Origin of the sequence: Streptomyces sp. NBC_01296 (genome assembly GCF_035984415.1) — a bacterium.
In the GTDB taxonomy this organism is placed as follows: Bacteria; Actinomycetota; Actinomycetes; order Streptomycetales; family Streptomycetaceae; genus Streptomyces.
Genome location: NZ_CP130720.1, coordinates 4722635 through 4950645, shown reverse-complemented (window position 1 = coordinate 4950645; position 228011 = coordinate 4722635). Strand labels below are relative to the sequence as shown.

Annotated in this window: 208 protein-coding genes, 2 tRNA genes, 6 rRNA genes, 1 pseudogene and 1 riboswitch (2 of these 218 running past the window's edge); of the genes and pseudogenes, 102 read left to right on the top strand and 115 right to left on the bottom strand. The window is 71.7% G+C overall.

Translation table 11 applies throughout. The features are described 5' to 3' along the window. The 3 genes in view from OG299_RS22525 to OG299_RS22515 are tightly spaced (each overlapping or abutting the next) and all read right to left on the bottom strand, a layout consistent with a single transcriptional unit that may run on beyond the window. Nucleotides 1–1209: the 5' portion of an acyl-CoA carboxylase subunit beta gene (locus tag OG299_RS22525; RefSeq protein WP_327362415.1), read on the bottom strand. 390 nt of this gene lie to the left of the window's left edge; only the first 1209 of its 1599 coding nucleotides appear in the window; the start codon lies at nt 1207–1209; its stop codon lies off the left edge, out of view. After that, entirely contained in the window at nt 1206–3011 is a 1806-nt protein-coding gene (locus OG299_RS22520; RefSeq protein ID WP_327362414.1) for an acyclic terpene utilization AtuA family protein, read from the bottom strand. Before OG299_RS22520 ends, OG299_RS22525 begins: the two co-directional genes overlap by 4 nt. Next, nucleotides 3008–3808 carry a TIGR03084 family metal-binding protein gene (locus tag OG299_RS22515; RefSeq protein ID WP_327362413.1) on the bottom strand — a complete coding sequence of 267 codons (801 nt, stop codon included), beginning with the start codon at nt 3806–3808 and terminating at the stop codon, nt 3008–3010. The genes OG299_RS22520 and OG299_RS22515 overlap by 4 nt, the downstream gene beginning before the upstream one ends. A gap of 306 nt (nt 3809–4114) precedes the next feature. On the opposite strand from OG299_RS22515, the gene OG299_RS22510 reads away from it, so the two are divergent. Continuing rightward, the gene (locus OG299_RS22510; protein WP_327362412.1) at nt 4115–5728 is read left to right on the top strand and encodes a CocE/NonD family hydrolase; all 1614 of its coding nucleotides are present in this window, start codon (nt 4115–4117) and stop codon (nt 5726–5728) included. A gap of 125 nt (nt 5729–5853) precedes the next feature. On the opposite strand, the gene OG299_RS22505 is transcribed toward OG299_RS22510, so the two are convergent. Further along, the gene (locus OG299_RS22505; RefSeq protein WP_327362411.1) at nt 5854–6321 is read right to left on the bottom strand and encodes a hypothetical protein; all 468 of its coding nucleotides are present in this window, start codon (nt 6319–6321) and stop codon (nt 5854–5856) included. A 40-nt stretch (nt 6322–6361) separates the two neighbouring features. Between OG299_RS22505 and OG299_RS22500 the strand changes: the two genes are divergently transcribed. Then, nucleotides 6362–7348, top strand: a complete 987-nt coding sequence (locus OG299_RS22500) for a helix-turn-helix transcriptional regulator (protein WP_327362410.1) — start codon at nt 6362–6364, stop codon at nt 7346–7348. Nucleotides 7349–7441: 93 nt separating this feature from the next. Here the strand turns inward: OG299_RS22500 and OG299_RS22495 are convergent, their stop codons facing one another. The 4 genes from OG299_RS22495 to OG299_RS22480 form a co-directional block, all read right to left on the bottom strand. Further along, nucleotides 7442–8275, bottom strand: a complete 834-nt coding sequence (locus tag OG299_RS22495) for a GntR family transcriptional regulator (RefSeq protein ID WP_327362409.1) — start codon at nt 8273–8275, stop codon at nt 7442–7444. Between the two features lie 119 nt (nt 8276–8394). Then, nucleotides 8395–8766: an iron chaperone gene (locus tag OG299_RS22490; protein ID WP_266628210.1), complete on the bottom strand. Its 372-nt coding sequence runs from the start codon at nt 8764–8766 to the stop codon at nt 8395–8397. Further along, entirely contained in the window at nt 8766–9734 is a 969-nt protein-coding gene (locus OG299_RS22485) for an EamA family transporter (protein WP_327362408.1), read from the bottom strand. Before OG299_RS22485 ends, OG299_RS22490 begins: the two co-directional genes overlap by 1 nt. Nucleotides 9735–9781: 47 nt before the next feature. Then, nucleotides 9782–12700 (bottom strand): FAD-binding and (Fe-S)-binding domain-containing protein, encoded by a 2919-nt coding sequence (locus OG299_RS22480; RefSeq protein WP_442817525.1) that lies wholly within the window; start codon nt 12698–12700, stop codon nt 9782–9784. Nucleotides 12701–12784: 84 nt separating this feature from the next. On the opposite strand from OG299_RS22480, the gene serC reads away from it, so the two are divergent. The 4 genes from serC (at nt 12785) to OG299_RS22460 (ending at nt 19606) form a co-directional block, all read left to right on the top strand. After that, on the top strand, nt 12785–13903 hold the full coding sequence (serC, locus tag OG299_RS22475; protein ID WP_266628206.1) for a phosphoserine transaminase: 1119 nt from the start codon (nt 12785–12787) through the stop codon (nt 13901–13903). A gap of 244 nt (nt 13904–14147) precedes the next feature. After that, nucleotides 14148–17309 carry a sacsin N-terminal ATP-binding-like domain-containing protein gene (locus tag OG299_RS22470; protein ID WP_327362407.1) on the top strand — a complete coding sequence of 1054 codons (3162 nt, stop codon included), beginning with the start codon at nt 14148–14150 and terminating at the stop codon, nt 17307–17309. 112 nt (nt 17310–17421) lie between these two features. After that, nucleotides 17422–17826 carry an effector-associated constant component EACC1 gene (locus OG299_RS22465; RefSeq protein WP_327362406.1) on the top strand — a complete coding sequence of 135 codons (405 nt, stop codon included), beginning with the start codon at nt 17422–17424 and terminating at the stop codon, nt 17824–17826. Then, on the top strand, nt 17819–19606 hold the full coding sequence (locus OG299_RS22460) for a caspase family protein (protein ID WP_327362405.1): 1788 nt from the start codon (nt 17819–17821) through the stop codon (nt 19604–19606). The genes OG299_RS22465 and OG299_RS22460 overlap by 8 nt, the downstream gene beginning before the upstream one ends. A gap of 9 nt (nt 19607–19615) precedes the next feature. Here OG299_RS22460 and OG299_RS22455 read toward each other — a convergent pair whose 3' ends face one another. From OG299_RS22455 to OG299_RS22445, 3 genes are all read right to left on the bottom strand, one after another. Then, entirely contained in the window at nt 19616–21043 is a 1428-nt protein-coding gene (locus OG299_RS22455) for an MFS transporter (RefSeq protein ID WP_327362404.1), read from the bottom strand. A gap of 12 nt (nt 21044–21055) precedes the next feature. Further along, on the bottom strand, nt 21056–23524 hold the full coding sequence (locus tag OG299_RS22450) for a cation-translocating P-type ATPase (RefSeq protein ID WP_266628196.1): 2469 nt from the start codon (nt 23522–23524) through the stop codon (nt 21056–21058). Between the two features lie 107 nt (nt 23525–23631). After that, nucleotides 23632–23934 (bottom strand): DUF2530 domain-containing protein, encoded by a 303-nt coding sequence (locus OG299_RS22445; RefSeq protein WP_266628194.1) that lies wholly within the window; start codon nt 23932–23934, stop codon nt 23632–23634. Between the two features lie 149 nt (nt 23935–24083). Between OG299_RS22445 and OG299_RS22440 the strand changes: the two genes are divergently transcribed. After that, the gene (locus tag OG299_RS22440) at nt 24084–25541 is read left to right on the top strand and encodes an NCS2 family permease (protein WP_266628192.1); all 1458 of its coding nucleotides are present in this window, start codon (nt 24084–24086) and stop codon (nt 25539–25541) included. Here the strand turns inward: OG299_RS22440 and OG299_RS22435 are convergent. Continuing rightward, on the bottom strand, nt 25534–25716 hold the full coding sequence (locus OG299_RS22435; protein WP_031146958.1) for a hypothetical protein: 183 nt from the start codon (nt 25714–25716) through the stop codon (nt 25534–25536). The genes OG299_RS22440 and OG299_RS22435 overlap by 8 nt on opposite strands. 118 nt (nt 25717–25834) lie before the next feature. Here OG299_RS22435 and OG299_RS22430 point away from each other — a divergent pair, with 118 nt between their 5' ends. After that, nucleotides 25835–26272 (top strand): MarR family winged helix-turn-helix transcriptional regulator, encoded by a 438-nt coding sequence (locus tag OG299_RS22430; RefSeq protein WP_119095894.1) that lies wholly within the window; start codon nt 25835–25837, stop codon nt 26270–26272. Nucleotides 26273–26298: 26 nt separating this feature from the next. After that, complete coding sequence (locus OG299_RS22425; protein ID WP_327362403.1) at nt 26299–27654, top strand: MFS transporter; 1356 nt, start codon at nt 26299–26301, stop codon at nt 27652–27654. Nucleotides 27655–27703: 49 nt separating this feature from the next. Here the strand turns inward: OG299_RS22425 and OG299_RS22420 are convergent, their stop codons facing one another. Beyond that, nucleotides 27704–28711, bottom strand: a complete 1008-nt coding sequence (locus OG299_RS22420) for a PQQ-dependent sugar dehydrogenase family protein (protein WP_327362402.1) — start codon at nt 28709–28711, stop codon at nt 27704–27706. 77 nt (nt 28712–28788) lie between these two features. Here OG299_RS22420 and OG299_RS22415 point away from each other — a divergent pair, with 77 nt between their 5' ends. Both OG299_RS22415 and OG299_RS22410 read left to right on the top strand, forming a co-directional pair. Then, nucleotides 28789–29472, top strand: a complete 684-nt coding sequence (locus OG299_RS22415; protein WP_266633448.1) for a GDSL-type esterase/lipase family protein — start codon at nt 28789–28791, stop codon at nt 29470–29472. A 94-nt stretch (nt 29473–29566) separates the two neighbouring features. Continuing rightward, nucleotides 29567–30154: a Uma2 family endonuclease gene (locus OG299_RS22410; RefSeq protein ID WP_327362401.1), complete on the top strand. Its 588-nt coding sequence runs from the start codon at nt 29567–29569 to the stop codon at nt 30152–30154. A 70-nt stretch (nt 30155–30224) separates the two neighbouring features. Here OG299_RS22410 and OG299_RS22405 read toward each other — a convergent pair whose 3' ends face one another. The 5 genes from OG299_RS22405 to OG299_RS22385 all read right to left on the bottom strand — a co-directional run bounded on the left by OG299_RS22405 (nt 30225) and on the right by OG299_RS22385 (nt 34860). Next, entirely contained in the window at nt 30225–31214 is a 990-nt protein-coding gene (locus OG299_RS22405; protein WP_266628183.1) for an aldo/keto reductase, read from the bottom strand. Between the two features lie 188 nt (nt 31215–31402). Further along, on the bottom strand, nt 31403–31990 hold the full coding sequence (thpR, locus tag OG299_RS22400; RefSeq protein ID WP_327362400.1) for an RNA 2',3'-cyclic phosphodiesterase: 588 nt from the start codon (nt 31988–31990) through the stop codon (nt 31403–31405). A 55-nt stretch (nt 31991–32045) separates the two neighbouring features. Further along, nucleotides 32046–33533, bottom strand: a complete 1488-nt coding sequence (locus tag OG299_RS22395) for an SPFH domain-containing protein (RefSeq protein ID WP_266628179.1) — start codon at nt 33531–33533, stop codon at nt 32046–32048. 133 nt (nt 33534–33666) lie between these two features. Beyond that, complete coding sequence (locus OG299_RS22390; RefSeq protein WP_030156898.1) at nt 33667–33885, bottom strand: NfeD C-terminal domain-containing protein; 219 nt, start codon at nt 33883–33885, stop codon at nt 33667–33669. Nucleotides 33886–33951: 66 nt separating this feature from the next. Further along, nucleotides 33952–34860 carry a DUF3027 domain-containing protein gene (locus OG299_RS22385; protein WP_266628176.1) on the bottom strand — a complete coding sequence of 303 codons (909 nt, stop codon included), beginning with the start codon at nt 34858–34860 and terminating at the stop codon, nt 33952–33954. Nucleotides 34861–35251: 391 nt separating this feature from the next. On the opposite strand from OG299_RS22385, the gene OG299_RS22380 reads away from it, so the two are divergent. From OG299_RS22380 to OG299_RS22365, 4 genes are all read left to right on the top strand, one after another. Beyond that, nucleotides 35252–36625 carry an MFS transporter gene (locus OG299_RS22380; RefSeq protein WP_266628174.1) on the top strand — a complete coding sequence of 458 codons (1374 nt, stop codon included), beginning with the start codon at nt 35252–35254 and terminating at the stop codon, nt 36623–36625. 135 nt (nt 36626–36760) lie between these two features. Further along, complete coding sequence (locus OG299_RS22375) at nt 36761–37246, top strand: DUF2771 domain-containing protein (protein ID WP_266628172.1); 486 nt, start codon at nt 36761–36763, stop codon at nt 37244–37246. A 13-nt stretch (nt 37247–37259) separates the two neighbouring features. Then, nucleotides 37260–37985 carry a futalosine hydrolase gene (locus OG299_RS22370; protein WP_327362399.1) on the top strand — a complete coding sequence of 242 codons (726 nt, stop codon included), beginning with the start codon at nt 37260–37262 and terminating at the stop codon, nt 37983–37985. Next, the gene (locus tag OG299_RS22365) at nt 37975–38832 is read left to right on the top strand and encodes a 1,4-dihydroxy-6-naphtoate synthase (protein WP_266628168.1); all 858 of its coding nucleotides are present in this window, start codon (nt 37975–37977) and stop codon (nt 38830–38832) included. Before OG299_RS22370 ends, OG299_RS22365 begins: the two co-directional genes overlap by 11 nt. A 71-nt stretch (nt 38833–38903) precedes the next feature. Here OG299_RS22365 and OG299_RS22360 read toward each other — a convergent pair whose 3' ends face one another. Continuing rightward, nucleotides 38904–39287, bottom strand: a complete 384-nt coding sequence (locus OG299_RS22360) for a cold-shock protein (RefSeq protein WP_030012939.1) — start codon at nt 39285–39287, stop codon at nt 38904–38906. A 212-nt stretch (nt 39288–39499) separates the two neighbouring features. Between OG299_RS22360 and OG299_RS22355 the strand changes: the two genes are divergently transcribed. Next, complete coding sequence (locus OG299_RS22355; RefSeq protein ID WP_266628166.1) at nt 39500–39751, top strand: hypothetical protein; 252 nt, start codon at nt 39500–39502, stop codon at nt 39749–39751. A gap of 41 nt (nt 39752–39792) precedes the next feature. Here the strand turns inward: OG299_RS22355 and OG299_RS22350 are convergent, their stop codons facing one another. Next, on the bottom strand, nt 39793–40446 hold the full coding sequence (locus OG299_RS22350) for an HAD family hydrolase (protein ID WP_327362398.1): 654 nt from the start codon (nt 40444–40446) through the stop codon (nt 39793–39795). 181 nt (nt 40447–40627) lie between these two features. Further along, nucleotides 40628–41629, bottom strand: coding sequence for a hypothetical protein (locus OG299_RS22345; RefSeq protein WP_327362397.1), 1002 nt, complete (start codon nt 41627–41629; stop codon nt 40628–40630). A gap of 107 nt (nt 41630–41736) precedes the next feature. Between OG299_RS22345 and OG299_RS22340 the strand changes: the two genes are divergently transcribed. The 3 genes from OG299_RS22340 (at nt 41737) to OG299_RS22330 (ending at nt 46466) form a co-directional block, all read left to right on the top strand. Continuing rightward, nucleotides 41737–44190, top strand: a complete 2454-nt coding sequence (locus OG299_RS22340; RefSeq protein ID WP_406512310.1) for a helicase-associated domain-containing protein — start codon at nt 41737–41739, stop codon at nt 44188–44190. 42 nt (nt 44191–44232) lie between these two features. Next, nucleotides 44233–44841, top strand: a complete 609-nt coding sequence (locus OG299_RS22335) for a DUF4291 domain-containing protein (RefSeq protein WP_266628158.1) — start codon at nt 44233–44235, stop codon at nt 44839–44841. A 341-nt stretch (nt 44842–45182) separates the two neighbouring features. Further along, nucleotides 45183–46466, top strand: coding sequence for an LPXTG cell wall anchor domain-containing protein (locus OG299_RS22330; RefSeq protein ID WP_327362395.1), 1284 nt, complete (start codon nt 45183–45185; stop codon nt 46464–46466). Nucleotides 46467–46522: 56 nt separating this feature from the next. Here the strand turns inward: OG299_RS22330 and OG299_RS22325 are convergent, their stop codons facing one another. Next, nucleotides 46523–46984, bottom strand: a complete 462-nt coding sequence (locus OG299_RS22325) for an N-acetyltransferase (RefSeq protein ID WP_327362394.1) — start codon at nt 46982–46984, stop codon at nt 46523–46525. 36 nt (nt 46985–47020) lie between these two features. Between OG299_RS22325 and OG299_RS22320 the strand changes: the two genes are divergently transcribed. Together OG299_RS22320 and OG299_RS22315 are read left to right on the top strand one after the other, a co-directional pair. Next, nucleotides 47021–49588, top strand: a complete 2568-nt coding sequence (locus OG299_RS22320) for a tetratricopeptide repeat protein (RefSeq protein WP_327362393.1) — start codon at nt 47021–47023, stop codon at nt 49586–49588. 65 nt (nt 49589–49653) lie between these two features. Then, nucleotides 49654–51303 carry a DNA repair helicase XPB gene (locus tag OG299_RS22315; protein WP_327362392.1) on the top strand — a complete coding sequence of 550 codons (1650 nt, stop codon included), beginning with the start codon at nt 49654–49656 and terminating at the stop codon, nt 51301–51303. A 52-nt stretch (nt 51304–51355) separates the two neighbouring features. On the opposite strand, the gene OG299_RS22310 is transcribed toward OG299_RS22315, so the two are convergent. Further along, entirely contained in the window at nt 51356–52234 is an 879-nt protein-coding gene (locus OG299_RS22310) for a glycosyltransferase family 87 protein (RefSeq protein WP_327362391.1), read from the bottom strand. Nucleotides 52235–52313: 79 nt separating this feature from the next. After that, entirely contained in the window at nt 52314–52499 is a 186-nt protein-coding gene (locus OG299_RS22305) for a hypothetical protein (protein ID WP_266628146.1), read from the bottom strand. Nucleotides 52500–52923: 424 nt separating this feature from the next. Between OG299_RS22305 and OG299_RS22300 the strand changes: the two genes are divergently transcribed. After that, entirely contained in the window at nt 52924–54897 is a 1974-nt protein-coding gene (locus OG299_RS22300) for a HelD family protein (RefSeq protein WP_405706402.1), read from the top strand. Nucleotides 54898–55037: 140 nt separating this feature from the next. Here the strand turns inward: OG299_RS22300 and OG299_RS22295 are convergent, their stop codons facing one another. Continuing rightward, a complete protein-coding gene (locus OG299_RS22295; RefSeq protein ID WP_266628142.1) occupies nt 55038–55742 on the bottom strand; it encodes a copper homeostasis protein CutC in 705 nt (234 codons plus the stop codon). 126 nt (nt 55743–55868) lie between these two features. Between OG299_RS22295 and OG299_RS22290 the strand changes: the two genes are divergently transcribed. Together OG299_RS22290 and OG299_RS22285 are read left to right on the top strand one after the other, a co-directional pair. Next, the gene (locus OG299_RS22290; RefSeq protein WP_327364575.1) at nt 55869–56561 is read left to right on the top strand and encodes an HD domain-containing protein; all 693 of its coding nucleotides are present in this window, start codon (nt 55869–55871) and stop codon (nt 56559–56561) included. 68 nt (nt 56562–56629) lie between these two features. After that, complete coding sequence (locus OG299_RS22285; RefSeq protein ID WP_327364574.1) at nt 56630–57844, top strand: Cmx/CmrA family chloramphenicol efflux MFS transporter; 1215 nt, start codon at nt 56630–56632, stop codon at nt 57842–57844. On the opposite strand, the gene OG299_RS22280 is transcribed toward OG299_RS22285, so the two are convergent. The 3 genes from OG299_RS22280 to OG299_RS22270 all read right to left on the bottom strand — a co-directional run bounded on the left by OG299_RS22280 (nt 57834) and on the right by OG299_RS22270 (nt 58821). Beyond that, nucleotides 57834–57977 (bottom strand): hypothetical protein, encoded by a 144-nt coding sequence (locus tag OG299_RS22280; RefSeq protein WP_327362389.1) that lies wholly within the window; start codon nt 57975–57977, stop codon nt 57834–57836. The genes OG299_RS22285 and OG299_RS22280 overlap by 11 nt on opposite strands. A gap of 192 nt (nt 57978–58169) precedes the next feature. Then, a complete protein-coding gene (locus OG299_RS22275; protein WP_266666049.1) occupies nt 58170–58436 on the bottom strand; it encodes a DUF4031 domain-containing protein in 267 nt (88 codons plus the stop codon). A gap of 7 nt (nt 58437–58443) precedes the next feature. Beyond that, nucleotides 58444–58821 (bottom strand): DUF8819 family protein, encoded by a 378-nt coding sequence (locus tag OG299_RS22270; protein ID WP_266628136.1) that lies wholly within the window; start codon nt 58819–58821, stop codon nt 58444–58446. A 101-nt stretch (nt 58822–58922) separates the two neighbouring features. On the opposite strand from OG299_RS22270, the gene OG299_RS22265 reads away from it, so the two are divergent. The 6 genes from OG299_RS22265 to OG299_RS22240 all read left to right on the top strand — a co-directional run bounded on the left by OG299_RS22265 (nt 58923) and on the right by OG299_RS22240 (nt 64115). Next, nucleotides 58923–59861, top strand: a complete 939-nt coding sequence (locus OG299_RS22265) for a MurR/RpiR family transcriptional regulator (protein ID WP_266628134.1) — start codon at nt 58923–58925, stop codon at nt 59859–59861. Beyond that, complete coding sequence (murQ, locus tag OG299_RS22260; RefSeq protein WP_327362388.1) at nt 59858–60796, top strand: N-acetylmuramic acid 6-phosphate etherase; 939 nt, start codon at nt 59858–59860, stop codon at nt 60794–60796. The genes OG299_RS22265 and murQ overlap by 4 nt, the downstream gene beginning before the upstream one ends. Nucleotides 60797–60895: 99 nt before the next feature. Next, a complete protein-coding gene (locus OG299_RS22255; RefSeq protein WP_327362387.1) occupies nt 60896–62383 on the top strand; it encodes a PTS transporter subunit EIIC in 1488 nt (495 codons plus the stop codon). 28 nt (nt 62384–62411) lie between these two features. Continuing rightward, nucleotides 62412–62786 (top strand): M60 family metallopeptidase, encoded by a 375-nt coding sequence (locus tag OG299_RS22250; RefSeq protein ID WP_266628128.1) that lies wholly within the window; start codon nt 62412–62414, stop codon nt 62784–62786. Then, nucleotides 62783–63358 carry a GNAT family N-acetyltransferase gene (locus tag OG299_RS22245; protein ID WP_327362386.1) on the top strand — a complete coding sequence of 192 codons (576 nt, stop codon included), beginning with the start codon at nt 62783–62785 and terminating at the stop codon, nt 63356–63358. Before OG299_RS22250 ends, OG299_RS22245 begins: the two co-directional genes overlap by 4 nt. Nucleotides 63359–63536: 178 nt before the next feature. Continuing rightward, nucleotides 63537–64115 carry a Uma2 family endonuclease gene (locus OG299_RS22240; protein WP_327362385.1) on the top strand — a complete coding sequence of 193 codons (579 nt, stop codon included), beginning with the start codon at nt 63537–63539 and terminating at the stop codon, nt 64113–64115. Between the two features lie 32 nt (nt 64116–64147). Here OG299_RS22240 and OG299_RS22235 read toward each other — a convergent pair whose 3' ends face one another. After that, complete coding sequence (locus OG299_RS22235; RefSeq protein ID WP_327362384.1) at nt 64148–64747, bottom strand: phosphoribosylanthranilate isomerase; 600 nt, start codon at nt 64745–64747, stop codon at nt 64148–64150. A gap of 135 nt (nt 64748–64882) precedes the next feature. Between OG299_RS22235 and OG299_RS22230 the strand changes: the two genes are divergently transcribed. Next, complete coding sequence (locus OG299_RS22230) at nt 64883–65455, top strand: Uma2 family endonuclease (RefSeq protein ID WP_327362383.1); 573 nt, start codon at nt 64883–64885, stop codon at nt 65453–65455. An 86-nt stretch (nt 65456–65541) separates the two neighbouring features. Here OG299_RS22230 and groL read toward each other — a convergent pair whose 3' ends face one another. From groL to thrC, 4 genes are all read right to left on the bottom strand, one after another. Further along, complete coding sequence (gene groL, locus OG299_RS22225; protein WP_266628122.1) at nt 65542–67164, bottom strand: chaperonin GroEL; 1623 nt, start codon at nt 67162–67164, stop codon at nt 65542–65544. 354 nt (nt 67165–67518) lie between these two features. Next, complete coding sequence (locus OG299_RS22220; RefSeq protein ID WP_005315736.1) at nt 67519–67722, bottom strand: cold-shock protein; 204 nt, start codon at nt 67720–67722, stop codon at nt 67519–67521. 383 nt (nt 67723–68105) lie between these two features. Next, on the bottom strand, nt 68106–68384 hold the full coding sequence (locus OG299_RS22215; protein ID WP_266628119.1) for a MoaD/ThiS family protein: 279 nt from the start codon (nt 68382–68384) through the stop codon (nt 68106–68108). A gap of 33 nt (nt 68385–68417) precedes the next feature. After that, on the bottom strand, nt 68418–69692 hold the full coding sequence (gene thrC / locus OG299_RS22210; protein ID WP_266628118.1) for a threonine synthase: 1275 nt from the start codon (nt 69690–69692) through the stop codon (nt 68418–68420). Between the two features lie 17 nt (nt 69693–69709). Beyond that, nucleotides 69710–69859, bottom strand: a riboswitch (SAM riboswitch). Between the two features lie 197 nt (nt 69860–70056). On the opposite strand from thrC, the gene OG299_RS22205 reads away from it, so the two are divergent. Then, entirely contained in the window at nt 70057–71034 is a 978-nt protein-coding gene (locus tag OG299_RS22205; protein WP_327364573.1) for a glucosyl-3-phosphoglycerate synthase, read from the top strand. 45 nt (nt 71035–71079) lie between these two features. Then, on the top strand, nt 71080–72540 hold the full coding sequence (locus tag OG299_RS22200) for an alpha,alpha-trehalose-phosphate synthase (UDP-forming) (RefSeq protein ID WP_327362382.1): 1461 nt from the start codon (nt 71080–71082) through the stop codon (nt 72538–72540). A 72-nt stretch (nt 72541–72612) separates the two neighbouring features. Here OG299_RS22200 and otsB read toward each other — a convergent pair whose 3' ends face one another. From otsB to OG299_RS22185, 3 genes are all read right to left on the bottom strand, one after another. Beyond that, on the bottom strand, nt 72613–73476 hold the full coding sequence (gene otsB, locus OG299_RS22195; protein ID WP_266628114.1) for a trehalose-phosphatase: 864 nt from the start codon (nt 73474–73476) through the stop codon (nt 72613–72615). A gap of 68 nt (nt 73477–73544) precedes the next feature. Beyond that, a complete protein-coding gene (locus tag OG299_RS22190; RefSeq protein WP_327362381.1) occupies nt 73545–73889 on the bottom strand; it encodes a DUF3263 domain-containing protein in 345 nt (114 codons plus the stop codon). Nucleotides 73890–73973: 84 nt separating this feature from the next. Continuing rightward, entirely contained in the window at nt 73974–75275 is a 1302-nt protein-coding gene (locus OG299_RS22185; RefSeq protein ID WP_266628110.1) for an ABC transporter substrate-binding protein, read from the bottom strand. A gap of 211 nt (nt 75276–75486) precedes the next feature. Here OG299_RS22185 and OG299_RS22180 point away from each other — a divergent pair, with 211 nt between their 5' ends. The 4 genes from OG299_RS22180 (at nt 75487) to OG299_RS22165 (ending at nt 79099) form a co-directional block, all read left to right on the top strand. After that, entirely contained in the window at nt 75487–76419 is a 933-nt protein-coding gene (locus OG299_RS22180; RefSeq protein ID WP_266633438.1) for an ROK family protein, read from the top strand. Continuing rightward, a complete protein-coding gene (gene nagA / locus OG299_RS22175; RefSeq protein ID WP_327362380.1) occupies nt 76419–77570 on the top strand; it encodes an N-acetylglucosamine-6-phosphate deacetylase in 1152 nt (383 codons plus the stop codon). Before OG299_RS22180 ends, nagA begins: the two co-directional genes overlap by 1 nt. A gap of 95 nt (nt 77571–77665) precedes the next feature. Further along, nucleotides 77666–78586: a 1-phosphofructokinase family hexose kinase gene (locus tag OG299_RS22170; RefSeq protein ID WP_327362379.1), complete on the top strand. Its 921-nt coding sequence runs from the start codon at nt 77666–77668 to the stop codon at nt 78584–78586. Nucleotides 78587–78640: 54 nt separating this feature from the next. Further along, complete coding sequence (locus tag OG299_RS22165) at nt 78641–79099, top strand: hypothetical protein (protein ID WP_327362378.1); 459 nt, start codon at nt 78641–78643, stop codon at nt 79097–79099. Between the two features lie 103 nt (nt 79100–79202). Here the strand turns inward: OG299_RS22165 and OG299_RS22160 are convergent, their stop codons facing one another. Further along, nucleotides 79203–80228 (bottom strand): CBM35 domain-containing protein, encoded by a 1026-nt coding sequence (locus tag OG299_RS22160; protein ID WP_266628100.1) that lies wholly within the window; start codon nt 80226–80228, stop codon nt 79203–79205. Between the two features lie 68 nt (nt 80229–80296). After that, the gene (gene cdgB, locus OG299_RS22155; protein WP_327362377.1) at nt 80297–82027 is read right to left on the bottom strand and encodes a diguanylate cyclase CdgB; all 1731 of its coding nucleotides are present in this window, start codon (nt 82025–82027) and stop codon (nt 80297–80299) included. Nucleotides 82028–82354: 327 nt separating this feature from the next. On the opposite strand from cdgB, the gene OG299_RS22150 reads away from it, so the two are divergent. Next, nucleotides 82355–82900, top strand: coding sequence for a flavin reductase family protein (locus tag OG299_RS22150; protein WP_327364572.1), 546 nt, complete (start codon nt 82355–82357; stop codon nt 82898–82900). Between the two features lie 12 nt (nt 82901–82912). On the opposite strand, the gene arfB is transcribed toward OG299_RS22150, so the two are convergent. Continuing rightward, the gene (arfB, locus tag OG299_RS22145) at nt 82913–83338 is read right to left on the bottom strand and encodes an alternative ribosome rescue aminoacyl-tRNA hydrolase ArfB (RefSeq protein ID WP_053786579.1); all 426 of its coding nucleotides are present in this window, start codon (nt 83336–83338) and stop codon (nt 82913–82915) included. Nucleotides 83339–83518: 180 nt separating this feature from the next. Here arfB and OG299_RS22140 point away from each other — a divergent pair, with 180 nt between their 5' ends. Next, nucleotides 83519–84094: a TerD family protein gene (locus OG299_RS22140; protein WP_327362376.1), complete on the top strand. Its 576-nt coding sequence runs from the start codon at nt 83519–83521 to the stop codon at nt 84092–84094. A gap of 231 nt (nt 84095–84325) precedes the next feature. On the opposite strand, the gene OG299_RS22135 is transcribed toward OG299_RS22140, so the two are convergent. Continuing rightward, entirely contained in the window at nt 84326–85741 is a 1416-nt protein-coding gene (locus OG299_RS22135; RefSeq protein WP_266628094.1) for a M1 family metallopeptidase, read from the bottom strand. A gap of 110 nt (nt 85742–85851) precedes the next feature. Beyond that, nucleotides 85852–86406, bottom strand: coding sequence for a GlcG/HbpS family heme-binding protein (locus tag OG299_RS22130; protein WP_266628092.1), 555 nt, complete (start codon nt 86404–86406; stop codon nt 85852–85854). A gap of 270 nt (nt 86407–86676) precedes the next feature. On the opposite strand from OG299_RS22130, the gene OG299_RS22125 reads away from it, so the two are divergent. The 4 genes from OG299_RS22125 (at nt 86677) to OG299_RS22110 (ending at nt 90427) form a co-directional block, all read left to right on the top strand. Beyond that, on the top strand, nt 86677–87900 hold the full coding sequence (locus OG299_RS22125) for a sensor histidine kinase (RefSeq protein ID WP_405702174.1): 1224 nt from the start codon (nt 86677–86679) through the stop codon (nt 87898–87900). Next, a complete protein-coding gene (locus OG299_RS22120; protein ID WP_323179052.1) occupies nt 87897–88538 on the top strand; it encodes a response regulator in 642 nt (213 codons plus the stop codon). Before OG299_RS22125 ends, OG299_RS22120 begins: the two co-directional genes overlap by 4 nt. A gap of 218 nt (nt 88539–88756) precedes the next feature. After that, nucleotides 88757–89842: a M4 family metallopeptidase gene (locus tag OG299_RS22115; protein WP_405702171.1), complete on the top strand. Its 1086-nt coding sequence runs from the start codon at nt 88757–88759 to the stop codon at nt 89840–89842. An 81-nt stretch (nt 89843–89923) separates the two neighbouring features. After that, a complete protein-coding gene (locus tag OG299_RS22110) occupies nt 89924–90427 on the top strand; it encodes a hypothetical protein (protein ID WP_266628090.1) in 504 nt (167 codons plus the stop codon). Nucleotides 90428–90455: 28 nt separating this feature from the next. Here the strand turns inward: OG299_RS22110 and OG299_RS22105 are convergent, their stop codons facing one another. Beyond that, entirely contained in the window at nt 90456–91130 is a 675-nt protein-coding gene (locus OG299_RS22105; RefSeq protein ID WP_327362375.1) for a pentapeptide repeat-containing protein, read from the bottom strand. A gap of 101 nt (nt 91131–91231) precedes the next feature. Here OG299_RS22105 and OG299_RS22100 point away from each other — a divergent pair, with 101 nt between their 5' ends. After that, a complete protein-coding gene (locus tag OG299_RS22100; RefSeq protein WP_266633430.1) occupies nt 91232–92224 on the top strand; it encodes a zinc-binding dehydrogenase in 993 nt (330 codons plus the stop codon). A 68-nt stretch (nt 92225–92292) separates the two neighbouring features. After that, a complete protein-coding gene (locus OG299_RS22095; RefSeq protein ID WP_266628086.1) occupies nt 92293–92796 on the top strand; it encodes an FBP domain-containing protein in 504 nt (167 codons plus the stop codon). 28 nt (nt 92797–92824) lie between these two features. Here the strand turns inward: OG299_RS22095 and OG299_RS22090 are convergent, their stop codons facing one another. Further along, nucleotides 92825–93304: a GNAT family N-acetyltransferase gene (locus tag OG299_RS22090; protein ID WP_327362373.1), complete on the bottom strand. Its 480-nt coding sequence runs from the start codon at nt 93302–93304 to the stop codon at nt 92825–92827. A gap of 9 nt (nt 93305–93313) precedes the next feature. Continuing rightward, nucleotides 93314–93562, bottom strand: coding sequence for a hypothetical protein (locus OG299_RS22085; protein WP_327362372.1), 249 nt, complete (start codon nt 93560–93562; stop codon nt 93314–93316). A gap of 170 nt (nt 93563–93732) precedes the next feature. Here OG299_RS22085 and OG299_RS22080 point away from each other — a divergent pair, with 170 nt between their 5' ends. Next, the gene (locus tag OG299_RS22080; protein WP_266628080.1) at nt 93733–95112 is read left to right on the top strand and encodes an NAD(P)/FAD-dependent oxidoreductase; all 1380 of its coding nucleotides are present in this window, start codon (nt 93733–93735) and stop codon (nt 95110–95112) included. A 283-nt stretch (nt 95113–95395) separates the two neighbouring features. Here OG299_RS22080 and OG299_RS22075 read toward each other — a convergent pair. Beyond that, nucleotides 95396–95470: transfer RNA gene (locus OG299_RS22075), tRNA-Thr, on the bottom strand. A gap of 243 nt (nt 95471–95713) precedes the next feature. Between OG299_RS22075 and OG299_RS22070 the strand changes: the two genes are divergently transcribed. The 3 genes from OG299_RS22070 (at nt 95714) to OG299_RS22060 (ending at nt 98227) form a co-directional block, all read left to right on the top strand. After that, nucleotides 95714–96802, top strand: coding sequence for an ABC transporter ATP-binding protein (locus OG299_RS22070; RefSeq protein WP_266628078.1), 1089 nt, complete (start codon nt 95714–95716; stop codon nt 96800–96802). 184 nt (nt 96803–96986) lie between these two features. Further along, the gene (locus OG299_RS22065; protein WP_266628076.1) at nt 96987–97400 is read left to right on the top strand and encodes a hypothetical protein; all 414 of its coding nucleotides are present in this window, start codon (nt 96987–96989) and stop codon (nt 97398–97400) included. Nucleotides 97401–97447: 47 nt separating this feature from the next. After that, complete coding sequence (locus OG299_RS22060; protein ID WP_266628074.1) at nt 97448–98227, top strand: nucleotidyltransferase family protein; 780 nt, start codon at nt 97448–97450, stop codon at nt 98225–98227. A 76-nt stretch (nt 98228–98303) separates the two neighbouring features. Here OG299_RS22060 and OG299_RS22055 read toward each other — a convergent pair whose 3' ends face one another. The 6 genes from OG299_RS22055 to OG299_RS22030 all read right to left on the bottom strand — a co-directional run bounded on the left by OG299_RS22055 (nt 98304) and on the right by OG299_RS22030 (nt 104648). Further along, nucleotides 98304–99878, bottom strand: coding sequence for a DoxX family protein (locus OG299_RS22055; protein WP_327362371.1), 1575 nt, complete (start codon nt 99876–99878; stop codon nt 98304–98306). A 157-nt stretch (nt 99879–100035) separates the two neighbouring features. After that, nucleotides 100036–101007, bottom strand: a complete 972-nt coding sequence (gene rlmB / locus OG299_RS22050) for a 23S rRNA (guanosine(2251)-2'-O)-methyltransferase RlmB (RefSeq protein WP_266628071.1) — start codon at nt 101005–101007, stop codon at nt 100036–100038. 112 nt (nt 101008–101119) lie between these two features. Further along, complete coding sequence (gene cysS, locus OG299_RS22045; RefSeq protein ID WP_266628069.1) at nt 101120–102520, bottom strand: cysteine--tRNA ligase; 1401 nt, start codon at nt 102518–102520, stop codon at nt 101120–101122. Between the two features lie 112 nt (nt 102521–102632). Next, nucleotides 102633–103169, bottom strand: a complete 537-nt coding sequence (gene ispF, locus OG299_RS22040) for a 2-C-methyl-D-erythritol 2,4-cyclodiphosphate synthase (protein ID WP_266628067.1) — start codon at nt 103167–103169, stop codon at nt 102633–102635. Continuing rightward, nucleotides 103159–103905: a 2-C-methyl-D-erythritol 4-phosphate cytidylyltransferase gene (gene ispD / locus OG299_RS22035; RefSeq protein ID WP_266628065.1), complete on the bottom strand. Its 747-nt coding sequence runs from the start codon at nt 103903–103905 to the stop codon at nt 103159–103161. Before ispD ends, ispF begins: the two co-directional genes overlap by 11 nt. Nucleotides 103906–104165: 260 nt before the next feature. After that, nucleotides 104166–104648, bottom strand: a complete 483-nt coding sequence (locus tag OG299_RS22030; RefSeq protein ID WP_003953493.1) for a CarD family transcriptional regulator — start codon at nt 104646–104648, stop codon at nt 104166–104168. 660 nt (nt 104649–105308) lie between these two features. On the opposite strand from OG299_RS22030, the gene OG299_RS22025 reads away from it, so the two are divergent. Then, nucleotides 105309–105992, top strand: a complete 684-nt coding sequence (locus OG299_RS22025; RefSeq protein WP_266628063.1) for a copper chaperone PCu(A)C domain-containing protein — start codon at nt 105309–105311, stop codon at nt 105990–105992. Between the two features lie 129 nt (nt 105993–106121). Here OG299_RS22025 and OG299_RS22020 read toward each other — a convergent pair whose 3' ends face one another. Next, a complete protein-coding gene (locus OG299_RS22020) occupies nt 106122–106802 on the bottom strand; it encodes a two-component system response regulator PhoP (protein WP_007265514.1) in 681 nt (226 codons plus the stop codon). 36 nt (nt 106803–106838) lie between these two features. Then, a complete protein-coding gene (locus OG299_RS22015; RefSeq protein WP_327362370.1) occupies nt 106839–108065 on the bottom strand; it encodes a two-component system sensor histidine kinase PhoR in 1227 nt (408 codons plus the stop codon). Nucleotides 108066–108277: 212 nt separating this feature from the next. Here OG299_RS22015 and phoU point away from each other — a divergent pair, with 212 nt between their 5' ends. Both phoU and OG299_RS22005 read left to right on the top strand, forming a co-directional pair. Beyond that, nucleotides 108278–108955 carry a phosphate signaling complex protein PhoU gene (gene phoU, locus OG299_RS22010; RefSeq protein WP_266628059.1) on the top strand — a complete coding sequence of 226 codons (678 nt, stop codon included), beginning with the start codon at nt 108278–108280 and terminating at the stop codon, nt 108953–108955. A gap of 118 nt (nt 108956–109073) precedes the next feature. Next, a complete protein-coding gene (locus tag OG299_RS22005) occupies nt 109074–109223 on the top strand; it encodes a hypothetical protein (protein WP_266628058.1) in 150 nt (49 codons plus the stop codon). A 90-nt stretch (nt 109224–109313) separates the two neighbouring features. Here the strand turns inward: OG299_RS22005 and OG299_RS22000 are convergent, their stop codons facing one another. Next, on the bottom strand, nt 109314–110072 hold the full coding sequence (locus OG299_RS22000) for a phosphoglyceromutase (protein ID WP_266628056.1): 759 nt from the start codon (nt 110070–110072) through the stop codon (nt 109314–109316). A gap of 152 nt (nt 110073–110224) precedes the next feature. On the opposite strand from OG299_RS22000, the gene OG299_RS21995 reads away from it, so the two are divergent. After that, the gene (locus tag OG299_RS21995; RefSeq protein ID WP_327362369.1) at nt 110225–111514 is read left to right on the top strand and encodes an MDR family MFS transporter; all 1290 of its coding nucleotides are present in this window, start codon (nt 110225–110227) and stop codon (nt 111512–111514) included. Between the two features lie 6 nt (nt 111515–111520). On the opposite strand, the gene OG299_RS21990 is transcribed toward OG299_RS21995, so the two are convergent. Both OG299_RS21990 and mshA read right to left on the bottom strand, forming a co-directional pair. After that, a complete protein-coding gene (locus OG299_RS21990; RefSeq protein ID WP_266628054.1) occupies nt 111521–112024 on the bottom strand; it encodes a type III secretion system chaperone family protein in 504 nt (167 codons plus the stop codon). Beyond that, nucleotides 112017–113399 carry a D-inositol-3-phosphate glycosyltransferase gene (gene mshA / locus OG299_RS21985; protein ID WP_389864813.1) on the bottom strand — a complete coding sequence of 461 codons (1383 nt, stop codon included), beginning with the start codon at nt 113397–113399 and terminating at the stop codon, nt 112017–112019. The genes OG299_RS21990 and mshA overlap by 8 nt, the downstream gene beginning before the upstream one ends. A gap of 209 nt (nt 113400–113608) precedes the next feature. Here mshA and OG299_RS21980 point away from each other — a divergent pair, with 209 nt between their 5' ends. The 3 genes from OG299_RS21980 (at nt 113609) to OG299_RS21970 (ending at nt 117267) form a co-directional block, all read left to right on the top strand. Further along, nucleotides 113609–114418 carry a class I SAM-dependent methyltransferase gene (locus tag OG299_RS21980; protein WP_327362368.1) on the top strand — a complete coding sequence of 270 codons (810 nt, stop codon included), beginning with the start codon at nt 113609–113611 and terminating at the stop codon, nt 114416–114418. A 225-nt stretch (nt 114419–114643) separates the two neighbouring features. Next, on the top strand, nt 114644–115705 hold the full coding sequence (locus tag OG299_RS21975) for a C40 family peptidase (protein ID WP_327362367.1): 1062 nt from the start codon (nt 114644–114646) through the stop codon (nt 115703–115705). Nucleotides 115706–115980: 275 nt separating this feature from the next. After that, nucleotides 115981–117267 (top strand): PP2C family protein-serine/threonine phosphatase, encoded by a 1287-nt coding sequence (locus OG299_RS21970; protein ID WP_266628050.1) that lies wholly within the window; start codon nt 115981–115983, stop codon nt 117265–117267. A 31-nt stretch (nt 117268–117298) separates the two neighbouring features. On the opposite strand, the gene OG299_RS21965 is transcribed toward OG299_RS21970, so the two are convergent. The 5 genes from OG299_RS21965 to OG299_RS21945 all read right to left on the bottom strand — a co-directional run bounded on the left by OG299_RS21965 (nt 117299) and on the right by OG299_RS21945 (nt 119707). Then, nucleotides 117299–117646, bottom strand: a complete 348-nt coding sequence (locus OG299_RS21965; protein WP_266628048.1) for a DUF2516 family protein — start codon at nt 117644–117646, stop codon at nt 117299–117301. 144 nt (nt 117647–117790) lie between these two features. Further along, the gene (locus OG299_RS21960; protein ID WP_266628046.1) at nt 117791–118366 is read right to left on the bottom strand and encodes a hypothetical protein; all 576 of its coding nucleotides are present in this window, start codon (nt 118364–118366) and stop codon (nt 117791–117793) included. Between the two features lie 26 nt (nt 118367–118392). Then, nucleotides 118393–118791 carry a helix-turn-helix domain-containing protein gene (locus OG299_RS21955; protein WP_266628044.1) on the bottom strand — a complete coding sequence of 133 codons (399 nt, stop codon included), beginning with the start codon at nt 118789–118791 and terminating at the stop codon, nt 118393–118395. A 51-nt stretch (nt 118792–118842) separates the two neighbouring features. Further along, nucleotides 118843–119262 (bottom strand): VOC family protein, encoded by a 420-nt coding sequence (locus OG299_RS21950; RefSeq protein WP_327362366.1) that lies wholly within the window; start codon nt 119260–119262, stop codon nt 118843–118845. 10 nt (nt 119263–119272) lie between these two features. Further along, nucleotides 119273–119707, bottom strand: a complete 435-nt coding sequence (locus tag OG299_RS21945) for a helix-turn-helix domain-containing protein (protein WP_266628042.1) — start codon at nt 119705–119707, stop codon at nt 119273–119275. 102 nt (nt 119708–119809) lie between these two features. Here OG299_RS21945 and OG299_RS21940 point away from each other — a divergent pair, with 102 nt between their 5' ends. Beyond that, complete coding sequence (locus OG299_RS21940) at nt 119810–120349, top strand: hypothetical protein (RefSeq protein ID WP_327362365.1); 540 nt, start codon at nt 119810–119812, stop codon at nt 120347–120349. Between the two features lie 17 nt (nt 120350–120366). Here OG299_RS21940 and OG299_RS21935 read toward each other — a convergent pair whose 3' ends face one another. From OG299_RS21935 to OG299_RS21925, 3 genes are all read right to left on the bottom strand, one after another. Continuing rightward, nucleotides 120367–121143 (bottom strand): putative protein N(5)-glutamine methyltransferase, encoded by a 777-nt coding sequence (locus OG299_RS21935; protein WP_327364571.1) that lies wholly within the window; start codon nt 121141–121143, stop codon nt 120367–120369. Between the two features lie 60 nt (nt 121144–121203). Then, nucleotides 121204–122448: a GNAT family N-acetyltransferase gene (locus OG299_RS21930; RefSeq protein WP_266628038.1), complete on the bottom strand. Its 1245-nt coding sequence runs from the start codon at nt 122446–122448 to the stop codon at nt 121204–121206. Between the two features lie 62 nt (nt 122449–122510). Then, the gene (locus tag OG299_RS21925; protein ID WP_266628036.1) at nt 122511–123119 is read right to left on the bottom strand and encodes an RsiG family protein; all 609 of its coding nucleotides are present in this window, start codon (nt 123117–123119) and stop codon (nt 122511–122513) included. A 162-nt stretch (nt 123120–123281) separates the two neighbouring features. On the opposite strand from OG299_RS21925, the gene dtd reads away from it, so the two are divergent. After that, the gene (gene dtd / locus OG299_RS21920; protein ID WP_266628034.1) at nt 123282–123707 is read left to right on the top strand and encodes a D-aminoacyl-tRNA deacylase; all 426 of its coding nucleotides are present in this window, start codon (nt 123282–123284) and stop codon (nt 123705–123707) included. Nucleotides 123708–123738: 31 nt separating this feature from the next. Here dtd and ygfZ read toward each other — a convergent pair whose 3' ends face one another. From ygfZ to OG299_RS21860, 13 genes are all read right to left on the bottom strand, one after another. Continuing rightward, complete coding sequence (gene ygfZ, locus OG299_RS21915) at nt 123739–124707, bottom strand: CAF17-like 4Fe-4S cluster assembly/insertion protein YgfZ (RefSeq protein WP_266628033.1); 969 nt, start codon at nt 124705–124707, stop codon at nt 123739–123741. Nucleotides 124708–124740: 33 nt separating this feature from the next. Continuing rightward, entirely contained in the window at nt 124741–125196 is a 456-nt protein-coding gene (locus OG299_RS21910; RefSeq protein ID WP_266628031.1) for a Fur family transcriptional regulator, read from the bottom strand. 78 nt (nt 125197–125274) lie between these two features. Next, the gene (locus tag OG299_RS21905; protein ID WP_327362364.1) at nt 125275–125847 is read right to left on the bottom strand and encodes a heme-binding beta-barrel domain-containing protein; all 573 of its coding nucleotides are present in this window, start codon (nt 125845–125847) and stop codon (nt 125275–125277) included. Between the two features lie 274 nt (nt 125848–126121). After that, the gene (locus OG299_RS21900; RefSeq protein ID WP_327362363.1) at nt 126122–127006 is read right to left on the bottom strand and encodes a hypothetical protein; all 885 of its coding nucleotides are present in this window, start codon (nt 127004–127006) and stop codon (nt 126122–126124) included. Next, complete coding sequence (locus OG299_RS21895; RefSeq protein WP_327362362.1) at nt 127003–127887, bottom strand: hypothetical protein; 885 nt, start codon at nt 127885–127887, stop codon at nt 127003–127005. Before OG299_RS21895 ends, OG299_RS21900 begins: the two co-directional genes overlap by 4 nt. Beyond that, nucleotides 127884–128663, bottom strand: coding sequence for a hypothetical protein (locus OG299_RS21890; RefSeq protein ID WP_327362361.1), 780 nt, complete (start codon nt 128661–128663; stop codon nt 127884–127886). The genes OG299_RS21895 and OG299_RS21890 overlap by 4 nt, the downstream gene beginning before the upstream one ends. Before the next feature lie 113 nt (nt 128664–128776). Next, entirely contained in the window at nt 128777–129040 is a 264-nt protein-coding gene (locus OG299_RS21885) for a DUF3099 domain-containing protein (RefSeq protein WP_030300849.1), read from the bottom strand. Between the two features lie 119 nt (nt 129041–129159). Next, a complete protein-coding gene (locus OG299_RS21880; RefSeq protein ID WP_327362360.1) occupies nt 129160–129450 on the bottom strand; it encodes a DUF1416 domain-containing protein in 291 nt (96 codons plus the stop codon). 58 nt (nt 129451–129508) lie between these two features. Next, nucleotides 129509–130354, bottom strand: coding sequence for a sulfurtransferase (locus OG299_RS21875; RefSeq protein WP_327362359.1), 846 nt, complete (start codon nt 130352–130354; stop codon nt 129509–129511). Between the two features lie 210 nt (nt 130355–130564). Continuing rightward, nucleotides 130565–130648, bottom strand: a complete 84-nt coding sequence (locus OG299_RS42785) for a putative leader peptide (protein ID WP_350206375.1) — start codon at nt 130646–130648, stop codon at nt 130565–130567. 162 nt (nt 130649–130810) lie between these two features. After that, nucleotides 130811–131521, bottom strand: coding sequence for an LmeA family phospholipid-binding protein (locus OG299_RS21870; protein WP_266628017.1), 711 nt, complete (start codon nt 131519–131521; stop codon nt 130811–130813). A gap of 118 nt (nt 131522–131639) precedes the next feature. Then, nucleotides 131640–132785: a hypothetical protein gene (locus tag OG299_RS21865; RefSeq protein WP_442817596.1), complete on the bottom strand. Its 1146-nt coding sequence runs from the start codon at nt 132783–132785 to the stop codon at nt 131640–131642. Between the two features lie 673 nt (nt 132786–133458). Beyond that, nucleotides 133459–133713: a MoaD/ThiS family protein gene (locus OG299_RS21860; protein WP_030300859.1), complete on the bottom strand. Its 255-nt coding sequence runs from the start codon at nt 133711–133713 to the stop codon at nt 133459–133461. Nucleotides 133714–134164: 451 nt separating this feature from the next. On the opposite strand from OG299_RS21860, the gene OG299_RS21855 reads away from it, so the two are divergent. The 5 genes from OG299_RS21855 to OG299_RS21835 all read left to right on the top strand — a co-directional run bounded on the left by OG299_RS21855 (nt 134165) and on the right by OG299_RS21835 (nt 139549). Next, a complete protein-coding gene (locus OG299_RS21855) occupies nt 134165–134980 on the top strand; it encodes a response regulator transcription factor (protein WP_266628014.1) in 816 nt (271 codons plus the stop codon). Between the two features lie 24 nt (nt 134981–135004). Continuing rightward, nucleotides 135005–136027, top strand: a complete 1023-nt coding sequence (locus OG299_RS21850; RefSeq protein ID WP_030300863.1) for a LacI family DNA-binding transcriptional regulator — start codon at nt 135005–135007, stop codon at nt 136025–136027. Between the two features lie 163 nt (nt 136028–136190). Beyond that, nucleotides 136191–137309 carry a S1C family serine protease gene (locus tag OG299_RS21845; protein ID WP_327362358.1) on the top strand — a complete coding sequence of 373 codons (1119 nt, stop codon included), beginning with the start codon at nt 136191–136193 and terminating at the stop codon, nt 137307–137309. 51 nt (nt 137310–137360) lie between these two features. Continuing rightward, on the top strand, nt 137361–138113 hold the full coding sequence (locus OG299_RS21840; RefSeq protein WP_266628009.1) for a response regulator transcription factor: 753 nt from the start codon (nt 137361–137363) through the stop codon (nt 138111–138113). Then, entirely contained in the window at nt 138110–139549 is a 1440-nt protein-coding gene (locus OG299_RS21835) for a sensor histidine kinase (protein ID WP_327362357.1), read from the top strand. The genes OG299_RS21840 and OG299_RS21835 overlap by 4 nt, the downstream gene beginning before the upstream one ends. Nucleotides 139550–139583: 34 nt before the next feature. Here OG299_RS21835 and OG299_RS21830 read toward each other — a convergent pair whose 3' ends face one another. Next, nucleotides 139584–140477 (bottom strand): phosphatidylinositol-specific phospholipase C, encoded by an 894-nt coding sequence (locus OG299_RS21830; RefSeq protein ID WP_266628005.1) that lies wholly within the window; start codon nt 140475–140477, stop codon nt 139584–139586. Nucleotides 140478–140579: 102 nt separating this feature from the next. Continuing rightward, nucleotides 140580–141149 (bottom strand): TetR/AcrR family transcriptional regulator, encoded by a 570-nt coding sequence (locus OG299_RS21825; protein ID WP_266628003.1) that lies wholly within the window; start codon nt 141147–141149, stop codon nt 140580–140582. Nucleotides 141150–141275: 126 nt separating this feature from the next. Between OG299_RS21825 and OG299_RS21820 the strand changes: the two genes are divergently transcribed. Further along, entirely contained in the window at nt 141276–142061 is a 786-nt protein-coding gene (locus tag OG299_RS21820; RefSeq protein WP_266628001.1) for an alpha/beta fold hydrolase, read from the top strand. 114 nt (nt 142062–142175) lie between these two features. Here the strand turns inward: OG299_RS21820 and OG299_RS21815 are convergent, their stop codons facing one another. Beyond that, nucleotides 142176–143990, bottom strand: coding sequence for a bifunctional metallophosphatase/5'-nucleotidase (locus OG299_RS21815; protein ID WP_266627999.1), 1815 nt, complete (start codon nt 143988–143990; stop codon nt 142176–142178). A 175-nt stretch (nt 143991–144165) separates the two neighbouring features. Between OG299_RS21815 and mshD the strand changes: the two genes are divergently transcribed. The 7 genes from mshD to pstB all read left to right on the top strand — a co-directional run bounded on the left by mshD (nt 144166) and on the right by pstB (nt 152978). After that, nucleotides 144166–145098, top strand: coding sequence for a mycothiol synthase (mshD, locus tag OG299_RS21810; protein ID WP_266627997.1), 933 nt, complete (start codon nt 144166–144168; stop codon nt 145096–145098). Between the two features lie 235 nt (nt 145099–145333). Beyond that, entirely contained in the window at nt 145334–147607 is a 2274-nt protein-coding gene (locus OG299_RS21805; protein WP_327362356.1) for an RNA degradosome polyphosphate kinase, read from the top strand. Then, nucleotides 147588–148544, top strand: coding sequence for a CHAD domain-containing protein (locus OG299_RS21800; protein WP_327362355.1), 957 nt, complete (start codon nt 147588–147590; stop codon nt 148542–148544). The genes OG299_RS21805 and OG299_RS21800 overlap by 20 nt, the downstream gene beginning before the upstream one ends. Before the next feature lie 288 nt (nt 148545–148832). Then, nucleotides 148833–149972: a phosphate ABC transporter substrate-binding protein PstS gene (pstS, locus tag OG299_RS21795; protein ID WP_266627991.1), complete on the top strand. Its 1140-nt coding sequence runs from the start codon at nt 148833–148835 to the stop codon at nt 149970–149972. A gap of 127 nt (nt 149973–150099) precedes the next feature. Continuing rightward, on the top strand, nt 150100–151089 hold the full coding sequence (gene pstC / locus OG299_RS21790; RefSeq protein ID WP_266627989.1) for a phosphate ABC transporter permease subunit PstC: 990 nt from the start codon (nt 150100–150102) through the stop codon (nt 151087–151089). Next, a complete protein-coding gene (gene pstA, locus OG299_RS21785) occupies nt 151089–152171 on the top strand; it encodes a phosphate ABC transporter permease PstA (protein ID WP_327362354.1) in 1083 nt (360 codons plus the stop codon). Before pstC ends, pstA begins: the two co-directional genes overlap by 1 nt. 30 nt (nt 152172–152201) lie before the next feature. Beyond that, nucleotides 152202–152978: a phosphate ABC transporter ATP-binding protein PstB gene (gene pstB / locus OG299_RS21780; RefSeq protein ID WP_266627985.1), complete on the top strand. Its 777-nt coding sequence runs from the start codon at nt 152202–152204 to the stop codon at nt 152976–152978. 129 nt (nt 152979–153107) lie between these two features. Here the strand turns inward: pstB and OG299_RS21775 are convergent, their stop codons facing one another. Continuing rightward, nucleotides 153108–154109 carry an inorganic phosphate transporter gene (locus OG299_RS21775; RefSeq protein ID WP_266627983.1) on the bottom strand — a complete coding sequence of 334 codons (1002 nt, stop codon included), beginning with the start codon at nt 154107–154109 and terminating at the stop codon, nt 153108–153110. A 5-nt stretch (nt 154110–154114) separates the two neighbouring features. Continuing rightward, nucleotides 154115–154735 (bottom strand): DUF47 domain-containing protein, encoded by a 621-nt coding sequence (locus OG299_RS21770; RefSeq protein ID WP_030157116.1) that lies wholly within the window; start codon nt 154733–154735, stop codon nt 154115–154117. Between the two features lie 204 nt (nt 154736–154939). Between OG299_RS21770 and OG299_RS21765 the strand changes: the two genes are divergently transcribed. Next, nucleotides 154940–155281 carry a metal-sensitive transcriptional regulator gene (locus tag OG299_RS21765; RefSeq protein WP_266627979.1) on the top strand — a complete coding sequence of 114 codons (342 nt, stop codon included), beginning with the start codon at nt 154940–154942 and terminating at the stop codon, nt 155279–155281. Nucleotides 155282–155308: 27 nt separating this feature from the next. On the opposite strand, the gene OG299_RS21760 is transcribed toward OG299_RS21765, so the two are convergent. Then, the gene (locus OG299_RS21760) at nt 155309–155461 is read right to left on the bottom strand and encodes a hypothetical protein (protein ID WP_165937309.1); all 153 of its coding nucleotides are present in this window, start codon (nt 155459–155461) and stop codon (nt 155309–155311) included. Nucleotides 155462–155623: 162 nt separating this feature from the next. Beyond that, nucleotides 155624–156457 (bottom strand): SCO4651 family lipoprotein, encoded by an 834-nt coding sequence (locus tag OG299_RS21755; RefSeq protein WP_266627976.1) that lies wholly within the window; start codon nt 156455–156457, stop codon nt 155624–155626. Between the two features lie 132 nt (nt 156458–156589). Here OG299_RS21755 and OG299_RS21750 point away from each other — a divergent pair, with 132 nt between their 5' ends. Beyond that, complete coding sequence (locus OG299_RS21750) at nt 156590–156799, top strand: hypothetical protein (RefSeq protein ID WP_266633822.1); 210 nt, start codon at nt 156590–156592, stop codon at nt 156797–156799. 91 nt (nt 156800–156890) lie between these two features. Continuing rightward, a complete protein-coding gene (locus tag OG299_RS21745; RefSeq protein ID WP_266627974.1) occupies nt 156891–157124 on the top strand; it encodes a hypothetical protein in 234 nt (77 codons plus the stop codon). 141 nt (nt 157125–157265) lie between these two features. On the opposite strand, the gene OG299_RS21740 is transcribed toward OG299_RS21745, so the two are convergent. From OG299_RS21740 to OG299_RS21720, 5 genes are all read right to left on the bottom strand, one after another. Next, on the bottom strand, nt 157266–157982 hold the full coding sequence (locus OG299_RS21740; RefSeq protein ID WP_266627972.1) for a phosphatase PAP2 family protein: 717 nt from the start codon (nt 157980–157982) through the stop codon (nt 157266–157268). A 213-nt stretch (nt 157983–158195) separates the two neighbouring features. Then, the gene (locus OG299_RS21735; RefSeq protein WP_327364569.1) at nt 158196–159206 is read right to left on the bottom strand and encodes a C40 family peptidase; all 1011 of its coding nucleotides are present in this window, start codon (nt 159204–159206) and stop codon (nt 158196–158198) included. A 76-nt stretch (nt 159207–159282) separates the two neighbouring features. Next, nucleotides 159283–160941, bottom strand: a complete 1659-nt coding sequence (locus tag OG299_RS21730) for a serine/threonine-protein kinase (protein ID WP_327362353.1) — start codon at nt 160939–160941, stop codon at nt 159283–159285. Between the two features lie 73 nt (nt 160942–161014). Next, a complete protein-coding gene (locus OG299_RS21725) occupies nt 161015–161809 on the bottom strand; it encodes a thioesterase family protein (protein WP_327362352.1) in 795 nt (264 codons plus the stop codon). 58 nt (nt 161810–161867) lie between these two features. Next, nucleotides 161868–162476, bottom strand: coding sequence for a LysE family translocator (locus tag OG299_RS21720; protein WP_266627964.1), 609 nt, complete (start codon nt 162474–162476; stop codon nt 161868–161870). A gap of 63 nt (nt 162477–162539) precedes the next feature. Here OG299_RS21720 and OG299_RS21715 point away from each other — a divergent pair, with 63 nt between their 5' ends. Together OG299_RS21715 and OG299_RS21710 are read left to right on the top strand one after the other, a co-directional pair. After that, nucleotides 162540–163046 (top strand): GNAT family N-acetyltransferase, encoded by a 507-nt coding sequence (locus OG299_RS21715; RefSeq protein WP_266627963.1) that lies wholly within the window; start codon nt 162540–162542, stop codon nt 163044–163046. A gap of 10 nt (nt 163047–163056) precedes the next feature. Then, nucleotides 163057–163902 (top strand): pentapeptide repeat-containing protein, encoded by an 846-nt coding sequence (locus OG299_RS21710; protein WP_327362351.1) that lies wholly within the window; start codon nt 163057–163059, stop codon nt 163900–163902. A gap of 14 nt (nt 163903–163916) precedes the next feature. Here the strand turns inward: OG299_RS21710 and OG299_RS21705 are convergent, their stop codons facing one another. After that, nucleotides 163917–164228: a YunG family protein gene (locus tag OG299_RS21705; RefSeq protein WP_266627959.1), complete on the bottom strand. Its 312-nt coding sequence runs from the start codon at nt 164226–164228 to the stop codon at nt 163917–163919. A 35-nt stretch (nt 164229–164263) separates the two neighbouring features. Then, complete coding sequence (locus OG299_RS21700) at nt 164264–164758, bottom strand: hypothetical protein (RefSeq protein WP_266627957.1); 495 nt, start codon at nt 164756–164758, stop codon at nt 164264–164266. A 599-nt stretch (nt 164759–165357) separates the two neighbouring features. Between OG299_RS21700 and OG299_RS21695 the strand changes: the two genes are divergently transcribed. The 6 genes from OG299_RS21695 to OG299_RS21670 all read left to right on the top strand — a co-directional run bounded on the left by OG299_RS21695 (nt 165358) and on the right by OG299_RS21670 (nt 172423). Continuing rightward, nucleotides 165358–165666: a DUF8827 family protein gene (locus tag OG299_RS21695; RefSeq protein WP_008742356.1), complete on the top strand. Its 309-nt coding sequence runs from the start codon at nt 165358–165360 to the stop codon at nt 165664–165666. Between the two features lie 79 nt (nt 165667–165745). After that, a complete protein-coding gene (locus tag OG299_RS21690) occupies nt 165746–166585 on the top strand; it encodes a hypothetical protein (RefSeq protein WP_327362350.1) in 840 nt (279 codons plus the stop codon). Beyond that, entirely contained in the window at nt 166575–167900 is a 1326-nt protein-coding gene (locus OG299_RS21685; RefSeq protein WP_327362349.1) for a hypothetical protein, read from the top strand. The genes OG299_RS21690 and OG299_RS21685 overlap by 11 nt, the downstream gene beginning before the upstream one ends. Next, nucleotides 167897–169459, top strand: coding sequence for an SCO6880 family protein (locus OG299_RS21680; protein WP_327362348.1), 1563 nt, complete (start codon nt 167897–167899; stop codon nt 169457–169459). The genes OG299_RS21685 and OG299_RS21680 overlap by 4 nt, the downstream gene beginning before the upstream one ends. A 19-nt stretch (nt 169460–169478) precedes the next feature. Continuing rightward, complete coding sequence (locus OG299_RS21675) at nt 169479–170897, top strand: ATP-binding protein (protein WP_266627950.1); 1419 nt, start codon at nt 169479–169481, stop codon at nt 170895–170897. A 2-nt stretch (nt 170898–170899) separates the two neighbouring features. Further along, nucleotides 170900–172423 carry a P-loop NTPase family protein gene (locus tag OG299_RS21670; RefSeq protein WP_327362347.1) on the top strand — a complete coding sequence of 508 codons (1524 nt, stop codon included), beginning with the start codon at nt 170900–170902 and terminating at the stop codon, nt 172421–172423. Here OG299_RS21670 and OG299_RS21665 read toward each other — a convergent pair whose 3' ends face one another. Continuing rightward, on the bottom strand, nt 172424–173002 hold the full coding sequence (locus tag OG299_RS21665; RefSeq protein WP_327362346.1) for a GNAT family N-acetyltransferase: 579 nt from the start codon (nt 173000–173002) through the stop codon (nt 172424–172426). A 40-nt stretch (nt 173003–173042) separates the two neighbouring features. Here OG299_RS21665 and OG299_RS21660 point away from each other — a divergent pair, with 40 nt between their 5' ends. Further along, nucleotides 173043–173864, top strand: coding sequence for a DUF3626 domain-containing protein (locus OG299_RS21660; RefSeq protein ID WP_327362345.1), 822 nt, complete (start codon nt 173043–173045; stop codon nt 173862–173864). Between the two features lie 52 nt (nt 173865–173916). Here OG299_RS21660 and rrf (OG299_RS21655) read toward each other — a convergent pair. From rrf (OG299_RS21655) to OG299_RS21645, 3 genes are all read right to left on the bottom strand, one after another. Beyond that, nucleotides 173917–174034: ribosomal RNA gene (gene rrf, locus OG299_RS21655) — 5S ribosomal RNA — on the bottom strand. Between the two features lie 77 nt (nt 174035–174111). Continuing rightward, a 23S ribosomal RNA gene (locus OG299_RS21650) occupies nt 174112–177234 on the bottom strand. Between the two features lie 282 nt (nt 177235–177516). Next, nucleotides 177517–179041: ribosomal RNA gene (locus OG299_RS21645) — 16S ribosomal RNA — on the bottom strand. Together the 16S, 23S and 5S rRNA genes form the textbook arrangement of a ribosomal RNA operon. Before the next feature lie 969 nt (nt 179042–180010). Here OG299_RS21645 and OG299_RS42780 point away from each other — a divergent pair. Then, nucleotides 180011–181483, top strand: a pseudogene (locus OG299_RS42780) (DUF4158 domain-containing protein); the annotation flags it as partial. Between the two features lie 289 nt (nt 181484–181772). Here OG299_RS42780 and OG299_RS21625 read toward each other — a convergent pair. Further along, nucleotides 181773–182534, bottom strand: coding sequence for a maleylpyruvate isomerase N-terminal domain-containing protein (locus OG299_RS21625; protein ID WP_442817595.1), 762 nt, complete (start codon nt 182532–182534; stop codon nt 181773–181775). Between the two features lie 49 nt (nt 182535–182583). Between OG299_RS21625 and OG299_RS21620 the strand changes: the two genes are divergently transcribed. From OG299_RS21620 to OG299_RS21610, 3 genes are all read left to right on the top strand, one after another. Beyond that, nucleotides 182584–183018 (top strand): recombinase family protein, encoded by a 435-nt coding sequence (locus tag OG299_RS21620; RefSeq protein WP_327362340.1) that lies wholly within the window; start codon nt 182584–182586, stop codon nt 183016–183018. A gap of 138 nt (nt 183019–183156) precedes the next feature. Next, nucleotides 183157–183381 carry a hypothetical protein gene (locus OG299_RS21615; RefSeq protein WP_327362339.1) on the top strand — a complete coding sequence of 75 codons (225 nt, stop codon included), beginning with the start codon at nt 183157–183159 and terminating at the stop codon, nt 183379–183381. Between the two features lie 42 nt (nt 183382–183423). Beyond that, entirely contained in the window at nt 183424–183756 is a 333-nt protein-coding gene (locus OG299_RS21610) for a ribosomal protein L7/L12 (protein WP_323179051.1), read from the top strand. Between the two features lie 133 nt (nt 183757–183889). On the opposite strand, the gene OG299_RS21605 is transcribed toward OG299_RS21610, so the two are convergent. The 6 genes from OG299_RS21605 to OG299_RS21580 form a co-directional block, all read right to left on the bottom strand. Beyond that, entirely contained in the window at nt 183890–184159 is a 270-nt protein-coding gene (locus OG299_RS21605) for a hypothetical protein (protein ID WP_266627938.1), read from the bottom strand. A 17-nt stretch (nt 184160–184176) separates the two neighbouring features. After that, nucleotides 184177–184533 carry a DUF6247 family protein gene (locus OG299_RS21600; RefSeq protein ID WP_327362338.1) on the bottom strand — a complete coding sequence of 119 codons (357 nt, stop codon included), beginning with the start codon at nt 184531–184533 and terminating at the stop codon, nt 184177–184179. 108 nt (nt 184534–184641) lie between these two features. Beyond that, nucleotides 184642–184759: ribosomal RNA gene (gene rrf, locus OG299_RS21595) — 5S ribosomal RNA — on the bottom strand. Nucleotides 184760–184836: 77 nt separating this feature from the next. Then, nucleotides 184837–187959: ribosomal RNA gene (locus OG299_RS21590) — 23S ribosomal RNA — on the bottom strand. A gap of 282 nt (nt 187960–188241) precedes the next feature. After that, nucleotides 188242–189766 (bottom strand): 16S ribosomal RNA (locus OG299_RS21585). 565 nt (nt 189767–190331) lie between these two features. Continuing rightward, complete coding sequence (locus OG299_RS21580; protein ID WP_030292304.1) at nt 190332–190868, bottom strand: MarR family winged helix-turn-helix transcriptional regulator; 537 nt, start codon at nt 190866–190868, stop codon at nt 190332–190334. A gap of 124 nt (nt 190869–190992) precedes the next feature. Here OG299_RS21580 and OG299_RS21575 point away from each other — a divergent pair, with 124 nt between their 5' ends. Further along, complete coding sequence (locus OG299_RS21575; RefSeq protein ID WP_327362337.1) at nt 190993–192276, top strand: MFS transporter; 1284 nt, start codon at nt 190993–190995, stop codon at nt 192274–192276. A 69-nt stretch (nt 192277–192345) separates the two neighbouring features. Here the strand turns inward: OG299_RS21575 and OG299_RS21570 are convergent, their stop codons facing one another. Continuing rightward, nucleotides 192346–194100, bottom strand: coding sequence for an ATP-binding SpoIIE family protein phosphatase (locus tag OG299_RS21570; protein WP_266633424.1), 1755 nt, complete (start codon nt 194098–194100; stop codon nt 192346–192348). Between the two features lie 157 nt (nt 194101–194257). Further along, on the bottom strand, nt 194258–195676 hold the full coding sequence (locus OG299_RS21565) for an NAD(P)/FAD-dependent oxidoreductase (protein ID WP_327362336.1): 1419 nt from the start codon (nt 195674–195676) through the stop codon (nt 194258–194260). Between the two features lie 342 nt (nt 195677–196018). On the opposite strand from OG299_RS21565, the gene OG299_RS21560 reads away from it, so the two are divergent. Both OG299_RS21560 and OG299_RS21555 read left to right on the top strand, forming a co-directional pair. Further along, nucleotides 196019–196795: a TetR/AcrR family transcriptional regulator gene (locus OG299_RS21560; protein ID WP_266627928.1), complete on the top strand. Its 777-nt coding sequence runs from the start codon at nt 196019–196021 to the stop codon at nt 196793–196795. A 248-nt stretch (nt 196796–197043) separates the two neighbouring features. After that, the gene (locus OG299_RS21555; protein ID WP_327362335.1) at nt 197044–199065 is read left to right on the top strand and encodes a sigma-70 family RNA polymerase sigma factor; all 2022 of its coding nucleotides are present in this window, start codon (nt 197044–197046) and stop codon (nt 199063–199065) included. Here OG299_RS21555 and OG299_RS21550 read toward each other — a convergent pair. Both OG299_RS21550 and OG299_RS21545 read right to left on the bottom strand, forming a co-directional pair. Continuing rightward, on the bottom strand, nt 199052–202300 hold the full coding sequence (locus OG299_RS21550) for an AfsR/SARP family transcriptional regulator (protein ID WP_327362334.1): 3249 nt from the start codon (nt 202298–202300) through the stop codon (nt 199052–199054). The two genes, OG299_RS21555 and OG299_RS21550, sit on opposite strands and share 14 nt — an antisense overlap. Nucleotides 202301–202607: 307 nt before the next feature. Continuing rightward, nucleotides 202608–204797, bottom strand: a complete 2190-nt coding sequence (locus OG299_RS21545) for an asparagine synthase-related protein (protein WP_327364568.1) — start codon at nt 204795–204797, stop codon at nt 202608–202610. Nucleotides 204798–205448: 651 nt separating this feature from the next. On the opposite strand from OG299_RS21545, the gene OG299_RS21540 reads away from it, so the two are divergent. The 4 genes from OG299_RS21540 to OG299_RS21525 all read left to right on the top strand — a co-directional run bounded on the left by OG299_RS21540 (nt 205449) and on the right by OG299_RS21525 (nt 210772). Then, nucleotides 205449–207083 (top strand): NsdA family TPR-like regulatory protein, encoded by a 1635-nt coding sequence (locus OG299_RS21540; protein ID WP_327362333.1) that lies wholly within the window; start codon nt 205449–205451, stop codon nt 207081–207083. Nucleotides 207084–207280: 197 nt separating this feature from the next. Next, nucleotides 207281–208501 carry an L-2-hydroxyglutarate dehydrogenase gene (gene lhgO / locus OG299_RS21535; protein ID WP_266627921.1) on the top strand — a complete coding sequence of 407 codons (1221 nt, stop codon included), beginning with the start codon at nt 207281–207283 and terminating at the stop codon, nt 208499–208501. 105 nt (nt 208502–208606) lie between these two features. Continuing rightward, nucleotides 208607–209428: a tRNA (guanosine(46)-N7)-methyltransferase TrmB gene (gene trmB / locus OG299_RS21530; protein ID WP_389875089.1), complete on the top strand. Its 822-nt coding sequence runs from the start codon at nt 208607–208609 to the stop codon at nt 209426–209428. 51 nt (nt 209429–209479) lie between these two features. After that, complete coding sequence (locus tag OG299_RS21525; protein ID WP_266627919.1) at nt 209480–210772, top strand: PrsW family intramembrane metalloprotease; 1293 nt, start codon at nt 209480–209482, stop codon at nt 210770–210772. Here OG299_RS21525 and OG299_RS21520 read toward each other — a convergent pair. The 9 genes from OG299_RS21520 to OG299_RS21480 all read right to left on the bottom strand — a co-directional run bounded on the left by OG299_RS21520 (nt 210681) and on the right by OG299_RS21480 (nt 217945). After that, a complete protein-coding gene (locus OG299_RS21520; protein ID WP_389875092.1) occupies nt 210681–211691 on the bottom strand; it encodes a M23 family metallopeptidase in 1011 nt (336 codons plus the stop codon). The genes OG299_RS21525 and OG299_RS21520 overlap by 92 nt on opposite strands. A 293-nt stretch (nt 211692–211984) precedes the next feature. Next, nucleotides 211985–213151 carry a PP2C family protein-serine/threonine phosphatase gene (locus OG299_RS21515; RefSeq protein ID WP_405702079.1) on the bottom strand — a complete coding sequence of 389 codons (1167 nt, stop codon included), beginning with the start codon at nt 213149–213151 and terminating at the stop codon, nt 211985–211987. Between the two features lie 172 nt (nt 213152–213323). Then, a tRNA-Met gene (locus OG299_RS21510) sits at nt 213324–213397 on the bottom strand. 120 nt (nt 213398–213517) lie between these two features. Then, nucleotides 213518–213844 (bottom strand): AzlD domain-containing protein, encoded by a 327-nt coding sequence (locus tag OG299_RS21505; RefSeq protein ID WP_266627917.1) that lies wholly within the window; start codon nt 213842–213844, stop codon nt 213518–213520. After that, nucleotides 213841–214722: an AzlC family ABC transporter permease gene (locus tag OG299_RS21500; protein WP_327362332.1), complete on the bottom strand. Its 882-nt coding sequence runs from the start codon at nt 214720–214722 to the stop codon at nt 213841–213843. The genes OG299_RS21505 and OG299_RS21500 overlap by 4 nt, the downstream gene beginning before the upstream one ends. Further along, nucleotides 214710–215207, bottom strand: coding sequence for a GNAT family N-acetyltransferase (locus OG299_RS21495; protein WP_266627913.1), 498 nt, complete (start codon nt 215205–215207; stop codon nt 214710–214712). The genes OG299_RS21500 and OG299_RS21495 overlap by 13 nt, the downstream gene beginning before the upstream one ends. Continuing rightward, the gene (locus OG299_RS21490) at nt 215207–215983 is read right to left on the bottom strand and encodes a 2OG-Fe dioxygenase family protein (protein ID WP_327362331.1); all 777 of its coding nucleotides are present in this window, start codon (nt 215981–215983) and stop codon (nt 215207–215209) included. The genes OG299_RS21495 and OG299_RS21490 overlap by 1 nt, the downstream gene beginning before the upstream one ends. Nucleotides 215984–216027: 44 nt before the next feature. After that, nucleotides 216028–216636: a DinB family protein gene (locus tag OG299_RS21485; protein WP_266627910.1), complete on the bottom strand. Its 609-nt coding sequence runs from the start codon at nt 216634–216636 to the stop codon at nt 216028–216030. A gap of 61 nt (nt 216637–216697) precedes the next feature. Continuing rightward, on the bottom strand, nt 216698–217945 hold the full coding sequence (locus OG299_RS21480; RefSeq protein WP_327362330.1) for an MDR family MFS transporter: 1248 nt from the start codon (nt 217943–217945) through the stop codon (nt 216698–216700). Between the two features lie 250 nt (nt 217946–218195). On the opposite strand from OG299_RS21480, the gene OG299_RS21475 reads away from it, so the two are divergent. The 8 genes from OG299_RS21475 to OG299_RS21440 all read left to right on the top strand — a co-directional run. Beyond that, a complete protein-coding gene (locus OG299_RS21475; protein ID WP_327362329.1) occupies nt 218196–219470 on the top strand; it encodes an ATP-grasp domain-containing protein in 1275 nt (424 codons plus the stop codon). Continuing rightward, nucleotides 219467–220744 carry an ATP-grasp domain-containing protein gene (locus OG299_RS21470; protein ID WP_327362328.1) on the top strand — a complete coding sequence of 426 codons (1278 nt, stop codon included), beginning with the start codon at nt 219467–219469 and terminating at the stop codon, nt 220742–220744. Before OG299_RS21475 ends, OG299_RS21470 begins: the two co-directional genes overlap by 4 nt. A gap of 133 nt (nt 220745–220877) precedes the next feature. Next, nucleotides 220878–222401, top strand: a complete 1524-nt coding sequence (locus tag OG299_RS21465; RefSeq protein WP_327362327.1) for an ABC transporter substrate-binding protein — start codon at nt 220878–220880, stop codon at nt 222399–222401. After that, the gene (locus tag OG299_RS21460; RefSeq protein ID WP_327362326.1) at nt 222398–223732 is read left to right on the top strand and encodes a lysine N(6)-hydroxylase/L-ornithine N(5)-oxygenase family protein; all 1335 of its coding nucleotides are present in this window, start codon (nt 222398–222400) and stop codon (nt 223730–223732) included. The genes OG299_RS21465 and OG299_RS21460 overlap by 4 nt, the downstream gene beginning before the upstream one ends. A 21-nt stretch (nt 223733–223753) precedes the next feature. After that, a complete protein-coding gene (locus OG299_RS21455) occupies nt 223754–225166 on the top strand; it encodes a diaminobutyrate--2-oxoglutarate transaminase family protein (RefSeq protein ID WP_266627900.1) in 1413 nt (470 codons plus the stop codon). After that, the gene (locus tag OG299_RS21450) at nt 225163–226479 is read left to right on the top strand and encodes a SidA/IucD/PvdA family monooxygenase (protein WP_266627898.1); all 1317 of its coding nucleotides are present in this window, start codon (nt 225163–225165) and stop codon (nt 226477–226479) included. The genes OG299_RS21455 and OG299_RS21450 overlap by 4 nt, the downstream gene beginning before the upstream one ends. Before the next feature lie 15 nt (nt 226480–226494). Further along, a complete protein-coding gene (locus OG299_RS21445) occupies nt 226495–226923 on the top strand; it encodes a cupin domain-containing protein (RefSeq protein ID WP_327362325.1) in 429 nt (142 codons plus the stop codon). Then, nucleotides 226920–228011, top strand: partial view of an NAD(P)/FAD-dependent oxidoreductase gene (locus tag OG299_RS21440; protein ID WP_327362324.1) — the 5' portion only. It continues 117 nt past the right edge of the window; only the first 1092 of its 1209 coding nucleotides appear in the window; the start codon lies at nt 226920–226922; its stop codon lies off the right edge, out of view. The genes OG299_RS21445 and OG299_RS21440 overlap by 4 nt, the downstream gene beginning before the upstream one ends.

Genomic DNA, 228011 nt, shown 5'->3' with positions numbered 1-228011 from the left:
GTGGGGGACGCGGGAGTTGGAGACCGCGTTGATCATCATCGAGCCGTGCTTGACGATGCCGCCCTGCTCGTACTCCTTGCCGACCATGTAGCCGGTGGTGTTGTGGAGGAAGAGGAGCGGGATGTCGCGCTGGTTGGCGAGCTGGATGAACTGGGCGGCCTTCTGCGACTCGGCGCTGAACAGCACGCCCTGGGCATTGGCGAGGATGCCGACCGGGTAGCCGTGGAGGGTGGCCCAGCCGGTGACGAGGCTGGTGCCGTAGAGGGGCTTGAACTCGTCGAAGTCGGAGGCGTCGACGATGCGGGCGATGACCTCGCGGGGGTCGAAGGGGGTCTTGAGGTCGGCCGGGACGATGCCGAGGAGTTCCTCGGGGTCGTACTTCGGCTCCTCGGCGGGCTGGGGATCGGGGCGGGGCTTGAGGTGGTTCAGGCGGGCCACCACCCGGCGGGCCTGGCGGATCGCGTCGTGCTCGTCGAGGGCGTAGTAGTCGGCGAGGCCGGAGGTGCGGGCGTGCATGTCGGCTCCGCCGAGGGACTCGTCGTCGCTCTCCTCGCCGGTGGCCATCTTGACCAGCGGCGGACCGCCGAGGAACACCTTGGAGCGGTCCTTGATCATGATGGTGTGGTCGGACATCCCCGGGATGTACGCGCCTCCGGCGGTGGAGTTGCCGAAGACGACGGCGACGGTGGGGATGCCGGCGGCCGAGAGCCGGGTCAGGTCGCGGAAGATCGCGCCGCCCGGGATGAAGATCTCCTTCTGGGAGGGGAGATCGGCGCCGCCGGACTCGACGAGGCTGATGCAGGGGAGCCTGTTCTGGCGGGCGATCTCGTTGGCCCGCAGGGCCTTCTTGAGCGTCCAGGGGTTGGAGGCGCCGCCGCGGACGGTGGGGTCGTTGGCGGTGACCAGGCACTCGACGCCCTCGACCGTGCCGATGCCGGTGACGATGGAGGCACCGACGGGGTAGTCGCTGCCCCAGCCGGCGAGCGGGGACAGCTCCAGGAAGGGCGTGTCCGGGTCGAGGAGCAGCTCGATGCGCTCGCGGGCGAGGAGCTTGCCGCGGTCCTTGTGGCGGGCCGTGTACTTCTCGCCGCCGCCGAGGAGGGCCTTGTCGTGCTCGGCGTCGACCTCGACGAGGCGTTCCTGTGCGGTGGCGCGGGCGGCGGCGAACTCGGGGGCGTGCGGGTCGACGGTACTGGTGAGTCGGGTCATGGGCCGGTCCCCTCCGAGGCGGGCAGCAGGTGGGTGGGGATGTCGAGGTGGCGGGCGCGCAGCCATTCGCCGAGGGCCTTGGCCTGGGGGTCGAAGCGGTGGGCGGAGGCGACGCCGGCGCCGAGGATTCCGGCGAGGGTGAAGTTGAGCGCGCGGAGGTTGGGGAGGGCGTGGCGGGTGACGGGGAGACCTGCGGTCTCGGGGAGCAGGGTCTGAAGGGTCTCGACGGTGAGGGTGCGGTCGAGCCACTCCCAGGCCTCGTCGGATTCCACCCACACCCCGATGTTGGCGTCGCCGCCCTTGTCGCCGCTGCGCGCGCCGATCACTCTGCCGAGGGGGGCGCGCGTCGTGGGCCCTGCGGGGCTTTCCCCCACCCCGCCCCTTCCCGAAACCGTGGGCTCCGCCCCCGGACCCCCGTCCCGGAGCTCCGCCCCGGACCCGGCGGGGGTTCCGCCCCCCGCCCCCCGGTCCTCAAACGCCGAACGGGCTGAAGTACCCGGCCCCGACGGCGTGTCCGGGATGCGGGGGACCGGGTGGCGGGTGCCGTCCGGGAGGACTGCCACGTGGGGGACCGATGTCGCGGGGATCGCCGACGACGTGAAGACGCCGTACGGCTGGGCCGGGCCCGGCGGGGTGGTGACGTGGAAGCCCGGGTAGCTGGCCAGGGCCAGTTCGATCGCCTCCGAGGTGAGGGGGCGGCCCACCCGGTCCGGCGACGGGTCGCGCACCACCAGGCGGAGCAGTGCGCTCGCCGTCTCCTCCGTCTCCGCGTCCTCGTGGTCCGTGCGGGCCAGGGTCCAGTCCGCCGTGGCCACCTGGGACAGGGCGTCGGCCAACTGCGCCCGGACGAGCGCCGCCTTCGCCTCGATGTCGAGCCCGGTCAGGACGAAGACCACCTCGTTGCGCCAGCCGCCGATGCGGGTCACCCCCACCTTGAGGGTGGGGGGCGGGGCCTCGCCCGCGACTCCCGTGATCTCCACCCGGTCGGGGCCCGCCTGCGCCAGCCGGACCGTGTCCAGGCGGGCCGTGACGTCGGGGCCCAGGTAGCGGGGGCCCTGGGTCTCGTACAGGAGTTGGGCCGTGACGGTGCCGGTCGAGACGACCCCGCCCGTGCCCGGGTGCTTCGTGATCACCGAAGAGCCGTCCTCGGCGATCTCCGCCAGCGGGAACCCGGGGCGGCGGACGTCGTGGGCCGTGAAGAAGGCGTAGTTGCCGCCGGTGGCCTGGGTTCCGCACTCCAGGACGTGGCCCGCCACCACCGCCCCCGCCAGCCGGTCGTAGTCGTCCGGCGCCCAGTCGAACCACCAGGCCGCCGGCCCGCTGACCAGGGCCGCATCGGTGACCCGGCCCGTGACGACCACGTCCGCGCCCGCCCGCAGGCAGGCCGTGATGCCGGCGCCGCCGAGGTAGGCGTTCGCGGTCAGCGCGCCCTCCGCGAACGGCATCAGGTCGTCGCCCTCGACATGGGCGACCGACACCGGGACCCCGACCTTGGCGGCGAGCGTGCGGATCGCGTCGGCCAGTCCCGCCGGGTTCAGGCCGCCCGCGTTGGCGACGATCCGTACGCCCCGCTCGTGCGCGAGGCCGAGGCCCTCCTCCAGCTGGCGCAGGAAGGTCTTGGCGTAGCCGAGGTCCGGGCTCTTCAGCCGGTCGCGGCCGAGGATCAGCATGGTCAGCTCGGCGAGGTAGTCGCCGGTCAGCACGTCCAGCCTGCCGCCGGTCAGCATCTCCTCGAACGCGCCGAAGCGGTCCCCGTAGAACCCGGAGGCGTTGCCGATGCGCAGCGGCCTGCGGCCGGTCATCGCGTGGCCCCCGGGGCGCGGCCGGGGCCCGCCGGACCGGCGAAGGCCTGGGCGATGTCCAGCCAGCGGTCGGCGTCGGGGCCGGTCGCGGTCAGGGCCAGGTCCGCACGGTGGGCCCGCTGGGTCACCAGGAGGCAGAAGTCGAGCGCCGGGCCGGTGATCCGGTCCGCCGCGTCCTGCGGGCCGTACGCCCAGGGCTCCCCGCCGTCCGGGGGTACGAGTTCCACCCTGAACTCCCCGGAGGGCGCGGGCAGTCCCCGTACGGCGAACGCGTAGTCGCGGGCCCGTACGCCGATCCGGGCCACGTGCCGCAGCCGCGCGGTCGGGGTGCGGGGTACTGCGAGGGCGTCCGCGACGTCCTGGCCGTGCGCCCAGGTCTCCATCAGGCGGGCGCTCGCCATGGAGGCGGCCTTCATCGGCGGCCCATACCAGGGGAACTTGGCGTCGGGCGAGGCCGCGGCGAGCGCCTCGTCGAGGGCGGCGCGCCCGGCCCGCCAGCGCTCCAGCAGCTCGGCGGGCGGCAGCGCGGCGCCCTCCGCCGCGCCCTCGTCCACGAAGGAACCGGGGGACTTCACCGCCTCCTCGACCAAGGCGGCGAAGCCTTCGGCGTCGGTGAGGGAGACCAGCGCGGCCCGGTCGGTCCAGTGCAGGTGGGCGATCTGGTGGGCGACGGTCCAGCCAGGCGCGGGGGTGGGCCCGGCCCAGCAGGCGTCGGGCAGGTCCCGTACCAGGGTTTCGAGTTCGAGGCCTTCCTCGCGCAGATCGGCGAAGACGGCGACAGCTGACGGATCGAGCACGGCGGGCTCCCCTTTCGGCGTGAGGGGAAGACTGGCAGCCGCCAGCAAAACAATCAAGCATGCTTGCATGATTTGGTCATCGGCCGCCGTCTTCGCGCCATCGCCTCCAACGGGCGCCGATGAAGAGGTATTTGCAGCCCGGCACCGGCCCCGGGCAGGTCCGGGGCCGAGGGCGCCGCGGGCCCGGAGGGGGCGATTCAGGCCGTACGTCGGAAAGCACCGAAAGATCACCGGATGTCGCATCGATACTGAACGCTTCGTCCCCCGCTCCGCGAAGAATTCACTCGACGAAGAGGATGAACCGACGTGATCCCAGCCGCTTTCTCCCTCTATCCCGAACTCGACGCGACCACCCTCACCGCCTTCGTCACCGCCCTGGAGACCGGCGATGTCACCGGCCTCGCCCCGGCCCGCGCCGCCGAGGTCGCCGACACCCGGTCCGTCGCCGTCTTCAGCCGCGCCAAGGTCGCCGGCGCGGACGGGGACCTGCTCGACGCCGCGCTGTGGCGGCACAACGGGGTCCAGCCGCGGCCGGTGATCGTGATGCCCTCGCCGTGGACGAACCACGGCTGGCTCCCGTACGCCGTCCAGGCCAGCGTCTTCGCGGCGCGCGGCTACAACGTCCTCGCCTACAGCACCCGCGGCTTCGCCGGCTCCGAAGGCCAGGTCGACGTGGCCGGCCCGCTCGACGTCGCCGACGGCAGCCGGGCCCTGGACCACCTCATCGAGCGCACCGCCGGCCCGGTCACGAGGATCGGCTTCCTCGGGGACTCGTACGGCTCGGGCATCAGCCAGCTCGTCGCCGCGCACGACACCCGCGTCGACGCGGTGGTCGCGCTCAGCACCTGGGGTGACCTCGGCGAGGCCTTCTACGAGAACCGGACCCGGCACGTGGCGTCGGTGGAGGCGCTGCTCAAGGCCGCCTCCAAGGCCCGGCTGAGCCCGCAGACGCAGAGCGTGTTCGAGAACGTCCTCGCCAACCGCGACATCCGGGGCACCCTGCGCTGGGCCGAGCCGCGCTCGCCGTTCAGCCACATCAAGGAGCTCAACCGCCGCCAGGTCCCGGTGTACTTCTCGCACGCCTGGCACGAGACGCTCTTCCCCGGCAACCAGACCCTGAAGATGTTCAACGAGCTCACCGGCCCCAAGCGCCTCGACCTCTCCATCGGCGACCACTCCGGGCCCGAGATGACGGGCATGATCGGCCTGCCCAACCGGATCTGGACGAACGCCCACCGCTGGTTCGACCAGCACCTCAAGGGGATCGACAACGGCATCGCCGACGAGGGCCAGATACTCAGCGAGGTCATGTGGGGACAGGCTCTGGAACCCCGCCCCACCTGGCATTCCGTCACCGAGGAGGTACGCCGGCTGTACCTGGTGAGCGGCGGGGAGCTCACCGAGCGGCCCGAGGCCGGCTGGAGCGCGGGCGTCCTGTGCGGGGTGGACACCCCGGCGACCGTCGCCGACGAGATCGTGCGGTCGGGGTACGACGAGATCGCGGGCCGCCCGAAGGCCTACCGGACCGGCGACATCGACCGCACCGTGGCCGCGGTCTGGTCGTCGGACCCGGAGGCGGAGACGACCCGGCTGCGCGGCACGCCCCGCCTGCGCGTCACGTACCGGGCCGCGAACTCCAAGTCGTCGTTCGTCGCGTACCTGCTCGACGTCGCGCCCGACGGGACGGCGCACATCGTCACGCACGCCCCGTACTCCGACCTCGACTCGCCGCCCGACAGCCTGGTCAGCGCCGACATCGAGCTCCAGGCGACGGGGTACGACGTCCCGCGCGGGCACCGGCTGATGCTGGTGATCGACGCCCGCGACCCGTTCTACGGGGACGCCAACCTGCCCCGCGCGACGCTGGCCTTCACCTCCCCGGAGGCCACGCCGTCGTACCTGGACCTGCCGCTGGGATGACGGCCGGGTGAGGCCTTCCTCCCGGGTGGGGCCTCACTGCGGGTGCGCCCGCCCCGCCGAACACCCCCGTAGCCGGCGGGGCGGGCGCATTCCCGGACTCGACGAATTCGACGAACTCCACGGACTCAGGCGGGCTGCGCCGCGGTGCGCCGCGTCAGGTCCATCGTCCAGTTGAGGAGCCAGGTCCCGCCCTCGTCGACGGAGAAGTACTGCTCCCAGCGGGCGGAGTCGGCCCGGATGTCCTTCCACACGAACCGCGCCCGCACGGCCTTGCCGGCGTAGGTGTCCTCGCCCTCGAAGATGCCGGTGCCGTCCGTGAACCGGCCGGCGACCGGCGGGAAGAGGGTCCCGGTGCGGCAGCTCGCCCAGTACAGCGACCACTGCCCGCGCTCCGGGTCGTACAGGCGCAGGGTCAGGCCGGCGAAGCCCTTCGTCGGGAACTCGATCTCGTCGAAGCTCGCGGCGCCGTCGAAGTGGCGGGAGGCCGTGGACAGGGCCGGGAACTCCTCCCAGCCGCTGTCCGGGTCGAGGAAGTCGGTGCGCCGGCGGTTGGCGACGTCCCAGGTGCCGAGGAGAAAGTCGAAGTCGTTCATGCAGCGCACCGTAGGAGCAATCCACTGACATCCTGTGTCAGTGAAGTCCAGCCGATTGCTGTCGATCCTGCTGCTGCTCCAGACCCGGGGGCGGATGACCGCCGCCGACCTCGCGCAGGAGCTGGAGGTGTCCGTCCGTACGGTCTACCGCGACGCGGAGGCGCTGGCCGCGGCGGGCGTCCCGCTGTACGGGGACGCCGGGCACAGCGGCGGCTACCAGCTGCTCGCCGGCTACCGGACCCGGCTGACCGGGCTGAGCACGGGCGAGGCGGAGGCGCTGTTCCTGAGCGGAATGCCGGGCCCGGCGGCGGAGCTCGGGCTCGGGCAGGCCCTGTCGGCGGCCCAGCTGAAGCTGCGGGCGGCGCTGCCCGCGGAGCTGCGGGAGCAGGCGGACCGGATGCGGCTGCGGTTCCACCTGGATGCGCCGGGTTGGTACGCGGAGCACGAGGAGACCCCGTACCTGGCGCAGGTCGCGGACGCGGTGTGGCGGGGGCGGGTGATCGAGGTCCGCTACCGGCGGTGGAAGGAGCCGCAGGAGGTGGAGCGGCGGCTCGAGCCGTACGGGCTGGTGCTGAAGGCGGGCCGCTGGTACCTGGTGGCCGCCCGGGCGGGGGCGGCGGGGCCGGCAGGCCAGGCCGGGCCGCGGACGTACCGGGTGGACCAGATCCTGTCGGTCCGCGAGACGGCCCAGGAGTGCCTGCTCCCGGAGGGCTTCGAGCTGGCGGCGCACTGGCGCAGGACGCAGGAGGAGTTCCATGCGCGGCTGCATCCGCAGGAGGCGGTGGTACGGCTCTCCCCGCGGGGCGCCGCACAGCTGACGGGGGCCCAGGCGCGGGCCCTGGCCGCCGGGGGCGCCCCGGACCCGGAGCTGGCGGGGTGGACCCGGGCGGTCCTGCCGATCGAGTCGGAAGAGCAGGCGCAGGCGCAGTTCCTGGCCCTGGGCCCCGACGCGGAGGTCCTCTCCCCACCACCCCTGCGGGCCCGGATCCGCGCCACCCTTGCGGCGATGACGTCCCGCTACGGCTGAGGCTTCAGCGGGGCGTCGGTGAACGGGCCGAACCCCTGACCGTCTTGCCGTTTCACTCCGTAGTCCCCTTGGGACAGCCCGGATCGTGGACCGTCACCCCGCCTTCCGGTCCACCGGCCTGTCGGATGGCTGGGCGGAGTTGTCACGCGCCGTTCCCCAGGCCGGGGCCAACGGCGTTCTCACGCTCGTTCCCGACGGCCATGGGTCAGCTCGCCTGGTCGAGGGCGCGACGGAAGGCTTTGACGACCCGGGCCAGTGCGCGGACATGTTCAGCGCGGTCCGGTAGATCTCGACCAGGGGTGTTGCCGGCAGAAGCGCAAGCAGTTCGGCCTCTTCCGAACTGGGCATGCGGGCCCGGAGTTCCTCGGTGAAGTCGACGGGGGCCATGCCCAGATCCGCCAACCGGGCGTAGACGCCGCCGGGGCCGGGGTCGGGCCGGGTGATCGGGGTGTTGCGGACGGGGTCGGCCGCGAAGTACGAGGTTGCCTGCTGTACAGGGGATCCGTCCACGGCGTACCGGCGAGCACGGACGAGGACTGACTCACCCTGTTCGAGGCGGAGAGCGCGCGTCACCCAACGCGGCGCGGTCACCGTCTCGTAGATCTCGATGTCGGTGACCTCCATCGGTCGATCGCTCACATCCGCAGACCAGATGGAGGTCCCGGACGACCACTGGGACCGGGACAATCGTCGGGTGACCACGCGACGGATCGGCTTGAAGTCACGGACGTAGGTGCCGGAGCCGGCGCGCGCGTAGGCCGCCCCTTCCGTGACCAGAAGCTTCAATGCGTTCGCGGCGGTCATCTTCGCCACGCCGTACTGCTCGACGAGTGCCGGTTCTCCGGGCAGTCGAGCACCAGGGCCGAACTCACCGGAGTCGATGCGCGCCCGCAAGTCGTCGGCGATCTGTCGCGCCGTCTCGGGCATGACCGGCCTCCGTTTCTCCCCAGGGTGGCCAACGGTCGGCAGCTTCGCTAAGCGGGGAGCCGTGCGTCTGCGCATCCCACCGATGCGGCAGGCAGGCTCGTGGCCGGTCGGCCCGTTGGTCAGGTGCAGGCCGGGCCCGGTTGTGCTGCCGCCGTGGCGCGGAGGAGGTCGCGGAGCAGGGTGAAGTCCACCGCCGGGGGGCGGCGGAAGCGGAGGCAGGCCTTGCCCATGTCGTGTCCGGCCAGGCGGTCCGCGAAGGCGTCCCGGATGTCCGTCCGCAGCAGGTAGAAGGAGATGTACTGCTTCTGGTTCGCCCAGGCGATCTCCCCCGCCTCCGCCCCGGCCCGTACGTACGCCGGCATGCCGTACGCCATGACCTCCTCGAAGCCCGTCAGCTCCGCCAGGCACAGCTCGCGCAGCCGCGTCAGCGCCTCGCGGCGGGCCTCCGGCGCCTCGGCCAGGTACGCGTCGACCTCGTCCGTCGCCGCCATCAGGCGACCGCCTTGCGGCTCTGGGAGCGGACGGCGCCCATGCTCGCCGCGATGACCAGCGCGATGGCCAGGGCGTCCGCCGCCGACATCGCCTGGTTCAGGAGCAGGAACCCGGCCGTGGCCGCGATCGCCGGTTCCAGGCTCATCAGGACCGCGAACGTCGGTGCGGGGAGGCGGCGCAGCGCCAGGAGCTCCAGGGTGTACGGCAGGACGGAGGACAGGACGGCGACACCGAGGCCGAGGGCCAGGGTGCTCGGGACCAGGAGGTCGGAGCCCGCTTCGACCACCCCCAGCGGGAGGGACAGCACCGCCGCGACCGCCATGGCGAGGGCCAGCCCGTCCGCCTGCGGGAAGCGGCGGCCCGTGCGCGCGCTGAACACGATGTACACGGCCCACATCACGCCCGCTCCGAGCGCGAAGGCCGCGCCCAGGAGGTCGAGGCCGCCGAAGCCGCTGCCGCCGCCGTGGCCGGCCAGCAGGGCGACACCGGCCAGGGCCAGGCCGGCCCACAGCAGGTTCACCAGCCGGCGCGAGACGACGACCGAGAGGACGAGGGGGCCGAGCACCTCGAGGGTGACGGCCGGGCCGAGCGGGATCCGGTCGATGGACTGGTAGAAGAGCCCGTTCATGCCGGCCATCGCCACGCCGAAGGCGACGACCGTGCCCCAGTCCGCACGCGAGTACCCGCGCACCTTCGGGCGGCACAGCACCAGCAGCACCAGCGCAGCCGCCGCCAGCCGCAGCGTGACCACGCCCGCGGCGCCCGCCCGCGGCATGACCATGACCGCGAGCGCGGCACCGAACTGCACCGAGATCCCCGCCGCGACCACGAGTGCGACCGGGCCGAAACGCGACGGGCCGGCGGCCGGCGGGAGGGCCTGGGTCGAGGAGGCCTGCGTCGCGAGGGCCGGAGTCGAAGGACCGACGGCCGCCGGGGTGGGGGCGGATTGGGGGGCGGGTGCGGGCATTCATCCAGACTAAGGGGTACGTAAGGGCCATCGGGGCATGCCTTGCCTTACAGGCCCTCCGCCAGCAGTTCCGCCAGGTGGCGGGCCCGGCTCCCGCCGGCGTCGGAGAGCTGGGCGATCTGGGTACGGCACGAGAACCCGTCCGCCAGGATCGCCGCGCCGGACGGGGCTGCGCGCAGGGCCGGGAGCAGCTGTTCCTCCGCGCAGGCGACGGACACCTCGTGGTGGCCCGGCTCGAAGCCGAAGTTCCCGGCGAGGCCGCAGCAGCCGCCGCTGAGCTCGCCGGTCAGCCCGGCCCGCTCGCGCAGCCGGCGGTCGGCGGCGTCGCCGAGGACGGCGTGCTGGTGGCAGTGGGTCTGGCCGACGGCCGGGCGGTCGAGGCGGGGCGGCTGCCAGTGGGGGGCGCACTCCTCGAGGGTCTCCGCGAAGGTCCGGACGGCGCGGGCGAGGCGCTCCGCGCGGGGGTCGTCGGGGAGGAGGTCGGGGAGGTCGGTGCGCAGGGCCGCGGCGCAGCTGGGTTCGAGGACGAGGAGGGGGCCGCGGGCGTCTGCGTCGCCCACGGCGTCGAGGGTGCGGCGGAGGACTTTGCGGGCGCGGTCGAGGCGGCCGGTGGAAATGTAGGTCAGACCGCAGCAGACGCCCGCCGGGAGGACGGACACGCGAAGGCCGGCGGCCTGCAGTACGCGGACTGCCGCCCGGCCCGTCCGTGGGGACAGGTACTCGGTGAAGGTGTCCGGCCAGAGCGTGACGCCGACCGCGGGGAGCGCCGGGGCAGGGCCCTGCGGGCGGCCTTCTTCCCCACCCCGCCCCGTCCCGGCCCCGGGGCTCCGCCCCGGACCCCGCGCCTCGACCGCCGGCGGGGCCGGATCGTTCGGCGCCCCGCCCGGGCAGCGGCCGGGGGCGAGCCCGGACGAGCGGTCGACGGGCTCCGCGGTGCGGCCCGTGCGCCGCCACCAGCGGGTGAAGGGCTCGCGGGCCAGCAGGGGCAGCGGGCGTTCGCTCGTCAGGCCCGGGATGCGGACGTGGCGGGCCGCCGCGTTCGCGGGGGCTGCCGCGCGGAGTGCGGCGATCAGGCGGAGCCAGCCCGGCAGGCCGCCCAGGGTGTAGTGGGACAGTGGGCGGATGCGGCCCGCCCAGTGGCGGTGCAGGAACTCCGCCTTGTACGCCGCCATGTCCACGCCCACCGGGCAGTCGCTGCGGCAGCCCTTACAGGCCAGGCACAGGTCGAGGGCCTCGGCGACCTCCGGCGAGCGCCAGCCTTCCGTCACGATCTCGCCCGCCAGCATCTCGTGCAGCAGCCTCGCCCGGCCGCGTGTGGAGTGCTGCTCCTCCCCCGTCACCCGGTACGAGGGGCACATCACCCCCGGCCCGGGCGCATCCGTCGAGCGGCATTTCGCCACGCCCACGCAGCGTGCCACCCCGTCCGACAGGCCCCCGTCCGACAGGCCCCCACCCGAGCGGCCCCCGCCCGGCAGCACCGCGAAGCGGAGGTTCTCGTCCAGCCGGGCCGGGCGGACCAGCATCCGGGGGTTCATCCCGCCCGCCGGGTCCCACACGTCCTTGTACGCGCCGAAGAGCCGGACGACCTCGTCCCCGTACATCCTCGGCAGGAGCTCGGCCCGCGCCTGGCCGTCCCCGTGCTCCCCGGAGAGGGAGCCGCCGTGGGAGACCACCAGGTCCGCCAGATCCGAAGAGAACTCCCGGAAGCGGGCGACCCCCGCCCGCGACACCAGGTCGAAGTCGATCCGTACGTGGACGCAGCCCTCGCCGAAGTGCCCGTACGGGGTCCCGCGCAGCCCGTGCGCCGCCAGCAGGGCGCGGAATTCCCGCAGGTACGCGCCCAGCCGGGCCGGCGGCACCGCGCAGTCCTCCCACCCCGGCCAGGCCATCCTCCCCTCCGGCGTCCGCGTCGCCGTGCCCGCCGCGTCCTCGCGGATCCGCCACAGCGCCCGCTGCTCCGCCGGGTCCGTGATCACGACCGAGTCCACCGCGTCGGCGGCCCGTACGAGGGAACGCGCCGCCCCCTCGTCCCGCATCTCGACGAACAGCCACGCCCCGCCCCCGGGGAGCCCGGAAGCCGAGCCCACCAGATCCTGCGCCATGCCCTCCACCGTGAGCGGCCCGAACCCCAGCAGCCCCGCCGCCGCATCCGCCGCCGCGCTCTCGTCCGCGTACCCGAGGACCGCGAGCGCCGGCGCGCGAGGCGCCTCCACCAGGCGCACGACCGCCTCGGTCACCACCCCGAGCGTGCCCTCGCTCCCGCAGAAGGCCCGGGCCACCTGCACACCCCGCTCGGGCAGCAGCGCGTCCAGCCCGCCGTATCCGGAGATCCGCCGCGAGAAGCCCCCGGACCCGGCCATGCCCGTACGCAGCAGCGCCAGGTTCTGCGACACCAGTTCGCGCAGGCCCGCCGGGGCTCCCGGCCAGCCCGTGCCGAGCCGGTACGAGGAGCCCCCGTACGCCGTGACCGCCAGCTCCGCCACGTTGTCCGCGGTGGTCCCCCAGGCCACCGAGTGGGCCCCGCACGCGTTGTTGCCGATCATGCCGCCGAGGGTGCAGCGGGAGTGGGTGGAGGGGTCGGGGCCGAAGGTCAGCCCGTACGGGCGCGCCGCGTCCCGCAGCCGGTCGAGCACGAGGCCCGGCTGGACCACGGCCGTGCGGGCCTCCGGGTCCAGCGACACGAGGGCGTTCATGTGCCGGGTCAGGTCCAGCACCACGCCGACGCCCGTGGCCTGCCCGGCGATCGACGTGCCGCCGCCGCGCGGGACGACCGGTAGGCCGGCCTCCGCGCAGATCCGCAGCGCGGCCGCCACGTCCTGCGCGTCGCGCGGGGCGACCACGCCGACCGGGACACGCCGGTAGTTCGAGGCGTCCATCGTCGCGAGGGCGCGCGCCGCGGCCCCGAAGTCCACCTCCCCGCGCAGGTTCTCCCGCAATGTCCGTTCGAGTTCCCCGGGTGACGTCACAGCCCCACCCTCCCACCGGCCGGACTCGTCTCATCGGGTGGACGCGCCTCCAAGGCGTGGACCAGGACCGGATACGCTCCGCTCGTGGCCGAGATCCAGATTCCCGCTGACATCAAGCCCGCCGACGGACGCTTCGGCGCGGGCCCCTCCAAGGTGCGGACCGAGGCGCTGGACGCCCTGGCCGCCACCGGTACCTCCCTGCTCGGAACCTCCCACCGCCAGGCCCCGGTCAAGAACCTGGTCGGCTCTGTGCGCGAGGGCATCCGGGACCTCTTCTCCCTCCCCGAGGGGTACGAGGTGATCCTGGGCAACGGCGGCTCCACCGCCTTCTGGGACATCGCGACCGCCGGTCTGATCGAGCAGAAGTCCCAGCACCTCACCTTCGGCGAGTTCTCCTCGAAGTTCGCCACGGCCGCGAAGCTCGCGCCGTGGCTGGACGCGCCGTCCGTGATCTCCTCGGAGCCGGGTACGCACCCGGAGCCGGTGGCCGAGGCGGGCGTGGACGTGTACGCGTACACGCACAACGAGACCTCGACGGGTGTGGCGGCGCCGATCAAGCGCGTCGCGGGCGCCGACGCCGGGTCCCTCGTTCTGGTGGACGCGACCTCGGGCGCCGGCGGTCTGCCGGTGGACATCACCGAGACCGACGTCTACTACTTCGCCCCGCAGAAGGCCTTCGCCTCCGAAGGCGGCCTGTGGCTGGCGGCGTTCTCCCCGGCGGCGCTGGAGCGCGCGGCGCGCATCCACGCCTCCGGCCGGCACATCCCGGAGTTCTTCTCGCTGCCGACAGCGATCGACAACTCGCTGAAGAACCAGACGTACAACACCCCGGCCCTGTCCACCCTGTTCCTGATGGACGAGCAGCTGCGGTGGATGAACTCCCAGGGCGGCCTGGAGTTCACCACCGGCCGTACCGCGGCCAGCGCGCGCAACCTGTACGGCTGGGCCGAGGCCTCGAAGTACGCGAGCCCGTTCGTGCAGAATGCCGACCAGCGTTCGGCCGTCATGGGAACGATCGACTTCTCGGACGACATCGACGCGGCGGCGATCTCGAAGGTACTGCGCGCCAACGGCATCGTGGACACCGAGCCGTACCGCAAGCTCGGCCGCAACCAGCTCCGCATCGCCATGTACCCGGCGGTCGACCCCGCGGACGTGCAGGCGCTGACCGCGTGCATCGACTACGTGATCGAGAAGCTCTGACCGCATCCCGCCTCCCCCAGCCGTACGGAGCCCCCGGCGACCTCGTGTCGCCGGGGGCTCCGGCGTTGCGGACCCCGACGCCGGGAGCGGCGGCCGCGCCGGCCGCATGGGCACCCCCTGCGCCCGTGGTCCGGCACGGGCCCGGCCGCCCCGGCGGCCGGGGGCCGCACGCGATACCTTCATGGCCTCGGCATTCGGCATTGGGTGAATGCAGTGCAGTGCAGGACAGCTTGGAGGCAGCGGCGTGAGCGTGCGAGTGACGGCGGCCCAGGGCGGCGTGGACCCCTTCGGCACGGCCCGGCTGCGGCGCGGGGTGCTCGACGCCTGGGGCGCGGGCCCAGCCCGATTCCGGGAGGACGCCAACGCCGAGGAGGACCTGGCACTCGGCGGCTACCGCGACCGGCTCGTCGTCGAGCTGGCGCAGAACGCGGCCGACGCCGCTGCCCGGGCCCGGGTGCCCGGCCGGCTCCGGCTCACCCTGCACCCCGGCGAGGGCGGGCACGCGGTGCTGGCCGTCGCCAACACCGGTGCCCCGCTGGACGCGACGGGCGTGGAGTCGCTGAGCACCCTGCGGGCCTCCGCGAAGCGGGAGCCCGCGGCATCGACCGCCGCGACCGGCGCGACCGGCTCCGCCGACACCGTGGGCCGCTTCGGCGTCGGCTTCGCGGCCGTCCTCGCGGTGTCCGACGAGCCCGCCGTGCTCGGCCGCCACGGCGGTGTCCGCTGGTCCCTGGCCGAGGCCCGCGAGCTGGCCCGCGACGCCGCCAACGGCAGCCCCGGCCTCGGCGACGAACTGCGCCGCCGCGACGGGCACGTCCCGCTGCTGCGGCTGCCGCTGCCCGCCGAGGGCACCGCCCCCGACGGGTACGACACCGTGGTCGTCCTCCCGCTGCGCGACGCCGCCGCCGAGGACCTGGTGCAGCGGCTGCTGGCCGGCATCGACGACGCGCTGCTGCTCACCCTGCCCGGGCTGGCCGAGATCCTCGTGGAGACCCCGCAGGAGGGCACCCGCACGCTCCGCCGCCGCGACGAGGGCGCGTACACCGTCATCGAGGACTCGGCAGGAGCCGCCGGGGGCGAGACCCGCCGCTGGCGCACCGTCCGCCGCAGCGGCCCCATCGAGCGGGCGCTGCTCGCCGACCGGCCGGTCGAGGAGCGGCTGCGGCCGGTCTGGACGGTGTCCTGGGCCGTGCCCGTCGACACCGACGGCGCTCCCGTCCGCCCGGCCACCGCAAGCGTGGTGCACGCGCCGACCCCGACCGACGAGCCGCTGGGCATCCCCGCCCTGCTCATCGCGACGCTGCCGCTGGACACCGCCCGCCGGCACCCCGCGCCGGGGCCGCTGACCGACTTCCTGGTGGAGCGCGCGGCCGACGCGTACGCCGAACTGCTGGGCGCCTGGGACCCGGTGAGCACCGCGCTCGTGGACCTCGTGCCCGGACCGCTCGGCAAGGGCCCGCTGGACGGGGCGCTGCGCGCGGCCGTGCTGCAGCGGCTGCCGCGTACGGCCTTCCTGGCGCCTGCGGCCCCCGCCGAGCACGCCGAGGAGCGGTCCGCCCTGCGCCCGTTCGAGGCCGAGGTGGTCGAGGGCGCGGGAACCGACACCGTACGGGTCCTCGCCGAGGTCCTGCCGACCCTGCTCCCCGCCGGGCTGGAGCGCCGGCCCGAGCTGCGCACCCTGGGCGTGGGCCGGCTGCCGCTGGGTGACGCCATCGAGCGGATCGCGGGCATCGAACGCACCCCGGACTGGTGGCACCGGCTGTACGACACCCTGGCCGGGGTGGATCCGGACCGGCTCTCGGGCCTGCCGGTGCCGCTGGCCGACGGGCGGACCACGATCGGCCCGCGCCACGTGCTGCTGCCCGACGCGGACACCCCGAAGGACCTGGCCCGGATGGGGCTGAAGGTGGCCCACCCGGACGCCGCGCACCCGCTGCTGGAGCGCCTCGGCGCGCTCCCGGCCACGCCCCGCGCGATCCTGACGACCCCGCAGGTACGGGCTGCGGTGGCCGCCTCCCTGGACGCCGGGGAGATCTGGGACGAGGACGCCCTCGATGCGGACGAGCTGGCCGAGGTGGTCCTGGGCCTGGTCCGGGAGGCCGACCTGGCGCCGGGCGACGAGCCGTGGCTGGGCGCGCTGGCCCTCCCGGACGAGGACGGCGAGCTCACGCCCGCCGGCGAGCTGCTGCTGCCGGGCTCCCCGCTGGCCTCGGTGATCCGCGAGGACGAAGTCCCGTACGTGGACGCCGAACTGGCCGACCGGTGGGGTGCGCAGCCGCTGACCGCCTGCGGGGTGCTGGCCGAGTTCCAGCTGGTCCGCGCCACCGATGTGGTCCTCGACCCGGACGAACTGGAGCCCCGTGAGGGGGACTTCGCCGAGCCCGACGACGCGGGTCTGCTGGACGCGGTGGACGTGTGGTGCGAGGACGTCCTCGACCAGCTGCCGGACACGCCGCTGCCGCCCGTGGCCACGGAACTCGTCGCGGTCCGGGACCTCGACCTGGTCGACGACGACTGCTGGCCCCAGGCCCTGGCCATGCTCGCGCAGCCCCCGCTGCGCGATGCGCTGACCCAGCCCGTACGGGTCCTGCTGCCGGACGGGACCACGCAGTCGGTGCGCCCGTACACCGCCTGGTGGCTGCGCGACCACCCGGTGCTCGACGGCCGCCGCCCGGCGGGTCTGCGCGCGGCGGGCGGCGACCCGCTGCTGGCGGGCCTGTACACCTCGGCGGACGCGACGGGCTTTGAAGACGAGCAGGTCCTGCGGGCGCTGGGCGTACGCACGACCGTGCCGGCGCTGCTGGACGAACCCGGCGGGGCCGCCGAGCTCCTGGGCCGGCTCGCCGACCCGGACCGCGAGGTGTCGGACCGCCAACTGCACGCCCTGTACGGGGCCCTGGCCGATCTGGACCCCGAGCAGGTCACGCTCCCGGACGAGCTGCGGGCGGTGGTGGACGGCGAGGTCGTCGTGGTCGATGCCGCGGACGCGCTGATCACGGACGCCCCGGACCTGCTGCCCCTCACGGCGGGCCTCCCCCTCCTGCCGGTTGCCCCGGCCCGCGCGGCCGACCTGGCGGAGCTCCTGCAGGTCCGCCGCCTCTCGGAGACGGTCCCGGCGGAGGTGACGACCCCGGGCGAGGAGCACGAGGTGCCGCAGTCGGTCCGGATTCTCCTGGGCCCCTCGACCCCGGAGACGTACCTGGAGCACGAGGAACTGATCGCGGGCGGCGTGGAACTCGACTGGCGCCGCACCCCGGACGGCACCCTGCACGCCTCCACCCTCGAGGGCGTGGCGGCGGGCCTGGCCTGGTCGGCGGGCCAGTGGCCGCGCCGCTTCGAGGTGGCGGCCCTCCTGGAGGACCCCTCCCGCACGGCAGAACTGGCCCGCGACCGCTGGTTCGACTGAGCCGGCCGGACCGGCTGCGCCCCCTCCCCTGGGCCCCCTCGTCAAAACGGTGCAAAATGGAAGGGAGGGGGCGGGCCGGAGCACGTACGGCGACCCTGCGGAGCGATGACCCATGGCGGAACGGTTGCGTATCGAGGTCCAGCGGTCCGACGAAGACATCGAATCGCTACTGCGGGAAGTGGACACCCTCCGCCGGGACCTGCTGGAACTGGACGTCGTGAGCGTCGAGCGCGCCGAGGCGGGCCCCGCCCCACCCGGCACCCGGGCGGGGGCCCTGGAACTGGCGAGCGAACTGCTGGTCACGCTGCCCGCGGCCATGACCCTCCTGAAGGAGGTCGTATCCGTCGTCGGCAACTGGCGAAAGCGCGCCACGACCAGCGCGGACGTCACCATCGAGATGGGTGACAAGCGCCTGGTCCTGACCGACGCGGATCCCGCGGAATTGCGCAGACTGACCGATGCGTGGCTGCTCGCCGCCGCGGCCGGCCGCGCTGCGCAGGAGGTGGACGGTGGCTGAGTCGCGCAGGAAGGCGCTCGTCGTCGTCACCAGCAGGTACGGCGACAGCAAGCTCACCGCGCTGCGGGCGCCGCCGCAGGACGCGGTGGCCCTGGCCGAGGTACTCGGCGACCCCGCCGTCGGCGGTTTCGAGGTCGAGACGCTCTCCGACCCGGGCTGCCAGGAACTGCGCGAGGAGGTCGAGGAGTTCTTCGCCGACCGCACGTCGGAGCACACCCTGCTGCTGCACTTCTCGTGCCACGGGGTGAAGGACGCAGCCGGCACGCTCTTCCTCGCGGCCCTGGACACCAGGTGCGACCGCCTCGCCTCGACGGCCGTGCCTGCCGAGTACGTGAGCAGCCTCATGCTGGCGAGCCGCGCACGCCGCGCCATCGTCATCCTCGACTGCTGCTACGCCGGTGCGTTCGAGCGCGGGCTCCTCACGCGGGCCGACCAGGACGCACACGTGGGCGAGAGCTTCCAGAACCTCGAGCAGATCAGCGACACGAGCCAGCGGGGGCGCGCGGTGCTGGCCGCTTGCAGCGCGGTCCAGGTCGCGCGCGACGGATCCGTCGCCGGGGGCGCGGAACCGGTGCAGCCGTCGTACTACACGCGCTCCGTGGTGAAGGGGCTGCGCAGCGGCGATGCCGACCTGGACGGCAACGGCGAGATCGGCGTGTCCGAGCTGCACCAGTACGTGTGCGATGAGCTCCGCGAGCTGACGCCCCACCAGACGCCTCGCCTGTGGGTGTTCGGTGCCCATGGACGCGACCTTCCCGTCGCCCGGGCCCCTGCGCGGCGGACCGAACCCGCGTCGCTCCCGCAAGAGCTGGCCGGCCTCGTCCGTTCGCCCAGCCCCGCAGACCGGCTGTGGGCCATCGAGGACCTCGAATCCATCCTGCAGGGCGACGAGATCGGGCTGGCCCTCGCGGCCGTGACGACACTGGACGAGCTGCTGGGGGACGACAGCCGCCGCGTGGCGCACCGAGCCGAAAGGGCCAAGCGCTCGGCACTGCCCCGGATCGGCCCGGGCGTGCTGGACCTCGGAACGGTGACCCTGGACTCGATCGGACCATCGGCCGTCATCACCGTGGAGGGTCCGCCCGTGGCGCACTCCAAGCTGGAAGCCACGACGGACACGTCGTGGCTGAAGGCAGAGCCCGTGGTGGACGGGGGCGAGGTCAAGGTGGAGGCGACCCGGCTTCCCGGACCGGGGAATCACCGGGGCAGCGTACGGGTCCGCACCGCGACAGGAGAAGCAGAGGTCCAGGTCGTCGTCCAGGCCGAGACCCGGGTGGGCAGGGACACGCCTCGGGCGCCCAGGACTTCCCCGGTGTGGGACCGGCAGCCCCCTCGCCCCAAAACCGTCAGAAGCGTGCCGTACTGGCCCTTCGCCTGGGCGGCGGCGCTCTTGGCGGCGGCCCTCACCACAGTCCTGTTGGCTTCGGTAGAACCCGGCTTCTACCTCTGGCGTGCATTCCAGGGAGCTTCGGGCCTGCTGGTCTGGCCGGTGCTGCTGCTGAGCCTGGTCGCGAACGTGGTGCTCGCCGTACGGGCACGGTGCGGATCCGCCGCCGTTCGCCGTCCATCGGTGTTCTGGAGCTACGCGGGCCTGACGGCTCTGAACATATTGGGAACGGGCGTGACCTACGCCGCATACAACCTCAGCTACAGCAAGTCCGCCACGGCCGCGCTCCTCCTCACCTTCGCCTGCGTCGCCGAGCTCGTCGGATGCCTCTACCTCTGGAAGGCCAGACCTGCCGTCACGCAGGCGACTTCCGGTCCACCCGGCGGAACGTGAACCCGGCTGTCAGCAGCGGCGGGTCTGGTACGGGACGGGGGCCGGCGCCGGTTCGGGCGGGGTCGGGCAGCGGGTCAGGGCCGTGAGGAAGGTCAGGGCGATGCCGCCCGCCACCACGAAGAGGGCGGTGCTGATCCCCTCGGCCGTGGCGGCGCGGAGCCGTTCGCCCGAGAGGCCGTCGAGGCCGGCGGTCGCGATCAGGACGAGGACGGCGAGGCCGACCGCCGCGCCCACGCCGGAGCCGGTGGAGGCGATGCCCGAGGCGGTGCCCTGGTCCCGGTCGGGGACGCCGGTGGCGGCGGTGATGAACATGGTGGTGAAGACGACGCCGTCGCCGATGCTGAGCGCCACCAGGCCGGGGATCAGGTCGGTGTACGAGCCGTCCGGGGCGACGGCGAAGCCGAGGGCGACGGCACCGAGTGCGCCGACGGCGAGCGCGCCGGTCAGGGTGGCTCTGAGGCCGAACCTCGTCACCAGCCGGCCCGCCGTCGTCGAGCCGGCGACCACCACCGCCGTGGGGATGAGGAAGCCGGCGCCGGTCTGCAGGGCGTCGTAGCCGAGGACTTCCTGGAAGTGGAGGGACAGGAAGTAGAGCACCGAGCCGAACGTCGCCATGAACATGAACGCGATGACGACGCCGGTGACGAGGTGGGGGTTGGCGAGCAGCCGGGGCGGCACGAGCGGGTCGTGGCTGCGCCGCTCGATGACGGCGAACGCGGCGATCAGCAGCAGGCCCGCCGCCGCGCTGCCGAGGAAGCCCGCCGAGAGCCAGCCGAGGGCGGGGCCCTGAACCAGGGCGAACACGATCAGGGTGACGCCCACGGTGACGCTGAGCGCACCGGGCAGGTCGAACGATCGGCCCCTCTCGCGCGGGCCGTCCGGCGGGATCACCACGAAGGTGAGCAGCAGCGCGGGTCCCGCCAGGGCTACGTTGACCAGGAACACCGCCTCCCAGCCGAAGGCCTGCGTCAGGAAGCCGCCGAGCAGCACCCCGATCACGAGTCCCGCCGCACCGGCGCCGCCCCAGAAGCCCAGGGCGCGATTGCGCAGCCGTCCTTCGGCGAAGGTGGTGTTGACGAGGGCCAGGGTGGTGGGGAAGACGAGGGCGCCGCCGAGACCCTGGACCGCGCGGGCGGCGAGCAGCATCCCGGGCCCGGTCGCGAGACCGCCCGCGAGCGCCGCGGCGGTGTACAGGCCGAGGCCGGTGGCCAGGACGCGGCGCCGTCCGAGCAGGTCGGCGGCGCGGCCGCCGAACAGGAGGAAGCCGGCCGAGGTCACCGCGTAGGCGCTGATGACGGACTGCAGCGTCTGAGCGGAGTAGCCCAGGTCGCGGGCGATGTCGGGGAGCGCCACCACCACGATGTACTGGTCGAGGGACACGACCAGCATGGCGAAGGACAGCAGTGCCAGGGTCGCCGTCCCACGATCCCGGCCCATGTCGGCCTCGGCCTAGGCCGGGAACTTCCGGTCCACCCAGCGGAACGTGAACTCGATCAGGGCGGACGCCGCCGCCGCGATGGCGACGGCCGTCCACGGCATCTGGGTGCCCACCAGCTTCAGCTGGAAGAACTCCTGGAGCCACGGGACGACCAGGACGATCAGGAACGCCGCGCCCATCGCGCCGACCAGGGCCAGGCGCCACCACGTGTACGGGCGGGCGATGATCGCCAGGACCCACATCGACGTCAGGAACAGCGTCAGCGTCGCCGCGCTCGTCTCGGCGTTCAGGGCGTCCGGGCCGGTGTAGTGGTGGCGGGCGACCAGGTACGTCACGAAGGTGGCCACCGCCGCGATCACGCCGCCCGGGATCGCGTACCGCATCACCCGTCTCACGAAGTGCGGCTTCGCGCGCTCCTTGTTCGGGGCCAGGGCCAGGAAGAACGCCGGGATGCCGATGGTGAGGGTGGACAGCAGCGTCAGGTGACGCGGCAGGAAGGGGTATTCGACCTGCGAGCAGACCACCAGGATCGCCAGCAGCACCGAGTAGACGGTCTTCGTGAGGAAGAGGGTGGCGACGCGGGTGATGTTGCCGATGACCCGGCGGCCCTCGGCGACCACCGAGGGGAGGGTGGAGAAGCTGTTGTCGAGGAGGACGATCTGCGCGACCGCGCGGGTGGCCTCGGAGCCCGATCCCATGCTCACGCCGATGTCCGCGTCCTTGAGGGCCAGGACGTCGTTGACGCCGTCGCCCGTCATCGCGACCGTGTGGCCCTTGGACTGCAGTGCGCCGACCATGTCGCGCTTCTGCTGCGGGGTGACCCGTCCGAAGACGGCGTTCTCGTCGAGGACCCTGGCCATGTCGGCCTGGTCGGTCGGCATCCTGCGCGCGTCGACCGTGTTCTCGGCGCCCGGCAGGCCGAGTTTGCCGGCGACCGCGCCGACGGACACCGCGTTGTCGCCGGAGATGACCTTCGCGTGGACCTTCTGGTCCTCGAAGTAGCGCAGGGTGTCGGCGGCGTCGGGGCGCAGCCGCTGCTCCAGGACGATCAGGGCGGTCGGCCGGGCCCCGGCCCCGACGGCCGCGTCGTCGAGCTCGCGCGCGGCCTTGGCGAGCAGCAGGACGCGCAGTCCCTGCTCGTTGAGCTCGTTGATCTCGTCGAGGGCCGGGTCTCCGGCCGGGAGGAGCACGTCGGGGGCGCCGAGCAGCCAGGTGTTGTTCTCGCCGTCGCCCTCGCTGAAGCTGGCGCCGCTGTACTTGCGGGCGGAGGAGAAGGGCAGCGATTCGGTGCAGCGCCACTCGGCGCTGACCGGGTAGGCGTCGATGATCGCCTGGAGGCTGGCGTTGGGCCGCGGGTCGGATTCGCCGAGCGCGCCGAGCACCTTCTTGACGTACGAGTCCTCCGCGCCGCCGAGCGGGCGGAGCTCGGTGACGTCCATGCCGCCCTCGGTGAGGGTGCCGGTCTTGTCGAGGCAGACCACGTCGACGCGGGCGAGGCCCTCGATGGCCGGCAGTTCCTGCACGAGGCACTGCTTGCGGCCGAGCCGGATGACGCCGATCGCGAAGGCGACGGAGGTCAGCAGGACCAGGCCTTCGGGGATCATCGGGACGATGCCGCCGACGGTGCGGGCGATGGCGTCCTTGAGGTTGTTGTCCTTGACGACGAGCTGGCTGATGATCAGGCCGATCGAGGTCGGGATCATCATCCAGGTGACGTACTTGAGGATGGTGGAGATGCCGGAGCGCAGCTCGGAGTGGACGAGCGTGAAGCGGGTGGCCTCTTCGGCCAACTGGGCGGCGTAGGCGGCGCGGCCGACCTTGGTGGCGGTGAACGCGCCGCCGCCGGCGACGACGAAGGATCCGGACATGACCGGGTCGCCGGGCTTCTTCAGGACGGGGTCGGCCTCACCGGTGAGCAGGGACTCGTCGATCTCCAGGCCGTCGGCCTCGCCGACGGCGCCGTCGACGACGACCTTGTCCCCCGGCCCGAGCTCGATGACGTCGTCGAGGACGATCTCGGAGGTGGAGATCTCGGCGGTCCGGCCGTCGCGGCGGACGCTGGGTTTGGCCTCGCCGATGACGGCGAGGCTGTCCAGGGTCTTCTTGGCCCGCATCTCCTGGATGATGCCGATGCCGGTGTTCGCGATGATCACGTAGCCGAAGAGGCTGTCCTGGGGCGGCGCGACGATGATCATGATCACCCAGAGCACGCCGATGATGGCGTTGAACCGGGTGAAGACGTTGGCGCGGACGATGTCGGCGGTGGAGCGGCTGCTGCGTACGGGCACGTCGTTGACGGCTCCGCGCGCGACGCGTTCGGCGACTTCGGCCGTGGTCAGGCCGGCGGGCTTGAAGCGCGGCGCGGGCGGCCGCATCGGGTGTACGGGGTCGAGCTCGGCTCCGGCGTCGATGGCCGCGCCGCCGGGCCCGCCGCCTACCGGCTCGGAACCGTTGGGTTCGATGTCTGCCCGCTGCGTCATGCAATCGACGGTAAAGGGGGTTTCCTCCGTTCACCCGCCGAGCGGCGCGAAGATCCGACTTCGGGATGACCCGAATCGTCCCCCGGTCGGGCACGCACCGGCTGCCGTCAGCCGGTGCGCGGCGCCGGGCCGGCGCCGCTCTCCTCGTTCCGCGCGGCCTGCGCGTCTGCGGCGTGCCGCTTGAGCGCCGCGTCGCGCCCCCGTACGTACCAGACGCCGATCAGGCCGAGCACGCCGCCGGCCGCGCAGCACCAGACCCACCAGAGCAGGTCCCGGTCGGCGAACCAGCCGTAGAAGGGGAGCTGGACGAGGAACAGGGCGAACCAGATGATCGTGCCGCCGGTGACGGTCGCGACGATCGGGCCCTCAAGGGGCTCGGGCGCCTCGTGCTTCGCAGTCCATTTCGCCATGCCCTCAAGTCTAGGTGCGCGGAAACGAGGTCTACGCGCGGAGATGGACGGGCTTTCGTTCATGTGTTCATACTGAAACGGTGTGGGCATGGCCCATTTTCTTCGTATGAATCCCCCAATGCCCCCGCAATGAGGACCCAGAGGACCGCATGAGCACGTCGGCCCCCGCCCCCGCGCCCACCCTCCCGGACCCCGCCCCCCAGGGCACGTCCGGCCTGGACCGCTACTTCAAGATCTCCGAGCGCGGCTCGACGATCGCTCGCGAGGTCCGCGGCGGTTTCGCCACCTTCTTCGCGATGGCCTACATCATCGTGCTGAACCCGATCATCCTGGGCAGCGCGAAGGACATGTACGGCCACCAGCTCGACAGCGGCCAGCTCGTGACCGCCACCGCCCTGACGGCGGCCTTCACCACGCTCCTCATGGGTGTCATCGGCAACGTCCCGATCGCGCTCGCCGCCGGCCTCGGCGTGAACACCGTCGTCGCCCTCCAGCTCGCCCCGCGCATGAGCTGGCCCGACGCCATGGGCATGGTGGTGCTGGCCGGCTTCGTCGTGATGCTGCTGGTCGCGACCGGCCTGCGCGAGCGGGTCATGAACGCCGTCCCGCTCAGCCTGCGCAAGGGCATCGCGATCGGCATCGGCCTGTTCATCATGCTGATCGGCCTGGTCGACTCGGGCTTCGTCACCCGTATCCCGGACGCCGCGCACACCACCGTGCCGCTCCAGCTCGGCACGGCCGGCCACCTGCACGGCTGGCCGGTGCTGATCTTCATCGTCGGCGTCCTGCTGACCCTCGCCCTGCTGATCCGCAAGACGCCCGGCGCGATCCTGATCTCCATCGTGGCCATGACCGTGATCGCCGTCGCCGTCCAGCTGATCGCCGAGCTGCCCGACTCGGGCTGGGGCCTGACCGTTCCCGAGTGGCCGGGCAACCCGGTGGCCGCGCCCGACTTCGGGCTCGTCGGCCAGGTCAGCCTGTTCGGCGGCTTCGGCAAGGTCGGCCTGCTGACCGGCATCCTCTTCGTCTTCACCGTGCTGCTGTCCTGCTTCTTCGACGCGATGGGGACGATCCTCGGCGTCGGCGACGAGGCCAAGCTGATCGACAAGAAGACCGGGGAGTTCCCCGGCATCAACCGGGTCCTGCTGGTCGACGGCCTGGCCGTCGCGTCCGGCGGCGCCACCTCGTCCTCGGCCACCACCTGCTTCGTGGAGTCCACGGCCGGCGTCGGCGAGGGCGCCCGCACCGGTCTGGCGAACGTCGTGACCGGCGGCCTCTTCGCCGTGGCGCTGTTCCTGACCCCGCTGGCCACCATGGTCCCGTCCCAGGCGGCCACCCCCGCCCTCGTGGCGGTCGGCTTCCTGATCCTGGCGGGCTCGGTCAAGGACATCGACTGGAGCGACTTCACCATCGCCGTCCCGGCCTTCCTGGCCATGGTGATGATGCCGTTCACGTACTCGATCACCAACGGCATCGGCTTCGGCTTCATCAGCTTCTGCGTCCTGCGGCTGGCGACCGGCCGGGGCCGCGAGGTCCCGGCGGCCATGTACGTCGTGTCGGCGGTGTTCGTCTTCTACTACGCGATGCCGGCCCTCGGTCTCACGTAAGCCCGTAGAACTTCTCCGTCTCGTCGACGGCGGCCTTGAAGCGCTCGTCGAAGTCATCGCGAATGAGCGTCCGGACGACATAGTCCTGGACGCTCATTCCGCGTTTTGCGGCATGAGTCCGGAGGCGTTCGAGCAGCTCCCCGTCTATGCGCATGCTCAGCACGTGTGTCCCCATGCCGAAAGAGTCGTGGCACAGGCCGTGGACGCGTGTTGCTTTCCGCCGCCGACTCACCCGTACGAGTGATTCGCTTCAGTGGCGTTCCTTAGAGAGAGTAATGAGGTAGTCTAAAGAGATGCTCGACCTTACCCATGGTGACGACGCTGCCGCCGTGAACGACCTCCGCTCCGCCGTCATGCGGCTGGGCCGGCGCCTCAAGCACCAGCGCGTCGACGAATCGCTGAGCCCGACCGAGATGTCGGTCCTCGGCACCCTCGCCCGGTGCGGCCGGGCCACCCCCGGTGAGCTGGCCCGGCGCGAACACGTCCAGCCGCCGTCGATGACACGCATCGTCGCGCTGCTGGAGGCCAAGGGACTGGTCAGGCTGCAGCCGCACCCGGACGACCGCCGCCAGAAGGTGGTCACCCAGACCGAGGAGGCCGAAGCGATGCTCGAGGAGAGCCGTCGCAAGCGGAACGCCTTCCTGGCCGGGCTCGCGGCCGAGCTCACCGAAGACGAATGGGCCAAGCTGCGCGAGGCCGCGCCTGTCCTGGAGAAGCTCGCACACCTGTAGGAGACGACGCCAGGAGGCGAACGCTTTTGAGTACGGGAAACGGAGCAGACTCCGCACCCGGCCATACATCCACCACTAGCACCGCGCGCACGACGCGCGCCGCGGGCGAGAACAACTCGATGTTCAGCTCGCTGAAGATCCGGAACTACCGGCTCTTCGCCACGGGACAGGCGGTGTCCAACACGGGCACCTGGATGCAGCGCATCGCCCAGGACTGGCTGGTCCTGTCCCTGACCGGCTCGGCTTCCGCCGTCGGGATCACCATCGCGCTGCAGTTCCTGCCGATGATGGTGTTCGGCCTCTACGGAGGCGTACTCGCGGACCGGCTGCCCAAGCGGCCGCTGCTGATCGCCACGCAGTCCCTGATGGGCCTGACCGGTGTCGCCCTCGCCGCACTCACCCTGGCCGGACACGTCCAGGTCTGGCACGTGTACCTCGCGGCCTTCCTACTCGGCCTCGTCACCGTCGTGGACAACCCCGCACGGCAGACGTTCGTCTCCGAGATGGTCGGCCCGGAGCAGCTCGCCAACGCCGTGAGCCTGAACTCGGCCAACTTCCAGTCCGCGCGGCTGGTCGGCCCGGCGATCGCCGGTGTGCTGATCACCGCCGTCGGCTCCGGCTGGGCCTTCCTGCTGAACGGACTGTCCTTCGCCGCGCCCGTCGCCGGCCTGCTGCTGATGCGGACGCGCGAACTGCACCCGATCCGGCCGCAGCCGCGCGCCAAGGGACAGCTGCGGGAGGGTCTGCGCTACGTCGCCGGGCGCCCGGAGCTGATCTGGCCGATCGTGCTGGTGGGCTTCATCGGCACCTTCGGGTTCAACTTCCCGATCTGGCTGTCGGCGTTCGTCAGCGAGGTGTTCCACGGGGACGCGGGCACGTACGGCCTGTTCAACACGCTGATCGCGGCGGGCTCCCTGGCGGGTGCGCTGCTGGCGGCGCGGCGGGGCAACTCCCGGCTGCGGCTTCTGGTCGCGGCGGCCCTGCTGTTCTCCGTACTGGAGGTCGTGACGGCCTTCGCTCCCGGGTTCCGGCTGTTCGCAGCGCTGCTCGTGCCGATCGGGATGTTCGGGCTGACGGTCAACGTCACCGCCAACGCGAGCGTCCAGATGGCCACCGACCCCGAGATGCGCGGTCGGGTGATGGCCCTGTTCATGATGGTGTTCACCGGCGGCACCCCGATCGGTGCACCGGTCGTCGGCTGGGTGACGGACACGTACGGGGCCCGCATCGGCATGGCCGCGGGCGGCCTCGTCTCGCTGACCGCCGCCGCGACGATCGCGGTGATCCTCTCCCGGGTCGGCAACCTCCGCCTGAGCGTGACCCGCCGCGGGGTCACGTTCGTCCCCTCCCTCCGCCCCCGCGAACTGGTCACGGCGGCGTAGGAGGTCAGGCGCGCGGCTCAGGCGTTGCGCGGCTCAGGAGTTGCGCGGCTCAGGACTTGCGCGGCTTCCGGCGGAAGAGGCGCTTCGCGCCGAGGACCAGGGCCGTGCCCACGGCAAGGACGGCCGCGCCCTTCGTGAAGCTGCCCCCGCCCTGCTCGCCCGCAGGGCCGGGGGCCCCTGCGGCCGGAGTCGCGCCCGGCTTCGCGGGGGCTGCGGAGCCATCGGACGCCGCCGGTTTCACCGGGACCGCCACCACCCGGCTCGACTCCCCCTCCGAGCCGAACATCAGCGTCGACCCGTCCGCCGAGTACGTCACCGACTCCGCCTGCCCCTGCCACGGCGCGTCCACCCGCTCGCCCTCGCCCTGCGGCCGCCCGTCCTTCCACGGGTACGTCCGCGCGAAGAAGTAGCCGCGCAGCGTGAGGCGGCCGCCGTCCGGCGAGAACGCCCCGTCCGTGACCCACGGCAGGTCCGCCACCCGCCGGAACACGTTCGTCCCCGACGCGGACAGGCTCTCCGGCCCCTCGTACAGCCCGCCCTTGTCCTCGCTCTTGCTCGCGATGTACACCCGGCCCGTCACCGGATGCACCATCAGCGCCTCCGCGTTGCGCGCCCCGTCCGCGTACCGCACGGTGAACTGCTCGGCCTTGACCGTGACATCGGCCAGCTGCTTCGGCTCCGGGAAGCGGTAGATCCAGACGTGGTCCCAGCTCCCGTTCAGGTTGTCGCCGATGTCGCCGACGTACAGCTGCCCGTCCGGGCCCAGCGAGATCGCCTCGACGTCGCGCGGGGTCCCGACCCCGGACAGCGTCACCCGGGCCACGGTCCTGCCGGTCGCCGAGTCCACCGCGTACACGTACGGGCCGTCGTCGCTGTCGTTGTGCGTCCAGTACACCCCCGGGTGGATCCGGCTCGCCGCCAGCCCGCTCGACTCCTTGATCCGCGGATCGGCGATCGTGAACCCCGACGCCACGGAAGCGGAGGTCCCGGCGGCCGCGGCGGCCGAACCCGGCAGCACGACAAGGGCAATGGCGGCGGTCAACGGCAGAAGGCGCATACCCCCAAGCGTGCCAGCCCGCCCCGCGTGTCCGGCATCACAGGGGCTCCCGGCGCATGATCCGCGATGATGACCGGATGCGTTTCATGTTCGTCGGCGACTCCATGACCATCGGACGCGCCGGCGACTACACCTGGCGCTACCGGATGTGGCAGCACCTCGACGCCACCCTCGGCGGGCCCTACGAGATCGTCGGCCCGCGCTGCGAGCTGTTCGACACCTCCGCGAACGAGCCGACCAGCCACGCGTACGCCGACCCCGGCTTCCCGGAGCACGCCCGCCGCCACCTCGCCGGCTGGGGCGAGGGCTGGCAGCACATGGCCCCGCTCATCGGCTCCGCCGTACGCTCCGACGAGGCCGACATACTCCTCGTCTCCCTCGGCCTGATCGACCTCGGCTTCTACACCGGCGCGGAGGAGACCGCGGCCAACGCCCGCCGCTTCTTCGCGGAGGCCCGCGCCGTCCGGCCCGGCATCCGGATGATCCTGCTCCCGGTCATCCCGAACGTCCGGGCCGAGTCCGACGCGCCCTTCGCGGCCGAGGTCGCCCGGTTCAACGAGCTCCTCGCGAAGGCCGTTGCCGACCTGTCGACCGAGGCCTCGCCGATCCTGCTGGCCGCGCGCCCGGCCTCGTACGGGATCCACCACGACACCTACGACGGCACCCACCCCAACGCCTCCGGCGAGCACCGCCTGGCCGGGGAGTTCGCGGCGGTCCTGCACCAGGCCTGGGGCATCGGCGGCCCGTACCGGATGCCCTGACGGCCAACGGGTATCCATCGTGACCCGGCCTGCGTGCGTATCGTTGTACTACGCGGCTGCCCGCGCCCGCGCGGCAGCGGGGAGGAGCGCCACGATGACCGTCGTAGAGACCGACAGGATCGAGATGGCCGACATCAGCAGCGAGCAGGCCTTGGACGAGATGTTCGAGGCGCTTGAGCCCGTCCCCGAGGGATTGAAGGTCGAGATCGTCGAGGGGACCGTCTACATGTCGCCGCAGCGGGACACGCACTGGGAGATCATCCGCAGGATCGTCCGAGCACTGGAAGACGAGTTCGGCATGGGAGTGAAAGCCCTCTCGGACGTACGCATCGACTTCCCGGGGCGGCTGAACGGGTTCGCGCCGGACGTCGCGTTGCTCAGTGCCGACGCCACGAAGGACGACGCGGCTCACTGGCGCCACCAAGACGTGGAATTCGTCGCCGAGGTGATCTCCAAGGGCACCGCGGCGAACGACTACGGCCCCAAGAAGGCCGCGTACGCCGCGGCCGAGGTGCCCGCGTACCTCATCGTCGACCCCTACACCCGCCGCTGCCTGCTCCACACCGGGCCCAAGGACGGCGATTACGCCACGGAGACGAAGATCGCCTTCGGGGGCGAGATCGACCTCACGGACACCGTGGTGGGCCTCACCCTCGACACCTCCGAGTTCCCCCGCGACTGATCCGCGCCCCGGCGACCGGTCCACGCCCCGCGCCGGGCCGCGGACCGGTCACTCCGTCAGCGTGGCCTGATCACCAGGCGAACGCCTCCGGCGAGGCGCCCGGGCCGGGGAAGATCTCGTCCAGAGCGGTGAGCACCTCGTCCGACAGCTCCAGCTCCAGCGCGCGCAGCGCGCTCTCCAGCTGCTCCGCCGTACGGGGACCCACGATCGGGCCCGTCACCCCGGGCCGGGTCAGCAGCCACGCCAGCGCCGTCTCGCCGGGCTCGAGGCCGTGCTTGTCGAGCAGGTCCTCGTACGCCTGCACCTGCGCCCGTACGGAGCTGTTGGCCAGGGCGTCCGCGGAGCGCCCGGAGGCGCGGCGGCCGCCCTCGACCTCCTTCTTGATGACACCGCCGAGCAGCCCGCCGTGCAGCGGGGACCACGGGATCACCCCGAGCCCGTACTCCTGCGCGGCCGGGATGACCTCCATCTCGGCGCGCCGCTCGGCGAGGTTGTACAGGCACTGCTCGCTGACCAGTCCGACCGAGCCGCGCCGCGCGGCCGTCTCGTTGGCCTGGGCGATCTTGTACCCGGGGAAGTTCGACGATCCGGCGTACAGCACCTTGCCCTGCTGGATCAGCACGTCGACGGCCTGCCAGATCTCCTCGAAGGGGGTCCGGCGGTCGACGTGGTGGAACTGGTAGAGGTCGATGTAGTCCGTCTGCAGCCGCTTGAGGCTGGCCTCGACCGCCCGGCGGATGTTCAGCGCCGAGAGCCGGTCGTAGTTGGGCCACGGGTCGCCTTCGCCGGCCATGCTCGCGTACACCTTGGTGGCCAGCACGGTCTTCTCCCGCCGGCCGCCGCCCTGGGCGAGCCAGGTGCCGATGATCTCCTCGGTGCGGCCCTTGTTCTCACCCCACCCGTAGACGTTGGCCGTGTCCACGAAGTTCAGACCCGAGGCGAGCGCGGCGTCCAGGATCGAGTGGCTGGTGGGTTCGTCTGTCTGCGGACCGAAGTTCATCGTGCCGAGTACGAGTCGGCTGACCTTGAGTCCGGTGCGTCCCAGCTGTGTGTACTTCATGACCCCCAAGCCAACTGCCTGGAGTCCACTCCAGGCAAGGGCCCGCGCGGGCGGACTACTGGCCCACGGCGGCTGCCACTGCCACGACGACGAACATCAGCACGAGTACTCCGGCCATTACGCGGTTTCGGGTCTTGGGATCCACCCGTCGAGCGTAACGCGGTCCTCCGCCGTTCCCGTACCGAGGGTCAAGCACCCAGGGGCCAGGCCTCGAGGACCTCGTAGCGGGGCTGCTCGCCGGGGACCCCGCCGGTCGGGAGGTTGCTGCGGACCAGGCTGAGCTCGCCGACCTGCCAGGGCGTGCCCTCGAAGCCGGCGAGGGCCTCCAGGTGCGGGTGCAGGTCGGTGCCGCCGTGGCTGCGGGCCAGGGTGAGGTGGGGGGTGTACCGGCGGTGCTGGTCCATCGGGATACCGGCCCGGCGGGCGGCGGCGTCCGCGCGCTCGGCGAGCATCCGCATCCGGTCGAGCCCGCCGGCGGCGCCGACCCACAGGGCGCGCTCGCCGAAGTGCCCGGAGCCGTGGATGCGCAGGGGGAAGGGGTCGGTGCGGTGCGCGGCGCGCGCCAGGCGGGCGTACAGGTCCGGCAGGACGGGTTCGCCTACCTCGCCCATGAAGGCGAGGGTGAAGTGCCAGCCCGCTTCCCCGGTCCACCGGAGCCGGTCGTGCCCGACGGCCCGGTCCTGCCCGACGGCCGGGCCGCTCCGGACGGCCTCGACGGCCCGGCGCAGCTCGTCGACGGCCTCCTGCGGCGGCATCACCGCGGCGAACAGCCTCATGACAGCCCCATGAGCGCGAGCCTAACCCGTGCGGGTCAGGCTCGCGCCGGACGGGTTACGCCTCCGCGATCGGGATCTGGTGGGACGAGGAGGCCGTGTTGCCGTTCACCGGGGTGGCGGCGGGGGCGGTCCCCGGGGCGGCCGGCTGGGACATCGACGCGAGCACCTGGCGGGCCAGGCCCAGCCCGGTGCCGCCCATGGTCAGCGCCTTCGCGAACATCTCCGACATGCCCTCGGCCCCGTTGAGCAGCACCATGTGCTCCACGTTCCCGAAGGCCCCGGCGCCCGCCTCCACGATCGCCGGCCAGTTCTCGGCGAGCTGCTGGGCGACGACCGCCTCCTGGTTCTCGGCGAGGGCGGCGGCCCGCGCCTTGATGGCCTCGGCCTCGGCGAGGCCCTTCGCCTTCGCCGACGCCGCCACCGCGAGGCCCTTCGCCTGGGTGGCCGCGGCCTCGGCCTCGCCGGTCGCCCGGGTGGCCTTCGCGGCCGCGAGCCCCCGGGCCTCGGTGGCCGCCGCGTCCGCGGTCGCCGCCGTCGTCACGCGCGTGGCCTCGGCCGCGGCCGCCAGCTCCGTCTCCTTGGCCTTGGCCTGCGCCGCCGAGATGCGGGCGTCGCGCTCGGCCTCGGCGCGGGTGCGGGTCTCGTACGCCGCCGCGTCCGCGGGCTTGCGCACGTCGGCCTGGAGCTGCTGCTCGCGCCGGTGCGCCTCGAGCTCGGCGACCCGGGTCTCCTGGACGACGACCTCCTGGCGGGCGGCCGCGTCGGACAGCGGGCCGGCCTGCTTGGCGGTCGCCGCCGCCTTGTCCCGCTCGGCCTGGTAGCCGGCCTGGAGGATCTCGCTGTCGCGGGTGGCCTCCGACATCCGGGCGAAGGCGGCCTGTTCGGCCTCGGTGGCCCGCAGGTTCGCCTCGGCCTGCGCGATGCGCGCGTCCCGCTGGACGGCGGCCGCGTGCGGCATCGCCAGGTTCTTGATGTAGCCGGTCGGGTCCTCGATCTCGTGGATCTGGAGCGAGTCGACGATGAGGCCGAGCTTCTCCATCTCCGTACCGCAGGCCGCCCGGGTCTGCCCGGTCAGCTTCTCGCGGTCGCGGATCATGTCCTCGACCGTCAAGCCGCCCACGATGGACCGCAGATGGCCCGCGAAGACGATGTGCACGCGCTCGGGCATCATCTTCTGCTGGTCCAGGAAGCGGCGTGCCGCGTTCGCGATGGACACGAAGTCGTCGCCGATCTTGAAGATCACGACGCCCTTCACCCGCAGCGGGATGCCCTGGTGGGTCACGCAGTCCACGTTCAGCTGGGTCTCGTTGAGGTCCAGCGAGAGCTTGCGCACCGCCTGCACACCGGGGACCACGAGGGTTCCGCGCCCGGTGACGATCCGGAACCCCATGCCCTCGCCGATGCCCTCGGTGCGGTGCGTGGAGCCGGAGATGACGAGTGCCTCGTTCGGTTCGGCCACCCGCCACATGAGCTTGAACAGGCCGATCAAGGCCAGGATTGCGGCGAGAACGATTCCCGCCACGACGCCGATAGCCATCGGCAACGCCCCCTTTGTCGCAGTGCCGTTCGACACTGACGAGGGCGAGTGTGCTCCTGTGCCGGGCCGTTAAGAAGACGCAGACGGATTCTTGTCGCCATCTTGATACGAACCACATCCGCGCAGGTGGCGCCGGGGCTCAGTTGTCGTACGCCGCCATCACGTACACCGTGCGCGGGGGCAGGTACTCGACGACGGTCACGACCGTGCCGACCGGCAGCCGGCCCGTGCCGTGCGCCGGGTGCGCGAGGAAGTGCTCCGCGCCGCCCCGGATGCGGACGATGACCTCGCCCACCAGGCCCGGGCCCACCGTCCCGGTCACCCGGCCGTCCAGCCCCACCATGCCGTCTTCCCCCATGCGCCGAGGGTACGCCGCCGGGGCGGGGCCGTCGCCCCGCCGTGCGGCCCGCATGCAGCGCCCGGCCTAGGAGTGGCCGAGGTCCGCGGCAGGGAGGTCCGCCGAGGGCACCGAGCCCGTGTCGGGGGCCGGGCGCAGCGAGAACTCGTCCGAGGCCATCGAGTCGAGCACCGGCGGCGCCGGGCGCAGCGGCTTCGGCATGACCGCGGCCTCGGAGTGGCCGCCGCAGCCGTACGAGAGGGAGACGAGGTGTCCGTCGGCCGGGCCGAACTCGTTGGCGCAGACACCGAAGGCCTGGCCGAGCGAGCCGCCGATCGCGACGAGGAACCCGCAGGAGACGCAGGAGGCGGGTGCCGCCTGGGCCATCGGTGTCTTGGCCCCGAAGGACTCGTCCCAGCGGTCGGCGGCGCTGTGCAGCCCGTAGCGGGACAGGACGCGGGCGCGCCGCATGCCGAGTTCCTCGGCGACGGAGGCGATGGAACCCCGTACGGGTACCACGGTGCGGTCGGTGACGTCGGCGTCCTCGGCCTCGACCAGTTCCGCCATCTCGGTGGAGACGACCGAGTTCGGCGGCGGTACGTCCTCGCCCGACCAGCCCGGCTCCAGCCGCAGGTCCTCGGCGTCGGTGGGCAGCAGGTCGCCGGGGCCCATGTCGCCCGGGCGCAGCCGCTCGCTCCACGGCACCCACTCGGGCGCGAGCAGCGCGTCCTCGCCGGGAAGCAGCACCGTTTCGTCGAGGGTGACGTTCTTGGCGCGGGAGGCGCGCGTCACGGTGACGGCCCAGCGCCAGCCCCGGTAGCCGGGGTCCTTGCACTCGAAGAAGTGCGTGACGACCCGGTCGCCCTCCGCGACGGCGGAGACGTGCTCGCCCACCACTGAGGGAGCGGCGGCTTCCTCGGCCGCCGCGCGGGCGAGGTCTACCGCCTCGGCGCACAGGCGGTCGGGGGTACGGCTTCGCGTCGTCGCAGCACTCACAGGTCTCGTTCTCTCCTACGCCGTCTCACGAGTGCGCCGTCCGTACTGTCGTCCACAACGACCCGTCGGTCCTGTCCGTACGTGGCGCGGGCGGAGCGGACCAGAGGGCCGCGTCGACGTCCGCACCCGATCGGCCTCGGGCGCACCTACCTGCGATCCATTCTGCGGGATCGCGAAGAGGCGCGCGGCCAAGAGCAACCGCCGGTGGCGCGCTACGCACGCTACCTCCTCCGAAGCCTTGGGCCCACATGCAAGGTCCGATTCGCGGACAAGCACGCGTGCCGACATCGCTCCCACACCGTCCGGACGGCGCCCGGACAGCGGCCCGACGGCGACCCGACGGGCGCCCGTAACGCGCCGGGACGGGACCCGGCGGGGTCCGTGGGGCACTATGTCGAGTGTGGCACCCGTACGGTCGTCCCGTGACGGCTCGGGACCGGCCAGACGGGCCGGCCGGGCCGTCGGGCGTGCCCTGCAGCGCCCCTTCACCGGTACGGCGCGCGGGATCCGGCGGGCCACGCACGCGCACGGGGCCGGCGAATCGGGCCTCGGCAAGCTGATCGAGCTGCACGCCATCAACGGCGCCGGCGATGTGATGATCACCGTGGCGCTGGCCTCGACGGTGTTCTTCTCGGTTCCCACGGACGAGGCACGCGGCCGTGTCGCCCTGTACCTGGCCATCACCATGGCCCCTTTCACCGTGCTGGCCCCGGTGATCGGCCCGGCGCTGGACCGGCTGCCGCACGGGCGGCGGGCCGCGATGGCCTGCGCGATGCTCGCCCGGGCGCTGCTCGCGGTGATGATGTCCGGCGCGGTGGCCACGGGCGGGCTGGAGCTCTACCCGGCGGCGCTGGGCGTGCTCGTCGCGTCCAAGGCGTACGGGGTGGTCCGCAGTGCGGTGGTGCCGCGGCTGCTCCCGCCGAAGTTCTCACTCGTCAAGGCGAACTCCCGGGTCACCCTGGCGGGCCTGCTCGCCACGGCGGCGGCTGCGCCGGTCGCGGCGGGGCTGCACACCATCGGGCCGCCGTGGCCGCTGTACGGGGCGTGCGCCATCTTCATCGGGGGCACGTTCGCGGCGTTCACCCTGCCCCACAAGGTGGACGAGGCGAAGGGCGAGCGGCGCGCCCGGCTGTCCACGCACGAGCCGCACTCGCGCAAACCGGGGCTGCGCACGGTCAGCCCGTCGGTCATGTGCGGGCTGCTGGCGAACGCGTCGATGCGCGCACTGTCCGGGTTCCTGATCTTCTTCCTGGCGTTCCTGCTCCGGGAGCACCCGCTCGCCGGGCAGAGCGCGGCGGTGTCGCTGGGCATCGTGGGCGTCTCGGCGGGCGTCGGGAACGCGTGCGGGACGGCGGTGGGCGCCTGGCTGCGGGCCCGGGCGCCGGAGACGATCATCGCGGCGGTGCTGTCGGTGACGTTGGGGGTGGCGGTCCTGGCGGCGGTGTTCTTCAGCGGGCTGTTCATGGCGGTGCTGGGGGCCACGGCCGGGTTCTGCCAGGCGCTGGCGAAGCTGTCGCTGGACGCGATGATCCAGCGGGACGTGCCGGAGGCGGTACGCACGTCCGCGTTCGCCCGTTCGGAGACGCTGCTCCAGGTGGCATGGGTACTGGGCGGCGCGATCGGCATCGCCCTGCCGCTGAACGGGGTACTGGGGATGGCCGTGGCCGCGGCGATCGTCGCGGCGGGCACCACGATGGCCCTGCGCGGCCTCCTCGCCTCCCCCCGCCACCACCACCCGGGCTCCCCCCGCCCCCGAGTGGCTTAGGGCGGGCCCCCGGGGGTCCCCCCTGGTCGGGGGCGGGCCTCCAGGGGTCCCCCGGACCGGGTCCCACAACATCGGTGCAGCCACGCGGGACCCCCGTGCGGCGGCGGAGCCGGGTGGCCCGATAGCCTTCGGCTCATGACCGCACCGCTTTTCTCGGGTAGGGGCCGCCGCAGCGTCGCGGCCCTCGGAGCCGTGTCCGCCGGCCTCCTCCTCCTCTCCGCCTGCGACAAGCCGACGCCGCTGGCGACCGTGACGGTCGGCACGTCGTCGGTGTCCACCGAGGCAGCCTGCTCCGATGACAAGGAGCTCTCCATGGACAAGGTCCAGGAGTGCCTCACCGACATCAAGAACGCCAAGACCATCGAATACGGCCGCGGGGACACCCTGCGCCTCGGTGTCGAGCCGGAGGTCGTCGAGGACGGCAAGCGGTGGCAGGCGGTCCTGGACGGCCAGCCGATCACCGAGCCCTCCTCCAACACCTACCGCAGCTTCCCCGGCGCCGACCTCTTCGCCACCGGCGGCCAGGGCGAGGCCCCGTCCTCCAAGAAGCTGAACATCGTCCAGGTGGCCGAGGACGGCAAGCCCCTCGCCGTCTGGGCCTACAACGTCAAGCTCAAGTAGCCACGTACCGACGGTGCGCGCGCTCATCGTGACCGCGGTGGCGGCGGAGGCAGACTCCGTCGCCGCCGGTCTCACCCCTCATCCGGACCCGGTGACACCGGAGCCGCGCACCCTTCCCGGCGGTTACCGCCTCTCCCGGCGGGATCTGCCCGGCCTCGCCGCCGACGTGCTCGTCGGCGGGGTGGGGCCGGCCGCTGCCGCGGCCGCCACGGCCACCGCGCTCGCGCTGGCCGACTACTCCCTCGTCGTCTCCGCCGGCATCGGCGGCGGGTTCCCGCCCGCCGCCCCGGTCGGCTCCCTCGTGGTCGCCGACGCCGTCGTGGCCGCCGACCTCGGGGCCGAGACTCCCGACGGCTTCCTCGACGTCCGGCAGCTCGGCTTCGGGCACAGCGTGCACCTGCCGCCCGCCGAGCTCGCCGCCCGCGCCGCCGAGGCCACCGGAGCGCTGCTCGCGCCCGTGCTGACCGTCTCCACCGTCACCGGCACCGCCGACCGCGCGGCCCTGCTCGCCGCCCGGCATCCGCTCGCCGGAGCCGAGGCCATGGAGGGCTTCGGGGTCGCGGAGGCGGCCGCCGCGCACGGGCTGCCCGTGCTGGAGATCCGCGCCGTGTCCAACGCCGTCGGCCCCCGCGACCGCGACGCCTGGCGGATCGGGGACGCGCTGGCCGCGCTCACCGCCGGATTCCGCGCCCTGGGGCCCGTACTCGTCCATTGGGGAGAGCACCGACATGAGTCGTGACCCGCAGTCGGCGGTCAAGATCGCCTATTCGCCCTGTCCGAACGACACCTTCGTGTTCGACGCCTGGGCCCACGGACGCGTCCCGGGCGCGCCCGGCCTCGACGTCACCTTCGCCGACATCGACATCACCAACGGCATGGCCGAGCGCGGCGAGCTGGACGTGCTGAAGGTGTCGTACGCCGTGCTGCCCTGGGTGCTGGAGGAGTACGCGCTGCTGCCCTGCGGCGGGGCGCTCGGGCGGGGCTGCGGGCCGCTCGTGTTGACGCGGGAACCGGGTGTGGACCTGGCGGGGAAGACCGTCGCCGTGCCGAGCGAACGATCCACCGCCTACCTGCTGTTCCGGCTGTGGGCGGCGGACGTGCTGCCCGAGGGCGTCGGCAAGGTCGTCGTCCTGCCGTTCCACGAGATCATGCCGGCCGTCCGCGACGGCCGGGTCGACGCCGGACTGGTCATCCACGAGGCCCGGTTCACCTATCAGGACTACGGGCTGCACTGCCTGGCCGACATGGGCGAGCACTGGGAGTCCACGACCGGGCTGCCGATCCCGCTGGGCGCGATCATCGCCAAGCGCTCGCTGGGCGCCGAGACCCTGCACGCGCTGGCCGAGTCGGCCCGTACGTCGGTGCGGATGGCCTGGGACGACCCGGAGGCCTCGCGCCCGTACGTCCGCGCCCACGCGCAGGAGCTGGACCCGGCCGTCGCCGACCAGCACATCGGGCTGTACGTCAACGAGTTCACCGCCGACCTCGGCGATGCCGGTTACGCGGCGGTGCGCGGGCTGTTGACGCGGGCCGCGGCCGAGGGTCTGGTACCGGCCATCGCACTGGATGCGCTGGCCTTCCCGTAAGGCCGTTCCAGGCGGATACGACGGTGCCCCGGCCCTCTCGCGAAGGCCGGGGCACCGTCGTGCGTACGGGCTCAGACGTCGAGCTGGTCGGCCACCGCGCGCAGCAGACCGGCGATCTTCGTGCCGTGCACCTTGTCGGGGTAGCGGCCGCGCTCCAGCATCGGAGTGATGTTCTCCAGCAGGGTCGTGAGGTCCTGCACGATCGAGGCCAGCTCGTCGGGCTTGCGGCGCTGAGCGGCTGCGACGGAGGGCGCCGGGTCCAGCACTGTCACGGAAAGCGCCTGGTCACCGCGCTGTCCGGCGACGACGCCGAACTCGACGCGCTGGCCGGGCTTGAGTGCGTCGACCCCGGCCGGGAGCACCGACGAGTGGACGAAGACGTCACCGCCGTCGTCGCGGGAGAGAAAGCCGAAGCCCTTCTCACTGTTGAACCACTTGACCTTGCCGGTAGGCACGTCCGTCCTCTGTCCTTGTGCTCGTCGGGGTCCGGTTCGCCGCGCAGCGGCTCCGGACAACAGCGCAGCGGGTCATGGTGACCCGCCGTATCCAGGCTAGTGGGCGATCGACAGGTGACAAGACGTTCCCCGGTCCTTCGCCGGCTCTTCGCTGTCGGATGCGTTGTCTGGTGCGCTGTCGGCTGCTTCGGCCAGGGAACTACCCTGGTGGGGTGACGGTTACTCCTCATTCCGACGAAGCGCGGCCCGGCGACGGCCTGGTGCGCGCCGGTGGCATCCTGTTCATCGTGGGCGCCGTGGCGACCCTCGTGACGATGGCCCCGCTGTTCCTGCCCATCAAGCCGTTCCCGCCGTCCGCGTGGGCCGTGTGCATGCTGATGGGCGTCGGCTTCGTCGTCTCGGCGGCGGGCGTGCTGCGCTCGGCGGCGGCCCAGCGCCGGGCCGCCCGCGCGTCCCAGGCCTGACTCCCGCTCGGGTCGGGCCTTCGGGTGGTCGGGCCTTCGGGTCAGACCGCCTGCGTGCGGACGTACTCCGCGAGCCACTGCGGCAGCGCCGTGAGGTCCGGCAGCACCACGTCCGCGCCCGCCTCGCGCAGTTCCGGCTCGGGGCACGGGCCGGTCGGGACCGCCACCGACAGCGCGCCGGCCGTGCGGGCGCCGCGTACGTCGCCCACGTGGTCGCCGACGTAGACCTGCGCCCCGTACTCGCGCAGCGCGCCCGCCTTGGCCTCGGCCCACAGCCAGCCGATGACCGCGTCCGGCTCGATGCCGAGGTGCGCGAGGTGCAGCCGGGCGTTGGGCTCGTGCTTCGCCGTGACGACGATCGCGCGGCCGCCGAGCGCCTGGACGGCCTCGATCGCCTCGCGGGCGCCGGGCATCGCGGGCGTCGGCTCGATGGCGTACGTGGGATAGATCTCCCGGTAGCGGTCGGCCATGGCGGGGATCTCCGCCTGCGGGAACCAGTAGGCGAGCTCCTCGTCCAGCGGCGGACCGAGCCGCGTGACCGCCTCGTCCGCATCGATGAACGTGCCCGTCTCGGCGGAAAGTGCCTGGTAGGCGGCCTTGATACCGGGGCGCGAATCGATGAGGGTCATGTCGAGGTCGAAGCCGACGGTCAGCTGGGCCGACGCGGCGGGCGCGGTGGGGGTCTCGGAGCTCATACCGCCATTGTGCCGAGCCGGGGCTCGCGGGCGGGAACCCCCGGGTTTCGCTGCCGTGAAGCGGAGGGGGATTCCTGCCCACCGCGCCGTGCCGGCCCGAACCCGGTGGCAGCCCCTGCCGGGCGCGACGCGGCGGGCTCGGGGGCGGCGGCTCAGGGGCGGCGGGCTCGGGGGCGACGGCTCAGCGTCGGCGGGAGCGCCAGGCCAGGTACAGCGCGGAGGCGACGGCCGCGGCCCTGGCCAGCCAGGGCCACATGCCCTGGAAGACCCCGCCGAGGCCGTCGTCCGTGAGCGGCGCCCCCCAGCGCCCCTCGAGCCGACCCCACAGCCACACCACCGCGCCCGCGAACACGGCCCCCGGCAGCCCGAAGACGACCATCTTGCGCTCCGTCGGCCCCAGCACCCGCGAGGCGTACGCCAGCAGCCAGCCGCCGATCAGCAGCAGCCAGGACCCGGTGACCGCGCCCGCGACGAGCACGACCGCGGCCAGCAGCAGGAAGGCGTGCGGCTTCGGACGCGGGGCGGCGGCCGCCGCGGGCGCCTTCTCCGGATCCGCCGCGGCCGCGGCCGATTTGGCCTGCCGGCGCTGCTTCAGGAACCGTACGAGTCCGCGTACGCCGGACGTCTCCTCGGCGGCCGGGGTGGCGGCCGGACCGGCCGCGGGCGCCGGCTTCTGCTCGTCCGGCTCCCCGAACAGCTCCGGGATCTCCACCCCGCCCGCGAAGCCCTCCACCTGCGGACCGGCGCCGAACGGCCCCGGAGCGACCCGCCACCAGTCGGGTTCCGCACCGCCGTCGGAGCCGAGTTCGTCGAGCCCGGCCAGGTGCGGCGGCGCGGGCGCGCTGTCCGCCGGGCGCGGCGGCGGCACCGCCTTGCGGCGCAGCCGGCCGGGCCCCCGCTGGGTCGGCACCGCAGGCGCCCGGTCGGGGGTGGCGGCCGGCGTCGCCGGGGCCGGGGACGCGCCCATGCCGTCGAGGACATCCTCCGGCGTGCCGAGCCGCTCCAGGATGCGGCGTACGGCCGCCGGGGTCTCCGGCTCGTACCTGGCGCGCCGACGGTCGATCTCGTCCCGCAGCCCCGCCACCAGCCGCATCCGGTCCCCGGAGGACAGCTGCCGCCGCTGCGCCAAGTCCCCGACCCGGCTCAGATATTCGTAGACCAGATGGTCGCTCTCGATCCCCACGCCCGGCTCCTCCCGTACCACCCACCCGAAAGGTAGCGCGTGCGCCCGTGGAGCGGCCGAGGGCGCAGCGGATACCGTTGGCCGGATGGGGACCGGCCGACGCGACCATGGAGGCGACCGTGCCTGAGCCAAGCAGCGCTGCGGGAAGCGCCACAGCAAGCAACGCCCCGCGCTCCCTCGCGGAGGCGCTGCGCGCCCGCGACGACGCATCGCTCGCCGCCCTGCTGCACGCACGCCCCGACCTGCTCGGCCCGGTGCCGGGCGACATGACCCAGCTGGCCACCCGGGCCGGCACCCGGGCCTCGGTGGTCCGCGCGCTGGACCGGCTCGACCGGTTCGCGCTGCAGACCGCGGAGGCCCTCGCGGTGGCCCCGGACCCGTGCCCGTACCCGGTGCTGGAGTCGCTGCTGGCCGGCGAGCAGGGCTCCACCGGCGAGGACAACGGCGCCCGCGCCGAACTCCCGCGCGCCCTGGCCACCCTGCGCGACCAGGCGCTGGTCTGGGGCGACGACGAGCGGCTCCGGCTGGTCCGCACGGCCCGCGAGCTGCTCGCGCCGTCCGCCGGCCGGCCCTCCCCCACGGGCCTCGGCCCGACCGTCGCCGAGGCCACCGCCGGGATGTCGCCGACCCGGGTCCAGGAGATCGTGGCGGCCGCCGGGCTGCCCGCCACGCACGACCCGGTGTCCGCCGTGACCGCGCTGACCGGCCTGTTCACCGATCCGCAGCGGATGTCGGCGCTGCTGGACGAGGCTCCGGCGGAGGCCCACCAGGTGCTCGGCCGGCTCGTGTGGGGGCCGCCGTACGGGGAGGTCACGCCGAACCCGACCGCTCCCGTGCGCTGGCTGCGCGACCACGGGCTGCTGCTGCCGGCGTCGGCGCGGACCGTCGTGCTGCCCCGCGAGGTGGCACTGCACCTGCGCGGCGGCCTCGCGCACCGGGTGACGGAGCCGGTGGCCCCGGCGGTGCCCGCGGACCGCGAGCACCGTCCACAGCTTGTGGACGCCAATGCCGCCGGGCAGGCGCTGGCCGCGCTGTCCACCGTCGAGGAGCTGGTGAAGTCCTGGGAGCACACCGGGCCGCCGGTGCTGCGGGCCGGCGGGCTGTCCGTACGCGACCTGAAGCGGACCGCGGCCACCCTGGACGCCACCGAGCCGGCGGCCGCGTTCTGGATCGAACTCGCCTACGCGGCCGGGCTGCTGGCCGGCGACGGGGAGGCGGACGAGCGGTACGCGCCCACCCCCGCCTTCGACGACTGGCTCGAACTCCCGCCCGCCGAGCGGTGGTCGGCCCTCGCCGCGGCCTGGCTGCCGGCCACCCGCACCGCCGGCCTGGTCGGCGAGCAGGACTCCAAGGGCCGCACCCTGTCCGTACTGGGCCCCGAACTCGACCGCTCCGCCGCCCCCGAGGTGCGCCGGCGGGTCCTCGAACTCCTCGCCGCGTTGCCCGAGGGCGGCTCCGCCGCCCCGGACGCCCTCCTGGCCCGGCTCGCCTGGGAGCGCCCCGTACGGGGGACGAGCGCGCTGCGCGCCCGCCTCGCGCAGTGGACGCTGACCGAGGCCGAGGTGCTCGGCGTCACCGGCCGCGGCGCGCTCGCCGCGCAGGGCCGCGCACTGCTGGAACACCGCGACCCGGCGCCGCTGCTGGCACCGCTGCTTCCGGAGCCCGTGGACCACGTACTGCTCCAGGCCGACCTGACGGCGGTGGCGCCCGGGCCGCTGCGCCGGGCGCTGGGCGATGTGCTGGCCGTGCTCGCGGACGTGGAGTCCAAGGGCGGGGCGACCGTCTACCGCTTCACGCCCGGCTCCGTACGCCGGGCCCTGGACTCCGGGCGGACCGCCTCCGACCTGCACGCCTTCCTCGCCGAGCACAGCATCACGCCGGTCCCGCAGCCGCTGGCGTACCTGATCGACGACGTGGCCCGGCGGCACGGGCACCTGCGGGTCGGCGCGGCGTCCTCGTACGTGCGCTGCGACGACGACGGCATGCTGAACGAGATCCTGGCCGACAAGCGGTCCGCCGGACTGGGGCTGCGGCGCCTGGCCCCGACCGTGCTGGCGGCGCAGGCCGAACCGGGTGCGCTGCTCGACGGGTTGCGGGCGATGGGCTACGCGCCGGCCGCGGAGTCCCGTACCGGCGACGTGCTGGTCGCGCGGGCCGACGCCCACCGCACCCCGGCGCGTTCGGCGCCCGTCCCGGTGCCGGACGGGCCGCCGGTACCGGACGCGACGCTGCTGCGGGCGGCCGTACGGGCCATCCGCGCGGGCGATCTGGCGGCGACGGCGGTGCGCAAGGAGCCGGTCGCGGCATCCGCCGTCCCGGGCGAACTCCCGCGCACGAGCGCCGCGGAGACCCTGGCCACGGTGCAGGCGGCCGCGCTGACCGGGTCGGCGGTGTGGATCGGGTACGTGAACGCGGACGGCGCGGCGAGCCAGCGGGTCATCGACCCGGTCCGGGTGGAGGGCGGCTTCGTCACCGGGTACGACCACACGGCGGACGAGGTCCGGACGTACGCGCTGCACCGGATCACGGGGGTCGCGGAGCTGGCGGAGGAGCACCTGTAAAACGGCTCGCAGCGCGGGGTTGCCACCCCGCACCCTGGCCTCATGCAAGAAACGAAGAGTCAGGTGCCGGTCCCGGACCGGCAGATCCGCGCGGCCCACACCGACACCACCGTCACCGTCTACCAGGCGTACGCGCCCCGGCTGGGGCTGCCCGCGGCGCGCGACGGCCGGTTCCCGCCCGCGTGGAAGCGGGAGCGCATGACGTGGATCAAGCCGTCGTTCCTGTGGATGATGTACCGCTGCGGCTGGGCCGCCAAGGCCGACCAGGAGACGGTGCTGGCCGTCGAGATCACCCGGGAGGGCTTCGACCACGCGCTGCGCCACGCCTGCCTGTCCCACTTCGAACACGGCACGCACACCGACCGGGAGGCCTGGCAGCGGGCCCTGCGGGACTCCCCCGCCCGCGTCCAGTGGGACCCGGAGCGCGACCTGCACCTGAACCCGCTGGCCCACCGCTCGCTCCAGCTGGGCCTGTCCGGGCCGGCCTCGCGCGCGTACGCCGACGAGTGGACGGTCGCCATCCGCGACGTGACCCCGCTGGCCCGCGAGATCCACGGCCTGGTCCGGTCCGGCGACGAGGCCGCTGCGCGGGCTCTGCTGCCCGTGGAGACCCCGTATCCGGCGGGGCCGCTGGAGCACCTGGGCGCGTAGCGGACCCGAGCGCACGAAGCGGAATGCGAAGCCTCGTTTTCCCAGCTCAGAGGGGTCGAAGGGGACTCCGGTTCCTGTTGCACAGCGGTGACAGACGGGCGATGGATTAGTGATCCACGGTGTGTGAAGATCAGTTCATCGCAGCAGCGGCCGAGGGAAACACACCGGCCCGAGGGCGACACCCCGCACCATCCGGCCCGGCGCTCCGCCGCGGCCTCCCGTACGTCGTCTTCACCCCCGCTGTGCCTTCGCTGTCTCGTCTTGCCTTCACCTGCCTTCTGCCGGCCGCCGCCGCTCTGCGCTGCTCGCCTGCCTTCGTGATTCCTTGGGGGGAGTCCACCATGTCCGCTCGCACCGCCACCCGCCGCAACCTCCGCTCCGCGGCCGCCACTGCCGTCGTCGCCGCCGTCGCCGGTACCGTCCTGATGCCGCTGTCGGCGTACGCCGCCCCGGCCGAGGCCGGCAACCAGCACGCGCTGAAGATCACGGTGGGCGCCCCGGCGCCGAGCGGCCCGCTGACCCGCGGCGGCACGACGGAGACCTTCGAGCTGACGGTCGCCAACCCCTCGGACAAGGCGCACTCGTTCCACCCGTGGATGATCGGCACGCCGGCGGGCGCGAGCCCGCTCCAGAAGGCCGACGTGACCTTCAAGGTCGAGGGCGTGACCGCCCCGGCGACCGAGTCCTCCATCGGCCAGCAGGACGGCGAGTGGCAGGGCATGTTCCACCCGGCGGGCAAGGAGGCCTCGGAGGGCTTCGAGATCCCGGCGGGCGGAAAGCTGACCTGGAAGGTCACGGTCGGCCTCAACAAGAGCTACCCGACCAACGACGGCGACTTCCAGCTGCGCGCCACCAGCTACCGGAACGAGGTGGCGGAGGGCGGCGACGCCTCCCTGACCTTCAAGTCGGACCCGGCGGTCAAGGCCGGCAAGCTGGAGACCTCCTTCAAGAACATCGGCGACTGCAAGGGCGTCCCGGCGCTCCAGTGCCGGGAGATGGACCTGAGCTACCGCGTCACCGGCGACGGCGAGTTCGGCACGGCGCTCTACTCCTGGCTGGACCTGAGCTTCGGCTCCCAGGTCAACGTGCCCAACCTCCAGCTGTGGACTCAGGTCGACGGCAAGTGGGAGGCCCTGAGCACCGCCGACCCGTACCACTTCATGCTGCCGACGATCCCGAAGGGCTTCAGCGCCGCCTCCGGCGAGCGCGTCCTGCACCTGCGGGCCTCGTTCGGCCCGAACACGGACTTCAAGAAGGCCACCGACGTCACCCTGCACGCGGGTGTCAGCCTCCCCGAGGGCAACACCTACGAGTTCGCCGGCGCCGACACGAAGTTCCAGCTCACCCCGCCCACCGCGACCACGTCGCCGTCGCCGTCGCCGACCCCGAGCAAGTCCGCCACCGCGCAGCCGTCCGCGAGCGCGTCGCCCTCGGCATCCGCCACCACGGCCACCGCCGGCGGCACCAACTCCAACACCAAGGCCACCGGCTCCACGGGCACCCTCGCGAAGACCGGCGCCGGCTCCGACACCGGCCTGTACGCCGGTCTGGCCGCCACCCTCGTCGTCCTCGGCGGGGCCGCCGCCTGGCTCGGCGCCCGTCGCCGCCGCGCCACGCGCGTCTGATCACCCGCACCACCCGGAAGGGGCCCGGCACACCACGTGCCGGGCCCCTTCCGCGTTCACCGGGCCGCGTAGTCGATCCGCTCCACCTCGAACGGCCACGCCTCGGCGAGCCATTGCGCGACGGCGGCGTACAGGACCTTGTCGAGCGGGGCCCTGTCCTCCCGTACCCAGGAGCTGACCTGCACCCGCTCGGGCGCGTCCTTCCCCGGGTAGACGTAGAGGCAGCCGATGGCCTCGTCACCCTCCAGGACGCTGTACGTGAACCCCGTACGGGCCGCGAAGTCCCGTGCGTGCCGGGCCAGATCGGCCAGGTTCGCCTCCGCGGACATCCCCTCGACCGGCGGCCACTCCCGCCCCTGGAACCCGGGCGTGGCCCGCACGTGCGCGATGCTCCCGCTCCAGGCGGCGAGATCCCGCGCGTTGTGCGCCTCCCCGAGCGGCTCGAGCCGGAACCCGTCCCCGTCGAAGCCGAGCGGCACGTCGAACCCGTCCGGCACGAAAGAAAGTCGATCATTCATCCCCTCACCGTAGGACGAACTCCTACCGTTGGACGTATGACCGGTTCAGATGACAGGCACGGCATCCACAACACCATCAGCGGCGGGATGTACTTCAGCGCCGTCGTGCAGGGTGCCCACGCCAACGTCACCCTGCAGCTCCCGGCCACCGTCCCGGCCGCGCTGACCGGCCTGCCGGCCCCCTCCCCCGCCTTCACCGGCCGGGAGGCGGAGGAGGAGTCCCTGCTCGCGGCGGTGCGGCCCGACCCGTCGTCGGCCGGCGCCGCCCGGCAGGTGATCGCGGGGCTGCCCGGAGTGGGCAAGACCGAGCTCGCCGTCCAGGTGGCCCACCGCGCGCTCGGCGCGGCGGATCTGCTGCCGGGCGGCGTCCTGTTCATCGATCTCTTCGGCTACGACGACCGGCGGCGCGTCGGTCCCCACCGGGCCCTCGGCTCACTGCTCCGCGCCCTCGCAGTCCCCCACGAGCACGTCCCGGAGGACGTGGGGGAACGGGCCGGGCTCTACCGGTCCGTCCTCGCCGCCTACGCGGCGGGCGGACGGCGGATCCTGGTCGTCCTGGACAACGCGATGGACAGCGCCCAGGTCCGTCCGCTGCTGCCGGGCGACCCGGACATCCCCGTACTGATCACCTCCCGGCACACCCTGAGCGACCTCGGGGCCCGTGTGCTCGACCTCTCCGTCCTCGGGCGGCAGGCGGCGGTGGAGCTCGTCGGACGCAACCTGCGGAGCATCGTGGGCCCCGCCGACACCCGGGTCGCGGACGAACCGGCGGCGGCCGCGGAACTCGCGGACCTCTGCGGCCGGCTCCCCCTCGCGCTCTCCGTCGTCAGCGCCCTGCTGGCCGACGTCCCCACCCGGCCGCTGCACTCCATGGCGGCCGCCCTCGGCGACGCCCGGCGCCGGCTGCAGCGGCTCAGCCGCGAGGACCTCGCCGTCCGCGCGGCCTTCGACCTCTCGTACCGCCACCTGGCGCCGGACCAGGCCCGGCTGTTCCGGCTGCTGGCCCTCAACCCGGGCCCCGACCTGTCCACCGAGGCCGTGGCCGCCCTGGCCGGTGCGGAGCCCTGGGACGCGGAGGACCTGCTGCTGCCCCTCGCCCGCGGGCACTTCATCGAGCCCGGACCACCCCCGTACGGGCGCTGGCGGATGCACGACCTCATGCGCCTGTACGCGGACGAACTGTGCCGGGCCCAGGACGAGCCGGGCGAACGGGAGGCGGCCACCGACCGGTTGTACCTGTACTACCTGGCGGGCGCCCAGGCCGCCGACACCCACGTGGACGCCGGGCTCCCGCCCGACCCCCACTTCGCCGGCCGGGAAGCGGCCCTGGCCTGGCTGGACGCCGAGCGGCACAACCTGCGTGCCGCGGCCCTCGCCGCACCGGGGCTGGGGCGGCCCGAGGCACTGGTCCGACTCCATTCGTCCTTGCTGGAATTCCACTCCCTGCGCCGCCACTTCGACGAGTACGCCGAACTGGCCGTCGCCGCACTGGGGGCCGTCCGCGCCTCGCAGGACCCGGTGCTGCGGGGCACGGAGTCGAGCATCCTGAACAACCTGGGCACGGCCCGGCGCGAGCTGCGCCTCTTCGAGGCCGCATCGGCCTCGTACCAGGAGGCCCTGGCCCTGCACGAACGGGACGGGGACCCCTTCGCCGCGGCCGCCACCCTGACCAACCTCGGCCTGACCTACCAGCAGATGAACCGCCCGGAGGAGGCGGTCGACCTGCTCCGGCAGGCCCTGGACCGCTATCCGCCGGACAGCGATCCGCGCGCCCGGGGCATGGCGTACAACAACCTCGGCAAGGCCCTGCACGACCTGCGCCGGCTCCCGGAGGCCTCCGAGGCCTTCGCCGAGGACATCGCCATCTGCCGGACGGCGGACGACCGCAGGGGCGAGGGCACCGCGCTCAACAACCTGGGGATGGTGCTGCGCGACATGGGGCAGTACGGCGCCGCCGCCGAGGCCCACGAAGACGCGCTGGCCGCCGCCGAGGAGACCGGGGACCTGTACGGCGCGGGTCTCGCCCTGGCGAACAGCGGGCTGGCCCTCGCCATGGGCCGCGACGAACGCGGACCCCAGGAGGCGGTCGACCGGCTCACAAGGGCCCTGGAGATCCTGGACTCGCTCGGCGACGAGCACATGGCGGCCCAGGCGCAGAGCCAGCTCGGTCTGGTCCTGATCCGGTGCGGCCGGGCCCCGGAGGCGATCGCCCCGCTCGAGTCGGTGGTCGAGGCGAGCCGCAGGACCGGGGACCCGCACACCGCGGCGATGGCGTTGACCAATCTGGGCACGGCCCTGGAACTCACCGGCCTGTACGAGGACGCCGTACGGGCCCAGACGGACTCCGTCTCCCTCTACCGGCAGCTGGGCGAGCGCCACCACGAGGCGAAGGCCCTGTTCAACCTCGGCCTCGCCCTGCGGCACACCGGTGGCCTGGCCGCGGCTCAGGACGCGTTCCACGCCTCCGCGACCGCCTTCCGGGAATCCGGCGACGAGTACCTCCACACCCAGGCCCTGCGGCTCCACGAAGAGACCGGGAGATGGCGCACACAGCAGCTGCCCGGGCGGCTCAGGGGATCGGGGCCCCGGACACCGGGCCCCTGATACGGCAGACTGGAGGTTTGGCCGTCCGCGCCCGGGCAGCCACCCCACGTCGGAAAGGGACGTTTGTGAACGGGCCTCTCATCGTCCAGAGCGACAAAACACTCCTCCTCGAGGTCGACCACGAGCTCGCCGGTGCCGCGCGCCGGGCCATCGCCCCCTTCGCCGAGCTCGAGCGGGCCCCCGAGCACATCCACACGTACCGGATCACCCCGCTCGGCCTGTGGAACGCCCGGGCCGCGGGGCACGACGCCGAGCAGGTCGTCGACGCGCTCGTCGAGTTCTCCCGCTACCCCGTCCCGCACGCGCTGCTCGTCGACGTCGCCGAGACCATGGCGCGCTACGGCCGCCTCACCCTCTCCAAGCACCCCGTCCACGGGCTGGTCCTGACCAGCACCGACCGGCCGGTGCTCGAGGAGATCCTGCGGTCCAAGCGGATCATCCCGCTGGTCGGTGCCCGGCTCGACCCCGACACGGTGGCCGTGCACCCCTCCGAGCGCGGGCAGATCAAGCAGACCCTGCTGAAGCTGGGCTGGCCCGCCGAGGACCTCGCCGGGTACGTCGACGGCGAGGCGCACGCCATCGACCTCGTCGAGGACGGCTGGGCGCTGCGGCCGTACCAGCAGCAGGCCGTCGAGGGCTTCTGGCACGGCGGCTCGGGCGTGGTCGTGCTGCCCTGCGGCGCCGGCAAGACGCTGGTCGGCGCCGGGGCCATGGCGATGGCCAAGGCGACCACGCTGATCCTGGTCACGAACACCGTCTCGGCCCGGCAGTGGAAGCACGAGCTGGTCAAGCGGACCTCGCTGACGGAGGAGGAGATCGGCGAGTACTCCGGCACCCGCAAGGAGATCCGGCCGGTCACCATCGCCACCTACCAGGTCCTGACGACGAAGCGGAAGGGCGTCTACCCGCACCTGGAGCTGTTCGACTCCCGGGACTGGGGGCTGATCCTCTACGACGAGGTGCACCTGCTGCCGGCGCCGGTGTTCAAGTTCACCGCCGACCTGCAGGCGCGGCGGCGGCTCGGCCTGACCGCGACGCTGGTCCGCGAGGACGGCCGCGAATCGGACGTGTTCTCGCTCATCGGCCCGAAGCGGTTCGACGCGCCGTGGAAGGAGATCGAGGCGCAGGGCTACATCGCCCCGGCGGACTGCGTCGAGGTCCGCGTGAACCTCACCGAGTCGGAGCGGCTCGCGTACGCGACCGCCGAGACGGAGGAGAAGTACCGCTTCTGCGCGACGACGGCGACGAAGCGGAAGGTCACCGAGGCGCTCGTCGCCAAGCACCGGGGCGAGCAGACGCTGGTCATCGGGCAGTACATCGACCAGCTCGACGAGCTCGGCGAGCACCTGGACGCGCCCGTCATCAAGGGCGAGACCTCCAACGCGCAGCGGGAGAAGCTCTTCAACGCGTTCCGCGAGGGCGAGATCAGCGTGCTGGTGGTGTCGAAGGTCGCGAACTTCTCCATCGACCTGCCCGAGGCGACGGTCGCGATCCAGGTGTCCGGCACCTTCGGCTCCCGGCAGGAGGAGGCCCAGCGCCTGGGCCGCGTGCTGCGCCCGAAGGCGGACGGCCACGAGGCGCGGTTCTACTCGGTCGTCGCCCGCGACACGATCGACCAGGACTTCGCGGCGCACCGCCAGCGCTTCCTCGCCGAACAGGGCTACGCCTACCGGATCATGGACGCCGACGAACTCCTGACGACCGACGGCCCGTAGGAGCAGGCGAGCAGGTAGGAGCAGGCGAGCAGGAGGCGGGATCCGGCTGACCTCACAGATCTTGGCCGAGTACGTGGTGTCGCGCGGGCGCCTGCTGCTCGTGGTGCTCGTGGTGCTGCGCGTCTTCGACGACGCGGACATCCTGCTGCCCGAGGGGTGACCTTCGTACGGGGACCAGGACGAGGCCGGGCTTCGGAGCCGGGCGGCGGGTCGTCGCCGACCGGGCCAGGAGGGCGAGCAGGGGGACGCACCAGACCCACAGGTGCGGCCAGTCCAGCAGCAGGGCCCGGCCGGAGGCGGGCAGGTGCCGGGCCCAGAACTCGGCGGAGGCCTGCGGGAGGACGAGCAGCCCGAGCAGGGCGGTACCGGCGAGGGCGCCCAGCGCCGTCAGCCCGGCCCGGATCCGGCCGGTCAGCAGCAGGTACGGGATGAACAGCGCCGGGGTCAGGGTGATCCCGGCGGCCGTGCCCAGCGCGAAGCCCTTGCCGAGCGCGGCGCCGGGCCGGCGCAGGTCCCACAGGACCAGGCAGGCGAGCGCCAGGTTGACCTGCCCGGCGAGCAGGCCCTGGAACAGCGGCTCCACCCACAGCCCGGCGATGGTGGCGGCCAGGACGGGACCGGGCCGGGCCCGCAGTCCCGCGAGGCGGCAGGACATCAGGATCAGCAGGGCGAGCAGACAGGCGTTGCCGAGGACGAAGACGGCCTTCAGGACGCCCACGGGCAGCCAGGCGGCCGGTGTGAACAGGATCGCCGCGAACGGCGGGTACGCGGCGGGAGGGCGCCACTCGGCGGCGCAGAACCCGGCGGCGAGGCCGTCGGCGATCGGGATGCGCAGCGCGATGCAGAGCACGCCGAGTACGAGGAGCGGGCCCGTGACCAGCACGCCGGCCAAGGGCGACGGCGGGGGGCTGGGACGGGTGCTCCTGGTCACGCGCGTGACCCTAGTGGATCAGCGCGCCCCCTCCGCCGCTATCCGGCCAGCCCGCTGCGCGGCGCAGCCGGGATGCTGGTCAGCGGCGTATGACGCCGGCGTCCTCGGCGTATTCGCCCAGGACGACGACGCTCACCGCCGCCGCCGCGAAGACCTTCGCGGCGCGCAGGACGTTGCCCACCACGTGGCGGGGAGGGGAGTCGGAGGTGGCGGTGGCGCCGCTAGGGCGGCCGCCCCGGACCGGGGTGAAGGTTGCGGTGCTCATACGTCCATGGTGCGCTTTTGCCTCCCTTGTCACATCGCCCTGGGGGCGGAGCCGCAGGCCCTCCCGCCTACTCCTGCGGGCCCATGCCGTCCCCTAGTGGCTCTGCCCCAGGTCTGACACTCCCCGGTATGACACCCGGACGGGCGTCCCGCTCAGGAGGGACTTCCGTCCCGGTATTCCGTTCGCGCCCCACTTGCACGGTGACTACAATCTCCGCTCTTGCCGCCTCCCGCTGCCGTTCCGGGGAGAGCCGCCCGCCGGCCGGAAACCGGCGGGCATCGTTCCGTACCGATCAGCAGCTGGAGGCATTTCCGTGTCCGCGCACGCCCCCGAGACCGGCATCGACAACGACAGCGACTCCGCCGCCCACCCCCTCGCCCGCGAACAGGCCCACCTCACCGACTCCCGCGCCGCGCTCCGCGCCATGCGCGAGGACGTCGAGGCCCTCGACATCCGCGACGTCACCGCGAACTGGGTCAACGCGATCGTCCTCCAGGCCCAGATCGACGACCGGATCAAGGCGCTGGCCGACCTCGCGCACACCCCGCTCTTCTTCGGCCGCCTCAACTACCTGCACGCACCGGGCGCCGAGCTCGCCGAGGGCGCGGAGGGCGAGCAGTTCTACATCGGCCGCCGCCACGTCCACGACGCCGACGGCGACCCCATGGTGATCGACTGGCGCGCGCCCGTCTCCCAGCCGTTCTACCGGGCCTCGAAGAACGACCCGCAGGACATCGCGCTGCGCCGGCGCTTCGGCTACACGGGCGGCGAGCTCACCGCGTACGAGGACGAGCACCTCTCCGACCCCGCAGAGGCGGCGGCCGTCAGCAAGCTGCTCCAGCAGGAGATCGAGCGCCCGCGCGTCGGCCCCATGCGCGACATCGTCGCGACGATCCAGCCCGAGCAGGACGAGATCGTCCGCTCCGGCCTGTCCGGCTCCGTCTGCGTGCAGGGCGGCCCCGGCACCGGCAAGACGGCGGTCGGCCTGCACCGCGTCGCGTACCTGCTGTACGCCCACCGCGAGCGGCTCGCCCGTACCGGCACGCTCGTCATCGGTCCGAACCGCTCCTTCCTGCACTACATCGAGCAGGTGCTCCCGGCCCTGGGCGAGCTCGAGGTCAAGCAGGCCACCGTCGAGGACCTGGTGGCCCGCGACGGCCTGGAGATCCGCGGCACCGACGCCGCCGCGACCGCCGTCGTCAAGGGCGACGCCCGGATGGCGCAGGTGCTGCGCCGCGCGGTCCGCTCGCACGTCACCGCGCCCGACGAGCCGCTGATGGTGGTGCGCGGTTCGCGCCGCTGGCGGGTGCCGGCGTACGAGCTCGAGGAGATCGTGGCGGAGCTCCTCGCCCGGGACATCCGCTACGGCGCCGCCCGCGACGCGCTGCCGCAGCGGATCGCGCACACCGTGCTCGTACGGATGGAGCAGGCGGGCGAGGCGCCCGACGACCGCGTCCAGGACGCGGTGGCCCGGGGCGCCGCCGTGAAGGCGGCGGTCAAGGCGGTGTGGCCGGCGGTGGAGCCGGCGAAGCTGGTGCTGCGGCTGCTGTCGGACGCGGAGTTCCTGGCGGAGCACGCGCAGGGCGTCCTCTCGGACGAAGAGCAGCAGCTCCTGCTGTGGCCCAAGCCGTTCCGGAGCGTGAAGTCGGCGAAGTGGTCGGCGGCGGACCTGGTCCTGATCGACGAGGCGGCGGACCTGGTGGAGCGCACGCATTCGCTGGGCCATGTCGTCCTCGACGAGGCGCAGGACCTGTCGCCGATGCAGTACCGGGCGGTGGGCCGGCGCTGCACGACGGGCTCGGCGACGGTCCTGGGCGACCTCGCGCAGGGCACGACCCCGTGGGCGACGCGCAGCTGGGACGAGGCCCTGGCGCACCTGGGCAAGCCGGAGGCGGCGCTGGAGGAGCTGACGGCGGGCTTCCGCGTGCCGCGCGAGGTGATCGCGTACGCCTCGCGGCTGCTGCCGTCGATCTCCCCGGGGCTGGCCGCGGTCTCCTCGGTCCGTGAGACGCCGGGCTCGCTGGTCGTCGCGCCGACGCCGGACCTGACGGCCTCCGTCCTGGACGCCTGCCGCGTCTCCCTCGGCCACGAGGGCTCGATCGGCCTGATCGCGGCGGACGCGCGGATCCCGGAGCTGGCGCAGGCCCTGCGGGCGGCGGGGATGGCGTACCTGTCGCCGGGCGAGGAGACGACGGCGCAGGCGCGGCTGACGCTGGTGCCGGCGTCGCTGGCGAAGGGCCTGGAGTACGACTACGTGGTCCTGGACGAGCCGGCGGCGATCGTCGCGGGCGAGCCGGACGAGCGGACGGGGCTGCGCCGCCTGTACGTCTGCCTCACCCGAGCGGTGTCGGGCCTGACGCTGCTGCACGCCGACCCGCTGCCGGCGGAGCTGGCGTAGCCGGGGGCCGGGCGGGCCCCGCCGAAGCCGGGCCCTGACGTGGCCCCGCCCCCAGGGGGTGCCCCCTGCCCGACCGCCGGCGGGGCCGGATTCTTCGGCCCCGCCGGCGGTCGGGCGGCGCGGCGCGCGGAGGCAGGCCGTCAGGCCAGGGCGGTGCGCCAGGTGGCGACGGCGGCGGCGGAGACCGGGCGTTCCCACCCGGAGGGCCTGGCCGCGCCGCCGATGTGGAACGCGTCGATCCCCCCGGCCCGCAGCTCCGGCAGGTGCGACAGGGCCAGCCCGCCGCCGACCAGGATCTGCGCCGTGTACCCCGGCTCCCCGCGCCGCGCCGCCTCGGCCAGCAGCACCGGCAGGCCCGCCCCGACCCCCTGCGCCGCCCCCGCCGTCAGGTACGTGTCCGGCCCCGGCAGCCCCGGCGCGGCGGCGACCGCCTTGCGCAGCTGGTCCCGGTCCGCGGCCCGGTCGATCGCCCGGTGGAAGGTCCACTTGCAGCCGTGCAGCTCCGCCAGGACCGCCTCGAGCGCCGCCAGGTCCGGGCTGCCGTCCGGGTTCAGGAAGCCGAGGACGAACTCCTGCGCCCCCTCCGCCCGCAGCGCCCGCGCCTCCGCGACCAGCAGGTCCACGTCCTCGGCGGAGCCCGCCGCGAAACCGTCCGTCTTGCGGAGCATCACGCGCAGCGGGATGTCGACCGCCGCCCTGATCGCCGCGAAGGTCTCGCGCGGCGGGGTGAGCCCGTCGGCGGCCATCTCGGTGACCAGTTCCAGTCGGTCCGCCCCACCGGCCTGGGCCGCGACCGCGTCCTCCACGTCGAGGGCGATCACCTCCAGGACTGCACGGTTGCTCATCGGTCCCCACTCCTCCGGAAAGCTGCTGGTATGGAAAATAGGTCTAGTCCAATATCTAGAGTACGGGCCGCCGCCCACCCTCCACCAGCGCCATCACGCCACCCGCACAATGTCCGCATGGACCCCATGGACACCGAGCCCAACGGCGAGCCCGACACCGAGCCCGCCGACGCGCCCGACACCGCCCCGCTCCGCGCCCGTTGGCGCGCGACGGCCACCGCCGCCGGGGCCCCCGCGGACCGCGACCCCGACCCCTACGCCGACCGGCTCCTGGCCGCCTGGGCGGAGCCGCAGCGCCAGTACCACACCACCGCGCACCTGGCCGACGTACTCGCACGGATCGACGTCCTAGCCCCGCACGCCGCCGACCCCGCCGCCGTCGAGCTGGCCGCCTGGTTCCACGACGCCGTCTACCGCCCCGACCGCTCCGAGAACGAGGAGCGCAGCGCCGCCCTCGCCGAGCGCGCCCTGCCCGAGCTCGGCATCGGCGCCGCCCGCACCGCCGAAGTGGCCCGCCTGGTCCGGCTCACCGTCACCCACGACCCCGCCCCCGGCGACACCAACGGCGAGGTGCTCTGCGATGCGGACCTGGCCGTCCTGGCGGGCGGCCCGGACGCGTACGCCGCGTACGTCGCCGCCGTCCGCGCCGAGTACGGGTTCGTCCCCGAGGGCGCCTTCCGCGCCGGCCGGGCCGCCGTACTGCGCCAGCTGCTCGCGCTGCCCCGCCTCTTCCGCACCCCGTACGGCAGTGCGCACTGGGAGGCCGCGGCCCGCCGCAACCTGGCCGCCGAGCTCGCCGGCCTGAGCGCCGGGGAATGAGATCCGAGGCGCGGAGGTTCGTACGGGACGTGCCCCCAGCCCCCGCCCCCGCCCCCGGCCGCTCCCGCATGCCCGTCGCCGTCCACGTCCTCGGCCTGGCCGTCTTCGCGCTCGGGACGAGCGAGTTCATGCTGTCCGGACTGCTCCCGCCCATCGCCGAGGACATGGGCGTCACCATCCCGCAGGCGGGCCTGCTGATATCGGCCTTCGCGATCGGCATGGTCGTCGGGGCGCCGCTGCTGGCGGTGGCCACGCTGCGGCTCCCGCGCCGCACCACCCTCATCGCGCTCATCAGCCTCTTCGGCCTCGGGCAGGTTGCGGGGGCGCTGGCCCCCTCGTACGAGCTCCTCTTCGCCTCCCGCATCCTCGCCGCGCTCGCCTGCGCCGGCTTCTGGGCGGTCGGCGCGGCCGTCGCCATCGCGATGGTGGAGAAGGACCAGCGGGCCCGCGCCATGGCCGTCATGATCGGCGGCCTGTCCATCGCCAACGTCCTCGGCGTCCCCGCCGGCGCCTTCCTCGGGGAGCACCTGGGCTGGCGTTCGGCGTTCTGGTCGGTCGGCGCGGCCTCGGCCGTGGCCCTCGTCGGCATCCTGGCGCTGATCCCGGACATCCCGCTGCCCGCCGTACGGCCCACTCTGACGCGGGAGCTGCGCATCTACCGCGACCGCCAGGTGTGGCTGTCCATCGGCGTCACGGCTCTGGCCGCGGGCGGGGTCTTCTGCGCGTTCAGCTACCTGTCGCCGCTGCTGACGGAGGTCGCCGGGCTGGATGCGGGCCGGGTGCCGTGGGTGCTGGCGCTGTTCGGGGTCGGCGCGCTCGTCGGCACGACGATCGGCGGGCGGGTCGCGGATGCGCATCTGTTCGGGGTGATGCTGTGGGGCATCGCCGCGTCCACGGTCTTCCTCGTCGCACTGGCCCTGCTGGCGTCGGCGGCAGTGGCGGCGGTGGGGCTGTCGTTCCTGCTCGGCGTCTCGGCGTTCTTCACGGCGCCGGCGCTCAACGCCCGCATGTTCAACGTCGCGGGCGCGGCCCCGACCCTCGCCGGGGCCACCACGACGGCGGCGTTCAACCTGGGCAACACGGGCGGCCCCTGGCTCGGCGGCACCGTGATCGACGCCGACTACGGCTTCGCCGCCACCGCCTGGGCAGGCGCCGCGATGACGGTGACCGCGATCACCCTCGTCGTGATCGCGCTGCGCCTGGACCGGCGTACGCGGCCGCGGGCGACGCGGATCGTCGCGTCCTCGTCCGCCCACCCGGCGGCGGACACCGTCAGTACGTGAACGCCTGCCCGTGCCCGGTGACCCGCGGGTTCACCTGGGCATTCGGCGCGTTCCCGCCCTCGAGTTTGGTGCTGACGTGTACCTCGTAGCCGGTGCCGTGGGCGAGCGGCGCGATGACCTGCTCAGCCAGCATCGTGGATTTCGGACCGGCGGTGATGTCCCATCGCCCCCCGGCACATGACCGACCGTCATGTTGCTCTGCGAGGGCTCGCCGGGCGCATCCACCGGGCGGGCGCAGGGCAGGCGCAGACGGGATCCGGACGGACGCCGTCACCCTCGGCAACCACCCGGGAGCCGGGGCGCCGAGGGCCCCCGCCGCGCTCCGTTACGCCGGGCGGCCCTTCGGGCGGCGCAGGCCCGCGGACGTCAGGCGGCGGACCAGTTCCTTGCTGCCCACCTCCACCGCGCCCGCCCCCACCGCATCCGCGTAGCGGTGCGACGGCACGTCGTAGTGGTCGCGCTCGAAGGCCCTCGGCGGGCAGCCGATCGACGCCGCGAAGGCGTGCAGCTCCTCGTACGAGACGTCGCTGACCAGGTGCGACCACATGCGGCCATGGCCCGGCCACGTCGGCGGGTCGATGTAGAGCGTCACCGGCGGATCACCGGCCGGCGCCGAAGACGGGCGCGAGGCCGCCGACCGTGGCGACCTTCACTCCTGCCTTGGCGCACACCCAGTGCGGGTCGGGTCCCAACTCCGGCTCCACGTCCAGCGCGTGCGGATCGCCGTGCGAGCAGACCGGGCACAGCGGCCAGCGCCCGTACTTCTCCAGCAGCGCGTCCTGTACGTCCTGGGCGACGAGTCCGGCAAGGTAGTCGACCCCCTCCGGCCACTGCTCCACCCACCACCGGCGGTGCGTGACCGAGTCTTCGACGAGGGAGACGACATCGGCCTCGGCGACCTCGCCCGCGACGAGATCGGCGAGGACAAGAGCGCGGGCGGTGTGCAGCGCCTGTTCCAGGGGGGTCGCGTGGTCCATGCGCCCATTGTGAACCCGTACGGGCCAAGTGGCGAAGACCCTTCTGCGCCGGTGCCGAATGGTGCCTTGACCCCCACCCCGGCCGAAAATAGATTTCAGGAATGAGCGATGACCCGAAAGTAACTTTCAGCGAGGGGGACGGGGGGAACGAGGGCACCGGCTCCGGCGTGCCGCTGCGGGCCCGCGTCCGCAGTCTCGGCCCCTCCATGACCCGCTCCGTACAGGCCGTCGCCGAGACCGTCGCCGCCGACCCCGCAGGCTGCTCCCGCCTCACCGTCAGCGCGCTCGCCGCGCGCACCGGCACCAGCGAGGCCACCGTCGTCCGCACCGCCCGCCTCCTGGGCTACCCCGGCTACCGCGACCTGCGCCTGGCCCTCGCCGCGCTCGCCGCGCAGCAGGAGTCCGGCGCGGCCCCCGCCGTCACCGCCGACATAGCCGTCGACGACCCGATCGCCGACGTCGTCGCCAAACTGGCCCACGAGGAGGCCCAGACCCTCGCCGACACCGCCGCCGGACTCGACCTCACCGCGCTCGCCGCCGCCGTCACCGCGCTCGCGACCGCCCGCCGCATCGACATCTACGGCGTCGGCGCCTCCGCCCTCGTCGGCCAGGACCTGGCCCAGAAGCTGCTGCGCATCGGCCTCGTCGCCCACGCCCACAGCGACCCCCACCTGGCCGTCACGGGCGCCGTGCAGCTGCGCCCCGGAGACGCGGCCGTCGCGATCACCCACTCCGGCGCCACGGGCGACGTCATCGACCCCCTCCGCACGGCCTTCGAGCGCGGCGCCACCACCATCGCGCTCACCAGCCGCCCGAACGCCCCCGTCGCCCACTACGCCGACCTCGTACTGGCCACCTCCGCCGCCCGCGAGACCCGGCTGCGCCCGGCCGCCATGTCCAGCCGGACCAGCCAGCTCCTCGTCGTCGACTGCCTGTTCGTCGCCGTCGCGCAGCAGACGTACGAGACCGCCGCGCCCGCTCTCGCCGCCTCGTACGCGGCACTCGCCCCCCGCCGAACCGCCAGGAGCCCCCGCCCATGACCGCGTCGTACGCCGCACTGCGCGCCCAGCTCGACACGTTGACCACCGAGGCCTTCCGCCCCGAACTGGCCGGGATCGACCGGCTGTCCACCCTCGAGATCGCCCGCACCATGAACGCCGAGGACGCCGGCGTCGCGGCCGCCGTCGCCACGCAGCTGCCGCACATCGCCGCCGCGATCGACGCGATCGCGCTGCGGATGGCCCGGGGCGGGCGGCTGGTCTACGCGGGCGCCGGCACCGCCGGGAGGATGGGCGTCCTGGACGCCAGCGAGTGCCCGCCCACCTTCAACACCGATCCGGCGCAGGTCGTCGGCCTGATCGCGGGCGGCCCCCGCGCCATGGTCGAAGCCGTCGAAGGCGCCGAGGACTGCGCCGAGCTGGCCGCCGCGGACCTGGCCGCCCTGGAGCTGACCGCCGACGACACCGTCATCGGCATCTCCGCCTCCGGCCGCACCCCGTACGCGATCGGCGCCGTCGCGTTCGCCCGTACCCGCGGCGCGCTCACCGTCGGCCTGTCCTGCAACGCCGGATCGGCGCTCGCCTCGGCCGCCGAGCACGGCATCGAGGTCGTCGTCGGGCCCGAGCTGCTGACCGGGTCCACCCGTCTGAAGGCCGGTACCGCGCAGAAGCTCGTCCTGAACCTCGTCTCGACCATCACGATGATCCGGCTCGGGAAGACGTACGGGAACCTGATGGTGGACCTGCGCGCCTCCAACGAGAAGCTGCGCGCCCGCTCCCGGCGGATCCTGGCGCTGGCCACCGGCGCGCCGGACGAGGAGATCGAGGCCGCGCTCGACGCCACCGGCGGCGAGGTCAAGCAGGCCGTACTCGTGCTCCTCGCGGGCGTGGACGGCCCGACCGCGGCGGGGCTGCTCACCGCCTCGCACGGCCACCTCCGCGAGGCCCTCGCCCGTGCGGCCGCCGCCACCGAGTGACGCCACCGACCCGCTGACCCGCTGACCTGCTGACCTGCTGACCTGCTGACCTGCTGACCTGCTGACTGCCCCGTTCCCCCGACGCAAGGCGATCACCACATGTCCACTGACAAGAACCGCGCCACAGCCGCCGCGATCCTCCCCCTGGTCGGCGGCCCGGACAACATCGGCTCGATCGCGCACTGCATGACCCGCCTGCGCATCGCACTGCACGACCGCTCGCTGGTCGACGACGCGGCCCTCAGGGCGCTGCCCGCGGTGCTGGGCGTCGTCGAGGACGACACCTACCAGATCGTGCTGGGGCCGGGGACCGTCGCCCGGGTGACCCCGGAGTTCGAGGCGCTGGTCGAGCGGGGCCGCTCGGCCGGGCGCCCGCCGGGTACGGCCGTCGCGGCGGTCACCGCCGAGGAACTCGCCGCCCAGGGCGCCGCGTTGAAGCAGGCACAGAAGGCCCGGAACAGCACCCCGGTGAAACTGTTCCTGCGCCGGATCGCCAACGTCTTCGTCCCGCTGATCCCGGCGCTCATCGGCTGCGGCATCATCGCCGGCCTGAACGGCGTGCTGCTGAACACCGGTTGGCTGCCCGCCGTCGTCCCGGCGCTCGCCGCGATCGCCTCCGGGTTCATGTCGCTGATCCCGGTGTTCGTCGGCTACAACACGGCCAAGGAGTTCGGCGGCACCCCGATCCTCGGCGGCGCCGTCGCCGCGGTCATCGTCTTCCCGGGCGTCGCGAAGATCGATGCTTTCGGCCAACACCTTTCGCCCGGCCAGGGCGGCGTACTCGGGGCCCTGGCGGCCGCGTTCCTCGCCGTCCGGGTGGAGAAGCTGTGTCGCAGGTGGGTCCCCGAGTCGGTGGACGCGCTGGTCACCCCTACCGTCACCGTCCTGGTCTCCGGGCTGGTGACGATTTTCGGCCTGATGTTCCTCGCCGGCGAGGTCTCCACCGCCATCGGCTCCTTCGCCACCTGGCTGCTCGCCACCGGCGGCGCCTTCGCCGGGCTGGTCCTGGGCGGCCTGTTCCTGCCGCTCGTGATGCTGGGCCTGCACCAGGCCCTGATCCCGATCCACACCACCCTCATCGAGCAGACCGGCCACACCGCCCTCCTGCCGATCCTCGCCATGGCGGGTGCGGGCCAGGTCGGCGCCGCGCTCGCGGTCTACTGCCGGCTGCCGCGCAACCGGTCGCTGCGGACGACCATCAGGTCCGCGCTCCCGGCGGGCTTCCTGGGCGTCGGCGAACCGCTGATCTACGGGGTCTCGCTCCCGCTGGGCCGCCCCTTCGTCACCGCCTGCGTGGGCGGTGCGGCGGGCGGGGCGTTCGTCGGGCTCTGCAACCAACTGGGTGTCGCGTTCGGCGCGACCGCCATCGGCCCGTCGGGGTGGGCGCTGTTCCCGCTGCTGGACGGCCCGTCGGGGATGGGCCTGAACCTCGCGATCTACGCGGGCGGCCTGGTGGTCGGCTACCTGGTGGGCTTCGCCGCCACGTACTTCTTCGGATTCACGCGGCAGATGCTGACCGAGCTCAACGCCGACCAGGAGCCAATTCCGGCCACCGCCCCACCGGCCACGGAGCCCGCTATGGCGTAAATAGAGGTCGGCCGGGGAGACTGCGCGAATGCAGCTCCCCGCCGAAGCCGTTGCCGCCACCGCTGTCGTCGAGGTCGTACGCCTCTCCGCGCGCCCCGAGCGCTACGGCGACCCCATGACCGGCCCGGTCGTCTCCCGCTGGACGGGCAGAGAGGCCGCCGACTCGCTCGCGCTGATCTCGTCGATGGCGCCGGGTGAGCCGCGCATCTGCTTCGCGCCGGGCTGGGGCCTGCGGGCGTACGACGCCGTGGACGAGCCCCTGTTCGAGCTGATCTTCTGCTTCAGCTGCCACCACAGCTGGCTGTGGGGGCAGGCTGTCCCGCCGGGCATGGGCTTCGACACCATCTCGGGCAGCACCGCCGACGCCGAGGCCCTGCTGGCCCACTTCCGGGACGCGGCATGACCCTCGCCCCGGTGGTCCCGCCCGGCCGGATGGCAGCCTTCCCCCAGCCGGTCCTCGACCTCCCGGGCGCGCTCCGCCTGCGCCCGTGGACCCCGGACGACGCCCCCGCGCTGGTCGAGTCCTGCCACGACCCGGAGATCCGCCACTGGAACCGCCCGGCCGTGCTGTCACCGGCCGAGGCCGTGGCCCGCACCGAGCGCTGGCAGGAGCGCTGGCACGCCGAGGAGGCCGCGATCTGGGCGGTGGCCCCGGCCGCCGGCGGCCTGCCCGTCGGCCTCATCGGCGTGGCCGACCTCGATCTCCCGGGCGGGAGCGGCGAGTTGCTGTACTGGCTCCTGCCCGCGGGCCGCGGCGGCGGTGTCATGGTCGAAGCCACGGACCGGGTCAGCCGCTGGGCCTTCGAGGAGCTCGGCCTGCACCGCCTGCGCATCACCCACTCGGTGGCCAACCCGGCCTCCTGCCGCATCGCGACGAAGGCCGGCTTCCCCCTGGAGGGCACCATGCGCGGCGCCCTCCTCCACGCGGACGGCTGGCACGACGAACACCTCCACGCCCGCCTCCGCACGGACTGACGTCAACGCCTCTTGAGCCTGCTCACCCCATTGGGCTAACCCTGTGCCATGGGCCGGCTCGGTTTTGGCATACGCCTCTGGCGTTTGCCTCAGCCGTAGCCGAACGGAGTCGAAGATGGCGCTTCAAGCGATCCGGCCCGGGACTCGCAGGGCACCATGGAGGCGAGGAGGCGATTCCATGACCACAGGCTCCACCAAGCGCCCACAGATGTCCCTCGATGACTTCGAAGCCCTTGAGCGCGGCGCTCCAGAGACCGTGACGCTCGAATTCATTGCGGGAACGCTAGAGGTAAAGCCTGTGCCCGACGGTGACCACGGGGCCATCTTCATGTGGCTGCTCCGGCAGTGCATGCAACACCGGCCCGAACTCGACCTGCATCCCGAGCAGGGGCTGAAAGTCGAGCAGTACCGCACCGGCCGTGCCCGCTCGGACGGAGTTCTCGCCCCCGTCGCACACTTCGCCGGACAGGGTGAGTGGGCGGATACGGCGGGCGTCCTGATGGTCGTGGAGGTCACCTCCCACGACTCCGACACCGACAGTCGCGACCGGAACGAGAAGCGGGACGGCTACGCGGCCGCCGGTATCCCGGTCTACCTGCTCATCGACCGGGAGCGGCACAGCCTGACCGTCTACAGCGAGCCCGCGGAGGGGAAGTACGGGGACGATCCCGCCTTCGCCTACGGCGAGATGGTCGAGATCCCCGCACCCGTCGGCATCACCCTCGACACCGAGGCCCTGAAGGAGTTCACCGACTAGACGCGCTCCGCCGACGCCACCGCCGGCCCGGATCACCCCCGGGCCGCCTCGATGAAGGCGCGGATCAGGTCGGGGGACTTCACCCCGCGTTCCCGCTCCACCCCGCTGGACACGTCCACGCCCCAGGCGCCCGTGGTTTCCACCGCCTCCCGCACGTTCCCCGGGTTCAGCCCGCCGGCCAGCAGCCAGCGCCCCTCGGGCGCGGTGAACTCCCGCGACGCCCAGTTCCAGGGCTTGCCGGAGCCGGGGTCGGGCGCGTCGAGCAGCAGCAGGTCCTCTCCGTACTCCCCGCAGCGCTTCACGTGCTCGGCGGTGGCCCGCAGCAGGCTCCGCCCCTCGGCGCGCAGCGCCTCGTAGTACTCCGGGCCCTCGTCCCCGTGCAGCTGCACGCCCCGTACGCCGCTCTCCTCGGCCAGCCGCCGGACCTCCTCGACCGGCTGTCCGCGGAAGACCCCGACGGTCAGCACCCCGGCCGGCACCCGCGCCGCGAGCTCCCGCGCCGCGGCGGCGTCGATCGTGCGGGGACTCCCGGCGGCGAAGACGAACCCGACGGCATCGGCCCCGGCGGCCACGGCCACGTCGACGTCGTTCGCGGTCTTCAGACCGCAGATCTTGACGAAGAGATCGCTCATACCCCCAGTCAACCAAAGCACCCCGTTCGGTGGTGATCCGTCTCGGCACCCGGGCGCGGCCACCCACGCGCCGCTAGCCTGGAACAGGGCTCACGCCCAGTGCACGGCACGCCACGCGGAGGACAACGGACGATCATGATCGAACGGGCCACACCGATGGAGCAGGCGGCACCGCCGACGTTCGAGACGCTCCTGCGCACCGTCGAGGAGATGGACACGCCAGACGGCTTCAAAGCCGAGCTCATCCGGGGGAAGATCATCGTGTCACCGTGGTCCAGGCGGCGTTACTACCTCCCCATGCGGGCGCTGCGCGAGCAGCTTCAGGCCCACGCCCCCGAAGGTCACGTCGCGGACATGGCGCCGTTCCTCTTCCAGTTCCCTGCAGCCGGGCGCGCCTACGGCCCCGATCTCTATGTGGTCGACGTGTCTGCCTTCGAGGGCGAGGGGAGACACCTGGACGGAGCGGAACTCTCCCTGGTGGCCGAGTTCACCTCGGTGTCCACGAAGGACGTGGACTGGCACGAAAAGCTGGACGTCTACGGACAGCTCGTCCCCGTCCACCTCGTCGTCGACATGCAGGCGTCTGAGATCACCTGTTTCTCGGACCCCTCCCCGCACGGGTACCAGTTCCGCAAGACGGTGCCCTTCGGTGCGCCCTTGCCCGTCCCGGACCCCTTCGGCTTCGACGTCGACAGCTCGGGCTTCTAAGACGCGTTGAAACGCCCGAGGGCGGCACCCCCCTGTACGGGGAGTGCCGCCCTCGGTCGAAGAACAGCCGATCAGCCAGGGGCCGATCAGAAGTCCATGTCACCGCCCGGCATGCCGCCGCCGGCCGGGGCGCCGGCCTTCTCGGGCTTGTCGGCGATGACGGCCTCGGTCGTCAGGAACAGCGCGGCGATGGACGCGGCGTTCTGCAGGGCAGAGCGCGTGACCTTCGCCGGGTCGATGATGCCCTCGGCGATCATGTCCACGTACTCGCCGGTCGCGGCGTTGAGGCCCCAGCCGACGGTCAGGTTGCGGACCTTCTCCACGACGACGCCACCCTCGAGACCACCGTTGACGGCGATCTGCTTGAGCGGGGCCTCCAGGGCGAGCTTCACGGCGTTGGCGCCGGTCGCCTCGTCACCCGACAGGTCGAGCTTCTCGAAGACCGCGGAGGCCTGGAGCAGGGCCACGCCACCACCGGCGACGATGCCCTCCTCGACGGCCGCCTTCGCGTTGCGAACGGCGTCCTCGATGCGGTGCTTGCGCTCCTTGAGCTCCACCTCGGTCGCGGCGCCGGCCTTGATGACGGCCACGCCGCCGGCCAGCTTCGCGAGGCGCTCCTGGAGCTTCTCGCGGTCGTAGTCCGAGTCGGAGTTCTCGATCTCGGCGCGGATCTGGTTGACGCGACCCTGGACCTGGTCGCTGTCACCGGAGCCGTCGACGATCGTGGTCTCGTCCTTGGAGATGACGACCTTGCGGGCGCGGCCGAGCAGGTCGAGACCCGCGTTCTCGAGCTTGAGGCCGACCTCCTCGGAGATGACCGTGCCGCCCGTGAGGATGGCGATGTCGCCGAGCATGGCCTTGCGGCGGTCGCCGAAGCCCGGGGCCTTGACGGCCACGGACCGGAAGGTGCCGCGGATCTTGTTGACGACCAGGGTCGACAGGGCCTCGCCCTCGACGTCCTCGGCGATGATCAGCAGCGGCTTGCCGGACTGCATGACCTTCTCGAGCAGCGGAAGGAGGTCCTTCACGTTGCCGATCTTGGAGTTGACGATCAGGATGTACGGGTCGTCCAGGGACGCCTCCATACGCTCCATGTCGGTGGCGAAGTACGCCGAGATGTAGCCCTTGTCGAAGCGCATGCCCTCGGTGAGCTCGAGCTCCAGACCGAAGGTCTGCGACTCCTCGACGGTGATGACGCCTTCCTTGCCGACCTTGTCCATGGCCTCGGCGATGAGCTCGCCGATCTGGGTGTCGGCGGCGGAGATGGAGGCGGTCGAAGCGATCTGCTCCTTGGTCTCCACGTCCTTGGCCTGGTCGAGCAGGGCGGCGGAGACGGCCTCGACGGCCTTCTCGATGCCACGCTTGAGGGCCATCGGGTTCGCACCGGCTGCCACGTTGCGCAGGCCCTCGCGGACGAGCGCCTGGGCGAGAACGGTGGCGGTGGTCGTACCGTCGCCGGCGACGTCGTCCGTCTTCTTGGCGACTTCCTTGACCAGCTCGGCGCCGATCTTCTCGTACGGGTCCTCGAGCTCGATCTCCTTGGCGATGGAGACACCATCGTTGGTGATCGTGGGGGCGCCCCACTTCTTCTCAAGGACGACGTTGCGACCCTTGGGGCCAAGGGTGACCTTGACGGCGTCGGCGAGCTGGTTCATCCCGCGCTCGAGACCGCGCCGGGCCTCCTCGTCGAACGCAATGATCTTGGCCATCTGAAGTGGTCCTCCAGGACTGGGGTTCCCCCTGCGCCGCCGGCGCGTGGGGAGGGTTGGATTGCTCCGGACCGCGCCCGCGCCCGCGACGGACGGCCTGCGTGCCCGGCGGTTCCTTCCCGCCGGACCCTGCGGGCCTCACCGACCCGGTCCTGTGTAGTAGCACTCTCGACAGGAGAGTGCTAACGCCAATGATTAGCACTCGACCCCCTCGAGTGCAAGCGGCTTGGGGAACGCCGGGCCAACGTCCGAGCCCGGCAGGCGGGCAGCAGGCGGGCAGCACGAAGGGCCCGCATCCCTCCTCAAGGATGCGGGCCCTTCGCGCGTATGCGTCGGTGGTCGATCGCGCCGGGGCTAGACGGCGAGCTTGACCATGTCCGCCTGCGGACCCTTCTGGCCCTGCGAGATCTCGAACTCGACCCGCTGACCCTCTTCAAGGGTGCGGTACCCGTCCATCTGGATGGCGCTGTAGTGGACGAACACATCCGCACCACCGTCGACCGCGATGAAGCCGTAGCCCTTCTCCGCGTTGAACCACTTGACGGTGCCCTGAGCCATGCCTAACTCCCCTATTACTGGCCCTTGCGCAGGACCGCACTTCGCGGTCCCGGGTCAGAACTTGCGCCGGAACGCCTCGACCGGGGCTGAATGTATCTGCACCGCTGCTGTCTGCAACAGGTCAATCCGACGAGAAATCTGGACACGGGGATACATTGAAATAGAGTGAAAATTTGGCATATTGCCGGGCAACTCGGACCCGGCATATCTCGCCAAAGCCCCATACCGCACTTGCATATTGACTCAATGTCAACCCTCACTCGACCCGCTCATATGCGGCCGGCAAGAACAGCGGAGGGGACTTCCCCAACCCTACCGCGCCCAACCAAGCAGAATTGCCCCCTCCGCTTTTAGCGGAGGGGGCAATTCTGGGCTTTCGCGTTTCAGCAGCCGCCGGCGACGGCGGGAATGATCGAGACGCCGGCGCCGTCCGGCGTCACCGCGTCCAGGCCGCCCTCGAAGCGCACGTCGTCGTCGTTGACGTAGACGTTCACGAAGCGGCGCAGCTTGCCCTGGTCGTCCAGGACGCGGGCGGCGATGCCCGGGTGGCTCGCCTCCAGGGAGGCGATGACCTCGGAGAGGTTCGCGCCCTCGGCGGTGACCTCGGCCTGGCCGCCGGTGTAGGTGCGCAGGATGGTGGGGATGCGGACGTTGACGCTCATGGCGCTACTGCCTTTCCGGGTGTCAGGGGTGGGTCAGACCAGGCCGGCGGCGCGGAATGCGTCCAGGCTCGGGCGGATGGTGGCGGTCTGCCCGCTGTCCGCGGCCACCGCCTCCAGGGTCTTGAGGCCGTCACCGGTGTTCAGGACCACCGTGGTCAGCGCCGGGTCGAGCTGCCCGTTCTCGATGAGCTTCTTGGTCACGCCGACGGTCACGCCGCCCGCGGTCTCGGCGAAGATGCCCTCGGTCTGCGCGAGGATCTTGATCGCCTCGACGACCTGCTCGTCGGTCACGTCCTCGACGTAGCCGCCCGTGCGGCGCGCGATGTCCAGGACGTACGGTCCGTCGGCCGGGTTGCCGATGGCCAGCGACTTGGCGATGGTGTTCGGCTTCTGCGGGCGGACCACGTCGTGGCCGGCCTTGAAGGCCGTCGAGACCGGGGAGCAGCCCTCGGCCTGGGCGCCGAAGATCTTGTACGGCTTGTCCTCGACGAGCCCGAGCTTGATCAGCTCCTGCAGACCCTTGTCGATCTTCGTCAGCTGTGAGCCGGACGCGATCGGGATCACGATCTGGTCGGGCAGCTGCCAGCCGAGCTGCTCGCAGATCTCGTACGCGAGCGTCTTGGAACCCTCGCCGTAGTAAGGGCGCAGGTTGACGTTGACGAAGCCCCAGCCCTCGCCCAGCGGGTCGCCGATGAGCTCGGAGCAGAAGCGGTTGACGTCGTCGTAGTTGCCCTCGATGCCGACCAGGTCGCCGCCGTACACACCGGCCATGACGACCTTGCCCTGCTCCAGGTCGTGCGGGATGAACACGCAGGAGCGGAAGCCGGCCCGGGCGGCCGCGGCGCCGACGGCGCCGGCCAGGTTGCCGGTGGAGGAGCAGGACAGGGTGGTGAAGCCGAAGGCGCGGGCGGCCTCGACGGCGATGGCCACGACGCGGTCCTTGAAGGAGTGCGTCGGGTTGCCGGAGTCGTCCTTGACGTACAGCTTGCCGGTGAAGCCGAGCTCCTTGGCCAGGTTGGCCGCGTCCACGAGCTTGGTGAAGCCGGGGTTCAGGCTGGGCTTGGAGGCCACGTCCGCGGGGACGGGCAGCAGCGGGGCGTAGCGCCAGATGTTGTTCGGGCCGGCCTCGATCGCGGCGCGCAGGGCTTCCGGGTCTCCGGTGGGAAGGTCGTAGGCGACTTCCAGAGGTCCGAAGCACTCGACGCAAGCGAAGATGGGTCCGAGCTCGAAGCGGGTACCGCACTCACGACACGAGAGGCCGGTGGCAGGTCCGAGATCGACAGAGGTGGCAACAGTCTGTGCAGCCATGATGGCGAGGCCCTTTCTCCTCATCTTCCCCATGGCGCACTTCGCCATGAGACGGAATTGGCACCTTCCCTAGCCGGGGACCTCGCTGCTGCAAGCGAGCGCGAGAACCGACTGGAGGGTTGCCGGGGCTTCAACGGGCCGTGTCCCTCTGCCCCTCTGGATGAGCGGTATGGCACCGGGCCGCGCGCTCCATGGCGCGTCCGGGCGTTTGTACGCGGGGACCCCCGGCATGCGGTGGTCCTTCGCGTTGTTCAAGACTGTAACGGAAGGTCCGGGTGGTTGAGACAGCCGTCCGAACCGCGAGATGGATCACTTTTCGGCTGAAACCCGCCGAGGGCGAACGAGGAAACAGGGAGTGCCGAACGTGCTGGAAGAGGTGGAGCGCTGGTTTGCGGACCGCTCCTGGTCCGCGGCCGACCGACCGCTCGACCAGCTGCTTTCCGCCAAGCGGGCGGCAGGCACCACGGTCAGCGTCGTCCTGCCCGCTCTCGACGAGGAGGAGACGGTCGGAGCCATCGTCGAGGTGATCCGGCGGGATCTGATCGAGGGGCTGCCGGTGCCGCTGGTCGACGAACTGGTCGTGGTCGACTCGGGTTCCAGCGACCGGACCGCCGAGGTGGCCGCGAAGGCCGGCGCCCGCGTGGTGCACCGCGACGACATCCTGCCGCGGATCCCGGCCGTGCACGGCAAGGGCGAGGTGCTGTGGCGCTCGCTGCTGGTGACCACCGGCGACATCGTCTGCTTCGTGGACGCCGACCTGCGGGACTTCTCGTCCGCCTTCGTGTCCGGGATCGTCGGCCCGCTGCTGACCGAGCCGGACGTGCAGTTCGTCAAGGCGATGTACGACCGCCCGCTGGGCACGGAATTCGACGGGCTCGCCTCCGGCAAGACCCACGGTCAGGGCGGCCGGGTCACCGAGCTCGTCGCCCGGCCGCTCCTCAACCTCCACTGGCCGCAGCTGGCCGGCTTCGTCCAGCCGCTGGGCGGCGAGTACGCCGTGCGCCGCACGCTGCTGGAACGTTTGCCCTTCCCCGTCGGGTACGGCGTCGAGCTGGGCCTGCTGGTGGACGCGCTGCACACCGTCGGGCTGGACGCACTGGCCCAGGTGGACGTCGGCGTACGGCTCCACCGGCATCAGGACGGCCAGGCGCTGGGCCGGATGGCCGCGGCGATCTACCGCACGGCGCAGCTGCGCCTCTCGCGCGGGCATCTCGTACGGCCGGAGCTGACGCAGTTCGAGCGCGGGCCGAACGGGTTCGTGCCGCGCACGTACGCCGTGGACACCGAGGAGCGGCCGCCGATGGCCGGGGTCAAGGAGTACTCCGGCCGCAGGGTGGCGTGAGGGAACTGACGTTTGAGCGGGCGGGCCCCGGGCTAGGTTCGCCGCATGGCTTCCCAGGTACTCGTTGCAGCGAACCGCGGCCCGCTCTCCTACCTCCTCGCCGACGACGGCACGCTCACCACCCGGCGCGGCGGCGGCGGCCTCGTCTCCGGCCTCTCCGCCGCCCTCGCCCGGCAGCCGGAAGCGCTGTGGATCTGCGCGGCGCTGTCGGAGGCGGACCGGGAGGCGGTCCGCCGCGGTGTCTCCGAACCCGGTGTCCGGATGCTGGACATCGATCCCACCACGTACGACGACGCGTACAACGGCATCGCGAACTCGGTGCTGTGGTTCACGCACCACCACCTGTACGACATCCCGCGCGAGCCGGTCTTCGACGCGGAGTTCCGCCGGCGGTGGGAGTCGTACGTCGCCTACAACCGCGCCTTCGCACGGGCGCTGGCGCAGGAGGCCGGCGAGGGCGCGGCGGTGCTCGTGCAGGACTACCACCTGGCGCTGGTCCCCGGTGAGCTGCGGGAACTGCGACCGGACCTGAAGATCAGCCACTTCACGCACACGCCGTGGGCCTCGCGCGAGTTCCTGGACATGCTCCCCGACGACATCCGGGCGCAGCTGATGTGGGGCATGCTCGGGGCGGACGTGGTGGGCTTCCACACGTGGGCGTGGGCGCACAGCTTCATGACCGCGGCGCAGCTGGACGACGAGCGGGGCATCGCGGAGCCGAAGACGGTGGCCGGGGCGGACCCGAGGGACGCGCCGTACATCGAGAAGATGACGAGGGGCCCGGTGCCGCACCGGCGGACGACCGTGGCCGTGTACCCGCTGGGCGTGGACGGCGACGAACTGCGGGCGCTGGCACACCGGCCGGAGGTGAACGACAAGCTGGCGGCGCTGCGGGCGGAGATCGGGGACCGCAGGGCGATCGTCCGGGTGGACCGGACCGAGCTGTCGAAGAACATCGTGCGGGGGCTGCTGGCGTACCGGGAGCTGCTGACCGAGCACCCCGAATGGCGGGGCCGGGTGGTCCACCTGGCCTCGGCGTACCCGTCCCGGCAGGACCTGGCGGTGTACCGGTCGTACACGGAGGCGGTGCGGGAACTGGCCGCGCAGATCAACGAGGAGTTGGGCACCGAGGACTGGCAGCCGGTGCTGGTGTCGGTGAAGGACGACTTCGCGCGCTCCCTGGCGGCGTACCGGCTGGCGGACGTGGCGCTGGTGAACCCGGTGCGGGACGGGATGAACCTGGTGGCGAAGGAGATCCCGGTGGTCTCGGACGCGGGGTGCGTCCTGGTGCTGTCGACCGGGGCGGGGGCGTACGGGGAGCTCCGCGAGGACGCGCTGACGGTGAACCCGTACGACGTGTCGGAGACGGCCGGGGCGCTGCACGCCGCGCTGGCGATGCCGGCGGAGGAGCGTGCGGAGCGCACGAAGCGGCTGGCCTCGGCGGCCACGGCCCTCCCCCCGACGGCCTGGTTCACGGCCCAACTGGCCGCCCTCCGCGCGGCGTAACGGCAACGGCTGCGCACGGGCCCTCTCCCCGCCCCGCCGAGGGGCGGGGTGGAGAGGGCCCCCGCGCGGCGGTTACGGCGTCGGGCTCACGGAGCGGATGGCTTCGGCCAGGGTGGCCAGGAAGGCGACGACCTCGCCCGGGCCGTTCAGGACGAGGTCGGCCCGGGAGGCGAGCTCGGGAACCTCGGCCGAGCCGCTGGCCACCAGCAGCCCCGGCATGCCGTCGGTCCGCAGTTTCTCCACGGCCGCATACGCGGCGAGGTCGCCCAGGTCGTCCCCCGCGTACAGCACGGCCTCGGCGCCCGTCTCCGCCAGGTACTCGGTCAGGGCCACGCCCTTGTCCATCCCCGGCGGACGCAACTCCAGCACCGCCCGCCCCGGCTCCACCATCAGCCCGTGCCGCGCCGCCAGCTCGGCCAGCGGCTCGCGCAGCGCGGCGAAGGCCGCTTCCGGGTCCTCGGCGCGCCGGGTGTGGACGGCCAGCGCCCGGCCCTTCTCCTCGATCCACGTACCGCGCCAGGCGCCGATGGAGTCCAGGAACCCGGGCAGTTCCGCCCGTACCGCGGCGACCCCCGGGTGCTCGGCCGGGGTGTGCACGATGCCGCTCACCGCGTCCCAGCGCTCGGCCCCGTAGTGGCCGAGGACCACCAGGTGTTCCAGGCCGGCAGCGCCTGCGAAGCCCCCGTAGCGCACCGCGACCCCCGCCGGGCGGCCGGTGATCACGGCCACCGAGGCGACCTCCGGGGCCAGGGAGGCCAGCGCTCCGACGGCTCCCGGGTCGGCACGCGCCTGGTCCGGGTCCGGGACGATCTCGGCGAGGGTGCCGTCGAAGTCGAGCGCGACCACGGATCGGCGGGGTGCGCGGAGGAGGGCTTCGAGTCCCTCGCGTCCGGCGGCGGTGACGGGCATCGGCATGCTGTGCGGATGGCTCCCCATACGGACGACCCTAACGGCCCTGCCGGGCCACGGCTACGGCGCGCGGCGGGCCCGTGGGCGCCGATGCGTCAGCGCCGGGCCCGCTGGACTTCGCGGATGCGGCGGAGCCGGTTGACGGTGCCGGGCGCGTGGGCCAGCGCCCGCGGGTCGTCCATCAGCACGTTGAGCAGCTGGTAGTAGCGGACCGGGGTCATCCCCAGCCCTTCCCGTATGGCCCGCTCCTTGGCCCCGGGCCCGGGCCAGGTGCGTCCCTCGTACGCGAGCACCGCGGCCTCGGCGGCCGTCAGCGCCTTGTCCGGCCCCGTGTCCGGCCCCGTGTCCGGCCCCGTGTCCGGCCCCGTGTCCGGCCCCGTGTCCGGCCCCTCGTCCGGCCTCCCGTCCGGCCTCCCGTCCGGGCTCGCGTCGTCCGTCATACGGCCAGATTAACGCCGCCCTCCGACAGCCACCGGGCGCCCACCGCCGAGCGGCGGGCGCCCGCGGACCGGCCGGCCCGCAGGTCAGTGGGCGTCCGCCTTGCGCGCCGCCTCCGCGATGTCCTCGAGGACCTTCGCGGGCTGCCCGCCCGGCTGCACGCTCTTGCCGATGTTCTGCTTCACGTCCTCGCTCACCCCGGCCCAGGACTTCTTGCCGACCGGGTAGAGACGGGCGTTCGGCAGCGCCTGCAGGAACGTCTTCAGCTGCGGGGCCGCACCCCCCGTACCGGCGTCCGTCGCCCGGTAGCCGCTCGTCGTGACCGGCAGCAGGTCGTACTTGTTGGTGAAGGCCGTCACGTTCTTCGCCTCGTACAGGTAGTCCAGGAACTTCCCGGACTCCTTGCGGTGGCCGTTCTTGAAGGCCATCACCCAGTCGGCGACGCCCATCGTCGGGTGCTCGGTCCCGTCGGCGGTCGGCATGGCCACCATGCCGAACTTCACGCCCTTCTCCCCCGCCTGCTTGATCAGCGTGGGGTGGCCGTTGAGCATGCCGACCTCGCCCCGCGCGAAGGCGTCGAACGCGGCCCGGCGGTCCGTCTTCGCCGGTTCCGTCGGCCCGGTCAGCCCCTGGCCGACCATCTTGTCGCGCAGGAACTCGAAGGTCTTGACGTTCTCCGGGGAGTCGATCGCGTACGCCTCCTCGTTGTCGGTGTAGCCGCCACCGCCGGAGAGCATCCACATCATCGATTCGGCCTGCGCCTCCTCGCGGCCCAGCGGCAGCGCGAAGGGGGTCGCCACGCCCGCGGCCTTGAGCTTCTTCGCCGCGGCCTCCAGGTCGGCCCAGCTCTTCGGCTGCCAGCCGCCCTTGGCGTCCTTCGGGATGACCCCGGCGTCCGTCAGCAGCTTCTCGTTGTAGAAGAGCAGGCGGGTGCTGGCCACGAACGGCATGCCGTACTGGACCCGGCGGACCTTGCCCGCGTCCGCGAGCGGCGCCAGGAAGTCGGCCTCGGTGGTGACGGAGAGCAGCTCGTCCGCCGTGTACAGCTTGCCGGCGGCCGCGTAGTCGGCGTAGGCGCCGATCTGGGCGATGTCGGGGGCCTTGCCGGCCTTGACCATCGCCGCGACCTTGGCGTCGACCTCGGACCAGGAGTAGACGCTGACCTCGACCTTGACGCCGGGGTGGTCCTTCTCGAAGCCGGCGGCGAGGTCCTTCCAATACCCCGACGAGGAGTTCTGCGGATTGTCCCCGTAGTCGGCCGCCACGACCCGCAGGGTCACCTCGTTGTCCCCGGTGAGACTCCCCACGGTTCCACAGCCGGTCAGCGCCACGGCGGTCAGGCCCAGCGCGGCTCCGGTCGCGGCCAGGCTCAGGTAACGGCCCTTCACAGTTCTCGATCCACCCCTTGTTGTACGTACGATCCACGTAAGGTCTACACCACTTTGGCGGCTCGTCCACATCGGGAAACGCGCCGTGTCCGGTTCGTGTCCCGACCTGGGTCGCGAATTTGTATGGCAGCTCAACAATCCCTTCCAATGGACTAGACCTTTCCCCGCCGAGCACGCGAGACTGTCACCTGTGAAACCCGTGAAACACGCCGTGAAGCACGTCATCGCCCTCGATGTGGGCGGCACCGGGATGAAGGCCGCCCTCATCGCCGACGACGGCACCCTGCTCCACGAAGCGCGCCGCGCCACCGGCCGCGACCGGGGCCCCGACGCCGTCGTCGAGACGATCCTGGAGTTCGCCGCCGAGCTGTCCGGGCTCGGCCGCGAACGCTTCGGCGTGCCCGCTTCCGCGGCCGGCGTCGCCGTCCCCGGCATCGTCGACGCCGAGAACGGGATCGCCGTCTACGCGGCGAACCTGGGCTGGCGCGACGTACCGATGCGCGAGCTGCTGAGCAGACGGCTCGGCTCCCTCCCGGTGGCCCTCGGCCACGACGTGCGCACGGGCGGACTCGCTGAAGGCCGCATCGGCGCCGGCCGCGGCGCCGACCGCTTCCTGTTCGTCCCCCTCGGCACCGGCATCGCCGGCGCCATCGGCATCGCCGGCAGCATCGAGGCCGGCGCCCACGGCTACGCCGGCGAGATCGGCCACATCGTGGTCCGCCCCGGCGGCCCCGCCTGCGGCTGCGGCCAGTACGGCTGCCTGGAGACCCTCGCCTCCGCGTCCGCCGTGAGCCGCGCCTGGGCGAACGCATCCGGCGACCCCGCCGCGGACGCCGCCGACTGCGCCAAGGCCGTCGAGTCCGGCGACGCGCGCGCCCGCGAGGTGTGGCTGACCGCGGTCGGCGCCCTCGCCGACGGCCTGGTCACCGCGATCACCTTGCTGGACCCGCGCACGTTGATCATCGGTGGCGGGCTCGCCGAGGCGGGGGAAACCTTGTTCACACCACTACGGAAGGCCGTCGAGGAGCGCGTGACGTTCCAGCGGCTGCCCGACATCGTTCCGGCGGCCCTCGGGGACACCGCCGGATGCCTGGGCGCAGGGCTGCTCGCCTGGGACCTACTCGCCACGGAGGTACCTGCCTGATGTCCGGAAGCGCACACAGCACCGTTCTCTCCGGCGCCAGGGTGGTGCTGCCCACCGGGACCGTGGCGGGCGGCCGCGTCATCGTCGACGGCGAGCGCATCGCCGGCAGCGCCGGCGAGGGCGTGCGGACCGTCGACCTGTCCGGGCACTGGATCGTCCCCGGCTTCGTGGACATGCACAACCACGGCGGAGGCGGCGCCTCCTTCACCTCCGGCACCGCCGAGGAGGTCCTGAAGGGCGTACGGACCCACCGCGAGCACGGCACCACCACGCTCGTCGCCTCCACCGTCACCGGCGACCTCGACGAACTGGCCCGCCGCGCCGGGCTGCTCGCCGAGCTGACGCAAGCGGGCGAGATCGCGGGCATCCACTTCGAGGGCCCGTTCATCAACGCCTGCCGCAAGGGCGCGCACAAGGAGGAGCTGCTGCGCGACCCCGACCCGGCCGAGGTCCGCAAGCTGATCGACGCCGCGCACGGCGCCGCCCGCATGGTCACCCTGGCCACCGAACTCCCGGGCGGGCTCGACTCCGTACGGCTGCTGGCCGAGCACGGGGTCATCGCCGCGATCGGCCACACCGACTCCACGTACGACCAGACGCGCCAGGCCATCGACGCGGGCGCCACCGTGGCCACCCACCTCTACAACGCGATGCCCGGCATGGAACACCGCGCCCCCGGCCCGATCGCCGCGCTGCTCGAGGACGAGCGGGTCACCGTGGAGCTGATCAACGACGGCACCCACCTGCACCCGGCGATGCTGGAGCTGGCCTTCCACCACGCGGGCGCGCACCGCGTGGCGCTGATCACCGACGCCATGGACGCGGCGGGCTTCGGCGACGGGATCTACCACCTCGGGCCGCTGGAGGTCGAGGTCAAGGAGGGCGTCGCCCGCCTCGTCGAAGGCGGTTCGATCGCGGGCTCCACGCTGACCCTGGACACCGCGTTCAAGCGGTCGGTGACGCTGGACAAGCTGCCCGTCGAGTCCGTGGTCCAGGCGATCTCCGTGAACCCCGCCAAGCTGATCGGCCTGTACGGCGAGGTCGGCTCGCTGGAGCCGGGCAAGTACGCCGACCTGGTCGTCCTGGACGCGGAGTTCGACGTCAAGGGCGTCATGCGGCGCGGCGAATGGATCGTGGATCCGCTGGTCTGAGCGGGTATGGGGGGGGCAGGCGGCGGCCCGCGGGACTGGGCCGCCCGCACTGCTGTTTGGCATGATCCCGGCACACACCGAGACCGGGGCCTGCCATGATCCTGACCGTGACGCTCAACACCGCACTCGACGTCACCCACCACGTGCCGAAACTGATCGCGCACACCACGCACCGGGTCACCGCCGTGACCGAAAGACCCGGCGGCAAGGGCCTCAACGTCGCCCGCGTGCTGGCCGCACTCGGCCACGAGGTCACCGCGACCGGCTTCGCGGGCGGCCGCACCGGCGCCGTCGTACGCGAACTGCTCGCCGATACCCCGCAGGTGACGGACGCTCTGGTGCCCTGCGCGGGCACCACCCGGCGCACCCTGGCCGTGGTCGACGAAGCCTCGGGCGACACCACGCAGTTCAACGAGCCGGGCCCGCTGATCAGTTCCGCGGAGTGGGCGGAGTTCCTCGCCCGCTACGAGGCCCTGCTGGCCGGCGCCGGCGCGGTCGCCCTGTGCGGCAGCCTCCCGCCGGGCGTGCCGGTGGGCGCGTACGCGGTGCTCGTACGGGCCGCCCGCGCGGCCGGGGTCCCGGCCCTCCTGGACACCAGCGGCGAGGCCCTGCGCCGCGGGGTCGCCGCCCGCCCGGAGATGATCAAGCCGAACGCCGCCGAGCTCGCCGAGCTGACCGGCTCCCGAGAGCCGCTGCAGGCCACCCGTGACGCCCGCCGCCGCGGCGCGCACGCCGTGGTCACCTCACTCGGCCCGGGCGGGCTGCTCGCGGCCACCGCCCAGGGCACCTGGCGGGCGGCCCCGCCACGCGCCCTGGCGGGCAACCCGACCGGAGCCGGCGACTCCGCGGTGGCGGGCCTGCTGTCGGCCCTCACGGAAGGCCTGGACTGGCCGGCCCGCCTGACCCGCGCGGTAGCCCTCTCGGCCGCCACGGTCCACGCCCCGACGGCCGGAGAGTTCGACCCGCACACGTACGAGGAGCTGCGCCACAACGTCTGTGTCACCGGCGGCATCTGACGGGCCTTAAGATCACACATTCAGTTGATCTTGTAACACGTGAGGCCGAAACACATGAAGCGCATCGTCCGCAACACGCTCGCCACCGTCACCGGGGTGGTGGCCGTGTCCACGCTGGCCGCAGTGCCCGCCGAGGCCCAGACGATCTCGGGCGGCTCCTGCGGCGCGGGCTACTACCAGCAGGACGCCTACCCGCTGGGGAACAGCCAGGGCGCCACCGGCGCCGGCGTCATCTTCCTGTACTTCAACAGCTCCACCGGCAAGAACTGCGCGATCCTGCGCCGTGACGCCAACTTCCTCGTCACCGACGGCATGTCCATCAGCCTGACGTCCAGCAGCGGCGGCAGCGACGGCGACGGCCAGCGGTCCTACACCCAGTACGCGGGGCCGGTGTACGTCTCCGCCCGCGGCGCGTGCGTCCAGGTCTCCGCCAGCGTCACTGGCGCCTGGCGGGACTCCGCCTACCTGCCGTCGACGCACCGGGAGAACACCGGCTGGGTCCACTGCGGCTGACGGGCCGACGGGCACAACGGGATCCGGCCCCGCCGCATGCGCGGTGGGGCCGGATTCGTGTCTCCGGGCCGGCGACGGGCGGTGCCCGGGTGCCGGTGGGAGGTCAGCGCTTGATGTGGCCCTGGCCCAGGTCGAGCTGGTCGAAGACCGCCTCGCACTGGTTTCCGGGCTCGCACGAGATCTTCATCGTGTTCGTGCCCTTCTTGAGGGTGATCCACGCGTACGTGCGCTGCCAGCCCTTGTCCCAGGCTCCGGCGTCGGCCTTGGCGAAGTTCGCCAGGTTCAGCGACTGGTTCGGGCTCTGCCCGTTGACCGTGAGGGTCGCCTTCGCGTCCTTCCCGGGCACCCCGTAGTTCACGAAGAGCGTGTAGTCCCCGGCCGTCGGAACGTCCACCGTCCAGGTCAGCGCCGCACCGGGGGCGTTGAAGCCGCCCACGTACTGGCCGCCCGCGCTCTTCGCGCCCGGGATGGTGCCTTCCAGGTGCGCGCCGCCCGTGAGGGACATGCCCGCGCCCGAGGCGTCCGCCTTGGGCAGCGGGGCCTGCGGGGAGTCCGAGGGGCTCGGCTGCGCGGAGGAGGAGTTCTGCGGCTGCGCGGACTGCTGCCCGCCCGCCGCGTTGCCCTTGTCCTTCTTGTCCTTGTCCTTGTCTCCGAAGGTCACGGCCGCACCGATGCCGATCGCGACCGCGGCAACCACCGCGACCGCCGCGATGAGCATGCCCTTGCGGCTGGAACCGCCGCCTCCGCCGTGGCCGCCCGGCGCGGGGATCGACGCCGTGGTCTGTCCCTGCTGCGGCGGAACCCCGTAGCCGCCCGCCTGGAGGGCTTCAGGGGCCTGGTACTGGGCCTGGTAGGCCGGCGGCTGCTGCTGCGGCGGAACCTGGGCGCCGCGCTGGCCGCCGTACGTCCGCTCGCCGACCGTGCGCACCTGGTTGTACGAGGTACGGGGGACACCTGGCTGTACGCCTGGCTGGCCACCGACCGTCGGGCCGGGGTAGCCGTATCCACCGCCCGGCGCGGGCGGGGTGGCTCCGGCGGCCTGACCGTCCGCGTAGAGGTAGCCGAACGGGTCGTCGTCCTCGGGCTGGTTCGCCCCACTGTTCGAGCCGTGGTTCGCGGGCGTCGTCATCGCAGGTCACTCCTTTCAACCCACGGGAGCCTACCCCGAACACGTGCACCCACGGGCGGCCGATCGCCTCATCCGGCCCGGCGGTGCGCCTTGGAACGGGACCTTTTCTCGATGTACATCCGCTGGTCGGCCGAGCGCAGCACCTCGTCCGCCGACATGCCGCAGCTGGCCCAGCCGATGCCGAAACTCGCGCCCACACGGACCGCGCGGCCGTCCACGCGGATCGGCGGGATGATCGCGTTGCGCAGCCGGACGGCCAGGTCGGCGGCGTCGGCGGCGCCCAGTCCGTCCGCGAGGACGACGAATTCGTCACCACCCAGCCGAGCGACGGTGTCACCGTCCCTGACGCCCGTCGTCAACCGCCGGGCCACCTCGATCAGGACCGCGTCACCCGTGTGGTGCCCGAACCGGTCGTTGATCGACTTGAACCCGTCGAGATCGCAGAAGAGCACCGCGAGCCCCTTCGTCCCGTCGTCGATGTCCGTCGCGGGCGCCACCGTGTGCACGTGGTGGTCGAACGGGCCCGCCCCCGCGCCGGGGGTCCCGGGGGCTCCGGGGGTGCCGGGCACCGCGGGCGCGCCGGGGAATTCGAAGGGCTCGGGGAAGGCGTCGGGCTGAAAGCCGTGCTCACCGCCACCACCACCTGCCGGGAGCCCCGCGGCGACGCCGTGCCCCTCGTAGGCCGCGTCGAGCGCCTCCACGGCGGTGGCGCGGACCGACTGCGGCCTGCGGCACAGCCGCGCGCCGAGGCGGGCGCGCAGCTCGGCGCTGTTCGGGAGGCCCGTCAGCGAGTCGTGGCTGGCCCGGTGGGCGAGCTGGAGCTCGTGGCGCTTGCGCTCCTCGATGTCCTCGACGTGCGTGAGCAGGAAGCGCGGCCCATCGGCGGCGTCCGCGACGACGGAGTTGCGCAGCGACACCCATACGTACGTGCCGTCGCGCCGCCCGAGCCGCAGCTCGGCCCGGCCGCCCTCGGCGGAGGTGCGCAGCAGGGTCCCGATGTCCTCGGGGTGGACCAGGTCGGAGAAGGAGTACCGGCGCAGTACGGAGGCGGGCCGGCCCAGCAGCCGGCACAGTGCGTCGTTGGTCCGCAGCAGCCGCCCGTGCTGGTCCCCGCCCATCTCGGCGATCGCCATGCCGCTGGGCGCGTACTCGAAGGCCTGCCGGAACGACTCCTCGCTCGCGCGCAGCGCCTGCTGTTCACGCTCCAGCCGGACCAGGGCCCGCTGCATGTTCGCGCGCAGCCGTGCGTTGCTGATCGCAATCGCGGCTTGGAAGGCGTACATCTGGAGCGCTTCGCGCCCCCACGCGCCGGGGCGCCGCCCATTGCGCGGTCTGTCCACCGAAATGACACCCAGAAGTTCCCCGCCGGACGCATACATGGGGGCGTAGAGCCGGTCCTCGGGATGCCACTCGTCCTCGAAGCGCGGATCGGGGCCGTCGGTGTGCCACTGGGGCACGTCGTCCTCGAGGAGGACCCAGCCCTCGGTGTGCGGGATGAAGCGGAGCCCGTCCCAGCTCTCCCCCATCGTCAGACGGCGCTCCCAGGAGGCTCGGGAGCCGACGCGGCCGGTGATGAGGGCTTCTGCGGCGGGGTCGCCGGCGAACGCGGCGACGACGAGATCCCCGTCAGGGCGTACGAGGTTGACACAGGCGAGCTGGTAGCCGAGGCCCACGACAATGCCGTCCACGACGGTCTGCAGAGTGTCCGCCAGGCTCCTGGCCGTATTGAGCTCGGCCACCACCTGGTGAAGCTGCCGCAGGGTCGCAAGACGGACGTACGGCTCCGACTCGGTCTCCATTGCTCGCTCTCCCCGAGACCTCGACAGCAACTCCAGGTTTGTCATCGGCGTTTCGTTGCGGTGTCCCGTCCACTGAATCACAGTGAGCTGTGCGCCAGGTACACAGGGTCAACAAATCTTGCCCTCTGTGACTCAAGTCACATGAGATGAATAAAGGTGAGCGGTGGGGGTGGCGGTGCCCGGGAGCGCTCCCCTGCATTCCCGGGAGCAAACGATACGCCCGGGCCTAGGCCAAGGGGCGGGGACGCGGCTCGGACTCGGGCCCGATGCGCGGCGCGGGAGGGCGAGACTAGCGTTCCGGACGTGCCGAAGACGACCCCTGTACCCATGCCGATCGCCTCCACCCTTCATCCTGAGGGCGTGAGCAACGACGAGTTCCGGGCCGCGATGTCCCGCCTGGCGGCGGGCGTGTGCCTGATCACCGCACACGAGAACCCGCTGACGCCGGACGGTCCGGGCGGCGAGGACGTCGGCATGACGGCCACCGCCTTCATGTCCGTGTCCCTGGAGCCGCCGCTGGTCCTGGTGAGCCTGCGCGAGGGCTCCCGGATGGACGACCTGCTGGCGGAGCAGCCCCTGTGGGCGGTCTCGGTCCTCGCCGACCACCAGGTGCAGGTGGCGGGCCGCTTCTCGATGAAGAACCGCATCAGCGACCGGCTGCTCTTCGCGGACCTGCCCTACGTACGCGGCGAGGTCTCGGGGGCCCCGCTGCTGACGGGCGCCCTGGCCACCCTCGAATGCCGTACGGAGAACCGCGTCGAGGCGGGCGACCACACCCTGGTCGTCGGCCGCGTCCTCACCTCGGCGCTCCCGTCCCCCGACTCCCCGCCGCTGACCTACTTCCGCGGCCGCTACCGCCACCTGGCGGGCTGAGAGCCTGCGCCGTCACCAGTCGCGGCCGGTGCGCCCGCGCTTGGTCTCGGCCCGGGCCTTCTTCTCCCGGAGCCGGCGCTCGTTGATCCCCCGCGGGATCTTCGTGGCGCGGCGCGCCTTGGGCGGCGGAGCGGTGGCTTCGGCGAGCACGGACGCCATCCGGACCAGCGCCATCTCCCGGTTGCGGAACTGCGAGCGGTGCTCGGAGGCGCGTACGGTCAGCACCCCGTCCACCAGCCGGGCCGCGAGCCGCTCCAGCGCCCGCTCCTTCCACACGTCCGGCAGCGCCTTCGTCGCCGCCACGTCGAACAGCAGCTCCACGCGCGAGTCCGAGGTGTTCACGTGCTGCCCGCCCGGCCCGGAGGATCGCGAAAAGCGCCAGGCGAGCTCCGCCTCGGGGAGCACGACCGAACCGCGAATGACATAGGGACCAGGCATGCCCCCTATGATCCCGCCCCGTGCGATGCCCGTCACCCGTATTTCCGCGGCTGAATGGTGGGCGCATCCGCGGGGGAATCCCGGAGTGGAACCTACTGCCCCCCTCCCCGCGTTATGAAGGTCAGCGGTACCTTGGCCACAATCTCGCGGCCATGCGACGAGGAAGGGACACCAGTCAAAATGGCAGTAAGCCTGTCCAAGGGCGGCAACGTCTCGCTCACGAAGGAGGCCCCCGGCCTCAGCGCCGTCACGGTCGGCCTCGGCTGGGACGTCCGTACGACGACCGGTGTCGACTTCGACCTGGACGCCTCCGCCATCGCGGTCAACGCGATGGGCAAGGTCGTCTCCGAAGGTCACTTCGTCTTCTTCAACAACAAGTCCACCCCGGACCAGAGCATCGTCCACACCGGTGACAACCGCACCGGCGAGGGCTCCGGCGACGACGAGTCCATCAACGTCAACCTCGCCACGCTCGCGGCCGACGTGGACAAGATCGTCTTCCCGGTCTCGATCTACGACGCCGACGCCCGCAGCCAGAACTTCGGCCAGGTCCGCAACGCGTACATCCGCGTCGTGAACCAGGCCGGCGGCGCCGAGATCGCCCGCTACGACCTCTCCGAGGACGCGGCCACCGAGACCGCCATGGTCTTCGGCGAGCTCTACCGCAACGGCGCCGAGTGGAAGTTCCGCGCGGTCGGCCAGGGTTACGCCTCCGGCCTGACCGGCATCGCCCAGGACTTCGGCGTCAACGTCTGATCCTGGGGCCGAGCCTGAGCTCGACCGGCCGCAAACGCCGTAGCCGAAGCCCCCTCCCGGCCGTCCGGGGAGGGGGCTTCGCTACGGTTCGGCGGGTGATCCTCAACAACCCCGCCGGCCTGGCGTTCTGGCGGTCCCGGGGCTACACCGCCCTGCGCCGCGCCCAGGACCACGAGCACGGCCGCGACTGCACGGTGCCGCGCAAGGCCCTGTAGGCCGACCGCGCAAGGCCTACTTGGGCCGGCCCTCCCCGTACAGCCAGACGTCCCAGACCTTCTTCAGGTCGTGCCCCGTCGTCCGCTCCGCGTACGCGGTGAAATCGGCCGTACTCGCGTTGCCGTACCGGTGGTCCTGGGCCCAGCCGCGCAGCAGGGCGAAGAACTTCTCGTCGCCCACCTCCTGGCGGATCCGCTGCAGGACCATCGCGCCCCGGACGTACACCGGAGTCTCCGAGATGTCCTTGGCGCTGGGCGGGTCGGCGGGCGGGAAGGCGTCCCAGTCGGAGTCGGCGTCCTTGTCCACCGCGGTGTCGCCCGCGAGGAACGCGTCGAAGTACTGCTGGGCGGTCGTCCCGCCGTGGTCCTCGGACCACAGCCACTCGGCGTAGGTCGCGAAGCCCTCGTTGAGCCACATGTCCTTCCAGGACTTCGGCGACACCGAGTCGCCGAACCACTGGTGGGCCGTCTCGTGCAGGACCAGCTTCTCGTCGGGTGCGCCGGAGAAGACGGGTTTGGTCTGCGTCTCCAGCGCGTACGTGAGGGTCTCGGCCGGCAGCACGATCGCCCCCGCGGTGCCGAAGGGGTACGGGCCGAACCGGCGGCTCCCCCACTCCACGATCTCCGGCAGCCGGGCCAGCGCCGGGCCGCCGGCGGCGGCCTCCGCGGGCGTGACGGCCTCGTAGAGGGCGACCCCCGACGGGGTGCGCCCGGTGGTCACCTTGAACTTGCCGATCGCGGCGGTGGCGAGGTAGCTCGCCATCGGCTCCGGGCTGTGCCACGCGAACTCGGTCTGCCCGTCGGCGGTGTCGGTGCGGGATTTCAACTCGCCGTTCGACACCGCCTCGTAGCCCTTGGGAACCGTCAGGGTGATGTCGTACGTGGCCTTGTCGCTGGGGTGGTGGTTCCCGGGGAACCAGGCCATCGACCCGATCGGCTCGCCGACCCCGACGGCGCCGTCCGCGGTGGTGATCCAGCCTTCCTTGGCACCGTCCGCATCCGTGATGGGCTTCGGCTTGCCGTGGTAGTCGATCTCCGTCCGGAAGACCTCGCCCTTCTTGAGGTCCTTCGCCGGACGCACCGTCAGCTCCCGCCCGGTCCGGTTGAACCGCGCGCCCTCGCCCTGCACGGTGACGCCCTCGACCTGCAGGCCGCTCAGGTCGAGGTTGAAGGAGCTGAGCCCCTGCTGCGCGCGGGCGGTGATGACGGCGGTGGCGTTCAACTCCCCGTCCGCGGGGTCGTAGTCGAGGTCCAGGTCGTAGTGCTCGACCTGGTAGCCGCCGTTGCCGGCCTTGGGGAAGTACGGGTCGCGCAGCCCGGACGCACCGGGCCGCCCCTGCACCGTGCCGGCCGTACACGCCGTGGTGAGGGCGAGCAGGAGGGCAGCGGCGGCTGCAGGGGCGGCGAGGCGGGAGAGAGCGCGGTGATCCACGCGCCCGATCCTATGTGGGCCCGATGTCGTACTTCGGGTCGTTTCCCACGAGGGCCGGATTTCGCCGGGGACCGGATCGCGCGGGTCGCGCCGGGCAGTGCGTGCCGGGACTACTTGTCCAGGGAGTCGGCGCCGGCCTTGGCGTACTTCTCGTCCAGGTCGCCGCTCGGGGCGCCCGCCACGCCGATGCCCGCGACCGGGGCGCCCTTGGCCTGCACCGGGGTGCCGCCGCCGAGGAAGAGGGTGCCGGGGATGTCCTTCAGGTTCGGGGCCTGGGCGAGGCGGCCCGCGAGCACCGAGGTCGGGGCGTTCCAGGACACGGCGGTGTAGGCCTTGCGCTGCGCCGACTCGTAGGACTGCGGACCCGCGCCGTCGCCGCGCAGGGTGACGATGGTGTTGCCGCCCCGGTCCACGACCGCGACCGTCACCTTCTGGTTCTCCTTCTGCGCGGCCTCGAGCGCGGCCTGGGCGGCGCGGGTGGCGGCGTCGATGGTGAGGTGGGTCGTGGTGGTGAAGTTCTTCTCGTCCGGCTGGCCGTCCTTCTTGGCGGCGACGGCCGGGGCGGTCTCGTTCTGCGCGGCGCTGGCGCTGACCGCGCCGAAGGTCCCGGCGCCGAGCGCGACGGCGAGGGCGGTACCGGTGAGAACGCGGGTGCGGGTGTTCATGTCTGCTGCTCCTGAGTGCATCGGCTGAGTGCGTCGGCGTCGGGCATCGGCGTCGACCGGGTGCGTCGGCTCGTTCTGCTGCTCCAAGCCTGGGCCCGCACCCGGCGCCCCCCGGTCCCCGTACCGGCTCGCGACGGCTGCCGCACCGGTTGACCCCGGGGTCAACCGATCGGTCGATGCGGACCGGGTACGGGTACGGATTGGCTGGTCGGCGCCATCGCGTACGACCAGGCACGATGGAGGAGCCAGACACCGACCCGGGAGCCCGCCGTGAGCCACGTGAGCCGCACCCCGCCACGGGCGCCGGGTGCGCCGGGCGCACCCGGCACACCGGTGAAGGCCGACACGCGCACCCTGGCGACCGTCATGCACACGGCGTTCTTCCTGCTCCTCGGCGCCTCGGTGGCCCGCTTCCTGTTGCGCCACCCCGGCTCGCCCAGCACCCCGTGGATCATCGCCCTCAGCATCGTGCTGGCCCTGCTGTACGTACTCGGCCCCGCGCTCGGGGCCGCGCCCACCGTGCGCCGGATGCTCTGGCTCGGGCTGGTGGTGGCGACCTGGGTGGTCCTGGTCGTCCTCGCGCCCAGCTTCGCCTGGTGCGCCGTCCCCCTCTTCTTCACCGCCCTGCGCACCCTGCCGGCCCGCGCGGCGATCGTCCTCGTGGCCCTGCTGACCGTGTTCGTGGTGGCGGCCCAGCTCAAGCTCTCGAAGGAGTTCGACCCGAACCTCCTGCTGGCCCCGCCCGCGATCGCGGCCCTGGCCACCGCCGTCTTCGTCCACATGGAGCGTCAGGCCGAGTCCCAGCGCGCGCTGATCGACGATCTGATCCGCACCCGCCGCGAGCTGGCCGCCACCGAGCGCCGCGAGGGCACCCTCGCCGAGCGGCAGCGGCTGTCGATGGAGATCCACGACACGCTCGCCCAGCACCTGTCCAGCCAGCAGATGCTGCTCCAGGCCGCGGACCGCACCTGGGACAGCGACCCGGCCACCGCCCGCGCGCACGTCCGTACCGCCACCGGCATCGCGGCGCGCGGGCTGGCGGAGGCACGGAGGCTGGTCCACGACCTGGCCCCGCCGGAGCTCGAAGGGGGCGGCGGCCTCGCGGACGCGCTGCGCGCGCTCGACGCGGGCCCGGACATCGAGGTCCGCTTCCACCTGGAGGGCACGCCCGCCCCGCTCCCGGACCGCGTCCAGTCGGCGCTGCTGCGGATCGCGCAGGGGGCGCTGGCCAACGTCCGCGAGCACGCGCACGCCCGGACCGCGGCCCTGACCCTGAGCTTCCTGGGCGACCAGGTGGTCCTCGACGTCGCGGACGACGGCGAGGGCTTCACCGAGCCGCGGCCGCCTGCGCGCGGAGCGGCCGGCGACCGCGGGCACGGGCTCCCGGCGATGCGCGCCCGCGTCCGCCAGCTCGGCGGCACCCTGACCCTCGAATCCGCCCCCGGCGAGGGCACGGTCCTCTCCGCGGCCATCCCCCTGGAGCCCACCGGATGACGACTGGAACCGGCCCGATGACGACGATCCTCCTCTGCGACGACCACGCGGTGGTCCGCGCCGGCCTGCTGGCGCTGCTGGGCAGCACGCCGGACATCGAGGTCCTGGGCGAGGCCGGCAGCGGCGAGGAGGCGGTGGCCCTGGCGGCGAAGCTCCGCCCGGACGTGGTGCTGATGGACCTCCAGCTGGGCGAGGGCATCGACGGGGTCGAAGCCACCCGCCGCATCACGGCGGTGACCGACCCCCCGCACGTCCTGGTCCTGACGACGTACGACACGGACGCGGACGTCACCCGCGCCATCGCGGCGGGCGCCACGGGCTACCTGCTGAAGGCGGAGCGCCCGGAGGAGCTGTTCTCCGCGATCCACTCGGCGGCGGCGGGCCGTACGACGCTCTCGCCGCCGGTGGCGAGCCGCGTGATGGCCCACATGCGGGGCTCGCGCCCGACGCTGACGGACCGCGAGCTGGACATCCTGGGCCAGCTGGCGCGGGGGCTGGGCAACCGGGACATCGCCCGGGCCCTGTTCATCAGCGAGGCCACGGTGAAGACCCACCTGGGCCGCATCTACGACAAGCTCGGCGTGGACACCCGCGCGGGGGCGGTCTCGGTGGCCAAGGAACAGCGCCTGCTGCCCTGACGGGGCCGCCCTTGCCCTGACGGAGCTCGTGCCCCGACGGCGCACCCTGTCCCGAGGGGGCTGCCGCCCCGAGGGCGTCGGGTTCCGGACACCGAGCGGGGGCTGTTCGGACAACCCGGCGGAGATCCCCGAAATCCTTGTCGCAGACCTGCCAAAACCAGGGGCCGTCCTGTCACGCTCACTCGCGCCGCCACCCCGGCCACCGCGAAGGAGCCCGAGTGACCCACCCGACGTCCTCTCCCCGCACCCGCCTCGCCGTCCTCCTCGGCGCCGTCGCCGTCATGACGGTCACCGCAGCCACGGCCACGGCTGCGACTGCGGCCCCCCGCAGCACCGGCACCGGCCACAGCCAGCACGCCGGCACCGTTCCCCTCACCACCTACTTCACCGGCAGCGCGTACCAGCTCCGCGACACCACCCGCGGCAACCAGCGCACCCTCGACGCCATGAACCAGACCGGCGGCGGCACCCTCTTCACCGACCCCGACAACGACTGGGGCGGCACCGGCGCCCCCGCCGACCGCCAGTCCGCCGGCGTCGACGCCCACTACGCCACCGCCGTCACCTGGGACTTCTACAAGGGCGTCCTCGGTCGCAACGGCATCCGCGGCGACGGCACGGGTGTCACCTCCCGCGTGCACTACGGCAGCAACTACCCCAACGCCTTCTGGGACCCGTCCTGCTCCTGCGCCAACTACGGCGACGACCCCGCCACCGGCCGGACGCTCGCCACCCTCGACATCGTCGGCCACGAGCTCACCCACGGCGTGGTCGCCGCCACCGCCGGACTCACCTACTCCGGCGAACCCGGCGCCCTCAACGAGGGCACCGCCGACATCCTCGGCACCTCGATCGAGTTCTTCGCCGACAACGCCACCGACGTCGGGGACTACTTCATCGGCGAACGCGTCTTCGCCGACGGCTCCCTGCGCCGCATGGACCACCCCAGCCTCGACGGCCACTCCCGCGACTACTGGTCAAGCGACATCGGCACCCTCGACCCGTACGCCGCGTCCGGCCCCGCCCGGCACTTCTTCTACCTCCTCGCCGAAGGCAGCGGCCTCAAGGAGATCAACAAGATCTCCTACGACTCCCCCACCTACGACGGCTCCAAGCTGCTCGGCATCGGCCGGGACAAGGCCGTCCGCATCTGGTACCGGGCCCTGAGCACCTACATGACCTCCACCACCAACTACGCCCGCGCCCGCACCGCCACCCTCAGGGCCGCCGCCGACCTCTACGGCCCGGGCAGCGTCGAGTACGGGCGCGTCGCCGCCGCCTGGACGGCCGTCAACGTCCGCTGACGTCCGCCGAGAGCGGCCCGGGACGGCACCCGCCGACCGCCGGGGTGGGGACGGCCGCGCACCCGTGACACCATCGGGTACGTGCTCGACATCGGCTACTCCCTCTCCCGGCGCTTCCCGGACCCCCCGCAGACCGACTACCGCTCGGCGGACGTCCACTCCCTGCGCCACGACCTGTTCTGCGGGGACGTCTACCTCGCCGACACCATCAAGGACCGGGAAGTGTCCACAGGCTGGGGATGGGTGCCCGTACTGGACTTCGCCTGGGCCCTCTGCGACATCGTCGAGCAGCTCGACAAGGACCCCCGCGGCAGCCGCTCCGCCAACCGCCAGTACGCCGAGCTCGACTTCACCGAGTCCACCGACCGGATGCTGTTCGAGCGCCGCTTCGGCTGGGTCGACATCGAGGCCGACTGGATGCCGCCGGAGGAGGAACCGCTGACCTTCAGCCACCGCCTGCTGCGCCGCGAAGCCCGCGATTTCCTGCACGACCTGATCGCGGACCTGACCGACATGCACGACACCCTGGCCGACAACCCCACCATCTGGACCCTCCAGGCCCGCTTCCCCCGCGTCCCGGCATAGCCCCGGCGGGGCGCGGCCCCCGCGGGGGCTACGACAGGACCCTGAGGCCCAGCTGCGCCGCCAGGGCCGGGGCCAGGTCGAAGAGCTGGGACGGGCTGATCACCGCCCCGGACAGCGCGTCCACCCCCCGCGCGATGTCCAGCTCCGCGGCCCCCCGCAGATCCACGTCCGTCATCCGCGCCCCCGTGAAATCCGCTCCCCGCAGCGTGCACCCGCGGAACTCCACCCGCTCCAGCACCGCGCCCGCGAAGTCCGCCTCCACCAGCACGCACCCGTCGAAGACCACGTCCTTGAGCCGCGCCGTCCGCAGGTTCAGGTAGTCGATCTTGCCCCCGCGGACCACCACCCGCTCCAGCACCGCCCCGTGCAGCTGCACCCCGCCCAGGCGCGCCTCCACCAGCTCCACGTCCCGCAGCGAAGCCCCCGACAGATCCGTCCCCACCCCCCGGACCCCCTCCAGCACCGAGTCCAGGATGCGCGCCTTCGCCAGCCCCGCCTCGTCCAGCGCGCACCGCCGCAGCGCGCAGTCCATGAACCGGGCCCCGATGCCCTCCTGCCCCACGAGGTCCAGGTCCGCGAACTCCAGCCCGTCGTAGTCCCCGTCCGGCTCCAGCTCGCCGCCCTCCCACGCACTCAGCTCCGGCAGCCGCACCTCCGGCCGCCGCGCCGCCTTCACCGTCTCCTGCTGCCCCTTGCGCGCCATGTCCCCATCGTCCCCCGCGCCACTGACAACGGCAGCCGGCAGAGCCTTGACCTCAACCGCGCTTCAGGTCGGAGCCTGTCCGTATGGACACCCTGCAGACCATGCGCGCCATCCGCCTCCACGCCTTCGGCCCCGCCGAGAACCTCGTCCACGAGCGCACCGAAGCCCCCGTACCCGCCCCCGGCCAGGTCCGCATCGCCGTCGCCGCCGCCGGAGTCCACCTCCTCGACACCGCCCTCCGCCAGGGCTTCCAGGGCCCCGCCCCCGCCCTCCCCGAGCTGCCCACCATCCCCGGCCGCGAGGTCGCCGGCACCGTCGACGCCCTCGGCCCCGGCACCGACCCCGACTGGCTCGGCCGCCAGGTCGTCGTCCACCTCGGCTTCGCGCCCGGAGGGTATGCCGAGTACGCCGTCGCCGACGCCGACCGACTGCACCCCCTGCCGCCCGGCCTCGACGCCGCCGAGGCCGTCGCCATGATCGGCACGGGCCGCACCACCCTCGGGATCCTCCAGTTCGCCGACCTCGGCCCGGACTCCGTCGCCCTCGTCCCCGCCGCCGCCGGCGGCATCGGCACCCTGCTCGTCCAGTACGCCCTGCGCGCCGGCGCCACCGTCATCGCCCTCGCCGGCGGTCCCGCGAAAACGGCCCTCGCCGCCGCCAACGGCGCCGACCTCGCCCTCGACTACACCGCCCCCGGCTGGACCGACGCCGTACGCCGGCACCACCCCGCCGGCGCCACCGTCCTCTTCGACTCCGTCGGCGGCCCCACCGCCCGCGCCGCCCTCGGCCTCCTCGCCCCCGGCGCCCGCCACATCGTCTTCGGCTGGTCCGGCGGCCCCATCCCCCTCACCGACACCGACCGCGCCGACCTCGCCGCCCGTAACGTCACCACCCACAACGTCCTCGGCCCCGAAATGCTCCGACGGGCCGGCGGCGACAACCCCCTGCGCCTCCTCGAAACCCGCGCCCTCGCCGAAGCCGCCGCAGGCCGGCTCCGGCCCGCCCTCCAGCGCTACCCGCTCGCCGAAGCGGCCGCCGCCCACCACGCCCTGGAAACCCGCGCCACCACCGGCAAGGTCGTCCTCGAACCCTGAGGGGAGCCCCCGCGCCGCCGGTAATATCGGATGACAGCGGCCCGTACCCCCACGTACCGTCCCCCGACGTGGACCCGCTCACCGAAAAACAGATCCGTTCGTCCTTCGTGAACTGCACCAAGGGCGAGGCAGCCCGCCTCAAGCTCCCGCTGGACTTCAGCGAACTCCCCTGGGAAGACCTCGACTTCCTCGGCTGGGTGGACCCCGGCGCCCCGCTGCGCGCCCACCTCGTACGCCAGGACGCCGACGGCACCCCCGTCGGCATCACCCTGCGCGTCCCCGGCACCAGCCGCACGAGCGCCCTCAAGTCCAGCGCCTGCCAGATCTGCCTCACCGGCCACGCCGCCTCCGGCGTCTCCCTGCTCGTCGCCCCCCTCGCCGGGGCCCGCGGCCGCGAGGGCAACACCGTCGGCATCTACGTCTGCGCCGACCTCGCCTGCTCCCTCTACATCCGGGGCAAGCGACAGCCCAAGCTGCGCGCCGGCCTCTACGAGGAGACCCTCACCCTCCCCGAGAAGATCGACCGCACCCGCACCAACCTCGACGCCTTCACCGCCAAGATCACCGGCTGACGGCACGCCGCGGCCCGGCGCAGCGGCCTCAGCCCTGCGCCGAGCCCAGCTTCCTCAGCGGCTCGTCCGTCAGCCGGTACACCGACCACTCGTCCTGCGGCCGCGCGCCCAAGGCCTCGTAGAACGCGATCGTCGGCTCGTTCCACTTCAACACCGCCCACTCGAGCCGCTCGTAGCCGCGCTCCACACAGATCCGGGCCAGCTCCGCCAGCAGCGCCTTGCCGTGCCCGCCACCGCGCACGCCCGGCCGCACGTACAGGTCCTCCAGGTAGATCCCGTGCACCCCGCGCCACGTCGAGAAGTTCAGGAACCACACCGCGAACCCGACGGCCTCCCCGTCCGCCGTCTCCGCCATGTGCGCGAACGCCGCGGGCCGCGCCCCGAACAGCGCCTCCCGCAACTGCTCCTGGGTGGCCCGCGCCTCGTGCGGCACCTTCTCGTACTCCGCCAGCTCGCGGATCATGGCGTGGATGACGGGGACGTCTTCGACAACGGCGCTACGGATCATGCCGGGAGCCTAGGCCGTCCCGCCGACCCACCCCTTGTACGTCTGCTCCGCCACCGCCCGGTCGAAGGCCTCCCCGCGCAGCCCCGGCACCTGCGCCGCCATCGCCGGCAGATGCCCGTCCGTGAACCTCCCCGCCTCCGCCGACGCCCGCAGCGCGTTCACGGCCCGCACCAAACCGCCGGCCCCGCCCCGGTCCGGGAACGAAGCCAGCAGGTACTCGACCTTGACCTGCCCCTGCGCCGCCGGCCCCAGCAGCACCTCACCACCCGCCCCCTCGAACCTCGCGCAGTACCAGGACAAAACCTCCCGCCGTCACCCTAGGGACCCCACCACCCCCGCCACATCAGCCAAAAGGCCACCCCTCCCACCCCAAAACCCGGCACCCGGTACCTGGACACCCCTCCGGAACCCCGTGTACCAACTCCCCCATGACGATCAACGGCGGCATCTCCTTCTGGTACGCGACGGACCACACTCCCGCCCGGCCACCCCGCGCCCCCCTCACCGGCCACGCCACGGCCGACGTCGTCATCGTCGGCGGCGGCTACACCGGCCTGTGGACCGCCTACTACCTCAAGACCGCCGCCCCCGACCTCCGCGTCACCGTCCTCGAGCAGAAGTTCTGCGGCTACGGGGCCTCCGGCCGCAACGGCGGCTGGCTCTACAACGGCATCGCCGGACGCGACCGCTACGCCGAACTCCACGGCCACCAGGCCGCGCTCCGCCTCCAGCAGGCCATGAACGACACCGTCACCGAAGTCATCGGCGTCGCGGCCAAGGAGGACATCGACGCCGACATCCACCGCGGCGGCGTCCTCGAGGTCGCCCGCACCCCCGCCCAGCTCAGCCGCCTCAAGGCCTTCCACGCCGCCGAACTCGCCTTCGGCGAGAGCGACCGCGAGCTCTACGACGCCACCGACACCCGCGCCCGCATCGACATCGCGGACGCCGTCGGCGCCGGCTGGACCCCGCACGGCGCCCGGATCCACCCCCTCAAGCTCGTCAAGGGCCTGGCCGCCGCCTGCGAACGCCTCGGCGTGGTCATCCACGAATCCACCCCCGTCACCGAGATCGCCCCCCGCCGGGCCATCACCCCGTACGGCACGGTCCGCGCCCCGTACGTCCTGCGCTGCACGGAGGGCTTCACCGCGGCCCTCAAGGGCCAGAAGCGCTCCTGGCTCCCGATGAACTCGTCGATGATCGCGACGGCCCCGCTGCCGCCCGAGGTCTGGTCCCGCATCGGCTGGTCGGACGCCTGCACCCTCGGCGACATGGCCCACGCCTACATGTACGCCCAGCGCACCGCGGACGACCGCATCGCGATCGGCGGCCGCGGCGTCCCGTACCGCTTCGGCTCGCGCACGGACACCGACGGCACGACCCAGCAGTCGACGATCAAGGCGCTGACGCAACTCCTGACGTCCTTCTTCCCGATCCTCACCGGAGTGGAGATCACCCACGCCTGGTCGGGCGTCCTCGGCGTCCCCCGCGACTGGTGCGCCACGGTGGCCCTGGACCGCACGACGGGCCTCGGCTGGGCCGGCGGCTACGTCGGCTCGGGCGTCGCGACCTCCAACCTCGCGGCCCGCACCCTGCGCGACCTGGTCCTGGGGGACGCCACGGACCTGACCACCCTCCCGTGGGTCAACCACCGCGTCCGCCGCTGGGAGCCGGAGCCCTTGCGCTGGCTCGGCGTCCAGGCCCTCTACGCGGCCTACCGCGAGGCGGACCGCCACGAAGCCGCGACCCACGCCCCGGCCACAACCGCCCTGGCCCACCTGGCGAACCGCATCTCGGGCCGCCACTGACACGAGAACGCCAAAGGCCCGGGCGACGGCCCGGGGCCTTCGGCGTTTCGCCGGGCGTACCGGGCCGACATCGACTCCGACGAGAGCCCCGAAACGAGCGAGGAGATCCGCATTCAGGTGTGGCGGGCCCCGGAACGTCCGGCAAAGATCATCAAGCGGTGGCCCCTGCCCGCCGCCGAGCCCGACGCATAGGCGCGCCGCCCCGAGCGGAACCGGATGTCACCGCCTGACGCCGGAACACGAAAGCCCAGCCCGGAGGAGATCCGAGCTGGGCCGTCAGCGGAGCCCCCTGTCGGATTCGAACCGACGACCTACGCATTACAAGTGCGTTGCTCTGGCCGGACTGAGCTAAGGAGGCGTAACCGGCCTCACTTTACACAGCGGCCCATCCCCCCGGCCATCACATTGCCCCGCCCCCAGGGCGCCCGAAGCCGCCCTCCAGGGTGCCGCGGACGGCTCCGGCAATGGCGGAAGTCACCCGGGACCGGGTACTGACAGGAGCCGCGCCAGCGGGTAGCGTCGGGCGGAGTCCTGCTTACTGGACTAGACCTTCCACTCGGATCGTCCGGCACGTTCCTGCCGGTAGAAGGGATCTATCACCATGGCTTCTGTCACTTTCGACAAGGCGACCCGGCTGTACCCCGGCGGCGACAAGCCCGCCGTCGACGAGCTCGAGCTGCACATCGAGGACGGCGAGTTCCTCGTCCTCGTCGGCCCCTCGGGCTGCGGCAAGTCCACCTCGCTGCGCATGCTGGCCGGCCTGGAGGACGTCAACGGCGGCGCCATCCGCATCGGCGACCGCGACGTCACGCACCTGCCGCCCAAGGACCGGGACATCGCGATGGTGTTCCAGAACTACGCGCTGTACCCGCACATGACCGTCGCCGACAACATGGGCTTCGCGCTCAAGATCGCCGGCGAGGACAAGGCGACCATCCGCAAGAAGGTCGAGGACGCGGCGAAGATGCTCGACCTCACCCAGTACCTCGACCGCAAGCCGAAGGCGCTCTCCGGCGGCCAGCGCCAGCGCGTCGCCATGGGCCGCGCCATCGTGCGCAAGCCGCAGGTGTTCCTCATGGACGAGCCGCTGTCGAACCTCGACGCCAAGCTGCGCGTGTCCACCCGCACCCAGATCGCCGCGCTCCAGCGCGACCTCGGGATCACCACCGTCTACGTCACCCACGACCAGGTCGAGGCCATGACGATGGGCGACCGCGTGGCGGTCCTCAAGGACGGTCTGCTGCAGCAGGTCGACACCCCGCGCAACATGTACGACCGTCCGGCGAACCTGTTCGTCGCCGGCTTCATCGGTTCCCCGGCCATGAACCTGGTCGAGGTCCCGATCGCCGACGGCGGCGTGAAGTTCGGCGAGACCGTGGTCCCGGTGTCGCGCGAGGCGCTGTCCGCCGCCGCGGACGCGGGCGACCGCACCGTCACGGTCGGCGTGCGCCCGGAGCACTTCGACATCGGCAGCGACGGCGGTCTGACGATCACCGTCAACGTCGTCGAGGAGCTCGGCGCCGACGGCTACGTCTACGGCCGCACCACCGAGGCCGCGGGCGCTCAGGACATCGTGGTGCGCGTGGGCGGCCGCCAGGTGCCGGAGAAGGGCTCGACGCTGCACGTGGTGCCGCGGGCCGACGAGATCCACGTGTTCTCGACGTCGTCGGGTGAGCGGCTCTCCGACTGACCCCGAGCACGGGCAGGACGGAACAGGGGCGCTCCCGGCCGGGGGCGCCCCCGTGCACCATCCCGGGCAGACCGGGCCGTTCAGCCCCACTCGTCAACCCTTAATTCGAAAAGCCACGTCGAACCATCCCCCGACCGGGTGACTAAATGTCGCCAGATCTTCACCGAGCGCTACTCTCGCCCTCGTGACCCACACTGCCCGCCGTATCGGCCGTTCCCTCGCCCTGGTCCTGCCCGTCGTCCTGGTCCTGTCCGGGACCCTCGCGGTCACGATGGTCCCCTGGGCGGACAACACCCCTTCCCAGATCCTGACCGCCTCCGCCGAGGACGTCTCCGTCCCCGCGAAGCCGCGCGCCGCACAGGACGTGCTCCGCGACAAGCTGCTGGGTGAGCTCCAGCAGGGCGAGACGCCCGGTGACGTCCTGACGCACCTCCAGCGGGAGGTGGACCGGCGGCCGTCGCTGGCCGAGCACTGCGTGGGGATCGCGCGGGCGCTGGGTCGGGCCGCGGTGGATGCGTACGGTCCGACGAAGGCGCAGTCCTTCGCGCGTCCCGTGTGCGACACCGCGTACGCGACCGGCGTCGCCTCGATGGGCTGACGGGCGTCGCCGTACTCCACCGGGCCGGGGCCTCTACGCTGACGGCCATGACCGACGCACCTCCCGTGTCCCGCTCCTCCGTTTCCGCGGCCGCGTACCCGGCCTCCCTCGCTCAGGCGCCCGTCCAGGCGGTCGTGTTGGCGGGTGGCCAGGGTTCGCGGCTGCGTCCGTATACGGACGACCGGCCGAAGCCGATGGTGGAGATCCCGGGGACCGGGGTGCCGATCATCGGGCACCAGCTGGCGTGGCTGGCGGCGGAGGGGGTGACGGATGCCGTGGTGTCGTGCGGGCATCTCGCGGAGGTGCTGCAGGACTGGCTGGCCAAGGCGGACCTGCCGTTGCGGGTGACCACCGTGGTGGAGGAGGAGCCGCTGGGGCGGGGCGGCGGGCTGAAGTACGCGGCCCGGCACCTGCCGCATCCGGACCGGGCCTGGTACGCGACGAACGGGGACATCTGGACGCGGTTCTCGCTGCGCGAGATGGCGGCGTTCCACGCGGAGCGGGGGGCGACGGCGACGCTGGCGCTGGCGCGGCCGCGGATTCCGTGGGGGGCGGTGGAGACCAACGAGTTCGGGCAGGTGCTGGACTTCATCGAGTCGCCGCCGTCGCCGTATCTGATCAACGCGGGCGTGTACGTCTTCGGTCCCGAATTCGCGGCGCTGCTGCCGGATTTGGGCGATCACGAGCGCACGACGTTCCCGCGGCTGGCGCGTGAGCGGCGGCTGGCGGGCTTTCCGCTGCCGCAGGGGGCCTACTGGCGGGCGATCGACACGGCGAAGGACCTGACCGAGGCGGCACGGGAGTTGGCCGCGCAGAGCGGCTCCTGAGGCCGTCCGCGTACGAAGCCGGGGCCGGCGCGCTGTGTGCGCGCCGGCCCCGGCTTCGTTCCGTCCCGTCTCGTCGTCAGCCGAGGAGGCCGCCGACGAGGCCGGGCTTCTTGGACGGCGCGTCGCCGCCGCCGCTGCTGCCGCCGCTGCCCGAGCTGGAGGACGGCGGCTTCGGGGTGGACTGCCTGGGGGTGCTGCCCGAGTTCTGGCCGCTGCCGGAGCCGCGGGTCGCGGTGGGCGACTGCGAGCCGGCCCCGGCGGTCTCCTTGGCGGTGGAACCGGTGCCGCCCCGCCCGGACTTGGCGGCGGGCGCCGAGGCGCTGGCGGTGGGTTCGGCCGGCTTGGAGGGCTGGGCGGTGGGCTTCTGCTGCTGCTGTTGCTGCTGCTTGGCGGGGGCCTGCGGGAGCGGGGAGCCGGGCAGGTAGTTGCTGGGCGCCTGGCCGGGTCCGGGCACGGTGACCACGGTGGTGGAGCGGACGGCGCCGCCGAGGAGCGAGCCGATGAGCAGGGTGAGTCCGCAGACGACGGTGGCCATGATGGTTCCGCGGCGCAGGACGCGCCGGCGCAGCCGCCAGATCTCGGAGCGGGGCCCGAGGGTGCGCCAGGCCTCGCCGGCGAGACGGCCGTCGAGGGAGTAGACCGGGGCGCCGGCGATGATCAGCGGGCTCCAGGCGGCGAGGTAGATGATGTCGGGGGCGTCGTAGGCGGGGACGGTCTTCCAGCTCACCGTCATGAGGAGTGCGGCGGACAGCAGGGCGCCGATGCAGGCGGCGAACCGCTGCCACAGGCCGAGGACGGTCAGGACGCCGACGATGACCTGGAGGAAGGCCACGCTGAGCCCGGCCCCGACGGGGTGGGCGAGGGCGAAGTCGCGCAGCGGTTCGGCGAGTGCCCAGGGGTGGAGGGTGCGGAGCCAGGTGACCATGGAGCCGCGTTCGCCGCCGTCGAAGTAGACGGGGTCGCACAGCTTGCCCATGCCGGCGTAGACGCAGATGAAGCCGAGGAAGACGCGCAGCGGGAGCAGCACGACGCCGAGGTTCATGCGCCGGCCGGGGTAGTACGAGGCCTGCCCGCGGGTGTCGGAGGAGGCCCGGCGGGAGTCGGTGCCGGGTCCGCCGCCGTGGCCGTCGTAGCCGTCGTGACTGTCGTAGGGGGTGCCGCCCGCGTACCGGGCGTCGTACGGGAGGTCGCGCACGGGGCCCGCCGGGCGGATCTCGTCCGGGTCTCCGTAGGTGCGCTGGCCGATGACGGTCGGCGTGGCGAGGGTGTCCTCGGCCAGGTCGCGGGCGAGGTCGATGCGCGGGATGGTCTGGGTGGTGCCCCCGTCGCCGTCGTCGTAGCCGTAGCCGCGCCCGTGTTCGCGTACGGCCTGGATGAGTCCGCCCATTGCGGCGGTGTCGCCGGGGGCGGACTTGCCGCTCCAGACGACGGGGGCCCGGCGGCGGCCAGCACCGGCGGCGACCACGGCGCCGCCGAGGACGGGCACGCGGCCGGGGGCGTTCGCGGGCTTGGAACGCGCGCTCGGGCTCGGTGCGAGCCGCACGCGGAAGCTGGCGTGGTTGACGATGACCTGTGCGGGATCGCACGGCACCTTGACCATGCTCAGCGCGGGCTGGTCGTCGAACCCTGACGTTCTGGTGTCCACACTCATCTAACCGAGTGATCAGTGTTTAGGACACTGCCTTGACAGGAGGGATGTGTCCGAGACCCGTCAAGATCAAGCCACCCCGCCCGAAAGGGGCGGGGTGGCACGCTCACGGGTCACTTTCCGTGAGCCAAGTGGATCAAGGCGGCGGGGCCGCCCGGGGTCAGGCGCGGCCGCGGGTGGCCCGGCGGCGGGCCGCCTCGTAGAGCACGACACCCGCGGCGACACCGGCGTTCAGCGACTCGGCGCCACCCGGCATCGGGATGCGGACGAGGTAGTCGCAGTTCTCGCCGACGAGGCGGCCGAGGCCCTTGCCCTCGGAGCCGACGACGATGACGACGGGACCGCCGAGCGCCTCCAGGTCCTGCACCTCGTGCGTGCCCTCGGCGGCCAGGCCGACGATGGCGATGCCGGCCTTCTTGAAGTCCTGGAGGGCGCGGGTCAGGTTGGTGACGCGGGAGACCGGGGTGCGGGCGGCGGTGCCGGCCGAGCTCTTCCAGGCACCGGCGGTCATACCGGCCGCGCGGCGCTCGGGGATGACCACGCCGTGGCCGCCGAAGGCGGAGACGGAGCGGACGATCGCACCGAGGTTGCGGGGGTCGGTGACCCCGTCGAGGGCGACGATCAGCGGGTCGTCGCCCTCGTCGTACGCGGCGGCGGTGAGGTCCTCCGGGTGCGCGTACTCGTAGGGCGGGACCTGGAGGACCAGGCCCTGGTGGTTGAGCCCGTTGGTCATGCGGTCGAGCTCGGGGCGCGGGGCTTCCATCAGGTTGATGTTGCCGCGCGCGCCGGCGAGCTGGAGGGCCTCGCGGACGCGCTCGTCGTTGTCGATGAACTGCTGGACGTAGAGGGTGGTGGCGGGGACGCCGTCACGCAGCGCCTCGAAGACCGGGTTGCGGCCGACGACCATCTCGCTGGTGCCCTTGGGGCCGCCGCGGCGCGGGGCCGGACGGCGCTTGGCGGCCTGCCGGGCCATGGCGTTGCTGATGCGGTTCGCCTTGTGCTTCTTGCGGTCCTCGGCCTTGGGCGTGGGGCCCTTGCCTTCCAGGCCCTTGCGCCGCTGGCCACCGCTGCCGACCGTCGCGCCCTTCTTGTTGGACGTGCGGCGGTTCCTGCGCTGGCTGTTCCCGGCCATGACCTCTACCTGTTTTCGTTGATGCTGCGATATGTACGTATGAAGAGTGTGCCGCCCGGATCGCCGGGCGGCCACCAAACTCGGCTGCCCGGGCTCAGTGCGGGCCGAGCGCTCAGCGCGGGCCGAGCGTCCAGCGCGGGCCTGCCGGGCTGTCCTCGATGACCAGGCCCGACTGCTGGAGCTGGTCGCGGATGGCGTCGGCGGTCGCCCAGTCCTTGCGGGCCCGGGCGGACTCGCGCTGTTCCAGGACGAGGCGTACGAGGGTGTCGACGGCGCCGTGCAGGTCCTCGCCGCGGTCGGACTCACCGGCCCAGTGCGGGTCGAGGGGGTCCAGGCCGAGGACGCCGAGCATGGCCCGTACCTCGGACAGCCGGGCGATGGCGGCGTCCTTGTCGTCGGCGGCGAGGGCGCTGTTGCCCTGGCGGACCGTGGTGTGGACGATGGCCAGCGCCTGCGGGACGCCCAGGTCGTCGTCCATGGCCTCGGCGAAGGCGGGCGGGACCTCGGGAGCGGGGTCGACGGTCTTGCCGGCCTTCTCGATGACGCGCTGGTAGAAGCCCTCGATGCGCGCGAAAGCGGACTCGGCCTCGCGCAGCGCCTCCTCGCTGTACTCGATCATCGAGCGGTAGTGCGGGGTGCCGAGGTAGTAGCGCAGGACGATGGGGCGCCAGTTCTTGACCATCTCGGAGACGAGCACCGAGTTGCCGAGGGACTTGGACATCTTCTCGCCGGACATGGTGACCCAGGCGTTGTGGACCCAGTACTTCGCGAACTCGTCGCCGAAGGCCTTGGCCTGGGCGATCTCGTTCTCGTGGTGCGGGAAGATCAGGTCCAGGCCGCCGCCGTGGATGTCGAAGGCCTCGCCGAGGTACTTGTGCGCCATGGCGGAGCACTCGAGGTGCCAGCCGGGGCGGCCGCGGCCCCACGGGGTCTCCCAGTCGGGCTCGCCGGGCTTGCTGGCCTTCCACATGGCGAAGTCGCGGGGGTCGCGCTTGCCGGTGATGCCGTCCTCGGCGGGCTGGCGCAGGTCGTCGATGCTCTGGTTCGACAGCTCCAGGTAGCCGGGGAAGGAGCGCACGTCGAAGTAGACGCTGCCGTCCGCCTCGTAGGCGTGGCCGCGCTCGATGAGCGTGCGCATCATCTCGATCATCTCGGGCACGTGGCCGGTCGCGCGCGGCTCGTACGTGGGCGGGAGGCAGCCCAGCGCGTTGTAGCCGTCGTTGAAGGCGCGCTCGTTCTCGTAGCCGATGGACCACCACGGGCGGCCCTGGGCCTCACCCTTCGAGATGATCTTGTCGTCGATGTCGGTGACGTTGCGGATGAAGGTGACGTCGAGGCCGCGGTAGGTGAACCAGCGGCGCATGACGTCGAAGTTGAGGTACGACCGGATGTGCCCGATGTGCGGGGCCGCCTGGACGGTGGCGCCGCAGAGGTAGATCGAGACGCAGCCCGGGACGAGCGGGGTGAAGTCGCGGATCTGCCGGGCGCTGGTGTCGTACAGGCGAATAGTCACGGCATCCAGGGTAGTGCGCCTGCGGCAGTGCCCCGCGACCCTTTAAGGGCGCGGGGGCGCTTTGTTGCCGAAGCGGTGTGGTCGGGGACCCGAACGGACGGGGCCGGACGACCTAGGCGGGGTTCGTCCGGTACACCAGTGCGGTGGCGATGGCGGCGAGGCCCTCGGCGCGGCCGGTGAGGCCGAGGCCGTCGGTGGTGGTGCCGGAGACGGAGACGGGGGCGCCGGCCGCCGCCGCGAGCGCCTTCTGCGCTTCTTCGCGCCGCTTGCCGATCTTCGGGCGTACGCCGATCACCTGGATGGCGATGTTGCCGATCTCGAAGCCCTCGGCGCGGACGATGCGGGCGGCTTCCGCCAGGAGGGTGACGCCGGCGGCACCGGACCACTCGGGGCGGGAGGTGCCGAAGTGGGCGCCGAGGTCGCCGACGCCGGCGGCGGAGAAGAGGGCGTCGCAGGCGGCGTGGGCGGCGACGTCGCCGTCGGAGTGGCCGGCGAGGCCGTCCTCGCCCTCCCAGAGCAGGCCGGCGCACCACAGCTCGCGCCCGGCCTCGAAGGCGTGCACGTCGGTGCCGATTCCCACGAGCGGGATGACGGGGCCGGCGGCGACCGCCGCGGCGGACTCCTCGGAACCTGCGGAGCTAGTACGCATCGGTGGCCCTCCTGCGGGCGAGTACGGCCTCGGCGAGGACCAGGTCGAGCGGACGGGTGACCTTGAAGGCCTCTTCGTGGCCGGGGACCACCATGACGGTGATGCCGAGCTGTTCCACCATTCCGGCGTCGTCGGTGGCGCCCTCGCCGTTGACGGCGATGGTCTCGTGCGCGCGGACGAGGGTGGCGAGGTCGAAGCCCTGCGGGGTCTGCACGGCGCGCAGCCGGGCCCGCTCGGGGGTGGCGACGACCGGCTCGGGCTCGCCGGGCCCGCCGGGCTCGACCTCCTTGACGGTGTCGGCCAGCGGCAGCGCCGGCACCACGGCGGGCGAGCCGTCGCGTACGGCTTCGACGACGGAGTCGACGGTGTCCACGGGGACGAGCGGGCGGGCCGCGTCGTGGATGAGGACGGAGGTGACGTCCGCGGGAAGCGCGGCGAGGCCGGCCCGTACGGATTCCTGGCGGGTTTCGCCGCCGGGGACGACCAGGATCTCGGTCCTCTCGGGCAGGGCGTGCTCGTCGACGAGCCGGCGCACCTCGGCGGCGCCGTCGGACGGGGCGACGACGACCACGAGGGAGACGGCCCGGGAGCGGGCCATCGCGCGGACGGCGTGGATGAGCATGGGGGTGCCGCCGAGGGTCCGCAGGGCCTTGGGGGCGCCGGGGCCGAGGCGTACCCCGCGGCCGGCGGCCGGGATCACCGCGGCGGTGCGGTGGGGGCGCGTTTCGTCAGACATCAGTAGCTCCGAGCCAGGTTTGTGACTTCGGCCGACATGGGTATGGCCTGAAGGGTGCCGGGTGCGACGCCCTCGCCCCTTCCGTGACGACCGGTCGAGCAGGCTGTCCGGACCCGGCACGCCGGTGGAAAAAGATGTGGGTGCAGACATGCCGCAGCGCCCGGCAACAGCCCTCTCGTGGAGGAGAGGGCGTGTCATCGGGCACCGCGGCACAACCGTGTGAACGCTGTTTTCGCTGTTTTCCTGGGCGGCACGCCGCGTCAGGACGCGAGAACCTCGTCGAGGAGGGCTTCCGCCTTGTCCTCGTTGGTGTTCTCGGCGAGCGCGAGCTCGCTCACCAGGATCTGGCGCGCCTTCGCGAGCATGCGCTTCTCGCCCGCGGAAAGCCCGCGCTCACGCTCACGACGCCACAGGTCACGCACCACTTCGGCGACCTTGATGACATCGCCAGAAGCGAGCTTCTCCAGATTTGCCTTGTAGCGCCGGGACCAGTTCGTCGGCTCTTCGGCATACGGTGCACGCAGCACCTCGAAGACCCGGTCCAGCCCGTCCTGGCCGACTACGTCGCGAACGCCGACGAACTCCGCATTGTCCGCAGGCACACGAACCGTCAGGTCGCCCTGGGCGACCTTGAGCACCAAGTAGGTCTTGTCCACGCCTTTGATCTGGCGAGTTTCGATGGCCTCGATCAGCGCGGCCCCGTGATGGGGATAGACCACGGTGTCGCCAACCTTGAACGTCATGTGACAGGTACCCCTTCCGTGGCTATCCAGGGTAACACGAGAACTGACTGTTATGAATGGCGTTTTCGCAGGTCAGGGCACATCTCGGGGCTTGACAACAGCGACACGAACGTGCTGCGAAGGGCTTCCGGAGGGGGGTATTCGCAGGTCGGAGCCGCTGTGCGGACCGGGCGAAACGGCCACGTTACACCCGGGTGGCGGTCCCACCCATGTGACGTACGTCCCGTTTTGCCGGTTTTGAAGCCGGGAAACCGAACTACTCCGTTCGACTGGCGACCACGCGTACGGAGCGGTTCCGGCCCAATCCCGGAATTGATCACCGCGGGCCGTTCGAAGGAATCCCGGAATTGATCACGGCAGGTCCGGCGGGCGATATGCGGGCGGCACATGATCGGCGGATGAACGGCGCGGGAAGTGCCGGCGGAAGGACGGCCGGAAGGACTGCAGGAAGGACCACCGGAAGGGCTGGCGGACGAGCGGACGGAAAGGAAGATCGCGGGGCGGGGCAGGGCGGCCCGTGCGCTGCGGAGGGTCGGGTGCGGGGGCGGGGTGGCGGCTCGGTAACCTAAGCGCGCTGACACACCCTTAGGACGGCTTTACCTCGGCCGCCCTGGGACTGCCCACCCTTCCGTTCCGTACGTCCAAGGAGTTGCCGCCGCCGTGAGCCGCAGCCTTCGACGCGGCGCCCTCGCCGCCACCGCCGTCGTGTTCTCGATCGCCTCGCTGGCCGCTTGCGGTGCGGGTCAGAACGCGGAGACGCTCCAGATCAAGCCGGACAACGCCGCCGTCACCAAGGGCGACATCAAGATCCAGAACGCGCTGGTGATCACTCAGGGCGAGAAGGAGAAGAAGGGCCCGGCCGCGGTCTCCGCGACGGTCTTCAACACCGGCGACACGCCGCAGACCCTCGACGCCATCACCCTCCCGGGTGGCAAGTCCAAGGTCGTCCTGAAGGGCACCGAGGGCGCAGCCGGCAAGGTCACCGTGCCGGCCCACGGCTCCGTGGTCATCGGCGGCAAGGGCAACGCCTCCGCCGTGGTCGAGGGCGGCGAGGCCGTGCAGAACGGCAACGCGCAGAAGGTCGTCTTCCAGCTGAGCAAGGCGGGCGACGTCGGGCTCGAAGCGTTCGTCGTCCCGGCCACCGGCATGTACGCGGGCTTCGGCCCGACCGAGGCCCCGGCCGCGGCCCCCGGCTCGGCCCCGTCGGGCAGCCCCTCGGGCACGCCGTCGGGCAGCCCGTCCGGCTCCCCGGCCACGACCCCGTCTGGCGCCGCTTCGGGCACCCCGTCGGGCGCGGCCTCGGGTTCGCCGTCGGGTTCCCCCTCGCACAGCGCCGGCCACTGAGCCACCGGTACCACGCACGAAAGGGCCCCCTCCGCTCCGGCGGAGGGGGCCCTTTCGTATACGACTGCACTGCAGATCAAACCTGACGGCTACGGCTCAAGAGCCCCCGCAACCGCCGGAGGCTGCGGCCTACGGCTCGAACTTGTAGCCCAGGCCGCGGACCGTGACCAGGTAGCGCGGCGCGCCCGGGTCCGGCTCGATCTTGGCGCGGAGGCGCTTCACGTGGACGTCCAGGGTCTTGGTGTCGCCGACGTAGTCCGCGCCCCAGACCCGGTCGATCAGCTGCATGCGGGTCAGTACGCGGCCCGCGTTGCGCAGCAGCATCTCGAGCAGGTCGAACTCCTTCAGGGGGAGGTCCACCTTGGCTCCGGCGACGGTGACCACGTGGCGGTCGACGTCCATCCGTACGGGGCCGGCCTCCAGCGCGGCCGGGGTGACCTCCTCCGGCTCGCCGCGGCGGCGCAGGACCGCGCGGATGCGGGCGACCAGCTCCCGCGAGGAGAAGGGCTTCGTGACGTAGTCGTCGGCTCCTATCTCCAGCCCGACGACCTTGTCGATCTCGCTGTCCTTGGCCGTCACCATGATGACGGGGACGTTGGAGCGGCCGCGCAGCTGCCGGCAGACCTCCGTGCCGGGCAGGCCGGGGAGCATCAGGTCGAGGAGGACGAGGTCGGCGCCGTTGCGCTCGAACTCGTCGAGCCCGTCGGGCCCGGTCGCGGCGATGGCGACCTCGAAGCCCTCCTTGCGGAGCATGTAGGACAGGGCGTCGCTGAAGGATTCCTCATCCTCGACGACGAGCACTCGGGTCACGGAAGGACCTCCGGGGCAGGAATGGCTGGTTCTGGTTCAGGCAGGGGTGGCGTGGGTGGGTGCGGGGGCCGGCTCCGCGGCCGGGGCGGCCGTGGATGCCGGAGCCTGAGCGGCCGCTTCCGGCAGGCGCAGGGTGAACGTGGAGCCCTGACCCTCCGAGCTCCAGACGGACACCTCCCCGCCGTGCGAGGCCGCTACGTGCTTCACGATCGCAAGGCCGAGGCCGGTTCCTCCCGTGGCGCGGGAGCGGGCCGGGTCCACGCGGTAGAAGCGCTCGAAGATGCGCTCGCGGTCCTTTTCCGGGATGCCGATGCCCTGGTCGGTCACGGCGATCTCGATCAAGTCTCCCCCAGGTGCCGCGACCCTGCGTCCGGCTATGCCGACGCGGGTGCGGGCGGGGCTGTAGTTGACGGCGTTCTCGACCAGGTTCCCGAGGGCCGCCGCGAGCTGGCCGCGGTGGCCCCAGACGCGCAGGTCGGCGGTGCCGCCGGCGGCCATGGTGATCTGCTTGGAGGACGCCGTGTGGCGGCAGCGGTCGATGGCTTCGGCCACCAGCGTGTCCACTCGTACGGGCTCCGCGTCCTCGAGCGGGTCGTCGTTCTGTACCCGGGAGAGGTCGATGAGCTCCTGCACGAGGTTGATCAGGCGGGTGGCCTCGATCTGCATGCGGCCGGCGAAGCGGCTGACCGCCTCGGGGTCGTCCGAGGCGTCCATGACGGCCTCGGACAGCAGGGAGATGGCCCCGACCGGCGTCTTCAGCTCGTGCGACACGTTCGCGACGAAGTCGCGCCGTACGGCCTCGATGCGGCGGGCCTCGGTGAGGTCCTCGACCAGGAGCAGGACGAGCCGGGAGCCGAGGGGGGCGACGCGCGCCGAGACCGCGAGGGCCTCGCCGCGGCCGGTACCGCGCCGGGGCAGGTCGAGCTCGACCTGGCGTATCTCCCCGTCGCGGCGCGTGTCGCGGGCCATGTGGAGCATGGGCTCGACGGCCAGTTTGCCGCCGCGTACGAGCCCGAGGGCGTAAGCGGCGGACGAGGCCTTGACGACGGCGTCCCCCTCGTCGAGTACGACGGCGGAGGAGCGGAGCACGGAGAGGACGGTGTCCACGCCGGGCGGGAGCACCGCATTGATGTCGGGGCGCATGGAGCTCCGGGTGGGGCGGGCTTGGTCGCGCTCGCTCCAGCGGAACGCCAGCATCGCGATCACACCGGTGCAAAGACCGGCGATCGCTGCAGCTGCGGCGACCGCCGCGTTCACGTCCATGCATCCAGGTTAAGCAGGCGCAACGGCACTTCCACAGCCGTTCGGGTGGCACCTCGAACAGTCGTCGCCCAGAGTTCACCGTGGCGACGGGGCTGATTCACTTGTGATGCCGCAGTCGGACGCGTTTGCGGCCGAACGTGTCAACGTGGGGCATGAGGCCGCCCCGGCCCGGCCCGTGGGGCAAGAGGCAGTAGGCAAGAGAGGGACAACCCATGCGTGACGCGTACCACGAGGAACTGGACTCGATCGGGGAAGGCCTGGTCGAGATGGCACGGCTCGTCGGTTCCGCGATCGGGCGGGCCACGACGTCCATGCTCGACGCCGATCTGAAGCTCGCCGAGAGCGTCATCGCCGCCGACCAGAAGGTCGACGACCTCCAGCACGACCTGGAGGCCCGTGCCATCGCGCTGCTCGCGCGCCAGCAGCCGGTCGCCACCGACCTGCGCATCGTGGTGACCTCGCTGCGCATGTCCGCCGACCTGGAGCGCTCGGGCGACCTGGCCCAGCACGTGGCGAAGCTGGCCCGGCTGCGCTTCCCGGACACGGCGGTGCCGCGCGACCTGCACGCGACCATGCTGGAGATGGGGCAGCTGGCGCAGCGCCTGATGGCGAAGGCGGCCGAGGTCATCATCACGAAGGACGTCGACCTGGCGCTCCAGCTGGAGCAGGACGACGACGAGATGGACCAGCTGCACCGCACGCTGTTCCAGCACCTGATGGACGACCGCTGGAAGCACGGCATCGAGACCGCGGTGGACGTGACCCTGCTGGGCCGCTACTACGAGCGCTTCGCGGACCACGCGGTGTCGGTGGCCAAGCGCGTGGTCTACCTGGTGACGGGCGAGCACGCGGACGAGCTGCAGGCTCCGACGCAGGTCGACGGCGTCTGAGCCGTTCTGCCCCCGTGCGCCGTTGACGCGCCGGTACGGCTGGGCATGAATGAGGGCGAAGGCAGTAAGAGGCACGGAAAGCAGAAGACGCCACGCACTCCGCCTGCGAGGAGGATCCATGCCCGAATCCCCCGTCCCCATCACCCCGGATCACGAGCAGCAGCCCCGGCCCGAACCCCTGCGGCTCCCGCTGCTCGCGGCCTGCGGCTGCGGCTCCGGCTGCGGCTGCGGCTGCCAGTCCGGCGCCCCCTGCCAGTGCGGCGGCTGACCCGGCCACCCCACCCCGGCACCCAGAGCGACGAAAAGGCCCCCGCCCACTGAAACCAGCAGGCGGGGGCCTTTTCCGTACGCGTCGGTGTTACTTCTTGCCCTGGTTCTTGACCGCCTCGATCGCGGCCGCTGCGGCGGTCGGGTCGAGGTAGGTGCCGCCCGGGTTGAGGGGCTTGAACTCGGCGTCCAGCTCGTAGGCGAGCGGGATGCCGGTCGGGATGTTCAGGCCCGCGATGTCGGCGTCGGAGATGCCGTCCAGGTGCTTGACCAGCGCGCGCAGGGAGTTGCCGTGCGCGGCGACCAGGACCGTGCGGCCCGCGAGGAGGTCCGGGACGATGCCGTCGTACCAGTACGGGAGCATGCGGACGACGACGTCCTTGAGGCACTCGGTGCGCGGGCGCAGCTCCGGGGGGATGGTCGCGTAGCGCGGGTCCTCGGACTGGGAGAACTCCGTACCGTCCTCGAGGGCCGGCGGCGGGGTGTCGTACGAGCGGCGCCACAGCATGAACTGCTCCTCGCCGAACTCGGCGAGGGTCTGGGCCTTGTCCTTGCCCTGGAGCGCACCGTAGTGGCGCTCGTTCAGGCGCCACGAGCGGTGGACCGGGATCCAGTGGCGGTCGGCGGACTCCAGGGCGAGCTGCGCGGTGCGGATCGCGCGCTTCTGGAGGGACGTGTGGACCACGTCGGGGAGGAGGTCGGCGTCCTTCAGGAGTTCGCCACCGCGGACTGCCTCCTTCTCGCCCTTCTCGTTGAGATTGACGTCCACCCAGCCGGTGAACAGGTTCTTCGCGTTCCACTCGCTCTCGCCGTGGCGGAGGAGGATCAGCTTGTACGGTGCGTCGGCCATGCGTACGAGCCTAATGGACGCGCGGGGGCGCTCGCGCGCGGTGTCCACGGCCGTGGATTGACGGTGCGCGTCAATCCGGTGGCCTTCGCAGACCCCCCACCCGTAGGGTGCGGTGAGCAGGAGAGCCGCTTACATCGCCGGGGGGATTCCGTATGTCCGTTGCCAGTCTCAGACGGGCGGCGCGCGAGAGCGTGTCGGGGCTGCCGCGGGAGTTCTGGTGGCTGTGGACCAGCACGCTGGTCAACCGGCTCGGGGCCTTCGTCGCCACGTTCATGACCTTGTACCTGACCGTGGACCGGGGCTATTCGGCCTCCTTCGCGGGACTCGTGGTGGCGTTGCACGGGCTCGGCGGGGTGATCTCCTCGCTCGTCGCGGGCGTGATGACCGATCGGCTGGGCCGGCGCCCGACCCTGATGGCGGCTCAGGCCTCGACGGCGTTCTCGGTGGCGCTGCTCGGCTTCATGGAGCACCCGGCGGCCATCGCCGCGGTGGCGCTGCTGGTCGGCATGACCTCGAACGCCTCGCGCCCGGCGGTGCAGGCGATGATGGCGGACATCGTCCGGCCGCAGGACCGGGTCCGGGCCTTCGCGCTGAACTACTGGGCGATCAACCTCGGCTTCGCCGTCTCGGCGACGGCGGCGGGCTTCGTCGCCGAGTACAGCTACCTCGCCGGGTTCCTCGGCGAGGCGGCGCTGACGCTGGTCTGCGCGGTGCTCGTGTACGTGAAGCTGCCGGAGTCGCGGCCGGAGCGGACCGCCGAGGAGAAGGGCGCCGCCGAACCGGAGACCGGGCTCGGGACCGTACTGCGGGACGGGCGCTTCATGGGCGTGGTCGGGCTGTCGTTCCTGATCTCGCTGATCTTCACGCAGGGCTCGTTCGGGCTGCCGCTGGCCATGGGCACGGGAGGCTTCTCGGCCGGGGACTACGGGCTGGTCATCGCCGTCAACGGGGTGCTGATCGTGCTGCTGCAGATCCCGGTCACCCGGTTCATCGAGAAGGGCGACCCGCAGAAGCTGCTGGTGGTCTCGGCGCTGCTGGCCGGGTACGGGTTCGGGCTGACGGCCTTCGCCGGGTCGGTGTGGAGCCTGGGGCTGACCGTCTGCGTGTGGACGCTGGCCGAGATCATCAACTCTCCGACCCAGATGGGCCTGGTCGCCCGGCTCTCCCCGCTGCACGGGCGCGGCCGCTACCAGGGCATGTACACGCTGTCCTGGGCGGTGGCCTCGCTGCTCGCTCCGCTGATGGCCGGGTTCATGATCGACCAGTGGGGCGCGGGCTGGCTCTGGGCGTCCGTGGCGCTGCTGGGCACGGTGGCGGCGCTGGGCTACTGGCTGCTGATGCGGAACCTCGCCGAGGACGAGCCCGGGTCCGTGGTCTCGGCATCGGCACCGGCTGCCGCGCCGGCTGCCGCGGCCCCGGCCCCGGATCCCGTCGAGGCCTAGGAAGGGTCAGGACGACGGCTGCGTCAGGTGCTTGAAGGCGTCCAGGTTGTACGTCGGCTCGCCGCGCGAGACGCGCCATTCGTACTCGCGGCGGATCGCGCTCGCGAAGCCCAGCTCCAGCAGCGTGTTGAAGGCGCCGTCCGCCGCCTCCAGGACCGTGCCGAGCAGCCGGTCCAGGTCCTCGGGGGTGACCACGGACAGCGGGAGCCGGGCCGTCAGGTAGACGTCGCCGAGGGCGTCGACCGCGTAGGCCATCCCGTACAGCTTGAGGTTGCGCTCCAGCAGCCAGCGGTGGACGCCCGCCTCGTTCTCGTCGGGGTGCCGGATGACGAAGGCGTTCACCGACAGGGAGTGCCGGCCGACCCGGACCGAGCAGGTGGTGCTCAGCTTGCGGGTGCCGGGGAGCTGGACCACGTACGAGCCCGGCTGCGGGCTCTCCCACGCGAGTCCGGCCTCGGCGAGGGTGCTCTCGATGATCGCGGCGGTGTCGGCGATGTCAGCGTCAGCCATGGTGGGAGCGTACGCGACGGCGGTGATCATGCATGGCTGCGGTGTACACGTCCGCCGTGCCGCTCGCCGCCGTGTCCCAGCCGAAGAACTGCGCGTGCCGCGCGGCCTCGGCGCCCATCCGGCCCACGAGCGCCGGGTCGTCCACGAAGCGCCGCAGCTCCCGCGCGTAGTCCACCGGGTCGTGCCCGGGTACGAGGATCCCCGTCACCCCGTCGTTGACGGCGACCGGCAGCCCGCCGACCTCGGCGGCCAGCACCGGCGTGCCGGTGGCCTGGGCCTCGATCGCGACGAGCCCGAAGGACTCGCTGTACGAGGGCATGACCAGCACGGACGCCGCCCGGAACCAGTCGGCGAGCGCGTCCTGGCGGACCGGCGGGTGGAAGTGGACGAGGTCGGCGATGCCGAGCTTCGCCGCGAGCTTCTGCAGCCCCTCCGGCTTGGCGAGTCCGCTGCCGCTGGGGCCGCCGACGACGGGGACGAAGAGTCGCCGGCGCAGCGCGGGGTCCCGGTCGACGAGCTCGGCGACCGCGCGCAGCAGGATGTCGGGGGCCTTGAGCGGCTGGATCCGGCCGGCGAAGAGCGGGATGACGGCGTCCTGCGGCAGGCCGAGGCGGGCGCGGGCGGCGGCCCGGCCGTCGCCGACGGTGAAGCGGTCGAGGTTCACGCCGGGGTGGACGACGGCGACCTTGCCGGGGTCTGCCTCGTAGTGCCGGACCAGTTCCTCGGCCTCTTCGGTGGTGTTCGCGATGAGCCGGTCGGCGGCGGCCACGATCTGGGTCTCGCCGATGACGCGGGCGGCGGGTTCGGGCGTGTCGCCCTCGGCCAGCGCGGCGTTCTTGACCTTGGCCATGGTGTGCATGGCGTGGACGAGGGGGACGCCCCAGCGCTCGGCGGCGAGCCAGCCCACGTGGCCGGAGAGCCAGTAATGGGAGTGGACGAGGTCGTAGTAGCCGGGCCGGTGGCCGGCCCAGGCCTGCATGACGCCGTGGGTGAAGGCGCACAGCTGGGCCGGGAGCTCCTCCTTGGCGAGGCCTTCGTACGGGCCCGCGTCCACGTGCCGTACGAGGACCCCGGGGGCCAGCTCGACCGCGGACGGGAGGCCGCCCTCGGTGGCGCGGGTGAAGATCTCGACCTCGATGTTGATCGCGGCGAGGCGTTTGGCCAGCTCCACGATGTACACGTTCATACCGCCGGCATCGCCGGTGCCGGGCTGGTGCAGCGGCGAGGTGTGCACGCTGAGCATGGCGACGCGGCGCGGCTTGCGGTGGTGGCCGACGGCCGGCAGGCGCAGGCGGGGCGGGTCGTGGCGGGTGCCGCGGGCGGCGGCGATCCGGCCGCTGAGGCTGCCGCCGAGGCGGGACACGTACTGGCTCAAGAGAGCAGTTCCTCTCGCTCGGACGGCGGCGTGCTGGACGGGACGGGCAGGGGCAGGGCACGGCTCACGGAGCGCGCGGGGCGCCCTCCAAGGAGTGCAACCCGCACGGCCGTGCCCCGCATTCCGTGAGCCGGTGTTTTTTCCTCGGTGTTTGCCGCGCGGTCTGCTCTCTTTTCCTCCGGCGGGTCCCCTCCGCTTACCCTCGGCGCATGTCCTCCCGCTCCGCCCCGCCCCCGCGCCGCCCTGTGGGCACGGTGACCCGCGGGACGACGAACCCGAACCGGCTGCGCCGGATGGACCGCTGGATCGCGGCCGCGCACGGGGCGGTGCTGCGGCGGGCGCAGGCTCCGGTCGCGGTGGACCTCGGCTACGGGGCCGCGCCGTGGACGGCGGTGGAGCTGCTGGCCCGGCTGCGGGAGGCGGCGCCGCGGGTGCGGGTGGTCGGCATCGAGATCGAACCGGCGCGGGTCGCGGCGGCGAAGCCGTACGAGCGCGAGGGGCTCAGCTTCCGGCACGGCGGGTTCGAGGTGCCGCTGGAGGGCGGGGCCCGCCCGGCGCTGATCCGCGCGGCGAACGTACTGCGCCAGTACGACGAGGAGCAGGTGGCGGCGGTGTGGGAGCGGCTGTGCGCGCGCCTGGCCCCGGACGGGCTGCTCGTCGAGGGGACCTGTGACGAGATCGGGCGGCGCCATGTGTGGGTCGCGCTGGGGCCGGAGGGGGCGCGCACGGTGACGTTCGCGACCCGGCTGGGCTCCTTGGAGCGCCCTTCGGACCTGGCGGAGCGGCTGCCGAAGGCACTCATCCACCGCAACGTGCCGGGCGAGCCGGTGCATGCGTTCCTGCGCGACTTCGACCGGGCGTGGGCGGCGGCGGCGCCGTACGCCTCGTACGGGGCGCGGCAGCGCTGGATCCGGACGGCGCGGGCGCTGGCCGCCGACTGGCCGCTGGCGGACGGGCCGGTGCGGTGGCGGCAGGGGGAACTGACGGTGCGCTGGGAGGCGTTGCGCCCGGCGGGGTGAAATGTGGAGCTGCGGGGAACCGGTTGCCGGGGTGGCCCGTTGAGCCGTCGGGATGCGTGTGGGGGACTGGGGAAGATCGGGATGACACCTGTGAGGGTGTTGGAATTCACCGACTCGTGGCACCATCCCGAAGGCAGTGCAAAGTTACTGATGAATAGTCAGATGCGATGCCGGATCCGGCGTTGATTCGGCGTCGGGTCGGGCTCGGGGCACCTTGGGGGGACCATGGGGACCGTGGAGCGTAGGCGGCGCAGCGGTGCGTCCGCTCTCACGCTGCTGTGTGCGACGGCGCTGCTCGCCGTGGCGGGCATGAGCGGTACGGCGCAGGCGGCGCCACTGCCGGAGCCGGGCGTCAAGTCCCTCGAGCAGGTGCGCAAGGAGATCGACGAGCTGTACCGCCAGGCGGGCACGGCGACGGACGCGTACAACCTCGCCGACGGCGAGGCCAAGGCCCAGTCCGCCAAGATCGTCGAGATCGCGAAGCAGGTGGTGGCGGGGCAGGACCGGATCACGGCCCTCAAGAACCGCGCGGGGGCCGCCGCACGCGCCCAGTACCGCTCGGGCGGGATGCCGGCCGGCGCGCAGCTGGCCCTGAGCAGCAGCCCGAGCCAGTTCCTCGACGGGGCGGACCGGATCCGGCGGGGCGAGAAGGCCGCCACGGACCTGATGTCCGAAATGAACCGCACGCAGAGCGACTTGCAGCAGTACGCGAAGGACGCGACCGCGCAGTGGGAGAAGCTCGAAGCCAACCGGATCAAGCAGGAGACCTCGAAGAAGCAGATCGAGGAGAAGATCAAGGCGGCGGAGGCGCTGGAGAGCAAGCTGCAGGCCGAGGAGAAGGCCCGGCTGATCCAGCTCGAGCAGGAGGCCCAGTACAAGGCGCAGTCGGCATGGCTGTCGACGGGCGTGCTGAAGGAGATCAACAGCTCGGCGTCGGAGTCGGGGAAGAAGGCGATCCAGTACGCGACGGCGCAGATGGGCAAGCCGTACGTGTGGGGCGCCGTGGGACCGGACTCGTTCGACTGCTCCGGCCTCACCTCGCAGGCCTGGCGGGCCGCGGGCAAGGGCATCCCGCGCACCTCGCAGGAGCAGCTGCGGCTGCTGCCGAAGGTCGCGATCAAGGACATGCGGCCGGGCGACCTGATCATCTACTTCGACGACGCCAGCCATGTCGGGATGTACGTGGGTGACGGCGCGATCATCCACGCCCCCCGCCCGGGCCGCAACGTCACCCTGACGGGCGCGGGCTCGATGCCGATCAAGGCAGTGGTCCGCCCGGACGCGTAACCGCTGCCGGCGGGCCGCGGCCACCGGCCGTGAGGGGTCTGCGACGCGGGGTGGGAAAGGCCGTGGCGGAGGGAACCTGCGGGGGGGTTCCGGGCGTCTCGCCAGGCGGGACGGCGACGGCCTCCGCCGTGACGTTGGTCATTCAGTAAGGCGCATTCCCCCGCGATAACGGCATATGACAGCGGCCCTGGCCCGGAACACCATTCCGTTCTGCGGCCACCGACCGCTAGGGTCGGCCGGACGCACCCTCGGGGGGAGGGAAGGAACCGGAGACGATGGCCGTACCCGTACCGCGGCAGAGGGAGACCCCCGCCACGGAGAGCGCTCAGGCCGCTCAGCTGCCCGCAGCCCCGCACGCCACCACACCCCAGGCGTCCCTGACCCTGCTGGTGATCGAGGACGACCCCGCAGGCGGGCTCACCGTGCCCGAGATCCTCGACGCCGACCGGCACCGCATCCGCCTCCGCACCGCCCGCAACCTCACCGAGGCCGCGCGCCTGCTCACCCACGACGTGCACTGCATCCTGCTGGACCTCTCCCTCTCCGGTACAGGGTCCACCTCCGGCGGCTCCCGTACCGCGGTCGTCGACCAGCTGGACACCCTGCGCGAGGTGCTCCGGATCGCGCCCCGCCACGCCGTCCTCGTCCTCACCGCCGAGGCCGATGCCGAGCGCGCCGCCGAGGCCGTCCGGGTCGGCGCGCAGGACTTCCTCTTCCGCGACGAGCTGGACGGCCGGCTCCTGAGCCGGGCGATCCGCTACGCCGTGGAGAGAAAGCGCGCGGACATCGCCCAGTACAAGCTTGCAGAATCGAAACTTCGGGCCCAGGAGAACGCCCGCCTCGAGCGCGGCCTGCTCCCCAACCCCCTCCTCGAGGGGTCGGACCTCCGATTCGCCGCCCGCTACCGCCCCGGCCGCAGCCGCGCCCTCCTCGGCGGGGACTTCTACGACACCGTCCGCACCCCCGACGGCACCGTGCACGCCATGATCGGCGACGTCTGCGGCCACGGCCCCGACGAGGCCGCCCTCGGCGTCGAGCTCCGCATCGCCTGGCGCGCCCTGACCCTGGCCGGCCTGTGCGGCGACGACCTGCTGGCCACCCTCCAGGAGGTCCTGGAGGTGGAGCGCCCCTGCGAGGAGATCTTCGCGACCCTGTGCACGGTGGACATCTCCCCCGACGGCCGCCGCGCGGGCCTGTGCCTGGCCGGCCATCCGGCGCCGCTGATATCCCGCCCGGGCCGCCGCGCGCAGCTGCTCCCGTACGAGAACAGCGGGCCGGCGCTCGGCCTGCTGCCCAAGGCCCGCTGGCCCCGCCGCCAGGTCGAGCTGGGCGGCACCTGGAGCCTGATGCTCTACACCGACGGCCTGATCGAGGGCCGCATCGGCGAGGGCAAGGAGCGGCTCGGGCAGGACGGGATGGTCGAGATGATCAACCGGCACCTCGCAGAGGGTCTGAGCGGCGAGGGCCTGCTGGAGGCCTCCGTGACCGAGGCCCGGCGCCTCAACGGCGGCGAGCTCACCGACGACGTGGCCGTGGTGCTGCTCTCCCGCGCGGAGGGTTAGCCGCGGGTTAGCCGAGGGCCGTCGGGGGGGGTCAGCGCCCGCCGTTGTACGGGCCGTACGGACCGTCGCTGCTGCTGCCGCCCTTGCGCCGGCCGCCACCGCCGCCGCCCGAGACCTGCTTGAGGGCCGGGCGTACGTCGACGAGGAACACGATGGTGGCCACGAGGCCGGCGATCTCCAGGAACAGCATCCCCAGGAAGAAGTCCACCAGCACGGTGACCCCGAGGATGACCAGCCAGAACGTCTTGGTCTGCTTGTCGGCGGCGCGGTACGCGTCCTCCCGCGCCAGCAGCGCGAAGACGAAGGCCACGACGGCGAGTGCCAGCATGGCGAACCCGAGCAACGGAAGTACTCCGTTATCGAACCCGTTCATCAACATCGCCTCGACCGCCTTCTCACGCTTCGCACGCCGGATGCCGCCTGCCTCCACGCTACCGGCAGAGCGGCCCTCGCAGACCACAACGGGCCGGACACCCCGCAGGTGCCCGGCCCGCCGTCACGGAAACCGTTTCCGGTCCGCGAATCAGCTCTCGTCGCCCGCCAGTGCGGGGGCCTTCTTCGTGTTGTTCCTGCGCACCGTGGACTTGCGGGCGGCCGGCTTCTCCTCGTCGGAGCCCGCGGCCTCGGCCGAGGCGTCGGCGGCGGGGGCATCCGCCGGCTCCTTCTTCGGCTCGACGGCGACCGCGATGTCGACGATCTCCTCGGAGACCTCGCCCCGCCAGGTCCGTACCGCCTGCTCGCCGTGCTCGGCGACCTTGTCGTACGTCTCCTTGGCGCGCACGGCGTACTCGGCGGCGACGCCGACCCCGCGCAGCGCCAGGTCCTGCGCGGTCTCCCCGAGCTTCTTCGGGTCGATCGCGGTCAGCACCTCGGCGAACTTGGCGGTGACCGCCTCCTGCGCCTCCCTGGCCTTCTCCTGCACGATCTTCGGGTCGGTGTTCTTCACGGCCTCGATGCGTGCGGGTGCCTCGGCGCGCAGCTGCTCGATGAGCCCGGGCACCTTCTTCGCCTGCTGCACCGCGAGGTCGGCGGTGCCGGCGGCGAAGTAGAGCGGAGTCGGGTCGGTGAGGGTCTTCTTCAGGTCATCGGCGATGGCCATGTGGCTGGTCCTCCCGGATCAACAGTTCAGTTCGTAGGGTGCATGTCGGTGTCGTCGTCCGCGCCGGCCGGGCCGGCCTCGGTGGCGTTCTCCTTGCGGAACGAGTCGTAGATCTGGAGCAGCACCTGCTTCTGCCGCTCGTTGATCGACGGGTCGCCGAGTATCGCGGCCCGCGTCTCCACCTCGTCGCGATCCCGCTCGTCGAGGATCCCGGCCTGCACGTACAGCGTCTCCGCGGAGATCCGCAGCGCCTTGGCGAGCTGCTGCAGGATGTCCGCGCTCGGCTTGCGCAGCCCGCGCTCGATCTGGCTCAGGTACGGATTCGACACCCCCGCCGCGTCGGCCAGCTGCCGCAGCGAGAGCTGGGCCTGCCGCCGCTGCTCGCGGAGGTATTCGCCGAGATTTCCGACGTTGAGCGTTGCCATGCCCCGATCCTGCCGGACTCTGCTAACTATTGCAAGCGACTGCTTGCAAAATCACCCACCGGAGCGCGGCTGGTTGAAGCGCAGCATGTTGCCGGCCGGATCGCGGAAGGCGCAGTCGCGGACCCCGTACGGCTGGTCGATCGGCTCCTGGAGCACCTCGCCCCCGGCGGCCCGGATGCGCTCGAAAGCGGCATCGACATCGTCGGTGGAGAAGATCACGCCCCGCAGCATGCCCTTGGCCAGCAGCTCGGCCATCGCCTGCTTGTCGGCCGGCGAGGCGTTCGGGTTCGCGGCCGGCGGTTCGAGGACGATCTCCACGTCCGGCTGCGCGGGCGAGCCGATGGTCACCCAGCGCATCCCCTCGAACGCCACGTCGTTGCGGACCTCCATGCCGAGGGCGTCGCGGTAGAAGGCGAGCGCCCTGTCGTGGTCGTCGACGGCGATGAAGCACTGGGACAGCTTGATCTCCATGCCGTCGACGCTACGGGCGGGCGGCGGATTCCGCTTCTCCGCCCGCGGCCGTTCCCTTCCTGACCGGCCGGGTGTGGATCTTGGCGATGCACGCCGGGATGGCCGCGCCGGGGCCGTGGCCGCGGGCCCGGTAGGCGCTCGGGGTCTCGCCGACCAGCTCGGTGAAGCGGGAGCTGAACGACCCCAGCGAGGTACAGCCGACCGCGAAGCAGACCTCCGTCACGCTGAGGTCGCCGCGCCGCAGCAGCGCCTTGGCGCGCTCGACGCGGCGGGTCATCAGGTAACCGTACGGGGTCTCCCCGAAGGCGGCGCGGAAACTGCGGGAGAAGTGCCCGGGCGACATCAGGGCCACGCGCGCCAGCGCCGGGACGTCGAGGGGCTGCGCGTAGTCCCGGTCCATCGCGTCCCGGGCCCGCCGCAGCCGTACGAGGTCCTCGAGGTTCACCCTGCCAGCCTAAGGCGGCGCCGGCGGGAGACCCCGACGGGCCGCGGGCAGGATCCGGCGGCCGCCGTGCAGCGGGACCGGCGCGGTCCGTACGCTCACGGGATGACCGCACCCAAGACCGTCGAGGCGTGGCACCGGGTGGAGTCCCGCGCGGACCTCGTCGCGTACCTGCTTCTGCTCTCTGCCGAGGACGAGGCCGCCCGGGCGCACCGGGGGATCGACGGCTTCCTGTGGGGCTGGGTGACGGTACTGGACCGCCACCTCGACGGCACCGCCGCACTCGGCGGCGGCTGGCGCGGGCTGGCCTGCCAGCTGTACCGGGCGCGCACGGCCGAGCCCCGCCAGGACCCCGCGCTCGCCGAGCCCCCGACGGACGAGGACGCGGTGTCGGACGCCGCGGACCTGCGCCGGTACGTGGCGACGCTGGCCGTCGACTTCGCGCGCGACCGGCGGGAGATGCACGCCCGCGCCGCCCGCGGCCTGTGGGCCGGCGACGGCGGGAGCTGGGCGCACGGCACCCCGCACGCCTGGCTCGACAGCTGGGCCGCATGGCTCGCGGCCACGCCCTGGGCCCACGAACTCGAGCCCGTCACCTGGCGGTCGATCGCCGAACAGCTCTCGGCCGCACAGATATACGAGTAGGCGCGGACGCTGCCGACCTAGGCCGCGCGGGTGCCGATCACCACCGTGGCGTGCAGTTCCTCCGAGGTGGTCGCGCGGACCGCCAGGCCCGCCGCCGACAGGGCCGAGGCCGTCTGCGGGGACTGGCGGGCGCTCGTCTCGATCAGCAGCCGGCCGCCGGGCGCCAGCCAGGGCAGGGCCCCCGCCGCGACCCGGCGGTGGATGTCCAGGCCGTCGGCGCCGCCGTCCAGGGAGGCCAGGGGCTCGTGATCGCGGGCCTCCGAGGGGAGCAGCCCGATCTCCTCCGTCGGTACGTACGGGGCGTTGACCACCAGCAGGTCCACCCGGCCGCGCAGCGAGTCGGGGAGCGCCGCGTACAGGTCGCCCTCGTGGACCCGCCCGCCGTACGGGGCCACGTTGAGCCGCGCGTACGCCAGCGCCGCCGGGTCGATGTCCGCCGCGTGCAGTTCCACCCGGGAGCCCAGCTGCGCCGCCACCGCCGCGCCCAGCGCGCCGACCCCGCAGCACAGGTCCAGCACCACCGCGTCCGCCCGGGCCAGGGCCACGGCCTCCTGCACCAGGAACTCGGTGCGCCGGCGCGGTACGAAGGCCCCCTCGCCCACGCGCATGCGCAGTCCGCAGAACTCCGCCCGGCCGACGACGTGTTCCAGCGGTTCGCCGCCGACCCGGCGGGCCACCAGGCCCGCCAGGTGACCGTCGTCCTCGGCGGCAGCCGTCAGCAGCTCCGCCTCCTCCTCCGCGAAGACGCAGCCCGCCGCGCGCAGGGTTTCCACAATCGAAGCCACGTAGTTCAGCTCACTTCTCGTTCGTGCGTCAACGATCCCATGCCGTGTCGTACCGTCCGGCCTGCGGGATCAGAACGTCGTCGGGCACCACGGGCGGCGCGCCGTGCGGAACACCGCGTCCGCGAGCGCCAGCGCCCCCGGCCGCTCCTCCGTGATCCGCCCCAGCGCCCCGAGCCGTACCGCCGATTCGTCGCCGAGGTACAGGGAGCCCAGCTCCGACACGTCGAGGCGCAGGTCCGCCGGCTCCTCGGTGACCTTGCACTCCCCCGTGCCCGCGTCGAGCCGGTAGCGGCCCGCGGCCGGCCCCGCCGCGTCCGTCACCTCGAGTACGAGGACCCCGGGCACGGCGTACGTCCGCGCGCCCAGGGCCCGTACGACGTCGATCACCCGTACCCACAGGAAGTCCGAGGCGGTCACGATCGTGGCCGAGCGCGGGTCGGGCAGCAGGTGCGGGAGGAGGTCGTCGGGGGCCCGGTAGCCGGTGCGGACCTTCAGCACCCAGTCGATGGAGCACAGGAAGTGCCACAGGGCGCGCTCCGCGTCCGGGGTGACCGCGATCAGCTCCGTGACCTGCACGGTGTTGAGCGGGACCTTCCCGTCCGTCCAGTGGTCGTCGGCCGTGTACACGGCGAGGCCGGCCGGCTCGCCGTCCGCCGTCCGGTACACGGCGTGGAACTTGTCCTTGTACGGGCGCAGCGACGTCTCCTCCAGCCCGCAGGCCAGGCGCCACCATCGCTCGTTGCGGCTGACCGTGCCGGGCGAGACCGCCCGCAGCCGCTCGTGCAGGGCGGGGCCGATCGCGTGCGCCTCGGCCACGTCCACCAGCTCGATGCGGGCGCCGTCCGCGGGCCCGGACCAGCGCGGGTCGAGCCCAGCGCGGCTCACGTCGATCTCCCACTCGGTGATCGAGGCCGCGGACCCGTAGCCGTACCGCCCGTAGATCGGGTACTCGGCGGAGATCAGCGTGGACACCACGTCGCCGCGGGCCTGCGCGGCCGCCAGCTCGGCGGCCATCATCCGGGTCAGCAGGCCGCGCCGGCGGTGCGTGGGCAGCACGGCGACATTGGTGACGGCGCTCGCGGGCACCACCCTGCCGCCGGGCACGGTCAGCTCCTGGGCGAAGGAGCGCAAGGTGGCCGCGCAACGGCCGGTGTCGGCGTCGAAGGCGCCCAGCGTGCGGTCCAGGTCGGTGTGTTCGGCCCGCTGGGCGAGGTCGGACTCGGTGACACGGTCAGGGCGCAGGAAGCCGGTGTTCACGGCTCGGAGCCACTCGGGGAGTTCGGATGCGGCGATCGGCCGGACGTCTGCACTCATAACCGGCCACGCTAACCGCAGCCCCCGGCCGAGTCGCCTGAATTTCCCTGCGCCCGACGCGCTTACGCCAGCAGGTCGTCCACCTGCGCCTCGCCCTCCCGGTAGCGCCGGGTGATCTCCGCGCTGCAGTCGTCCGCCGTGCGCTGCAACTGCCGGCGGCGCCACGAGACCTGCTGCTCGTAGCGCACCAACCGGCCCATCGCCTCGTGCAGTTCGCCGTCGGTACGGGCGTCCAGGTCCGACAGCTCCACGTCGGACAGCATCTCCGCGGCCAGCAGCCGGAACTCCTCGCTGTGCGGGGTGCCGAGCGTGACGTGCCGGGCAGAGGCGCTGCGGCTGGAGGGCGCGTCGGCGAGGATCTCCGAGAGCCGGTCGACCACCGGCGGCTCCGGGGTCACCGGCGCCTCCGGGTCGCTGCGCCGGGCCAGTTCGGCCCGCAGGATGTCGATCCGGCCCTGGAGGAGCCTGCGTACGTAGCTCAGATCGGCCTCGTCGCGCTGCGCGTCGCGGCGCAGCGTGCGCAGTTCCCGCAGCCCGAGCGAGATGGCGGGCGTGGTCAGCGCCTGCTCCTCGCCCGTGCGCTGTGCGGGTGGTCTGACCGCGCCTGCCGCAGTGGCCGCGGCTGATGCCGGTACGGGTGATGCAGGTACGGAGGTACCAGAAGTATTCATGTGAACGTGTCCGTCCCCTCGACCGGTGCATGGGGTCTCGCCGGACCCGTGGGACCGGAGGGAAGCACCGCCTGCGTGCATCGTGCCACTCTCCGTGGTGCCGGTGCAGTCCCACGCCACCCGATCGGCCCCTGATGGGTGCACGCCTGATACACAGGTGGTATGCGAGCAGTGGTGCAGAGGGTGGACGGCGCGAGCGTCGTCGTGGCCGGTGAGACCGTGGGCGAGATCGTCGGCGAGGGGCTGTGCGTGCTGGTGGGGGTGACCCACGACGACACCCCGGAGAAGGCGGCGCAGCTGGCGCGCAAGCTGTGGTCCGTACGGATCCTCGAGGCGGAGAAGTCCTGCAGTGACATCGATGCGCCGCTGCTGGTGATCTCGCAGTTCACGCTCTACGGGGACGCCCGCAAGGGCCGCCGCCCCACGTGGAACGCGGCGGCGCCCGGCGAGGTGGCCGAGCCGCTGGTCGACGAGGTCGTCCGGCAGCTGCGCGCGCTGGGGGCGACGGTGGAGACGGGCCGGTTCGGCGCGGACATGCGCGTCTCGCTCACCAACCACGGCCCGTTCACCCTCGTCATCGACATCTAGGACCGGCATCCAGGACCGGCGTCCAAGGCCGTTACGGCGCTACGACGACCTCCTGCGCGGCGGCCGTCTTCCCGGCCAGCAGCGGGGCGTCGACCGGCACGTTCCGCTTGACCAGCGCCAGGGCGATCGGGCCCAGCTCGTGGTGGCGGACCGCGGTGGTCACGAAGCCCAGCTGGCGGCCGTCCTCCCCGTCGGCGGCGAGCCGGATCGGGGTGCCGTGCGCCGGGAGGAGCACCTCGGAACCGTCCAGGTGCAGGAAGACCAGGCGGCGCGGGGGCTTGCCGAGGTTGTGGACGCGGGCCACCGTCTCCTGGCCGCGGTAGCAGCCCTTCTGGAGGTGCACGGCGGTGCCGATCCAGCCCAGCTCGTGCGGGATGGTGCGGTGGTCGGTCTCCAGGCCGAGCCGCGGCCGGTGCGCCTCCACGCGCAGGGCCTCGTACGCGAGGAGCCCGGCGGCCGGGCCGTGCGCGGCGGCGAAGGCCTCCAGCTCGGCGCGGGGCACGAAGACGTCGCGGCCGTGCGCGGTCTCCCGTACGGCGTACTCCTTGGCGACCTCGGCGATGGAGCCGGCCGGCAGGTGCACGACGGCGAAGTCGGCGGTGCGGTCGGCCACTTCGACGCGGTAGAAGAACTTCATCGACTCCAGGTAGGCGATCAGCGCCTCCTGCGTGCCGGGCTCCACGTGCGCCCACACGGTCTCGCCGTCGTCGACGAGGTAGAGCGCGTGCTCGATGTGGCCGTTGGCGGAGAGGATCAGCGCCTCGGTGGCCTGCCCGGGCGGGAGTTCGGTGAGGTGCTGGGTGAGCAGCAGGTGCAGCCAGCTCAGCCGCTCCGGTCCGGTGACGGTGACGACTCCGCGGTGCGAGAGGTCGACGAAACCGCGGCCGTCCGCGAGGGCGCGTTGTTCGCCGTACAGCTCTCCGTAGTGGGCGGCGACGCCCTCGTCGCGGCCTTCGGCCGGTACGGCGCCGGGGAGATGGAGCAAGGGGCTGCTGGTCATGCCACCAAGCCTACGACCCGGCCCGGCCCGCTCCTATGCCGGAGCGTCCTGCTGCTTGGCGGCGCACTTCTTGCAGAGTCCGAAGATCGCGAAGTGCTTCATGTCGGTCTCGAAGCCGAAGGTGGCGCGCAGCTTCGCCGTGAACTCGGCGGCGACGTCCACGTCCGCCTCGATCACCTCGGTGCACTCGCGGCAGACCAGGTGGATGTGGTGGTGCCGGTCGGCGAGGTGGTACGTGGGGGCGCCGTGCCCGAGGTGGGCGTGCGAGACGAGCTTCAGCTCCTCCAGGAGCTCCAGCGTGCGGTAGACGGTGGAGATGTTGACTCCGGAGGCGGTCTTGCGCACGTGCGCGAGGATCTCGTCCGGGGTCGCGTGCTCCAGCGTGTCGACCGCTTCCAGCACGAGCTGGCGCTGCGGGGTCAGCCGGTACCCGCGCTGCCGCAGGTCGGTCTTCCAGTCAGCACTGCCGGTGTCTCCGATGCTCCCCACCCGGCCAGTGTAAGCGCGCGAAGGGGACCACGGGCCGGCCCGTGGTCCCCTTCTTGCACAGTCTGTGGAAAGCCACCGTCAGCGGAAGAAGGCGATGCCGTCGTCCGGCATGTCCGGGAGGTTGCGCGCCATCTCGGCGACCTCCTCGGGCGTGACGACCTTCTTGAGCTGGGCCGACATGTACGGGCGCAGCTCGACGTCCGGCGTGGCCTTCTCGCCGACCCACATCAGGTCGCTCTTCACGTAGCCGTAGAGCCGCTTGCCGCCGCTGTACGGGCCGGAGGCCGCGGTGCGCGCGACGGCGTCCGTCACCAGGTCGATCTGGGGCTTCCGGTCGGCGAGCTCGCCGTACCAGACCTCGACGACGCCCTGGTCGCGGACCATGACGATCTCGACCTTGCGGTCCTTGTCGATGCGCCAGTAGCCGGATTCGGACTCCAGCGGCCGCACCTTGTTGCCCTCGGCGTCGAGGACCCAGCTGTGGGAGGTGTACTCCAGGAAGTCCCGGCCGTCGTGGCTGAAGACGACTTCCTGGCCGAAGTTGCACTTCTCTTCACCGGGGAAGTCGAAGACGCCCGCGCCCTCCCAAGTACCGAGGAGGAAGGCGAGGGGGACGAGCCCCGGGTTCAGGTCGGACGGGATCTGGATCATGTGTGGCTGCTCAGGCGATCTGTGGGGAGGGGTTCCGGGTCCGGGAGGGCGGCCGATCGGAGATCAGCGCTGGCCCTGGTACAGCTTCTTCACTGCGAGGCCGGTGAAGGCGAGCACGCCGACGCAGACCAGAACCAGCAGGGAGGTGAAGAATGCCTCAAGCACGGGGTGCTCCTCGGAGTGATGTGGGCGTGTACGGGGCCGGTCCCCAAGCCTACTGGCCCGGGGACCGGCGCACTCCGTGAGGTAGGCCGCAGCCGCCTCCTGCGGGCGGTCAGCCCAGCAGCTGGCTCTGCAGGACCACCGTCTGGTGGAAGGGAACGGTGGCCACCTCGCCCTTGCGGGTCTGGAGGATCACGGCCTGGACGTCACCCGCCTGGAGGCATCCGAGCTTGGTCTGCTCGTCCCCGTTCGCGGGCTTGGGCTCCTGGTACAGGCTGGTGCCGCCGCTGCTGAGGGTGTAGCTGACCGCCTCCCCGGCCATGCTGGGCTGCGCGCTCTTGACCTTGCTCCAGGCCAGGTCCATCTCCAGGGCCGGGGCGCCGACCAGCTGCGTGTTGATGTCGCAGCCGCGGAAGGCGTTCACGAAGCCCGAGGAGTGGAAGCGCAGCAGGTAGACGCGGGTGCGCGTGCCGTCGGGGGTGGTCCAGCCGCGGGCCGCGATCTGGCGCAGCCCCTCGTTCTCCAGGCCCTCCTTCAGCTTCGCCCGGCTGTCGGGGGCGTACTCCTCCAGGAAGGCGTCGGTGGACACCACCTGACCCTTGTCCGCCTTGAGCCCGGCATCCGGCTCGGCGCCCTCGGGCGCCGGCAGCAGCAGACCGGTGAGCGGCGCGTAGTGCGTCTCGTCCTTGTTGTCCTTGCCCGCGGGCAGCGGGGCGCCGGCGGGCAGTGCGGGCTTGGCCAGGACCGGGTAGGCCCAGCGGCCGTCGTCCTTGGTGGACAGGCCGGGGAGGTCGGTGCGCTCGGCCCGGCCGATCCCGTACGCGACACCTGTGCCGACGGCGGCGAAGACGACGACGGCGGCCGTCCAGCGCAGGGCGGCGAACAGCTTGCGGCGGTCCTTGGGGGCGGCCGGTACGACGGTTTCCGCGTCGGGCGCGGGGGGCGCGTCGGGCGCGTCTGCCACGGGGCCGGTGTCGGCGGTGTTCTGCTCGGTCACACGGACTCCCCGGGGGACTTCAGGTGGTTCAGCTGCTGCTTGAACAGGCCTGCGGCGTCGTTCGCGGACAAGGGCTTGGGCCCGTACATCCGGAAGCTCACCAGCACATCGCCCTGGAGGGCCTCGCAGTCGATGGTGTCGATCTTGTTCTGGTCCTCCGTCTTCTCCTTGCCGAGGACCGTCAGCGCGCACTTGGCGTCGGGGAAGCCCTCGATCTTCGGCGCGTCGCGGCCGCCGCCGGTCAGCTCGAGGATCTTCCTGCTGAACTCGGAGAGCTTCGCGAGGGCCTGGGGGTCGGCCTGGGTGAGCTGGATCTCCATCACCAGCTGTTCGCTGGACCGGTGGTAGCTGCGTCCGGCCACGCCTTTGAGCTTCAGGCCGGCCAGCACCTTGTCCCGTTCCGCCCGCTCGTCGCCGGAGAGCCCGGTGCGCGCGTCCTTGACGGCCTGGAGCGCCCGCTCGCCCGACACGTAGAAGTCGTTGCCCTCGGCGTCGAGGTCGGGGCCGAGCTCGAATTCGGCGGTGACCGGCAGCAGCTTGCCCGTCAGCTCGTTCGGCGGCACGGTCGCGACCGGTTCCGGCGTACCGGTGGGCCTGGGATCGGCGCCCGCCGCGACCCAGTACCGGGTCGGCGCGGTGCGGTCGGCGTCGGCGATCCGCCCGGCGGCCCAGAGGGCGCCTCCGGCGAGGACGGCGATGCCGAGCCCGCCCGCGATCAGCGCCACGGTCCGGCGGCTCCGCGCCCGCGGCGCGGCGGCCTGCGTCACCTCGGAGGCAGTCGCCTCGGGGGCAGTCACCTCGGTCGCTGCGGCCGGCTCGGTCGCCTCAGCCGGCCCGGTCGCTGCGGCCGTCACGTCCTTGCTGTCCTGCAGGTCGCTCACAGCCGCTCCCACTGTCGCTTGGCGATCTCGACGACGTCCTTCTCGTCGAGGACGCCGCGGTTGTTCATGTAGCTGATCTCCATGACGATGTCGCCGCGCCGGGCGAGGACCCGGGCCGACTTCGTCGGGAGGTAGCCCGGCTTCTCCCGCTGCCCCGAGTCCACCCACAGGTGGCCGAAGTCGGCGGGCACGCCGGGCAGGTCCTTGCCGGAGTTGCCCGCGTACCGCTCCTCCACCAGGTAGCCGTGGGCGTGCTGGTACCAGTCGGCACCGGAGCGGTCCCGGTACTGGAAGAGCCGGACGGAGACGAAGTTCCGGTCGTCCTGCGCCCACTCCAGCTCGGCGATCCGCCGTACGTCCTGCCGGAGCTGGCTGCGAAGGCCGCCGCCCGGCTTCTCGTAGTAGTCCGCCGAGAACGCGTCCGGGGACACCGCCCCCGAGGAGCGGACCTCCACCCCGGCCGGGGCCTCGATCAGCAGCTTCGTCAGATCGTCGTCCGTCTTGTGCCAGCGGTTGGCGTTGAGGGCGCGGGCGCTCGTCGACTCGTTCGGAGCCTGCGGCTTCGGCTGGTCGATCTTCTGCTGCGCCAGCGGCGGCAGCGGGGTGGGCTCGCGGTCGTACTGGATCGCGTAGCCGGTGACCGTGCCCGCGAGCACGCCGAGTACGACGGCGCCGGCGATCAGGAGGACCGTACGGCTGCGGCTGCGGCCGCGGGGGCGGCGGGCAGCGGTCTCCTCCCCTTCCGGCTGCTCAGGAAGGGTCTGTTCGTGTTCCAAGGAAGTCCCCCCACAGGACGCGAGGCACTGGGTGGTTACCCGTGCGTACCCATGACCCGTCCGCGAGGGGAGCAGTTGTACGAATGCTGATTACGTTTTGATGTCTCGGGGTTTCAATCCTCGTGACGCCGCTTTCCGTCCAGTTCGTCCCACCACTCGTCGGACTTCGGGTCCCCCGAGGGGTCGTCCCACCAGCGGTCGTCCGGCCCGCGCCGGTTCGCGATCATCGCGGCGACCGGCGGGATGACCATGGCGACCACGCACAGGGCCACGGCCGCCTCCACCGAGAACAGCCGCACGAAGGACCAGGCGGAGACGAACAGGAAGATGCATCCGCCCATGAGGAGGAAGTAGACGCGGCGTCGCCGGGCGTACATGCCTCCAGGGTAGAGCCGCAGGCGGACGGCGCGAAGGGCCGCACCCCGTTCCAGTGGCGTCCAACCCCCTGGGGTGCGGCCCTCCGGCCGGTTCTACCGCTGCGTGCGCAGCGCGGTCGTCAGACCGCGATCGCCACGTCCGTCACGCCGCCGGCCTCGGCCACGACCACGGCGCGGTCCGCCTGGGCGCCGGGGACCAGCGCGCGCAGGGTCCACGCGCCGGTCGCCGCGTAGAAGCGGAACTGGCCGGTCGCCGAGGTCGGGACCTCGGCCGTGAACTCGCCGGTCGAGTCGAGCAGGCGCACGTACCCGCTGATGGGCTCGCCGTCCTTGGTCACCTGACCCTGGATGGCGGTCTCACCGGGCTTGAGCGTCGCGAGGTCGGGCCCGCCGATCTGTGCTCCACACATGTTCTCTGTCCTGTCCTAGAGAGGTCGTACGGTCTACGGGGCGTCGCGTGCCCGGGATCTACTTGTTGGCGCCGAGCTCGATCGGCACGCCGACCAGGGAGCCGTACTCGGTCCAGGAGCCGTCGTAGTTCTTGACGTTCTCCTGGCCCAGGAGCTGGTGCAGCACGAACCAGGTCAGCGCGGAGCGCTCACCGATGCGGCAGTACGCGATGGTGTCCTTCGACAGGTCGACCTGCTCGGCCTCGTAGAGGGCGGTCAGCTCCTCGTCGGACTTGAAGGTGCCGTCGTCGTTGGCGTTCTTCGACCACGGGATGTTGCGGGCGCTCGGCACGTGGCCGGGGCGCTGCGACTGCTCCTGCGGGAGGTGCGCCGGGGCGAGCAGCTTGCCGGAGAACTCGTCGGGCGAGCGGACGTCGACCAGGTTCAGGGAGCCGATCGCGGCCACGACGTCGTCGCGGAAGGCGCGGATCGAGGCGTCCTGCGGCTGGGCCTTGTACTGGGTGGCCGGGCGGGCGGGAACCTCGGTGCCGTCGACCAGGTCGCGGGAGTCCAGCTCCCACTTCTTGCGGCCGCCGTCGAGGAGGCGGACGTCCTGGTGGCCGTACAGCTTGAAGTACCAGTACGCGTAGGACGCGAACCAGTTGTTGTTGCCGCCGTAGAGGACGACGGTGTCGCCGTTGGAGATGCCCTTGGCGGAGAGGAGCTTCTCGAAGCCCTCCTGGTCCACGAAGTCGCGGCGGACCGGGTCCTGGAGGTCCTGCTTCCAGTCGATCCGGACGGCGTTGGTGATGTGGTTCTTGTCGTACGCGGACGTGTCCTCGTCCACCTCGACGATCACGACGTCGGCGTCGTTCAGGTGGGCCTCGACCCAGTCGGCGTCTACGAGGACGTCGCTGCGGCTCATGGTGTTCTCCTCCGGGGCAGTGTGCGGCGGGACGTGCTGTGCAGGTGCTGTGGAGCGGTCTGCGGATGCTGGGTGCTGCTGGTGCGTGCCGCTGCGGGGTGCGCCCTCGGACACTGCGCGGGGAGGCGTCAGTGGAGAGGAGGGGGCGGCTGCGGTGCGGTCACGCGGGAAGGACGGTCGTCCGGCTGATGGAGCGGAAGCGCTCACAGGTCACATGGATCGACAGAGCATGGCGGCGACGCGACACAGGTCTACTGCCCGTCGCTTCGTGAGGTCCGCCTGCTGATGCTTCATAGCCATGGATCGTAGGGACGAATCGGCCGCCCTGTCACCGGCGTGTCATATTCCGAGACAGGATCGTCCGAATAGTGGGATGAACGTGCCCCCGGGCGGCTGCCGCACCGCCTCCGGGGGCCTTCGTACGGCCCGTCCTTCTACGGATCGGACCGTACCGTCTCACGATCCGGCCAGCACCAGGTTCGAGCCGCTCAGCGTGAGGTGGACGCCGGCCTCGTCCGAGGTCAGCGCGGTCAGCTTGAGCCCGGACGGCAGTCCGCCGTCGAGCCGGCGGTCGAAGTCGGTCTTCTTGCGGACCGCGCCCTCGATCCCGGGCAGGCCCTCACCGGGCACCTCGTCGGCCCGGACCCGGACCGTCTTGCCGCCGCCCGGGGCGTCCACGAGCGTGACCGTCGACACCACGCTGGGGGAGAGCTTGCGGCCGAGGACCTCCACGGCCGCCGTGACCTTGACCTTGCCCGGCGCCCCGCCGTAGGTCACCGTCACACCGGTCTGCGAGGCCTCGGTCAGGTCCTGGTACGTGACGAGGGCCGTGCCCTCGGCCCGCTCGGCGGTGCCCCCGCTGTAGTCCCCGTTCAGCTTCACGCTGCGGAACGTGGCGTCGAGCTGCGAGAGCCGCGTCTTGCGGCCGTCCGAGACGGCCTCGACGCCCTTCAGCTTCACGTCGACGCGGTCGAGGTCGTGGCTGAGCGCTTGGGTCAGGAACGGGAACCCGTGGATGTCCACCTCCGTGCTCCCCGCCAGCCCCTGGCGGGCCTGGATGCGCTCGGCCAGCCGGTTCTCGGCATAGTTGACCGCCCAGCGGTCGGCGCCCGCGAAAAGGGCGCCCAGCACCACTCCGATGATCACAACGACACGCAGGAACCGCACGTGCCCCACCCCCTGTAGATCGGTACGTGCGTTCTAGTGGACCATGATCGGCCGTACGGGGGCCGTCAGCGGCAGTGTGATGCCTGCCGCGGTCGGCCCCCGTACGGGAGATCCGGTGTCAGCCGACCACCCGTCCGATCAGGTAGACGGCGGGAGCGGCGGCCGCCAGCGGCAGCGCGACACCGGCCGTCATGTGGACGAACTTGGACGGGTAGTCGTACGCGGCCACGCGCAGCCCGATCAGCGCGCACACCCCGGCGACCAGGCCGACCAGCGCCCCGCCCACCCCGACGGAGGTCAGTCCGCCGACCGCGATGCCGGCCCCGGTGGCCGCGGCCAGCGAGACGCCGACGGAGGCAGGCGTGGGCAGCGGCAGCGCGCGGGTGAACGCGGCGACCGCCACGGCGGCGGCGCCGACGCTGACGGCGGCGGAGTCGGCGGCCAGGTAGCCCGCGCAGGCGATGGCGAGCGCGGCGGAGGCCACCGAGGCCATGAGCCCGTACATCCGCTCGTCGGGGTCGGCGTGGCTGCGCAGCTGGAGGACCAGCGTGAGCAGCACCCAGGCCCCGAGGGTGCCGATGATCGCGCCGGGGCCGTACGAGTCGTCCACGGCGAGCACGGCGCCGTCGGCGACGAGCGCCCCGAGGAAGGCGAGGGCGATGCCCTGCCGGGCGGGCCACATGCCGTTGAGCCGGAACCAGCCGGCCGCAGTGAGCGCCTGGAGGGCGACCAGCGGGGCGAGCAGCGCGAGGTCCCCGACGGCGGCGGCGCCGGCCAGCAGCAGCCCGAGGGCGGCGGTCAGTATGGCCGGCTGCGGGCCTGGGTCGATGATCGGCGACCGGCCCTCGGCGCGCGCCTGGGCGGGGTCCACGGCCCGCACGGTGTTGCCGGCGAGGGTGGGCGGGGAGTACGCGGGCTCCTCGCCCGGGACCTCGGGACCGGCAGGGGCGTCGGCGGGCCGTGCCGCGGGGGCGGCCGTGGCGGCCGCCGGCTCCTCGGGGCCGGGGCCGGGGTACGGCAGCAGGAAGGCGGTCTGCTCGGCCGCGTCACCCACGGGGGCGGCGGCCTGCGGCGGGAGGTAGGCCGTCTGCTCGGCGGCGGACCCGTCGCCCCAGGCCGCACCGGAGCCCCCGCCCGCCGCCCAGCCGGCAGCGGGGTCCTGGACCGGGGCGGCGGGAGCCTCGTCGCGGAACCAGCCCTCGGGCGCCATGGGCTGCGCCTGCGCCTGCGGGTCGACCGCATCGGGGCCGGGATAGGGCGGCAGGTACGCGGTCTCGGCGGCCGCGGCGGCGGGCTGATGCCCGGCCGCGGCCCGGCCGGGGTACGGCGACGAGTACGGGGGCTGCGCCGCTCCGGCGGCCGCCGCAGCCTCGGGTCCGGGGTACGGCGGGAGGTAGGCCGTCTGCTCGGCGGCACCGGCCGCCTGGGGCGGGAGGTAGGCCGTCTGCTCGGCGGCGGAACCCTCGGCCCACGACGCACCCGGACCGCCGCTCGGCGTCCACTCGGCCGCGGGGGCCGGGGCCGGCGCGGCCGGCGCCTCGTCGCGGAACCAGCCCTCGGGAGCGGCCGGCTGCGGCTGCGGGTCGGCTGCCGCCGGGCCCGGGTAGGGCGGCAGGTACGCCTGCTCGGCCACGGCGCCGGACCCGTCCGGCCACGGCGCACCGGCGCCGCCCTGGGACCAGCCCTCGGGGGCCTGGGCCTGGGGGGCCTGCGCCTGGGGGGAGGGCGCCACGTCGTGGAACCAGCCCTCGGGGGCCACGGGCTGGCCGGGCAGCGCACCCAGCGGCGGCTGGACCTGCTGGACCTCCTGGACCGGCTGGTAGCCGGTGTCCCAGGTGTCCGACTGCCAGGTCTGGGTCCCGTACGGGTCCTGCTGGCGCTGCTGGTGCTGCTGGTGCTGGTGCTGTTGTTCCTCGGGAGTGCTCATCGGTTTCCGCTCACCCGCCCGCGAACGGCGGGAGCACCTCGACGGTGCCCCCCTCGGTCAGCGGAACGGCATCGTGCGGGCGCTTGCCCACGGGCTCTTCGTTCACGAGGAAGGAGCAGCGCTGCAGGACCCGGGTCAGCTCACCGGGGTGGCGTTCCCGCACGGCGTCGAGCGCCTCGGCCAGTGTCTGCGCCGAGTACGGCTCCTCCGCCGTCTTGGCCGCGGCCTTGGCCGCCGCCCAGTAGCGGATGGTTCCGGTTGCCACTGCAGCTCCTATCGTCGGCTCTTTACCGTCGGCCTCCATGATGACCCCTCCCGCCCGCTGATCCGGTGCGCCTGCGCGCGCCCGGCGTGCGCCCGGGCGGCCTGCCGTACGTCCATCGATCCGGTGAAACCGGGGCATAAGCTGGGCGTGGGGGTGGCAGGAACCACAGAAGCGCGGAGGCCGAAGCCTCGGCCCCGCACCGGCGGGTGGGCTATTCTGCTGGCGAGAGGATCCGGGCAACGTTGCCCCCGGGTCCTTTTGTGCTTTCAGCACGTTGAACGGACCGAGAACAGTGGTGTCCTTCCGGGCCTCAGGGCGCGGGGACCGGCGAGGCGCCACACGCACCACGTACGAAGCAGTACCGCGAAAGTCCTCGACGGGACCGAGGAGGAACCGACGTGATGGACCAGCGAACCGTGCAAAACCGCCCGACCTGGGCAGGTGGTCGGGCATGAGCTCACTCCTGCTGCTGACCAATGCCCTGCAGCCGTCCACCGAGGTGCTGCCCGCCCTCGGCCTGCTGCTGCACAACGTCCGGGTGGCCCCCGCCGAGGGCCCCGCGCTCGTGGACACCCCCGGCGCGGACGTCATCCTCGTCGACGGCCGCCGCGATCTGCCGCAGGTGCGCTCGCTGTGCCAGCTGCTCCGGTCCACCGGCCCCGGCTGTCCGCTGATCCTCGTCGTCACGGAGGGCGGCCTCGCCGCCGTCACCGCCGACTGGGGCATCGACGACGTCCTCCTCGACACCGCGGGCCCGGCCGAGGTCGAGGCGCGGCTGCGCCTGGCCACCGGCCGCCAGCAGCTGGGCTCCGACGACTCCCCGATGGAGATCCGCAACGGCGACCTGTCGGTCGACGAGGCGACGTACTCGGCGAAGCTGAAGGGGCGGGTCCTCGACCTCACCTTCAAGGAGTTCGAGCTCCTCAAGTACCTCGCGCAGCACCCGGGCCGGGTCTTCACCCGGGCCCAGCTGCTCCAGGAGGTCTGGGGGTACGACTACTTCGGCGGCACCCGGACGGTGGACGTCCACGTACGGCGGCTGCGCGCGAAGCTCGGCCCCGAGCACGAGTCGCTGATCGGTACGGTCCGCAACGTCGGCTACCGCTTCGTCACGCCTGAGAAGGTGGAGCGGGCGGCAGCGGAGGCGGCGGCGAAGGCCGCGGCGCAGGCGTCGGCCCAGGCGTCGGCCCAGGCGTCGGCCGGTGTCCCCCGTATGGAGGAACCTCCTGTGATCGTCCAGTCGGCAGGACGGCCTGCCCAGAGGTAGGTCACCCCGCGTAGACTCCCGAGCGTGGCCAAGGTGACGCGGGATGACGTTGCACGACTTGCGGGTACGTCTACCGCCGTCGTGAGCTACGTCATCAACAACGGACCCCGGCCGGTCGCCCCGGCCACGCGCGAGCGTGTACTCGCCGCGATCAAGGAGCTGGGCTACCGCCCGGACCGGGTCGCCCAGGCGATGGCGTCACGGCGCACCGACCTCATAGGCATGATCGTCCCGGATGCGCGCCAGCCGTTCTTCGCGGAGATGGCGCACGCGGTCGAGCAGGCCGCCGCCGAGCGCGGAAAGATGGTCCTGGTCGGGAACTCCGACTACCGGGACGAGCGCGAGGTGCACTACCTGCGGGCGTTCCTGGGGATGCGGGTCTCCGGGCTGATCCTGGTCAGCCAGGGCATGAGCGAGCGGGCGGCCTCGGAGATCGAGGCCTGGGACGCGCGTGTGGTGCTGCTGCACGAGCGGCCGGAGGCGATCGACGACGTCGCCGTCGTCACGGACGACATCGGCGGCGCGCAGCTCGCCACCCGGCACCTGCTCGAGCACGGGCACGAGTACGTCGCCTGCATCGGCGGGGTGGAGAACACCCCGTCGGTCGGCGACCCGGTCGCCGACCACGTCGAGGGCTGGCGCCGGGCGATGCAGGAGTCGGGCCGCTCGACGGAAGGCCGCCTCTTCGAGGCCCCCTACAACCGGTACGACGCGTACCGCGTCGCGCTGGAGGTCCTCTCCGGCCCGGACCGGCCGCCGGCCATCTTCTGCGCGACGGACGACCAGGCGATCGGCGTGCTGCGGGCTGCGCGGGAGCTGCGCATCGACGTGCCGGGGGAGCTGGCGGTGGCCGGCTTCGACGACGTCAAGGAGGCGGCCCTGACGGACCCGCCGCTGACGACGATCGCCTCGGACCGCCCGGCGATGGCCCGCGCGGCGGTCGACCTCGTCCTGGACGACGCCCTGCGGGTGGCCGGCTCCCGCCGCGAACGCCTGAAGCAGTTCCCGTCGGCCCTGGTGATCCGCCGCTCCTGCGGCTGCCACTGACTTTCCACGCGGCGGACTCCGTCCGTCGACCCCTGGACGGGGTGGTGACCCCCTGCACCTGATGCGGTCGGGCCGGCCGGTTCATGTCGGGCATACGCGGTTCTGTCGGGGTTCTCAGGGGGGACTCAGGAAGCTCTCATGATCCGGGGACAGAGTCGTGGTCATGACCGAGAGCTTCCGCCGCGACGGCGAGTACCCGCAGGAGAACGGCCCGGCCCAGAGCGCGCCCCTCGGCGGGGCCTACCCGCCGCCGCCCGCCTACCCGCCCCCGGCGGCGCCCGGCTGGCACGAGGCGCACCAGCCCCCGGCAGCCCCCGCAACCACCGCGCCCCCTGAGGGGCCCGCGCACGCGGCCCGGGCCAAGCGGCCCGTCGCACTGCTCGTCGCCGTGGCGCTGGCCGCCGCCGTCGTCGGGGGTGGCACCGCCGCCGCCGTGCAGCAGCTGCTCGACAGCCAGGCCCGCAGCGGCGGCGGCGTCACCGGCACCAACGTCTCGCAGTCCAACAGCGGGACCGTCTCCGGAGTCGCCGAGAACGTCAGCCCCTCCGTCGTGCGGATCGACACCCGCACCGGCTCCGGCCAGGGCACCGGCTCCGGCATCGTGGTCACCGCAGACGGCGAGATCGTCACCAACAACCACGTGATCGACGGCGCCACCGAGATCCAGGTGACGATGAGCGACGGCAAGAAGTACCCGGCCAAGACCGTCGGCACCGACCCCGACAAGGACCTCGCGCTCATCAAGCTCCAAGGCGCGAGCAACCTCAAGCCGGCCAAGCTCGGGGACTCCGACGGCCTCAAGGTCGGCGACCAGGTCGTCGCCATCGGCTCCCCCGACCGCCTCACCGGCACGGTCACCAGCGGCATCGTCTCGGCCCTGAACCGCGAGGTCAACGTGCCCAAGTCCGAGCAGCAGGCGCCCCAGCGGCAGCGGAGCAACGGCGGCTGGCCGTTCTCGTACGACGGTCAGCAGTTCAACGGGAACACCGGGTCGAACACCACCTCGTACAAGGCCGTCCAGACGGACGCCTCGCTCAACCCCGGCAACTCCGGCGGCGCCCTCGTCAACATGAACGGCGAGATCGTGGGCATGCCCTCCGCGATCTACTCCCCCTCGAGCGACGGCTCCACCGCCGGCAGCGTCGGCCTCGGCTTCGCCATCCCGGTGAACACCATCAAGGCCGACCTGGCCTCCCTGCGCAAGGGCGGTACCGGTACCGGCAACAGCGGCAGCAGCAACAACAGCGGCAGCGCCGCCGACGGCTTCGGGACCTCGTACTAGGCGTCCCGTGCGAGCCTGGTACGACCGACCACGACCCCTGGGGGACCGCAGATGAATCCGGCCGAAGGCGACCCGCACCGCATCCTCGTCGTCGACGACGAGCCCGCCGTGCGGGAGGCGCTGCGCCGCAGCCTCGCCTTCGAGGGGTACGCCGTGCAGACCGCCGTCGACGGGCTCGACGCCCTCGACAAGGCGGCCTCTTACGATCCCGGCCTGATCGTCCTCGACATCCAGATGCCCCGGATGGACGGCCTGACGGCGGCCCGCCGGCTGCGCGCCTCCGGCAGCACCACCCCGATCCTGATGCTCACCGCCCGCGACACCGTCGGCGACCGCGTCACCGGCCTCGACGCGGGCGCCGACGACTACCTCGTCAAGCCCTTCGAGCTCGACGAGCTCTTCGCCCGCGTCCGCGCCCTGCTGCGCCGCAGCGCGTACGCCGCCCCGCGGCCCGGCGGCGGCGAAGCCGAGGAGACGGACACCCTGGCCTTCGGCGACCTGCGCATGGACCTCGCCACCCGCGAGGTCACCCGCTCCGGGCGCCAGGTGGAGCTGACCCGCACCGAGTTCACCCTGCTCGAGATGTTCCTGGCGCACCCGCGCCAGGTGCTGACCCGCGAGCAGATCCTCAAGACCGTCTGGGGCTTCGACTTCGAGCCCAGTTCCAACTCCCTGGACGTGTACGTCATGTACCTGCGCCGCAAGACCGAGGCCGGCGGCGAGCCCCGCCTGGTCCACACCGTGCGCGGGGTGGGCTACGTCCTGCGCGCCGCCGGGGCCGGCGACTCCGGAGGGCCCGAATGAGCCCGGCGGCCAGATTCCGCGCGCTCCCGCTGCGCTCCCGCATCGCCCTGCTGGTGGCCACGGCCGTGGCCCTGGCCGTGGCCACCGTGTCCGCGGTGTCGTGGGTGATGGTGCAGGCCCAGCTGGGCAACCAGCTGAACCAGTCGCTGATGTCCACCAACCCGACCGCGCAGGTGCTGGAACGGCTGCGCCAGGGCTGTCCGGCCCGCCCGCCGACGCAGGCCCAGCAGGACATCGCCGAGAAGCTGAACGCCACGGTCCAGATCGTCACCGCGGACGGCAGTCACTGCTGGGTGAGCGGGCAGACCGACCTGCCGGTGACCGATACGGACGAGCAGGTCGCGGCGGGCCGCAAGGCCAAGGCGCTGCACGACGCGACGACCGACAAAGGCGTCGGGATGCGCGTCTACACCTTCGCGGCGCAGACCCAGCCCGGCGCCCCGGTCTTCGCGGTCTCGGTGGCCCGGCCGCTGGCCGACATCGACAAACCGCTGTCCACGCTGGCCTGGGTGCTGATCCTGGTCTCCGGGATCGGGGTGGCCGGCGCGGGCGTCGCCGGCCTGTGGGTGGCCCGTACGGGGCTGCGGCCGGTCGACGAGCTGACGGGCGCCGTCGAGCACATCGCCCGGACCGAGGACCTGACCGTACGGATCCCCGACGAGGGCGACGACGAGATCGCCCGCCTGTCGCGGTCCTTCAACTCCATGACGGCGGCCCTCGCCTCCTCCCAGGAGCGGCAGGCCCAGCTGATCGCGGACGCCGGCCACGAGCTGCGCACGCCGCTGACCTCGCTGCGGACCAACGTCGAGCTGCTGGCGCGCAGCGAGGAGACCGGCCGCGCCATCCCGCCCGAGGACCGCAAGGAGCTGCTGGCCTCGGTCAAGGCGCAGATGACGGAGCTGGCCGCGCTGATCGGGGACCTGCAGGAGCTGTCCCGCCCGGACGCCGCCCCGCCCGCCAGGCTGGAGGTGGTGGCGCTGCAGGAGATCGTGCAGAGCGCGCTGTCCCGGGCCCGGCTGCGCGGCCCGGAGCTGGACTTCGCGTCCGATCTGGAGCCCTGGTACGTGCGGGGCGAGGCGGCGGCGCTGGAGCGGGCGGTGGTCAACGTGCTGGACAACGCGGTGAAGTTCAGCCCGCCGGGCGGGGCGGTGGAGGTCTCGCTGCGGGCGGGCGAGCTGACCGTGCGCGACCACGGTCCCGGTGTCCCGGCCGAGGACCTCCCGTACGTGTTCGAGCGGTTCTGGCGGTCCCCGTCGGCCCGGGCCCTGCCGGGCAGCGGACTCGGGCTGTCGATCGTGGCCCGCACGGCGCAGCGCGCGGGCGGCAGCGCCGAGCTGCGCGCCCCGTCGGACGGCGGCCCGGGCACGGAGGCTCTCCTGCGCATCCCGGGCGCCCCGACCCCGCCGCCAGCCGACCGGCCGGACCCGGCCGCCTAGCCGGGACCGGGCCGGGGCCGGACAGGCCCGGCCGTCAGTTGTGCCGGATCAGGGAGGCGACCAGGCCGGAGCGGGTGTTCGGGAAGTCCATCGGGACGATGCCGAGCCCGGTCCGGCCGGCCAGCTCCCCGCCGTCGACGAACGAGTGCACCTGCGGGTTCAGCCGGTCGGAGTTCCAGCGCGGCGGCATGTACGCCGAAGTGCTGGTGTAGTTCACGAAGAGCTTGCCGGGCTGCTGGACGGCCCGGCGGAACTGGTTCTCGATCTTGCCGCGCTTGGCGAAGGGCTCGGCGTTCCAGTCGTCCTGGATGTCGAAGACGTTGCCGTCGCCGTAGCGCAGGCCGGGCAGGCCGCCGTTGTCGGCGAGCAGGACCACCTTGCCTCTGGCCTGGCCGAGGGCGGGCAGGGTGTCGGCGATCCGGAACAGCGGGCGCCAGCCCCGGTGGTCGAGGTAGTCGTCGAAGACGGCGCGGAAGGTGGCGTCGCTGTCCTCGGAGTACTCCTGCTTGAGCCGCATCAGCACGGTCTCGGAGGGGTGCGCGGCGAGGAAGTTCGCGCAGGCGACGAGGACGTCCCCGAACATCAGGTCCTGGAAGAAGGCCGCGTGGTGGATGGCGAACGAGCCGCCCGTGACGCGGCAGCGGACGTCGAGGAAGCGGATCCCGGAGTCGAGTTGCTGGGCGATCGAGGTGTTCTGGCAGGCGACGTAGAGCCCGCCCTTGGTGGCGCCCGAGTCGTGCGTGCCGGGGATGGTCATGCGCTGCAGCGCGGTCGCGTCCCCGAGCCCGGCCATCCAGTCCTGCGTACCGAGGGCGCCGCGCGCAGCGAGCGTGCGTGCGGAGGCCGGGGCCGCCGCTCCGAGGCCCACGGCCGCGCCCGCGCCCGCCGCCATCGCCCCGACCAGAAATGCCCGACGATCCAGTGCCATGTCCGCCCCTTTGCCGACCCGGTGATGGATTCCCAGCCACGGCTGGGACGTGCCTCCGGATTCTGGCGTGCGGGACCGGCCTTTACTACCCTTCGGTAGCCCTCACCTTTCGAGCAACTCGGCCATGGCGCGCAGGCCTTGGGCGAGTTCCCGGCCGCTCGGGGCCTGCTCCGGGTCCGTCAGGGTCTGCACCATCACCCCGGTCAGCAGCGCGATGTGCACCGACCCGAGGGCCCGTACGTCCTCCTCGGCGACCGCGTCCTCGGGGACCCCGCGCAGCTGCGCGGCCACCATGCGGCGGGAGCGGCGCTGCCCCTCGGCGAGGGCCGCGAGCAGCTCGGGCGAGGACTGCGCGTGGACGAAGGCCTCGACGTTGGCGATCCACAGCCAGCGCATGTCGCCGAAGTCCTGGATCTTGCGGTCCCAGGTGTCGGCGTACCGCTCCTCGGTGGTGTCGCCCTGGCCGGCGAGCCGGCCGGACCCGGCGGCCCATTCGTCCATGGCGGCGAACAGGGCGAGGTTGAGCAGGGCCTCGCGCGAGCCGAAGTGGTAGCCGATCGCGGCCATGCTCACCTTCGACGCCGAGGCGATGTCGCGCACGGTCGTGCGCAGGTACCCCTTCTCCTCCAGGCAGCGGCGCGCTCCGGCCAGCAGGTCCTCGCGATTTCCCATGCCGGGATCGTAGCCGCGCACGATATTGCGCAAGCGCCCAATACAAACGTATTGCGCACCTGCCCAAATCCTGGCAGGCTCGGATGCGCCACCGTCACCGCAGGACACACAGGGGAGAGCGGAACCATGCGCCACACGCTGACGATCGACGGCCGCACGTTGTCGTACCGGGACTTCGGCGGCCCGGGCCGCCCGCTGCTCGCCCTGCACGGAGGCCTGTCCGAAGGCCTCGCCTTCGCCGGCCTCGCCGACACCCTGGACGACGCGTGGCGGGTCATCGCCCCCGACCAGCGCGGCCACGGCGACTCCGACCGGGCCTGCGACTACGGCCGCGCCGGATACGTCTCCGACGCCGTCGCGCTCCTCGACCACCTCGGCCTCGACGCCCCCGTCGCCCTGCTCGGCTACTCCCTCGGCGGGCTCAACGCCGTCCACCTGGCCGCCGCCCACCCCCACCGGATCTCGGCGCTCGTCGCCGTGGACACCACCGTCGAGGTCCACCCCGTCCCGGAAGGGGCGGTCTTCGACTTCCTCCGGGACATGCGGTACACCGCTGCCACCCGCGAGGAGCTCCTCGCCGCGGCCGGGCCGGTGGGCTCCCGGTTCGTCGATCGGGTGCTGCGCCCGCTCCCCGCCGGCGCGGGCTGGCGGCTGCCGTTCCACCCGCAGGACATGCTCGACTCCATCGAAGGCTGCCGCGGCGACCACTGGGACGCCTGGCTCGCGAGCACCTGCCCGGCCGTGCTGATCCACGGCACCGGCAGCCAGTCGCTCCGCCAGGACACCGCCGACGCGATGGTCGCCCGGCGGCCCGGGACCTCGTACGCGCCCCTGGAGGGGGACCACTTCGTGCCGTTCACGGACCCCGCGGGCTTCCACGGGGCCGTGGCGAAGTTCCTCGCGACGCTCTGACGGCCGCGTTCGCCCCGCCACGGGGGTGCGGGGCGAACGCCGAAGGGGCGGCGGGCCGCAGGGCCCGCCGCCCCTTCGGGTGCGGCTGGTGTGATGTTCAGACCGTCGCAGGTGTTACTTGACGACCGTGATGCGGTCCGCCGCCGGCGGGGCGATCGGAGCGGCCGCGGTCGACTTCCCCAGGTAGGCGTTGAACGCCTCCAGGTCAGGCACGCCGACCAGCTTGTTCTTGTGCTCCTTCAGGACGGTGAAGCCGTCACCGCCGCCCGCGAGGAACTCGTTCATCGCGACCCGGTAGGTCTTGGCGGGGTCGATCGCCGCGCCGTTCAGCTTCACCGAGTCCACGACGATGCGGTCCGCGCCCGTCTTCGTCATGTCCAGGGTGTAGGTGAAGCCCTTCGAGACCTGGAGGATCTTCGGGTTCGGGCCGTTGACCGTACCGCTGACCTGCTGCTGGAGCGCGGTGATCAGCTGCGCGCCCGTCAGGTCGACGATGTTCATCAGGTTGTTGAACGGCTGGACCGTGTAGGACTCGCCGTACGTCACGACGCCGTCGCCCTCGGCGCCCGCGGCCTTGTAGGCCAGGTCGGCACGGATGCCGCCCGGGTTCATGATGGCCAGCTGCGCACCGCCCTTGGCCGCCGGGGCCGTGGCCTCCAGCTGCGCGTCGGCGATCAGGTCGCCGAGCGGCTTCTCGGGCGCCTCGGAGCCGCGGCCCGCGATGTCCGCCGAGATGTAGCCCATCGGACGGCTGGCGACCGGGGCGGCCAGCGCGTTCCAGCGGGTGATCAGCTCGGTCATGTCCGGGGCCTTGGGCTGGTCCCGGCTGACGACCTTGTTGACCGGCTTCGGCGCGAGCGCCGCCGTGCGGACGATGTCCTTGGTCTGGCGGTCGTACGTCAGCGTGGTGTCCGTGAACAGGCGGCCGTAGGAGGCGGCCGAGGTCACCATGCGCGGGTTGCCCGCCGGGTCCGGGATGTTGCAGGCGTACGCCTGGTGCGTGTGGCCCGTCACCAGCGCGTCGACCTTCGGGTCCACGTTCTTGGCGATGTCCACGATCGCGCCCGAGATGCCGGCGCCGGCGCCCGGGGAGTCGCAGTCGTAGTTGTAGGCGCCGTTCGCGGGCAGGCCGCCCTCGTGGATGAGCGCGACGATCGACTTGACGCCCTGCTTGTTCAGCTCGGCGGCGTACTTGTTGATCGTCTCGACCTCGTCGCCGAACTTGAGGCCCTTGACCCCGTCGGCGGTCACGACGTCCGGCGTGCCCTCCAGGGTGACGCCGATGAAGCCGATCTTCACGTCCCCCTTCTGCCAGATGAAGGTGGGGTTCAGCAGCGGACGCTTGGTCTTCTCGTCCGTGACGTTCGCCGCGAGGTACTTGTACTCGGCGCCCGTGAACTCCTTGCCGAACTCGAAGCAGCCCTCGACCGGGTGGCAGCCGCCGTACGCCATGCGGCGCAGCTCGGTCTTGCCCTCGTCGAACTCGTGGTTGCCGACACTGCTGACGTCCAGCTTCAGCTTGTTCAGCGCCTCGACGGTGGGCTCGTCGTGGAAGAGACCGGACAGCATCGGGCTGCCGCCGATCATGTCGCCGGCCGCGGCCGTGACGGAGTACTCGTGGCCCTTGCGGGCCTCGCGCAGGCCGGTCGCCAGGTACTCGACACCACCGGCGGGTATCGCCTTGGTGGTGCCGTCGGCCTGACGCTCGATCACGGTGCCGGAGGAGCCCTGCGGGGGCTCCAGCGTGCCGTGGAAGTCGTTGAACGACAGCATCTGCACATCGACGGTGCGGCTCTTGCCGGCACCGCCACCACTCGCGGCACCGGCCGGCAGTGCGGCCGCGACCATCGCCCCGGCACCGGCCGTGACGGCGATGGCGGCGAAGGTCAACCGGCGGGTTCGGCGGTGCCGTTGTGGCGTCGCTGACATTTAGTCCCCTTTTGGACAGCGGTAAAACTCGGGAGGTCGGCGGCAGCCTATGGTCAACGCGCGTAGCACGACAGGGGGTACGGGTGTCGGACTGGTTACACGCAGAAGACGGCTCACCGTCGGCCCGCTGCACGCACACCACCGCAGGCGCCTTCCACGGTCGTACGCTCGACGTATGACTGACGACGCAGCAGCGGCCCTCGAGCCGGGACGCCAGATTGAGACCCTCGACGAGCTGACGGAGGAACAGGCCGCGGCCGTGCTCGACCTCATCGAGGACGCAGCGCGCACGGACGGCACCACCGCCGTGTCCGAGCAGGGCCGCCTCCAGCTGCGCGGCGGGCGCCGCGAGGGGATCCGGCACTTCCTGCTCACCGAGAAGGGCCGGCTCGCCGGATACGGGCAACTGGAGGACACCGACCCGGTGGAGGCCCCCGCCGCCGAGCTCGTCGTCCACCCCGCGCTGCGCGGGCGCGGGCACGGGCGGGCCCTGGGCTCGGCCCTGCTGGCCGCCTCCGGCAAGCGGATCCGGGTGTGGGCGCACGGCGGCAAGTCGGCCGCCCGCCACCTCGCACAGGTCCTCGGCCTGACCCTGTTCCGCGAGCTGCGCCAGCTGCGCCGCCCGCTCGGCCCGGAGGGCCCCCCGCTGCCCGAGGTGGTGCTGCCGGCCGGGGTGACCGTACGCACCTTCGTGCCCGGCGAGGACGACGCGTCCTGGCTCGCGGTCAACGCGGCGGCCTTCGCCCACCACCCCGAACAGGGCGCGCTGACCCAGCGGGACCTGAACGACCGCATCGCGCAGCCGTGGTTCGACCCCAAGGGCTTCTTCCTCGCCGAGCGGGACGGGGAGCTCGTCGGCTTCCACTGGACGAAGGTCCACGCCGAGGAGCGGCTCGGGGAGGTCTACGTGCTCGGCGTCCGCCCCGGCGCCCAGGGCGGCGGCCTCGGCAAGGCCCTCACCGCGATCGGCCTGCACCACCTCGCCGGGGCGGGCCTGCCCACCGCGATGCTGTACGTGGACGCCGACAATCCGGCGGCCCTCGCCGTCTACGAGGGCCTCGGCTTCAGCACCCACGAGGTCGACCTGATGTACCGCACCGAGAGCTGATCCACAGCCCCGGGGGGAAGCCCGTACGGGAGCGCCGGGAGCGCGCGGGGCCCGTACGGGTGTATTCCGGGCGCGGAAAAGACGTACTCGTGCACCACCCGGAGCCTGGAAGCCATGCGCCATTCACCGGACCTTAAGACGCGCTTGCGACTCTCCCCGCATGCAGCCCCGACTCCGACTGACGGCGACCACTTCCGACGCGCCTGTCCTGCCGCTTGCGCGGAACAATGGAGTCATGAGCCACCAGCCCAGCGCAGGCCCCACCGAGGTCCCCGCCCAGCACCCGTCTCACACCTCCCCCGCCGCCTCTCCCGGCCCGGCGGCCAAGCCTGCGCGGATCGGCTCCATAGCCGCGCACCGCCCGCTTTCCGGCCAGGGGCCCGGGCTCGCACCCGATCTCGACGCCGACCTGGACGCCTACGACGACAAAGAGGGCGGCGAGCTCCCCCCGGGGCGGTTCCTCGACCGCGAGCGCAGCTGGCTGGCCTTCAACGAGCGGGTGCTGGAGCTGGCCGAGGATCCGGCGACCCCGCTGCTGGAGCGCGCCAACTTCCTGGCGATCTTCGCGAGCAACCTCGACGAGTTCTTCATGGTCCGCGTCGCCGGCCTCAAGCGCCGCATCGCGACCGGCGTCGCCACCCGGTCGGCCTCCGGACTGCAGCCCCGCGAGGTGCTCGACCTGATCTGGACGCGCTCGCGCGAGCTCATGGCCCGGCACGCCGCCTGCTTCCAGCAGGACATCTCCCCGCAGCTCGCCGAGGAGGGCATCCACCTCATCCGCTGGCCGGACCTCACCGAGAAGGAGCAGGCCCGCCTCTTCACGCTGTTCCGGAACCAAATCTTCCCGGTGCTCACCCCGCTGGCCGTGGACCCCGCGCACCCGTTCCCGTACATCTCCGGGCTCTCGCTGAACCTGGCCGTCGTCGTACGCAACCCGGTCACCGGCCACCGCCACTTCGCCCGCGTCAAGGTCCCGCCGCTGCTCTCCCGCTTCCTGGAGGCCTCCCCGCAGCGCTACGTCCCCCTCGAGGACGTCATCGCCGCGCACCTGGAGGAGCTCTTCCCCGGCATGGAGGTGCTCGCGCACCACATGTTCCGGGTGACCCGCAACGAGGACCTCGAGGTCGAGGAGGACGACGCCGAGAACCTGCTCCAGGCCCTGGAGAAGGAGCTCATGCGGCGCCGCTTCGGCCCGCCGGTGCGCCTGGAGGTCGAGGAGTCCATCGACCCCGGCATCCTGGACCTCCTCGTGCAGGAGCTGAACGTCTCCGCCGCCGAGGTCTACCCGCTGCCCGGCCCGCTGGACCTGACCGGCCTCTTCGGCATCGCCTCGCTGGACCGGCCCGAGCTGAAGTACCCCAAGTTCGTCGCCGGCACCCACCGCGACCTCGCCGAGGTCGAGTCCGCGTCCGCGCCCGACATCTTCGCCGCGCTGCGCGAGCGGGACGTGCTGCTGCACCACCCGTACGACTCCTTCTCCACCTCGGTGCAGGCCTTCCTGGAGCAGGCCGCCGCCGACCCGGACGTCCTCGCGATCAAGCAGACGCTGTACCGGACCTCCGGCGACTCCCCGATCGTGGACGCCCTGATCGACGCCGCCGAATCCGGCAAGCAGGTCCTCGTACTCGTCGAGATCAAGGCCCGCTTCGACGAACAGGCCAACATCAAGTGGGCCCGCAAGCTGGAGGAGTCCGGCTGCCACGTCGTCTACGGCCTGGTGGGCCTGAAGACCCACTGCAAGCTGTCGCTCGTCGTCCGCCAGGAGGGCGACACGCTGCGCCGCTACTCCCACGTCGGCACCGGCAACTACCACCCCAAGACCGCCCGCCTGTACGAGGACCTCGGCCTGCTCACCGCCGACCCCCAGGTCGGCGCGGACCTCTCCGACCTCTTCAACCGGCTGTCCGGGTACTCGCGCCGCGAGACCTACCGCCGGCTGATCGTCGCGCCGCGCTCGCTGCGCGACGGACTGATCACGCGGATCGACAAGGAGGCCGCCCACCACCGGGCCGGCCGCCCCGCGTACGTGCGCCTCAAGATGAACTCGATCGTCGACGAGGCCCTGATCGACTCGCTCTACCGGGCCTCCCAGGCGGGAGTGCCCGTCGCCATCTGGGTCCGCGGCATCTGCGCCGTGCGTCCCGGGGTCCCCGGGCTCTCGGAGAACATCCGGGTCCGCTCGATCCTCGGCCGCTTCCTGGAACACTCCCGGGTCTTCGCCTTCGGCAACGGCGGCGAGCCCGAGGTGTGGATCGGCAGCGCCGACATGATGCACCGCAACCTCGACCGCCGCATCGAGGCACTGGTCAGGGTCGCCGACCCGGCCCACCGCGCGGCACTGGACCGGATGCTGGAGACCGGGATGTCCGACGCCACCTCCTCCTGGCACCTGGGCCCGGACGGCGAATGGACCCGGCACAGCACGGACCACGAAGGCCAGCCGCTGCGGCACGTTCAGGAGATGCTCATAGACGCCCGGAGGCGCCGGCGTGGCTCTGCCAAACCATGACCTGACAGCGCGTGGAGAAGGCTCCGCGGGTGACGTGCTCGGCACGTACCTGCGGGCCCAGGCCACCGCCTTCCTGCGCGGGCTCCGCCTGCACGAGGAGAGCGGGGCCGACGCCGCGGAGGGCAGCGATGCGGCGCGCAGCCTGCGGGGGGCTGCGCGCCGGATCAGCGGATCCCTGGCCACCTTCCGGGTGGTGACCGAGTCCTCCTGGGCCGACGGACTGCGCACCGAGCTGGTGTGGCTGTCCTCGACCCTGGCGGACGAGCACGCGTACGCCGCCCGGCTGACCCGGCTGCTGGACGCCCTGCACCGGCTGTCGGGCTCGCCGGAGGTGCCCGCGCCCCGCGGCGCCCCGGGTGCGCTGACGGTGGGCTCGGCCCGGGCGGCCGCCCTGCTGGAGCGGCAGCTGACGCTGGCCCGGACCCGCGCCCACTCGGCGACCCTGCAGGCGCTGGGCTCGTCCCGGTTCCACGCGGTCGCGGACGCGGTGGCGGTCCTGGCCTCCGAGGTGCCGCTGGACGCGGTCGCGGCCCGGGGGCGGGTGGACGAGGTCCTGGTCCCGCTGGCGGAGGTGGCCCGAAACCGGCTGGCGACGGCCGTCTCGGCGCTGCCGCACGCCGCCGAGGCCCACCCGTACAACCCCGACCAGGACGGCTCCTGGCACGAGGTGCGCCGGCTGCTGCGGGTCCACCGCTACGCCCGGGAGGCCCTGGGCGAGGACGTGGCCCGCCTGGCTGCGGCAGGCGACGCCCTGGACCGCCACCGCGACGCCGCGGAGGCCGCGGCGGCCTCGGCGACGGCGGCCCGCACGCCGCGGATCGCGCCGGCGACGGCGTACGCGCTGGGGGTGCTGCACGCGGACCAGCGGCACGAGGTGGAGGCGGCCCGGTTCACCTTCCAGGACCTGTGGCAGCCCGCGGCGGCCCCCGCCCTCTGACCGAAAGGAATCAGCCACCTCGAGCCGGTCACATAACGGTAACGACGGGACAACGGCGGATGACACTCCGGAGCAAACCCAGCCATCCACACCATGCCGTCCGCCATGGTTCACCGTCCGTTCACTTGCCCCGGTCGGCCGCTTCACCTGATCTGCCTAATTTCAGTGGTGCACGGAGCGCGTCGCCACCAGATCGAATGACACGCCGTGCAATCCGACGTAGTCCTCTTCGCACGCCGCCCCGACACCAGAAAGCGGCCGGCGGCTTCTGGAAGGAACACCCGAAAAGTGAAGCTTCAGCGCAAGAACATGCTTCGTGCCTCCGCCCTCGGGGCGCTTGTCGTGTCCGGCGCCCTGGTCCTCACGGCGTGCGGTTCGGACGACAACACGACGAAGGATGGCGGCGCCAGTGGCAAGCCGTCGGCCGCCGCCGCGGGCGACGTCAAGTGCGACGACGCCAAGGGCAAGCTCCTGGCCTCCGGCTCCTCCGCCCAGAAGAACGCCATCGACCTGTGGGTCAAGAACTACATGGCCGCCTGCTCCGGCGTCGAGGTCAACTACAAGTCCTCCTCCTCCGGTGAGGGCATCGTCGCCTTCAACCAGGGCACCGTCGGTTTCGCCGGCTCGGACTCCGCGCTGAAGCCCGAGGCCGTCGAGGAGTCGAAGAAGATCTGCACCGGTGGCCAGGGCATCAACCTGCCCATGGTCGGCGGCCCGATCGCCCTCGGCTTCAACGTCGCCGGCGTGGACAAGCTGAACCTGGACGCCGCCACGATCGCCAACATCTTCAACGACAAGATCAAGAAGTGGGACGACGAGGCGATCAAGAAGCTGAACCCCGGCGTCACGCTTCCCTCCACCGCCATCCAGCACTTCCACCGCTCCGAGGACTCGGGCACCACCGAGAACCTCGGCAAGTACCTCAAGGCCGCCGCTCCCGAGGCCTGGACGTACGAGGCCGCGAAGAAGTGGCCGGCCCCGGGCGGCCTCGGCGCCTCCGGCTCCGCGGGTGTTGCCACCCAGGTCAAGCAGGTGGACGGCTCGATCGGTTACTTCGAGCTCTCCTACGCCAGCGCCCAGGGCATCAAGACGGTCGACGTGAACACGGGCGCCGCCGCCCCGGTCAAGGCCTCCTCCGACAGCGCCTCCAAGGCCATCGCCGCCGCCAAGATCGCCGGGACCGGCTCGGACCTGGCGCTTAAGCTCGACTACACCACCAAGGCCGAGGGTGCCTACCCGATCGTCCTGGTGACGTACGAGGTCGTCTGCGACAAGGGCAACAAGGCCGAGACGCTCCCCACGGTCAAGTCCTTCCTGAACTACACCGCCTCGGACGCGGGCCAGAAGGTCCTCTCCGAGAACGGCTACGCGCCCATCCCGGCCGAGATCAACGCCAAGGTCCGCGAAGTCATCAAGTCGCTGTCCTAATCACTGAGCCTCCGGAGCCGGGCAGTTCCCGTCCGAACTGCCCGGCGCCTGAGGACCCTCCCCTCCACCCAGGGGATCCGGTGCACCGCCGCCAGGGGGCCCTCCCCCCACCCAGACCGGAAAGATCATGGCTTCCACCACACCCACCCAGATAGACCAGGCTCCGCCTGTCTCCAAGAGCGGAAGGTCCACCGGCCGCGCCGGTGACAAGATCTTCGCGGGGCTCTCCAAGGGCTCCGGCATCCTGCTCCTGGTGATCATGGCGTCGATCGCCATCTTCCTCACCTACCGCGCGTCGATCGCACTGTCGAAGAACGAGGGCAACTTCCTCACCACCTTCGACTGGAACGCGTCCGCCACGCCCCCCGTCTTCGGCATCGCCGTCCTGCTCTTCGGCACCGTCGTCAGCTCGATCATCGCGATGGCCATCGCGGTTCCGATCGCTGTCGGCATCGCCCTCTTCATCTCGCACTACGCGCCGCGCAAGCTCGCCGCCCCCCTCGCCTACGTGGTCGACCTGCTGGCCGCCGTGCCGTCGATCATCTACGGCATCTGGGGCGCGCTCTTCCTCGTCCCGCAGCTCGCAGGCCTCAACCTCTGGCTCGACGAGTACATGGGCTGGACCTACGTCTTCGACAAGACCCAGGTCGGCGTCGCGCGCTCGCTCTTCACCGTCGGCATCCTGCTCGCGATCATGATCCTGCCGATCGTGACCAGCGTCAGCCGCGAGGTCTTCCTGCAGGTCCCGCGCATGAACGAGGAGGCCGCCCTGGCCCTCGGCGCGACCCGCTGGGAGGTCATCCGCATGTCGGTGCTGCCCTTCGGCCGCTCCGGCGTCATCTCCGCCTCGATGCTCGGCCTCGGCCGAGCCCTCGGCGAGACCATGGCCGTCGCCACGGTCCTCTCCCCGAGCTTCCTGATCAACGGGCACATCCTGGACCCGGGCGGCGGCACGTTCGCGCAGAACATCGCCGCGAAGTTCGACGAGGCCAACGAGTTCGGCCGCGACGCCCTGATCGCCTCCGGTCTCGTGCTCTTCCTGCTCACCCTGCTGGTCAACGGCGCAGCCCGGCTGATCATCGCCCGTCGCAAGGACTTCTCGGGGGCGAACGCCTGATGAGCCACGCACTCCAGGACCAGCGGCCCGCCCGGGCCCCGAAGTCCGCCGCTCCCGCCAGCCTGACCCGGGGCGGCCTCCCCCGCTGGGCCCCGGCCGGCATCGCGGTCCTCTCGATCGCCCTCGGCTGCGGCATCGGCGCCGTCGCCGACCTCCACAGCAAGATCCAGTGGGGCCTGATCGCCGCCGTCCTGTTCCTCGCGATCACGTACACCGCCAGCGCGGTGATCGAGAACCGCCGCCAGGCCAAGGACCGCATCGCGACCTCCATCGTGTGGGTCAGCTTCGTCCTCGCGGTCATCCCGCTGCTCTCGCTGATCTGGACCACCATCAGCCGCGGCATCAAGGCCCTCAACGGGGACTTCCTCAGCCACTCGATGAACGGCGTCACCAGCTTCGAGGAGGGCGGCGGTGTCTACCACGCGCTGCTCGGCACCATCGAGCAGGTCGCCCTGGCCACCGCGATCGCCGCGCCCATCGGCCTGCTGACCGCCGTCTACCTGGTCGAGTACGGCCGGGGTTCGCTCGCCAAGGCCGTGACCTTCTTCGTCGACGTCATGACCGGCATCCCCTCCATCGTCGCGGGCCTGTTCATCCTGACGACGTGGAACCTGGCGCTCGGCTTCGGCCCGTCCGGCTTCGCCGGCTCGATGGCCCTGTCGATCCTGATGATGCCCGTCGTGGTCCGCTCCACCGAGGAGATGCTGAAGCTCGTCCCGAACGAGCTGCGCGAGGCCGCCCTCGCCCTCGGCGTGCCGAAGTGGCGCATGATCCTCAAGGTCGTGCTCCCCACCGCCATCGGCGGCATCGCGACCGGCGTCATGCTGGCCGTCGCCCGCATCGCCGGTGAGACCGCGCCGATCATGCTGCTGGTCTTCGGTACCCAGCTGATCAACCCGAACCCCTTCGAAGGTGCTCAATCCTCGCTCCCGCTGTACATCTGGGAGCAGTACAAGGTCGGCAGTGACGCCTCCTACGACCGGGCATGGGCCGCAGCGCTCGTCCTGATCGCCTTCGTCATGATCCTCAATCTGGTGGCCCGCGGCATCGCCCGCTGGAAGGCCCCGAAGACCGGTCGCTGACGCGACCACATGAAAGCGAAGTGACCCCTCATGGCGAAGCGAATCGACGTCAGCGGACTGTCCGCCTTCTACGGCGCCCACAAGGCCATCGATGACATCTCGATGACCGTGGAGCCCCGCTCCGTGACCGCCTTCATCGGCCCGTCCGGCTGCGGCAAGTCCACCTTCCTGCGCACCCTGAACCGCATGCACGAGGTCACCCCCGGCGGCCGCGTCGAGGGCAAGGTGCTCCTGGACGACGAGAACCTGTACGGCACCGGCGTGGACCCGGTCGCGGTCCGCCGCACCGTCGGCATGGTCTTCCAGCGCCCGAACCCCTTCCCCACCATGTCGATCTTCGACAACGTGGCGGCGGGCCTGCGTCTGAACGGCAGCTTCAAGAAGTCCGAGCTCACGCAGATCGTGGAGCGGTCCCTGAAGGGCGCCAACCTCTGGAACGAGGTCAAGGACCGCCTGAACAAGCCGGGCTCCGGCCTCTCCGGCGGCCAGCAGCAGCGTCTGTGCATCGCCCGCGCCATCGCGGTCGAGCCGGAGGTCCTGCTCATGGACGAGCCCTGCTCGGCCCTGGACCCGATCTCCACCCTCGCGATCGAGGACCTGATCGGCGAGCTCAAGGAGCGCTTCACGATCGTCATCGTGACGCACAACATGCAGCAGGCCGCCCGCGTCTCCGACCGCACCGCGTTCTTCAACCTCTCGGCGGTCGGCCAGCCCGGCAAGCTCATAGAGATCGACGACACGGACCGGATCTTCTCGAACCCGTCCGTGCAGGCGACCGAGGACTACATCTCGGGCCGCTTCGGCTAGACCGAAGCCCCTCGGATGTGAACACACGTCCTGCGGTGCTGCATGGCGGTGCCACCGCAAGGCGAAAGAAAAGGGCCGGCTCCCCCTGGGTGGGGGGAGCCGGCCCGCTTTCTTTTCCGATCGCTGCCGCTAGCCGACGAAGGCCAGGTCCACGATCCAGAAGCTGAGCGCGGCGACCAGGGCCGCGGCCGGCATGGTGATGAACCAGCCGAGGACGATGTTCTTGGCGACGCCCCAGCGGACCGCGTTGACCCGCTTGGTCGCGCCCACGCCCATGATCGCCGAGGTGATCACGTGGGTGGTGGAGATCGGCGCGTGGAACAGGAACGCCGAGCCGAACATGATCGAGGCGCCGGTGGTCTCGGCGGCGAAGCCCTGCGGCGGGTCCAGCTCGATGATCTTGCGGCCGAGGGTGCGCATGATGCGCCAGCCGCCCGCGTACGTACCCAGCGACAGCATCACGGCGCACACGATCTTGACCCAGATCGGGATCGGTGCGTCGGCGGCCTGCACATCGGCGATGACCAGGGCCATCACGACGATGCCCATCGTCTTCTGCGCGTCCTGGAGACCGTGGCCGAGCGCCATGCCGGCCGCGGACACGGTCTGCGCGATGCGGAAGCCGTGCTTGGCCTTGTGCGGGTTGGACCGGCGGAACATCCACAGGATGGCCACCATCACCAGGTAACCGACGACCAGACCGACGACCGGCGAGACGAACATCGGGATGACGACCTTGTCGATCACCCCGCTCCAGATGACACCGGTGCCGCCCGCCAGCGCCGCGCCCACCATGCCGCCGAACAGCGCGTGGGAGGAGGACGAGGGCAGGCCGAAGTACCAGGTGATCAGGTTCCAGACGATCGCGCCGACGAGCGCGGCGAAGAGGATCCACATGCCCCGGTTGCCCTGGGGCGTCTCGATCAGGCCCTCGCTGACCGTCTTGGCGACGCCGCTGCCCAGGAAGGCACCGGCGAGGTTCATCACCGCGGCCATCGCCAGCGCCGCGCGCGGGGTCAGCGCCCGCGTCGAGACGGAGGTCGCGATCGCGTTCGCCGAGTCGTGAAAACCATTCGTATAGGTAAAGCCGAGCGCGACACCGATGGTCACGATCAGAGCGAACGTGTCCACGAGGTTCAGGACTCCTTGACCGCGATGGTCTCCACCGTGTTCGCGACGTGCTCGAACGCGTCGGCCGCCTCTTCGAGCACGTCGACGATCTGCTTGAGCTTCAGCACCTCGATGGCGTCGTACTTGCCGTTGAAGAGCTGGGCGAGCAGCTTGCGGTGGATCTGGTCGGCCTGGTTCTCGAGGCGGTTGACCTCGATCCAGTACTCGGTCAGGTTGTCCATCGTCCGCAGGTGCGGCATGGCCTCGGCGGTCAGCTCGGCCGCCCGCGCCAGCACCTCGATCTGCTGCTCGACACCCTTGGGGAGCTCCTCCACCTGGTACAGGACGACCAGGTCGACGGCCTCCTCCATGAAGTCCATGATGTCGTCGAGCGACGAGGCCAGGTTGTAGATGTCCTCGCGGTCGAACGGCGTGATGAAGGAGGAGTTCAGCTGGTGGAAGATCGCGTGAGTGGCGTCGTCCCCCGCGTGCTCGGCTGCCCGCATCCGCTCCGCGATCTCGGCCCGGGCGGAGGAGTCCGCTCCGAGCAGTTCCATAAGGAGCTTGGAGCCCGTGACGATGTTGTCCGCGGACGCGGCGAACATGTCGTAGAAGCTCGTCTCCCTGGGGGTCAGACGAAATCGCACGTGAGGTCCTCGGGGTGCATTGGATTCGGTCAGGCTGATGCTAGGCGCATCCCCCGGCCACGGCTAACCGGCGGTTCCGGGCGGTTCCCCAGTGTCCTCCATCAGGCAGAGTGAGGACCACGGGCCCCTGTCCCTCCGGCCGAGGCCCGGTAACCTATACCCATGAGGGGTATGCACCCTCAGGTCCGGACCACGGGAGGACGCATGACTGCCATCGACGCGGAAGGCTCCGGAGCCGACGTCGCCACCACCGCCGGCGGCGCGGTGCACGGCTATCACCACCAGAAGGACGAGCACCTCAAGCGGCTGCGCCGGATCGAGGGCCAGATCCGGGGTCTGCAGCGGCTCGTCGACGAGGACGTCTACTGCATCGACATACTCACCCAGGTCTCGGCGAGCACGAAGGCCCTCCAGTCCTTCGCGCTCCAGCTGCTCGAGGAGCACCTGCGCCACTGCGTCGCCGACGCGGCCGTCAAGGGCGGGGAGGAGATCGACGCCAAGGTCGAGGAAGCGACGAAGGCCATCGCGCGCCTGCTGCGCACCTGATCCCTTCGATCAGCGCCGCGGATGCGGCTACAGCCCGAGACCCATCAGGACCTCGTCGATCCGGTCCTGGCTGAGCCGCTCCTCGTCCGCCGCGGAGGCCGCGATGATCAGCTCGCCGCACAGCTCGATCTCGGCGAGCGCCACGTGGTCCTGCACCGTCGTACCGCCAGCGGGAGTCACGCGTGTCACCTCAATCTGCCGTCATCGGTCAAGGGGTCATCGGTCGTCGGCGCTCGATTTCTCAGCGTAGGGAGGACGGGGCGCTGTGCGCATGACACGGATGGACCATTTCCGGATACCGGGCCATGGCCCGATCGCGCCGCTCCGGGACCGCCCGCCCGGCTACTCGGCGATCTTCCCGGCGTAAATGTCCCCACTTGCGGGCAATACGACGGTCACCGGCGTCCCGAACCCGTAGAGCAGCGTGGTGGAGGAGACATCGATCACGCCATTGTTGACATAGGTGAAACGGTGCCGGACCTTCCGCAGCCGGCCCTCCGCGTCGAGATAGACGTCGAAGGGGACCACGTTCTTGCTGAACCCTTTCGCCGCCGCCTCCAGTGCACCGCGGACCGCCGGTGAGGCTCTCTTCGCGGCCTGCCCGATGTCGGTGGTCCCGCGGTAGTGCCACACCTTGGTGCCCGCCACCTCGGTCTCTCCCACGTACGTCGCCTCCTGTACACCGCGCAGCAGCTCGGCGGCGGCCAGCGGGTCAGTGGCCCCGCCCGTGACCAGGTTCCCGTCCGCGAGGGTCGTCGTGTCGACCCGGACCCACTTGTCGGCGGGCACGCCCGCGCCCCGGTTCTTCATGTAGAGGGCGCCGGGTACGAGCAGCTCGGTGATGGGCCGGTGCTCGTCCTTGCCGGCCGCGTCGGCCGGGAGCATCACCAGGAGCTGGCCCATCCGGTTCTTGAAGTCGACCCCGCCCTCGCCGCGGATCGTGACCCGGGTCCCCCCGGTGGCCATCTCCATCGCCGTACGGGCCTGCGCGCTGCCGGTCTTCGCCAGCAGGTCGGCGACCCCCCGGACGGTCGCGGCCGGGTCGGCGGCGGGCCGGTCGTCGTTCTTGTCCGCGCCTCCGCACCCGCTCATCGCGGCCACGGTCACGACCATGCCGAAGGCGAGCACCGCCTCACCCGCACGCCCGCGCCGCCGCCTGTGCTGGTGCACCACCATCGCCTGCCAACCCCCAACGCATGACCGCTGTTTGCCCGAGGCCCCCACCCGCTCCGGTTAACGAGGTCCGGGGTTTCCCGTCACGGGCCGCCGCGGTCCCGGGCCCGTACCGGACCCAGGTACCGTGGTGGCGTGGATCCGCACACCAAGGCGTCGCTCGTCCCTCCGCTTGAAGCCGTGCCGCTCCCCCGCACCACCGAGCGGCCACCCGCCGGGCACACCACGAGCACCGCCGAGCGCGGCTCGTTCTGCCTGGCCCTCTGCACCTGCGGCTGGAGAGGCCCGGCCCGCCGCTCCCGCGACCTGGCCCGCAAGGACGCGGACCGGCACTCCTCGACCTAGGTCGGGCAAGCTCGGGGCAGGGGGGTCTTCTTGATCGCCCGTTCGGACGGCCCGGCTGGCCGACGCCCCCGGGAGCGGATGCCCTGGATGCATGCCAGGACCCGCACCCCGCGTCGCCGCCCTCCTCTGGGCCCTGCTCATCGCGCTCACGCCCGCCGCCGCGGCCTCGGCGCGCCCGACGGGCTCGGCGGACGGCCCGGCCGACGTGGCCCTGGCCATCGGGGCGACCACCACCGCGGCGGTGGCCACCGGTCTGTGGCTGCGCTCCCGCTACCGCCGCGAGGACGACGCGGAGCACCGCGGCGCGAAGAGCGGCGACCCGTGACCCGTCGTCCTCGCGCTCGTCCTCGGCCTCGTCCTCGCTTTCGTCCGAGGGCGGTCCGCCTGTGCTTCGGCGGAGCGGGCCTGTGCCTGCTGGCGGCCGTCCTGATCTCCGTATGGGACGCCTACGGCCGGTCCTGAAAAGCTAGGCGGCGAGGTCGCTCTCGTGCGTCAGGCAGCCCGGCGGCGGGGTCTGGGGCTGGGCGAGGTCCACCGGGCGCGGCAGCGCGCGGCGCTTGGCGCGGACCAGCCGGCCCGCGCGCGGGGCCCGGGCCACCGCCCGCACCAGCGGGTTCAGCAGCGCCATCGCGAGCGGCGCGAGCACCAGCACGACGGCGGTGCCGAGCGCGAAGCCGCCGATGACGTCGGTCGGGTAGTGGACCCCGAGGTACACGCGGCAGACACCCTCGGCGAGGGCCAAGCCGATCCCGATGAGCCCGAGCTTGCGGTTCGCGATGAACAGGCCGACGGCCAAGGCCATCGCGAGGGTGGCGTGGTCGCTGACGAAGGAGAAGTCGCCGGGGCCGGTGTCCGGCCCGAGCACGTCCAGGCCGCTGTGCTCGACGAACGGCCGCGGCCGCCCGACGAAGGCGCGCAGCGGGACGTTCACGAGGAGGGCGAGCGCGGCGGCGAACGGAGCCCACACCAGCGCGGCGAACGACTCGGCGGCCGTGGACTCCTCCTGCCGGCGCGCACCGTGCCAGCACCACAGAACGAGGAGCACCAGCGCCAGCGGGATCCCGTACGCGCTGACGAGGCCGACGGCCCGGTCGACTCCGGCCGGGGCGTGCCGGGCCAGTCCGTTGATGTCGTACAGCAGGCTGACGTCCACGTTCGGCCCACTACTTGTGAGTCCAGCCATGGCGATGCAGCCCCTTGCCCTTGCTCGGTTCCCCTCGGGCGCACGCCTGTGTGCGCCCCTGAACCCCCCCGTTGATCAAGCCTGCGTCCATGGAACGCCCGTTCTGAACGCCACGTTCCACTCTCCACCGAATGATCACGGCAACGTTATCGAAGAGTGACTCGTCGTCGCAGCTCAGGGCCTTGGGTTGACGCAGCGTGGCAAACGGCGCGATCAGGGGGACTTGGCGTCGGCGGTGTGGTCGGGCAGGGCCTCGGCCCCGTCCTTGGTGACACGCGTCGCGCCGAAGTAGTCCGGGGTGTCGATCTTGTCGAAGCGGATCACGGCGCCGGTATAAGGGGCGTTGATCATGTATCCGCCGCCCACGTAGAGGCCGACGTGCCGGATCTCCCGGGAGTTCGTCAGATCATCGGAGAAGAACACCAGGTCACCCGGCAGCAGTTCGCCGCGCGAGGGATGCGGACCGGCGTTGTACTGGTCGTTGGCGACGCGCGGCAGCTCGATCCCCACCGACTCGTACGCGGCCTTGGTCAGCCCCGAGCAGTCGAACCGCCCGTTCTGGTCCGGCGTACCGTTGCCGCCCCACAGGTACGGGGTCCCCAACTGCTTCTGCGCGAAGTAGATGGCCCCGGCGGCCTGCTGCGAGGGCGCGACCCGCCCGACCGGCCGCTCGAAGCTCTTCGCGAGGGTCGTGATGGTCTTCACGTACCCCTGGGTCTCCTTGTACGGGGGCACCCCGCCGTACTTGATGACCGCGTACGCCCCCGCGTTGTAGGCCGCGAGCATGTTGCCCGTGGTGTCCCCGGGCACCCCCGCCACGTCCTTGGCCAGCTCGCAGTCGTACGAAGCCGCCGAGGGGATCGCATCATTGGGGTCCCAGATGTCGCGGTCGCCGTCACCGTCCCCGTCGATGCCGTGTCCGGCCCACGTGCCGGGGATGAACTGCGCGATACCGCGGGCGTCGGCCGGGCTGACGGCGCTCGGATTCCAGCCGCTCTCCGAGTACAGCTGGGCAGCCAGCAGCGCAGGCGTCATGGCCGGGCACAGGGTCCCCCACTTCTGCACCAGGTTCTGGTACTTCGCGGGGACGGCCCCCTTGGCCAGCCCGACCACGCGGCCCCCGGCCGCCCCGGCACCCACGAGGCCGGCCGCGGCCGAGTACGTCCCCACCACGATCAGCACGAGGAAGCTCAGACAGAGCCCGATCCCGATCCCACTCGCCATCCAGAATCTGCGCACCCGTCAACACTCCCCCATCCCCGTCGCTTTAACGTGTGAATCGCTCGTGTCGCCAGGTCCACTACGCCACTCGGAAGCCCGTGCAGCTGATACTCGCGTACTTCGTAGGGTCATCCTCGACGTGGTAGAAGACCACCGTCCAGTCCCCCGGGTCGTTGGCCAGGGGCACGCCGGGGTACGTCTTGCCGTTCACGTGCTCCGCGAAGTCGTCCGGGTACTTGAGCGTCAGGAAGTCGCCCGTCTTCCATTTGCTGTAGATGTCGACGGGCTTGCTGGTGAAACCCACGGCCCGGTTGTCCATGGGGAAGGGCTGTCCGGTGGACGGGTCGAGGTCGTGCGGGGACCTGACCGCCACCGATACGTAGTACGGATCGGGTTTGGTCTCGCTGTTCTCCGCGTACTTGATGCGCATGCTGATGGTCACGGACTTCCCCGAGACCTGGGCGTCGGCCTGCATGTCGGCACCGGGCGGCTTCTGCTCCGGCCCCAGGTTGCACGCGCCGGTGCCGTGCGCGGCGCGCTCCGGGTCGGTGGAAGGCAACCAGAAGTAGTGGGAGATCTGGTTGCCCTCGATGTACTCGGCAGGCGGCTTGGCGGCGGCGCCCTTGGACGCCGAGGGCGCGGCGCCCCCCGCGCCCGGCGTCTGTCGGGGCGTGCCCGTGGCACCGTCCTTGCCCCGACCCCCCTCGCCGTCCCCGTCGAACGGAACCAGCTTCCAGGCGGCCAGGGACAGGGCCGCGGCCACCGCCACGGCCGCCACCCACACGCCCGTCCGCCCGCGCCTCGGCGGGACCGCGGCCGCGTGCTGCGTCGGCGTGTAGCCGTACGGCAGGCCCGGCCCCTGCGTCCGCATCTCGTGCACCGGCACGGCCTCGCCCAGCGCGCCCAGCCCCACGTACACCGGATCGTCGATCAGCGCGTCCCGCACACCGCACCGGCCGATGACCTCGGCCAGGGCGGGCCGGGCCGCCGGGTCCTTCGCCACGCACGCCTCGATCAGGGCCGCCAGCCCCGGCTCCACCCCGGCCACGTCGATCGGCTCGTGCACCGCCCGGTAGCTCACGCTCGTCGCGGCACCCGTACCGAACGGCGCCCGCCCGGTCGCCGCGTACGCCAGCGTCGCACCCAGCGCGAAGACGTCCGCGGCGGCCCCCGCCTCGTTCCCGAGCAGCACCTCGGGCGCGGTGTAGCCCGGGGTTCCCGGGGCCTGGCCGTCCTGGGTGAGGGCCGTCTCGCCCACGCCGCGCGCGATGCCGAAGTCGATGAGCTGCGGGCCCTGCGCGCCCAGGATGACGTTCTGCGGCTTGAGGTCCCGGTGCGTCACCCCGTACGCGTGGACGCTCGCCAGGCCCTCCGCCAGCGCCGCGAACAGCCGGCGGCAGGTGTCCGCGGGCAAACCCCCGCGCTCCGCGACGGCGTGACCGAGCGTCGGGCCCGCCACGTACTCCGTGGCCAGCCAGAACGGCGGCGCCGCGAGCGAGGCGTCGATCAGGTTCGCCGTGTACGCCGACCGCACCGCGCGCACGGTCTCGGCCTCACGCCGGAACCGGGCCAGGGCCTCGGGGTGGCCGGTGATCTCGTCCCGGATCACCTTCACGGCGACCAGGCGCCCGCCGGGCGAGCGCCCGAGGTACACCTGCCCCATCCCTCCGGCACCGAGCCGGGCCAGCAGCGCGTGCGCCCCGATCCGGGCGGGGTCGACGTCTCTCAGGGACTCCATTGACCCGAGCCTGCCACACGGACTCCCGTGCCACGGAGCCGGGTTGACCAGGAACGCGGCCGGTAACGCGGCGCTAGGAGCGCGGTGCGACGAACAGGCTCTGCGCGCTCCGCCCGATCGGCCCCTTCTCGTCGTGCAGCCGGGCGTCCGCGAGCCCGATCCCGCCCGCGTCCACGCTCGTACGGGCCTCCACGCAGGCCCACTCGCCCACCGGGTGGCGGTGCAGGTGCACGGTCAGATCGCTGTTGATGAACACGTACCGCCCGAAGTCCAAGACCGAGCTGATCCCGTTGCCCGAGTCGGCGGCGATCAGGACCCGGTCCAGCGGCCGGGTCTCCTCCCCGGCGACGAGCGGCACCTTCATGCGCATCCAGCAGCTGCCGGGCCCGAGCGATACGAACGCGCCCTCGGTGAACCGGGTCTCCATCGCCGAGTGGTAGCCGGTCTCCCACGGCACCGGGAAGAACGGCGTCACCTCCACCTCCCCCGGCGGCGGCAGCTGCGGCCCCGGGGCCACGCCGGGTACGGCCTCCTCGGCCACCCGGATCCGCAGCGCCCGCGCGAGCATCACCGGCGCGGCCCCGGCCGGGGCGAGGGCGGCCTCCACCACCTCCGTGCTGCGGCCCGCCCGGAGCACCGACGTGGTGATCTCCAGCGGGCCGATCGGCACCGGCCGCAGGATCTCGTACGTGATCCTCGCGATCCGCATGTCGTCGCGGGCGCCCTCCCGCTCCTCAACAGCCCTGCCGAGCAGCGCGGCCGGCGGCCCGGCATGCTGCGAGCCGGGGTCCCACGGCCCGCGCGTGTACTCGGTGGCCAGGAACCGCCCGGCATCGACCCGCTCGAAGAACGCCTCGGAGATCGCCATGCCCGGCACGCTACCGACAGGTAACCCGCCCCGCCAGGCCTTCGCGGAACAACCGGCCTCAGCGGGCGAAGCCCAGCCCGACCCCCAGCCCCACCAGCACCGAGCCGATCGCCCGGTTCAGCGCCTTCTGCGCCTTCAGCATCCGGTCGCGCAGCCGGGAGTTCGAGAAGAACAGCGCGACCGCACCGAACCAGCCCAGGTGCGCCGCCGACATGAACAGCCCGTACCCGGCCTGCTGCCACACCGGGGTCTGCGGATCCACGACCTGCGTGAACGTCGACACCACGAACAGCGTGGTCTTCGGATTGAGCACGTTGGTCAGGAACCCGGACCGCAGCGCGCCCAGCCGGGTCAGCTCCGGCTTGGACTCCAGGTCCACGCTCAGCTCGGCCCGCGCCCGGAAGGTCCGGATCCCGATCCACACCAGGTACGCGGCGCCCGCCAGCTTGATCGCCGTGAACAGGGCCGTGGAGGAGGCGATCAGGAGACCGACCCCGAGCATCGTGTACGAGACGTGCACCAGCACGCCGGCCGCGACACCGGCCGCCGCGAACAGCCCGGTGGGCCGCCCGTACAGATAGCTGTTGCGGACGACCATCGCGAAATCGGCGCCGGGGCTGATCACGGCGAGGAGGGTGATGACGGCAACTGCGATCACTTCTGTCATGTACGGATGCTCACCGCACCGGCCCCCGCGATCAACCGGGTTCCGTCCACGAATACTTGAGACATGAACACGACCCCTTCCTCTCCCTCACTCCTGTCCCTGCGCCCGTTCCGCCCCGCGGACGACGCCCCGGCCCTGCGCCGCTGGATCACCACCCCGGCCGAACTCGTCACCTGGGCAGGCCCCTCCTTCACCTGGCCGCTGGACGACGCCCAGCTCACCGCCTACGCCGCCGAGCCGGACCGCCACACCTGGACCGCGGTCTCCCCCGACGGACGCTCCCTCGGCCACGTCTCCGTACGCGGCACCCGCCTGGGCCGCGTACTGATCGCCCCCGAGGCACGCGGCCGGGGCCTCGGCGAGACGCTCCTCACACTCGCCGTCGCCCGCGCCTTCGACGAGCTCGGCCTGCCCTCGCTCGACCTCGGCGTCTACACCCACAACACCGCGGCCGTACGCCTCTACGAGAAGCTCGGCTTCCGTACCGAGCAGGTACTGCAGGACGTGGAGGAGGTCGACGGCGTCCTCTGGTCGGCCCTCCAGATGCGGCTGACCGCCCCCGAGCGGTGACAATGGACGGGTGTCCGCCACTCCCGCCGCGCCCGTCGACCCGGCCCTCCCCGCCCTCCCCGTCCTGCAGGCAGACTGCTCGAACTGCTTCGCGCTCTGCTGCGTCGCCCTGCCCTTCGCCAAGTCCAACGACTTCGCGGTGAACAAGGCCGCCGGAACGCCCTGCAAGAACCTCCAGCAGGACTTCCGCTGCGGCATCCACACCCGGCTGCGCGACAAGGGCTTCCAGGGCTGCACCGTCTTCGACTGCTTCGGCGCGGGCCAGCAGGTCTCCCAGGTGACCTTCGGCGGCCGCGACTGGCGTACGCACCCCGGCACGGCCGCCCGGATGTACGAGGTCTTCCCGGTGCTGCGCCAGCTGCACGAGCTGCTCTTCTACGTCACCGGGGCGCTCGCCCTCCCGGCGGCCGCCCCGGTCCACGCGGACCTGCGCCGAACGCTGACCGAGACCACGCAGTGGACCGCCGCCGACGCGGACGCGCTGGCCGCCCTGGACGTGGGCGACCTCCGCGGGCGCATCAACACGCTCCTCCTGCGCGCCAGCGAGCTGGCGCGCGCCAAGGCCCCGGCCCGCAAGAAGAACCACCGCGGCGCCGACCTGATGGGCGCCCGCCTCGCCGGCGCGGACCTGCGCGGCGCCAACCTCCGCGGCGCCTACCTCATCGCCGCCAACCTCAGCGGCGCAGACCTGCGCCTGGCGGACCTGATCGGCGCGGACTTCCGCGACGCCGACCTGCGCGGGGCGGACCTCCGCGACGCCCTCTTCCTGACCCAGCCCCAGCTCAACGCAGCCCGGGGCGACGCCGGGACCAAGATCCCCCCGACGCTGACCCGCCCCGCGCACTGGTCCGCGTAACCCCGCCCCGGGGCTCACCCGCCGATCGCCCCCAGCCCGGCCCCGACCCACCCGCGCAGCAGCCGGTACTCCTCCCAGCGCCGCGGCAGCCGCCCCTGCGGCCGCGGCCCCATCAGCCGCCCCTCCGTCACCACCTGGCCCCGGCGGAACTGCTCCCGCGTCAGGTCCTTCACCACCAGCGACGTGATGTCGCAGTGCCCCCAGGCAGGGTTGTCGGCCGTCCACGGCGCCCGCTCGACGTCATCGGGCGAGCAGGTCTCGGCCGACCACCCCGCCGGGATGGCCGCTTCGATGTCCGTCAGGGTCCACGGAGTTGCCGTAGTCATCCGTCCGCTCTGACCCGCACCACCGGCAACGGCCCTCAGGGCCTGATGATGGCCGTCCACCCCGACGGACAGGTGAGCACGCCCGTCCCCGTGTACGCGCAGTGGTTCTCGAACACGTCGCCCAGCGTCGTCAGCACCTTCACGTACACCGTGGGGCCCACGGTGTTGACCGACACCCCGCACGCGTTCCGCGGATGCCCCGGGTTCAGCGCCGTGGTGAGGTCCCGCCAGGTGTACGCGCCGACCGGCGCCGTGTCGCGCACGCCCAGGAACGTCCTGCCCCGGTGCAGGACGGCACTGAACTCCAGGTCGCTCTCCCCCCGGGTCGTGTCGATGTCCTGGCACGGCCCGGGCGCCCCGCTCGGCCCACGCGGCCCGGGCGGCCCCGCCGGCCCCCGGTCACCCTTCGGCCCCCGGTCGCCCTTGGGCCCGTGCGGCCCCTGGGGCCCCCGCTCACCCTTGGGCCCGGCACACGGATTGAAGCCCGCCGCCTTGCCGGCCTTGCCCGCGTTCCTCGTGTCGGCAGCCATGGGCGCAGGCGCCGGCAGCGTTCTCGCATCGGGCTCCGGACACCTGCTGCCGCCCCAGCCGGGCGCCACCGCCACAGCCGTCCCCTCGGCGGCAGCCGCCGCCGGAACCGAGGCACCCATGAGCGCGATCGCCAGCGGAACTGCGAACCCACCGGTCAGCCACGCCCGCCGTCCGGGCTTCACTGCGCAACCCATCCGTCACTCCTTGCGTCGTCCTACCGAACGGCCCGGAGCATCTCCCACAACCCGCCGAAAGGATGGAACGACTGACGGAATGTCGGACGAACGTCAGCGGCTCGGCCCAACGACACGCCCGCACACTGCGCCGAACGGCGGCCCCCCGAGCGGCCCCCCGCAAGCCGAGAGGGCAATCACTGCCCGGGGTCACCCCTCGTGATACACAGAGTGACCATACGTTCTTTCGCATGCCCGCCGCCCGTGCCCAGGTCAGAGCGCGCGAGCGGGCCAAGGGCCGGGAGATCGGGTAAAGAGAGCCGTCAAGTCGACGTACGACCGCGGTTTCATCAGCGAAGATAGTACGTGACCCCTGCCGTCGGGCACGGGCTACCGGAACTACCCATACAGGGGCGGTGAGTTACATGATCCTGGCAGCCGAAAAGGGCGACATCACCACCATCATCGGCGGAATCGCCCCGAACTGGGGGCCGTTCGGCAGTCTCGGCAACGAAGCGAAGGTCATGATCGAAGTGGTCATGGCCGTTGCCATCCTCCTCTGCCTCGGCATCGCCATCTGGGGCGCGGCCAAGCAGCGCATCGGCGCGACCGCCCTGCGCGACACGTTCAGCGCGGAACAAGGCAAGGGCCTGATCGTCGCCGGCCTCACCGGCGTCTTCATCATCGGCTCCCTCGGCACCCTCTTCACCATCGTCTACGGAATGGCCGTCTAGCCGGGCCGCCCACCGGCTGCCGGACCTGATGAGGACTCACCACACCACCGTCGTACGACGCAGAGGGGGCGGACACGGAATGAGCAACGAAGACCAGTACGGCGGTGGCGTCGGCAGCGGCTACGGCGAAGTCGGCGGCACGGGCCAGACCCGCACCCGCCTCCCCGACGCCCCCTCGGACCCGTACGGCACCCCCCGCCGCGCCCCCCGAGCCTCCCGGGGCCTGGTCACGGTGGTCGGCGTGGTGGTCCTCCTGATCGCCGCGATCGCGTTCGCGAACCAGTCCTCGGACAGCCCCAGAACCCCCGCCGACCAAACCCCACCCGCCGCCACTTCCACATCAGCCACGGGCACCCGCCCGGTGGACGGCAAGAACGGCGCCATCCCGAAGGGCTTCGCGCACGACGAACAGGGGGCCCAGTCGGCCGCCGCCAACTACGCGGTCGCGCTCGTTTCCGCGGACATCCTGAAGCCGCAGATGCGGCGCCAGATTGTCCGCCAGGTCTTCGTCGCGGACAAGGTGTCCGAGCTTGAGGCCCGGCTCGATCAGGCCTATGGCAAGACCTTCCTGGACCAGGCCGGCCTGGACGCAAACGGCAATGCGGCGCAAGGCCTCACGTACATCTCGCGGACCGTGCCGGTCGGCACGAAGGCGGCCAAGAACTCCGAGAGCACCACGACCGTCGACGTATGGTGCACAGGCGTGTTCGGCACCGCGGGTGTCGGCTCGACCAACCCCGTCAGCAACGACTGGTTCACCATGACGCTGACCCTCCGGTGGGCGGAGAACGACTGGAAGGTCGAGAGCTTCGCCCAGAAGGACGGGCCGGCCCCGGTCCACACGGACCGCACGGCCTCCACGGCCGAGGAGATCGCAAAGGCTGCAACAGAGTTCGGAGGGTTCACCTATGCCCGGTAGCCGCACCCTCCGCGTCACCGGTGCCCTGGCCGCGCTGCAGACAGCAGCCGTGCTGCTGCCGGCCCGGGCCTTCGCCGCACCCACCCCGTCTCCATCGCCGTCCCCGTCGGCCTCGCAGCCCAATGACAACCGGTGCGACCTGATCGTCGGCCCGGCCAAGGACTACTGCGAGCGCGGCAGCGGCGCCGGCGGCGCCCCCCGCACGGGCCTGGCGCCCAGCGACCCCGCCGACGCCCTCAACCCCCTCGCCTCCCTGGCCAAGGGCTGCGCCGACGCCGCCGCCTGGATCGTCACCGAGCTCAGCAAAGCGATCAACGGCACGGCCAACGTCGACTTCACCAACGGCGCCTTCCTCAAGCAGTACGCCATCGTCTTCGCCGCCTCCACCATCCTCACGCTGGTGCTGTGGCTCTTCGCCGTCGCCAAGCGCGCCATCCGCGGCGTCCCCCTCACCACCGCCATCTCCGAAGCCGTCGGCTTCCTCTGGCTCACCGTCCTCGCCTCCGCCTTCACCCCCCTGATCCTCTACACCGTCGTCTCCGCCACCGACGGCGTCACAGAAGTCATCGCATCGGCGAGCGGCGGCCAGACCGACGTCTTCTTCGGCTCCTTCATCGAGGCCCTCAAGAAGGGCGACTCCATCGGCGGCGGCCCGATCATGCTGATCGTCGTCTCCCTCGTCACCGTCCTCGCCGCCGGCGTCCTCTTCCTCGAGCTCTTCATCCGGGCCGCCCTGCTCTACGTCGGCGCCCTCCTCGGCGTCGTCGTCTACGCCGGGCTCGTCGACCGGAACCTCTGGGGCCACGTCCGCCGCTGGGCCGGCATCATGATCGCCGTCATCCTCGTGAAGCCGGTCATCGTCATCGTCCTCGGCCTCGCCGGAGCCCTCGCCGGCGAGAAGGGCCCGAACGCCTTCTCCGCCGTCGTCTCCGGCCTCGCCATCATCCTCCTGGCGATCTTCGCCTCGGCGATGATCTACCGCTTCGTCCCCGGCTTCGGCGACGAGATCGCCTCCGCCCGCGCGGGCCGCAGCAAGGCCACCGACGGCGCCCAGGCCGCCGCCGTCATCAGCTCCCCGGCCTCCCTCGTCTCCCAGGGCATCAAGACGCACAGCAGCCGCGGCGCCCACCGCGGAGGCGGTGACGGCGGCGGCTCCAGCGCCCCCCGCCCCGCCAACCCCCTCTCCGGAGGCGTGGCCGCCCACAGCAGCCGCCCCACCTCCGGCGGCGGGGCCGGCGGCGGATCTGTCCCCTCCGCCGCACCCCCGCCCCGCACGAGCTCGAGTACGAGGAACACAGGAGGTGACGGGCGTTGACGACCCAGTCCCACCAGCTGCACCCCATCGCGCCCCGCCGCACGTATCTCATCGGCCGGGCCCGGCCGAACGCGATCGTCGGCAAGAACCGCGAGAGCGGCGAGATCGCCCTGATCATCGTCGGCGCGTTCCTCGGCATGATGAGCGGACTGCTCGTCCCCCAACTCACCCTGCGCATCGTCAGCCTCGCCGGCTTCCCCATGGTCGCGCTCGCCGCCGTGTACATCCCCTACAAGGGCCGCACCTTCTACAAGTGGTTCGAGATCAACCGCAGCTACAAGCGCACCCTGCGCCGCGGTACGACCTACCGCTCCAGCGCCATGGAAGCCGGCGTCCGCGCCGCCGACGGCCGCGAGGTCGAGGTCGGCCCGCCCCCCGGCATCGGCCGGATCAACTGGCTCGCCGCCCCCTTCGGCCCCGACGAGATCGCCGTACTCCTCCACGCCGACCGCAGAACCGTCACCGCCGCCATCGAGATCGAGGGCCCCGGCGTCGGCCTGCGCGACAGCGAGGACCAGGAAGCCCTCGTCGACCGCTTCGGCACCCTCCTCAAGCACGTGGCCAACGGCGACGGCTTCGTCACCCGCCTCCAGATGCTCGCCCGTACGCTCCCCGCCGACCCGGACGCCCACGCCAAGGACGTCGCCCAGCGCGGCGACACCAACGCCCCCGTCTGGCTGCGCGACTCGTACGACCAGCTCCAGTCGATGGTCTCCACCTCCTCCGAGCAGCACCGCGCCTACCTCGTCGCCTGCATGCACTACACGCGCGAACTCGCCGCCGAGGCCCACACCATCGCCCGCGCCGGCACCCCCCACAAGGGCCGCAAGCTCGACCGCGACGCCGGCCTCGCCATCGTCATGGCCCGCGAGCTCACCGACATCTGCGCCCGCCTCGCCGAGGCCGACATCCGCGTCCGCCAGCCGCTCGGCCAGGGCCGCCTCGCCTCCCTCGTGCACTCCATGTACGACCCGGACCACCCCATCGACCACATCCAGGCCATGACCAAGCGCAACGCCTGGCCGGCCGAACTCGACGCGGTCGAGCCCACCTTCCTCCAGGCCAAGACCCGCGAGTCCTCCACCCGCGCGCCCTGGTGCCACGCCACGGCCTGGGTGAAGGAATGGCCGATGACCCCGGTCGGCGTCAACTTCCTCGCGCCCCTCCTCGTCCACACCCCGGACGTGATCCGCACCGTCGCCGTCACCATGGATCTGGAGCCCACCGAGGTGGCCATCGAGCGCATGCTCACCGAGAAGACCAACGACGAGGCCGACGCCAGCCGCGCCGCCAAGATGAACCGGACCGTCGACCCCCGCGACATCGCCGCCCACGGCCGACTCGACCAAAGAGGTGAAGATCTCGCCAGCGGTGCGGCAGGAGTCAACCTGGTCGGGTACATCACGGTGTCGTCGCGATCGCCGGAGGCCCTCGCCCGGGACAAGCGCACCATCCGCGCCTCGGCGGGCAAGTCGTACCTGAAGCTCGAATGGTGTGACCGCGAGCACCACCGGGCCTTCGTCAACACCCTGCCGTTCGCCACCGGCATCCGACGCTAGCTGGAGGGAAGTGCCGCCCATGCGAGATCCCATGTCCGCTCTGACGGACGCCTTCACCAGCTTCCTGTTCGGCAAGGTCGAGACCACGCGCCTGCCCGTACGCACCTCCACCGGGCAGGCGCAGGCCGTCTACCTGCCCACCGCCGCCCCCGGCCTCGGCGACTCCGGCGTCATCATCGGCCGCGAGGTCTACAGCGGCAAGGGCTACATCTACGACCCCTTCCAGCTGTACGGCCAGCAGCTCCCGGCCCCGCACTGGCTCGTCCTCGGCGAGTCCGGCAACGGCAAGTCCGCCCTGGAAAAGACCTATGTCCTGCGCCAGCTCCGCTTCCGGGACCGCCAGGTCGTCGTCCTCGACGCCCAGGGCGAGGACGGCGTCGGCGAGTGGAACCTCATCGCCCAGCAGCTGGGGATAACCCCCATCCGCCTGGACCCCATCGCCGCCAACGACGACGGGATCCGCCTCAACCCCCTCGACCCGGCGATCACGACGACCGGCCAGCTCGCGCTGCTCCGGACCATCATCGAAGTCGCCATGGGCCACGGCCTCGACGAGCGCTCCGGCTTCGCGCTCAAGGTCGCGCACGCGTACGTCGTCGACGCGATCCGCGACCGCCAGCCGGTCCTCACCGACATCGTGGAACAACTCCGCCACCCGGAGGCCGAGTCCGCGGAGGCAATGAACGTCGACATAGACGATGTCCGCGCCTGGGGCCTCGACGTGGCCCTCGTCCTCGACCGCCTGGTCGACGGCGACCTGCGCGGCATGTTCGACGGCCCCACGACCGTCGGCATCGACCTCGACGCCCCGCTGATCGTCTTCGACCTGTCCCACATCGACCGCAACTCGATCGCGATGCCGATCCTGATGGCGATCGTGGGCGTCTGGCTGGAACACACCTGGATCCGCCCGGACCGCAAGAAGCGCATCTTCCTGGTGGAGGAGGCCTGGCACATCATCAACAGCCCCTTCGTGGCCCAGCTGTTCCAGCGCCTCCTGAAGTTCGGCCGCCGCCTGGGCCTGTCCTTCGTGGCCGTCGTCCACCACCTGTCCGACGTGGTCGACGGCGCGGCCGCACGCGAAGCCGCGGCCATCCTCAAGATGGCCTCCACCCGCACGATCTACGCCCAGAAGGCGGACGAGGCCCGCGCCACGGGCCGGGTCCTGGGCCTGCCCCGCTGGGCGGTGGAGATCATCCCGACCCTCACCCCGGGCATCGCGGTCTGGGACGTCAACGGCAACGTCCAGGTGGTCAAACACCTGATCACCGAGTCGGAACGCCCCCTGGTCTACACGGACCGGGCCATGACGGAATCCTCGTCCCAGCCCCAGCTCCCCGACGACCTACTGGCGGCCGAACTGGAGGCGGAGGAGAGAGCCCTCCTCATGGAACGCCACCGCAACGGCGGCCCGGGCTCGGCAACCACGGTGGCGTAGCGATGCAGGAACCCACGACGAAACCGGGCGGCATCCCGGACGCCCTGCTCCTGACCCTCCTGGCGTTCCTGCTGGGCCTGGCGGCCCTGGTCTGGACATCGACGGGCCTGGCCGCGCTCTTCTCCAAGGGCTCCTGGCCGTCCACGGTCACCTTCACCCGCACCCCGGGCGCGGTCCGCGCCCTGATAGCGCAACCGCACGACGTGGCAGGAGCCTGGCCGGCCACCGACCCCGCGGCCCTCTCGGGCTGGGGCCTGTTCTGGGGCCTGTTCATCAGCCAACTCCTGGTCCTCTTCGTCCTGACGATCTTCACGATGGGCATCGTCGCCCGCACCAAATCCCGCCGAGCAAACCCGACCTGGCAGGCACCGAACCCAGCCGAGCCGGCCGATCCACCCGGGCCGCACCATCCAGCCCCGCTGCCCAACCCGGCCGGGCCGCACCATCCAGCCCCGCCGGCGTTTGAGGCGCGGGGGTCCGGGGGCAGCGCCCCCGGCAACTCCCGCCCGGCAGCCCCGACCCCACTGCCCCACCCAGCCCCGTCGGCGTTCGAGGCGCAGGGGCCCGGAGGCAGAGCAGGCGGCAGGGCCGATGGCAGCTCCGCAGCCACCCTGACCTACGCCGCACCCCCCGAGCGGCACCACCTGGCCACCCAAGCCCTGGCGGCAGCCCCCGGCGCGGCCCTGGTCCTCACCTCTTCCCCCGCCCTCTGGGGGGAGACCAAGGACGCCCGTGCCAAACTCGGCCCGGTCCTCCTCTACGACCCCTCGCACCTCTGCGACACCCCGGCCCGCATGCACTGGAACCCCGCCGACGCCTGCGGCGACCGCGACACCGCCGCCGCCCGCGCCACCGCGCTCCTGGCCCCCGTACGCCCCCAGGCCCGCATGGACGCAGCCGTCGCCGACACCGCGGAAACGCTCCTGCGCAGCTGGCTCCAGGCCGCCGCCCTCGACGACCGCCCGTTCAAGCAGCTGCACCGCTGGGCCCAGGGCAACAGCGCCCAGGACCCGGTCCGCATCCTCCGTACGCACCCCCAGGCCGCCCCCGGCGCCGCCGGCGAACTCGAGAGCGCCCTCACCGCCCACCCCGAACGCCGCGAGCAGGCCCAGCACCTGACGGCCCGTGCCCTCTCCTGCCTCACGTCCATCCACATCCGCGAGGCCTGCAACCCGAACCGAACAGATGCACTCACCCTCGCATCGTTCGTGAGCGAAGGGGGCACCCTCTACATGGTGGGCGAACCGCTGGAAGACCCCCGCACCCACCCGGGTGCGATGCCCCTGCTCACCGCACTCGCAGCGAGCGTGGTCGAGCACGGCCGCCGCATGGCCGCACGGTCATCCCACGGCCGGCTCGACCCACCACTCACGCTGGTCCTCGAGGACGTCGCGGCCGTGGCCCCGATCCCCCAGCTCCCCGAGCTCCTCCAGGAAGCACCGCTCCCCCTGCTGGCCCTGTGCCGCAGCCGAGAACAGGCCCGCGCCCGCTGGCCGGAGGCAGCGTTCGAACCCACCCACAGCTGACTACGGCCGCGAAATGACGTACTCGAACTCCTTGGCCCCCGCATCCCCCGCCACCGGAACGGCCGCCGGAACCGGCACCGGCACGGCCTGCCCGCTCGCCCGGAACCCGAACCGCCGATAGAAGGCCCCGGCCCGCGGGTTGTCCTCGTGCACGAAGAGCCGTACGCGTTCCAGCGCCGGCCCCTCCAGCGACCAGGCCCAGTCCAGCGCAGCCGTGAACAGGGCGTCGGTCACCCCGGTGCCCCGGTGCTCCGCCCGTACGAACACGCCCACCACATGCCCCTGGGTCCGCTCGACGGCCCGCTCGAAGAAGTCGCTGGTCCCGCCCTCCTCCACGAGGACGGTCACCGACCCCACCCACTGCCCGTCCGGCGCCTCGGCCACGAACTGCCGTGCGTGCCGCCCGTGCGAAGCCCCTTTCGCCCGGTCCTGCCAGAACTCATCGGGCCTGGACTCTGCTTGGGCCAGGGTCTCCAGGAAGGCCACCGGCGCCGCCGGATCCCGCAGAGCGGCGATCCGCAACTCCTTGACCTTCTCCCACTCATCACCCTGCACCGCACGCACCACATACTGATCCATAACCGCGGATCCAATCACAGGACTGATGCACACTGCATCCATGAATCCACACGTCCAGGCGCTCCGCCACGTCACCGATCTCTCGTCGGGCCCCCCGCTGGACCCGACCCTCACGGTGACGCTCAACTTCCACCCGGACCGCGTCTTCGGCGACCGCCCGATCCTCACCACGCTGGCCGAGGAGGGCGTGTACCGCTCGCAGTTCGTCACGGGCACCAGCAACGGCGGCCTTACCGCCCATGCAGGCGGAGCCCGTTGGCACTGGGAGAGCCGCATCTTCGGCGGTGCCTACGACGACGCACCGGCCGAAGCCCGCCCCGTCTACGGGGCCTTGAACTTCCGCCACCGCCCGGTCGGTGCCGCACCCCGCTTCGGCTCCGCGCACTTCCGCCTCACCGCCGAGGCCTTGCCCCGGACCACGTTCTGCTACCCGGACAGCTACCTCGAGCCCGAATCCTTCGGCGTCGCCGAACGGATGTCCCTGATCGCCCTCGCGGAGGCCGACGACCAGGACGCCCTGGACGACTACATCGAGGCCCAGATCCACGCCCCCGTACGGCTCGACCGCGACGTGGCCGCTCTCGTACTGGATCCCAGCTATCGGGACACCGAGGTCGAGGCGGCAGCGGAGAAGCTCCCCTGCGCGATCGAATGGCACGCCGGCTTCCGCCTCACCGTCGAAGAACTCCGCCGCCACCCCGACTACCGGGGCCAGGAGTACGTCGACCTCGGCGCGGCCCTCGCCGTGGCGGGCCGGCTGACCCCCCGCATCCTCGGCGAGGCGGCCCGCACCGGCCGGTACGACGAACAGGCCCTGAAACGGGTCTGGCACTACCTGGCCCGTTTCGGTCAATGCCCGTAAACGCAGAAAAGCCCCGTACCGGATCCCGGTACGGGGCTTTTCTACAATGATTGTTCGGCGGCGTCCTACTCTCCCACAGGGTCCCCCCTGCAGTACCATCGGCGCTGAAAGGCTTAGCTTCCGGGTTCGGAATGTAAACCGGGCGTTTCCCTAACGCTATGACCACCGAAACACTATGAAATTTGAACGCTGGCCGACAACACAGCTGTTCGTTATTTCAGAACTAACACAGTGGACGCGAGCAACTGAGGACAAGCCCTCGGCCTATTAGTACCAGTCAGCTCCACCCGTTACCGGGCTTCCACATCTGGCCTATCAACCCAGTCGTCTACTGGGAGCCTTACCCTCTCAAGGAGGTGGGAATACTCATCTTGAAGCAGGCTTCCCGCTTAGATGCTTTCAGCGGTTATCCCTCCCGAACGTAGCCAACCAGCCATGCCCTTGGCAGGACAACTGGCACACCAGAGGTTCGTCCGTCCCGGTCCTCTCGTACTAGGGACAGCCCTTCTCAATATTCCTACGCGCACAGCGGATAGGGACCGAACTGTCTCACGACGTTCTAAACCCAGCTCGCGTACCGCTTTAATGGGCGAACAGCCCAACCCTTGGGACCGACTCCAGCCCCAGGATGCGACGAGCCGACATCGAGGTGCCAAACCATCCCGTCGATATGGACTCTTGGGGAAGATCAGCCTGTTATCCCCGGGGTACCTTTTATCCGTTGAGCGACGGCGCTTCCACAAGCCACCGCCGGATCACTAGTCCCGACTTTCGTCCCTGCTCGACCCGTCGGTCTCACAGTCAAGCTCCCTTGTGCACTTACACTCAACACCTGATTGCCAACCAGGCTGAGGGAACCTTTGGGCGCCTCCGTTACTCTTTGGGAGGCAACCGCCCCAGTTAAACTACCCATCAGACACTGTCCCTGATCCGGATCACGGACCGAGGTTAGACATCCAGCACGACCAGAGTGGTATTTCAACGGCGACTCCACAACCACTGGCGTGGCTGCTTCAAAGTCTCCCACCTATCCTACACAAGCCGAACCGAACACCAATATCAAACTATAGTAAAGGTCCCGGGGTCTTTCCGTCCTGCTGCGCGAAACGAGCATCTTTACTCGTAGTGCAATTTCACCGGGCCTATGGTTGAGACAGTCGAGAAGTCGTTACGCCATTCGTGCAGGTCGGAACTTACCCGACAAGGAATTTCGCTACCTTAGGATGGTTATAGTTACCACCGCCGTTTACTGGCGCTTAAGTTCTCAGCTTCGCACGCCCGAAAGCGCACTAACCGGTCCCCTTAACGTTCCAGCACCGGGCAGGCGTCAGTCCGTATACATCGCCTTACGGCTTCGCACGGACCTGTGTTTTTAGTAAACAGTCGCTTCTCGCTGGTCTCTGCGGCCACCCCCAGCTCACGGAGTAAATCCGATCACCAGTGATGGCCCCCCTTCTCCCGAAGTTACGGGGGCATTTTGCCGAGTTCCTTAACCATAGTTCACCCGAACGCCTCGGTATTCTCTACCTGACCACCTGAGTCGGTTTAGGGTACGGGCCGCCATGAAACTCGCTAGAGGCTTTTCTCGACAGCATAGGATCATCCACTTCACCACAATCGGCTCGGCATCAGGTCTCAGCCTTAATGAGGGACGGATTTGCCTACCCCTCGGCCTACACCCTTACCCCGGGACTACCACCGCCCGGGCTGGACTACCTTCCTGCGTCACCCCATCGCTTACCTACTACAAGTCTGGTTCGTCGGCTCCACCACTTTCCTTTCCCCGAAGGGTCCGGAACGGCTTCACGGACTTAGCATCGCCTGATTCGATATTGGGCGTTTCAAAGCGGGTACCGGAATATCAACCGGTTGTCCATCGACTACGCCTGTCGGCCTCGCCTTAGGTCCCGACTTACCCTGGGCAGATCAGCTTGACCCAGGAACCCTTAGTCAATCGGCGCACACGTTTCTCACGTGTGTATCGCTACTCATGCCTGCATTCTCACTCGTGAACCGTCCACAACTAGCTTCCGCTGCTGCTTCACCCGGCACACGACGCTCCCCTACCCATCACAGCGGGCGTTGGCCCTATTGCTGCAATGACACGACTTCGGCGGTACGCTTGAGCCCCGCTACATTGTCGGCGCGGAATCACTTGACCAGTGAGCTATTACGCACTCTTTCAAGGGTGGCTGCTTCTAAGCCAACCTCCTGGTTGTCTCTGCGACTCCACATCCTTTCCCACTTAGCGTACGCTTAGGGGCCTTAGTCGATGCTCTGGGCTGTTTCCCTCTCGACCATGGAGCTTATCCCCCACAGTCTCACTGCCACGCTCTCACTTACCGGCATTCGGAGTTTGGCTAAGGTCAGTAACCCGGTAGGGCCCATCGCCTATCCAGTGCTCTACCTCCGGCAAGAAACACGTGACGCTGCACCTAAATGCATTTCGGGGAGAACCAGCTATCACGGAGTTTGATTGGCCTTTCACCCCTAACCACAGGTCATCCCCCAGGTTTTCAACCCTGGTGGGTTCGGTCCTCCACGAAGTCTTACCTCCGCTTCAACCTGCCCATGGCTAGATCACTCCGCTTCGGGTCTAGAGCGTGCAACTCAATCGCCCTATTCGGACTCGCTTTCGCTACGGCTTCCCCACACGGGTTAACCTCGCTACACACCGCTAACTCGCAGGCTCATTCTTCAAAAGGCACGCAGTCACGACCGTCATTCCGAAGAATAACGGCGACGCTCCCACGGCTTGTAGGCACACGGTTTCAGGTACTATTTCACTCCGCTCCCGCGGTACTTTTCACCATTCCCTCACGGTACTATCCGCTATCGGTCACCAGGGAATATTTAGGCTTAGCGGGTGGTCCCGCCAGATTCACACGGGATTTCTCGGGCCCCGTGCTACTTGGGAGATTCTTAAGCAAGCCGCTGATGTTTCGTCTACGGGGGTCTTACCCTCTACGCCGGACCTTTCGCATGTCCTTCGACTACATCAACGGTTTCTGACTCGCCGACCGGCCGGCAGACCGATCAAAAGAATTCCCACAACCCCGCATGCGCAACCCCTGCCGGGTATCACACGCATACGGTTTGGCCTCATCCGGTTTCGCTCGCCACTACTCCCGGAATCACGGTTGTTTTCTCTTCCTGAGGGTACTGAGATGTTTCACTTCCCCTCGTTCCCTCCACACTGCCTATGTGTTCAGCAGTGGGTGACAGCCCATGACGACTGCCGGGTTTCCCCATTCGGACACCCCCGGATCAAAGCTCAGTTGGCAGCTCCCCGGGGCCTATCGCGGCCTCTCACGTCCTTCATCGGTTCCTGGTGCCAAGGCATCCACCGTGCGCCCTTAAAAACTTGGCCACAGATGCTCGCGTCCACTGTGTAGTTCTCAAACAACGACCAGCCACCCATCACCCCACCAGACAAGCTGGCGAGTTCACTGGGGCCGGCACTGAAGACATGACCTTACGGCCGTACCTTCAGGACCCAACAACGTGCCAAGCACGATCCCCTCCACTTCACTGTTTTCCACGCCGAAGCAGTACTTACAGAGAGTTTTGGAAACCGTGCCAACTAATCAACGTTCCACCCATGAGCTGACCGTGCAGAACGTTTGTCTGCAATCGGTACTGTGCTCCTTAGAAAGGAGGTGATCCAGCCGCACCTTCCGGTACGGCTACCTTGTTACGACTTCGTCCCAATCGCCAGTCCCACCTTCGACAGCTCCCTCCCTTACGGGTTGGGCCACCGGCTTCGGGTGTTACCGACTTTCGTGACGTGACGGGCGGTGTGTACAAGGCCCGGGAACGTATTCACCGCAGCAATGCTGATCTGCGATTACTAGCAACTCCGACTTCATGGGGTCGAGTTGCAGACCCCAATCCGAACTGAGACCGGCTTTTTGAGATTCGCTCCACCTCACGGTATCGCAGCTCATTGTACCGGCCATTGTAGCACGTGTGCAGCCCAAGACATAAGGGGCATGATGACTTGACGTCGTCCCCACCTTCCTCCGAGTTGACCCCGGCGGTCTCCTGTGAGTCCCCATCACCCCGAAGGGCATGCTGGCAACACAGGACAAGGGTTGCGCTCGTTGCGGGACTTAACCCAACATCTCACGACACGAGCTGACGACAGCCATGCACCACCTGTATACCGACCACAAGGGGGGCACTATCTCTAATGCTTTCCGGTATATGTCAAGCCTTGGTAAGGTTCTTCGCGTTGCGTCGAATTAAGCCACATGCTCCGCTGCTTGTGCGGGCCCCCGTCAATTCCTTTGAGTTTTAGCCTTGCGGCCGTACTCCCCAGGCGGGGAACTTAATGCGTTAGCTGCGGCACCGACGACGTGGAATGTCGCCAACACCTAGTTCCCAACGTTTACGGCGTGGACTACCAGGGTATCTAATCCTGTTCGCTCCCCACGCTTTCGCTCCTCAGCGTCAGTAATGGCCCAGAGATCCGCCTTCGCCACCGGTGTTCCTCCTGATATCTGCGCATTTCACCGCTACACCAGGAATTCCGATCTCCCCTACCACACTCTAGCTAGCCCGTATCGAATGCAGACCCGAGGTTAAGCCTCGGGCTTTCACATCCGACGTGACAAGCCGCCTACGAGCTCTTTACGCCCAATAATTCCGGACAACGCTTGCGCCCTACGTATTACCGCGGCTGCTGGCACGTAGTTAGCCGGCGCTTCTTCTGCAGGTACCGTCACTTTCGCTTCTTCCCTGCTGAAAGAGGTTTACAACCCGAAGGCCGTCATCCCTCACGCGGCGTCGCTGCATCAGGCTTTCGCCCATTGTGCAATATTCCCCACTGCTGCCTCCCGTAGGAGTCTGGGCCGTGTCTCAGTCCCAGTGTGGCCGGTCGCCCTCTCAGGCCGGCTACCCGTCGTCGCCTTGGTGGGCCATTACCCCACCAACAAGCTGATAGGCCGCGGGCTCATCCTTCACCGCCGGAGCTTTCAACCCCCGCCCATGCAGGCAGGAGTATTATCCGGTATTAGACCCCGTTTCCAGGGCTTGTCCCAGAGTGAAGGGCAGATTGCCCACGTGTTACTCACCCGTTCGCCACTAATCCACCCCGAAGGGCTTCATCGTTCGACTTGCATGTGTTAAGCACGCCGCCAGCGTTCGTCCTGAGCCAGGATCAAACTCTCCATGAATGTTTACCCGTAATCGGGTGCACACGCACTTAGAGCGGGTCAATCATGTCGGAATATGACCGACTGACCACTGCGTCCTCGCTGTGTAATTGCCTGCAAGCATCACGGCGAACCGCGACCTCACAGGTCTTTTTCAAAGGAACCTCATCCACCGAAGTGGACGGGGTATCAACTTTTGGCGTTGATTTTTGGCACGCTGTTGAGTTCTCAAGGAACGGACGCTTCCTTTGTACTCACCCTCTCGGGCTTTCCTCCGGGCTTCGTTCTTCGTTTCCGACTCTATCAGACTCTTTCGTGTCCGATTCCCGGTCGAAGCGGGGTTCGCTTTCCAGGTCTTCGCTTTCGCGTTTCCCTTTCCGGCGAGACCGACTCTATCAGAAGTTTTCCACCGGATTTCCCGGCTTCAGATTCCTGGATGAGGAGTCGAGTACGCACCCGCAGAATTTGATTCCGGGGTGCGAGGGGGTCTTGCTGGTTGGCTGCCGAACTTGTCCAGTTCCAGGCAACCGCTCAACCCTACAACTGGCCCTCCGGGGTGTCAAAACGAGCACCTGCAGGGGCCATGACCAGCGTCTTCACGGTTCACCGGTCCCGGCCACAACCACACGTGCGAGCGGGCCGACGGGGCACGGAGGCGCCTACACCCCTGGCCGGCTAACTCGCGGCGGTCACGTCTCAGGGGACAAGGACGACTCGGCCGGTCCAGGCCCACGGTTCCTGCCGGAGGTCCCAGGTCACCTCGACGGTGGTGCTGTGGAACTGTCGTGCGAGTTCCTCCACCGTCGTGGCGGCAGCGACCAGTGCTCGGGGTCGAGCAGTTCGTCGGTGAGGCTCCCGCAGAGCATTCCGCCTTCAACGGTCTGGATGCTGTAGCGCCAGCCATCCGGCGTCGCCAGCAGAACGATGCCCCGAGGCAGGCCGAACGGGGGCCGCAGCCTCTTCTGTCGTCTCGCCGCGCGCCCATCCGTTCTGACTGATGAGCAGGCTGAGGCGTACGGGAAGTTCGCCGAGGAGCCGACGAGGCCCGAGCTGGAGCGGTTCTTCTTCCTCGATGACGAAGACCGGAAGCTGATCGCGAAGCGGCGTGGTGATCACAACCGGCTCGGCTTCGCTCTCCAGATGTGCACGGTCCGCTACATCGGGTTGTTCCTGGAGGACCCTCTGGCGGTGCCGTGGCCGGTGGTCGAGCACCTGGCCGCGCAGTTGGAGATCGAGGACGTCTCTTGCGTCAAGGAGTACCCCGAGCGGTTGAAGACGGCGTACGAGCACGCGTGGGAGATCCGCGACGCGTACGGCTACAACCCCTTCGAGGACGGCCGGGCTTGGACGGCGCATGCCGAGGGGCCGAAGGCACTGTTCGATCACTCGGTGGCCGGCTGCGCCGGCACCGGGTGCTGCTGCCGGGGGTGAGCGTGCTGGTTGCCAGGGCGGCGGCGGTGTTCATCGAGGAGCTGGAACTGATCGAGCAGAGCGGCTGCGATGTGGACGTGGCTGCGCTTTGGGCGGCGCTGGAGGAGGTCGCACCCCGGGCGGCGCTGTCCAGCGCGGCCACCGTGGTGGTGAGCCTGGTCCCGGAGGACGACGGCACGGCCGAGAGTGCGCTGCGCGGGGCGCCGGCGCTGCGCTACAACACCGTCAAGCCGTTCCTGTCGCTGCTGGGCGAGTCGAAGGCGCTCGGGGCGGCGACCGGCGGGATGCGCGGCATGACCGGGGTGAAGCGGCTCCCGGCCCTGTCGCAGCGGAAGGTGGGCGAGAAGCCGCTGCTGCCGCGGGAGATCGACGACAAGCTGGTGCCGTCGCACTGGCCCAAGGCGGTGTACGCGAACGCCGAACCGCCGCAGGGGGCGGTGGACCGCGACGCGTACGTGGTCTGCGTGCTGGAGCAGCTGTTCCGCGCGCTCAAGCGCCGCGATGTCTTCGCTTCCCCCTCCCACCGCTGGTCCGACCCGCGGGCCCGGCTACTGGACGGCAAAGGCTGGGAGGCGGTGCGCGAGGACGGAGGACGTCCTGGCCGGGCTGAGCCTGGAGGAGGACTCCGAGGAGCACCTGCGGGAGCTGACGGCGGTCCTGGACGCGACGTGGAAGCAGATGGCCGAGCGCCTGGAGGAGGCCGGCGCGGACGCGAAGATCAGTATCGAGGTGCAGCCGAACGGCCGGGCGAAGCTGAACGTGCAGTACTGGGGCAAGGGCCTGCTCGCCGCCGTCGACGGCCTGCGCTTCGTCGTCCGCGTCCGCACCATCAGCGCAGCGCCGAGCCCCAAGTACTTCGCGAAGAAGAGGGGCATCACCTGGCTGAACGCGATCAATGACCAGGTCATCGGTATCGGGCGGATGGTGGTGCCCGGCACCCCGCGCGACTCCCTGTTCATCCTGGACGCCCTGCTGAACCTGGACGGCGGGGTGAAACCGGAGATGGTCGCCACCGACAACGCCTCGTACTCAACGTCCTGGGCCGCTACAGCTTCACCCCCACCCAGCCGGCGGGCGGCCCCCTGCGCCTGCTGCGCGGCCCGGACGCGGCCGGACTCGATGACGACGGGGACGGCGCTGAGAACTGACGGCGTCAGGTGCCGACCGGGCGCACCGATCAGCTTGTGAGCCGCCGCCTTGGTCAGCCGCTTCGCAGCCGTGACGGTCTGCTCCCCCCGCGGCTCCGGGGCCACCACGGCGTGCTTGTAGCCGTTGGCGGAAGGCATGCCGCAGGGCGTACGAGGTGGCGCATCGTCACGTCCTACTCATCCGGGTCCCAGGCGCTGAGCTGCTCGAGGACACGTCGGTCGCCGTCGAGCTTCAGGGAGTCGATCGGGATACGGTCGTACAGGATGAAGACGAGCTCACTGGCCGTGCCCCGAACGGAGAAGAAGGCGGCGGCCGCGTCCGGGTCCTGGCCGGCAGCGGTGGCGGGCATGGTGCCGGGCCCGGGGAGACGGGCGCTCCGTGCGCCGTCGGCGGAGAGCGAGAGGCGCCAGGAGCGGCCCTCGGAGGCGTGGAAGTCGATGACAGCGGGCTTGTGCGGCCAGGCACTTGTCGTTGCGACGCAGGTGGACAGGAACTCGTCGACACCGTCGAGCGCCACCTCGTCCGGCAGCGGCTGCGGGGCACCTACGGTGATCTGGGCGTCGTACGTGTGCACCGCCATCTGCGGGAGCTGGTGCCGGGCTACGGCACCGGAGGTGTGCGGCGACTGCAACGTCTCCCACCACGCCCAGACACCGCGATCCGGGCCGGCCTTCCGCAATGCGTCCAGCAGTTGCTCCGTGGACTCCGCCAACCAGGCCAGCAGGGCCTCGCGCTCCCGAGGCGCAGCCGGGGCGCCCTCCGCAGCGGACTTGGCCGGAGCAGGCCCTGCGGCGACGGTGGCGGCCCAGTGGCGGCTCCCCTCGCCGATGTGCTGCGCCAGATCGAACAGCGTCCACTCGGGGCAGGTCGGCACCTGTACGTCGAGGCTGGCCTCGGAGTGACTGCGTTGCCGCAGATCACCGTTCGCGCAAATCCTCTCAAAACCCGCACGTTGCGCGAGGCGCTTCTGAGAGGCTGCCGCCATGGTTCTCACGCCCGATCAGGCGGAACTGGAGATCCCCGTCCCCGCCGACCGGCGCCCCGGCCGCGCATGGAAGCAGGGCCCCGCGCTCGCCGTCGTGCCCGCGCCCCGCACCGAGCGGCCCGTACGGATCGGGTACGCGAGGACGTCGACCGCCCGGCAGGAGCCGGCGAGCCAGCTCGAAGCCCTGCGCCGGGCGGAGTGCCACAAGGTCTTCTCCGAGCAGATCAGCATCCGGATCAAGGTGAGGCCGGAGCTGGAGAAGGCGCTCGCGCTGGCCCGCCAGTTCAAGGAGGCCGCCCCCGAGACGCCGGTCATCTTCACCGTGCACGAGCTCAAGCACCTCGCGCGCAACGCCGCCGAGCTGATGACGCTGTCCGCCGAGCTCCAGGCCGGCGACATCCAGCTCGAACTCCATATCTGGTCCGCGAGGTGATCGCTAAGGCGGCGCGAGCCTCGCTGTGCGGCAGCTCGGCCCGCTGTTCGGGATTGCCCCGGCCACCGTCTGCCGGGTCATCCAGCGCCTGGAGCCGGCTGCAGATCACGGATGGCACCCTGATCCCGGTCCTCGAACGTGCAGGTCGTCATCGCGCCGATCCGCCTGGTCGTGGCGTCGGCCCGGCCGGCGCCGGGCAACAAGGCCGACGCCCACGTACCCGGGTACCCGGGTACCCGGCTGATCGTCCCCCACCGCAGGCAAGCCGACCGCCACCTCCGGCACAGCCAGGGAGAGGAGAGCACCGACGAGTCCGGGCCCGCGTCGAGCGCGCCTTTGCCCGCGATAACCCGCTGGGCCTGATGGTTGACTTGCCGGAAAGCTTGGGGCGGCCGGGGAGGGTGTGTGGAAGAGCCGGGATTCCGTGTGCTGCTGACAGAGGCAGGAGACCGGAAGATGGAGGCGGTCCGTGCGATTCGGACGGTCACCGGCCTCAGCCTCTGGAACAGCAAACTTCTGCTCGACAGCACGCCCGTAGCGGTCACGGGACCCGACTGGCTCGAAGTCGCAAATGAGGCGGCCAGACTCCTTGAGGACGCGGGCGCCCACGCCACAGTGCTGTGCGACTGGTGCGACCGCCCCATCACGCGGGGGGCCGGCCTTCTCGACCCAGCCCCGTGTACGGGGCCATGGCCTGCCGAAGCCTGCCGGGCGAGTTGGCCACCGGCCGCGGACTGAATACGCGTCGAGGAGCAACCGCCCGTCCAGCTGGGCCGGTACTGGTCGCGGTGTGCTGCCGTCGCTCGAGTGGGCGGCCCGTCGCCACCGGGTCCCCGTGTCCGCGGGCGGGCAGGGTCCGGGCGCCCGGTGATCAGAGGTTGACGCGCTTCAGGTAGACGCGGCTGCGGTGGGGGATTGTCTGGTACCAGAGCATCAGGTGCTCGTCCTCGTACGTGCGCAACCGCATGGGGCTGGGGTCTTCGTAGAGGCTGCCGTCCTTGGGGTCGATGCCCATGGACGCCAGGTCGACGAGGCCGTCCATCACGGCGCCGACCGTTTTCCGGTGCTCGGCGGCCATGTCGCCGAGCACCCATTGGCGGCTGGGATCGCATTCCCATGCCCAGCCGCCGTCGTTCTCCACTCCCTCGCCCCGTGGGCTCACTGACCGATCTCGCGCTGGGCCTCGCCGAGGATGCGGCTGCTCGTCTCCATGGCTGCCCGGAACTCCGCTTCCGTGGCCTCCGGGTTGCCGGCGGTGCGTTCGGCCTCGAGCAGTGCTGCCGAACGCGCGGGCCAACGGTGGATGGCCACGTGCGTCGCCCACTTGATCAGGAAGAAGCGGAGCGGGTTGATGGCGCCCGTCTCGGCGGCACGGTCGAACGCCGCATGGCATTCCCTGTCGAACTCGGCGAGGTGCGGCATGTCGATCCGGCGCACTGCATCCCGCAGGGCTTCGCGCGTCATGGCCGGCTGGGGGATGAGCGGACCGTCGTCTTCGAGGTGCTGTGCTGTCATCGTGCCTCCAGGGGAACGAGGCCAGGATAGCGAGCGCCCCTGCCACATGCCCGTAAACGCAGAAAAGCCCCGTACCGGATCCCGGTACGGGGCTTTTCTACAATGATTGTTCGGCGGCGTCCTACTCTCCCACAGGGTCCCCCCTGCAGTACCATCGGCGCTGAAAGGCTTAGCTTCCGGGTTCGGAATGTAAACCGGGCGTTTCCCTAACGCTATGACCACCGAAACACTATGAAATTTGAACGCTGGCCGACAACACAGCTGTTCGTTATTTCAGAACTAACACAGTGGACGCGAGCAACTGAGGACAAGCCCTCGGCCTATTAGTACCAGTCAGCTCCACCCGTTACCGGGCTTCCACATCTGGCCTATCAACCCAGTCGTCTACTGGGAGCCTTACCCTCTCAAGGAGGTGGGAATACTCATCTTGAAGCAGGCTTCCCGCTTAGATGCTTTCAGCGGTTATCCCTCCCGAACGTAGCCAACCAGCCATGCCCTTGGCAGGACAACTGGCACACCAGAGGTTCGTCCGTCCCGGTCCTCTCGTACTAGGGACAGCCCTTCTCAATATTCCTACGCGCACAGCGGATAGGGACCGAACTGTCTCACGACGTTCTAAACCCAGCTCGCGTACCGCTTTAATGGGCGAACAGCCCAACCCTTGGGACCGACTCCAGCCCCAGGATGCGACGAGCCGACATCGAGGTGCCAAACCATCCCGTCGATATGGACTCTTGGGGAAGATCAGCCTGTTATCCCCGGGGTACCTTTTATCCGTTGAGCGACGGCGCTTCCACAAGCCACCGCCGGATCACTAGTCCCGACTTTCGTCCCTGCTCGACCCGTCGGTCTCACAGTCAAGCTCCCTTGTGCACTTACACTCAACACCTGATTGCCAACCAGGCTGAGGGAACCTTTGGGCGCCTCCGTTACTCTTTGGGAGGCAACCGCCCCAGTTAAACTACCCATCAGACACTGTCCCTGATCCGGATCACGGACCGAGGTTAGACATCCAGCACGACCAGAGTGGTATTTCAACGGCGACTCCACAACCACTGGCGTGGCTGCTTCAAAGTCTCCCACCTATCCTACACAAGCCGAACCGAACACCAATATCAAACTATAGTAAAGGTCCCGGGGTCTTTCCGTCCTGCTGCGCGAAACGAGCATCTTTACTCGTAGTGCAATTTCACCGGGCCTATGGTTGAGACAGTCGAGAAGTCGTTACGCCATTCGTGCAGGTCGGAACTTACCCGACAAGGAATTTCGCTACCTTAGGATGGTTATAGTTACCACCGCCGTTTACTGGCGCTTAAGTTCTCAGCTTCGCACGCCCGAAAGCGCACTAACCGGTCCCCTTAACGTTCCAGCACCGGGCAGGCGTCAGTCCGTATACATCGCCTTACGGCTTCGCACGGACCTGTGTTTTTAGTAAACAGTCGCTTCTCGCTGGTCTCTGCGGCCACCCCCAGCTCACGGAGTAAATCCGATCACCAGTGATGGCCCCCCTTCTCCCGAAGTTACGGGGGCATTTTGCCGAGTTCCTTAACCATAGTTCACCCGAACGCCTCGGTATTCTCTACCTGACCACCTGAGTCGGTTTAGGGTACGGGCCGCCATGAAACTCGCTAGAGGCTTTTCTCGACAGCATAGGATCATCCACTTCACCACAATCGGCTCGGCATCAGGTCTCAGCCTTAATGAGGGACGGATTTGCCTACCCCTCGGCCTACACCCTTACCCCGGGACTACCACCGCCCGGGCTGGACTACCTTCCTGCGTCACCCCATCGCTTACCTACTACAAGTCTGGTTCGTCGGCTCCACCACTTTCCTTTCCCCGAAGGGTCCGGAACGGCTTCACGGACTTAGCATCGCCTGATTCGATATTGGGCGTTTCAAAGCGGGTACCGGAATATCAACCGGTTGTCCATCGACTACGCCTGTCGGCCTCGCCTTAGGTCCCGACTTACCCTGGGCAGATCAGCTTGACCCAGGAACCCTTAGTCAATCGGCGCACACGTTTCTCACGTGTGTATCGCTACTCATGCCTGCATTCTCACTCGTGAACCGTCCACAACTAGCTTCCGCTGCTGCTTCACCCGGCACACGACGCTCCCCTACCCATCACAGCGGGCGTTGGCCCTATTGCTGCAATGACACGACTTCGGCGGTACGCTTGAGCCCCGCTACATTGTCGGCGCGGAATCACTTGACCAGTGAGCTATTACGCACTCTTTCAAGGGTGGCTGCTTCTAAGCCAACCTCCTGGTTGTCTCTGCGACTCCACATCCTTTCCCACTTAGCGTACGCTTAGGGGCCTTAGTCGATGCTCTGGGCTGTTTCCCTCTCGACCATGGAGCTTATCCCCCACAGTCTCACTGCCACGCTCTCACTTACCGGCATTCGGAGTTTGGCTAAGGTCAGTAACCCGGTAGGGCCCATCGCCTATCCAGTGCTCTACCTCCGGCAAGAAACACGTGACGCTGCACCTAAATGCATTTCGGGGAGAACCAGCTATCACGGAGTTTGATTGGCCTTTCACCCCTAACCACAGGTCATCCCCCAGGTTTTCAACCCTGGTGGGTTCGGTCCTCCACGAAGTCTTACCTCCGCTTCAACCTGCCCATGGCTAGATCACTCCGCTTCGGGTCTAGAGCGTGCAACTCAATCGCCCTATTCGGACTCGCTTTCGCTACGGCTTCCCCACACGGGTTAACCTCGCTACACACCGCTAACTCGCAGGCTCATTCTTCAAAAGGCACGCAGTCACGACCGTCATTCCGAAGAATAACGGCGACGCTCCCACGGCTTGTAGGCACACGGTTTCAGGTACTATTTCACTCCGCTCCCGCGGTACTTTTCACCATTCCCTCACGGTACTATCCGCTATCGGTCACCAGGGAATATTTAGGCTTAGCGGGTGGTCCCGCCAGATTCACACGGGATTTCTCGGGCCCCGTGCTACTTGGGAGATTCTTAAGCAAGCCGCTGATGTTTCGTCTACGGGGGTCTTACCCTCTACGCCGGACCTTTCGCATGTCCTTCGACTACATCAACGGTTTCTGACTCGCCGACCGGCCGGCAGACCGATCAAAAGAATTCCCACAACCCCGCATGCGCAACCCCTGCCGGGTATCACACGCATACGGTTTGGCCTCATCCGGTTTCGCTCGCCACTACTCCCGGAATCACGGTTGTTTTCTCTTCCTGAGGGTACTGAGATGTTTCACTTCCCCTCGTTCCCTCCACACTGCCTATGTGTTCAGCAGTGGGTGACAGCCCATGACGACTGCCGGGTTTCCCCATTCGGACACCCCCGGATCAAAGCTCAGTTGGCAGCTCCCCGGGGCCTATCGCGGCCTCTCACGTCCTTCATCGGTTCCTGGTGCCAAGGCATCCACCGTGCGCCCTTAAAAACTTGGCCACAGATGCTCGCGTCCACTGTGTAGTTCTCAAACAACGACCAGCCACCCATCACCCCACCAGACAAGCTGGCGAGTTCACTGGGGCCGGCACTGAAGACATGACCTTACGGCCGTACCTTCAGGACCCAACAACGTGCCAAGCACGATCCCCTCCACTTCACTGTTTTCCACGCCGAAGCAGTACTTACAGAGAGTTTTGGAAACCGTGCCAACTAATCAACGTTCCACCCATGAGCTGACCGTGCAGAACGTTTGTCTGCAATCGGTACTGTGCTCCTTAGAAAGGAGGTGATCCAGCCGCACCTTCCGGTACGGCTACCTTGTTACGACTTCGTCCCAATCGCCAGTCCCACCTTCGACAGCTCCCTCCCTTACGGGTTGGGCCACCGGCTTCGGGTGTTACCGACTTTCGTGACGTGACGGGCGGTGTGTACAAGGCCCGGGAACGTATTCACCGCAGCAATGCTGATCTGCGATTACTAGCAACTCCGACTTCATGGGGTCGAGTTGCAGACCCCAATCCGAACTGAGACCGGCTTTTTGAGATTCGCTCCACCTCACGGTATCGCAGCTCATTGTACCGGCCATTGTAGCACGTGTGCAGCCCAAGACATAAGGGGCATGATGACTTGACGTCGTCCCCACCTTCCTCCGAGTTGACCCCGGCGGTCTCCTGTGAGTCCCCATCACCCCGAAGGGCATGCTGGCAACACAGGACAAGGGTTGCGCTCGTTGCGGGACTTAACCCAACATCTCACGACACGAGCTGACGACAGCCATGCACCACCTGTATACCGACCACAAGGGGGGCACTATCTCTAATGCTTTCCGGTATATGTCAAGCCTTGGTAAGGTTCTTCGCGTTGCGTCGAATTAAGCCACATGCTCCGCTGCTTGTGCGGGCCCCCGTCAATTCCTTTGAGTTTTAGCCTTGCGGCCGTACTCCCCAGGCGGGGAACTTAATGCGTTAGCTGCGGCACCGACGACGTGGAATGTCGCCAACACCTAGTTCCCAACGTTTACGGCGTGGACTACCAGGGTATCTAATCCTGTTCGCTCCCCACGCTTTCGCTCCTCAGCGTCAGTAATGGCCCAGAGATCCGCCTTCGCCACCGGTGTTCCTCCTGATATCTGCGCATTTCACCGCTACACCAGGAATTCCGATCTCCCCTACCACACTCTAGCTAGCCCGTATCGAATGCAGACCCGAGGTTAAGCCTCGGGCTTTCACATCCGACGTGACAAGCCGCCTACGAGCTCTTTACGCCCAATAATTCCGGACAACGCTTGCGCCCTACGTATTACCGCGGCTGCTGGCACGTAGTTAGCCGGCGCTTCTTCTGCAGGTACCGTCACTTTCGCTTCTTCCCTGCTGAAAGAGGTTTACAACCCGAAGGCCGTCATCCCTCACGCGGCGTCGCTGCATCAGGCTTTCGCCCATTGTGCAATATTCCCCACTGCTGCCTCCCGTAGGAGTCTGGGCCGTGTCTCAGTCCCAGTGTGGCCGGTCGCCCTCTCAGGCCGGCTACCCGTCGTCGCCTTGGTGGGCCATTACCCCACCAACAAGCTGATAGGCCGCGGGCTCATCCTTCACCGCCGGAGCTTTCAACCCCCGCCCATGCAGGCAGGAGTATTATCCGGTATTAGACCCCGTTTCCAGGGCTTGTCCCAGAGTGAAGGGCAGATTGCCCACGTGTTACTCACCCGTTCGCCACTAATCCACCCCGAAGGGCTTCATCGTTCGACTTGCATGTGTTAAGCACGCCGCCAGCGTTCGTCCTGAGCCAGGATCAAACTCTCCATGAATGTTTACCCGTAATCGGGTGCACACGCACTTAGAGCGGGTCAATCATGTCGGAATATGACCGACTGACCACTGCGTCCTCGCTGTGTAATTGCCTGCAAGCATCACGGCGAACCGCGACCTCACAGGTCTTTTTCAAAGGAACCTCATCCACCGAAGTGGACGGGGTATCAACTTTTGGCGTTGATTTTTGGCACGCTGTTGAGTTCTCAAGGAACGGACGCTTCCTTTGTACTCACCCTCTCGGGCTTTCCTCCGGGCTTCGTTCTTCGTTTCCGACTCTATCAGATCCTTTCGGGCCTGACCCCCAGTCAGCGGGGTTTGTCTTCCGGGCTGTTGGGCCCTTCCGACTCCCTGAACTCTAGTGGATTTCCCGGTCGATTCATAATCGGCCTTCGGAAATTAATTCGGGCATGCCGAATTCGTTCCCGGTGGGAGATCGTGCAGAGTTGGGTGCCGCAACGAGGCGGCGGGATTCGTTGTCGCCAAAACCTTCCGGCTCAGGGACAACTCGAAGTACCTTACGGACCCGCGGGGTCGGTGTCAACCCCGCAGCTGGCGGGCCCGTCAGCTGGGCGACTGGAGGTCCTCCACGCGGTCCAGGAGCCGGGTGAGCATGTCGCCCAGCACGCCGCGTTCCGCCGTGGAGAGGTCCTGGAGGAGGTCCTCCTCGAAGACCGTGGCCGCGCGCATGGCGTCGAGCCACTTGCTGCGGCCCTCGTCCGTGAGCTCCACGATCACGCGGACGCGGTTGGACTCGTCCCGCTCGCGCGTCACCAGTCCTTCCGCCGTCATGCGGTCGATCCGGTGGGTCATCGCCGCCGGCGTGAGGCCGAGCTGCTTCGCCAGCTCGCTCGGGCCCATCCGGTACGGGGCCCCGGAGATGACGAGGGCCTTGAGGACCTCCCACTCCGCGTTGCTGATGCCCAGTGCGGCGGTCTGGCGTCCGTACGCGACGTTCATGCGGCGGTTCAGCCGGCTCAGTGCCGAGACCACCTTCTCGACCTGGGGATCGAGGTCCTGGAACTCGCGCTGATAGACGGCGATCTGCTCGTCGAGGCTCGGCTCGTGGACGGGCGCAGTGCCGTCGGGGGTGTCACCCATGGTTCGAAGTATCGCATGAGCCCGTTGGCGTCTAACTCCTTCGATGTGTAGAGTTAAGCGTCGAAGTTTAGGTATGAAGTCTTCGGACTTCAGTTCTCAAAGGCGGTGAGAAGTGACCAGGGTGATGGGCGCTGCGATGCGGCGGATCCAGGCCGGCAACGCGTTGACCGCGTTCGGCATCGGTTTCACGGTTCCGTTCCTCTACATCTACGTGGCGCAGGTGCGGGGTCTGGGTTCCATGGCGGCCACGAGTGCGTTCGTGGCCTTCGCCGTGAGTGCCCTGGTCGCGCTTCCCCTCACCGGTCGGGTCATCGACCGCCGAGGTCCCGTCCCCGTGGTCATCGGTGCGGCCGTCGCCGCGTCGGCCGGCGCCCTGTCGCTCGGGCTCTCGACCGGCATCGTGCCGATCCTGCTGTCCGCCCTGGCGCTCGGCGCCGGGCAGGCCGTCATGCAGCCGGCGCTGGCCACGATGATCGTGTGGTGCTCGACCCCGGGCACCCGGACGCGCGCCTTCGCCCTGCAGTTCTTCATGCAGAACCTGGGCCTGGGCATCGGCGGCCTCATCGGCGGCCAGATCGTCGACGAGAGCCGGCCCGCCAGCTTCACCCTGCTGTTCGGCATCGAGGCCGTGATGTTCCTGGTCCTGGCCGGCGTCATCCTCACCGTGCGGATGCCGCACGCGCCGAGCATCAAGGACGCCGTGCCGCGGGACGAGTCCAAGTCCGGCAGCGCGTGGAAGCGGCTGCTCGAGCACAAGGCCATGGTCAAGCTGCTCGTACTGGGCTTCGTGATCTTCTTCGCCTGCTACGGGCAGTTCGAGTCCGGTCTCGCCGCGTTCGGTACCGAGGCCGCCGGGATCTCCCCGTCCACCCTCGGTTTCGCGCTGGCCGCCAACACCGGTGCGATCGTCGTGGCGCAGTTCGTCGTGCTGAAGCTGGTCGAGAAGCGACGCCGGTCCCGGGTGATCGCGCTGGTCGGCCTGATCTGGACCGTGGCGTGGGTCATCGCCGGGTTCTCGGGCCTGGGGCACGGCAGCGCGATGATGGCCGCCGCCGCGTTCATCACCACGTACGCGCTCTTCGGCATCGGCGAGGCGATGCTGTCGCCGACCCTGGCCCCCCTGGTGGCCGACCTGGCGCCGGAGGGCTCGGTGGGCCAGTACAACTCCGCCTTCGCGCTGGTCAAGCAGATGGCGCTGGCCCTGGGGCCACTGGGCGTGCCGCTGGGGGCCGGGGTGCCGATGCTCTACATCGGGGTGTTCGTCGTGGTCTCGCTGGGCATCGCGTGGCTGGCGCTGCGCCTCGGCAGCCAGCTGAGCGCGGTGCAGGACAGGCCGTCGCTGCTCAAGGGCGAGGCGGTGCCGGCGGTGGCCGTGAAGGTCGCCGAGCCGGAGCGCGTGCCCGCGTAGGAGACACGTCCCCTCGGACGCGATACGGGAAAGGCCCGGTCCCCTTGGACCGGGCCTTTCCCGTACCCGCTACTTGTCCGGCAGGGCGAACTCGCACCAGACGGCCTTGCCGCCGCCCGGGGTGCGGCGCGAGCCCCAGGAGGAGGCGATCGTCGCGACGATCGAGATGCCGCGGCCGGTCTCGTCGGCCGGTTCTGCGCGGCGGCGGCGCGGGAGGTGGTCGTCCCCGTCGGTGACCTCGATGATCAGGCGGCGGTCGGTGCGGCGCAGCCGCAGCCGCATGGGCGGGGTGCCGTGCTGGAGGGAGTTCGCGACGAGCTCGCTCGCGGCGAGGACGCCGAGGTCGCACAGTTCGACCGGGAAGCGCCAGGAGGCGAGGACTCCGGAGGCGAAGGCGCGGGCGCGCGGGGCGGCCTCGATGCCGCCGAGGAGTTCCAGGGCGGCGTTGTGGAAGAGCTCGGCGTCGGCTCCGGTGCGGGCGGGCTGCTGGAGGACCATGACGGCGACGTCGTCGTCGTGGTCGGCGTCGACGCCGAGGGCGCGCATGAGGCGGTCGCAGATGACGGCCGGGGTGCCCTGGGCGCCGGAGAGGGCGCGTTCCAGGGCGGCGACGCCCTCGTCGATGTCCTCGCCGCGCCGTTCGACCAGGCCGTCGGTGTAGAGGACGGCGGTGGAGCCGGGGCCGAGCGCGATGGTGCCCGAGGTGTGCAGCCAGCCGCCGGTGCCGAGCGGCGGGCCGGTGGGGTCGGCTGCGCGGCGTACGGTGCCGTCCTCGTCGCGGACGAGGATCGGGAGGTGGCCGGCGGAGGCGTACGCGAGGAGGCCCTCGTTGGGGTCGTGGACGGCGTACACACAGGTGGCGATCTGGCTGGCGTCGATCTCGGCGGCGAGCCCGTCGAGGAGCTGGAGCACCTCGTGCGGGGGCAGGTCGAGGCGGGCGTAGGCGCGGACGGCGGTGCGCAGCTGGCCCATGACGGCGGCGGCGCGGACCCCGCGGCCCATGACGTCGCCGATGACGAGGGCGGTGCGGCCGGCGCCGAGCGTGATGACGTCGTACCAGTCGCCGCCGACGGCGGCTTCGGTGCCGCCGGGCTGGTAGGTGGCGGCGATGCGCAGGTCGTCGGGCTGTTCGAGTTCCTGCGGGAGCAGGGAGCGCTGGAGGGTGACGGCGGCTTCGCGCTGGCGGCGCTCGCTGGCGCGCAGCCGTTCGACGGCTTCGGCGTGGTCGGTGACGTCGGCGAGGTGGATGAGGACCCCGGTGTGGTGGGGGTCGGTCCCGCTCTCGGTGTCGGCCTTGGGGAACTCGACGGGGGTGCAGGTGACCGTGTACGAGCTGGCGCCGCCGGGGGCGGTGCGGTTCTTGGCGGTACGGGGCTTGCCGCTGCGCTGGACCTGGTCGAGGAGCGGGAGCAGGCCGAGTTCGCCGAGTTCGGGGAGGGCCTCGTGGGCGGGTGCGCCGGTGGGGCGGAGTCCGAAGCCCGCGGTGTAGGCGTCGTTGAGGTAGGCGACGCGGTGCTCGGGGCCGTGGACGAGGGCGACGAGGGCCGGGAGCCGGCCGAGGACCTCCCGTACGGAGAGCTCGTCGAGGGAGGGCACGGCGGCGAGGACGCCGCTGTCGGTGCCCGAGCCGGCGGCGGCGCCCGTGCCGCAGACCGTGGGGTCCGCGGGGCAGCCGTCCGGGGCCGTTGCCGGGCGGGCGGCGGCGCCGCGGGCTGCCGGGACGGCGCCCTCACCCCGCTTGGCCTGGGCGGCGGCATGTTCGGACCGGGCGGCGGCGCGGCGCTGCGTTCCGGGAAAACGGGCGCTCCAGCGCGTGAAGTTCACTGCGTTCAAGCCTCATGGTGTCGCAAGTGGTCGCTGTGCTTCTCGTGGTCGGTCGCTGGCCGGTGTCGCTCGGTGGATGTCACGGTGAAGGTCACTGTGTGCAGGGGTGAGCCCACCTATGGTCACACGTCCAGTGTGGCCGACCGCACTGACAACGTCAGCCCTGGCTGTCCTTCGGGGGGTTGGGGGCGGGCGGGGGCGGGGTGTGTCTGTGGCCGTGTCCGGCGGCGAGTTCGAATTCTGCCCTGGGGTGTTCGAGGGAGCCGAGGGAGACGATCTCACGCTTGAAGAGGCCCGAGAGGGTCCATTCGGCGAGGACGCGCATTTTGCGGTTGAACGTGGGGATCCGGCTGAGGTGGTAGGTGCGGTGCATCAGCCAGGCGGGGTAGGCCTTGAGCTTGCGGCCGTAGATGTGGGCGACGCCCTTGTGGAGGCCGAGGGAGGCCACGGAGCCGACGTACTTGTGGGCGTATTCGGTCAGGAGTTCGCCGCGCAGGGAGGCCAGCAGGTTGTCGGCGAGGACCTTGGCCTGGCGGACGGCGTGCTGCGCGTTGGGGGCGCATTCGACGCCGGCTTTGCCGGCGGTGATGTCGGGGACGGCGGCGGCGTCGCCGGCGGCCCAGGCGTGGTCGACGCCGTCGACGGTGAGGAAGGCGGTGCAGGTGAGGCGGCCGCGCTCGTTGCGCGGGAGATCGGAGGCGGCGAGGACCGGGTGGGGTTTGACGCCGGCGGTCCACACGACGGTGCGGGTGGGGAAGCGGGCGCCGTCGCTGAGGACGGCGACGCGGTTCTCGCAGGATTCGAGCCGGGTCTCCAGGCGGACGTCGATGCCCCGGCGGCGCAGTTCGCGGATCGTGTAGACGCCCAGTTCGGGGCCGACCTCGGGGAGGATGTGGTCGCTGGCCTCGACCAGCACCCACTTCATGTCCTCGGGTTTGACGTTGTGGTAGTAGCGGGCCGCGTAGCGGGCCATGTCCTCGAGTTCGCCGAGGGCCTCGACGCCCGCGTAGCCGCCGCCGACGAAGACGAAGGTGAGGGCGGCGTCGCGGAGGGCGGGGTCGCGGGTGGAGGAGGCGATGTCCATCTGTTCGATGACGTGGTTGCGCAGCCCGATGGCCTCTTCCACCGTCTTGAAGCCGATGGCGTAGTCGGCGAGTCCCGGGATGGGCAGGGCGCGGGAGACGGACCCGGGCGCGACGACGATTTCGTCGTACTCGAGCTCCTGGGCGCCGGTGCCCTCGTCGGCGGTGGCGAGCGTGCTGACGGTCGCGGTCCGCTTGGCGTGGTCGATGCGCTGGACCTCGCCGGTGACGATGCGGCACTTGCCGAGGACGCGGCGCAGCGGGACGACGACGTGGCGTGGGGAGATGGAGCCGGCGGCCGCCTCCGGGAGGAACGGCTGGTACGTCATGTAGGGCTCGGGACTGACCACCGTGACCTCGGCTTCGCCGGCTCTGAGCTTTCGCTGGAGCCGGAGAGCCGTGTACATGCCGACGTAGCCCCCGCCGACGACGAGGATGCGCGTGCGGGGCGGGGTACCGGGGGCCGTGCCCCGGGAGTTAGCAGCCTTCACCATCCCATGACGCAACGTGGCCGGGAGTTTGTCCACAGGCCTGACACATTGTGTGACCGGAGGGGATGCCGGTACGGGCCTGCCGGACGGCTGGAGTGGGGGTGGAGTTCCGCAGGTCAGGTGGTGCGGAGAGGGTGATTCCGGTGGCTTGGATCGGAAAAGTGGGGGTGAATGCTCCGATCGGGCGGTGGTCCGTCCGGGGCTGCCTCTTCTGAATTGACTCTGGCTCAACTATGTTCGTATCTCGTCGAGGAGTAGGACCGGGGCCCACATGACCGTGGCCCACCTCGACACGAAGGCGGGGAGTGTCTCCGGGGGGAGACAAATGATTACCGGGGGATACATATGAACATTTCCGATTTCCATGGTTCCGCGACCGCGCTCTCGGCCGAGAGCAACGGTCGCCTGATGACAGGCGGCACCACGCACGGTGTGGGTCGCTCCACGCCGCTGCGCGTCGACGCCCAGCGCAACCTCGAGCACGTGCTGCGTGCGGCGCGCGAGGTGTTCGGCGAGCTGGGCTACGGGGCTCCGATGGAGGACGTGGCGCGGCGCGCACGCGTCGGCGTCGGCACCGTGTACCGGCGCTTCCCGAGCAAGGACGTCCTGGTCCGCCGGATAGCCGAGGAAGAGACCGCCCGGCTGACCGAGCAGGCAAGGACCGCGCTGGGCCAGGAGGAGGAGCCGTGGCAGGCGCTGTCGCGCTTCCTGCGCACCTCCGTGGCCTCGGGCGCCGGGCGGCTGCTGCCGCCGCAGGTGCTGCGGGTCGGGTCGGCGAGCGAGGACGGCGTCGAGGACGCGGAGAAGGCGCGGGTTCCGCACCAGCGGCAGGCCGGTGTGACCGGCGGCGGGGCTCCCGAGCTGCGCGTCGTGGGCGGGCGGACTCCCGTCGAGGACGAGCCCTCGCAGGACGCGGGCGCGGGTGCGCTGCTCGAGGTGGTCGGCCGACTGGTGGACCGCGCCCGGGAGGCCGGCGAGCTGCGCGGCGATGTCACGGTGGCCGACGTGCTGCTGGTGATAGCGACGGCTGCTCCGGCCCTGCCCGATGCGGCTCAGCAGGCGGCGGCTTCGTCCCGGCTGCTCGACATCCTGCTCGAAGGGCTGCGGTCCCGGACGGTCTGAGCCGTACGGGAAGCAGTCCTCGCGGAGGCCCTTGCAGGGGTGCGTGCGGCTGCCCTCTCCACCCGCCGACCGGTTCGTCGAACGGTTCCCCGAACGGCCGCTCACCCGGAAGGGTGACGGCCGGGTACGGGGATTCACCGGATGCTGCCCGGACGAGTGGATGGCGTGGAGAGGGGTTCGGCGCGCGCCCCCCGTGTGACACGCTTGAACGGTGTACCGGGTGAGTGGGTCGGGCGGGGGCTTCCGCGATGAGCGTTGACGGTCGGGAAGAGCCGCTCGGTGGTGCTGGCGCGTTCGGTGGCGCCGGCGGCGGGGCCGAGGCGGGCGCCCGGGCCGAAGGCCAGGTCCCGGCCCAGCGCGAACCGCGCGGGCGCCATGCGGTGTCGCGGCGCTCCGGCGGCGAGCTGCCACCGTCCGACGGCGAGTTGATCGCCCGGATGCGCGGGGGCGACGACGGGGCGTACGAGGAGCTGTTCCTCCGGCACGCCGATTCGGTACGGCGCTACGCGCGGACGTGCTGCCGTGACGGGCACACGGCCGAAGACCTGACCGCGGAGGTGTTCGCCCGGACGCTGCAGGCGGTACGGGGCGGGGCCGGGCCGGACCAGTCGGTGCGCGCGTATCTGCTGACGACCGTGCGGCGGGTCGCGGCGGCCTGGGCGAAGACGTCCCGGCGGGAGCATCTCGTCGAGGACTTCGCGGTGTTCGCGGAGCAGGCGGCCGCGGGAACCGAGGTCGGCGGCGGGCTGTCCGGCCTGTCCGGGGACGACACCCTCGAACAGGGCGCGGACGTCCGGGCGATGCGCGAGGCCGACCAGTCGCTGGCCATGCAGGCCTTCCGGAGCCTGCCCGAGCGGTGGCAGGCCGTGCTGTGGCACACCACCGTCGAGGACGCCTCGCCGAGTGCGATCGCCCCGCTGTTCGGGTTGAGCGCCAATGCGACGGCCGTGCTGGCCAGTCGGGCCCGGGAAGGGCTCAAGCAGGCCTATCTGCAGGCACACGTGAGCTCGGCGCTCAGTTCGGGCGGGGACTGCGCGCGGTACGCGGACCGGCTGGGGGCGTATGCCCGCGGCGGACTGCGGATGCGCGCGGAGCGGGGGCTGCGGGGGCACCTGGAGGAGTGCGTGAAGTGCCGGCTGGCCGCCGGGGAACTCAAGGACGTCAACGCGGGCATTCCCGCGCTGCTGCCCGTCGCGGTCATCGGGTGGTTCGCCGCCGGGTACGCGGCGAAGGCGGCCGGGATCGTGGCCGGCGGGGCCGTTGCCGCCGGGGGCGCCGGGGCTGCCGCCGCGGCCTCGGGCGGGTCGACCGCCGGGGCGGGTGCCGGGGCGGGTGCCGCCGGGGCGGGTTCCGCCGGCGGGACCGCGGGTGCGGGGGCCGGGGCTGCAGGGGCCGGTGGCGGCGCCGGAGGTGCCGGGTCCGGGGTCGCGGGTGCGGTGGTGTCCGAGGGGCTCGGGCTGCCGGTCAAGGCCGCCATCGCCGCCGGGATCGCCGTCGCCGCGGCCGCCGGGGTGGTGTTCGCGCTGGCCGGGGAAGATCCCGATCCGGGGGTCCAGGCGCAGCCCGCGCCGAGCGCGGCGGCGCCCGTGGTGCCGCTGGTCCCGGCTCCGCGCACCCCGGCACCGGCCGCTGCGGAGCCGCCGGCCGCGCAGGGCTCCGTACCGTCCGCGCCGCCCGCGCCTCCCGCGTCGCCGGCTCCCTCCGCACCGAAGCCGAAGGCCCCGGCCCCGCCGGCGTCCCCGGCACCCTCCCCGAAGCCCTCGCCGACGCCGAGCCCCGTACCGAGCCGGAGTACGGCCGAGCCGTCCCCGTCGCCGTCCGCGCCGAAGCCCTCGCAGGGGTTCCGGCTGGCGGGGCTCGAATACGCCGCGTTCGGTGACCACAGCGGTCCCGAGCTGCAGACCTGGCGCAGCAGCTGGGTGTGGCAGCGGTGGGGGCTGCGGATCGCGGACCGGCAGTTCGCGCAGGGGATCACCGTGAACTCCCGTTCCTCGGTGGAGATCACCCTCAACCGGCAGTGCACGGCGTTCTCGGCGCGGGCCGGGGTGGACGACCTGTCGCGGTTCACCGACGGCACGGTGCGGTTCTCGGTGTACGCCGACGGGCAGCGGCTGTGGCGGTCGGGCGCGCTCGGGTACGGGGATCCGGCCGCCGCCGTCGACGTCTCCCTGGCCGGGCGCAAGACGCTGCGGCTGGTGGTGGAGCAGGCCGGGCAGGGCAGCCTGCCGACCCTGGCGAGCTGGGCCGACGCCGTGATCAGCTGCCGGTGACCCGGGTGACCAGGGTGACGACGTCGGCCGGGGAGAGCTCGGCGCCCGCCGCCTCCTCCTGCTTGTAGCGGTCGGGGCCCAGCTCGGCGCGGGTGTCGTCCGGGATTCCGCCGACGGCGGCCCGTTCCGGGACCGAGCGCGGGTGGCCCGCGCGCCAGACGGTGGCCGCCGCCAGCACCCGTACGGCCTCCGCGCTGCGCCCGGCGGCGGCCAGCAGTACGGCCGCGGAGTCGGCCAGCGAGGCGAGCACACGCTCGGCGCAGTGCGCGGCGACGCAGGCGGCCAGGGCCGGCCCGAGCTTCGCGAGGCCGGCCTCCGGGCCGTGCGCACGGGCGGTGAGGACGGCGTCGACGTTGTCGAGCCCGGCCTTGAGCTGCGGGGGCGCCGAGATCCTTGCCGCGGCGGCGCGGGCGAGTTCGCACTCGGTACGGGCCCGCCCGAGGTCCCCGCGGACGAGCGCGAGCAGCGCCGCGAGCATGCCGCTGTAGGCCTGGACGTCATACACCCCGCCATAGGGCTCGACTTCGCGGGCGACCTCCGCCAGCAGCTGTTCGGCGGCGTCGAAGTCCCCGGAGCAGAAGGCGGACTCGGCGATCCGGGCGATGGCGAAGGGCACCTCGGTGTGGGCCCCGACCTCGCGGGCGAGGCGCAGGCACTCCTCGTACTCGGCGCGGGCCCAGTCGTACCGGCCGCGGGAGAGGGCGACCTCGCCGGCGGCGCTCGCCACCTGGGCACGGGTCCAGCGGTCGCCGACGCGGCGGGCGATCTCGTGCAGTTCGACGAGGTCGGCGTCGACGGACGGGAGGCCGCCGGTGAGGTCGATGGCGATGTGGGCGCGGAGCATGAGGGTGATGCCCAGTTCCCAGTCGCCTCCGTACCGGCGGCAGTTGTCGACCGTCTCGGCGAGCCCGTCGCGGACGTCGCGGGTGTCACCGGTGATGAACGTGGTCATCGGCCAGAGCATGCCGGGGAAGCGGGCGGTTTCCGGGCCGCCGTCCCGGAAGACCTGCTGGAGGTGGTCGGCGAGGGCCATGTTCTGCGGGGTGCGGAACTCCTCGGGCGCATGGCCCTCGGCGAGGAGGAGGACGCGCAGCATCTGCGTGCGCATGAAGCTCCAGTACTCGGGGGTGCCCTCGGGCGGCTCGGCGGCGTGGGACTCCAGGACCCGCGCGGCCCATTCCGAGCCCTCGGTGCGGTAGTTGCGCAGCCACCAGAACCAGCCGAGGGCGAGGACGAGGCGCAGGCCCGTCTCGGCGGCGCCGGTTTCGGTGGTGTGCAGGAGCGCGGCGCGGAGGTTGTCGAGCTCGGTCTCGATGCGCCGGATCCAGGGGAGCTGGGCGGCGCAGCGCAGGAAGGGCTCGGCCTCCTCGGCGAGGGCCAGGAAGTGCGCGGCGTGGCGGTGGGCGGCGGCGCTGCGGTCGGGTGCGTGTGCGGCCGCGCGTTCGGCGGCGTACTCGTGGATGGTCTCGAGCAGGTGGTAGCGCATGCCGCTGTCGCCCTGGCCGGGGGCGGCGACGACGAGGGACTTGTCGACGAGGGAGCCGAGGACGTCGGCGACGTCCAGGGTGCCGTCCGTGCAGACGGCCTCGGCGGCCGGGAGGTCGCAGCCGCCGGCGAAGACGGACAGGTGGCGCAGGACGGCGCGCTCGGGCTCGTCGAGCAGCTCCCAGGACCAGTCGACGACGGCGCGCAGGGTCTGCTGGCGGGGCAGGACGGTACGGGCGCCGCCGGTCAGGAGCCGGAAGCGGTCGTCGAGGCGGTCGGCGATCTGGCGCGGGGTGAGCAGCCGCAGCCGGGCCGCGGCCAGCTCGATGGCGAGCGGCAGCCCGTCGAGGCGGCGGCAGATCTCGGCGACGGCGGCCGGGTCCTCGGTGGGGGTGAAGCCGGGGCGGACGGCGGCGGCGCGGTCGGCGAAGAGGCGGTGTGCGGGGTCGGGCGGCAGCGGGTCGACGGGGCGGACCGTTTCGCCGGGCACACCGAGGGGTTCGCGGCTGGTGGCCAGGATCCGTACGCCGGGGCAGTGGGTGAGGAGGCGCTCGGCGAGTTCGGCGGCGGCGCCGATGACGTGCTCGCAGTTGTCGAGCACGAGGAGCAGGCGGCGGTTCGCGCAGTGCTCGACGAGCTGGGCGAGGGGGTCGGCGGCGACGGTCTTCTCGCGGGCCACGAGGCTGTTCTCGCGCAGGCCGAGGGCGCTGAGGACGGCGCCGGGGACGGCGGCGGGGTGGTCGAGGCGGGCGAGTTCGACGAGCCAGCCGGGTTCGGGGTGGGCGCAGGCGGCGTGCTCGGCGAGCCGGGTCTTTCCGGAACCGCCCGGTCCGGTGAGGGTGACGAGGCGGAGGCGGGCCAGGTCGGTGTGCAGGGCGGCCAGTTCGGGCTCGCGGCCGACGAAGGAGGTGAGGCGGGGGCGGAGGTTGCCGGTCGGCTCCGCCGGAGGTGCGGGGGGCGCGGGGGGCGCGGGCCGGAGCAGCTCCGCGTGCAGGGCGGCGAGTTCGGGCCCGGGGTCGGTGCCGAGGGCTTCGGCGAGGGTGCGGCGGGTGCGCTCGTACGCGGCGAGGGCGTCGGCGGGGCGGCCGGCCGCGCGCAGCGCGCGGAGCTGCTGGGCGCGCAGGGGCTCGTCGTACGGGTGCTCCTGGATCAGCGCCTCGATCTCCGGGAGAAGGGACACCGGGTCGGCGGCGCCGCTGCGGAGTTCGGCGTCGATCCGGGCGCGGAGGGCGGCGGTGCGGTGCGCTTCGGGGGCGGCGGCGTGGGCGGTACGGGCGGGCTCGGGGAGGTCGGCGAGGGCGGGGCCGCGCCAGAGGGTGAGGGCGGTACGGAGGGTTCCGGCGGCGGTGGCGGGGTCGGCGGCCAGCTCCTGGACGCCTTGGCGGGCGAGCCGGGTGAACCGGTGCAGGTCGATGTCGTCGCGGTCGGCGACGGCGAGGCGGTAGCCGCCCGCGGGGCCGGCGTGGACGGTGTGCCGGCCGCCGAGGGCCCGGCGGAGCCGGCCGACGAGGGCCTGCAGGGCGGCGGGGGCGTCCTGGGGCGGGTCGTCGCCCCAGACCTCGTCGATGAGGTCGGCGACGGAGGCGGTGGCCGTGGCGGTGCCGGTGCCGGCGCCGGTGGCGGTCCGTGAGCCGGACGCGGCGCGGAGCGCGAGGGCGGTGAGGAGTGCGCGCAGGCGGGCGCCGCCGATGGGGAGGGGGGCGCCGGTCTCGTCACGGGCTTCGGTGACGCCGAGGATGAGATACCGCACCGGACGATTCTGCCTTGCTCCTGGCCGGGGTGTGCGGTGGTGTTCGGCGGCTGCGTTCCGGACTGCCGCCGGGGCCGGGCCGGCGGGCTGCCGGTGGGCCGGTGCGGCGCCGTTGCCGGGGTGCTGCCCCGGGCCCCGCGCCTCAAGCGCCGGCGGGGCTGGAGTTGCCTGACGGTGGGCCGGTGCGCCGCCGTTGCGGGGCCGCTGCCCCCGAGCCCCCGAGCCCCCGCGCCTCGAACGCCGGCGGGGCTGGACTTGGCCCGGCCGGGGCCGGCGGGGCTGGCTGTCCCGGGTCGGGGTCGGCTGGTCAGGAGAGGGCTGGGCGGGGGGTGGGGACTCCCTTGGGGACTGCTCGGCGGCGGGGGGTGGACGTGCCCGTCCAGCAGGTGCCGCGGCGGGCCAGGAGCCGGCCCAGCCAGAGTTCCATCGAGACGAGCTCCGCGAGGCCGTCCAGGGGGACGGGGCGGCCCTCCGCCGCGTCCAGCAGGGCCTGCTGGACCACCCGGGCCTCGATCAGGCCCGCGTCCGCCAGGAGGGGGGTCGTGAAGAGGGAGAGCAGGGAGGGGAGCGCTGCTCTCAGGCCTACGCGGGTCGCCGTTTCGTTCGGGGTGTGGGTCGGGGCGCCCCAGCCCGGCGGGAGTTCGCGTACGCCCGCCGAGGAGAGGACGGCGCGCAGGATCGCCGCCCGGGCGCCGGGCTGGACGCGCAGGGATTCCGGGAGCGCGCGCGCCGCCCGTACGACCTGGTTGTCCAGGAACGGGGCGTGCAGGCGCTGGCTGCGGACCTCCACGGCCTGTTCGAAGACCCGGTGGTCCGCCGCGTGGCGGGTCAGCGCGGCGCGGGCCCGGGCCTCGCCGGGGCGCAGGGAGAGGGGCGGGCGCCCTGCTGCGGTGGCCAGGCGGATCGATACTTCCGCCAGGGCCTCCCCCGTCAGCCAGCCCGCCGCCGGGCCCGGGCGGGACCAGGTCAGGGCGGCCAGCGAGGCGTCCACCGGGTTCGAGGCGCCCCCCTCGAGGGACCCTGCGCGCAGCCGGGCCGCCGCGGCCTCCATGCCCGCGCGGTACGGCGTACGGGCGAGCCGGCGGGCCGCGGAGTAGACGGAGAACGGGACCAGGAGGGACAGGGCGGAGTCGCCCGGCGCCGAGCGGGCCAGGGCGGCGACCGGGCGCAGCAGGTGGCGTCGGCGGCGGTCCATCAGGAGGTCGGCCAGCCGGGCCGGGTGCGCGTCGAGCACCTGGCGGGCGCCGTGTCCGACGAAGTGGTCCGCCGAGCCGGCCGCCAGCCGGCGCCGCTCGCGGGCGGCGGTGACGAGGGAGGGGCCGGGTTCGTCGGTGAGGGGGCCGTCGAGTTCCGCGTACGGGAGGGCTTCCTCGGCGGCGGCCACGACCACGTGGTGCAGCCGGGGGTTGGCGGCGATGGCGCGGGCGCGTTCGAGTTCGGCCTCGCGGCCCTGCGGGGTGGCAAGGTCGTTGAAGGTGACGGCGAGGAGCCGTTCGCCGGACTGCCTCATCACCGTGCCGGGTGCGCCCGGGAGGCCGGCGGCGAGCAGGGCCAGGGTCGCGGAGGCGCTGCCTCCGGAGAGGTCGGCGCCGACGCCGGGGACCGGCGCGGGTGCGCCCCGGGCCGCGCGCCGGTCGGCAGGGCCCATTCCGGGCACCGGGCCGGGGTCGTGGGGCAGCGTGTCGGGGGCATGCCGCGGTGCCGTGAGCCGGGCGCGCACCGCATCCACCAATGCTTCCCGTACGCCCTCCACCGCGCGCTCGGGATCGGCCGCGGGCGCGGCCACCGCGAGGGAGGCCACCGGCTCGTACCCGGTGATCTCGCGCGAGCCCTCGCGCAGGATCAGCGCGTGCCCCGGCGGGATGCGCCGTACGCCGACGTACGGTGTGCCGTCGCCCAGTGCCTCCGGGCTGTCGGGGCAGGCCAGCAGGGCCGCGAGATGGCCGATGTCGAGCTGCGCCTCGATGAGGTCGGCGAGCGGCAGCGCGGCGGTGGCGTACGCGGTGCCGCCGGCCCAGGGCGTGTAGAACACGGGCCGCGCGCCCGCGAGATCGCCGACGACGGTGATCCGGCGGCCGGTCTGGACGACGGCGGTGTAGCTGCCGGACCACTGGGTGAGGTGGCGCAGGGCTCCGCCGCGGGCGGCGAGGAGCGCGCGCCGCAGCTCGGCGTCGGTGGCGCCGCAGCAGCCGAGGACGGCGAGCCGGGTGAAGGGGTCTGCGGGGTCGGCGGCGAGGGTGCGGATCTCATCGGGGCGCCAGTCGCCGACGGCCCAGAGGGGGTCGGGGTCTCCCCAGAGCAGTTGGGCGCCCACGGGCACGACGGTGCGTTCGGCAGCCGGGTCGTCCGGATGGTCGGCGTCCGCGATGCCGCCGCTCAGGGGTCCGTCGGGGCCGCCGGTCAACGGTCCGTCGGAGCCGGGTCCGCCCTGGCCGGAGACCCGGCCTGCCGTGCCGAAGCTCGCGGCGATGCTGCTCCACCCGACCAACCAGCGCACCGCCGCCTCCCCCAGCCTGTGGGCAATTGACCGGGGCATGAACGGCATGGTCAGCGCAGAGGGTGCGGCCGACGGGACCCCGGGTGGCTCGGGGTCCATGCTGCCACGAGACGGGCGTGCGGGAGTGGCCGAGGAGGGCGCACGTGCAAACGAACACGCCTCGGCCACACGGTATTTGGCTTTCCGTTCCCACCGCCCCATAGGTCGGTTTCGGCCATTCTTCGGCCGTACTGAGTGCCGTCGCGCGCGCCGGGGCGCCCGACCGCAGCGGCGCGCGGGCGCGGTCCGGGAGACGGGATTCGCCCCCCGGACCGTTCCGCCACCCGCGGGGATTGGGGTAGCGGCATCCCCCGGCCCGCCGGATCCACGCAGCGGGCCGACCCACGCACGGCACATCGAATCGCCGGGCCCGGTGACCGGCCAGAGCGCACGGGCGGGCGCACGGCCACACGCACGGAGCACGGGAGAGCGCGTGCGCCCGCGGCGCGGGCCCCGGCCCGACTGTGCAGGCGGACAACAATCCCGCCATACGGAAGTCGGGGCCTTAACGCTTGGGAGGCGGGGAACTACGCTGGGTTTACGAAATGCCGGGCAACTATGCCTCGGCGGCGTATGCGTTGTGTGCGTTCCGCGTGTGACGAGGGGTGGCGCATGTCCAGGGAGCTCCGCGAGCCCAACGAGAAGCTCGGCGCCGTCCTCGCCCTCGCCGGCATCAGCAACGCCGGGCTGGCCCGGCGCGTCAACGACCTCGGCGCACAGCGCGGCCTGACGCTTCGCTACGACAAGACGTCGGTGGCCCGGTGGGTGTCCAAGGGGATGGTGCCGCAGGGCGCGGCCCCGCATCTGATCGCCGCCGCGATCGGCGCGAAGCTGGGGCGTCCGGTACCGCTGCACGAGATCGGGCTGGCCGACGCGGACCCCGCGCCGGAGGTCGGCCTGGCCTTCCCGCGGGACGTGGGCGAGGCGGTGCGCTCGGCCACCGATCTGTACCGGCTCGACCTCGCCGGGCGCCGGGGCGGTGGCGGGATCTGGCAGTCGCTGGCCGGCTCCTTCGCCGTGTCCGCGTACGCGACGCCCGCCTCGCGCTGGCTGATATCTCCGGCGGACGGTTCGGTGGCGCGCGAGCCCGCCCCGCCCCGCGAGCCCGCCCCGCCCCGCGAGACCGTGGCGTCGCGCGAGCCGGTGGCGAACACGGCGCCGGCCCCCGCGGCCCCGGCCGCCGCACAGGGGCCGACGGCCTCGCCGATGCCGTCGTCGCCGATGTCGTCGTCGTCAACGGGTCTGCCCGCGCAGTCTTCGGGTGAAACGCCGCACGCCCCGCCCGCGCCGGTGGCCGCCGCCGCCATGGGGCTGTCGGACCCGGCGCCGCAGCGCGTGGGCCACAGCGATGTGACCAAGCTGCGCGAGGCGGCCGAGGACGCGCGCCGCTGGGATTCCAAGTACGGCGGCGGGGACTGGCGTTCGTCGATGGTGCCCGAGTGCCTGCGCGTCGACGCGGCGCCGCTGCTGCTCGGCTCGTACAGCGACGACGTGGGCCGCGCGCTGTTCGGCGCGACTGCCGAACTGACCCGGCTGGCCGGGTGGATGGCCTTCGACACCGGCCAGCAGGAGGCGGCCCAGCGCTACTACATCCAGGCGCTGCGCCTGGCCCGCGCGGCCGCCGACGTACCGCTGGGCGGGTACGTGCTGGCCTCGATGTCGCTGCAGGCCACGTACCGGGACTTCCCGGACGAGGGCGTGGACCTCGCGCAGGCGGCCGTGGAGCGCAACCGGGGGCTGGCCACCGCCCGCACCATGAGCTTCTTCCGGCTGGTCGAAGCGCGGGCGCACGCGAAGGCGGGCGATTCGGCGGCCGCCGGGGCGGCGCTGCGGGCCGCGGAGGGCTGGCTGGAGCGGGCGCGGGAGGGCGACCCGGATCCGACGTGGCTGGGTTTCTACTCGTACGACCGTTTCGCGGCGGATGCGGCGGAATGCTACCGGGACCTCAAACTGCCGCGGCAGGTGCGCCGCTTCACCGAGCAGGCGCTGTCGCGGCCGACGGAGGAGTACGTGCGCTCGCACGGGCTGCGGCTGGTGGTGAGCGCGGTCGCCGAGCTGGAGTCGGGCAACCTGGACGCGGCGTGCGCGGCCGGCACCCGGGCGGTGGAGGTCGCGGGCCGGATCTCCTCGGCGCGGACGACGGAGTACGTACGGGACCTGCTGCACCGGCTCGAGCCGTACGGGGACGAGCCGCGCGTGGCGGAGCTGCGGGAGCGGGCCCGGCCGCTGCTGGTGGCCCCCGCGTAGGGGGTGTCGGGCGGATCGGGGTCGGACGGCCACTGCGGTGGGGGTGCCTCCCGGCGGTGGCCGGGGGACACCGGTGACCGGCGGCGGTTCGGCGAGGCGCGGTGCCGGGCGGTCCGGGCCGGGGCATGATCCGCCGGAGACCCCCTTAACACGTTGTCAGTGGCGGGGTGCAGTATGCAGGGGTGGGAGGTGGCAGCTTGGGCGGCGGCGTGGGCAGCGTGGGCAGGGTCGACTGCGATGTGCTGGTGATCGGCGGTGGCATCGTCGGCCTGTCGACGGCGCATGCCCTGGCGCAGCTGGCCCCGGGGACGCGGGTGGTGGTGCTGGAGAAGGAGTCCGGCCCGGCCCGCCACCAGACGGGCCGCAACAGCGGGGTGATCCACAGCGGGATCTACTACCGGCCGGGATCGCTCAAGGCGCGCTTCGCGGTGCGCGGGGCCGCCGAGATGGTGAAGTTCTGCGCCGAGCACGGGATCGCCCACGAGGTCACCGGGAAGCTGATCGTCGCCACCGGGCGGGAGGAGCTGCCGCGGCTGCACGCGCTGGTGCAGCGGGGCAGGGAGAACGGCATCCCGGTGCGCGAGCTGGGCCCGGCGCAGATCTCGGAGTACGAGCCGGAGGTGCGCGGCCTGGCCGCGATCCACGTCGGCACCACCGGGATCGTGGACTACGGGCAGGTGGCTCAGCAGCTGGCGGAGTCCTCCGGGGCGGAGATCGTGTACGGCGGGGCGGTGGATCTGATCTCGCGGCGGGCGTCGGGGGTGGCGGTCCGCACCACGTCCGGGCTGGTGGTCCGCTCCCGTGTCCTGGTGAACTGCGCGGGCCTGCAGTGCGACCGGATCGCGCGGCTGGCCGGGGACGAGCCCGGGATGCGGATCGTGCCGTTCCGCGGGGAGTACTACGACCTGGCGCGGCCCTCGCTGGTCCGGGGGCTGGTCTACCCGGTCCCGGATCCGGCGTTCCCCTTCCTCGGCGTGCACCTGACGCGGGGCATCGGTGGCGGGGTCCATGTAGGGCCCAACGCGGTGCCGGCGCTGGCCCGCGAGGGGTACGGGTGGGGCGTGGTCCGGCCGCGGGACGTCGCGGACGAGCTGGCCTGGCCGGGATCCTGGCGGATGGCCCGGCGGCACTGGCGGTACGGGGTGGGCGAGATCCACCGGTCGCTGTCGAAGCAGGCTTTCACGGAGGCCGTACGGCGGCTCCTGCCGGGGGTTTCCTCGGCGGACCTGGCTCCGGCCGGGGCCGGGGTGCGGGCGCAGGCCGTGCTGCGGGACGGGACGCTGGTGGACGACTTCCTGATCCGGGACGCGCCGAGGACGGTGCACGTCCTGAACGCCCCGTCGCCGGCCGCGACGGCTTCGCTCCCGATCGGCCGCGAGATCGCCCGCCGCGCCCTGACCACCCTCCGGGCGTCCTGACCCCGGTCGGGGAGCGGGGCGCCGGGGCGAGGGGCCGGGCTCCGGGAGCGGGGAGCCGGGCGAGGGCGGCGGCCGGTGGGGGCGGGGCCGTAGAATCTGGGGATTGTGTCTGAGTCCCTCACCCCCCAGCCCAGCGCCCCGGAAGCCACGCCGGAGGCGAACGCCTACGTGCCCCCGAAGTGGCGGACCGAGCCCCGTTTCCCCGACGGGCCCGCCCCCGATCCGGCCGGCTCGCACCACGAGCGGCGGATCCGGAGCTTCCAGCCGCGGCGCAGCCGGGTGACCACCGGGCAGGGCGAAGCCCTGAAGCGACTCTGGGGTACCTGGGGGCTCGACATCGACGGGCATTCCGTCATCGACCTCGAGAAGCTGTTCGACGGACTTCCCGTCGTGCTGGAGATCGGCTTCGGGATGGGTGAGGCCACCGCGCAGATGGCCGCCGCCGACCCCGCGACCGGGATCCTCGCCGCCGATGTGCACACCCCCGGCCAGGGGAACCTGCTCGCGCTCGCCGAGCGCGGCGGGATGAGGAACGTGCGCGTCGCGAACGGCGACGCCATCATCCTGCTCCGCGAGATGCTGGCGCCCGACTCGCTCGCCGGGCTCCGTGTGTACTTCCCGGACCCGTGGCCCAAGGCCCGCCACCACAAGCGGCGGCTGATCCAGCCCGAGTTCCTCGACCTGGCCGCCACCCGCCTCGCCCCCGGCGCTGTGCTGCACTGCGCGACCGACTGGGAGCCGTACGCCGAGCAGATGCTCGAAGTGCTCACTGCGCACCCGGAGTTCGAGAACACCCAGGCGGACGGCGGCTACGCGCCCCGGCCCGACTTCCGGCCGCTCACCCGCTTCGAGGGACAGGGTCTCGACAAGGGTCACGTCGTGCACGATCTGCTCTTCGCCCGCCGCCAGGTGTCCCCGAACGAGTAGAGAACCGCCATCGTCACTCCGCGTGTCAGAGCGGCTCGCTAGAGTCATCGCGTGTTCCGAGCGCTCCCTGGTGTCCGTACGTGCGTGCTCGCCGTGCTGTCGCTTTCGGGGCTGGCGATCCTCGAACTCGTGCGGGAGCAGACCGGTACCGCGGGGTTCTTCGTCGGCCTCGGGCTGGCCGTGCTGCCGGTGCCGCTGCTCCTTGCCGCCTTCCGGTGGCTCGGCCGGGCCGCGCCCTGCCCCTGGGCGCAGCTGCTGTTCTGCTTCGGCTGGGGCGCCTGCACCGCGGCCCTGATCGCGATACTGGCCAACAACTTCGCGACGGAGTGGATAACGGCGGCGACCGCCGATGCCTCCGCCGCCGACCGGCTCGGCTCGGTGGCGATCGCCCCGGTGGTCGAGGAGAGCGCCAAGGCGGCGGCCCTGCTGCTGGTGTTCGTGTTCCGAAGGCGCCAGTTCACCGGCCCCGCGGACGGGTTCGTGGTGGCCGGGTTCACCGCCACCGGCTTCGCCTGCACCGAGAACGTCCTCTACCTCGGCAACGCGTTCGGCGAGGACGTGAAAAGCGGCGCCGCCCCGCTGGACTCGGTGACGGCCGCGACCTTCTTCGTGCGGATCGTGGTCTCGCCGTTCGCGCACCCGCTGTTCACGGTGCTCACCGGGCTCGGCTTCGGCGCGGCCGCGCTCTGCGCGGGCCGGCTGCGCCGGATCGGGCTGCCGCTGCTCGGGCTGCTGACCGCGATGGGCCTGCACGCGCTGTGGAACAGCTCCTCGCGGTTCGGGGAGTACGGGTTCTACGTGGTCTACGGCTGCGTGATGGTCCCGGTGTTCGGGGTGCTGGTGTGGCTGGCCGTGCGGATAAGGCGGCGCCGGCTGCGGGCCGTCGCCGGGGAGCTGGCGGTGTACGCGGCCGCGGGCTGGCTGCGTCCGGCGGAGGTGCCGGCCCTGGTGTCGATGCCGGCCCGGTCACTGGCCCGCGCGCTGGCCCGGAGCACCGGGGGCCGGGCGGCGGGCCGGGCGGTCGCCCTGTACGAGGCGGACGCGGCCGCACTGGCCTTGCTGCGGCACCGGGCCCGGCAGGGCGGACCTGCGCGGGAGCCGGATTTCGCCTGCCGGGAGCGGGAGTTGCTGCGCCGGCTGTGGCTGCGCAAGGCGACGGCGGGGCCCGCCCTGGCCCGGGCGGCGGTCCTGGAGGAGCTGCTTCCGCCGCGGCCGGTGTCCCTGCCGGCCGAGCGGGCCTTCGTACCGCCTGCTAGACGCTCAGGCCCTTGGACTCCAGCCACGCCAGCGGGTCCATCGTCGAGCCGCCCTTGCGTACTTCCAGGTGGAGATGGGGTCCGGTGACGTTGCCGGTGGCGCCGACGCGGCCGATGGTCTCGCCCGCGCCGACCGAGCCGGAGGTCACCGACATCGAGGACAGGTGGCAGTACCAGATCTCCGTACCGTCCTCGAGTTCGAGCACGATCCGGTAGCCGTACGCCCCGGACCAGCCGGCCGAGGTGATCTTCGCGCCGGCGACGGCCTTGACGGGGGTGCCGGTCGGGGCGGCGAAGTCGAGGCCGGTGTGGTAGCCGGAGGACCACATGGAACCGGCGTCGCCGTAGTGCGAGGTGAGGGTGTAGGCGGAGGTGGGCAGGGAGTAGCTGCCGGCGAGCTTGGCGATCCGCTCCTGCTCCGCCTTGGCCTCGGCGGCCTCCTTGGCCTCCTTCTCGGCGGCCACGCGGGCGTCGTCGGCCTCCTTCTGGGCGGTCTCCCGCTGGGCCTTGGCCTGCGCGGCGGCGGCCTCCTGCGCGGCGCGTTCGGCCTGCGCCCGGGTCTGGGCGTCGGCGGCGCTCTCCTGGGACTCGGCCTGCTGGAGGATCCGGCCCACCAGGGTCGCGCCGGCGTCGGCGTGCCCGGCGGCCTGCTGCGCGATGATGCCGGTCTTCGTGGCGGCTTCGGCGCCCGCCGCGGGGCCTTCGGCGTCCGCGTGCTGCCCGTCGCCCCCGGCGCCGCCCAGCCCGAAGTCGGGCAGCGAGGGCATGGAGATGGCGACTTGGGGCCGGTCCTGCGCGGTGGCGATGCCGCTCGCGCCGACCGCCGCGATGACGCCGACGCCGAGCACGGTGGAGCTGCGGGCAAGCCCTCCGCGCTGCTTGACGACCCGGTGCTTGCCGCGGGGCGGGCGGGCGGAGTCCTCGGTGGGGTTCCATTCGCCCCAGGCGCCCGCGTTGGGCGCTTCCTGGAGCTCGATGCCTTCGGGGGCAGGCGAGTTGGAGGCCACCGGGCCACACTCCTCATGGGGACACGCACGCGCACGGCGCCGCCTCTTGCGACGGCTAGGACGACCGCGCTGCGTTATCGAACGGTAATAGACGGAGGGGAGTGATTCCAAGCTGTTGCGATTGATCGTTAACGGCAATCAGCCACCCTGCGCGGAGCTTTGGCCACCACTAACGCCACTTAAGCGGATTAACTCGGGCAAAAATCAACCAAGATCCACATCTCTTCGGCCACACCCGCATCTTGACGAGCCGTCATAAACCTTGCAGAGCGCACTTTTTCACTTACGCACCGTCACGGAGCGACCACGGGTACGGTCCGCCGCCGATCCGGCTGACCCGCCTCCGGCCGGCCCACCGCGAGGAGCGCCATGTCGTCCGTCGCGCCGCCGCCCGTGTGCCGGCGCACATCGCTGCTGAGCGCGCCGAGCAGTTCGCCGGGCCCGGGGAAGACCCGCCCGTTCAGCCGGGCCGCCGGATCGTAGAAGACCCCCGCCGCGTCCCGGGCCTCGGTCAGCCCGTCCGTGTACAGCAGCAGGGTGGCCCCGGTCGGGAAGGCCCACTCCCCAACCCGGTCCGGCCACGCCTCGGCCAGCTCCCCCATGCCGAGCGGCAGCGCGGGCTCCGCCGGGGCGAGGACCACCAGGCGCCCGTCCGCGTACAGCAGCAGCGGCTCGGGATGGCCCCGGTTGACCAGGCGCAGCACCTGGGCCCCCGCCGGGATCTCGCCGAGCACGCAGGTCGTGAACCCCTCCACCGCGTCCAGGCTGTCGCGCCGGGTGCCCTCCCGGGCCAGCGCCCGCTCCAGCCGCTGCGCCAGCCCCTCGAGCGTGGGCTCCGTATCCGCCGCCTCCCGGAAGGCTCCGAGGACCACCGCCACGGCCTCCACCGCGCCCAACCCCTTGCCCCGTACGTCGCCCACCGCCAGCCGCACTCCGTACGGGGTGTCCTGGACGGCGTACAGGTCCCCGCCGATGAAGGCGTCCGCCTGCGCGGCCTCGTAACGGGCGCAGACGTGCAGGCCCGCGATGCGTTCGGCGGGCTTCGGCAGTACGGCGCGCTGGGCGGCCTCCGCGATCCCGCGCGCCGAGGCGAGTTGCTCGCCGCTGCGCCGTACGACCCGGTTGATCAGGACGGCGAGCCCGGAGACGGTCACCACGGTCACCAGCTCGGTCAGCGCCTCGACCTTCCAGGTGGTGGCGTTGAGGACGTGCAGCAGGACCACCGCGAGCGAGGCCAGCATGCCGGTGAGGACCGTGATCAGGAGGGAGGCCAGCGGGGCGGCGATCAGCGGGGCCGCGGAGAAGAAGGGGGACCCCGTGTAGCTGGGCGGGGTCATGACGTCGAAGGCCAGTCCGACCGCGATCAGCGCGGCCGGGAGCACCCGGACCACCCGGCGGGCCGCGCCGGTGCCGGTGCCGCCCGCGTACTCGTCGCCGCCCTGCTGCCCCAGGCCCACCACGCTGCTCTCCTGCCCGGTCCCTCATACGGGTGCGGGCCGCTGCCGCCTCGCCCCTCAAGGCTGACCGCAGCAGGGGCCGTACGGCGACCCGGCCCGGGCCGATCGGGTGAGGGCGGGCCGGGAACACGACGAAGGCCCGGCTCCCCAAGGGGAACCGGGCCTTCGTACTGAGTAGCGGGGACAGGATTTGAACCTGCGACCTCTGGGTTATGAGCCCAGCGAGCTACCGAGCTGCTCCACCCCGCGTCGGTAAACACAACTCTACGTCATCGCGGGGAGGACTCACGCCAATTAGCCTCCCAGCCACCCCCAGGACCGATATATCTGCAGGTCAGAGCCGCGCAGAACGGTGGAAGACGGCTTCCGTCAGCCGGTGATCAGGCGGAGCAGGGCCAGGGATCCGATGCCGAAGGCGATCGTCAGGTAGAAGTTCCGGGTGCGCCAGGCGAGCAGCAGGGTCGGCACCGCCAGCCAGAGGGCGTAGTTGCCGGGGCCGAGGTCGAGCGTGCCGGCCGGGGCGAACAGGGACGGGGCGAGCAGGGCGGCGATCACCGCGGGCGGCACCTGCCGCAGCCAGACCACGACGGGGCGGGGCAGGGCGGCCGCCGCGAGGAAGAGGGTCGGCACCAGGCGGGGGCCGAACGTGACGGCCGCCATGCCGGCGATGGTCAGGGCGAGCGTGAGGTCGCTCATCGGCCCGGCGCTCCTTCCGTGCTGCGGTCTTGTGCGGTGCGGTCTTCTGCGCTGCGGTCGTCCGTGTCGGCGGCGGCGTCGGCGGCGGCGCTCTCGCGGGGTGCGACGGCCAGGCCGAAGGTGGCCGCGACGGCCGCCGCCACCAGGACGGCCCAGTACTGCAGGCCGAGCAGGGTCAGGCCCACCGCCCCGCCGCCCGCGACGACGGCGACGGCGAGCCCGCGCCGGTCGGCGATGATCCCGGCCGCCAGCAGGGCCATGAACATGGCGGGCAGGGCGTAGTCGAGGCCCAGCGCCTCGACGTCGGTGACCAGGTCCCCGGCCAGCACGCCCGCGAGCGTGCCCGCCACCCAGGAGGCGTGGACGGCGGTGTTGAAGGTGAAGACCTCGGCCTTGGGGCGCTGCGTGCGTTCCGCGTACTGGGCGGAGTGCACCGCGAAGGCCTCGTCGGTGAGCTCGTACGCGAAGAGCGCCTGCTCCCGGCGCCGCCATCCGGCGAGCCGGGGGGCGATCGCGGCGGACAGCAGCAGATGGCGCAGGTTGACGACGAAGGTGGTCAGGACGATGGCGTACGGGGCGGCGCCGACGGCCAGCAGCTGGAGGGCCGCGAACTGGGAGGAACCGCCGTACACGAAGGCCGACATGGCGACCATCGCCCACCACGGCAGCCCGGCGGTGTGGCCGAGCACGCCGAAGGCGAAGGCCACCGGCACGTAGCCGAGCATGACGGGGACGGCCTGCCCGAAGCCCGCCGCCCAGGCGGCGCGGGCCGGCCGGGTGACCTGGGCCGGGGCGGCCGGCCGGGCGGCCCCGGCCCCGGGGGCCCCGGCCGCGGCGTGGTGCGCCGGGGCCGGGGCGTCGGGCGCTACAGATCGCACTCGAAGGTCCTCTCTCCGAGGGCCGGGCGGAAGCCCACGCCCGTCCAGAGGGCGGTCGCGGCCTCGTTCCCGTCGAGGACGGCGAGGAAGATCCGGTTGACCCCGCGGCGCCGGAAGGCCGCCAGCGTGTCGACCGCCATCACCCGGGCCAGCCCCAGCCTGCGGTGGCCGGGGTCGACCACCGCGTGGCTGATGCTTCCCCGTACGCCGAACGAGCCGGCGAGCAGCGCCGCGACGACCCGGCCCGAGGGGGTGCGGATCACCCGGCACAGGTCGGAGGAGTGGGCGAGGTGCCCGGACAGCAGCCCCTCGTCCTCCCATTCGCAGTACGCGGCCTGCGGCGCGGCCCGCAGCAGCTCGATCACCTGCGGGACGTCGGCCGCCGTCATGGCCTCGGACGCCGCGGCGGCGGCGACGGGCGCCAGGGGCGCGTACGGCCCGACCAGTACGTGCGGCTCCTCGAGCGCCAGAGCTGCGGCGCTCATCAGACCAGCGTCTCGTACGGAGAGCCGGGCAGGGAGAAGGAGATGGCGAGGACGTCGCGGTGGCCGCCCTTGTCCTCGGCCGCGCTCAGGCCCGTGACGTGGTGCTTCATCGCGCGGTCCTCGAAGATCAGGGAGTCGAGCGGGGTGCGGAAGGTGCCCTTGGCGAGCGGCTCCTCGTCCCAGGTGAAGACGGTGCTGTGGCCGCCCTCGACGTCGACTCGGGAGATGAGGTGCAGGCCGGCCCACGGGTAGCCGTCCGAGTGGATGCCCTCCGGGACCAGCTCGTTGTACTGGCCGGGGTTGATCTCGATGCGGATCTGGTGGATCTGGCAGACCCAGGCGCGGTCGCGGTACTCGTCCTCGATCGGCAGGTTGTCGAAGTCGTAGCGGACCAGTGCCTGGAAGAGCGGGTTGCGGTACGTGGCCTCCTCGACGTCGCCGAAGTGGCGCTCGATGCCGCCCACGAAGGCGTTCATCGCCTCGCTCTGGTAGTACGCGACGTGGTCGAGCGGGGCGAACTCGCCGGTGGCCGGCACGTAGGTGAAGTCGCTGTAGCGGCGGGTGCGGACGGCGCGGTCCCCGCCGCCGAAGTGGGTGTCGGGGGTGAGCCGGCCCCAGGAGGCCCGGAGGCCGTCGAAGGCGGCGGCGAGCTCGGGGGACAGGGTCAGGTCGGCGGCCGACACGAGGGCGTAGCGCTGCTCGCGCAGCATGTCGCGGAGGTCGGGGCCGACGGAGGTGATGGTGTCGGGGGCGGGCTTGTGGGCAACGGTGGTCACGGCTGTGTTCTCTCTCCGGAGCGTCGGGACACGGCGGGCAGGGCTCAGCGCAGGCCGAGGGATGCGTACGTGGCGTCGAGCTCGGCGACGTCGAGGCCGGCGGCCTGGCGAACGAGGCGGATGGCCCGGTAGATCTGGTTGATGTGGGCGATGTCGTGGCCGATGACCTTGCGGATCATGACGTCCATCGTTTCGCCGCCCTGCTCGCCGTGGCGGCCGGTGCGCTGCCGGTCCTCGGGCGTGAGGGCGGCGAGGAGGGCGACGTTGGAGGCGCGCAGGCCGGTCCAGGCGTCGAGCATCCGGCGGAACGGGAGGCGGGGCAGCGGGGCCCACAGCTGCTCGTCGTAGCCGGGGTAGACGGGGTCGTCCTCGGTGGCCACGAGGCGCCAGCGGAAGCCGTAGACGATGTCGACGTCGAAGAGGTGGCCGACGATGAAGGCGGCGGGCCACTCGCCCGGCTCGGGGACGGTCTCGGCGAGGTCGGTCGGCAGGTCGGCGAAGAGCTGCGCCGCCCAGACGGGGGTCTTGGCGAGCACGTCGAACGCGTCGCGTTCGCCGGCCACGTCGAGGAGCGCGGTGACGTACGCGGCGGGGTCCTCGGTGGCGGAGGGGATGTCGATCCGGTGGACGTCGGTGGTGGTGCTGGTGGTCATGCTGATGCCTTTCGGATGGGCTCGGCTGGTGCGGGGACCGCGGGGTCGGAGCGGGAAGAGGTCAGGCCGCGCGGGCCGGTTCGGAGGTCTTCCCGGTGTCGTGCGCGTCCGTCACCTCCCCGCGGTTGCCGGGGTCGGCGCCCAGGATCAGGAGGGCGCCGAGGGCCGCCACGGCGGCGCAGGCCGTCCAGTGGAGCGGCGGCGAGATGCTGTAGAGGAGGCCGCCGACGGCCGGACCGAGGGCGCCGCCGAGGGTGTGGGCGATGCCCTCGGCCCCCTGGTAGCGGCCGCGCAGGTGGGCCGGTGAGAACTCGGCGGGGTAGGCGTTGGCGATCGGCGTGTAGACCGTCTCGGCGACCGTCCACACCACCACCGTCAGCGCGAGCAGCCAGACGGCCTGCATCGCGCCCGTGAGGGCCATGCCGATGCCCAGCAGGGCCAGTCCCGCGGCGATCACCCGCCGCGGGTTGCGGCGCTCGGTGTACTTGGTGAGCGGGAGTTCGATGACCACGCAGAGCAGGGCGTTGAGGCCGAGCAGCAGGCCGTACACCTTGTTGTCGTAGCCGGCGTCGGTGACGTGCAGCGGGAGGGTCGCGGTGGACTGCCCGTACACGAAGGTCGCGGCGACCATCGAGCCGAGGAAGAGCAGGTACGGGCGGTCGGAGAGCACCTCGCGGTAGCCCCCCTTGCCGCGGCCCGCGCTCTGCGGCGCCGGTGCTTCCACGGGCGGGCGCCCGCCGGGCAGCGTGCACAGCGCGAGCACGCCGAAGGCGCAGGAGAACAGCGCGTCGCCGAGGAAGACGTACGTGTACGAGGCCCCGCTGAGCAGGCCGCCGACGAGCGGGCCGACCGCCATGCCCACGTTGATGGCGAGCCGCAGCACGGCGAAGGCCGTCACCCGCTGCTTCTCGGGGACCACGTCGACGAGCAGCGCGCCGGCCGCCGGCCGGTACAGCTGCGCGAAGACGCCGACGAGCCCGACCAGCGCGGTCGTCGCGAACAGGCCGTGGGTCAGCGGGACGAGGGCGGTGGCGGCGCTGCTGCCGAACATCGACACCGCGATGGCGGTGCGCCGGCCGAAGCGGTCGGCGACCGTGCCGCCCACGGCGTTTCCGATGAAGGCGCCGACCCCGACCACTCCGAGGGCCATGCCGGCCTGGAATGCGGAGAATCCCTGGGCGACCAGGAACAGCACCAGGAATACGTTCAGGAAATTGCCGAATTTGATGAGGAACATTCCGGAGAAGATCACCCAGGCGCTTCTGGGCAGGTCCTGCAATCGTCGGCGCAAGGGGTCCTCGCCGGCCATGGGGGGGGCTCCTTCTCGATGGGGGGACGCATCACGGATGAGGTGGCGTTCACCATGAAACCCGCCGGTCAAGGCCCTGCCCAGAGCTGAGTGCTGGCACAAAGGAGGCTGGCACATTCTTGCCCGGCGGCTCTCTGATGCACCCGTTCCAAGATCGCCGCCGACCTGCTCCTGCGTCATTCGTGCCGGGCATGCTTGTGCCAGTCGCAATCCATTTCCCGGCCCGGAATTCTGCTGCAGAGTTCTGGCCATGACCGAACACAAGCTTCTCGTCGTCGGCGGACGGATACAGACGCTGCGCAAGGCGGCGGCTCTCGGAATCCGCTTCGTGCTGATCCAGCACAAGGACCAGTTCGTGCCCGAGGCCGCGGCGCTCGCCGAGGCCGTCCTCATCGCGGACTACACCGACTGGGACGTCACCCGTCCGCTGGTCGAGGCCGCGCAGCAGGCGTACGGCTTCACCCGGGTCGCCTCGATCACCGAGCCGGGACTGGTCCCGGCCGGCCGGATCAGCGACCACCTGGGGCTCGGCAACACCTCCGAGGAGGTCGCCGAACTGCTGCGCGACAAGCACGCGATGCGCCGCCACCTGGCCGCGTCCCCCTCCCCGCAGGTGCGGGCCCTGTCGGTGGCCGCCGCCGAGGTCGGCAGTGCCGAGGCGCTGACCGCCTTCGGCGACGAGCACGGCTACCCGTTCGTGCTCAAGCCCGTCGACGCCACCGCGAGCCTGGGCGTCGTACGGATCGACGGGCCGGAGCAGGCCGCCGAGGCCTGGGCCGGGGTGGAGGCCCTGCGGGCCCGCACCGACCTCCAGTGGGGTGCGTTCTTCACCATCGGCCGCTTCATCGCCGAGCAGTACATCCCCGGCCCCGAATACAGCGTCGAGAGCTTCTCGTTCGCCGGGCGGCACATCGTCCTGGCGGTGACCGAGAAGCTCACGGGCGGCGGGTTCATCGAGCTCGGGCACGCCCTGCCGGCCCGCCTCGACCCGGCGGACGAGCGGCGCATCGAGGAGGCCGTCGACCGCTTCCTGGACGCGATGGGCCTCACCGACGGAGCCGCCCACACCGAGCTGCGGCTGTCCCCGGCGGGCCCGCAGATCATCGAGAGCCACAACCGCATGGGCGGCGACCGGATCTTCGACCTGCTGGACTCGGCCTACGGCATCGACCTCGAAGAGTGGATCGTGGCCTGGCAGTTCGGGCTGGTCCCGGCCCTCACCGAGCGCCCCGTCCCCCGCCGTGCGGCGGCCACCCGCTTCCTGTCCGCCGAGCCGGGCACGGTCGTGGAGATCCAGGGCGCGGACGAGGCCAGGGCCCTGCCCGACGTCATCGACGTGGAGACCGGCGTGCGGCCCGGCGACACCGTCGGGGAGCTGCGCGGCAACTGGGACCGGGTCGGCCAGGTGCTGGTCACCGGGGCGGACACCGAGGCGGCCGTCGCCACCGCCGAGCGGCTGACCGAGAAGGTCACCGTCGTCACCACCCCCACCCCGCTCGACTCCCACGGAAAGACCGCGTCATGAAGATCCTGCTGATCATGCGGAACACGTACGCGTGGCACCGCGAGCACATCGAGACCCTGGAGCGGATGGGTCTGGAGATCCACCTTGCGACCCGGGTCGCGCAGGCCGCGGACGACGGCCGGTTCGCGAACGTCGTGCCGATCCCGGAGGAGCTGGAGGGCACGGAGCTCGCCGAGTTCTGCGCCGCAGCGGCCCGCCGGCTCGGCATCGCCTCGGCGATCACCTTCTACGACAGCGACATCGCCGTCACCTCCAAGGTCAACCAGCTGCTCGGGCACACCTGGCCGCGCCCCGAGGCCGACCTGATCTCCCGCGACAAGCAGCTCCAGCGGTCCTTCCTGGAGCGGCACGGGCTGCCGGGCCCGCAGTTCGCGGGCGTCGACGGTGTCGAGGCGGGTCTCGCCGCCGCGGAGGCCTTCACGTACCCGTTCATCGTCAAGCCGAGCGCACTGGCCGCCAGCATCGGCGTCAGCCTGGTCCGCGACCGCGGCGAGCTGGAGCGGGCGCTCACCGACGTGGCCCGCCTCGCCGAGGAGTGGGGCGGTTACTTCCCCAGCGACGGCCCCGAGATCGCGTTGCTGGAGGAGTTCCTCCCGGGCAAGGAGGTCACCCTCGACGGGGTGGTCCTGGACGGGACGTTCCACCTGGTGGGCGTCACCAACAAGATGCAGATGCCCGGCCCGTACTTCGAGGAGGACTTCTACACCCTCCCGTTCCGTACCCCGGAGGAGGAGCCGGAGCTGGTCGCGGTCGCCGAGGGCATCGCGGCGGGCCTGGGCGTACGGCACTGCCTGTTCAACGCCGAGTTCCGGCAGGACTCCGAGGGCCGCTACCGGGTCGTTGAGTTCGCCACCCGGATGAGCGGCGGCCAGAACTACCGCAACCTGCGCGAGGTCCACGGCATCGACGCGGTCCGCCTCTACGCCAAGGCCGTGCTCGCCGGGGAGGACGCGGAGGATCTCGCCGCGCTCCTGGACGGCGAGGTGCTCCGGACCGCGGCCCCGCGCGCCGCCACCTGCATCAAGTTCGCGTACCGGACGGGGACCCTGGTCCGCAACAACCCCGGCGACGCGACGCACTCCCCGTACTTCCGCTCGTACATCCCCGCCTCGAAGCCGGGCGACCGGCTGCGGCGCGCGCCCGAGGGCTGGTACGAGATCGCCGGCTCGCTCGCGGTGGCCGCGCCCTACCGGAGTCCCGCCGACATCGACCGGGTGGAGCGGATCGCCGCCGACCTCGACGAGCGGCTCGACGTGGTCGTCGTACCGGCCTGACCTGCCCTGCCCACCCGGCGCGCTGTTTCACGTGAAACATCGCCCAACGGCCCTGCCCAGTGCGCTGTTTCACGTGAAACATCGCTCGGCGCCCCTTCACTCCCCACTCCACCGACCGCGGAAAGAGCCCCACGTGCACGCCAACGACCCCGTGTTCCGGATGGGAATCACGGAGCCCACCGCCATCGACCCGTACAAGGCCCAGGAAGGGGAGGGCATCCTCGTCTGCAAGGCCCTGTTCACCGGACTCCTCGCCCTCGACGAGGACGGCGCCCTGATCCCCGCCACCGCCCGGTCCTGGGAGAGCGACCCGACCGCCACGACCTGGACCTTCACGCTGCGCGCCGGCACGGTGTTCAGCAACGGCGAGCCGGTCACCGCGCACAGCTTCGTTCGCGGCTGGGCACGGGCGCTGGACCCCGAGGCCCGTACGGAGACCGCGTACCACCTGGCGGGCGTGCGCTCCTTCACCGCGGTCGACGACACCACGCTGGTGGTCGAGCTGTCCGAGCCCGACGTGCAGTTCGACCTGAAGACCCTCCAGCCGATCTTCAGCCCGGTCCCGCAGTGCGCCGGGCCGGCGCTGAACCCGGCGTACAACGACCTCCCGGTCGGCAACGGCCCGTTCAAGATGGCCGGCCCCTGGGAGCACGGGACGGCGATCCGGCTGGAGCGCAACGACCTGTGGGCGGGGCCCGCGCCCGAGGTGCGCGCGGTGCACATCGACATCCTCGACGCGGTGACCGGCCTGGACGACGAGTACGAACGCTTCCTGGCCGGCGTCTACGACTACGCCCGGATCCCCCCGGCGCGCACCGCCGAGGCAGCCGCCCTGGACGGCTTCCTCGAGCAGGAGGGCGCGGGCCTCTTCTACCTGATCCCGTTCTGCCACCAGGCGCCGATGGACTCGCTGGACGCCCGCCGGGCCCTGTCCGCGGCCATCGACCGCCAGGGGCTGATCGACACGTACTTCCAGGGGCGGCGCAGCGCGGCCCACTCCCTGCTGTCCCCCTGGTTCGGCAAGGCCCACACCCCGCTCGCAGAGCCGGCCGCCGATGATCCAGACTCCGGCTGGTCGGCCTACGACCCGGAGCGGGCCCGTGCGGCGGCCCTGCGGGCGGGTCTCGTTCCCGGCAGCCGCGTCGAGTTCGCGTACAACACCGGCGCCGGGCACGACGACTGGGTCAAGGCCCTGGCCCGCGGCCTGGAGGAGGTCCTGGGCTGGCGGATCGTGCTGCTGCGCACCGACGCCCGCGGGCTGGTCGACCACCGCACCTCGATCGCGGCGGCCGGGTTCTGCCGGGCCGGCTGGGCCTGCGACTACCCGACCCCCGACAACATGCTCTTCCCGCTGCTGCACTCCTCGTGCACGGCGCCCGACGCCGAGGGCACGGCCCACGGCGACAACGAAGGCCGCTACGTGAACCCGGAGTTCGACGCGCTGGTGGCGCGCGCCCGGGCCTCGACGGACCCGGCCGAGCGCGCCGACGCCTGGCGCCGCGCGGACCGTACCGCGATGGCGGACCTGGCGCTGATCCCGCTCTGGTACCGGACCGACCAGCGGGTCCACGCCGCCGGCCGGGTCACCGGCCTGCGCATCGACTTCGACGGAAACCCCACCCTCACCACTGTCAAGGCAAGGAAGACCAACCGATGAGTGCGAGCACGACTCCCGTCTACGACATCCTCGGCATCGGCTTCGGCCCGGCGAACCTGGCCCTTGCCATCGCCCTCGAGGAGCGCGAGTCGCCCCTGACGGCCCGCTTCCTGGAGGCCCGCCCGAGCCCCGAGTGGCAGCCCGGGATGCTGCTGGACGGCTCGGACATCCAAAACCACCCGAGCCGCGACCTGGTGACCCTGCGCAACCCGCGCAGCCGCTACACCTTCCTGAACTACCTGCACGAGCAGGGCCGGCTGCTGCGCCACCTCAACCTCCCCTCGGAGTTCCCGCTCCGCAAGGAGTACGCCGGGTACATCCGCTGGGCCGCCGGCTCCTTCTCGCACCTGGTCGACTGCAACCAGCGGGCCGCCCGCGTCGAGATCGTCGAGGAGTCCGGCGAACGCGTCTACGAGGTCACCACCATGTCGGGTAGCCGCTACCTGGGCCGCACGCTGGTGATGGGCCCGGGCCGCACCCCGTACGTCCCGGCCCCGTACGACGCGCTGCGCACCCCGCGGATCTTCCACCTGACCCACTACCTTCCGAAGCTGGCGGAGCTGACCGGCGAGGGCCGCGCCCCGGAGTCGGTGGCCGTCATCGGCGGCAGCCAGAGCGCCGTCGAGCTCGCCCTCGACCTGCACCGCCGCTTCCCGCACACCAAGGTCACCACGTACACGCGCTCGCACTCGCTGCGGCTGAAGGACACCAGCCCCTTCAGCGAGGAGGGCTACTTCCCCGAGTTCACCGACTACTATTTCCGCGCGTCCCGGGAAGGCAAGAAGGCCCTCGACGCGTACATGCACGGCACGAACTACTCCTCCGCCGACGGCGACGTGCTCCGCGATCTCTACATGACGATCTACGAGCAGGAACTCGACGGCGACCAGAAGGTGTTCGTCCGCGGCAACCACGAGGCCGTGGGCGTGGCCCCGGAGACCGGGGACCGGATCGCCCTGGACTTCGTCGAGCGCACCACCGGCGAGCGGATCAGCGAGACCGTGGACTTCGCGGTCCTCGCCACCGGCTTCCGCAACATGGGTCCCGGCCCGCACGAGGAGCTGTGCCCGCCGCTGATGGCCCCGCTCGCGAAGCTCTTCGCCACCGAGCCGGACGGACGCCTGCAGGTGTCCGCCGACTACGCGCTCGAACCGGCCGCCGAAGGGACCCCGCCGCTCTTCCTGAACGGCCTGTGCGAGTCCAGCCACGGCATCGGCGACGCCGGCTCCTTCAGCCTCCTGTCGCTGCGCGCCGCGACCCTCACCGACGCCCTGACCGCCCGCCTGACCGCCGCCGCCACCGACCGCAGCGCCGTACTCGCCGCCGCCTGACCGGAAGGGTCCACGTTTCCCATGACCGCCACGATCGACACCCCGGTCTCGGCCCCGCGCCTCTACAGCGCCCCCGTGATCACCGGCCCGCTGCCCGGCCCGCGCAGCGCCGAGCTGCTGGACCGCCAGGCCGGCCGCGAGTCCAACTCCCGCTCCTACCCGCGCAAACTGCCGATGGCGATCCGCCGCGGCAAGGGCTCCTACGTGGAGGACCTCGACGGGAACGTCTTCCTCGACTTCCTCAGCGGCGCCGGGGTGCTGTCCCTGGGCCACAACCACCCCGAGCCGCTCGCTGCCGCGCACCGCCAGCTCGACGAGTTCGTGCACGGCCTGGACTTCCCCACCCCGGTCAAGGACGAGTTCACCGACCTGACCATCGGGATGCTGCCGGAGCCGATGCGCGAGCGCACCCGGATCCACTTCTGCGGGCCGACCGGCGCCAACGCCGTCGACGCCGCCCTCAAGCTGTGCAAGACCGCCACCGGCCGCGAGGAGATCATCACCTTCCAGGGCGGTTTCCACGGGGCGACCCTGGCCGCGCTCAGCGTCACCGGCCTCGTCGAGCAGAAGGAGCCGGTCCGTGGCCGGATGCCGGGCGTGCACTTCTTCCCGTACTCCAACTGCCACAACTGCCCGCTCGGCCTCAAGCGGGACAACTGCCAGGTCAACTGCGCCGCGTTCCTGGAGAAGGCGCTGACCGACGTCAACGGCGGGATCACCCTGCCCGCCGCCGTGATCATGGAACTGGTGCAGGGCGAGGGCGGGGTCATCCCGGCCGAGGTCGAGTTCGTCCAGCGGATCCGCGAGGTCACCCGGCGCCTGGGCATCCCGCTCATCGTCGACGAGGTGCAGAGCGGCTGCGGCCGCACCGGCACCTGGTTCGCGTTCGAGCAGTACGGCATCGAGCCCGACGTCGTGTGCGCCTCCAAGGCCCTGTCCGGCATGGGCCTGCCGGCCTCCGTGATCCTGTACGACGAGAAGCTGGACGTCTGGAAGCCCGGTGCGCACTCCGGCACCTTCCGCGGCAACCAGCCCGCGTTCGCCGCCGGCGTCGCCACCATGAAGGTCGTCAAGCGCGAGCGCGTCCTGGAGAACGTCCGGGCCCGCGCCGACCAGCTGATGGTCCACCTCCAGGGCCTGCGCGAGGTCACCCCGTACGTGGCGGACGTACGCGGTCTCGGCCTGATGACCGGCGTCGAGCTGACCGACCCGCAGACCGGGCTGCCCGCCGACCGGCTCGCCAAGCGGGTGCAGTGGGAGGCCGTCAGCCGCGGCCTGATCATCGAGCTCGGCGGCCGCGACGACTGCGTCGTGCGCATGCTGCCGCCGCTGAACTGCTCGGCCCGCGAGATCGACCAGGCCGGCCGGATCATCCGCGAGTCCCTGACCGCCGCCCTGGCCGCGCTCGGCCTGCCGACGGGCGGTGCGCGATGACGCCGCACGACACCTGCGTGCAGGACCTGGTGGTGGCGGGCTTCGGCCCCTCCGGGATCGCCCTCGCCGCCGCCGTCGAGGACCACGACGACGCCACCGGCGCGGCCCCGCTGGCCGCCCGCTACCTGGAGAAGGCCGCCGACTCCGCGTGGCAGCCCAACCTGGTGCTGCCCGGCACCGACGTCCAGCACCACTTCCTGCGCGACTTCGCGACCCCGCGTGACGCCCGCTCCCGCTTCACCTTCCCCCACTACCTCCAGCAGAGCGGCCGCTTCTACCCGTTCACGCTGATGGGCGGCTACGTCAGCCGCCTGGAGTGGTCGCACTACGTGCAGTGGGCCGCCGGCCAGGTCCGCGGCGCCGTCGACTACCACCGCGAAGTGCTGAGCGTCGAGCCCGTCACCGGCGCCGACGGCCGTGTCCGCACCGCCCGCGTCCTGTCCCGCGACACCCGCGACGGTTCCCTGCACACCGTGGAGGGCCGCAACATCGCGCTGGCCACCGGCCACGAGGCGTACGTACCGGAGCTGTTCCGCCCGCACCTGGGCGAGCGCGTCTTCCACGCCTCGAAGCTGCTGCCGTCCCTGGCCGCCCTCGGCGACCGGCCGCTGCGCAGCATCGCGGTGATCGGGGCCGGGCAGACCGCGGGCGAGATCGTCCTGCACCTGGCCGCACAGCATCCGGACGCGGAGATCCACTCGGTGGTCCGCCACGCGGGCTTCCGGATGTACGAGCTCGGCCACTTCAGCAACGAGGTGTACTTCCCCGACGAGACCGACTACTTCTACGGGCTCGAAGGCGAGCAGCGCGAACGCGCCCTGGACCAGGCCCGGGCCACCAACTACGCGGCGGTGGACCCCGACGTCTCCACCGCCCTCTACCAGGCGGTCTACCAGGACCGGTTCACCGGCCGGCAGCGCCTGCACATGCACAAGCGCACCGAGGTCACCGCCGTCGACGAAGCCCCGGACGGGCGGGTGGTGCTGCGCACCGCGGAGGTGTTCACCGGCGAGAGCGGCCTGATCGAGGCCGACGCGGTGATCGTCTGCACCGGCTACCGCGAGACCGCCCTCCCCCGGCAGCTCGCCGCCTTCGTGCCCCACCTGCGCCTCGACGCGCAGGGCCGGCCCGAGGTCACCCGCGCCTACCGCGCCCGTACCACCGACGACTGCGAGGTCGGGATCTACCTCGACGGGCTCACCGAGTGGCGGCACGGCATCGGCAGCGCCACCTCCTTCAGCCAGATGGCCGCCAAGGCCGACACCATCCACCGCGACCTGCGCGCCCGCCTGCGCCAGCCCGTCGCCGCCTGATTGGACCCGTACGCGATGCACATCTTCACCGCCCACGAGGACGACATGGTCTTCGAGGAGCCGTACAACGTCAGCGGCCGGCGGATCTTCCCCTGGCCCGAGGCCGTCGAGGAGCCCAACTGGGGCGGCGCCTGGGTGGACGTGGCGCCGGGCGCCACCTCCACCCCGCACGACCACGACGAGAACGAGATGTTCTTCATCGTCGAGGGCGGCGGGGTGATGCGGATCGGCGCGCAGACCCGCCGGGTCCGCGCCGGCGAGACCGTGTTCATCACCCCGTTCCAGAACCACGACCTGACCAACGACGGTGACGTCCGGCTGCGCTTCGTCACCATCTGGTGGGGCGGCTCGGACGCCGTGGCCCGGGACCGCGCCAAGTGGGCCGCCGAGTTCGGCATCACGGACCCGGGTACGCCTTCAACCGACCGGAGCGTGGACGCATGAGTCCCATCGTCCACGCGCACGCCGACGCCATCGTCGTCGGCGGCGGGGTGATCGGCGCGGCCATCGCGCACCAGCTCGCCCTCGCCGGCATCGGCCGGATCGTCCTGTGCGACCAGGGCCGGGTCAACGCCCAGGGCGCCACCTCCCGCTCCGGCGGACTGCTGCGGCTGCACCACACGGCCGTCGCCGACACCCGGCTCGCCGCCCGCAGCCTGCCCGTCTTCGAGCAGTGGTCGGACGTCATCGGCGGCGACTGCGGCTACCGCCGCACCGGCTTCGTCATGATCGTCGGCGAGAACCACGCCGACGATCTGCGCTACAACGCCGCGGCCGCGGGCGAGGCCGCCGGATACCGCCGCGTCGAGGTCATCGACGCCGCCGAACTGAAGGAGATCTACCCCGGCCTGCGGACCGACGACGTGGCCCTGGCCGCGTACGAGCCCGAGGGCGGCTACGCCGACCCGATGGCCGCCTCCGCCGCGCTGCTCACCGCCGCCTACCGGCTCGGGGTCTCGCCCTCCGAGGGCATCCGGGCCCGGAAGGTGCTGGAGACGGCGGGCACCGTCACCGGCGTCCTCACCTCCATCGGCCGCATCGACGCCCCGCTCGTCGTCCTCGCCGGCGGCGCCTGGGGCTCCGCCCCCGCCGAGCACCTCGGCATCCACATCCCCGTCACCGCGCGCCGGATCGGGCTGGCCCAGGCCGAGCTGCCGGGCGCCGGCCGGCGCGGGTCGGCGTCCTCCGTACCGACCTGCATCGACGACACCACCGGCAGCTACTTCCGGCCCGACGGCCTCGACCGCTTCTACTTCGGCGTCCCCAGCAAGCCCGACACCGAACTGGGCCGCGACGTGGAGCCGCTGACCGAGGACGAGCTGGAGGCCGCGATCGCCGCCATCGCGAACCGGGTCCCGGCCGCCGCCACCGCCCCGCTCGCGGGCACCCGCTCCGGCCTCGACGGCTACACCCCCGACAAGCGCCCGGTCGTGGGCGCGGCCGGCCCGGACGGGCTGTACCTGGCCCTCGGCTTCAGCGGCGGCGGCTTCAAGCTGGCGCCCGCCGTGGCCGAGCTCGCCGCCAAGGAGATC

Coding starts and splice junctions, on each gene's coding strand:
- OG299_RS22520 (WP_327362414.1), bottom strand. CDS start 3,011: ATGACCGGCCGCAGGCCGCTGCGCATCGGCAACGCCTCCGGGTTCTAC.
- OG299_RS22505 (WP_327362411.1), bottom strand. CDS start 6,321: ATGAACGACTTCGACTTTCTCCTCGGCACCTGGGACGTCGCCAACCGC.
- OG299_RS22495 (WP_327362409.1), bottom strand. CDS start 8,275: ATGCCCGAGACGGCGCGACAGATCGCCGACGACTTGCGGGCGCGCATC.
- OG299_RS22490 (WP_266628210.1), bottom strand. CDS start 8,766: ATGGCGGCGACGGACGAGGTCGACGCGTACCTGGCCGAGGCGCCGGAG.
- OG299_RS22485 (WP_327362408.1), bottom strand. CDS start 9,734: ATGCCCGCACCCGCCCCCCAATCCGCCCCCACCCCGGCGGCCGTCGGT.
- OG299_RS22465 (WP_327362406.1), top strand. CDS start 17,422: ATGGCGGAACGGTTGCGTATCGAGGTCCAGCGGTCCGACGAAGACATC.
- OG299_RS22455 (WP_327362404.1), bottom strand. CDS start 21,043: ATGGGCCGGGATCGTGGGACGGCGACCCTGGCACTGCTGTCCTTCGCC.
- OG299_RS22450 (WP_266628196.1), bottom strand. CDS start 23,524: ATGACGCAGCGGGCAGACATCGAACCCAACGGTTCCGAGCCGGTAGGC.
- OG299_RS22445 (WP_266628194.1), bottom strand. CDS start 23,934: ATGGCGAAATGGACTGCGAAGCACGAGGCGCCCGAGCCCCTTGAGGGC.
- OG299_RS22440 (WP_266628192.1), top strand. CDS start 24,084: ATGAGCACGTCGGCCCCCGCCCCCGCGCCCACCCTCCCGGACCCCGCC.
- OG299_RS22435 (WP_031146958.1), bottom strand. CDS start 25,716: ATGGGGACACACGTGCTGAGCATGCGCATAGACGGGGAGCTGCTCGAA.
- OG299_RS22430 (WP_119095894.1), top strand. CDS start 25,835: ATGCTCGACCTTACCCATGGTGACGACGCTGCCGCCGTGAACGACCTC.
- OG299_RS22420 (WP_327362402.1), bottom strand. CDS start 28,711: ATGCGCCTTCTGCCGTTGACCGCCGCCATTGCCCTTGTCGTGCTGCCG.
- OG299_RS22415 (WP_266633448.1), top strand. CDS start 28,789: ATGCGTTTCATGTTCGTCGGCGACTCCATGACCATCGGACGCGCCGGC.
- OG299_RS22410 (WP_327362401.1), top strand. CDS start 29,567: ATGACCGTCGTAGAGACCGACAGGATCGAGATGGCCGACATCAGCAGC.
- OG299_RS22405 (WP_266628183.1), bottom strand. CDS start 31,214: ATGAAGTACACACAGCTGGGACGCACCGGACTCAAGGTCAGCCGACTC.
- thpR (WP_327362400.1), bottom strand. CDS start 31,990: ATGAGGCTGTTCGCCGCGGTGATGCCGCCGCAGGAGGCCGTCGACGAG.
- OG299_RS22390 (WP_030156898.1), bottom strand. CDS start 33,885: ATGGGGGAAGACGGCATGGTGGGGCTGGACGGCCGGGTGACCGGGACG.
- OG299_RS22380 (WP_266628174.1), top strand. CDS start 35,252: ATGTCGAGTGTGGCACCCGTACGGTCGTCCCGTGACGGCTCGGGACCG.
- OG299_RS22375 (WP_266628172.1), top strand. CDS start 36,761: ATGACCGCACCGCTTTTCTCGGGTAGGGGCCGCCGCAGCGTCGCGGCC.
- OG299_RS22365 (WP_266628168.1), top strand. CDS start 37,975: ATGAGTCGTGACCCGCAGTCGGCGGTCAAGATCGCCTATTCGCCCTGT.
- OG299_RS22350 (WP_327362398.1), bottom strand. CDS start 40,446: ATGAGCTCCGAGACCCCCACCGCGCCCGCCGCGTCGGCCCAGCTGACC.
- OG299_RS22340 (WP_406512310.1), top strand. CDS start 41,737: ATGGAGGCGACCGTGCCTGAGCCAAGCAGCGCTGCGGGAAGCGCCACA.
- OG299_RS22335 (WP_266628158.1), top strand. CDS start 44,233: ATGCAAGAAACGAAGAGTCAGGTGCCGGTCCCGGACCGGCAGATCCGC.
- OG299_RS22330 (WP_327362395.1), top strand. CDS start 45,183: ATGTCCGCTCGCACCGCCACCCGCCGCAACCTCCGCTCCGCGGCCGCC.
- OG299_RS22325 (WP_327362394.1), bottom strand. CDS start 46,984: ATGAATGATCGACTTTCTTTCGTGCCGGACGGGTTCGACGTGCCGCTC.
- OG299_RS22320 (WP_327362393.1), top strand. CDS start 47,021: ATGACCGGTTCAGATGACAGGCACGGCATCCACAACACCATCAGCGGC.
- OG299_RS22305 (WP_266628146.1), bottom strand. CDS start 52,499: ATGAGCACCGCAACCTTCACCCCGGTCCGGGGCGGCCGCCCTAGCGGC.
- OG299_RS22300 (WP_405706402.1), top strand. CDS start 52,924: ATGCGCGAGGACGTCGAGGCCCTCGACATCCGCGACGTCACCGCGAAC.
- OG299_RS22295 (WP_266628142.1), bottom strand. CDS start 55,742: ATGAGCAACCGTGCAGTCCTGGAGGTGATCGCCCTCGACGTGGAGGAC.
- OG299_RS22290 (WP_327364575.1), top strand. CDS start 55,869: ATGGACACCGAGCCCAACGGCGAGCCCGACACCGAGCCCGCCGACGCG.
- OG299_RS22285 (WP_327364574.1), top strand. CDS start 56,630: ATGCCCGTCGCCGTCCACGTCCTCGGCCTGGCCGTCTTCGCGCTCGGG.
- OG299_RS22280 (WP_327362389.1), bottom strand. CDS start 57,977: ATGCTGGCTGAGCAGGTCATCGCGCCGCTCGCCCACGGCACCGGCTAC.
- OG299_RS22270 (WP_266628136.1), bottom strand. CDS start 58,821: ATGGACCACGCGACCCCCCTGGAACAGGCGCTGCACACCGCCCGCGCT.
- OG299_RS22265 (WP_266628134.1), top strand. CDS start 58,923: ATGAGCGATGACCCGAAAGTAACTTTCAGCGAGGGGGACGGGGGGAAC.
- murQ (WP_327362388.1), top strand. CDS start 59,858: ATGACCGCGTCGTACGCCGCACTGCGCGCCCAGCTCGACACGTTGACC.
- OG299_RS22255 (WP_327362387.1), top strand. CDS start 60,896: ATGTCCACTGACAAGAACCGCGCCACAGCCGCCGCGATCCTCCCCCTG.
- OG299_RS22250 (WP_266628128.1), top strand. CDS start 62,412: ATGCAGCTCCCCGCCGAAGCCGTTGCCGCCACCGCTGTCGTCGAGGTC.
- OG299_RS22245 (WP_327362386.1), top strand. CDS start 62,783: ATGACCCTCGCCCCGGTGGTCCCGCCCGGCCGGATGGCAGCCTTCCCC.
- OG299_RS22240 (WP_327362385.1), top strand. CDS start 63,537: ATGACCACAGGCTCCACCAAGCGCCCACAGATGTCCCTCGATGACTTC.
- OG299_RS22235 (WP_327362384.1), bottom strand. CDS start 64,747: ATGAGCGATCTCTTCGTCAAGATCTGCGGTCTGAAGACCGCGAACGAC.
- OG299_RS22230 (WP_327362383.1), top strand. CDS start 64,883: ATGATCGAACGGGCCACACCGATGGAGCAGGCGGCACCGCCGACGTTC.
- groL (WP_266628122.1), bottom strand. CDS start 67,164: ATGGCCAAGATCATTGCGTTCGACGAGGAGGCCCGGCGCGGTCTCGAG.
- OG299_RS22220 (WP_005315736.1), bottom strand. CDS start 67,722: ATGGCTCAGGGCACCGTCAAGTGGTTCAACGCGGAGAAGGGCTACGGC.
- OG299_RS22215 (WP_266628119.1), bottom strand. CDS start 68,384: ATGAGCGTCAACGTCCGCATCCCCACCATCCTGCGCACCTACACCGGC.
- thrC (WP_266628118.1), bottom strand. CDS start 69,692: ATGGCTGCACAGACTGTTGCCACCTCTGTCGATCTCGGACCTGCCACC.
- OG299_RS22200 (WP_327362382.1), top strand. CDS start 71,080: ATGGCTTCCCAGGTACTCGTTGCAGCGAACCGCGGCCCGCTCTCCTAC.
- otsB (WP_266628114.1), bottom strand. CDS start 73,476: ATGGGGAGCCATCCGCACAGCATGCCGATGCCCGTCACCGCCGCCGGA.
- OG299_RS22190 (WP_327362381.1), bottom strand. CDS start 73,889: ATGACGGACGACGCGAGCCCGGACGGGAGGCCGGACGGGAGGCCGGAC.
- nagA (WP_327362380.1), top strand. CDS start 76,419: ATGTCCGGAAGCGCACACAGCACCGTTCTCTCCGGCGCCAGGGTGGTG.
- OG299_RS22170 (WP_327362379.1), top strand. CDS start 77,666: ATGATCCTGACCGTGACGCTCAACACCGCACTCGACGTCACCCACCAC.
- OG299_RS22165 (WP_327362378.1), top strand. CDS start 78,641: ATGAAGCGCATCGTCCGCAACACGCTCGCCACCGTCACCGGGGTGGTG.
- OG299_RS22160 (WP_266628100.1), bottom strand. CDS start 80,228: ATGACGACGCCCGCGAACCACGGCTCGAACAGTGGGGCGAACCAGCCC.
- cdgB (WP_327362377.1), bottom strand. CDS start 82,027: ATGGAGACCGAGTCGGAGCCGTACGTCCGTCTTGCGACCCTGCGGCAG.
- OG299_RS22150 (WP_327364572.1), top strand. CDS start 82,355: ATGCCGATCGCCTCCACCCTTCATCCTGAGGGCGTGAGCAACGACGAG.
- arfB (WP_053786579.1), bottom strand. CDS start 83,338: ATGCCTGGTCCCTATGTCATTCGCGGTTCGGTCGTGCTCCCCGAGGCG.
- OG299_RS22140 (WP_327362376.1), top strand. CDS start 83,519: ATGGCAGTAAGCCTGTCCAAGGGCGGCAACGTCTCGCTCACGAAGGAG.
- OG299_RS22130 (WP_266628092.1), bottom strand. CDS start 86,406: ATGAACACCCGCACCCGCGTTCTCACCGGTACCGCCCTCGCCGTCGCG.
- OG299_RS22120 (WP_323179052.1), top strand. CDS start 87,897: ATGACGACTGGAACCGGCCCGATGACGACGATCCTCCTCTGCGACGAC.
- OG299_RS22105 (WP_327362375.1), bottom strand. CDS start 91,130: ATGGCGCGCAAGGGGCAGCAGGAGACGGTGAAGGCGGCGCGGCGGCCG.
- OG299_RS22100 (WP_266633430.1), top strand. CDS start 91,232: ATGCGCGCCATCCGCCTCCACGCCTTCGGCCCCGCCGAGAACCTCGTC.
- OG299_RS22090 (WP_327362373.1), bottom strand. CDS start 93,304: ATGATCCGTAGCGCCGTTGTCGAAGACGTCCCCGTCATCCACGCCATG.
- OG299_RS22080 (WP_266628080.1), top strand. CDS start 93,733: ATGACGATCAACGGCGGCATCTCCTTCTGGTACGCGACGGACCACACT.
- OG299_RS22070 (WP_266628078.1), top strand. CDS start 95,714: ATGGCTTCTGTCACTTTCGACAAGGCGACCCGGCTGTACCCCGGCGGC.
- OG299_RS22060 (WP_266628074.1), top strand. CDS start 97,448: ATGACCGACGCACCTCCCGTGTCCCGCTCCTCCGTTTCCGCGGCCGCG.
- OG299_RS22055 (WP_327362371.1), bottom strand. CDS start 99,878: ATGAGTGTGGACACCAGAACGTCAGGGTTCGACGACCAGCCCGCGCTG.
- rlmB (WP_266628071.1), bottom strand. CDS start 101,007: ATGGCCGGGAACAGCCAGCGCAGGAACCGCCGCACGTCCAACAAGAAG.
- ispF (WP_266628067.1), bottom strand. CDS start 103,169: ATGCGTACTAGCTCCGCAGGTTCCGAGGAGTCCGCCGCGGCGGTCGCC.
- ispD (WP_266628065.1), bottom strand. CDS start 103,905: ATGTCTGACGAAACGCGCCCCCACCGCACCGCCGCGGTGATCCCGGCC.
- OG299_RS22030 (WP_003953493.1), bottom strand. CDS start 104,648: ATGACGTTCAAGGTTGGCGACACCGTGGTCTATCCCCATCACGGGGCC.
- OG299_RS22015 (WP_327362370.1), bottom strand. CDS start 108,065: ATGGACGTGAACGCGGCGGTCGCCGCAGCTGCAGCGATCGCCGGTCTT.
- phoU (WP_266628059.1), top strand. CDS start 108,278: ATGCGTGACGCGTACCACGAGGAACTGGACTCGATCGGGGAAGGCCTG.
- OG299_RS22005 (WP_266628058.1), top strand. CDS start 109,074: ATGCCCGAATCCCCCGTCCCCATCACCCCGGATCACGAGCAGCAGCCC.
- OG299_RS22000 (WP_266628056.1), bottom strand. CDS start 110,072: ATGGCCGACGCACCGTACAAGCTGATCCTCCTCCGCCACGGCGAGAGC.
- OG299_RS21995 (WP_327362369.1), top strand. CDS start 110,225: ATGTCCGTTGCCAGTCTCAGACGGGCGGCGCGCGAGAGCGTGTCGGGG.
- OG299_RS21990 (WP_266628054.1), bottom strand. CDS start 112,024: ATGGCTGACGCTGACATCGCCGACACCGCCGCGATCATCGAGAGCACC.
- OG299_RS21980 (WP_327362368.1), top strand. CDS start 113,609: ATGTCCTCCCGCTCCGCCCCGCCCCCGCGCCGCCCTGTGGGCACGGTG.
- OG299_RS21975 (WP_327362367.1), top strand. CDS start 114,644: ATGGGGACCGTGGAGCGTAGGCGGCGCAGCGGTGCGTCCGCTCTCACG.
- OG299_RS21970 (WP_266628050.1), top strand. CDS start 115,981: ATGGCCGTACCCGTACCGCGGCAGAGGGAGACCCCCGCCACGGAGAGC.
- OG299_RS21965 (WP_266628048.1), bottom strand. CDS start 117,646: ATGTTGATGAACGGGTTCGATAACGGAGTACTTCCGTTGCTCGGGTTC.
- OG299_RS21960 (WP_266628046.1), bottom strand. CDS start 118,366: ATGGCCATCGCCGATGACCTGAAGAAGACCCTCACCGACCCGACTCCG.
- OG299_RS21955 (WP_266628044.1), bottom strand. CDS start 118,791: ATGGCAACGCTCAACGTCGGAAATCTCGGCGAATACCTCCGCGAGCAG.
- OG299_RS21950 (WP_327362366.1), bottom strand. CDS start 119,262: ATGGAGATCAAGCTGTCCCAGTGCTTCATCGCCGTCGACGACCACGAC.
- OG299_RS21940 (WP_327362365.1), top strand. CDS start 119,810: ATGACCGCACCCAAGACCGTCGAGGCGTGGCACCGGGTGGAGTCCCGC.
- OG299_RS21930 (WP_266628038.1), bottom strand. CDS start 122,448: ATGAGTGCAGACGTCCGGCCGATCGCCGCATCCGAACTCCCCGAGTGG.
- OG299_RS21925 (WP_266628036.1), bottom strand. CDS start 123,119: ATGAATACTTCTGGTACCTCCGTACCTGCATCACCCGTACCGGCATCA.
- dtd (WP_266628034.1), top strand. CDS start 123,282: ATGCGAGCAGTGGTGCAGAGGGTGGACGGCGCGAGCGTCGTCGTGGCC.
- ygfZ (WP_266628033.1), bottom strand. CDS start 124,707: ATGACCAGCAGCCCCTTGCTCCATCTCCCCGGCGCCGTACCGGCCGAA.
- OG299_RS21905 (WP_327362364.1), bottom strand. CDS start 125,847: ATGATCCAGATCCCGTCCGACCTGAACCCGGGGCTCGTCCCCCTCGCC.
- OG299_RS21885 (WP_030300849.1), bottom strand. CDS start 129,040: ATGTACGCCCGGCGACGCCGCGTCTACTTCCTCCTCATGGGCGGATGC.
- OG299_RS21880 (WP_327362360.1), bottom strand. CDS start 129,450: ATGTGTGGAGCACAGATCGGCGGGCCCGACCTCGCGACGCTCAAGCCC.
- OG299_RS21875 (WP_327362359.1), bottom strand. CDS start 130,354: ATGAGCCGCAGCGACGTCCTCGTAGACGCCGACTGGGTCGAGGCCCAC.
- OG299_RS42785 (WP_350206375.1), bottom strand. CDS start 130,648: ATGAAGCATCAGCAGGCGGACCTCACGAAGCGACGGGCAGTAGACCTG.
- OG299_RS21855 (WP_266628014.1), top strand. CDS start 134,165: ATGAGCTCACTCCTGCTGCTGACCAATGCCCTGCAGCCGTCCACCGAG.
- OG299_RS21845 (WP_327362358.1), top strand. CDS start 136,191: ATGACCGAGAGCTTCCGCCGCGACGGCGAGTACCCGCAGGAGAACGGC.
- OG299_RS21840 (WP_266628009.1), top strand. CDS start 137,361: ATGAATCCGGCCGAAGGCGACCCGCACCGCATCCTCGTCGTCGACGAC.
- OG299_RS21835 (WP_327362357.1), top strand. CDS start 138,110: ATGAGCCCGGCGGCCAGATTCCGCGCGCTCCCGCTGCGCTCCCGCATC.
- OG299_RS21830 (WP_266628005.1), bottom strand. CDS start 140,477: ATGGCACTGGATCGTCGGGCATTTCTGGTCGGGGCGATGGCGGCGGGC.
- OG299_RS21825 (WP_266628003.1), bottom strand. CDS start 141,149: ATGGGAAATCGCGAGGACCTGCTGGCCGGAGCGCGCCGCTGCCTGGAG.
- OG299_RS21820 (WP_266628001.1), top strand. CDS start 141,276: ATGCGCCACACGCTGACGATCGACGGCCGCACGTTGTCGTACCGGGAC.
- OG299_RS21815 (WP_266627999.1), bottom strand. CDS start 143,990: ATGTCAGCGACGCCACAACGGCACCGCCGAACCCGCCGGTTGACCTTC.
- mshD (WP_266627997.1), top strand. CDS start 144,166: ATGACTGACGACGCAGCAGCGGCCCTCGAGCCGGGACGCCAGATTGAG.
- OG299_RS21805 (WP_327362356.1), top strand. CDS start 145,334: ATGAGCCACCAGCCCAGCGCAGGCCCCACCGAGGTCCCCGCCCAGCAC.
- pstC (WP_266627989.1), top strand. CDS start 150,100: ATGGCTTCCACCACACCCACCCAGATAGACCAGGCTCCGCCTGTCTCC.
- pstA (WP_327362354.1), top strand. CDS start 151,089: ATGAGCCACGCACTCCAGGACCAGCGGCCCGCCCGGGCCCCGAAGTCC.
- pstB (WP_266627985.1), top strand. CDS start 152,202: ATGGCGAAGCGAATCGACGTCAGCGGACTGTCCGCCTTCTACGGCGCC.
- OG299_RS21765 (WP_266627979.1), top strand. CDS start 154,940: ATGACTGCCATCGACGCGGAAGGCTCCGGAGCCGACGTCGCCACCACC.
- OG299_RS21755 (WP_266627976.1), bottom strand. CDS start 156,457: ATGGTGGTGCACCAGCACAGGCGGCGGCGCGGGCGTGCGGGTGAGGCG.
- OG299_RS21745 (WP_266627974.1), top strand. CDS start 156,891: ATGCCAGGACCCGCACCCCGCGTCGCCGCCCTCCTCTGGGCCCTGCTC.
- OG299_RS21740 (WP_266627972.1), bottom strand. CDS start 157,982: ATGGCTGGACTCACAAGTAGTGGGCCGAACGTGGACGTCAGCCTGCTG.
- OG299_RS21735 (WP_327364569.1), bottom strand. CDS start 159,206: ATGGCGAGTGGGATCGGGATCGGGCTCTGTCTGAGCTTCCTCGTGCTG.
- OG299_RS21730 (WP_327362353.1), bottom strand. CDS start 160,941: ATGGAGTCCCTGAGAGACGTCGACCCCGCCCGGATCGGGGCGCACGCG.
- OG299_RS21725 (WP_327362352.1), bottom strand. CDS start 161,809: ATGGCGATCTCCGAGGCGTTCTTCGAGCGGGTCGATGCCGGGCGGTTC.
- OG299_RS21720 (WP_266627964.1), bottom strand. CDS start 162,476: ATGACAGAAGTGATCGCAGTTGCCGTCATCACCCTCCTCGCCGTGATC.
- OG299_RS21715 (WP_266627963.1), top strand. CDS start 162,540: ATGAACACGACCCCTTCCTCTCCCTCACTCCTGTCCCTGCGCCCGTTC.
- OG299_RS21705 (WP_266627959.1), bottom strand. CDS start 164,228: ATGACTACGGCAACTCCGTGGACCCTGACGGACATCGAAGCGGCCATC.
- OG299_RS21700 (WP_266627957.1), bottom strand. CDS start 164,758: ATGGCTGCCGACACGAGGAACGCGGGCAAGGCCGGCAAGGCGGCGGGC.
- OG299_RS21695 (WP_008742356.1), top strand. CDS start 165,358: ATGATCCTGGCAGCCGAAAAGGGCGACATCACCACCATCATCGGCGGA.
- OG299_RS21690 (WP_327362350.1), top strand. CDS start 165,746: ATGAGCAACGAAGACCAGTACGGCGGTGGCGTCGGCAGCGGCTACGGC.
- OG299_RS21685 (WP_327362349.1), top strand. CDS start 166,575: ATGCCCGGTAGCCGCACCCTCCGCGTCACCGGTGCCCTGGCCGCGCTG.
- OG299_RS21675 (WP_266627950.1), top strand. CDS start 169,479: ATGCGAGATCCCATGTCCGCTCTGACGGACGCCTTCACCAGCTTCCTG.
- OG299_RS21670 (WP_327362347.1), top strand. CDS start 170,900: ATGCAGGAACCCACGACGAAACCGGGCGGCATCCCGGACGCCCTGCTC.
- OG299_RS21665 (WP_327362346.1), bottom strand. CDS start 173,002: ATGGATCAGTATGTGGTGCGTGCGGTGCAGGGTGATGAGTGGGAGAAG.
- OG299_RS21660 (WP_327362345.1), top strand. CDS start 173,043: ATGAATCCACACGTCCAGGCGCTCCGCCACGTCACCGATCTCTCGTCG.
- OG299_RS21620 (WP_327362340.1), top strand. CDS start 182,584: ATGGTTCTCACGCCCGATCAGGCGGAACTGGAGATCCCCGTCCCCGCC.
- OG299_RS21600 (WP_327362338.1), bottom strand. CDS start 184,533: ATGACAGCACAGCACCTCGAAGACGACGGTCCGCTCATCCCCCAGCCG.
- OG299_RS21580 (WP_030292304.1), bottom strand. CDS start 190,868: ATGGGTGACACCCCCGACGGCACTGCGCCCGTCCACGAGCCGAGCCTC.
- OG299_RS21575 (WP_327362337.1), top strand. CDS start 190,993: ATGGGCGCTGCGATGCGGCGGATCCAGGCCGGCAACGCGTTGACCGCG.
- OG299_RS21565 (WP_327362336.1), bottom strand. CDS start 195,676: ATGGTGAAGGCTGCTAACTCCCGGGGCACGGCCCCCGGTACCCCGCCC.
- OG299_RS21560 (WP_266627928.1), top strand. CDS start 196,019: ATGAACATTTCCGATTTCCATGGTTCCGCGACCGCGCTCTCGGCCGAG.
- OG299_RS21555 (WP_327362335.1), top strand. CDS start 197,044: ATGAGCGTTGACGGTCGGGAAGAGCCGCTCGGTGGTGCTGGCGCGTTC.
- OG299_RS21540 (WP_327362333.1), top strand. CDS start 205,449: ATGTCCAGGGAGCTCCGCGAGCCCAACGAGAAGCTCGGCGCCGTCCTC.
- OG299_RS21505 (WP_266627917.1), bottom strand. CDS start 213,844: ATGAGCGACCTCACGCTCGCCCTGACCATCGCCGGCATGGCGGCCGTC.
- OG299_RS21495 (WP_266627913.1), bottom strand. CDS start 215,207: ATGAGCGCCGCAGCTCTGGCGCTCGAGGAGCCGCACGTACTGGTCGGG.
- OG299_RS21485 (WP_266627910.1), bottom strand. CDS start 216,636: ATGACCACCAGCACCACCACCGACGTCCACCGGATCGACATCCCCTCC.
- OG299_RS21480 (WP_327362330.1), bottom strand. CDS start 217,945: ATGGCCGGCGAGGACCCCTTGCGCCGACGATTGCAGGACCTGCCCAGA.
- OG299_RS21475 (WP_327362329.1), top strand. CDS start 218,196: ATGACCGAACACAAGCTTCTCGTCGTCGGCGGACGGATACAGACGCTG.
- OG299_RS21470 (WP_327362328.1), top strand. CDS start 219,467: ATGAAGATCCTGCTGATCATGCGGAACACGTACGCGTGGCACCGCGAG.
- OG299_RS21460 (WP_327362326.1), top strand. CDS start 222,398: ATGAGTGCGAGCACGACTCCCGTCTACGACATCCTCGGCATCGGCTTC.
- OG299_RS21455 (WP_266627900.1), top strand. CDS start 223,754: ATGACCGCCACGATCGACACCCCGGTCTCGGCCCCGCGCCTCTACAGC.
- OG299_RS21450 (WP_266627898.1), top strand. CDS start 225,163: ATGACGCCGCACGACACCTGCGTGCAGGACCTGGTGGTGGCGGGCTTC.
- OG299_RS21445 (WP_327362325.1), top strand. CDS start 226,495: ATGCACATCTTCACCGCCCACGAGGACGACATGGTCTTCGAGGAGCCG.